Origin of the sequence: Methylocystis sp. JR02, from assembly GCF_030063565.1 — a bacterium.
GTDB lineage: Bacteria > Pseudomonadota > Alphaproteobacteria > Rhizobiales > Beijerinckiaceae > Methylocystis > Methylocystis iwaonis.
The window spans coordinates 2,140,229-2,364,051 of the sequence record NZ_JASIRC010000001.1 but is presented as its reverse complement, the minus strand read 5'-3'; the positions used below and the strand labels follow the sequence as shown (position 1 = coordinate 2,364,051).

At 64.3% G+C, this 223,823-nt stretch carries 219 protein-coding genes, 2 tRNA genes, 1 other RNA gene and 2 pseudogenes (2 of these 224 running past the window's edge); 107 read left to right on the top strand and 117 right to left on the bottom strand.

The features are described from left to right. Together bet and QNA11_RS11245 are read left to right on the top strand one after the other, a co-directional pair. Positions 1-700, top strand: the 3' portion of a protein-coding gene (gene bet / locus QNA11_RS11250) for a phage recombination protein Bet (protein ID WP_283483098.1). The gene continues 338 nt to the left of window position 1, outside the view; only the last 700 of its 1,038 coding nucleotides appear in the window; the start codon falls outside the window, past its left edge; its stop codon occupies positions 698-700. Between the two features lie 439 nt (positions 701-1,139). Beyond that, positions 1,140-2,231 (top strand): tyrosine-type recombinase/integrase, encoded by a 1,092-nt coding sequence (locus QNA11_RS11245; RefSeq protein WP_283483097.1) that lies wholly within the window; start codon positions 1,140-1,142, stop codon positions 2,229-2,231. A gap of 119 nt (positions 2,232-2,350) precedes the next feature. On the opposite strand, the gene QNA11_RS11240 is transcribed toward QNA11_RS11245, so the two are convergent. Beyond that, positions 2,351-2,427, bottom strand: a tRNA-Asp gene (locus QNA11_RS11240). A 170-nt stretch (positions 2,428-2,597) separates the two neighbouring features. On the opposite strand from QNA11_RS11240, the gene QNA11_RS11235 reads away from it, so the two are divergent. From QNA11_RS11235 to QNA11_RS11215, 5 genes are all read left to right on the top strand, one after another. Further along, entirely contained in the window at positions 2,598-2,903 is a 306-nt protein-coding gene (locus QNA11_RS11235; protein WP_283483096.1) for an FAD assembly factor SdhE, read from the top strand. After that, positions 2,900-6,439: a transcription-repair coupling factor gene (mfd, locus tag QNA11_RS11230; protein WP_283483095.1), complete on the top strand. Its 3,540-nt coding sequence runs from the start codon at positions 2,900-2,902 to the stop codon at positions 6,437-6,439. The genes QNA11_RS11235 and mfd overlap by 4 nt, the downstream gene beginning before the upstream one ends. 210 nt (positions 6,440-6,649) lie before the next feature. Beyond that, positions 6,650-7,453, top strand: a complete 804-nt coding sequence (locus tag QNA11_RS11225) for a Spy/CpxP family protein refolding chaperone (protein ID WP_283483094.1) — start codon at positions 6,650-6,652, stop codon at positions 7,451-7,453. Between the two features lie 293 nt (positions 7,454-7,746). Then, positions 7,747-8,031 (top strand): hypothetical protein, encoded by a 285-nt coding sequence (locus tag QNA11_RS11220; RefSeq protein ID WP_202073062.1) that lies wholly within the window; start codon positions 7,747-7,749, stop codon positions 8,029-8,031. Positions 8,032-8,144: 113 nt separating this feature from the next. Beyond that, entirely contained in the window at positions 8,145-8,312 is a 168-nt protein-coding gene (locus QNA11_RS11215) for a hypothetical protein (protein WP_283483093.1), read from the top strand. 13 nt (positions 8,313-8,325) lie between these two features. Here QNA11_RS11215 and QNA11_RS11210 read toward each other — a convergent pair whose 3' ends face one another. Further along, positions 8,326-9,990 (bottom strand): multicopper oxidase family protein, encoded by a 1,665-nt coding sequence (locus tag QNA11_RS11210; RefSeq protein WP_283483092.1) that lies wholly within the window; start codon positions 9,988-9,990, stop codon positions 8,326-8,328. A 229-nt stretch (positions 9,991-10,219) separates the two neighbouring features. On the opposite strand from QNA11_RS11210, the gene QNA11_RS11205 reads away from it, so the two are divergent. Further along, complete coding sequence (locus tag QNA11_RS11205) at positions 10,220-11,242, top strand: TonB family protein (RefSeq protein ID WP_283483091.1); 1,023 nt, start codon at positions 10,220-10,222, stop codon at positions 11,240-11,242. A gap of 41 nt (positions 11,243-11,283) precedes the next feature. Here the strand turns inward: QNA11_RS11205 and QNA11_RS11200 are convergent, their stop codons facing one another. The 7 genes from QNA11_RS11200 to QNA11_RS11170 all read right to left on the bottom strand — a co-directional run bounded on the left by QNA11_RS11200 (position 11,284) and on the right by QNA11_RS11170 (position 21,323). Beyond that, positions 11,284-12,594, bottom strand: coding sequence for an IS4 family transposase (locus QNA11_RS11200; protein WP_283481805.1), 1,311 nt, complete (start codon positions 12,592-12,594; stop codon positions 11,284-11,286). A gap of 240 nt (positions 12,595-12,834) precedes the next feature. Beyond that, positions 12,835-13,614, bottom strand: a complete 780-nt coding sequence (locus QNA11_RS11195) for a purine nucleoside phosphorylase YfiH/LACC1 family protein (protein WP_283483090.1) — start codon at positions 13,612-13,614, stop codon at positions 12,835-12,837. Positions 13,615-13,719: 105 nt separating this feature from the next. Continuing rightward, a complete protein-coding gene (locus QNA11_RS11190; protein ID WP_283483089.1) occupies positions 13,720-14,802 on the bottom strand; it encodes a class I SAM-dependent methyltransferase in 1,083 nt (360 codons plus the stop codon). Beyond that, complete coding sequence (lgt, locus tag QNA11_RS11185) at positions 14,799-15,623, bottom strand: prolipoprotein diacylglyceryl transferase (RefSeq protein ID WP_283483088.1); 825 nt, start codon at positions 15,621-15,623, stop codon at positions 14,799-14,801. The genes QNA11_RS11190 and lgt overlap by 4 nt, the downstream gene beginning before the upstream one ends. Positions 15,624-15,797: 174 nt before the next feature. Then, on the bottom strand, positions 15,798-18,005 hold the full coding sequence (locus QNA11_RS11180) for a 3-hydroxyacyl-CoA dehydrogenase NAD-binding domain-containing protein (RefSeq protein WP_283483087.1): 2,208 nt from the start codon (positions 18,003-18,005) through the stop codon (positions 15,798-15,800). 148 nt (positions 18,006-18,153) lie between these two features. Beyond that, complete coding sequence (locus QNA11_RS11175) at positions 18,154-19,362, bottom strand: acetyl-CoA C-acetyltransferase (RefSeq protein ID WP_283483086.1); 1,209 nt, start codon at positions 19,360-19,362, stop codon at positions 18,154-18,156. A gap of 167 nt (positions 19,363-19,529) precedes the next feature. Beyond that, positions 19,530-21,323 (bottom strand): acyl-CoA dehydrogenase C-terminal domain-containing protein, encoded by a 1,794-nt coding sequence (locus QNA11_RS11170; RefSeq protein WP_283483085.1) that lies wholly within the window; start codon positions 21,321-21,323, stop codon positions 19,530-19,532. A 383-nt stretch (positions 21,324-21,706) separates the two neighbouring features. Here QNA11_RS11170 and QNA11_RS11165 point away from each other — a divergent pair, with 383 nt between their 5' ends. The 8 genes from QNA11_RS11165 (at position 21,707) to QNA11_RS11130 (ending at position 30,957) form a co-directional block, all read left to right on the top strand. Next, a complete protein-coding gene (locus tag QNA11_RS11165) occupies positions 21,707-25,876 on the top strand; it encodes an SEL1-like repeat protein (protein WP_283483084.1) in 4,170 nt (1,389 codons plus the stop codon). Positions 25,877-25,990: 114 nt separating this feature from the next. Continuing rightward, the gene (locus QNA11_RS11160; protein WP_283484204.1) at positions 25,991-26,206 is read left to right on the top strand and encodes an ApaLI family restriction endonuclease; all 216 of its coding nucleotides are present in this window, start codon (positions 25,991-25,993) and stop codon (positions 26,204-26,206) included. Between the two features lie 14 nt (positions 26,207-26,220). Continuing rightward, a complete protein-coding gene (locus QNA11_RS11155; RefSeq protein WP_283483083.1) occupies positions 26,221-26,622 on the top strand; it encodes an ApaLI family restriction endonuclease in 402 nt (133 codons plus the stop codon). Beyond that, on the top strand, positions 26,612-27,841 hold the full coding sequence (locus tag QNA11_RS11150) for a DNA-methyltransferase (protein ID WP_283483082.1): 1,230 nt from the start codon (positions 26,612-26,614) through the stop codon (positions 27,839-27,841). The genes QNA11_RS11155 and QNA11_RS11150 overlap by 11 nt, the downstream gene beginning before the upstream one ends. Positions 27,842-27,966: 125 nt before the next feature. Beyond that, positions 27,967-28,341 carry a recombinase family protein gene (locus tag QNA11_RS11145; RefSeq protein WP_283483081.1) on the top strand — a complete coding sequence of 125 codons (375 nt, stop codon included), beginning with the start codon at positions 27,967-27,969 and terminating at the stop codon, positions 28,339-28,341. Between the two features lie 73 nt (positions 28,342-28,414). After that, entirely contained in the window at positions 28,415-28,699 is a 285-nt protein-coding gene (locus QNA11_RS11140; protein ID WP_283483080.1) for a hypothetical protein, read from the top strand. Positions 28,700-28,954: 255 nt separating this feature from the next. After that, positions 28,955-29,545, top strand: coding sequence for a hypothetical protein (locus QNA11_RS11135; RefSeq protein ID WP_202073050.1), 591 nt, complete (start codon positions 28,955-28,957; stop codon positions 29,543-29,545). 236 nt (positions 29,546-29,781) lie between these two features. Further along, positions 29,782-30,957, top strand: coding sequence for a lytic murein transglycosylase (locus QNA11_RS11130; RefSeq protein WP_283484203.1), 1,176 nt, complete (start codon positions 29,782-29,784; stop codon positions 30,955-30,957). A 280-nt stretch (positions 30,958-31,237) separates the two neighbouring features. Here QNA11_RS11130 and QNA11_RS11125 read toward each other — a convergent pair whose 3' ends face one another. Then, on the bottom strand, positions 31,238-32,398 hold the full coding sequence (locus QNA11_RS11125) for an AI-2E family transporter (RefSeq protein ID WP_283483079.1): 1,161 nt from the start codon (positions 32,396-32,398) through the stop codon (positions 31,238-31,240). A 297-nt stretch (positions 32,399-32,695) separates the two neighbouring features. On the opposite strand from QNA11_RS11125, the gene QNA11_RS11120 reads away from it, so the two are divergent. The 4 genes from QNA11_RS11120 (at position 32,696) to QNA11_RS11105 (ending at position 35,003) form a co-directional block, all read left to right on the top strand. After that, positions 32,696-32,950 (top strand): hypothetical protein, encoded by a 255-nt coding sequence (locus QNA11_RS11120; RefSeq protein ID WP_202073048.1) that lies wholly within the window; start codon positions 32,696-32,698, stop codon positions 32,948-32,950. A gap of 70 nt (positions 32,951-33,020) precedes the next feature. Then, positions 33,021-33,635 (top strand): ribonuclease D, encoded by a 615-nt coding sequence (locus QNA11_RS11115; RefSeq protein WP_283483078.1) that lies wholly within the window; start codon positions 33,021-33,023, stop codon positions 33,633-33,635. Further along, positions 33,632-34,453: an LPS export ABC transporter periplasmic protein LptC gene (gene lptC, locus QNA11_RS11110; RefSeq protein ID WP_246744854.1), complete on the top strand. Its 822-nt coding sequence runs from the start codon at positions 33,632-33,634 to the stop codon at positions 34,451-34,453. Before QNA11_RS11115 ends, lptC begins: the two co-directional genes overlap by 4 nt. Positions 34,454-34,460: 7 nt before the next feature. Further along, on the top strand, positions 34,461-35,003 hold the full coding sequence (locus QNA11_RS11105; protein WP_283483077.1) for an LptA/OstA family protein: 543 nt from the start codon (positions 34,461-34,463) through the stop codon (positions 35,001-35,003). Between the two features lie 298 nt (positions 35,004-35,301). On the opposite strand, the gene QNA11_RS11100 is transcribed toward QNA11_RS11105, so the two are convergent. Continuing rightward, positions 35,302-35,799 carry a transglycosylase SLT domain-containing protein gene (locus QNA11_RS11100; protein WP_461649592.1) on the bottom strand — a complete coding sequence of 166 codons (498 nt, stop codon included), beginning with the start codon at positions 35,797-35,799 and terminating at the stop codon, positions 35,302-35,304. A gap of 304 nt (positions 35,800-36,103) precedes the next feature. Here QNA11_RS11100 and QNA11_RS11095 point away from each other — a divergent pair, with 304 nt between their 5' ends. Beyond that, a complete protein-coding gene (locus QNA11_RS11095) occupies positions 36,104-36,400 on the top strand; it encodes a DUF3175 domain-containing protein (protein WP_283483076.1) in 297 nt (98 codons plus the stop codon). A gap of 47 nt (positions 36,401-36,447) precedes the next feature. On the opposite strand, the gene QNA11_RS11090 is transcribed toward QNA11_RS11095, so the two are convergent. The 3 genes from QNA11_RS11090 to QNA11_RS11080 all read right to left on the bottom strand — a co-directional run bounded on the left by QNA11_RS11090 (position 36,448) and on the right by QNA11_RS11080 (position 39,992). Then, complete coding sequence (locus QNA11_RS11090) at positions 36,448-37,410, bottom strand: hypothetical protein (RefSeq protein ID WP_283483075.1); 963 nt, start codon at positions 37,408-37,410, stop codon at positions 36,448-36,450. Positions 37,411-37,496: 86 nt separating this feature from the next. Then, positions 37,497-39,149, bottom strand: coding sequence for an energy-dependent translational throttle protein EttA (ettA, locus tag QNA11_RS11085; protein ID WP_202073042.1), 1,653 nt, complete (start codon positions 39,147-39,149; stop codon positions 37,497-37,499). 159 nt (positions 39,150-39,308) lie between these two features. Further along, complete coding sequence (locus QNA11_RS11080; RefSeq protein ID WP_283483074.1) at positions 39,309-39,992, bottom strand: hypothetical protein; 684 nt, start codon at positions 39,990-39,992, stop codon at positions 39,309-39,311. Positions 39,993-40,236: 244 nt separating this feature from the next. Here QNA11_RS11080 and purD point away from each other — a divergent pair, with 244 nt between their 5' ends. Next, complete coding sequence (purD, locus tag QNA11_RS11075) at positions 40,237-41,517, top strand: phosphoribosylamine--glycine ligase (RefSeq protein WP_283483073.1); 1,281 nt, start codon at positions 40,237-40,239, stop codon at positions 41,515-41,517. Positions 41,518-41,769: 252 nt separating this feature from the next. Here the strand turns inward: purD and QNA11_RS11070 are convergent, their stop codons facing one another. The 5 genes from QNA11_RS11070 to QNA11_RS11050 all read right to left on the bottom strand — a co-directional run bounded on the left by QNA11_RS11070 (position 41,770) and on the right by QNA11_RS11050 (position 44,877). Next, entirely contained in the window at positions 41,770-42,378 is a 609-nt protein-coding gene (locus tag QNA11_RS11070; protein WP_283483072.1) for a TPM domain-containing protein, read from the bottom strand. Further along, positions 42,378-43,211, bottom strand: a complete 834-nt coding sequence (locus QNA11_RS11065) for a TPM domain-containing protein (protein WP_283483071.1) — start codon at positions 43,209-43,211, stop codon at positions 42,378-42,380. Before QNA11_RS11065 ends, QNA11_RS11070 begins: the two co-directional genes overlap by 1 nt. Before the next feature lies 1 nt (position 43,212). After that, the gene (locus QNA11_RS11060; protein WP_502867560.1) at positions 43,213-43,641 is read right to left on the bottom strand and encodes a Fur family transcriptional regulator; all 429 of its coding nucleotides are present in this window, start codon (positions 43,639-43,641) and stop codon (positions 43,213-43,215) included. Positions 43,642-43,672: 31 nt separating this feature from the next. Further along, entirely contained in the window at positions 43,673-44,161 is a 489-nt protein-coding gene (locus tag QNA11_RS11055; protein WP_283483069.1) for a hypothetical protein, read from the bottom strand. Positions 44,162-44,313: 152 nt separating this feature from the next. Then, positions 44,314-44,877, bottom strand: coding sequence for a chemotaxis protein CheB (locus tag QNA11_RS11050; protein ID WP_283484201.1), 564 nt, complete (start codon positions 44,875-44,877; stop codon positions 44,314-44,316). A 155-nt stretch (positions 44,878-45,032) separates the two neighbouring features. On the opposite strand from QNA11_RS11050, the gene QNA11_RS11045 reads away from it, so the two are divergent. The 5 genes from QNA11_RS11045 to typA all read left to right on the top strand — a co-directional run bounded on the left by QNA11_RS11045 (position 45,033) and on the right by typA (position 51,125). After that, positions 45,033-45,719, top strand: a complete 687-nt coding sequence (locus QNA11_RS11045) for a hypothetical protein (RefSeq protein ID WP_283483068.1) — start codon at positions 45,033-45,035, stop codon at positions 45,717-45,719. Positions 45,720-46,020: 301 nt separating this feature from the next. Continuing rightward, positions 46,021-47,259, top strand: a complete 1,239-nt coding sequence (locus QNA11_RS11040) for an argininosuccinate synthase (protein WP_283483067.1) — start codon at positions 46,021-46,023, stop codon at positions 47,257-47,259. A gap of 259 nt (positions 47,260-47,518) precedes the next feature. Beyond that, positions 47,519-48,106 (top strand): phosphatase PAP2 family protein, encoded by a 588-nt coding sequence (locus QNA11_RS11035; protein ID WP_283483066.1) that lies wholly within the window; start codon positions 47,519-47,521, stop codon positions 48,104-48,106. A 97-nt stretch (positions 48,107-48,203) separates the two neighbouring features. After that, positions 48,204-49,067, top strand: coding sequence for a DUF1259 domain-containing protein (locus QNA11_RS11030; RefSeq protein WP_283483065.1), 864 nt, complete (start codon positions 48,204-48,206; stop codon positions 49,065-49,067). Positions 49,068-49,301: 234 nt separating this feature from the next. Next, on the top strand, positions 49,302-51,125 hold the full coding sequence (gene typA / locus QNA11_RS11025; RefSeq protein ID WP_202073034.1) for a translational GTPase TypA: 1,824 nt from the start codon (positions 49,302-49,304) through the stop codon (positions 51,123-51,125). Positions 51,126-51,170: 45 nt separating this feature from the next. Here the strand turns inward: typA and QNA11_RS11020 are convergent, their stop codons facing one another. Beyond that, the gene (locus QNA11_RS11020; protein WP_283483064.1) at positions 51,171-51,419 is read right to left on the bottom strand and encodes a hypothetical protein; all 249 of its coding nucleotides are present in this window, start codon (positions 51,417-51,419) and stop codon (positions 51,171-51,173) included. A gap of 120 nt (positions 51,420-51,539) precedes the next feature. Between QNA11_RS11020 and QNA11_RS11015 the strand changes: the two genes are divergently transcribed. Beyond that, positions 51,540-51,785 carry a DUF6496 domain-containing protein gene (locus tag QNA11_RS11015; protein WP_283483063.1) on the top strand — a complete coding sequence of 82 codons (246 nt, stop codon included), beginning with the start codon at positions 51,540-51,542 and terminating at the stop codon, positions 51,783-51,785. A 178-nt stretch (positions 51,786-51,963) separates the two neighbouring features. Here the strand turns inward: QNA11_RS11015 and QNA11_RS11010 are convergent, their stop codons facing one another. Then, positions 51,964-52,386 (bottom strand): DsrE family protein, encoded by a 423-nt coding sequence (locus QNA11_RS11010; protein WP_283483062.1) that lies wholly within the window; start codon positions 52,384-52,386, stop codon positions 51,964-51,966. Between the two features lie 73 nt (positions 52,387-52,459). Here QNA11_RS11010 and QNA11_RS11005 point away from each other — a divergent pair, with 73 nt between their 5' ends. Then, positions 52,460-53,623, top strand: a complete 1,164-nt coding sequence (locus QNA11_RS11005) for a hypothetical protein (protein ID WP_283483061.1) — start codon at positions 52,460-52,462, stop codon at positions 53,621-53,623. 253 nt (positions 53,624-53,876) lie between these two features. Here QNA11_RS11005 and smbP read toward each other — a convergent pair whose 3' ends face one another. Next, a complete protein-coding gene (gene smbP, locus QNA11_RS11000) occupies positions 53,877-54,227 on the bottom strand; it encodes a small metal-binding protein SmbP (protein ID WP_283483060.1) in 351 nt (116 codons plus the stop codon). A 71-nt stretch (positions 54,228-54,298) separates the two neighbouring features. Beyond that, complete coding sequence (locus QNA11_RS10995; RefSeq protein WP_283483059.1) at positions 54,299-55,321, bottom strand: RluA family pseudouridine synthase; 1,023 nt, start codon at positions 55,319-55,321, stop codon at positions 54,299-54,301. Positions 55,322-55,399: 78 nt separating this feature from the next. Between QNA11_RS10995 and QNA11_RS10990 the strand changes: the two genes are divergently transcribed. After that, the gene (locus QNA11_RS10990) at positions 55,400-56,764 is read left to right on the top strand and encodes a BaiN/RdsA family NAD(P)/FAD-dependent oxidoreductase (protein WP_283483058.1); all 1,365 of its coding nucleotides are present in this window, start codon (positions 55,400-55,402) and stop codon (positions 56,762-56,764) included. Here QNA11_RS10990 and QNA11_RS10985 read toward each other — a convergent pair. Next, positions 56,692-57,162: a DUF411 domain-containing protein gene (locus tag QNA11_RS10985; RefSeq protein WP_283483057.1), complete on the bottom strand. Its 471-nt coding sequence runs from the start codon at positions 57,160-57,162 to the stop codon at positions 56,692-56,694. The genes QNA11_RS10990 and QNA11_RS10985 overlap by 73 nt on opposite strands. Positions 57,163-57,286: 124 nt before the next feature. On the opposite strand from QNA11_RS10985, the gene QNA11_RS10980 reads away from it, so the two are divergent. The 4 genes from QNA11_RS10980 (at position 57,287) to QNA11_RS10965 (ending at position 62,550) form a co-directional block, all read left to right on the top strand. Further along, positions 57,287-57,808: a Spy/CpxP family protein refolding chaperone gene (locus QNA11_RS10980; protein ID WP_283483055.1), complete on the top strand. Its 522-nt coding sequence runs from the start codon at positions 57,287-57,289 to the stop codon at positions 57,806-57,808. A 187-nt stretch (positions 57,809-57,995) separates the two neighbouring features. Beyond that, complete coding sequence (locus QNA11_RS10975; protein ID WP_283483054.1) at positions 57,996-58,793, top strand: creatininase family protein; 798 nt, start codon at positions 57,996-57,998, stop codon at positions 58,791-58,793. Positions 58,794-58,848: 55 nt separating this feature from the next. Next, the gene (locus QNA11_RS10970; RefSeq protein WP_283483053.1) at positions 58,849-59,709 is read left to right on the top strand and encodes a hypothetical protein; all 861 of its coding nucleotides are present in this window, start codon (positions 58,849-58,851) and stop codon (positions 59,707-59,709) included. Positions 59,710-59,829: 120 nt separating this feature from the next. Next, positions 59,830-62,550 carry a mechanosensitive ion channel domain-containing protein gene (locus QNA11_RS10965; RefSeq protein ID WP_283483052.1) on the top strand — a complete coding sequence of 907 codons (2,721 nt, stop codon included), beginning with the start codon at positions 59,830-59,832 and terminating at the stop codon, positions 62,548-62,550. A 218-nt stretch (positions 62,551-62,768) separates the two neighbouring features. Here the strand turns inward: QNA11_RS10965 and QNA11_RS10960 are convergent, their stop codons facing one another. Next, entirely contained in the window at positions 62,769-64,331 is a 1,563-nt protein-coding gene (locus QNA11_RS10960) for an OpgD/OpgG family glucan biosynthesis protein (protein ID WP_283483051.1), read from the bottom strand. A gap of 692 nt (positions 64,332-65,023) precedes the next feature. Between QNA11_RS10960 and QNA11_RS10955 the strand changes: the two genes are divergently transcribed. Continuing rightward, positions 65,024-66,169, top strand: a complete 1,146-nt coding sequence (locus QNA11_RS10955) for a type III PLP-dependent enzyme (protein ID WP_283483050.1) — start codon at positions 65,024-65,026, stop codon at positions 66,167-66,169. A gap of 239 nt (positions 66,170-66,408) precedes the next feature. Continuing rightward, positions 66,409-67,002 carry a GNAT family N-acetyltransferase gene (locus tag QNA11_RS10950; protein ID WP_283483049.1) on the top strand — a complete coding sequence of 198 codons (594 nt, stop codon included), beginning with the start codon at positions 66,409-66,411 and terminating at the stop codon, positions 67,000-67,002. On the opposite strand, the gene QNA11_RS10945 is transcribed toward QNA11_RS10950, so the two are convergent. The 4 genes from QNA11_RS10945 to QNA11_RS10930 form a co-directional block, all read right to left on the bottom strand. After that, positions 66,999-67,604 (bottom strand): phosphatase PAP2 family protein, encoded by a 606-nt coding sequence (locus tag QNA11_RS10945; RefSeq protein ID WP_283483048.1) that lies wholly within the window; start codon positions 67,602-67,604, stop codon positions 66,999-67,001. The two genes, QNA11_RS10950 and QNA11_RS10945, sit on opposite strands and share 4 nt — an antisense overlap. Positions 67,605-67,822: 218 nt before the next feature. After that, the gene (locus QNA11_RS10940; protein WP_283483047.1) at positions 67,823-69,637 is read right to left on the bottom strand and encodes an aminopeptidase P family protein; all 1,815 of its coding nucleotides are present in this window, start codon (positions 69,635-69,637) and stop codon (positions 67,823-67,825) included. A 175-nt stretch (positions 69,638-69,812) separates the two neighbouring features. Then, positions 69,813-70,304, bottom strand: a complete 492-nt coding sequence (locus QNA11_RS10935; protein WP_283483046.1) for a GNAT family N-acetyltransferase — start codon at positions 70,302-70,304, stop codon at positions 69,813-69,815. Then, positions 70,301-71,203, bottom strand: coding sequence for a 50S ribosomal protein L11 methyltransferase (locus QNA11_RS10930; RefSeq protein WP_283483045.1), 903 nt, complete (start codon positions 71,201-71,203; stop codon positions 70,301-70,303). Before QNA11_RS10930 ends, QNA11_RS10935 begins: the two co-directional genes overlap by 4 nt. A gap of 90 nt (positions 71,204-71,293) precedes the next feature. Between QNA11_RS10930 and QNA11_RS10925 the strand changes: the two genes are divergently transcribed. The 6 genes from QNA11_RS10925 to QNA11_RS10900 all read left to right on the top strand — a co-directional run bounded on the left by QNA11_RS10925 (position 71,294) and on the right by QNA11_RS10900 (position 75,326). Then, a complete protein-coding gene (locus QNA11_RS10925) occupies positions 71,294-71,521 on the top strand; it encodes a hypothetical protein (protein WP_283483044.1) in 228 nt (75 codons plus the stop codon). Between the two features lie 135 nt (positions 71,522-71,656). Then, positions 71,657-72,646, top strand: a complete 990-nt coding sequence (locus tag QNA11_RS10920) for a hypothetical protein (RefSeq protein WP_283483043.1) — start codon at positions 71,657-71,659, stop codon at positions 72,644-72,646. 54 nt (positions 72,647-72,700) lie between these two features. Next, positions 72,701-73,486 (top strand): hypothetical protein, encoded by a 786-nt coding sequence (locus QNA11_RS10915; RefSeq protein WP_283483042.1) that lies wholly within the window; start codon positions 72,701-72,703, stop codon positions 73,484-73,486. Positions 73,487-73,574: 88 nt separating this feature from the next. Continuing rightward, positions 73,575-73,952 carry an HMA2 domain-containing protein gene (locus tag QNA11_RS10910; protein WP_283483041.1) on the top strand — a complete coding sequence of 126 codons (378 nt, stop codon included), beginning with the start codon at positions 73,575-73,577 and terminating at the stop codon, positions 73,950-73,952. A 362-nt stretch (positions 73,953-74,314) separates the two neighbouring features. Further along, entirely contained in the window at positions 74,315-74,743 is a 429-nt protein-coding gene (locus QNA11_RS10905; RefSeq protein WP_283483040.1) for a hypothetical protein, read from the top strand. 292 nt (positions 74,744-75,035) lie between these two features. Continuing rightward, positions 75,036-75,326, top strand: a complete 291-nt coding sequence (locus tag QNA11_RS10900; RefSeq protein ID WP_202073010.1) for a DUF5132 domain-containing protein — start codon at positions 75,036-75,038, stop codon at positions 75,324-75,326. Positions 75,327-75,391: 65 nt separating this feature from the next. Here QNA11_RS10900 and QNA11_RS10895 read toward each other — a convergent pair whose 3' ends face one another. From QNA11_RS10895 to QNA11_RS10880, 4 genes and pseudogenes are all read right to left on the bottom strand, one after another. Then, entirely contained in the window at positions 75,392-76,462 is a 1,071-nt protein-coding gene (locus QNA11_RS10895) for a DUF2778 domain-containing protein (RefSeq protein ID WP_283483039.1), read from the bottom strand. Positions 76,463-76,689: 227 nt separating this feature from the next. Next, positions 76,690-77,175: pseudogene (locus tag QNA11_RS20745) on the bottom strand (DUF2778 domain-containing protein); the annotation flags it as partial. Between the two features lie 718 nt (positions 77,176-77,893). Beyond that, the gene (locus QNA11_RS10885) at positions 77,894-79,651 is read right to left on the bottom strand and encodes an ATP-dependent nuclease (RefSeq protein ID WP_283483037.1); all 1,758 of its coding nucleotides are present in this window, start codon (positions 79,649-79,651) and stop codon (positions 77,894-77,896) included. A gap of 49 nt (positions 79,652-79,700) precedes the next feature. After that, entirely contained in the window at positions 79,701-81,056 is a 1,356-nt protein-coding gene (locus tag QNA11_RS10880; RefSeq protein WP_283481505.1) for a transposase, read from the bottom strand. Positions 81,057-81,313: 257 nt separating this feature from the next. Here QNA11_RS10880 and QNA11_RS10875 point away from each other — a divergent pair, with 257 nt between their 5' ends. Together QNA11_RS10875 and QNA11_RS10870 are read left to right on the top strand one after the other, a co-directional pair. After that, the gene (locus QNA11_RS10875) at positions 81,314-82,246 is read left to right on the top strand and encodes a glycine--tRNA ligase subunit alpha (RefSeq protein WP_283483036.1); all 933 of its coding nucleotides are present in this window, start codon (positions 81,314-81,316) and stop codon (positions 82,244-82,246) included. 345 nt (positions 82,247-82,591) lie between these two features. Beyond that, the gene (locus QNA11_RS10870; protein WP_283483035.1) at positions 82,592-82,972 is read left to right on the top strand and encodes a hypothetical protein; all 381 of its coding nucleotides are present in this window, start codon (positions 82,592-82,594) and stop codon (positions 82,970-82,972) included. Positions 82,973-83,074: 102 nt separating this feature from the next. Here the strand turns inward: QNA11_RS10870 and QNA11_RS10865 are convergent, their stop codons facing one another. After that, the gene (locus tag QNA11_RS10865) at positions 83,075-83,674 is read right to left on the bottom strand and encodes a gamma-glutamylcyclotransferase (protein ID WP_283483034.1); all 600 of its coding nucleotides are present in this window, start codon (positions 83,672-83,674) and stop codon (positions 83,075-83,077) included. Positions 83,675-83,866: 192 nt separating this feature from the next. Here QNA11_RS10865 and QNA11_RS10860 point away from each other — a divergent pair, with 192 nt between their 5' ends. From QNA11_RS10860 to QNA11_RS10825, 8 genes are all read left to right on the top strand, one after another. Then, entirely contained in the window at positions 83,867-87,322 is a 3,456-nt protein-coding gene (locus QNA11_RS10860) for an AAA family ATPase (protein ID WP_283483033.1), read from the top strand. 89 nt (positions 87,323-87,411) lie between these two features. Next, positions 87,412-87,681 (top strand): type II toxin-antitoxin system ParD family antitoxin, encoded by a 270-nt coding sequence (locus QNA11_RS10855; RefSeq protein WP_283483032.1) that lies wholly within the window; start codon positions 87,412-87,414, stop codon positions 87,679-87,681. Next, complete coding sequence (locus tag QNA11_RS10850; protein WP_283483031.1) at positions 87,678-87,983, top strand: type II toxin-antitoxin system RelE/ParE family toxin; 306 nt, start codon at positions 87,678-87,680, stop codon at positions 87,981-87,983. The genes QNA11_RS10855 and QNA11_RS10850 overlap by 4 nt, the downstream gene beginning before the upstream one ends. 333 nt (positions 87,984-88,316) lie before the next feature. Further along, the gene (locus tag QNA11_RS10845; protein WP_202073002.1) at positions 88,317-88,640 is read left to right on the top strand and encodes an AtpZ/AtpI family protein; all 324 of its coding nucleotides are present in this window, start codon (positions 88,317-88,319) and stop codon (positions 88,638-88,640) included. Between the two features lie 83 nt (positions 88,641-88,723). Continuing rightward, the gene (locus QNA11_RS10840) at positions 88,724-89,491 is read left to right on the top strand and encodes a F0F1 ATP synthase subunit A (protein WP_202073001.1); all 768 of its coding nucleotides are present in this window, start codon (positions 88,724-88,726) and stop codon (positions 89,489-89,491) included. Positions 89,492-89,537: 46 nt separating this feature from the next. Beyond that, positions 89,538-89,762, top strand: a complete 225-nt coding sequence (locus tag QNA11_RS10835) for a F0F1 ATP synthase subunit C (protein WP_016920243.1) — start codon at positions 89,538-89,540, stop codon at positions 89,760-89,762. 115 nt (positions 89,763-89,877) lie between these two features. Next, on the top strand, positions 89,878-90,462 hold the full coding sequence (locus QNA11_RS10830) for a F0F1 ATP synthase subunit B family protein (RefSeq protein ID WP_283483030.1): 585 nt from the start codon (positions 89,878-89,880) through the stop codon (positions 90,460-90,462). A gap of 13 nt (positions 90,463-90,475) precedes the next feature. After that, entirely contained in the window at positions 90,476-90,973 is a 498-nt protein-coding gene (locus tag QNA11_RS10825) for a F0F1 ATP synthase subunit B family protein (RefSeq protein WP_202072999.1), read from the top strand. 51 nt (positions 90,974-91,024) lie between these two features. Here QNA11_RS10825 and QNA11_RS10820 read toward each other — a convergent pair whose 3' ends face one another. Beyond that, positions 91,025-91,621: a hypothetical protein gene (locus tag QNA11_RS10820; protein WP_283483029.1), complete on the bottom strand. Its 597-nt coding sequence runs from the start codon at positions 91,619-91,621 to the stop codon at positions 91,025-91,027. A 15-nt stretch (positions 91,622-91,636) separates the two neighbouring features. Then, positions 91,637-92,182, bottom strand: coding sequence for an invasion associated locus B family protein (locus QNA11_RS10815; protein WP_283483028.1), 546 nt, complete (start codon positions 92,180-92,182; stop codon positions 91,637-91,639). Between the two features lie 342 nt (positions 92,183-92,524). On the opposite strand from QNA11_RS10815, the gene coxB reads away from it, so the two are divergent. The 12 genes from coxB to QNA11_RS10755 all read left to right on the top strand — a co-directional run bounded on the left by coxB (position 92,525) and on the right by QNA11_RS10755 (position 102,591). Continuing rightward, the gene (gene coxB / locus QNA11_RS10810; protein WP_281930649.1) at positions 92,525-93,370 is read left to right on the top strand and encodes a cytochrome c oxidase subunit II; all 846 of its coding nucleotides are present in this window, start codon (positions 92,525-92,527) and stop codon (positions 93,368-93,370) included. A 39-nt stretch (positions 93,371-93,409) separates the two neighbouring features. Continuing rightward, positions 93,410-95,071, top strand: a complete 1,662-nt coding sequence (ctaD, locus tag QNA11_RS10805; protein WP_202072996.1) for a cytochrome c oxidase subunit I — start codon at positions 93,410-93,412, stop codon at positions 95,069-95,071. Between the two features lie 93 nt (positions 95,072-95,164). After that, positions 95,165-96,109 carry a heme o synthase gene (locus tag QNA11_RS10800; protein ID WP_283483027.1) on the top strand — a complete coding sequence of 315 codons (945 nt, stop codon included), beginning with the start codon at positions 95,165-95,167 and terminating at the stop codon, positions 96,107-96,109. 11 nt (positions 96,110-96,120) lie between these two features. After that, the gene (locus QNA11_RS10795) at positions 96,121-96,297 is read left to right on the top strand and encodes a cytochrome c oxidase system small membrane protein (protein WP_202072994.1); all 177 of its coding nucleotides are present in this window, start codon (positions 96,121-96,123) and stop codon (positions 96,295-96,297) included. 1 nt (position 96,298) lies between these two features. After that, entirely contained in the window at positions 96,299-96,892 is a 594-nt protein-coding gene (locus QNA11_RS10790; protein ID WP_283483026.1) for a cytochrome c oxidase assembly protein, read from the top strand. 72 nt (positions 96,893-96,964) lie between these two features. Next, positions 96,965-97,855 carry a cytochrome c oxidase subunit 3 gene (locus QNA11_RS10785; RefSeq protein ID WP_202072992.1) on the top strand — a complete coding sequence of 297 codons (891 nt, stop codon included), beginning with the start codon at positions 96,965-96,967 and terminating at the stop codon, positions 97,853-97,855. A 95-nt stretch (positions 97,856-97,950) separates the two neighbouring features. Then, positions 97,951-98,328 carry a DUF983 domain-containing protein gene (locus tag QNA11_RS10780; protein ID WP_202072991.1) on the top strand — a complete coding sequence of 126 codons (378 nt, stop codon included), beginning with the start codon at positions 97,951-97,953 and terminating at the stop codon, positions 98,326-98,328. Next, positions 98,325-99,062 (top strand): SURF1 family protein, encoded by a 738-nt coding sequence (locus QNA11_RS10775; RefSeq protein ID WP_283483025.1) that lies wholly within the window; start codon positions 98,325-98,327, stop codon positions 99,060-99,062. Before QNA11_RS10780 ends, QNA11_RS10775 begins: the two co-directional genes overlap by 4 nt. Before the next feature lie 90 nt (positions 99,063-99,152). Beyond that, a complete protein-coding gene (gene thrC / locus QNA11_RS10770; protein ID WP_283484200.1) occupies positions 99,153-100,559 on the top strand; it encodes a threonine synthase in 1,407 nt (468 codons plus the stop codon). Between the two features lie 5 nt (positions 100,560-100,564). Next, entirely contained in the window at positions 100,565-101,161 is a 597-nt protein-coding gene (locus QNA11_RS10765) for a GNAT family N-acetyltransferase (protein ID WP_202072989.1), read from the top strand. A 165-nt stretch (positions 101,162-101,326) separates the two neighbouring features. After that, on the top strand, positions 101,327-102,091 hold the full coding sequence (locus QNA11_RS10760) for a WecB/TagA/CpsF family glycosyltransferase (RefSeq protein WP_283483024.1): 765 nt from the start codon (positions 101,327-101,329) through the stop codon (positions 102,089-102,091). Positions 102,092-102,171: 80 nt separating this feature from the next. Next, on the top strand, positions 102,172-102,591 hold the full coding sequence (locus QNA11_RS10755) for a hypothetical protein (protein ID WP_283483023.1): 420 nt from the start codon (positions 102,172-102,174) through the stop codon (positions 102,589-102,591). Between the two features lie 250 nt (positions 102,592-102,841). On the opposite strand, the gene hisG is transcribed toward QNA11_RS10755, so the two are convergent. The 3 genes from hisG to QNA11_RS10740 form a co-directional block, all read right to left on the bottom strand. Continuing rightward, positions 102,842-103,801 (bottom strand): ATP phosphoribosyltransferase, encoded by a 960-nt coding sequence (gene hisG, locus QNA11_RS10750; RefSeq protein WP_283483022.1) that lies wholly within the window; start codon positions 103,799-103,801, stop codon positions 102,842-102,844. Continuing rightward, the gene (locus QNA11_RS10745) at positions 103,798-104,961 is read right to left on the bottom strand and encodes an ATP phosphoribosyltransferase regulatory subunit (RefSeq protein WP_283483021.1); all 1,164 of its coding nucleotides are present in this window, start codon (positions 104,959-104,961) and stop codon (positions 103,798-103,800) included. Before QNA11_RS10745 ends, hisG begins: the two co-directional genes overlap by 4 nt. Before the next feature lie 156 nt (positions 104,962-105,117). Continuing rightward, a complete protein-coding gene (locus tag QNA11_RS10740) occupies positions 105,118-106,035 on the bottom strand; it encodes a hemerythrin domain-containing protein (RefSeq protein WP_283483020.1) in 918 nt (305 codons plus the stop codon). A gap of 167 nt (positions 106,036-106,202) precedes the next feature. Here QNA11_RS10740 and QNA11_RS10735 point away from each other — a divergent pair, with 167 nt between their 5' ends. Further along, a complete protein-coding gene (locus QNA11_RS10735; protein ID WP_283483019.1) occupies positions 106,203-106,400 on the top strand; it encodes a hypothetical protein in 198 nt (65 codons plus the stop codon). Between the two features lie 69 nt (positions 106,401-106,469). Here QNA11_RS10735 and QNA11_RS10730 read toward each other — a convergent pair whose 3' ends face one another. Then, positions 106,470-107,246: a bestrophin-like domain gene (locus tag QNA11_RS10730; protein WP_283483018.1), complete on the bottom strand. Its 777-nt coding sequence runs from the start codon at positions 107,244-107,246 to the stop codon at positions 106,470-106,472. 177 nt (positions 107,247-107,423) lie between these two features. Between QNA11_RS10730 and QNA11_RS10725 the strand changes: the two genes are divergently transcribed. The 7 genes from QNA11_RS10725 to recR all read left to right on the top strand — a co-directional run bounded on the left by QNA11_RS10725 (position 107,424) and on the right by recR (position 113,909). Next, positions 107,424-108,893, top strand: coding sequence for an ATPase domain-containing protein (locus tag QNA11_RS10725; RefSeq protein WP_283483017.1), 1,470 nt, complete (start codon positions 107,424-107,426; stop codon positions 108,891-108,893). After that, on the top strand, positions 108,894-110,468 hold the full coding sequence (locus QNA11_RS10720) for a hybrid sensor histidine kinase/response regulator (protein WP_283483016.1): 1,575 nt from the start codon (positions 108,894-108,896) through the stop codon (positions 110,466-110,468). Positions 110,469-110,525: 57 nt separating this feature from the next. Then, positions 110,526-110,622, top strand: an RNA gene (gene ffs, locus QNA11_RS10715) — signal recognition particle sRNA small type. A gap of 24 nt (positions 110,623-110,646) precedes the next feature. Next, the gene (locus QNA11_RS10710; protein WP_283483015.1) at positions 110,647-111,003 is read left to right on the top strand and encodes a GFA family protein; all 357 of its coding nucleotides are present in this window, start codon (positions 110,647-110,649) and stop codon (positions 111,001-111,003) included. A 53-nt stretch (positions 111,004-111,056) separates the two neighbouring features. Next, entirely contained in the window at positions 111,057-112,862 is a 1,806-nt protein-coding gene (locus QNA11_RS10705) for a DNA polymerase III subunit gamma/tau (protein WP_283483014.1), read from the top strand. A 12-nt stretch (positions 112,863-112,874) separates the two neighbouring features. Continuing rightward, positions 112,875-113,198 (top strand): YbaB/EbfC family nucleoid-associated protein, encoded by a 324-nt coding sequence (locus tag QNA11_RS10700; RefSeq protein WP_281930670.1) that lies wholly within the window; start codon positions 112,875-112,877, stop codon positions 113,196-113,198. 105 nt (positions 113,199-113,303) lie between these two features. Then, positions 113,304-113,909, top strand: coding sequence for a recombination mediator RecR (gene recR, locus QNA11_RS10695; RefSeq protein ID WP_283483013.1), 606 nt, complete (start codon positions 113,304-113,306; stop codon positions 113,907-113,909). A 416-nt stretch (positions 113,910-114,325) separates the two neighbouring features. Here the strand turns inward: recR and QNA11_RS10690 are convergent, their stop codons facing one another. From QNA11_RS10690 to QNA11_RS10680, 3 genes are all read right to left on the bottom strand, one after another. After that, positions 114,326-114,979 (bottom strand): DsbA family protein, encoded by a 654-nt coding sequence (locus QNA11_RS10690; protein ID WP_283483012.1) that lies wholly within the window; start codon positions 114,977-114,979, stop codon positions 114,326-114,328. 85 nt (positions 114,980-115,064) lie between these two features. Then, on the bottom strand, positions 115,065-115,283 hold the full coding sequence (locus QNA11_RS10685; RefSeq protein WP_202072976.1) for a hypothetical protein: 219 nt from the start codon (positions 115,281-115,283) through the stop codon (positions 115,065-115,067). Between the two features lie 122 nt (positions 115,284-115,405). Beyond that, complete coding sequence (locus QNA11_RS10680) at positions 115,406-116,800, bottom strand: sensor histidine kinase (protein ID WP_370568532.1); 1,395 nt, start codon at positions 116,798-116,800, stop codon at positions 115,406-115,408. Positions 116,801-117,016: 216 nt separating this feature from the next. On the opposite strand from QNA11_RS10680, the gene QNA11_RS10675 reads away from it, so the two are divergent. Then, positions 117,017-117,415, top strand: coding sequence for a hypothetical protein (locus QNA11_RS10675; RefSeq protein ID WP_283483011.1), 399 nt, complete (start codon positions 117,017-117,019; stop codon positions 117,413-117,415). Between the two features lie 106 nt (positions 117,416-117,521). On the opposite strand, the gene rpsD is transcribed toward QNA11_RS10675, so the two are convergent. The 4 genes from rpsD to rpsA all read right to left on the bottom strand — a co-directional run bounded on the left by rpsD (position 117,522) and on the right by rpsA (position 121,747). After that, entirely contained in the window at positions 117,522-118,139 is a 618-nt protein-coding gene (gene rpsD / locus QNA11_RS10670; protein ID WP_202072974.1) for a 30S ribosomal protein S4, read from the bottom strand. A gap of 272 nt (positions 118,140-118,411) precedes the next feature. Next, on the bottom strand, positions 118,412-118,768 hold the full coding sequence (locus tag QNA11_RS10665) for a hypothetical protein (protein WP_202072973.1): 357 nt from the start codon (positions 118,766-118,768) through the stop codon (positions 118,412-118,414). 74 nt (positions 118,769-118,842) lie between these two features. Next, complete coding sequence (locus QNA11_RS10660) at positions 118,843-119,802, bottom strand: hypothetical protein (protein ID WP_283483010.1); 960 nt, start codon at positions 119,800-119,802, stop codon at positions 118,843-118,845. A gap of 217 nt (positions 119,803-120,019) precedes the next feature. Next, positions 120,020-121,747 (bottom strand): 30S ribosomal protein S1, encoded by a 1,728-nt coding sequence (rpsA, locus tag QNA11_RS10655; RefSeq protein ID WP_283483009.1) that lies wholly within the window; start codon positions 121,745-121,747, stop codon positions 120,020-120,022. Between the two features lie 419 nt (positions 121,748-122,166). On the opposite strand from rpsA, the gene QNA11_RS10650 reads away from it, so the two are divergent. The 6 genes from QNA11_RS10650 (at position 122,167) to QNA11_RS10625 (ending at position 126,235) form a co-directional block, all read left to right on the top strand. After that, on the top strand, positions 122,167-122,400 hold the full coding sequence (locus QNA11_RS10650; protein WP_283483007.1) for a hypothetical protein: 234 nt from the start codon (positions 122,167-122,169) through the stop codon (positions 122,398-122,400). A 76-nt stretch (positions 122,401-122,476) separates the two neighbouring features. Beyond that, entirely contained in the window at positions 122,477-122,758 is a 282-nt protein-coding gene (locus QNA11_RS10645; protein ID WP_202072969.1) for a hypothetical protein, read from the top strand. 56 nt (positions 122,759-122,814) lie between these two features. Next, on the top strand, positions 122,815-123,660 hold the full coding sequence (gene bufB, locus QNA11_RS10640) for an MNIO family bufferin maturase (RefSeq protein ID WP_283483006.1): 846 nt from the start codon (positions 122,815-122,817) through the stop codon (positions 123,658-123,660). Beyond that, positions 123,657-124,487 (top strand): HvfC/BufC family peptide modification chaperone, encoded by an 831-nt coding sequence (locus tag QNA11_RS10635; protein WP_283483005.1) that lies wholly within the window; start codon positions 123,657-123,659, stop codon positions 124,485-124,487. The genes bufB and QNA11_RS10635 overlap by 4 nt, the downstream gene beginning before the upstream one ends. Positions 124,488-124,562: 75 nt before the next feature. Next, a complete protein-coding gene (locus QNA11_RS10630; protein ID WP_283483004.1) occupies positions 124,563-125,621 on the top strand; it encodes an XdhC family protein in 1,059 nt (352 codons plus the stop codon). After that, complete coding sequence (locus QNA11_RS10625) at positions 125,621-126,235, top strand: nucleotidyltransferase family protein (RefSeq protein ID WP_283483003.1); 615 nt, start codon at positions 125,621-125,623, stop codon at positions 126,233-126,235. The genes QNA11_RS10630 and QNA11_RS10625 overlap by 1 nt, the downstream gene beginning before the upstream one ends. Here QNA11_RS10625 and QNA11_RS10620 read toward each other — a convergent pair. Then, positions 126,207-128,387 (bottom strand): xanthine dehydrogenase family protein molybdopterin-binding subunit, encoded by a 2,181-nt coding sequence (locus tag QNA11_RS10620; protein WP_283483002.1) that lies wholly within the window; start codon positions 128,385-128,387, stop codon positions 126,207-126,209. The genes QNA11_RS10625 and QNA11_RS10620 overlap by 29 nt on opposite strands. 13 nt (positions 128,388-128,400) lie before the next feature. Then, positions 128,401-128,850, bottom strand: a complete 450-nt coding sequence (locus QNA11_RS10615; RefSeq protein WP_283483001.1) for a (2Fe-2S)-binding protein — start codon at positions 128,848-128,850, stop codon at positions 128,401-128,403. A 270-nt stretch (positions 128,851-129,120) separates the two neighbouring features. On the opposite strand from QNA11_RS10615, the gene QNA11_RS10610 reads away from it, so the two are divergent. The 7 genes from QNA11_RS10610 (at position 129,121) to QNA11_RS10580 (ending at position 134,777) form a co-directional block, all read left to right on the top strand. After that, the gene (locus tag QNA11_RS10610) at positions 129,121-129,510 is read left to right on the top strand and encodes an HU family DNA-binding protein (protein WP_165051247.1); all 390 of its coding nucleotides are present in this window, start codon (positions 129,121-129,123) and stop codon (positions 129,508-129,510) included. A gap of 262 nt (positions 129,511-129,772) precedes the next feature. Continuing rightward, the gene (locus QNA11_RS10605) at positions 129,773-130,924 is read left to right on the top strand and encodes a 4Fe-4S dicluster domain-containing protein (protein WP_283483000.1); all 1,152 of its coding nucleotides are present in this window, start codon (positions 129,773-129,775) and stop codon (positions 130,922-130,924) included. Continuing rightward, entirely contained in the window at positions 130,924-131,385 is a 462-nt protein-coding gene (locus QNA11_RS10600) for a cyclic nucleotide-binding domain-containing protein (RefSeq protein ID WP_283482999.1), read from the top strand. Before QNA11_RS10605 ends, QNA11_RS10600 begins: the two co-directional genes overlap by 1 nt. 7 nt (positions 131,386-131,392) lie before the next feature. After that, positions 131,393-132,238 carry an FAD/NAD(P)-binding protein gene (locus tag QNA11_RS10595; protein ID WP_283482998.1) on the top strand — a complete coding sequence of 282 codons (846 nt, stop codon included), beginning with the start codon at positions 131,393-131,395 and terminating at the stop codon, positions 132,236-132,238. A gap of 1 nt (position 132,239) precedes the next feature. Further along, on the top strand, positions 132,240-133,031 hold the full coding sequence (locus tag QNA11_RS10590; RefSeq protein WP_283482997.1) for an NADH-quinone oxidoreductase subunit B family protein: 792 nt from the start codon (positions 132,240-132,242) through the stop codon (positions 133,029-133,031). Then, the gene (locus QNA11_RS10585; RefSeq protein ID WP_283482996.1) at positions 133,006-134,298 is read left to right on the top strand and encodes a Ni/Fe hydrogenase subunit alpha; all 1,293 of its coding nucleotides are present in this window, start codon (positions 133,006-133,008) and stop codon (positions 134,296-134,298) included. The genes QNA11_RS10590 and QNA11_RS10585 overlap by 26 nt, the downstream gene beginning before the upstream one ends. A gap of 5 nt (positions 134,299-134,303) precedes the next feature. Beyond that, on the top strand, positions 134,304-134,777 hold the full coding sequence (locus QNA11_RS10580; RefSeq protein ID WP_283482995.1) for a hydrogenase maturation protease: 474 nt from the start codon (positions 134,304-134,306) through the stop codon (positions 134,775-134,777). A 173-nt stretch (positions 134,778-134,950) separates the two neighbouring features. Here the strand turns inward: QNA11_RS10580 and QNA11_RS10575 are convergent, their stop codons facing one another. Both QNA11_RS10575 and galK read right to left on the bottom strand, forming a co-directional pair. Beyond that, the gene (locus QNA11_RS10575) at positions 134,951-135,976 is read right to left on the bottom strand and encodes a UDP-glucose--hexose-1-phosphate uridylyltransferase (RefSeq protein WP_283482994.1); all 1,026 of its coding nucleotides are present in this window, start codon (positions 135,974-135,976) and stop codon (positions 134,951-134,953) included. Between the two features lie 11 nt (positions 135,977-135,987). Then, entirely contained in the window at positions 135,988-137,205 is a 1,218-nt protein-coding gene (galK, locus tag QNA11_RS10570) for a galactokinase (RefSeq protein WP_283482993.1), read from the bottom strand. A 147-nt stretch (positions 137,206-137,352) separates the two neighbouring features. Between galK and QNA11_RS10565 the strand changes: the two genes are divergently transcribed. After that, positions 137,353-140,088 (top strand): glycoside hydrolase family 2 protein, encoded by a 2,736-nt coding sequence (locus QNA11_RS10565; RefSeq protein WP_283482992.1) that lies wholly within the window; start codon positions 137,353-137,355, stop codon positions 140,086-140,088. Positions 140,089-140,097: 9 nt separating this feature from the next. Here the strand turns inward: QNA11_RS10565 and QNA11_RS10560 are convergent, their stop codons facing one another. Continuing rightward, a complete protein-coding gene (locus QNA11_RS10560; RefSeq protein ID WP_502867529.1) occupies positions 140,098-141,687 on the bottom strand; it encodes a phosphoenolpyruvate carboxykinase in 1,590 nt (529 codons plus the stop codon). A gap of 106 nt (positions 141,688-141,793) precedes the next feature. On the opposite strand from QNA11_RS10560, the gene QNA11_RS10555 reads away from it, so the two are divergent. Both QNA11_RS10555 and QNA11_RS10550 read left to right on the top strand, forming a co-directional pair. Beyond that, complete coding sequence (locus QNA11_RS10555) at positions 141,794-143,431, top strand: alpha-keto acid decarboxylase family protein (RefSeq protein ID WP_283482991.1); 1,638 nt, start codon at positions 141,794-141,796, stop codon at positions 143,429-143,431. A gap of 101 nt (positions 143,432-143,532) precedes the next feature. Then, positions 143,533-143,617, top strand: a tRNA-Tyr gene (locus QNA11_RS10550). Positions 143,618-143,708: 91 nt separating this feature from the next. On the opposite strand, the gene QNA11_RS10545 is transcribed toward QNA11_RS10550, so the two are convergent. From QNA11_RS10545 to QNA11_RS10515, 7 genes are all read right to left on the bottom strand, one after another. Further along, positions 143,709-144,053, bottom strand: coding sequence for a Dabb family protein (locus QNA11_RS10545; RefSeq protein ID WP_283482990.1), 345 nt, complete (start codon positions 144,051-144,053; stop codon positions 143,709-143,711). Positions 144,054-144,384: 331 nt separating this feature from the next. Continuing rightward, on the bottom strand, positions 144,385-146,208 hold the full coding sequence (locus QNA11_RS10540) for a peptidoglycan L,D-endopeptidase MepK (protein ID WP_283482989.1): 1,824 nt from the start codon (positions 146,206-146,208) through the stop codon (positions 144,385-144,387). Between the two features lie 224 nt (positions 146,209-146,432). Next, on the bottom strand, positions 146,433-147,185 hold the full coding sequence (locus QNA11_RS10535; RefSeq protein ID WP_283482988.1) for a hypothetical protein: 753 nt from the start codon (positions 147,183-147,185) through the stop codon (positions 146,433-146,435). Positions 147,186-147,267: 82 nt separating this feature from the next. After that, on the bottom strand, positions 147,268-148,182 hold the full coding sequence (locus QNA11_RS10530; RefSeq protein WP_370568527.1) for an NUDIX hydrolase: 915 nt from the start codon (positions 148,180-148,182) through the stop codon (positions 147,268-147,270). Between the two features lie 77 nt (positions 148,183-148,259). Next, positions 148,260-148,778 (bottom strand): tyrosine phosphatase family protein, encoded by a 519-nt coding sequence (locus QNA11_RS10525; RefSeq protein ID WP_281930716.1) that lies wholly within the window; start codon positions 148,776-148,778, stop codon positions 148,260-148,262. A gap of 21 nt (positions 148,779-148,799) precedes the next feature. Further along, positions 148,800-149,426: an HD domain-containing protein gene (locus tag QNA11_RS10520; RefSeq protein WP_283482987.1), complete on the bottom strand. Its 627-nt coding sequence runs from the start codon at positions 149,424-149,426 to the stop codon at positions 148,800-148,802. Then, the gene (locus QNA11_RS10515) at positions 149,427-150,044 is read right to left on the bottom strand and encodes a DNA-3-methyladenine glycosylase I (RefSeq protein ID WP_283482986.1); all 618 of its coding nucleotides are present in this window, start codon (positions 150,042-150,044) and stop codon (positions 149,427-149,429) included. It abuts the gene before it with no gap. A 204-nt stretch (positions 150,045-150,248) separates the two neighbouring features. Here QNA11_RS10515 and QNA11_RS10510 point away from each other — a divergent pair, with 204 nt between their 5' ends. Both QNA11_RS10510 and QNA11_RS10505 read left to right on the top strand, forming a co-directional pair. Further along, positions 150,249-150,770 carry a hypothetical protein gene (locus QNA11_RS10510; protein ID WP_202072944.1) on the top strand — a complete coding sequence of 174 codons (522 nt, stop codon included), beginning with the start codon at positions 150,249-150,251 and terminating at the stop codon, positions 150,768-150,770. A 126-nt stretch (positions 150,771-150,896) separates the two neighbouring features. Further along, on the top strand, positions 150,897-151,295 hold the full coding sequence (locus QNA11_RS10505; protein ID WP_202072943.1) for a DUF3126 family protein: 399 nt from the start codon (positions 150,897-150,899) through the stop codon (positions 151,293-151,295). Positions 151,296-151,469: 174 nt separating this feature from the next. On the opposite strand, the gene QNA11_RS10500 is transcribed toward QNA11_RS10505, so the two are convergent. The 32 genes from QNA11_RS10500 to QNA11_RS10340 form a co-directional block, all read right to left on the bottom strand. Further along, positions 151,470-152,114: a hypothetical protein gene (locus QNA11_RS10500; protein WP_283482985.1), complete on the bottom strand. Its 645-nt coding sequence runs from the start codon at positions 152,112-152,114 to the stop codon at positions 151,470-151,472. 1 nt (position 152,115) lies between these two features. Then, complete coding sequence (locus QNA11_RS10495; protein ID WP_283482984.1) at positions 152,116-152,484, bottom strand: hypothetical protein; 369 nt, start codon at positions 152,482-152,484, stop codon at positions 152,116-152,118. Between the two features lie 92 nt (positions 152,485-152,576). Next, positions 152,577-153,965 (bottom strand): sensor histidine kinase, encoded by a 1,389-nt coding sequence (locus tag QNA11_RS10490; protein WP_202072941.1) that lies wholly within the window; start codon positions 153,963-153,965, stop codon positions 152,577-152,579. Between the two features lie 6 nt (positions 153,966-153,971). Next, a complete protein-coding gene (locus QNA11_RS10485) occupies positions 153,972-154,655 on the bottom strand; it encodes a response regulator transcription factor (RefSeq protein ID WP_202072940.1) in 684 nt (227 codons plus the stop codon). Between the two features lie 34 nt (positions 154,656-154,689). Further along, positions 154,690-155,052, bottom strand: a complete 363-nt coding sequence (locus tag QNA11_RS10480) for a PepSY domain-containing protein (RefSeq protein WP_283482983.1) — start codon at positions 155,050-155,052, stop codon at positions 154,690-154,692. Between the two features lie 117 nt (positions 155,053-155,169). Beyond that, on the bottom strand, positions 155,170-155,370 hold the full coding sequence (locus QNA11_RS10475) for a hypothetical protein (protein ID WP_202072938.1): 201 nt from the start codon (positions 155,368-155,370) through the stop codon (positions 155,170-155,172). A 36-nt stretch (positions 155,371-155,406) separates the two neighbouring features. Beyond that, positions 155,407-155,628: a hypothetical protein gene (locus QNA11_RS10470; protein WP_283482982.1), complete on the bottom strand. Its 222-nt coding sequence runs from the start codon at positions 155,626-155,628 to the stop codon at positions 155,407-155,409. Positions 155,629-155,754: 126 nt separating this feature from the next. Continuing rightward, positions 155,755-156,249, bottom strand: a complete 495-nt coding sequence (locus tag QNA11_RS10465) for a M15 family metallopeptidase (RefSeq protein ID WP_283482980.1) — start codon at positions 156,247-156,249, stop codon at positions 155,755-155,757. A gap of 70 nt (positions 156,250-156,319) precedes the next feature. Beyond that, positions 156,320-157,909, bottom strand: a complete 1,590-nt coding sequence (locus QNA11_RS10460) for a DUF2793 domain-containing protein (RefSeq protein ID WP_283482979.1) — start codon at positions 157,907-157,909, stop codon at positions 156,320-156,322. Between the two features lie 12 nt (positions 157,910-157,921). Continuing rightward, entirely contained in the window at positions 157,922-161,800 is a 3,879-nt protein-coding gene (locus tag QNA11_RS10455) for a baseplate multidomain protein megatron (protein ID WP_283482978.1), read from the bottom strand. A 117-nt stretch (positions 161,801-161,917) separates the two neighbouring features. Further along, on the bottom strand, positions 161,918-162,355 hold the full coding sequence (locus QNA11_RS10450) for an NlpC/P60 family protein (protein ID WP_283482977.1): 438 nt from the start codon (positions 162,353-162,355) through the stop codon (positions 161,918-161,920). Beyond that, positions 162,352-163,236: a phage/gene transfer agent baseplate hub protein gene (locus QNA11_RS10445; protein WP_283482976.1), complete on the bottom strand. Its 885-nt coding sequence runs from the start codon at positions 163,234-163,236 to the stop codon at positions 162,352-162,354. Before QNA11_RS10445 ends, QNA11_RS10450 begins: the two co-directional genes overlap by 4 nt. 10 nt (positions 163,237-163,246) lie before the next feature. Further along, positions 163,247-163,885 carry a phage distal tail protein, Rcc01695 family gene (locus QNA11_RS10440; protein WP_283482975.1) on the bottom strand — a complete coding sequence of 213 codons (639 nt, stop codon included), beginning with the start codon at positions 163,883-163,885 and terminating at the stop codon, positions 163,247-163,249. A gap of 8 nt (positions 163,886-163,893) precedes the next feature. Beyond that, entirely contained in the window at positions 163,894-164,481 is a 588-nt protein-coding gene (locus QNA11_RS10435; protein ID WP_281930734.1) for a phage tail tape measure protein, read from the bottom strand. Next, positions 164,465-164,713, bottom strand: coding sequence for a rcc01693 family protein (locus QNA11_RS10430; protein WP_283484198.1), 249 nt, complete (start codon positions 164,711-164,713; stop codon positions 164,465-164,467). The genes QNA11_RS10435 and QNA11_RS10430 overlap by 17 nt, the downstream gene beginning before the upstream one ends. Further along, positions 164,710-165,066: a gene transfer agent family protein gene (locus QNA11_RS10425; RefSeq protein ID WP_281930737.1), complete on the bottom strand. Its 357-nt coding sequence runs from the start codon at positions 165,064-165,066 to the stop codon at positions 164,710-164,712. Before QNA11_RS10425 ends, QNA11_RS10430 begins: the two co-directional genes overlap by 4 nt. An 8-nt stretch (positions 165,067-165,074) precedes the next feature. Continuing rightward, the gene (locus QNA11_RS10420; protein WP_283484197.1) at positions 165,075-165,485 is read right to left on the bottom strand and encodes a phage major tail protein, TP901-1 family; all 411 of its coding nucleotides are present in this window, start codon (positions 165,483-165,485) and stop codon (positions 165,075-165,077) included. Next, entirely contained in the window at positions 165,485-165,910 is a 426-nt protein-coding gene (locus QNA11_RS10415; protein ID WP_283482974.1) for a DUF3168 domain-containing protein, read from the bottom strand. Before QNA11_RS10415 ends, QNA11_RS10420 begins: the two co-directional genes overlap by 1 nt. A 10-nt stretch (positions 165,911-165,920) precedes the next feature. After that, positions 165,921-166,250: a phage head closure protein gene (locus QNA11_RS10410; protein WP_283482973.1), complete on the bottom strand. Its 330-nt coding sequence runs from the start codon at positions 166,248-166,250 to the stop codon at positions 165,921-165,923. Then, on the bottom strand, positions 166,247-166,822 hold the full coding sequence (locus QNA11_RS10405; protein WP_283482972.1) for a head-tail connector protein: 576 nt from the start codon (positions 166,820-166,822) through the stop codon (positions 166,247-166,249). Before QNA11_RS10405 ends, QNA11_RS10410 begins: the two co-directional genes overlap by 4 nt. Positions 166,823-166,882: 60 nt before the next feature. Further along, positions 166,883-168,109: a phage major capsid protein gene (locus QNA11_RS10400; protein ID WP_283482971.1), complete on the bottom strand. Its 1,227-nt coding sequence runs from the start codon at positions 168,107-168,109 to the stop codon at positions 166,883-166,885. A gap of 125 nt (positions 168,110-168,234) precedes the next feature. After that, positions 168,235-168,804, bottom strand: a complete 570-nt coding sequence (locus QNA11_RS10395) for an HK97 family phage prohead protease (protein WP_283482970.1) — start codon at positions 168,802-168,804, stop codon at positions 168,235-168,237. Next, the gene (locus tag QNA11_RS10390) at positions 168,804-168,965 is read right to left on the bottom strand and encodes a histidine kinase (RefSeq protein WP_281930747.1); all 162 of its coding nucleotides are present in this window, start codon (positions 168,963-168,965) and stop codon (positions 168,804-168,806) included. Before QNA11_RS10390 ends, QNA11_RS10395 begins: the two co-directional genes overlap by 1 nt. Then, positions 168,962-169,150 carry a hypothetical protein gene (locus QNA11_RS10385; protein WP_202072921.1) on the bottom strand — a complete coding sequence of 63 codons (189 nt, stop codon included), beginning with the start codon at positions 169,148-169,150 and terminating at the stop codon, positions 168,962-168,964. Before QNA11_RS10385 ends, QNA11_RS10390 begins: the two co-directional genes overlap by 4 nt. 239 nt (positions 169,151-169,389) lie before the next feature. Then, positions 169,390-169,710, bottom strand: a complete 321-nt coding sequence (locus QNA11_RS10380) for a CDI system immunity component (protein WP_281930749.1) — start codon at positions 169,708-169,710, stop codon at positions 169,390-169,392. Positions 169,711-170,035: 325 nt separating this feature from the next. Next, the gene (locus QNA11_RS10375; protein WP_202072919.1) at positions 170,036-170,269 is read right to left on the bottom strand and encodes a hypothetical protein; all 234 of its coding nucleotides are present in this window, start codon (positions 170,267-170,269) and stop codon (positions 170,036-170,038) included. A gap of 225 nt (positions 170,270-170,494) precedes the next feature. Next, complete coding sequence (locus QNA11_RS10370; protein ID WP_202072918.1) at positions 170,495-170,803, bottom strand: CDI system immunity component; 309 nt, start codon at positions 170,801-170,803, stop codon at positions 170,495-170,497. Positions 170,804-170,810: 7 nt separating this feature from the next. After that, positions 170,811-172,910 carry a phage portal protein gene (locus tag QNA11_RS20615; protein WP_349362193.1) on the bottom strand — a complete coding sequence of 700 codons (2,100 nt, stop codon included), beginning with the start codon at positions 172,908-172,910 and terminating at the stop codon, positions 170,811-170,813. Positions 172,911-173,064: 154 nt separating this feature from the next. After that, positions 173,065-174,396 (bottom strand): DNA-packaging protein, encoded by a 1,332-nt coding sequence (locus tag QNA11_RS10355; RefSeq protein WP_283482969.1) that lies wholly within the window; start codon positions 174,394-174,396, stop codon positions 173,065-173,067. Next, positions 174,350-174,862, bottom strand: a complete 513-nt coding sequence (locus QNA11_RS10350) for a hypothetical protein (protein WP_283482968.1) — start codon at positions 174,860-174,862, stop codon at positions 174,350-174,352. Before QNA11_RS10350 ends, QNA11_RS10355 begins: the two co-directional genes overlap by 47 nt. 763 nt (positions 174,863-175,625) lie before the next feature. Beyond that, complete coding sequence (locus QNA11_RS10345) at positions 175,626-176,228, bottom strand: hypothetical protein (RefSeq protein WP_283482967.1); 603 nt, start codon at positions 176,226-176,228, stop codon at positions 175,626-175,628. 268 nt (positions 176,229-176,496) lie between these two features. Beyond that, positions 176,497-176,988, bottom strand: a complete 492-nt coding sequence (locus QNA11_RS10340; RefSeq protein ID WP_281930758.1) for a YcgN family cysteine cluster protein — start codon at positions 176,986-176,988, stop codon at positions 176,497-176,499. 139 nt (positions 176,989-177,127) lie between these two features. Between QNA11_RS10340 and QNA11_RS10335 the strand changes: the two genes are divergently transcribed. Genes QNA11_RS10335 through QNA11_RS10325 form a run of 3 tightly spaced genes read left to right on the top strand, consistent with a single transcriptional unit; the run spans position 177,128 to position 180,551 of the window. After that, positions 177,128-179,347: a transglycosylase domain-containing protein gene (locus QNA11_RS10335; RefSeq protein WP_283482966.1), complete on the top strand. Its 2,220-nt coding sequence runs from the start codon at positions 177,128-177,130 to the stop codon at positions 179,345-179,347. Between the two features lie 11 nt (positions 179,348-179,358). Further along, positions 179,359-179,970, top strand: a complete 612-nt coding sequence (locus QNA11_RS10330; protein ID WP_283482965.1) for a DUF1214 domain-containing protein — start codon at positions 179,359-179,361, stop codon at positions 179,968-179,970. Continuing rightward, positions 179,961-180,551, top strand: coding sequence for a DUF1254 domain-containing protein (locus QNA11_RS10325; protein ID WP_283482964.1), 591 nt, complete (start codon positions 179,961-179,963; stop codon positions 180,549-180,551). The genes QNA11_RS10330 and QNA11_RS10325 overlap by 10 nt, the downstream gene beginning before the upstream one ends. Before the next feature lie 198 nt (positions 180,552-180,749). Here the strand turns inward: QNA11_RS10325 and QNA11_RS10320 are convergent, their stop codons facing one another. From QNA11_RS10320 to QNA11_RS10310, 3 genes are read right to left on the bottom strand one after another with little or no spacing between them, the layout of a single operon-like run. After that, positions 180,750-181,148 carry a DUF1178 family protein gene (locus tag QNA11_RS10320; RefSeq protein ID WP_283482963.1) on the bottom strand — a complete coding sequence of 133 codons (399 nt, stop codon included), beginning with the start codon at positions 181,146-181,148 and terminating at the stop codon, positions 180,750-180,752. A gap of 2 nt (positions 181,149-181,150) precedes the next feature. Continuing rightward, on the bottom strand, positions 181,151-181,414 hold the full coding sequence (gene grxC, locus QNA11_RS10315; protein ID WP_202072908.1) for a glutaredoxin 3: 264 nt from the start codon (positions 181,412-181,414) through the stop codon (positions 181,151-181,153). A 53-nt stretch (positions 181,415-181,467) separates the two neighbouring features. Then, on the bottom strand, positions 181,468-182,241 hold the full coding sequence (locus tag QNA11_RS10310; RefSeq protein ID WP_283484195.1) for a ComF family protein: 774 nt from the start codon (positions 182,239-182,241) through the stop codon (positions 181,468-181,470). 298 nt (positions 182,242-182,539) lie between these two features. On the opposite strand from QNA11_RS10310, the gene QNA11_RS10305 reads away from it, so the two are divergent. After that, complete coding sequence (locus tag QNA11_RS10305; RefSeq protein ID WP_283482962.1) at positions 182,540-183,850, top strand: IS4 family transposase; 1,311 nt, start codon at positions 182,540-182,542, stop codon at positions 183,848-183,850. Between the two features lie 56 nt (positions 183,851-183,906). On the opposite strand, the gene QNA11_RS10300 is transcribed toward QNA11_RS10305, so the two are convergent. Next, entirely contained in the window at positions 183,907-185,082 is a 1,176-nt protein-coding gene (locus QNA11_RS10300) for a CobW family GTP-binding protein (RefSeq protein WP_283482961.1), read from the bottom strand. Then, positions 185,079-186,563 carry a D-alanyl-D-alanine carboxypeptidase family protein gene (locus tag QNA11_RS10295; RefSeq protein ID WP_283482960.1) on the bottom strand — a complete coding sequence of 495 codons (1,485 nt, stop codon included), beginning with the start codon at positions 186,561-186,563 and terminating at the stop codon, positions 185,079-185,081. Before QNA11_RS10295 ends, QNA11_RS10300 begins: the two co-directional genes overlap by 4 nt. Positions 186,564-186,875: 312 nt before the next feature. Here QNA11_RS10295 and QNA11_RS10290 point away from each other — a divergent pair, with 312 nt between their 5' ends. The 7 genes from QNA11_RS10290 (at position 186,876) to QNA11_RS10260 (ending at position 194,502) form a co-directional block, all read left to right on the top strand. Continuing rightward, positions 186,876-187,775: a LysR family transcriptional regulator gene (locus QNA11_RS10290; protein ID WP_202072905.1), complete on the top strand. Its 900-nt coding sequence runs from the start codon at positions 186,876-186,878 to the stop codon at positions 187,773-187,775. A 129-nt stretch (positions 187,776-187,904) separates the two neighbouring features. Next, positions 187,905-188,381, top strand: a complete 477-nt coding sequence (locus QNA11_RS10285) for a formate dehydrogenase subunit gamma (RefSeq protein WP_165051135.1) — start codon at positions 187,905-187,907, stop codon at positions 188,379-188,381. Beyond that, positions 188,378-189,928, top strand: a complete 1,551-nt coding sequence (locus QNA11_RS10280) for a formate dehydrogenase beta subunit (RefSeq protein ID WP_283482959.1) — start codon at positions 188,378-188,380, stop codon at positions 189,926-189,928. The genes QNA11_RS10285 and QNA11_RS10280 overlap by 4 nt, the downstream gene beginning before the upstream one ends. A gap of 10 nt (positions 189,929-189,938) precedes the next feature. Continuing rightward, positions 189,939-192,818, top strand: coding sequence for a formate dehydrogenase subunit alpha (gene fdhF, locus QNA11_RS10275; protein WP_283482958.1), 2,880 nt, complete (start codon positions 189,939-189,941; stop codon positions 192,816-192,818). After that, positions 192,815-193,642 carry a formate dehydrogenase accessory sulfurtransferase FdhD gene (gene fdhD, locus QNA11_RS10270; RefSeq protein WP_283482957.1) on the top strand — a complete coding sequence of 276 codons (828 nt, stop codon included), beginning with the start codon at positions 192,815-192,817 and terminating at the stop codon, positions 193,640-193,642. The genes fdhF and fdhD overlap by 4 nt, the downstream gene beginning before the upstream one ends. After that, the gene (locus tag QNA11_RS10265) at positions 193,632-193,856 is read left to right on the top strand and encodes a formate dehydrogenase subunit delta (protein WP_283482956.1); all 225 of its coding nucleotides are present in this window, start codon (positions 193,632-193,634) and stop codon (positions 193,854-193,856) included. The genes fdhD and QNA11_RS10265 overlap by 11 nt, the downstream gene beginning before the upstream one ends. A 136-nt stretch (positions 193,857-193,992) precedes the next feature. Further along, positions 193,993-194,502, top strand: a complete 510-nt coding sequence (locus tag QNA11_RS10260) for a YchJ family protein (RefSeq protein WP_283482955.1) — start codon at positions 193,993-193,995, stop codon at positions 194,500-194,502. Positions 194,503-194,606: 104 nt separating this feature from the next. On the opposite strand, the pseudogene QNA11_RS10255 reads toward QNA11_RS10260, so the two are convergent. The 5 genes and pseudogenes from QNA11_RS10255 to rph form a co-directional block, all read right to left on the bottom strand. Beyond that, positions 194,607-195,095: pseudogene (locus tag QNA11_RS10255) on the bottom strand (methylated-DNA--[protein]-cysteine S-methyltransferase); the annotation flags it as partial. Between the two features lie 116 nt (positions 195,096-195,211). Beyond that, positions 195,212-195,592 carry a DUF779 domain-containing protein gene (locus tag QNA11_RS10250; RefSeq protein WP_283482953.1) on the bottom strand — a complete coding sequence of 127 codons (381 nt, stop codon included), beginning with the start codon at positions 195,590-195,592 and terminating at the stop codon, positions 195,212-195,214. A 130-nt stretch (positions 195,593-195,722) separates the two neighbouring features. After that, a complete protein-coding gene (gene adh / locus QNA11_RS10245) occupies positions 195,723-197,240 on the bottom strand; it encodes an aldehyde dehydrogenase (protein ID WP_283482952.1) in 1,518 nt (505 codons plus the stop codon). A gap of 250 nt (positions 197,241-197,490) precedes the next feature. Beyond that, positions 197,491-198,120, bottom strand: a complete 630-nt coding sequence (gene rdgB, locus QNA11_RS10240) for an RdgB/HAM1 family non-canonical purine NTP pyrophosphatase (RefSeq protein ID WP_283482951.1) — start codon at positions 198,118-198,120, stop codon at positions 197,491-197,493. Between the two features lie 190 nt (positions 198,121-198,310). Beyond that, positions 198,311-199,024 carry a ribonuclease PH gene (gene rph / locus QNA11_RS10235; protein ID WP_281930782.1) on the bottom strand — a complete coding sequence of 238 codons (714 nt, stop codon included), beginning with the start codon at positions 199,022-199,024 and terminating at the stop codon, positions 198,311-198,313. 162 nt (positions 199,025-199,186) lie between these two features. Here rph and QNA11_RS10230 point away from each other — a divergent pair, with 162 nt between their 5' ends. Next, positions 199,187-201,265: an elongation factor G gene (locus tag QNA11_RS10230; RefSeq protein WP_283482950.1), complete on the top strand. Its 2,079-nt coding sequence runs from the start codon at positions 199,187-199,189 to the stop codon at positions 201,263-201,265. Between the two features lie 3 nt (positions 201,266-201,268). On the opposite strand, the gene QNA11_RS10225 is transcribed toward QNA11_RS10230, so the two are convergent. The 3 genes from QNA11_RS10225 to QNA11_RS10215 all read right to left on the bottom strand — a co-directional run bounded on the left by QNA11_RS10225 (position 201,269) and on the right by QNA11_RS10215 (position 204,836). Next, the gene (locus QNA11_RS10225; protein ID WP_283482949.1) at positions 201,269-202,561 is read right to left on the bottom strand and encodes an SCP2 sterol-binding domain-containing protein; all 1,293 of its coding nucleotides are present in this window, start codon (positions 202,559-202,561) and stop codon (positions 201,269-201,271) included. Between the two features lie 34 nt (positions 202,562-202,595). After that, positions 202,596-203,060, bottom strand: coding sequence for a MarR family winged helix-turn-helix transcriptional regulator (locus QNA11_RS10220; protein ID WP_283482948.1), 465 nt, complete (start codon positions 203,058-203,060; stop codon positions 202,596-202,598). A 501-nt stretch (positions 203,061-203,561) separates the two neighbouring features. After that, the gene (locus QNA11_RS10215; RefSeq protein WP_283482947.1) at positions 203,562-204,836 is read right to left on the bottom strand and encodes a T6SS phospholipase effector Tle1-like catalytic domain-containing protein; all 1,275 of its coding nucleotides are present in this window, start codon (positions 204,834-204,836) and stop codon (positions 203,562-203,564) included. Between the two features lie 144 nt (positions 204,837-204,980). On the opposite strand from QNA11_RS10215, the gene QNA11_RS10210 reads away from it, so the two are divergent. Further along, positions 204,981-205,988, top strand: coding sequence for a sulfate ABC transporter substrate-binding protein (locus tag QNA11_RS10210; RefSeq protein WP_283482946.1), 1,008 nt, complete (start codon positions 204,981-204,983; stop codon positions 205,986-205,988). A 115-nt stretch (positions 205,989-206,103) separates the two neighbouring features. Here the strand turns inward: QNA11_RS10210 and QNA11_RS10205 are convergent, their stop codons facing one another. The 3 genes from QNA11_RS10205 to QNA11_RS10195 all read right to left on the bottom strand — a co-directional run bounded on the left by QNA11_RS10205 (position 206,104) and on the right by QNA11_RS10195 (position 209,238). Continuing rightward, positions 206,104-207,111 carry a lysylphosphatidylglycerol synthase transmembrane domain-containing protein gene (locus QNA11_RS10205; RefSeq protein ID WP_283482945.1) on the bottom strand — a complete coding sequence of 336 codons (1,008 nt, stop codon included), beginning with the start codon at positions 207,109-207,111 and terminating at the stop codon, positions 206,104-206,106. A gap of 111 nt (positions 207,112-207,222) precedes the next feature. Next, a complete protein-coding gene (gene phbB, locus QNA11_RS10200) occupies positions 207,223-207,948 on the bottom strand; it encodes an acetoacetyl-CoA reductase (protein ID WP_281930794.1) in 726 nt (241 codons plus the stop codon). A gap of 114 nt (positions 207,949-208,062) precedes the next feature. After that, complete coding sequence (locus QNA11_RS10195; protein ID WP_283482944.1) at positions 208,063-209,238, bottom strand: acetyl-CoA C-acetyltransferase; 1,176 nt, start codon at positions 209,236-209,238, stop codon at positions 208,063-208,065. Positions 209,239-209,482: 244 nt separating this feature from the next. On the opposite strand from QNA11_RS10195, the gene phaR reads away from it, so the two are divergent. Together phaR and QNA11_RS10185 are read left to right on the top strand one after the other, a co-directional pair. Further along, positions 209,483-210,109, top strand: a complete 627-nt coding sequence (gene phaR / locus QNA11_RS10190) for a polyhydroxyalkanoate synthesis repressor PhaR (RefSeq protein WP_283482943.1) — start codon at positions 209,483-209,485, stop codon at positions 210,107-210,109. Positions 210,110-210,365: 256 nt separating this feature from the next. Further along, positions 210,366-211,250: a GGDEF domain-containing protein gene (locus tag QNA11_RS10185; protein ID WP_283482942.1), complete on the top strand. Its 885-nt coding sequence runs from the start codon at positions 210,366-210,368 to the stop codon at positions 211,248-211,250. A 242-nt stretch (positions 211,251-211,492) separates the two neighbouring features. Here QNA11_RS10185 and ychF read toward each other — a convergent pair whose 3' ends face one another. Continuing rightward, positions 211,493-212,590, bottom strand: coding sequence for a redox-regulated ATPase YchF (gene ychF, locus QNA11_RS10180; protein WP_283482941.1), 1,098 nt, complete (start codon positions 212,588-212,590; stop codon positions 211,493-211,495). 121 nt (positions 212,591-212,711) lie between these two features. Then, positions 212,712-214,457, bottom strand: coding sequence for a di-heme-cytochrome C peroxidase (locus tag QNA11_RS10175; RefSeq protein WP_281930801.1), 1,746 nt, complete (start codon positions 214,455-214,457; stop codon positions 212,712-212,714). A 227-nt stretch (positions 214,458-214,684) separates the two neighbouring features. Between QNA11_RS10175 and QNA11_RS10170 the strand changes: the two genes are divergently transcribed. Beyond that, positions 214,685-216,037: a L,D-transpeptidase family protein gene (locus QNA11_RS10170; protein WP_283482940.1), complete on the top strand. Its 1,353-nt coding sequence runs from the start codon at positions 214,685-214,687 to the stop codon at positions 216,035-216,037. A 338-nt stretch (positions 216,038-216,375) separates the two neighbouring features. Here the strand turns inward: QNA11_RS10170 and QNA11_RS10165 are convergent, their stop codons facing one another. From QNA11_RS10165 to QNA11_RS10130, 8 genes are all read right to left on the bottom strand, one after another. Beyond that, the gene (locus QNA11_RS10165) at positions 216,376-216,816 is read right to left on the bottom strand and encodes a GNAT family N-acetyltransferase (RefSeq protein ID WP_283482939.1); all 441 of its coding nucleotides are present in this window, start codon (positions 216,814-216,816) and stop codon (positions 216,376-216,378) included. Continuing rightward, complete coding sequence (locus QNA11_RS10160) at positions 216,813-217,589, bottom strand: ABC transporter permease (RefSeq protein WP_283482938.1); 777 nt, start codon at positions 217,587-217,589, stop codon at positions 216,813-216,815. The genes QNA11_RS10165 and QNA11_RS10160 overlap by 4 nt, the downstream gene beginning before the upstream one ends. Continuing rightward, positions 217,586-218,347, bottom strand: a complete 762-nt coding sequence (locus QNA11_RS10155) for an ABC transporter ATP-binding protein (RefSeq protein WP_283482937.1) — start codon at positions 218,345-218,347, stop codon at positions 217,586-217,588. Before QNA11_RS10155 ends, QNA11_RS10160 begins: the two co-directional genes overlap by 4 nt. A gap of 276 nt (positions 218,348-218,623) precedes the next feature. Further along, positions 218,624-219,613, bottom strand: coding sequence for an ABC transporter substrate-binding protein (locus QNA11_RS10150; protein WP_283482936.1), 990 nt, complete (start codon positions 219,611-219,613; stop codon positions 218,624-218,626). A gap of 48 nt (positions 219,614-219,661) precedes the next feature. After that, the gene (locus QNA11_RS10145; protein ID WP_283482935.1) at positions 219,662-220,996 is read right to left on the bottom strand and encodes a TldD/PmbA family protein; all 1,335 of its coding nucleotides are present in this window, start codon (positions 220,994-220,996) and stop codon (positions 219,662-219,664) included. Between the two features lie 3 nt (positions 220,997-220,999). Beyond that, positions 221,000-222,541: a TldD/PmbA family protein gene (locus QNA11_RS10140; protein WP_283482934.1), complete on the bottom strand. Its 1,542-nt coding sequence runs from the start codon at positions 222,539-222,541 to the stop codon at positions 221,000-221,002. Between the two features lie 174 nt (positions 222,542-222,715). Next, complete coding sequence (locus tag QNA11_RS10135) at positions 222,716-223,462, bottom strand: RluA family pseudouridine synthase (RefSeq protein ID WP_283482933.1); 747 nt, start codon at positions 223,460-223,462, stop codon at positions 222,716-222,718. Between the two features lie 24 nt (positions 223,463-223,486). Further along, positions 223,487-223,823, bottom strand: partial view of an SGNH/GDSL hydrolase family protein gene (locus QNA11_RS10130; RefSeq protein ID WP_283482932.1) — the 3' portion only. 455 nt of this gene lie beyond the right edge of the window; the window shows 337 of its 792 coding nt (coding positions 456-792); its start codon lies off the right edge, out of view — the gene reads right to left on this strand; it ends in the stop codon at positions 223,487-223,489.

The following is a 223,823-nucleotide window of genomic DNA, read 5'->3' as shown; positions in this document are numbered from 1 at the left end:
AGCTCGCTATGGCGAGATTATCAAGCGCCGCATAGGGAATGCCGAAATCGAGTTCCCGGAGTGGTGCCAGGTCACGGTCTATCGGTTGCTTGGCGGTCAACGCCTCCCGTTCCCTGGCCCACGCGTCTACTGGCTGGAATGCTACGCGACCGCCGGCAAAGACGACAACAGCCCCAACTCGATGTGGCGTCGGCGCCCGTTTGGTCAGTTGGATAAATGCGCCGAGGCTGCGGCGCTCCGCGCGGCATTCCCGGAAGAAGTGGGGAACGAATACGCGGCCGAGGAAATGGAAGGGCGCACGATCGACGGTGCGGCCATCCCGCAGGCCGATGGCATTGTCGCGCCTCGCACGCTAGCGGGCCGCCTTGACGCGATCGCGGGTGCAGCGCCGGTAGAGCACGACCCCGAGACAGGCGAAGTCACCGACGAGCCCCAAGAGACAGGCGCGGGCGCCTCCACCGCGCCGGAGGCCGCAGCGGGCGAAGGCGAGCGCCCCCACGCCGATTCCGCTGCGGCCGACTTATTTGAAGACCGCTCGTTGGCGTGGCGCCTTGGCTGGGAGGCTGCTGAAAATGAGACGCCGCGCGACCGCCCACCGTCTGAGTTCGATCCCGACGAAGCCGAGGAATGGCAGGCCGGGCATGACGCTTGGTGGGAGGCCAAAGCCGGCGTGAAGACGAAGAAGCGGGAGCGGGCGTGACCGATCGCCGTTGGAGCAGAGGCAAATGAAAGTCGCCCTTCCTCGCTGCGCCCGTTGCCGCGCGCACATTCACGCGATCGACCTGGGCGCCGGTCGGTGCAGGGACCGCCAGAGCGCGGAATCGTGTCTTTGGCAGCGCGCGCTGCGGAAATGGCGGCTGAGCCGCGCACGGAAGGTGATCGCGCGCATTGAAAGGTGCGCAGAATGAGTAACCGCGCCCCCATTCGTCAGCATGACCTGACCCGAGCTATCCGCGCTCTTGCCGCCGCTGGCGTGCCCGTAGCGGCCGTCCGCCTCGATGCGAATGGAGCGACGATCTTGACGAGCGTGACGCCGGGCGCTCTGCTCTCGGCCGGAGACGGGCTGGGCGGCGCGATGGCGGAGTCGACGGCCGACGCGGCGCTCGCTCGGCTTGATGCGTTGGACGCGGCGGAAACCCATGGGAAGCATCAAGATACCCTATTACAGGGTTAAGCGCGGCAACGGCTTTTGGGAGCCGACGCGCGAGATGCGCGAGGCCGGGTTGGAGCCGCTCGCCTGCGGCCCGGACGGCCCGGATGCCTGGTCGAAGGCGCAAGCGCTGAACGCGCAATGGAAGGCAATCAGGAGCAAGGTCCGCGCGGCGACGCCGATGCAATTGGCTCCGCGAGGATCCCTCGACGAGGCGTTCCGCCGCTATCGCGCGACGCCGGAATGGTCCGCCAAGGCGGAGCGCACGCGCGAGGACTGGGATCGAGCCTGGAAGCATATCGGGCCGATATTCGGGCCCATGGCTCCCTCCGCCGTCACTTTGGAGCTGATCAGCCGTTTCCGCCTGCGGGTCGAGCGCGACGTCTCGACCCGCGAGGCGCATCGCTGCATCAAGATTTGGCGCGCTCTTTGGCGAGTAGCGGCCGCCATGGGCTATTGCCAGCGCGACTCCGATCCGTCGCTTGGCATTCGCAATCACGAACCACAGCGCCGGCAGGAACTCTGGACGCATGCCGAGGCCCGGCTCCTTGTCAAAGCAGCATGGCGCGCCGGCTTCCACGGCCTCGCGGCCATCATCGCAGTCGCATGGGATTCGAGCCTCTCGCCGGTCGACGTGCGCGCCCTCACGCCGGCGCAGCGCACGGCGCCGGATGTCTTCTCGGTCTCGCGCGCGAAGACCGGGCGGGCTGCGGCCGCGACGCTCTCGCGGCCCGCGCGGCGTGTCTTAGACGCCTATCTCGCACGGCTCAGCGTCGAGATCGCGCCGGCGGCTCCGATCTTCCGCAACCGCTCGGGCGCGCCCTACAGCAAGGATACGCTCGGCGACGATTTCCGCGACATCCGCGAAATTGCCTTTGGGGCAGGGGAGCGCCGCACGCTCGCCGACTTCCGCCGCAGCGGCGCCGTCGAGGCGCTACGGGGTGGGGCAGGGGCGGAGCAGATCGGGACGAAGCTGGCCAATGATTTCGCGACGAGTGCGAATTTGCAGAAGACTTATGCGCCGGTGGATTTAGAGACAGTGAGGAAGGTGGATGAGGCGCGAAAAAGGGCAAGGAAGTAAGTTTGAAAGCCGAGGGCAAACATCACAGCGCAAGCCGCCCCGCCGGCAATTTTTTGGAACGCATTCCGAAAAATCAACGGAACGCCGATTCGGAACGATCTGCTAAGCTGCTGATTTAATGGCGAGAGAGACGGGGCTCGAACCCGCGACCTCCGGCGTGACAGGCCGGCGCTCTAACCAACTGAGCTACTCCCCCGCGCGGCGCGTTGTTCGCGCGAGGACTGCGGGATAGGGCAGCGGGATTTGGATGTCAAGCGCTTGTCGCACGAAAGGCGCCGAACGCTTTTCTTTCCCGTCGCGCTGGGATAAGCCATGCCGCATGGCGACCCCCGGTTTCCCTAGCGTCGCGGCGAAAAGACCCCGTTCATGACAGATTATCCACAGGCCGGCGACGATCGGCTGAGCGAAAGCGACATCCGCCGTCGGCGCATCCGGATTCGCGCCTGGCGGCGCGGCATGCGGGAGCTCGACATCCTCATCGGCGGCTTTGTCGACGCCCGCATCGACGCGCTTTCCGAGGCGGAGCTGGGCGAGCTCGAATTGCTGCTCGATCTTCCCGACGCGGAGCTCTTGAGCTGGCTCGCGGGCGGCGCCGAGCCGCCGCAAGAGCGGGACACGGCCCTACTTAAGGCCATCATCGCCTTCCACACGCACGACGGACCGATTCATTGAATAAGACGGCCCTGAAGACCAAGGGCGCGGCAAGCGCGCTGGAGAGCGCGCGGGCGCGTCTCGCCAAGGGCGAGAAGCTGCTGTTCGCCCATGCGCCGGAAGGTTTCGACGCATTTCTTTGCGCCGATCTCGCCCGCGCGCTGGCGCGGCAGGCCGAGGGGCGCCCGGCCGTCTTCGTCCATGTCGCGCGCGATGCCGGCCGTTCGGCCGCCTTTCGAGACGCGCTGCGCTTCGCCAATCCGGATGTCGAGATATTGGACATCCCCGGCTGGGACTGCCAGCCCTATGACCGCGTCTCTCCGCACGCCAATATCGTCGCGCGCCGCATGACCGCGCTTTCGCGCCTCGCGCGCGCCAGCTCCTCCGCCGAGCGCCCGCGCATCGTGACGACGACGGCGGATTGCCTGCTGCAGCGCGTGCCGCCGAAGAAAATGATCGCGGCGGAGAGCTTCTCGGCCGCGCCGGGCAATGTGGTGAAGCTCGACGAGCTGGCGTTGTGGTTAGAGGCCAATGGCTTTCTACGCGCCAGCACGGTGCGCGAGACCGGCGAATACGCCCAGCGCGGCGGATTGATCGATCTCTTTCCGCCGGGCATGCCGGCGCCGATCCGTCTCGACTTCTTCGGCGATACGCTGGAATCGATCCGCAGCTTCGATCCCGAGACGCAGCGCGCCACCGGCCAGTTGCGCGCGCTCGATCTCACGCCGATGAGCGAGTTGCGGCTCACCTCCGACACCATGCGCCGCTTTCGCCAGAATTACGCGGCGCGTTTTGGCGGCCAGACGCGCGGCGACGCGCTTTACGAGGCGGTGAGCGAGGGCCGGCGCCATCACGGCATGGAGCATTGGCTGCCGCTCTTCTATGAGCGCATGGACACGCTCTTCGATTATCTGGGCGAAGCGCCCTTGATGCTCGACGCGCTGGTCGAAGAAGCGGCGGGCGAGCGCGTGAAGCAGGTCGCCGATTATTACGATGCCCGCAAGGAGGCGCATGACCTCGACCCCGCCAACTCCAATTACAAGCCGCTGGAGCCGAGCGCGCTTTATCTGAAACTGGATGAGTGGCGCGATGCGCTGGCCGAGCGCGCCAACGCGCAATTCTCGCCTTTCGCCTCCGAGCGCGCCGACGCCATCGACTGCGGCGCGCGGGTCGGCCGCGATTTCGCGCCTGAACGCAACGAGCCGGAAGTGAACGTCTTCCAGGCGGCGGCGGATCACGTGCAGGCGCTGCGCGGCGCCGGCAAGACGGTCGTTGTCGCGGGCTGGTCGGACGGCTCCTGCGAGCGGCTCGGCCATGTTTTGCAAGAGCATGGCCTCAAGGAGCTTGCGCTCGTTGGCTCCCTGCCGGCTGCACTGGCGAAAGGGCAGGGGAGCGTCTCGCTCGCCGTGCTCGGCGTGGAACATGGCTTCGAGACCGACGCTTATGCGCTGGTGGGCGAGCAGGACATTCTCGGCGATCGTCTCGTGCGCCGGCGGCGCAAGCGCAAGGCGGAAAATCTCCTCGGCGAAGTCGCGGCGCTCACGGCGGGCGATCTCGTCGTGCATGTCGATCACGGCATCGGCCGCTTCGTCGGGCTGGAGACGATCACCGCCGCCGGCGCGCCGCATGATTGTCTGGAGCTGCATTACGCGGGCGGCGACAAGCTCTATCTGCCGGTCGAGAACATCGAGCTTCTGACCCGCTACGGCGGCGAAGACACCGATGCGCAACTCGACAAATTAGGCGGCGTCGGCTGGCAGACGCGCAAGGCGCGGCTGAAGAACCGCATCCGCGAAATGGCGAAGGGCCTCATCGCCATCGCCGCGCAGCGGCAATTGCGACAGGCGCCCAAGCTCATTCCGCCGGAAGGCGTCTGGGACGAATTCTGCGCGCGATTCCCCTATGACGAGACCGAAGATCAGCTCGCCGCAATCGACGCGGTGCTCGACGATCTCGCCTCGGGACGGCCGATGGATCGGCTCGTTTGCGGCGACGTCGGCTTCGGCAAGACAGAAGTCGCGCTGCGCGCCGCTTTCTGCTCGGCCATCAATGGCAAGCAGGTCGCGATCGTCGCGCCGACGACGCTGCTCGCGCGTCAGCACTACAAGACTTTTACCGAACGCTTCGCCGGCCTGCCGATCAAGATCGGACGGCTGTCGCGCATGGTGGGAACCGCGGAAGCGCGCGAGACCAAGAAGGAGCTTGGCGAAGGCAAGGTCGAAATTCTCGTCGGCACGCATGCCATATTGGGCAAGGGCGTCAATTTCTCTGACCTCGGCCTCGTCATCATCGATGAGGAGCAGCATTTCGGCGTCGGCCACAAGGAGCGCTTGAAGGAGCTGCGCGCCGAAGTGCATGTGCTGACGCTTTCCGCGACGCCCATTCCGCGCACGCTGCAGCTCGCCATGACGGGCGTGCGCGAGCTGTCGCTCATCACAACGCCGCCGGTCGATCGCCTCGCCGTGCGCAGCTTCATCTCACCCTTCGATCCATTGATCGTGCGCGAAGCTTTGCTGCGCGAACGCTATCGCGGCGGACAGGCGTTCTTCGTCTGCCCGCGCATCGAGGATCTGGAAGAGGCGGCCGCTTTCCTGCGCGAGAATTTGCCGGAGGCGAAATTCGTCATCGCACATGGGCAGATGAGCCCGAGCGAGCTCGAAGACAAAATGTCGGCCTTCTACGACGGCAAGTTCGACATTCTGCTGTCGACGACGATCGTCGAATCCGGCCTCGATATTCCCTCCGCCAACACGCTCATCGTGTGGCGCGCCGATATGTTCGGCCTTGCGCAGCTCTATCAGTTGCGCGGGCGCGTCGGCCGCTCCAAGACGCGCGCTTACGCGCTCTTCACCACGCCGGCCAATCGCACCATCACGCCGCAGGCGCAGAAACGACTCGAAGTGCTGCAATCGCTCGATACGCTCGGCGCCGGCTTCCAGCTCGCGAGTCACGATCTCGATATTCGCGGCGCCGGCAATCTGCTCGGCGACGAACAGTCGGGCCATATCAAGGAAGTCGGCTACGAACTCTATCAGCAGATGCTCTCGGACGCGATCACGCTGCTGAAGGCGGGCGTCGAGGAGCCGGAAGAGGAAGTGTGGTCGCCGACGATCGCCATCGGCGCGCCGGTGACGATACCGGAGGAATACATCCCCGATCTCACGCTGCGCCTGCAGCTCTACCGGCGTCTCTCGACCCTGGAGACCGATCAGGACATCGAGTCCTTCGCCGCCGAGATGATCGACCGCTTCGGCCCCATTCCGCCGGAGGTCGAGCAGCTTCTCGAAATCGTCGCGATCAAGGCGATGTGCCGCCGCGCCCATGTCGAGAAGGTCGACGCGGGGCCGAAGGGGGTCATCATCGCCTTCCGCGACAATCTCTTTGCCGACCCCGCCGGGCTCGTGCGCTATGTCGCGGAGCAGGGCGCTTCGGCCAAGGTTCGGCAAGATATGCGCATCGTCTTCATCCGCGAATTCGACACGATGAAGCAGCGTCTCGCCGGCACGCGGCGTATCCTGCGCGCGCTCGTGAGCATTGCGGAGAAAAAGCCGAGCTGACGCGCGATCGACTCTTCGCCTGCAGCATTTCTGATAGCGCTTCGTGCGGCCGCTCTTCGAGCGGCCGCATTTGTTTTTTGGCTTTGAAACCTGCCGCCTCCCGACCGATTTGACACGCGACAATAAGCGGGGCGCCGCCGAACGGCGTTCTGTGGCATTGTTTGAGATGGCGCGGCGGCCAAGACGCATTCAGGTACGAGGGAGAGAAAAATGAGAGCTCCGGCCATCTTTATGACGACGAGCGCGACCGCGCTTACGCTCGCCTGCAGCCTGGTTCTGGCGCGCGCCGAGCCAGTAGACCATTCAGCGCATGGAGCCGCCGCTCCCGCGCCGGTTCAATGGATCGACCCCGGCAAGGCGCAGACTCCCCCCGCCACCGTCGCTGAAGCGCCAACCGGCGATGCGTCGAAATCGGATGAGCACGCGGGCCACCATGGCGGCGGCGAAGGCATGGGCGGCATGGGACACGGCGGCGGCATGATGGGCGGCATGGGCGGCATGATGGGCGGAATGAACCACGGCGGCGGCGCAGAGCATGGCGCAGGCGCCGGCATGGGCGCCATGATGGGCAAGATGATGCACAAGATGATGTGCGGCTTCACCGAGCATCTCGATGGACGCCTTGCCTATCTGAAGGCGGAGCTGAGGCTGACCGATCAGCAGCAGCCGGCGTGGAACAGCTTCGCCGACGCGTGGCGCGCCGTGGCGCAGAAGGCGCAAACGATTTGCGCGGCCGCGGAGGAGGCGCCGGATCATTCCAAGCCGCCTGTGCTCGCCAAGCTCTCGATGATGGAAAAGCACATGGCGAACCATCTCGAGATCGTGCGCGCGCAAAAGGCGGCGATCGAGCCGCTTTTCACCGCGCTTTCCGACGAGCAGAAGAAGATCGCCAGCGAAACCATGACGGGCATCATGAAGGTCGGCAAGTCCATGGGCGACGGCGGCATGATGGGTGGAATGATGGGGGGCATGGGCGGCATGATGGGCCACAGCGGCGGCGGCATGCAGCACTGAGTCCCCAATAACTCCAATAACGCCCGCCGTCATTGCGAGCGGAGCGAAGCAATCCAGGGCCGCGATGGGGCTCTGGATTGCTTCGTCGCTTCGCTCCTCGCGATGACGGCGGGCGCCTGCGTGAATTCATTTGCTTTGTTCCCCGCGCCGCGGTGATTCCCCGCTACGGCCCTAAAGCCGTCACATTGTCCACGGCTTTATTGGCTGTCCGCTTGAGAGACCAAACCGCCATGTGCGGCGTCCCGGACTCGCGGGCGCTCGTTGAATGCGCCCATCCAAACCAAAGGACAGAGATGAAACGAATTCGCGTTCTCGCGTGCTTTGCGCTTGCCATGACGGCCGTCCCGGCGCTCGCCAAGCCCTCCGCCGTCGAGGCGGTCAGCGCCGTTCTTTCCCGCCCGACGCCGGTCGCCCGCAAGGTCGAGATCGGCCGCCAGGTCGCGCGCATGTGCAATGTGACGCTATCCGGCGACGATCTGAACAAGGCGTCGGCCTTCGTTGAAGCGAACCGGGGCAAGGGCGCCGCCTGGGTGGCGGATCAGATCAGCAAGAGCGAGCTGAGCTACGTCTGCGACTGACCGATAGGACCGCGAGCCTTCAGGCTCGCTCCAAAAATGCGGGCCTGAAGGCCCGCGGTCCTTATGGTCTGCGGCTTGCTTGACGGCGTTGCCCCGACAGCAAGAGCGCTCCCATGACCGTCGCAGAACTCATCAACAAGCTCCAGCAACTCCCGGGCGAAGCCGTTGTGCTGCTCGAAAGCGAGGCGGGGTTCGCCCGCATCGCCGGCGTTACTTTCGAAAAGAGCGCGACGGCCGGCCTTCCCGATGAGGTCGTCCTGTTTACAGACGCCGAAGAATAGGCCGGCGCGCGCGTCACTCCACCGAGAACTCGCGCATCATGCCCATGTCCTCATGTTCGAGGTTGTGGCAGTGATACATGAAGCGGCCCTTGAAATCTCCGAAGGGCTTGGCGATGCGCAGACGTTCGCCTCCGGTGACGATGATCGTGTCCTTCAAGCCGCTGTCGATCAGCCCCTCCTTGAAGGTCGCATAGGCTTCCGGGTCGTCGCCGGCATAGGTGCGGCTCAGCACCTCGAATTGCTGGCCGTGCAGATGAACGGGATGGGCCATATTCATCATGCCCATCATGCCCATGCCGCCTCCCATCATGCCGCGGCCCATCATGCCGCCCCCCATGCCCATGCCGCCCATCATTCCCGCACCCATCATGCCGTGGCCCATGCCCATTCCGGCCATGCCCATCCCCATGCCGCCGCCATGGTCGTGGAAAACTTCGAAGAGCTGCACCGTATCGACAGGCACGCGCTCGATGTCCAAAAGATCGTCGGGGGAATAAGTGCGGCCGTTGATCATCACCTGCATATGCCCCATGGACAAAGCGATGGGGCGCGGATTCTCGCGATTGGCGATCTCTTCCGGGCGATGATGTTTGATCGTCGAGAGCTTCTCGGGAAGCTTCGGACTATCGCTCATGGCGCGCGTCACCGTGACGGTGAAGAGCGGATAGTCGTCTCCGACAATGAGCCCTCCGCTCATGCGTTGCGCCATCGGCGGCACGAGGCCGTCAAACTCTCCGCTGCGCATGACGAGCTTTGAGCCAACCGACCGGCCGCTGAAATCGACCCATAGATCGAGGCGCTCGCCCGGGGCCATCATCGCGTAGGGCCGCGTTTCCGGCTTCTCCAGCAGGCCGCCGTCGACGCCGATGATTGTCAGCGGCGTGCGGTCGTCCCATTGCAGCTTGTAGATACGCGCGTTGGAGCCGTTCAGAATACGCAGGCGATAGGCGCGGCTCGCGACATCGAGCCTGAAATCGGGGCGGCCGTTGACGAGGATGCTGTCTCCATAAAAGCCGAACATGCTGCGATGCATGCCGCCGCCGTAAAAGAGCTGATTGTTGTCGGTGAAGCTGCGGTCCTGGAGCACGATGGGGATTTCAAATTCACCGGACGGCAGGCCGAGCGCGCGCTCCTCTTCGTCTTCCACGATGATGCCGCCGGCGAGCCCGCGATACACCTGCGTCGCCGTCGCCTCATGCGTATGCGGGTGGTAGAAATTGAAGCCGGCGCGATTGCGCATCTCGAATTCATAGACATAGGTCTGGCCGGGATCGATCGCGGCCATCGGATGGCCGTCCGCTGCCATCGGCACATGCAACCCATGCCAATGGGTAATCGTCGGCTCGGGCAGCTCGTTCTTGAGCCTGATGCGGATCTTCTGGCCTTTCACGAATCGCATCACCGGGCCGAGATAGCTGTCTGGCAGGCTGATCAGCGTATTGGCGGGGCCTTTGAGCAGATTGCCGGCGTAGCGCCAGACTTTGGTGGCGTCGCCGGAAAGAATCCGGACAGAATCGGTTTTGCAGGCGAGCTCGATGTCCACATCGGGATTGAAGCTCTCGGAAGCGGTTCTCGGCGGCATATGCTCCATGGCTTCGCCTCGGGCGAAGGAGGGAACTGTCAGGGCCGCAGCGGATAAGAGGAAATTGCGGCGCGTGAGGCCGAGGTTGTTGCGCATGATTCTTCCCTGGCGCCTGAGCGCTCATTTCATTAGTTAATCCTCATATAAGTGGCGCGGGGCGCGCATAAAACCCCCGCTCAGCGAGGCGTCCTTCGGATCGTCCCCGATTAATCGCCCCGAAAAACGCCAGAAGATTTGCGAAGCAGGCGGGCCTTATGGCAAATTCCACCCCGATTTCACCCAGGTTGGCATAAAGCGGCCCCACCGGACGGGTTCCTCCACCGAGATGAACGAAACGGTTAGAGAAAAGCCGCGTGGCGCCGCCCTCGTCGCTATTGCGATGGAGCGGCTGTTCGAGCCGCGCGTGGGCGGCCGGGCGCCGCGGCCGCGTTTCTTGGCCTTTGTTCTCATCGGCCTGCTGCTGCATCTCGCGATTCTCGCCCTTCTACTGTGGGAGGATCGCAACGCGGATTTCCCGCCGCCCCCCGAAGAGATTCCCGTCGAGGTCATCACCGAGCCGCCGCCGCCGCCCGAGGAGAAGAAGGAGGAGCCCCCGCAGCCGCCCGAGCCCCCGCCGCAGGAAAAGAAGGAGGAGCAGAAGCCGCCGCCCCCGCCGCCGCCGCCGGTGGAGGACGAGAAGCCTGCGACCGACGCGCCCAAGCTGGAGAGCAAGGAGAAAAGCGAGCAGAACACGCCGGAGGAGGCGAAGGAGGCCAAGACAAAGCGCAACGAGACGGAGAAATTCGCGCCCAAGGACGACAAACCGCAGGGGCTCAAGGACGGCGAGGACAATGCGGAAGGCGACAAGACGCCCGCGCCGACGCTCGACAAGCAGGTTGACGACAAGCCGGACGCCGAGATCATCGAGCGCGCCGAAAAGAGCCCAACGCCAACGGAGAAGCCCGAGCCCGCGGAAAACAAGCCGGCGAAGAAAGGCGACGCCATGTCGATCGCGGATCAGGTCGCGGCCTTGGCGCCTTTGCCTGACTTCAAGCTGGCGGCGCCGCCCAAGCTGTCGCCGGTTGCCGGCGGCCAGGCGAAGACGACCTATCTGACGATCCTCTATGGCCTCATCATGCCACATATGCGCATTCCGCCGCGCGTGCGCGCATTGCAGATGCCCTCTAAAGGCGTCGTGGCTTTCTATATCGACGAGCTGGGCAATCTCACCCATCAGGCGGTCTATAAATCGAGCGGCCTGCCTGACCTCGACTCCGCCGCGCTCGCAGCGGTGCGCGCCGCCGCGCCATTCCCGGCGCCGCCCCGAGGGCTGCCGCATTCCATGTTGTTTACTTACGCGACGAAGTAGCGCCCCCTCCCCAACCCTCCCCCGCTATCGCGCTATCGGATTCACACATCGTAGAAGGTCAGCGCGGCTCCGAACTTTATTCGTCGAAAGTCGTCGAGGCCCTGGCGCATTACTTTGGGGCCGGGCTTTCCGTAATAGGCGGTCCAGCCGCCGAGCCTGGCGACGACCCAGGCGGCGAAGGCGAGGCTGCCTTTGCGGTGGGGGTTCTTCTGGCGGGCCGTCGCGCCCTCGAGCTTGGCCGAGACGGCCTCCAGCAGCGCTTCGTCCTCGGGCTCGAAAGCGTCCGTCAGCAACTGGTCGGTCGCGCCGTCGCGCGCCTTGACCAGTTGCATGACCGTCACCGCGGCGACCGCCGTCGCCGCCACCAGCTTGATCATCACTTTCGGATCGCAGATGTCGGCCTGCTCGATCTCGAAGCCCGCCGTCTTCAGCGTGCGGAAGAATTCCTCGATGGTCCAGCGCATTCGATAGAGGTCGATCACCCGGCGCGCCTCGGCCAGGCTCGTCGCCGCATAGGTCGTGAGAAGCCGCCAATGAATGGGCGCGACGCCCTCCGCGGCCCCGACCTCGCGCACGTCGACCAAAGTCACGCCGACCGCGTCCGGCAAGTCGCGCGCGCCGTGGCGCGGCTTGCGCAAAGTGACCGGCGAGACGCGGACCGCGAGCGCCGCCTTGCGCGCCTTGCGTCCCGGAGCCGCCGGGATCTCGGCGACGAAGCGGCCCGCCTCGGCCAATCCGTCGGCGAAGGGGAACAAAAGCTCGATCGCATCCTCGCCGTCTGCGGCGATCGTCCGGTTCTGGCAGGCGCGCACAATCAGCTCCACGCCGCCCGGACGCTGCGCGAGATGCGCGTAGATGTCGCTCTCCCGATCCGAGACGACAGTGATCCGCTTCGCCGCCGCGAAATCCTCGCGCGCATGCGCCGCCACATCGAGCCAGCGCTGCGATTCCTTGTCCGCGAGCGCGCGCGAGCGCCGCGCCGCGACCTTGGCCCCCGTGTCGCGGTTCCAGACCTCGGCATGAGCGAGGCCGAGCAGCGCGCCCGTGCCGGCGTCGAGCGCCAGGGCCGCGTGCAGCAAAAGGCCGCGCGTCCCGCCGCCCTTGCCGACCGGCCCATAGCCGTTCGCCTGCGCGCGCTTGCCGCCGAGCGCCAGCTCGCTGGTGTCCTGCGCCACCACTATGTCGCGACCCGCCGCCCGCGCCGCTGTGAGCCCGGCGGCGTGCCGCGCCATCTCCTCGGCTGTCACCGCAGGATTGCGCAGGAAGCGCGTGAGCCGCACCTCCTGCGCCCGCCGCCCGCCGGCGATCCGACGGATGCGCGCGCACGGCCGCGCGACGAGGCCCCGATGCAACGAGACCCCCCTTTTTCCAGGCGGCGGTCGCCGAACCGCCCCAGTCCATACGAAATCGCCATGCCCCACCCCGCGAATCAATACACGACCCACGGAATCAAACAGACCCCACCGAGGCAATCACGATGTGTGCATTCGATAGCCCGCTTCGCGGGAGAGGGGGCAGGCTGCCACCTTCATCTACCATGTAGATCGCGAGCGTCCCCTCTCCCGCGAAGCGGGGGAGGGACAGGGAGGGGGTCAGGCAACCAGCGCGATCGCCGACACGAGCCGCCCATAGTCCGGCTCCTTGCGATGCACGCTGCGGCGGTAGCTGAAGCAGCGCGCCTCGTCGGCGTAGGTGTCGATTCCCAGCGCCTGAAACGACGCGGCCTCCAGCCGCGCAACCCGATGGGCGATGAAGCCCTGCAGGTCGAACATGGCATGGCCGTCACGCGCCGAAGGCGTGAAGAAGCGTGCGTAACTCGCGTCTTCCTCCGTGAAGCGCGCGGAAAACTCTGGCCCGACCTCATAGCTCGTCGCGCCGATTGCAGGGCCCAGCGCAATGTGGATGTCGGCGCGGCGCGCGCCCTGCGCCTCCATGGCAGCGACGGTCGACTCGATCATGCCGGTGAGCGCGCCCTTCCAACCCGCATGGCAGGCGCCGATCACGCCGGCGCGCGCGTCGGCGAAGAGCAGCATGCCGCAATCGGCGCCCGTGACGCCGAGCGCGAGCGCGGCTTCGCGCGTGACGAGCCCGTCGCAGCGCGGCCGAGTCTGCGGCGCCCAGGGCGCGCTGACGACAAGCGCGTCGGCGGAGTGGATTTGATAGGGCACCAGCAACCGCTCCGCCGCGACGCCAAGATGCGCGGCCATGCGCGCGCGGTTCTCGGCGACGCGCTCCGGCGCATCCATCGAGCCGACCCCGCCATTGAGCGAGCCATAGACGCCTTCCGACACGCCGCCCTCGCGGGTGAAGAAGGCATGGCGCACGCCGGGCAGGTCGAGATTAGGCGCGGTGAGGGCGGTGGGGATGGTCATGCATACGTTCCCGTAACGACCGTCATTGCGAGCGGAGCGAAGCAATCCAGCGCCACATCACGGCCCTGGATTGCTTCGCCGTTTCGCTCCGCAATGACGGGATATCTATACAATGAAGCCCGGCATATCCGGCATGTCGGGGTGCGTCACCGCCATGACCTTGAACAAGGCCCCCATTTGCCGGCGCGGGTCCTGCGCGCCCGTCAGACGGTCGAGCGCGTCGATGATCGCCCGCTGCTGCTCCGGCGTCGCGCGTTTCATCAGCGTTTCGGCGCGACGCTCAATGCCGAGCTGCAGCAGGAAATGCCCCTGCGTCACCGGCCCCATGACCTTCGCGCCGGCCGCGCGTGCGGCGCGAGCGAGAGCGGCGAAATCCACATGGGTGGTCAGATCGGCTTCGCCGGGCGCAGCGAGCGGATCGACATAGGCGTGTTTTGCCACAGCCTGCAGACTGTCGCCGAGCGACGTTTCGAGATAGCCGTAGTCGATGACGAGAAGCGCGCCGCCCTCGCGCACCAGCCGGGCCGCGATCTCGCTCATGATGCGTTGCGCGACGGCGCCGACCTCGATGATCGACCCCTCGCGCGCCGGAACGTTCAACGAGGCTTCGACCTGGTCCGACAGCCCGAAGGTGAGCTCGCCCATGGCGTCGACGCCCACGAGCCGCTCGCGCCAGCCTTGCGCCGTCTTGACGTAATGGCGCACCGGCAGCGCGTCGAAGAACTCGTTGGCGAGAATGATGGCGGGGCCCGGCGGCGTGTCGTTGACGTCGATGCTCCAGCTCACGGGTTTCGGCGCGTCGGCGAGCGTCTGCTCCTGGATCGCGCGCAGCGCCGAGCTCGTTTCCACAAGATGCACGCTGATGGCGTCGAGGAAAGGTGGCGCAATGCGTGCGACGCGCAAGACGTCCGACATCAGCGTGCCGCGTCCGGGGCCAAGCTCGACGAGCCGCGCGGGAGAGGGCGCGCCCGCCATGCGCCAGGCCTCGCTCGCCCAGACGCCCAGCAGCTCGCCGAACATCTGGCTGATCTCCGGCGCCGTGACGAAATCGCCGGCCGCGCCGAAAGGATCGCGCGTCATGTAATAGCCGTAGCTCGGATGTCCGAGGCAGAGGCTCATATAGTGTTCGAGCGTCATCGGCCCTTCATGGGCGATCAACGCGGCGATTTCCTGTTTCAGCGCGGTCATGCGAGCGCGCTCCGGCGGCGCAGCGAGAAGAGGAGAAGGACCGCGCCGATGACGACGAGCGGAAGCGACAGGGCCATGCCCATGGTGAGGCCATTGGGCAGCGCTTCCTGCACAGGGTCCGGCTCGCGGAAGAACTCGCAGAAGATGCGTGCGGCGCCATAGAAGACACCGAACAGCCCCGTCACCAGTCCCGGCCGCCTCAAGGCGCCGCCGCGCGCGGCCAGCCAGAGAAGGATGAACAGCGCGACGCCTTCGAGCCCCGCTTCATAGAGCTGGCTCGGATGGCGGGGCATATCGCCAGCGCCGGGAAAAACCATGGCCCAGGGAACGTCGGCGGGGCGTCCCCACATCTCCGGCTTAATGAAATTGGCGAGCCGTCCGAAGAACAGGCCGATCGGCGCGACGGCCGCGCAAATATCCGAGATGGTGAGGAAGGGCAGGGCGCGCGCGCGGGCGAAAAGCCACATGCCGATCACGCAGCCGATGAGCCCGCCGTGAAAGGCCATGCCGCCCTTCCAGGTTTGGAAAATCTCGAGCGGGTGGGCGAGGTAGAAGGAGGGGTCATAGATCAGCACATGACCGAGCCGGCCGCCGATGATGATCCCGAGCGCGGCGTTGACCAGAAGATCGTCCACACCCTCGCGCGTCGGCCGAGGCTGGTTCGCGGCCCAGAGCCGCTCATTGGAGACGAGCGCGCGTAGCCCCATCCAGCCAAAAATAAAGCCGCCGATATAAGCGAGCGCATACCAGCGGATCGGCAGCGGGCCGAGATGGACGGCGACCGGATCGACGATGGGGAAGGGCAGGAGGAAGAAGGGCATGAAAAGGGTCCGGCGCGGCCCGGATGTCGCGCCGCGTTAAGCTTTCTAGCGGCGGCGCGTGAGGATGTCATGTCCCCCCGACGCCGTCATTGCGAGCGAAGCGAAGCAAGCCAGGGCCGCGGCGGGGCTCTGGATTGCTTCGTCGCTCCGCGCCTCGCAATGACGAAAGCGCTTTTACGCCGCCTTTTGCTGCGCCCCGAAGCGCCCGTAGAACGTCTCGCCCTTCGCCGCCATGTCGCGCAGGAGCTGCGGCGGGTCGAAGCGGGGGCCGTGCTTGGCGGCGAGCGTGTCGCAGAGCGCCACAAAGGCCTTCGTTCCCATGCCGTCGATATAGCTGAGCGTGCCGCCGGTGAAGGGCGCAAAGCCGAAGCCGAGGATCGAGCCGACGTCGGCCTCGCGGGGATCGGTGACGACGCCCTCGGCGAGGGTGCGCGCGGCCTCGACCGCCTGCGTCACGAGGAAGCGCTGCTCGAGCTCCTTGACGTCGAGCGTGTCGGGATCGAGCTTCGCCTCGGCGAGCGCCGAGAGGCCGGGCCAGAGGCTCTTCTTGCCGTCCGGGTGGTAGTCGTAGAAGCCCTTGCCGTTCTTGCGGCCGAAGCGGCCTTCTTTCTCGACCATATAGCCGAGCACGCGTTCCTGGGCGGGATCGATGGCCTTATCGCCGAGGTCTTTCTTTGTCGCCTGCAAGATCTTCCAGCCAAGATCGAGCGCAACTTCGTCGTTGAGCGACAGCGGCCCGACCGGCATGCCGGCCATGCGCGCGACATTCTCGATCATCGCCGGCGGCACGCCCTCGGTGAGCATGATCTGCCCTTCGCGCACGAAGTTCAGCACGCAGCGATTGGCGTAGAAGCCGCGCGTGTCGTTCACGACGATGGGCGTCTTCTTGATGATGCGGATGAAATCGAGCGCCGTGGCGAGCGCGCGGTCGCCGGTCTTTTTACCCACGATCACCTCGACGAGCAGCATCTTCTCGACCGGCGAGAAGAAATGGATGCCGATGAAATTCTCGGGCTTTTGCGCCGTCTCGGCGAGCGAGGTGATCGGCAGCGTCGATGTGTTGGAGGCGAAGATCACATCGCCGCCCACGACATCCTGCGCACGCTTGGTGACGTCGGCCTTGACCGCGCGATCTTCGAAGACAGCTTCCAACACGAGATCGCAGCCCGCGAGCGCGGCGTAATCGGCGGTGGCTTGAACACGCGCAAGTAGCGCATCCTTCTCCGCCGGCGTGGCGCGGCCCTTGGCGACGGAGCCCGAGATGAGCTTGTCGATCGTCGCTTTTCCCTTGTCGGCGCTCTCCTGGTCGCGGTCGATGAGCACGACATCGAGCCCGTTGAGCGCGCTGATATAGGCGACGCCGGCGCCCATGAAGCCCGCGCCGAGAATGCCGATCTTCTTGAGATTGGTTGGCGGAACGTCGGCCGGGCGATGCGCGCCCTTCTCCAGCTCGTTCTTCGAGAGGAAGAGCGAGCGGATCATGGCTGCGGCTTCCTTCGAGCGCAGAATATGCGCGAACCAGCGCGACTCGACGGTGAGCCCCTGATCCATCGGCAATTGCAGGCCTTCATAGACCGCATGCAGAATGGCGCGCGCTGCAGGATAGTTGTTGTAGGTCTCGCGACGCAGAATGGCGTTGGCGGCGGGCCAGATCATCATGCCGGTGGGCGAGAACACTTTGCCGGAAGGATTCTTGAAGTCCTTCACGTCCCAGGGCGCCAGCGCCTTGCCGCCATTGACGATCCATGCGCGGGCGCGCGCCACGATCTCCTCGCGCGGCGCAATCTCCTGCACGAGCTTCGCGCCGAGCGCGGCTTTCGGCTTTGCCTGATCGCCGCGGAACAGGAATTGAAGCGCGTCGCCGGTCTGCATGATGCGCGCGACGCGCTGCGTGCCGCCGGCGCCGGGGAAGAGGCCGACCTTGATTTCCGGCAAACCCACTTTGGTTTTTTCGTCATCCGCCATCACGCGATAATGGCAGGCGAGCGCCAGCTCGAAAGCGCCGCCCAGACACACGCCGTTGATGGCGATGGCGAAAGGCTTGCCGCAGGTTTCGAGCTTCCGATAGAGCAGCGAGAGCTTGCGCGAATTGTCGAAGAAGAGCTTGTTCGCGACTTCCTCGCCTTGCTCCTTGAGCGCCTTGGCGTATTGCGCCGCGCCTTGCTGCAGCATGGAAAGATCGGCGCCTCCCGAGAAGGCGCTCTTGCCCGAGGCGATCACGCAGCCTTTGATATCGGCGTTGTTGATCACGGCGTCGATGACAGAGTCGAGCTCCGCCATCACCTCCGGGTTGATGACGTTCATCGAGCGGCCGGGCATGTCCCAGGTCAGGAGCGCAACGCCGTCGGCGCCGGTCTCGAAGCGGAAATTGGCGAGGTTCATTGTTTCGCTCCCAAAAGATCCTGTTCGACTCCCTCTCCCGCTCGCGGGAGAGGGTGGCCCCTGCGTCAGCAGGGGTCGGGTGAGGGCCCTCATCCGTCATGCCTTCGGCATGGCGCCTTCTCCCGCGCGCGGGAGAAGGAGGGGCGCGTCAAACCCGCTCGATAATCGTCGCAGTTCCCATTCCCGCGCCGATGCAAAGCGTCACGAGCGCCGTCGATTTGTCCGTGCGCTCCAGCTCGTCCAAGGCGATGCCGACGAGCATCGCGCCGGTGGCGCCGAGCGGATGGCCCATGGCGATGGCGCCGCCATTCGGGTTCACTTTCGCGGGATCGAGATCGAAAGCTTGCAGGTAACGAAGCACGACAGCGGCGAAAGCCTCGTTGATCTCGATGAGGTCGATGTCGCCGAGCGTCATCCCTGAGCGCGCGAGCACTTTCTTGGTCACGTCCACGGGGCCCGTCAGCATGATCGCAGGCTCGGAGCCGATATTGGCGAAGGCGCGAATCTTTGCGCGCGGCTTCAGACCAAGTTTTTCGCCGGCTTCCTTCGAGCCGACGAGTACGGCCGCGGCGCCATCCACGATGCCCGACGAATTGCCGGCGTGATGCACGTAATTCAGCTTCTCGATCGCCGGATAGGCCTGGATCGCCACAGCGTCGAAGCCGCCCTGCTCGGCGAAGAAGCCAAACGAGGGCTTCAACGCCGCGAGCGACTGCATATTGGTGTCCGGCCGCATATGTTCGTCGCGGTCGAGGATGGTGAGGCCGTTCACGTCCGTCACCGGCACGACGGATTTTGCGAAGCGCCCTTCCGTCCAGGCGGTCGCCGCGCGCTTCTGCGATTCGACGGCAAAAGCGTCGACGTCGTCGCGCGAGAAGCCGTATTTTGTCGCGATGAGGTCGGCCGAGACGCCCTGCGGCATGAAATAAGACGGAATGGCGATGGTCGGATCGACCGGCCAGGCGCCGCCCGAGGCGCCGATGCCGACGCGGCTCATGCTCTCGACGCCGCCGCCGATGGCGAGATCGTGCTGGCCCGACATGATTTCGCCGGCCGCGAAATTCACCGAGTCGAGGCCGGAGGCGCAGAAGCGGTTGATCTGCACGCCGGGCACTTTGTACGAATAGCCCGAGGCAATCGCCGAAGCGCGGGCAATGTCGCCGCCCGCTTCTCCGACAGGATCGACGCAACCAAGAATAACGTCGTCGACCTCGACGCCGGCAAGATTGTTGCGCTCCTTGATCGCTTTCAGCGCCGTATTGGCGAGGCCGAGCGAGGAGACCTCATGCAGCGAACCATCCGGCTTGCCGCGCCCGCGCGGGGTGCGAACGGCGTCGTAGATATAGGCTTCGGGCATGGTGTTTCCTCTTTCTTATCGCTTTCCCCTCTCCCGTTTGCGGGAGAGGGTGGCCCTCGCGTGCGCGAGGGTCGGGTGAGGGCCCTCATCCATCATGCCATGAGTCATCTCAAAGAAGCTTGCGGCATGACGTCTTCTCCCGCGGGCGGGAGAAGGGATTCGCTTGCTTAAAACATCTCCGGCGCCAGTGACATCATCGTGTCGGCGCCGCTCACGATGCGCGCGAGGCGCAGGCTCGTCTCGGGGAGCATGCGCTCCATATAGAAGCGCGCGGTCGTCAGCTTCGCCTCCATCAGCGCCGCCGTCTCGGGCTCGCGGACCTGCTTCTCCAAAGCCGCCGCGGCGATCTTCACCCACATCAAAGCGAGCGCGACGCGCCCCAAGAGATGCATATAATCATAGGACGCGGCGCCGGCGTTGTCGGGCTTCGCCATGGCGTTTTGCATGAGCCACATGGAGGCCTTCTGCAGATCGGCGAGCGCCGCCTGCGCGGGCGCGACGAAGGGCTTCATCGCCTCATTGGCGCTATGGCCGCCCAGAAGCTCCGCGCCTTCCTTGAAGAAAGCCATGATGGCGCGCCCGCCCTCGCGCGGCAGCTTGCGGCCGACGAGGTCGAGCGCCTGAATGCCATTGGCGCCCTCGTAGATCATGGCGATGCGGGCGTCGCGCACGAATTGCTCCATGCCCCATTCGCGAATGTAGCCATGCCCGCCAAAGACCTGCTGCGCCTTTACCGCGTTCTCGAAGCCGACGTCGGTGAGCATGCCTTTCAGCACCGGCGTCAACAGCCCGAGCCTGTCGTCCGCCGCCTGTCGCGCCGCCGGATCGCCGGAGCGATGCGCAATGTCGCTGTCGAGCGCGGCCGAGAGCGCCAAAGCGCGCGCCGCCTCGTTGAAGGCCTTGATCTCGAGCAGCATGCGCCGCACGTCTGGGTGCACGATGATCGGATCGGCTTTCTTTTCCGGATATTTCGGCCCCGTCAGCGCACGGCCCTGCAGGCGCTCCTTGGCATAGGCGAGCGCGTTTTGGTACGCGACCTCGGACTGCGCGAGCCCCTGCATGGCGACGCCGAGCCGCGCCTCGTTCATCATCACGAACATGGCGTTGAGGCCGCGATTGGCCTCGCCGATGAGATAGCCCGTCGCGCCGTCGTAATTCATCACGCAAGTGGCGTTGCCGTGAATGCCCATCTTCTCTTCGATGGAGCCGCAGGAGACGCCGTTGCGTTGCCCAAGCGACCCGTCGGCGTTCACCAGCACCTTTGGGACGATGAAGAGTGAGATGCCCTTCACCCCGGCCGGCGCCCCCTCGAGTCGCGCCAGCACGAGGTGGATGATGTTTTCGGAAAGATCATGCTCGCCGGCGGAGATGAAAATCTTCTGCCCGGTGATGGCGTAGGCGCCGTCTCCGCGCGGGACCGCCTTGGTGGTGAGGAGCCCCAGATCCGTGCCGCACTGCGGCTCGGTCAGATTCATCGTGCCGGTCCACCGGCCTTCGATCATCGGCGGCGCGTAGAGCTTCTTTTGCTCCGGCGAGCCATGCGTCAGCAGCGCCGCCAGCGCCCCTTGCGTGAGGCCGGGATACATGGCGAAGGCCATGTTCGCCGATGAGGCGAACTCGCTCATGACCATGGTGAGCGAATAGGGCAGGCCCTGGCCGCCATATTCGGGCGGCGCCGAGAGGCCGATCCAGCCCCCGCCGGCGTAAGCCTCGAAAGCCGATTTGAAGCCCGCGGGCGTCGTGACGCTCCCGTCTGGATGGCGCTTGCAGCCATTGGCGTCGCCGGAGGCGTTGAGCGGCGCGAGAACCTCCTCGCAGAGCTTGCCGGCCTCGCCGAGAATTTGCCCGGTCAGGTCGGGGGAGGCGTCCGCGAAGCCCTCCAGATTGCCGAATCGTTGAATGTTCAGGACGTCATTGAGCAGAAACAGCGTGTCGTCGACGGGCGCTTTATAGCTCGGCATCAAGGGCTCCTTGCAGATTCCCCAGAGCCGGGTGGCCCGACTCGGGGGAGGGACGCCGTTCGCGTCTTAGGTAGAGAGGGCCGCCGGTCCGCGCAATAGGACATGAACGCAGCTCAAAACGGCTTTGAAGGACTGTCTATTTCAGCGATCTTATCCGCGGGCTGAGCGATTCGCTTGCTCGAGCGGATCAGATTTTGGTGACGATGCGTTGAGCGCCCTCGACGCCCAGGCGGCGGTTAACGGCATATTTACCTTGATTGACGGAAAGTCGCCGTCAACGACGCCACAGCGTCGAGCGTTGAGCGCGATTCGCGCGGTCCCTGCGTCGGTTCCCCCAGTTTTTCTCGAGCTATCCGTCAGTCGGATCCGCCGGACATAGACTTATGAGCAAGGGTCTTTCCCGCAAATACCGTGGTCCCGATTACGAGCCGCGCGAGGCCGCTCGCGCCGAGGCGCGCCGTTCGGGAAAAAGCCTCGGCGACTGGCTCGACGACGCGATCCGGGAGCCCGCCAGGGACGACGACGAGGGCGACTTCGACGCCGACGGGGGCGATCGGCTGGAGGAAATCACGCGCCGCCTCGCGCGCCCGAGCGGCGAGCGCCGCCATGAGCGTGACGATTTCCGGCAGCCGCGTCGCTGGCGGGACGAGGTCGACGACCGGCGCGCGTCCTCTCGCCGCCGGCGGGACGACGCCTTCGAGGAAGATGAGGAGCGCCCCACGTGGGAGCGCGAGGACTTCGCGCCTCGCTCTCAGCGGGGTCGCGACCGCCGCGAGTCGGAATTCACCGGACCTCGGTCGCGCGACGAGCGTCGCGTGGACCCGGAAGCCATCGTCGCCGAAGCGACCGAGGTCGTCGAGCGTCGCGTTGCGGCTCATGAGCGCCAAACGGCGCGCGCCTTCGAGAATCTGGCCGAGCTGATCAAGCGTGGCCAGCGCGGCGGCGAGAGCGCCGCCGTCAAACGCGCGGTTTCGGCTTTCGCGGAACGCGCCGACGCCAATGAGCGCCATACCGCGCGCGCTTTGAAGAATCTCGCTGGCGCGCTGGAGCAACATCAGCGCGGGCGCGAGACGGCGGAGGAAGGTCTCGCTTTTCTCGCCGAGCGTCTCGGCCGCATCGAGTCGCGGATTGCCGAGCAGCCTTCTCCCAATGCGAGCGTGCGGCCGCTTCGCTCGGCCCTGGCGCGGCTCGAATCGCGGCTGGACCGCCTGGCGGGCCCCGAAGACGACGACGTCGACGTCGACGCGGCGCCGAGCGGCCGCGATCGTCGGCGCGACGACATTTCACGTCGTCTCGAAAACGAGCAGACGGCGCCGGCGGCGACCGCCGCAATGGGCGGCGCCAGCTCCGCCGCCCTGGAGCAGGGCCTGCGCTCGGGCCAGCAACTTTCCCGCCGGCCGCTTGCAGACGCCATCGCCGAGATCACCCAGCGTCAGCGCGTCCTCGATGACTTCGCCGCGCCTTCCGCCGCGCCGGCCCCGGCTCCCGCGGCCGATCTTGCCGACGACGAAGCGCCCGCCAAGCGCTTCACCACTGTGAACGCCTCGCTCGACGCTCTGTTGCAGCAAGTGGAAGGGCTTCGCCAGCAGGGCGGCGAACGCGCCGACCAACAGCTCGTGACCATGCGGCAGATCGAGGGTCTGCGCCGCGAAATCGAGGAGATGGCGCGCGCCGTCGGCGATCTTGCGCCGCGCGCCTCCGTCGCCGCCGTCGAATCGGCGTTGCGCGACCTGTCGCGCCGCATCGAGACGCAGCGCGATCGCGGCGTCGCCGCGGACCTTCTGGCGCCTGCCGAGGGGATCGCAGGAGAGCTGCGCGCCGTCGTGCGCGACCTCGATCCGAGCCCGATCCTGCGCAGCCTCGACGCCGACGTTCAGGCGATCGGCCGCCGGCTCGACTCCATGCAGGCGCCCGACGCCGCCGATATGGCGGCGGTTCGGCAGCTTGCGACGCAGGCGCGCGAGATCAAGGACCAGCTCGGCGCCATGGCGGCGCGTCCGCTGCCCCTGGAAAAAATCGAGACGCGGCTTTTCGATCTGACGCAGCGCGTCGAGGGGCTCGCGCATGCGAGCGCCGGTCCGGCGCAAGCCGCAGCGGCTCTCGACATGGGCGAATTGGTGCGGTCGATCCGCTCGATCGTCGCTTCCGAAACCGGCACGAGCTTCGAGACCTTCAACAGCCGTCTCGAATATCTCGCCGGCAAGTTCGACGAGGCCGTCCTCGGCGCGGGCGCCCAACGCTTCGACGAACTCGGGCAGCGCATCGATGCGCTCGGCCGCGATCTCGGCGAACGGATCGACAGCGCCGTCGCCCAGAAGCCAGCGGACACAGCCTCGCTCGAGCACTTGATCGCCAATCTGGGCCGCAAGATCGACTCTGTTCTCGACGATCGGCCGCATGCGCCGGGTTTCGAGGAGCTCGGCCGCAAGCTCGAGCGCCTGGAAAAACGCTTCGATCCGGCGGAGATGTCGGCGCATCCCGTCGCCGATCGGCAATTCGCCGAGCTGGCGCAGCGCATCGACGTGGTTCGCGAGACGCTGGCGCAGCGCCTCGAGCCGGGTGCGCTCGACAATCCTCAGCTCGACGAGATCGCCCGACGTCTCGAGCGCATGCACGGCGCGCTCGCGCAGCGCGCCGAGGACTCCTATCGCGTCGAGACGCAACAAAAGGATCTGACGGCGCTCGTCGAGCAGCTCGCCACGCGCATGAATCAGGCGCTCGATCCGCGCGGCGACGCCGAGGCGCTGAAGGCCCTCGAAAGCCAGATCGGCGCCCTGTCGCAGCGCCTCGACCGCAATGATCGCAACGGCGCGGCGCTCAGCGGCGTCGAGTCGCGGATCGCCGCCCTCGTCGCGCAGATGGAGGAAACCAAGGCGGCGACGACGCTCGCGGCCGAAGAAGCGGTGCGTCGCGCCACGCAGGACATTCTGCGTCAGGCGAACCCCGCGCCCGGCGCGCTTCGCGAGGCGCTGGAGCGCGAGCTCGCCGACATTCGCAAGGCTCAAGACGAAGCGGGCGAGCGCACGCATGAGACTTTGCTCGCCGTGCACGAGACGCTGGAGCGCGTCGTCGACCGTCTGGCGATGTTCGAGGACGAGCTGAGCGACATGCGCAGCGAAGCGGCGGCCCCTGCGCCCGCCGCCCCATTCTCGGCCCCCGCCGCATCCCCGCGCCGGGGCGACGGGCGCGCGCCGGAGCTGGCGGTCGAGCCGCGCTCGGCTCCCCGTAGCGGCTTGGACGACGAAAATCTGATGGATTTGCTGGTGCAGCCGGGCGCGCCGCGCCCGCAGCGCCGCGAGCCGGGATTTGCGTCGCCCGGGGCGAAGCAGGAAAGGTCCGAGCCGGTTCAGACCGACTTTATCGCGGCAGCGCGCCGCGCGGCGCAGCAGGCCGCCATGGACGCCGAGGCGGCAGAAAAATCGCAGCAGGCGCGCCGTTCGGCTGGCCGGCCGGCAAGCGCGCCGGCGGCGGAGCAGAACCCGGCCAAGGGCGGCCTGGTCGGCGCCATTCAGGAGCGCAAGCGCCCGCTGTTGCTCGGCCTCGGCGCTTTGGTGCTGCTCATTGGCGCCTATCAGATCGCCCGCGTCGGCATCCAGACCGCCGACGTCAACGCCCACGCCAATCACGAGATGAGCGACGCGGCTCCGGCTGAGACGGCGCCCGGCGCGGAAAGCCCCGCCGCCCCGTCGGCCGAACCCGCTCCGGCGGCTAAAGCCGCGGCGCCCGCCGCTCCCGCCCGCGCGCCGGAGACGCCGAAAGCGCCGCCGCCGCGCATGATCGCGCCGCATACCGAAAATGCGCCGGTCGATCCGACGCCCGTCGGATCGATCTCCAGCCCCAGCCCGCTGTCGGCGCCCGACGCCATCGGCGTCATCAAAGTGTTGGCCCAGCAAGGCTTGCCGGCGGCGCAATATGAGCTGGCGGTCCGCTACGCCGACGGTCGCGGCGTCGCCCGCGACGCGAAAGCCGCCGCGGAGTGGTTCGAGAAGGCGGCGAGCCAGGGCCTCGTTCCGGCGCAATACCGGCTCGGCTCCTTCTATGAAAAGGGCGTGGGCGTCGAGCGCGACTATGGGCGCGCCCGCAAATATTATCTCTCCGCCGCCGAGGCGGGCAACGCCCGCGCCATGCACAATCTCGCGGTGCTGCTCGCCGAGGGCGGGGACGGCGGCAAGCCGGATTATCCTGCGGCCTCGGAATGGTTCCGCAAAGCGGCGGAATATGGCGTGCGCGACAGCCAGTATAATCTGGCGATCCTTTACGCCCGGGGGCTCGGCGTCACGCAGAGCCTCACGCAGTCTTACCTGTGGTTCTCCGCCGCCGCGGAACAGGGCGACGCCGACGCCGGCAAGAAGCGCGACGAGGTCGCCGCGCGGCTCGACTCGAAGGAGCTTGCGACCGCCAAATCTTTGGCGGCGGGGTTCCACGCCAAGGAGCCGGTTCGCGAGGCCAATGACGTGCTGCCGCCCAAGGGCGGCTGGGAGAGCGTCAAGGATCCGGCCGCCGCGAAGGGCGGGACGAAGCCGGCGCAAAAGGCTAAGCTCTCGGCGATTTGAGCGCCACGTAGGTGTCCCATGCGGCTCATTTCCAATAACTACGAGCCGTGAGCGGTAAGGAAATAATCTAGACAGCACATCTAGAATCTGCTCCCTTGTCCAGAGGGGGAATTGATGATTCTATATGAAGAAATCCGAGTGCTGTCCGACGATTACGAACGTAGGCTCAAGTCACAAATTGATGCTCGCGTCCTCGAAATGGAAGAGGACGACCGTTCGCATCACGTGCTTTACCAAGTCCTTGGCGTGACGGCTAAAGAGGGGCACGATATTGACGTTTATCAAAATAAAGGCCGTTTTTTTTATACAAATACGCTGGCGCTTTCTTAGAAGAAGCCGCCAAAATGTGCATAGAGAACAAGTATCCACATGCAGAAACAACCAGAATTGAAAATACTTTGGGCCAAAGGCCTAAGATGTTCGAAATCGACATGTTAGTTCCAAATGGTGATGCATTCGAAATCAAATGGCGAGACGCAACGACCGACGGGGATCATATAACGAAGGAGCACACTCGATTAAAGGTAATCGCCAACGCTGGTTATCACCCCATACGCGTTATGTTTTACTACCCACAGCGCGAGCAAGCGCGCCGCATCCAGAAGACTCTTGAAACGCTCTACGCTGGCGTAGGGGGACATTATTATTTTGGCGATTCTGCGTGGCAATATGTGCGCGATTACACAGAGGTTGATCTTCTTGCTGTTCTGAACCGGATCGCATCGGAGAAGACACATGGCGAGTAATGCTACTGATGTCCAGCTAGGAGATTGCTTGGAAATCCTGAAAAAGATGCCGTTTGCGTGTGCAAACTTGGTGTATTTAGACCCACCATTTTTTTCGGGTCGCAATCACCGGAGTTCAACCCGTGATGGAGGTATCCATTATTCGTTTGAAGATGTATGGTCGCATTCCGACGCGTATCTAAATTTTCTCGTTGAGCGGCTTGCCGAATGCAAGCGCATCATGAAAGAGGATGCATCTATCTTTGTCCATTGTGACCACAATAACGTGCATCTTGCCAGACAGGCGTTAGACATTACGTTTGGGGCCGACAATTTTCAGTCTGATATAATCTGGTCTTATAAAAGATGGTCTAATTCAAAGCGTGGTCTACTTCAACAGCACCAGACAATCCTGTTTTACTCCATGAGTCGCTCGTTCAAATGGCGACAAATGATGGTCGACTACAGCGCAACAACGAACTTAGATCAGATTATGCAAAAACGCATGAGGGATAGCAGAGGAAAATCTGTTTATGCCACGGATGCCTCAGGCAATATTGTATACGGAACGGAGAAGCGTGGGGTGCCCCTAGGGGATGTTTGGGACATCCCTTTTCTTAATCCTAAGGCTAAAGAGCGGACGGGATACCCGACGCAAAAGCCATTACTTCTGCTAGAGCGCATTATCGATCTTACGACAGATGAAAATGACCTGGTGGTCGATCCATTCTGCGGAAGCGGGACAACTCTGGTCGCGGCGAAGCTAAAGAATCGTCGCTTCTTTGGAATTGACGTATCCCCTGATGCCGTGGCCCTAACGAACAATCGGTTGGACAATCCAATTCGAACTGAATCCGCTCTTCTAAGGGACGGCGTGGAAGCTTATACCAATAACGATCCTTGGGTTGAGTCTCATCTTGCTGGTTTGTCCTATTCGCGCGTTCAACGAAATTCCGGCATCGACGCCTTATCAAAGGAATCCATAAATGGACGGCCTGTCTTTCTAAAGGTGCAAAGAGAGACAGAAACGCTTTCTGAAGCGGTATTCTTGCTCAAAAAGGCCCTTGCGACCAAGGGTGACGCGATGGGTTTTGTCGTAGCGACGGCAGACGATTTCTTCAGCCTGAAAGACACCAGCATAGAAATATTACTATCACCAGCTATGCAGTTGAAAAGAGCGCAAGCAGAAGCTTTCAACGACATTGACCACTCCGCTCCGCGCCCCAAAAAACGCGCATAAGAAATTAGCAGCCGTCTTTGTGCATAAATCATGACTGTTGCACAAAGCGCCGACCTCTTGTTTTTCAGGGGTTCCCGCTATGCAAAAGATTCTTGCAAAAGTTCGGGGCTCCCCTAACCTGCCGCATGACGATTTACGGCTATGCCCGAGTCTCGACCGACGGCCAGAGCGTGGACGCCCAAGTGAAGGGGTTGCGCGCCGCCGGAGCCGAGAAGGTTTTTCGCGAGACGGCCAGCGGCGCGAAGTCCGACCGTCGCCAGCTCGCCCCCGGGATCAAGGCCCTTGGCGACGGCGACACCCTGCTTGTGACGCGCCTCGACCGGCTAGCCCGCTCGACCCGCGACCCGTTGAACACCCTCGACGCTATCGGCAAGGCTGGAGCGCGATTCCGCTCCCTTGGCGACGCATCGGCCAACACCACGACCGCGCACGGGCGCTTGCTGCTCACCTTCTTGGGAGGTACGTCAGCCGTCAAGTTTTCGCCGTTCATTTACGGTTAATCGACGCCTGACGCATAACGTCGCGATGTCGCAGGCTTTTTGAGAGCCGCGGCCGCTTTTTGGGAGAATCGGGATGAGAAAAACCACCGCCGTGATCCTCGCCGTCTCGGCGATCGGGGCTTTGACGCTTGCGGCCGCGCCGGCGCGGGCGGATTCGGCTGGCGCCGCTGTGGCCGCGGGCATCGGCGGTTTCGCGCTCGGCGCCATCGCCGGCGGCGCGCTGGCTCAGCCGGCTCCGCCGCCGCCGGTCTATTACGCCCCGCCGCCGCCGCCGCCGCGCTGCTGGGTCGAGCGCCGCCCTGTCTTCGACGAATATGGCGTCGAAATCGGCTCGCGCCCGCGCCGCATCTGCGAGTAAGCGCATCGGGATTTGTCATTCCCGGCGGGCTGAAAGCCCGACCGGGAATCCAGCGCCACAGTAGCTCGTGTCGCCCCTGGATTCCCGATCGCTCGCTTTGCGAGCGTCGGGAATGACAGCGAACCAACCAAGCGGATCTCGCATAAGAGACAGAGCGCCGGACCGCTGCATGCGGTCCGGCGCTCATTTTTTGCGCAGTGGCACGTCGGTTGCTCGTTCTTCGCCGCACAAATTCCAATGGCGAAGAGTAACCACATGACGAGCATTCTCGATACCGCCTTCAAGACCCTCGAGGAGCAGGGCCGCCTTCTCAACGCAGTCCTCAAGGGCCCCACGGAAAAGCCCGGCCGTTATGGCTTTCGTGGCGAATTGGCGCTGATTTTCGCGGAGACGCTCGCCGATGAGAAGCGCCCGCCGGAGCGTTCGGTCGACCAGGTGATTGCAATCGCGAATGTCGGAGAACCGACAATTCCGTTCTTTGCTTGTTATCTTCATTCCTTCGAATGGCTGACCGACCTTGCCTCGGTGACGAAGGGCCTGTTCTCGCCCGAAGGGAAGTATTTCATTTTCTGCAACAACATCGACCTCCTCGCCAAATATGAGGTCGAGATCGACGGCATTACCTATAACGTGCTGCCGATCGACGAGGCGACGGTCTATAACGAGCTGCTCGAGCTGCTTTATCTCGAGAAGGGCGACCTCAAGAAGCTCTCCACCGCCGGCAAGACCGACGCCGTCGCCGACGCGGCGCTGGGCTTCAACGCCAAATATGACGTAATCAGCTACGCTCAGGGCGTGGAGCGCATGGGCCCGGTCCGCAACAGGAACGCGAACCGGCCTGTCTAGGCGGCTGGAGCTGCTCGAATTCTTCGCAACCGATCTTGATCGCCGCCGGTGATGCGCCGGCGGCGCATTTTGTATGTTCGCCACATTTCCTTCCTTGCGCCTTATTTTCGAAGCGCGCTGCGGTTAACGCTGGCGAACGGCGCGCGGCGACAGAGCGAACCTGCCGCGCCCGAAACAACGCGCCGAGCGCGCGCATGGCGAATGAAAAACAACCCTTGTTGGGCTACCCTTCCTGCATGAAGGCGAATCACCTCTTCCTGGCCTCGGCCGCGCTTCTCCTCCTTGCGGGCCCCGCCCGCGCGGAATGGTCTTCCTGTCTCTCGAGCCTGCGTCACGCGGCGGCGGGCGCCGGCGTCAGCCAGCAGACGATCGCCTCGGCGACGGACGGTCTGGAGCCAAATGACGCTGTGAGCTTCATGGACAAGCAGCCGGAGTTCACGACGCCGGTCTGGGATTATGTCGCCGGTCTCGTCGACGAGGAGCGCGTCGAGGAAGGGCGCGCGATGCTGCACAAATACGGCCATGCGCTGCAGTCGGCCGACGGGCGTTACGGCGTCGATCCGGCGACCGTCGTCTCGGTGTGGGGCGTCGAGAGCGATTTCGGCAAGAGCTTCGGCAAGCGCCCGGTCGTGCAGTCGCTGGCGACGCTCGCCTGCGAGGCCCCGCGCCGCAACGACTATTGGCGCAAGGAATTCGTCGCCGCGCTCAAGATTTTGGACAGCGGCGACATTCGCGCCGACGAGTTCATCGGCTCCTGGGCCGGCGCTTTCGGCCACACCCAATTCATGCCCTCGACCTTCTTAGGCACGGCCGTCGATCTCGATGGCGACGGGCGCCGCAATATTGCGAGCTCCGCCGCCGACTCACTGGGCTCCACCGCCAATTATCTCAAAAAGAGCGGCTGGCGTTCGGGCGAGCGCTGGGGCTTCGAGGTGCGTCTGCCCGAGGGCTATTCCGGCCCCTCCGGCCGCACGCATAAGCAGCCCATGTCCTTTTGGGAGTCGCGCGGCGTGACCCGTCTCGACGGGAGCGGGCTCGGCGGCGGAACCGCGGGCCTACTGCTGCCGGCGGGACGCAACGGTCCGGCCTTTCTCGTGACCAAGAATTTCGACGCGGTCTACGCCTATAACGCGGCTGAGTCTTATGCGCTCGCGATTTGCGTGCTCTCCGACCGGCTGCGCGGGCGTCCCGGCATTCAGACGCCCTGGCCCACGGACGATCCGGGCCTGTCGCGGGCGGAGCGGCGGGAGCTGCAGTCGCTTCTGATCCGCGCGGGCTATGAGGTCGGCGACCCCGATGGCGTGATCGGGACCAAGTCGAAGGAAGCCATCGCCGACTATCAGAGCCGCGTCGGCCTGCCACGCAACGGCAGGGCAAGCCTGAAAGTGCTGCAGGCGCTGCGCGGGCGCTGACAACGGACCGCGAGCCTTCAGGCTCGCTCCAGGAATCTTTCTGTGGGAAATGCGAGCCTGAAGGCTCGCGCAGTCTGTGGACGAACCTCCGAGGCGGCCTCGTCCTTCGAGACGCGAGCGTTCGCTCGCTCCTCAGGATGAGGCCTAAGTGTTTGAGAGAAGTAGCAAAAGCTCCTCATGCTGAGGAGCCTGCGCAGCAGGCGTCTCGAAGCACAAGGGGCGTTATCGCCACTATCTCAGCAGCCTATGCGAGCCTGAAGGCTCGCGGTCCAGGGGTTTTTCAAACGGCTTCAGCCCCGCTGCGGGACGAAGACAAGAGCTGGGGCGGCGCCTCCTTGGCAGCGGCCTTTTCCGGCGTCGTCGACGCGATTTCCTCCGCAACCCAGGCGCTTCCCACCTCCCAGACGACGGCGAGCACCACCGGGCCAACGAAGAGGCCCGCGACGCCATGGGCGAGCACGCCGCCAATCACGCCGATGAAGATGATCGGGATCGGCGTCGAGAGCCCATGTGCGAAGATGAAGGGCTTCAACACATTGTCCATGTAATTGACGCTCAGCATGCAGATCGTCAGGCCGATCGCGCCGGGGGTCGACAGATTTGTCCAGGCCCAGAAAACCACCGGCGCGACGATCACCAGCGGCCCGATCTGAATAATGCCGAGCACCAGTATGGCGACCGACAGCAGATTCGCGCCCGGGACGTTGGCAAGATACATGCCCAGGCCGCCGATCACCGCCTGCATGATCGAGAGCCCCATCACGCCGCGTGACACGGCGTTGATGGTGGCGCCGGCAAGGCTGAGATATTTTTCCCCATTGGCCGGATCGATGCGCCGCGCCAGGGCCCGCATGCCGATCATGAGCTGGCTCGCATAGGCGAGCAAAAAGCCCGAGAGGATCACCGACAACAGGAATTTCAGCGTGCCGAGGCCCGCATTGCGGGCCATGGACAGCAGATATTCGCCGACAGGCTTGAGCTCCGGCAGGATTTGGGTCAGCGCGCTTTTGAGATTGGTCGAGGCGAGCTCCCAATAGGCGTGGATTTGCGCCCCGACGATCGGCCAGCTTTTGATCGATTCCGGCGGCGGCGGGACGGCGATGTCGCCATTGTTCAAGCCGGCGATCACGCCTTTGACCGGGTCGATGACGCCGACGCCCATCCATGTCACGGGGCCGATTACCAGGATCAGCGCCGCCACGGTGATGAGGGCGGCGGCGATCGTGCCCCGGTCGCCGAGCCAGGACGAGAGCTTGTCGAAGAGCGGAAAGAGCGCAACCGCGACAACGACGCTCCAGACGATCATCGCCCCGAAGGGCTGGATGATGACGAAGGTCCAATAGACCAGGAAACCGATCACGAAGAGCCGGATCGACACTTCGATGAAGACGGCGTTGAAACGCCGGTCGGCGCCATTGAAGATGTTTGTCTCGTCGGCCACGCGGGTATCCTGCGATGCGCTGTGATGCGGCCGGAGAGTGGACGCGCGCGGCGCCTCTGGCAAGGGGCGCGCGCCCTTTCGGGGCCTGGCGCCGCTAACCCATTTTTTTAGGATGCGGCCAGGCGCGTCCGCGCGCGCTTTTCTGTCCATTCGTTAAAAAGCGTTTCAAATCAGACTTGTTGCGGCAACGACTGAGTTACAGTGGCATGTTACCGCCGTGTAATGTTCGTCGCCGCGCCAAGGTCGCGCTTGTTGCCGCTGGCGGACGCCAACATTACCGGACAGGAGCTATTTTCTATGGCGGAGATCGACGAGGCCGAGGCCACCCATGGGCCGGAAGGCGATCTCGCGAAGCTGGAGCAGGCGCTGGTGGAAGCGCATTATCTCGGCCTCTCCTTGCGGGCGCTCGCCGGGAATCGGGACTTCCGTTATGCGGCCATAACGGTCTCTATCGCGGAGTTGCTGATCGGCTGGGCTCGGTTCGTCGGGGAGCGGCTTCAACAGGGCGAGAATCCTTTCACCACCGGCCCCGGCGCCCGCGGTAAGGAATAAAGGCGGATTTTAGACATGCGTCCGCCTTTTCGAATAGGATGGGGAAAGCCTTCCTAACGAATCGGGCGCTATGACCATCAGACTGCACCAAGGCGACCTCCCCTCGGCGGTTGCGACATCGCCCATCGTCGCCATCGACACCGAAACGCTGGGCCTCAATCCGCACCGCGACCGGCTGTGTCTTGTTCAGCTTTCCTTCGGCGACGGCGACGCCGAGCTGGTCCAGATCGCCAAGGGCCAGACCAGCGCGCCCAATCTGGTGCGGCTGCTGACCGACCCGAAGGTGTTGAAGCTGTTCCATTTCGCCCGGTTCGATCTGGCGATCCTGGCCAAGACCTTCGGCGTCATGCCGGCGCCGGTCTATTGCACCAAGATCGCCTCCAAGCTCACGCGCACCTATACCGATCGGCACGGGCTGAAGGAGCTCGTGCGCGAGCTGGCCAGCGTCGAGATTTCGAAGCAGCAGCAATCTTCGGACTGGGGCGCCGCGACGCTCACCGACGCCCAGCAGGCTTACGCCGCCTCCGACGTTCTCTATCTGCACCAGCTCAAAGAGAAGCTCGACGTCATGCTGGCCCGCGAGGGGCGGACGGAGCTCGCCCAGGCGTGCTTCGACTTCCTGCCGGCCCGCGCCCAGCTCGACATCGCCGGCTGGCCGGAGACGGACATCTTTTCCCATGAATGAGCAGCGGGCGCCTCGAATTCGCCACCCCGCCGCCCGATGATCGAGACATGAGCAACAGCGGCGCCGCTGACGTGAGACCGGCCCCACCCTCTGCCGGCGCGCCGCCGTCGGGGACGGGTCTGCGCGCGCCGCCGCCCGGCGGCCGCGACCGGCTCGCCGCTTTGACGGCCCGCCGCGAAAGCGCCTTTCCCGACGCTCTGCGCCACACGGCCCGCGTCACGCGGCTGCGGCGCTGGATTCTGTGGGGCGTCGGGGGCACGGTCGGTCTGGTCGCGCTCGGGCTCGTGGTGAGTTCCCTACGATTTCTCCCCATCGATTTGAGCCTGTCGCGCGTCGCCCTCAAAGGCACCCGCATCGTGATCGAGACGCCGAAGCTCGTCGGTTACCGCAAGGACGGCAAACCCTATGAGATCCGGGCGCGCGTCGGCGTGCAGGACATCACGACGCCGGAGCTTTTCGATCTCGACGGCTTGGACGTGCGCGTGGAAACGCAGGGCGAAAAGCCCGTCGTGCTCACCGCGGCCAAGGCCCGCTACAGCACAAAGGACGACCGCGCCGATATGAGCGGCGGCGTGGTCATCTCCGACAAAAAGAGTTTCGATATGCGGATGGAGAGCGCGGCCATGGATTTCAGGGCCAGCGTGATGACCTCCGACAAGCCGGTCACCCTCGACATCGACGGCGGCCAGGTCGTCGCCGACTCGGTCACGTTTTCGCAAAAAGAGCGCCGCGCCAGCTTTTCCGGCAATGTCCGTTCCGTGCTGTATGGCGAGGACGGCCCGCCGGCGCAGGCGAGCGAGCCGCCCGCGGCCCAATGAGACAAGCATGAAACGTCAGATCATCCTCGCCGGCCTCGCCGCGCTATTCGTCGCCGCGGCGGCGCCCGTCGCCGCCAAGGGCCGTTCGGGCGGCATTCTTCCCGGCGCCACCGCCAAGGACCCGCTCAATATCGACGCGGGAAAGCTCGACTATTTCGACCATGAGCAGAAGCTCGTCTATTCGGGCAGCGTGATCGTCACCAATGGCCCCTCGACGCTGAAGGCCACGCGCATCACGATCTTGCTCGAGGGCAAGGGCGCGCCGGGCGGCGCGAACAGCGACGACCGCGTCAAGCATATCGAGGCCGACGGGCCCGTGACGCTGGTCTCGAAAGATCAGATCGGCACGGGCGACCACGGCACATACGACAAAGCCGAGAGCAAGGTTTATCTCTCCGGCAATGTGACCCTGACCCAGGGCGACAATATCGTGAAAGGCGAGCGGCTCGTCTACGACGTGACGACCGGGATGGCGACCGTGCAGGCCGGCGGCGCGCAAGGCGGGCGCGTGCGCTCCACCTTCACGCCCGGCGCCGCCAAGGCGCAGTAAATTTTATCAGTTCCTTGATTGGTGCGGCGCCATTCCCGCCGCTCACTTGAGTGAGCGATCGGCAATCCAGAACAAAACCAGCGCTTTGTGGCTCTGGATTCTTGGTCGGTTCACCGCCGTCATTGCGAGGAGGCGGAGCCGACGAAGCAATCCAGGGCCGCATCGCTGTTCAGGATTGCTTCGCTTCGCTCGCAATGACGGGCGCCGAGCAAAACCAGCGCCTTTGCTGCTCCGGATTCCGGTCGGGCTTTCAGCCCGCGGGGAATGACAAACGGCAATCCGAGCCGTCAACCGGGCGTCACTCCGGCGACAGCGCTTCCTTGTGGAGGAGGCCGAGCATGCCGCGCCGCTTGGCCTCGTAATAATAGCCGCCGGCATAGAGTCGGATCGCGCGCGTTTCGCTCCCGCCCGCGAGCTTATAGGCGTTGGCGAGATAAGGCACGGCGTAGGTGAGGTTGGTCTCGGCGTCGAGCAGCCCGTTCGCCGGGCCCGAATAGCCCATGCCCTTGGCGGTATCGTGCCGGATTTGCATCAGGCCCCAATAGGGACCGTGGCGGGCGGCCGGATTGTAATTGCTCTCGCGCCGCACCGAGCGATGGATGAGCGATTCGGGAATATCGTAGATCCGGGCGAAATGGGCGATGCGGGCGTGAAGCGCGTCCTTGCCGGTCAGCGCCGTCTCCGGGCGGGGCTCATTGACGTAGGATTCTGGGGCGGAGGCCACTGGCGATTCCGTCTGGACGCATCCGGCGAGGACGAGAGCCGCCAAGGTTGCGGCACAGGTCGTTGACTTCATTCAATACATTCCCTCGATCGCCCGCATGAATCGCAACTTGGCTAGCTCGCCACGCCCAGATGGCGAAATCGTGGCGGTAGGCTGGGAGCCTGTGGACCAGCCAAGCGGCGGCCATGTGTGCGGCCGCACGGCGGGCCCGTAACGAAAGCGTCACCTTAATGGTGTTGTTGCAGTTGTTTCTGGGGCAAATCAAGGGGCCCGGGTTTTCAGGAGCAATTTCAGTGACCTCGGCCCGGCCGCGATCGCGGCCGGGCCTTTCGATCCCGCCGACGCCGACTAGCTTCTTTCTTCGAGGAAGGGACGAATGGCGCGCCGGGACGACACGAAGGGTTACTGGTCGAACGAGGTCACGCGGCACAGCAATGCGCTCGACCTCGAGCCGGGCGTCTTTACGCACGATGACCCCGAGGAGATCGCGCAGTCGCTGAAACGCTCGGCGGAGGCGAGCACGCGCCGCAAGACGACGCCGTTTCGTTCAGCGATGTCGATGCTCACTTTTTATATCAACCGCGCCGGCAAGGATTTGGCCCCGGAGCGGCGGCGCGTGCTGGAGGCGGCGAAGGACGAGCTGCGGAAGGCGTTCGGGCGGACGGGCTGCTAGCCTCTGCGGTACATGCAGGCGCGCTGTGGGTCCGAACCGTGGCATGCTCAGGGCGCCGCGCCTAAAATGTAGAGCATCCGAAAGCGCTCGGGCAAATCCGCAAGCTCGCTTTCCAGATAATCGAACGCCGCGATAGAGCACAGCCAGTCGAGGTAGACCTCATCTAGCATAACCGCCGCCAAGGTCGTCAGCGCCGCGTCGCGATTGGCTTGGGGCAAAAAATGCGTCGGCGCTCCGTCTGAGGCGGCGCGGGTCAGCAGATGAGCGCTGTCCCAGTAGACGCTCGGGCAATCCGAAATTTCGTAGCTTGAGGGATCGTCGATCCGACCTGTGAGAAGGTCGTATGCGCCGATGAACCAAACCATGATCTGCGCCCGCCAATGCGGATCGGGAATCGAGAGGACCGAACGAAGCCAAGGCGCGATTTCTTCGGCGGCGAGGTATTTCAGGCAGAAAAACATGGAGGCCGAAAAGTCGCCCGAGGCGTCGCGCCAGAACCAGACGCCGACACGCGGATTATATTCGCGGTGGAGGAAGCGCCCGATCTTGATCCGCTCGCCATCCCAGCACTCGGGGTTCATTATCGAGCGGCCGAGCGTATTCAGCGCGTCGCGCCGGAAGCCTTTATAGGGTTCACGCGCTGCGCCATTGAAATAAAGGGACATGAAGGTGGTGATGAGCGTCTCGACATAGCTGCTGATATGTCTCTCGTGCGCGCGCGGCAGGGTTTGTACGAGAATATGGTGATACCAATCGGTCCACTCGGCGCGCTCGCCAAAATTTTTTGTGCCGCTCGCGATTTCAAAGAGCGCCGTCTGAAGGTCGCCGATCGGCAGCGTTGAGAGGTCGCCCAGCAAATCCCAAAACATGGCGCGGGTCTCGCCCATGAACCAGGCTTCGCCCATGGGCTCGCGCGGGCGGGGGAAGGCGGCGCGCATGCGCGCGAGGGCGGCGGCGTCGCAGCCCTGGCCAGGAATCCAAAGGAAAGGTTTTTGCGATTGGACCTTCATGTCACGAACTTTCAAGCCGCGAGACGAAGGTAAAGGCCAATGCGCCGGACCTCTGTGCGGGGAAGCACGGCCCGGCGCAGTGAGGATTATCTTGCGAACTTCTTATACTTCAGCCGGTGCGGGATGACGCTGTCGACGCCCAGGCGGCGCTTCTTGTCTTCCTCGTAGTCGGCGAAGTTTCCTTCGAACCACTCCACATGCGAGTCGCCTTCATAGGCGAGGATATGCGTGGCGATGCGGTCGAGGAAGAAGCGATCATGCGAGATGATGACGGCGCAGCCGGCAAAATCCACGAGGGCTTCTTCGAGCGCGCGCAAAGTGTCGACGTCGAGATCGTTGGTCGGTTCGTCGAGCAGCAGAACATTGGCGCCGCTCTTGAGCATCTTGGCGAGATGCACGCGATTGCGCTCGCCGCCTGAGAGCTGGCCGACTTTCTTCTGCTGATCCGAGCCCTTGAAGTTGAAGGCCCCGCAATAGGCGCGGGAGTTGATCTCGCGCTTGCCGAGATAGATCACCTCATTGCCTTCGGAAATTTCTTCCCAGACGGTCTTGTTGGCGTGCAACGCGTCGCGCGACTGATCGACGTAACCCAGTTGCACGCTGTCGCCGACGGTGATCGTGCCTTTGTCGGGCGTCTCCTGGCCGGTGATCATGCGGAAGAGCGTGGTTTTGCCGGCGCCGTTCGGGCCGATCACGCCAACGATGCCGCCCGGCGGCAGCTTGAAGGAGAGATCGTCGATCAGGAGGTTTTCACCAAAGCCCTTGGTGATGTGCTCGAAGTCGATGACATTGCCGCCGAGGCGCTCCGCCACCGGAATGATGATCTGCGCGGTGGTCGGCGCCTTCTCGCCCTGCTTGGCGACGAGCTCCTCATAGCGCTGGATGCGCGCCTTGCTCTTGGCCTGGCGGGCCTTGGGCGAGGAGGCGATCCACTCGCTTTCGGCTTCCAGCGCGCGCTGGCGGGCCTTGTCTTCGGAGGCCTCCTGCATGAGGCGCTTCTGTTTCTGCTTCAGCCAGCTCGTGTAATTCCCCTCATAGGGAATGCCGCGGCCGCGATCGAGCTCCAAAATCCAGCCCGTGACATTGTCGAGGAAGTAGCGATCGTGGGTGACGATCAGGATCGCGCCCGGGTAATTGCGCAGATGGCCCTCGAGCCAGTTCACCGTCTCGGCGTCGAGATGGTTCGTCGGCTCGTCGAGCAGCAGCATGTCGGGCTGCTCCAACAGCAGGCGGCAGAGCGCCACGCGGCGCCGTTCGCCGCCGGAGAGCTTGGTGACGTCGGCGTCATCGGGCGGGCAGCCGAGCGCGTCCATGGCCTGATCGACCTGGCTGTCGAGATCCCAAAGGCCCTTGGCCTCGATCTCGTCCTGGAGCTTCGTCATCTCGTCCGCAGTCTCGTCCGAATAATTCATGGCGAGATCATTGTAGCGGTCGAGAACGGCCTTCTTCTCCGCGACGCCGAGCATGACGTTTTCGCGCGCGGTGAGCGCCGGATCGAGCTGCGGCTCCTGCGGCAGATAGCCGACGCGCGCGCCTTCCGCGACGAAGCCCTCGCCGGTGTATTCCTTGTCGATGCCGGCCATGATGCGCAGCAGGGTCGACTTACCCGCGCCGTTGACGCCGAGCACGCCGATCTTGGCGTCCGGGTAGAAAGACAAATGGATATTGTCCAAGACCTTCTTTCCGCCCGGATAGGTCTTGGTGAGGCCCTGCATGTGGTAGATGAACTGGCGCGCCATATCGCCTCGCAACGAGAGAAGTTGGCGCCGTGTTTAGAGCATTTTCGCGGCCGTGGGGAGGGGTCGCGCGAGGCCCCGGCGGTTCCGGCTACCCGCTCTCGAAACGCCGAATTCCCGGCTGGGCCTGAGGCCCGCCGGGAACGAGCGGTCGGCGCGGGGTCAGGTTGTCCGCATGAAGCCCATGACCGTCGCGCTGAGCGTGCTGCCCGTCAGGACGAGCGTGGCGCCCAAGGCGAGCAGCGCGCAGAGGTTCAGCGTCAGATCGTTGACATTGCCGGCCAGAGCGAGAATGCCGAGCACGATCGCGGCAAGCCCCGCGAGCGCCTGCAACGCCGCCGACCCAGAGGCCATTTCGCTTGCGAGCATTTCGCCGCCGATCATCGACCGGCCCGACGTCACCGCCTGCATGCGCGAGGCGCGGCGCAGCAGGAAGAGATGCCAGACGGCGTTGCTGCTCAGGACGAGCGCCGTGCCGTAGGCGATGACGGCCACGGGCATGAGCACGCCCGAATTAATGCCCAGCAAGGCCAGAATGCCGAGCACGATTCCGGCCGCGCCGACCAGGAAGACGACCGCCAGACTATTGCCGCCGAACTGTTCGGCCGAAAAGCCTCTCGTCTCGGCGGGGAGGGCGATCTGCGCATATTCGGAGACCATGGCGCCGCCCTGGATGAGAAGCGCGACTCCAAAGACAATCGTCGCGATCGCTGTCATGTAGACGGGCGCGATATTGACCAGGCCGCAGACGGCCAGGACGATTGTCGCGACGCCGCCGATAGCGTCGATCAAGCCGCCGTACGCAACCGCATTTTCATGCGTGGCGACCTCTCGGGTGATGGACATTTCTTTACTCCGGCCATGGCCCCCGGGGCCGGTAGCTAGCGCCGCTTAAAAGGCCAGCAAGCATGGCGTTCGTCGCTAAATGGCCGTCGTTGCGTCTTGTCCGGCGGGCGCCCGGGCAGGCTGGCGGCGCGGCGAAAGCCGGCTCATTTTTGGTTTAGCGGGATCATCTGGCGGAAATCCGATTTCCACTTTTCCGCAATCCTGCTTTAGAAGCGGGCATCGGTTCAACTCGGGCGGACAGCGCATGAACATTCTCCTCATCGGATCGGGCGGCCGCGAGCACGCTATCGCCAATGCGCTGGCGAAGAGCCCGCTGCTCACCCGCCTCTATGTCGCCCCCGGCAATCCCGGGACCGAGCGGGTGGGCGAGAATATCGATCTCGACGCGGGGGATCACGGCGCGGTCATCCGCTTCTGCCGCGAGATGGGCGTCGCGCTCGTCGTCGTGGGGCCGGAGCAGCCCTTGATCGGCGGGCTGGTGGACGCGCTGGCGCGCGCCGAAATTCTCGCCTTCGGCCCGACGCAGGCGGCCGCGCAGCTCGAAGGCTCCAAGGGCTTCACCAAGGATCTCTGCCGCGACTATGGCATTCCCACCGCGGCCTATGGACGTTTCGCCGATAAGGACAAAGCGCTTGCCTATTTGCGCGAGAAGGGCGCGCCCATCGTCGTGAAGGCCGATGGGCTCGCAGCGGGCAAGGGCGTCGTGGTGGCGCAGACGCTGGAGGAGGCCGAGCGCGCCGTGGAGGCGATGTTCGCGGGGCTCTTCGGCCGTTCGGGCGCCGAGGTGGTGATCGAGGAATTCTTAGAGGGCGAGGAAGCCTCCTTCTTCGCCATCTGCGACGGGACGCGCGCGGCGCCTTTCGCCACGGCGCAGGACCACAAGCGCGTCGGCGACGGCGATACGGGGCCGAACACCGGCGGCATGGGCGCTTATTCGCCGGCCTCCGTCGTGACGCCGGACATCGAGCGCCGCGTGATGGCCGAGATCATCGCGCCCACCATGCGCGCCATGCAGGAGAAGGGCGCGCCCTTTACGGGGGTGCTTTACGCCGGATTGATGCTGACGGCGGAGGGGCCGAAGCTCATCGAATACAACAACCGTTTCGGCGATCCCGAAGCGCAGGTCATTCTGCCGCGGCTGGAGGATGATTTGCTGTCGATCATGCTCGCCGCCGCGCGCGGCGCGCTGCCCGAAGCGCGCCCGCATTTCTGCGACCGCGTGGCGCTCACCGTGGTGCTCGCGGCCAAGGGCTATCCGGGCACGCCGCTGACCGGCTCGGAAATTCGCGGCCTCGCGAACGCCGAGGCGATGGCGGGCGTTATCGTCACGCATGCCGGCACGCGCCTGGAGGGGGAGCGGCTGCTCGCGGCGGGGGGCCGCGTGCTGAACGTCACGGCGCTTGGCGACAGCGTCTCGGAGGCGCAAGGCAAGGCCTATGCGGCGGTCGACGCCATCCAATGGCCGGGCGGCTTCTGCCGCCGCGACATCGGCTGGCGCGAGGTTGCGCGGGAACGGCGCGGCTGAACTCTTGCGAGGTTAGGGGGCTTCTAACACTCTTTCCGTTTGAATAGCTCGCATGGGGACATTCCCGGCGGGCTGTGGTTTTGCTCAGAGCCCGTCATTGCGAGCGAAGCGAAGCAATCCAGGGCAGCGGTGCGGCGCTGGATTGCTTCGTCGGCTCCGCCTCCTCGCAATGACGGCGGTAATTCCCGACCGCTCGTTTTGCGAGCGACCGTTCGGCGCAGCGCTCGCCGGGCGCGCCCTCTATGCGAAAGTTCAACTCACATAGACCTTATCCGGCAGCTCGTCGCCTTCTTCGCCGGGCGGCGCGGCGCGCGCGAGGAGGCGCGCGCATTCATCGATCGTCACGACAAAGCCCTCCGCGCAGCGGCGCTGGGCGAGGCAGGTCAGCAGGGGCTCCAGCGCCGCCTTCCATTCCGCGTCCGAGATTTTTCCGTTCAGTCCCTCGTCGGCGATGATGCGGGCGTAATGCTCGGCGAAGGAGACGAAGATCAGCACGCCCGTGCGACCTTTCGTCCCCGAGACGCCGCGAGAGAAAAACTGCTCGATCGCCGCCCGCTCGGCGCGGCGCTTCTTCACGAGGCGCGGCGTGAGCGCGAGCCGGATCGGCGGCCAGGAGACGATGAGCGCGCAGACGATGAAGACGCCGATCTGCGCGGCGTAGATCGTCTTGGCGGAAAGATCGGTGAATTCGGCGAGCGGCCAGGGCGAGACGAGCGCGAAGAAAGCGGCCCAGAGCGGCGGCACATAGGCGTAGTCCGACGCGCGGCGCGACAGGGCGCAGACGATCTCGCCGGAGGTTTTCTGCTCCGCCTTGCCGATGGCCTGGGCGATTACGTCGAGGTCTTGCTCCGTCAGCAGCATCACCAATCTCCCGAGGCGCCGCCGCCGCCGGACGAGCCGCCGCCGCCCGAGAAACTGTCGAAGCCGCCGCCGTCGCCGCCGCCCCACGACGAGCCGCCGCCAAAAGAGCCGCCGTCGCCCCAATCGCCGCGGCTCGGGGGCAGGATGACGATCGGCGGGCCGCCGCGGCGATAGTGGCGGTAATCCTTCGGACGTCCGGCGCTTCGCGCCATCATGATGAAGATGAAAACGAAGAGCGCGAAGATGAGGAGAGGAAGAAGCTCGTCGACCATCGACGGCGGCGGGGGAGCCTTCTTCACCCATTCCGCCGAGTCGCCGCTCAGGATTTCGATGATCCCCTCGACGCCGCGCTCGATGCCCGCGCCATAATCGCCCGCCTTGAATTTCGGCGCGACGGCGCTGGCGAGGATCACCTTTGAGAGCGCGTCGGTCAGCGTGCCTTCCAGCCCATAGCCGACCTCGATGCGCATCTTGCGCTCGCTGGGCGCCACGAGGAAAAGGACGCCATTGTTCTTCTTGGCTTCGCCCAGCTTCCAGGCGCGAAAGAGGCCGTTGGCGTAGGTCTCGATGTCATAGCCGTCGAGCGTCTTGATCGTCGCGACGACGAGCTGGATGCTGGATTTGTCTTCGAGATCCTTGAGCTTCGTCTGCAGGCTCGCGCGCGTCGCCTCGGGGATGACGCCCGCCTGATCGACGATGCGGCCGGTGAGCGCCGGATAATTCGGGGCGGCGAAGGCCAGCGCCGCGAGAAGGCAGAAGACGAAGACGAGACAGCCCCGCAGCGCCAAAGTCCGGGGCGCCAAGATCCGGGGCGCAAAGGCCGGCGCGTTCATGTCAGGCGCCGGCGCAGCGGGCGCAGTGGCCGGCGATCTCCACGACGCGCGTGCGCGCCTTGAAGCCCGCTTCGCTGGTGAGCGCGGAGAGCTCGCGGGCGAGGCCGGGGGAGGTCGCCTCTTTCACCTCGCCGCACTCCTCGCAGATGAGAAACACGACCGGCTCCTCGGCGCCATGGCAATGGCCGCAGACGACGAAGGCGTTTTTCGATTCGAGCCGATGCGCCAGGCCGTTATCGAGGAGAAAAGCCAGCGCGCGATAGACCGAGACGGGCGCCGGCCGCTTGCCGTCGGCGCTCGCCATGAGATCGATCATCTCATAGGCGCCGACGGGTCGGTTGGCCTCGATGAGAATGTCGAGCGCGCGACGGCGCGCGGGGGTGAGCCCCGCGATGGTTTTGGCCGTATCTTGCGGCGGATGGCTGCTCATGACGTCATTGTAGCGTTGCGCCGCGCCGCCGTCACGGCTTGGCGCAGGCCGCAATGAACTTCTTCACCTTCTCGGCGGCGCCCTTCAGCGGCGCGGTCTGCTTGGAGGGGCCGATGACCGCGGCCAATGTCTCGCCCGTCGCCATCGCCTCGAAGATCGGGTCATTCGCCGGCAGCCGCCCTTCGAAGCTCGGCACGCCCGCTTCTTCATTGGGCAAAAGCTTGCCGGCAATTTTCGTCTGAACGTCGCCGATGGAAAGCGACGCAGTGGCGCTCTTGCCGGGTTTCAGCTTCTCGCTCGTCTCGGAGACGAAGAAGGTCACGACGCCGCTCTTGGGCTTGCAGCGAAAGGCGCCGAAGCTGTCGTCGGTCTCGGGAACGCCGTAGTTGAGAAAGATCAAGTCCGGCTTCTTTTCTTCGAGACCCGAAAGCGTCCAAACCCGCTCGTCCTTGGCGGGGGCTGGGGTGCAGAGGGCGAAAAGGGCGAAATTGGCCAGCATAAGTTTTGCGTTATTTTTCATCGGCTTCTCCAACTTAGCGGCAAATTCTAAGCTCTGGGCCGCAGACTGCCAATCCACGTCCGCAAAGCGCCAAAAGCGGGCATTCCCCGAAAGTTCCATAATGGCCTTATGCGAATCTCGCTCCGTTTGGGGCGCGCTTTTGTTGCCCTCTCTCAGCCGCTTGGTTCGCCGCAAAGCTCCATAAGCTTCGCAATTTCTCCGGCAGACAAGCAGGCGTCTGGATGATCTGTGGCAATCGCCACTTCCGGCATAGCGGGATCCACAGCCTCTTCAGGTTTCTGAACGACGGCCCGGCCGCCGTGCTCTTTTATGACCCGAAGCCCTTCAGCCCCATCGCCGTCGCCACCACTCAGAACGACGCCAATAACGCGATCTCCGTAAACCTTAGCGGCCGAGATGAAGAGCGGGTCTGCGGCGGGTCGCGTGTGGTGCACTTTAGGCCCACGGTTCAGACGGATGCGCCCCGATTCTAAAACCATGTGCTGGTCTGGCGGGGCGACGTAGATATGGCCCGCTTGTATGGGCAAGTCGTCCGTTGCGAAGGACGCTTTCAGCTTTGAAGACCAAGAAAGAATTGTCGGTAAATCGCTTCGATGATTGCCGATGTGCACAACGACGAAAATCGCAGCCGGACACGCTTCTGGCAGCGCCGCAACGATCTGTCGCAACGGTTGCAACCCACCAGCAGAGGCAGCGATTACTATGACTTTGTGCACAGGGAATAATTGATGTTTGAGGGGGAAGTTTCCAGAGGCCCCAGCAGGCGAGCCGAGACGTTCCGCAGGCGCTGACAAGCACTAACGCCTAGCCGACCCGTAGCCGTTTCAATTCGATCCCCGCGCCCCATGTATGGACCAACGGAGTGGAGGAAATGGAAGAGAATTCCGCATTGAACCTCAGTTTCGGTCGCGAGGCTGCTGCGGTGCTCCTTGATCTCTTAAGTCAGGCTGAAACGCCGCCGGGTGACGAGAAAAAGGACGCGCTCCGCGACATGATCAAGGCGGCCCTATACACGCCGCAAACTCTCGAAGAGATTAAGGAAGAGGCGCGGATCAGTTTGGCGCAAGCGGTGAAAAATCTTGCGCAGGTGGAAAGCACGTTTGAGGAGTCGTTCGCGCATGGCAGCGAAAGCAACCAGCGCACGGCCTTGGCGGCGCTCAGCGCCGGGGAAACCAGGCTACAAGGCTCCCAGGTGGCGTATGACGCCGCTTCAAGAAAGTCGCTGGAGGCAGCGGCGGAAAGCGCCGAGGGAAATCGCCGGGCCGCCTATGCGAAGTCTGAGAAAGCCTATGACGAAGCGCTTGCGGCGCTGCGGGCCTATGAGCCCTTGGCACAAGAGATATCAAAGCTTTTCAGGATCCTTTCCTTTCACACCGATCTCGCGCTAGCGGATACCGAAGCAGCCGACGCTGCGAGGATCAGCCCTCACACGGCAAACGCAGCCGGTCATCTCAAGAAAGTTCTCCAAGAGCAGAAAATGGGTCTTCCGGAATCGGTGACGCAACACGTCCTTGCGGCCTTGCACGAGCTGGAGCTGGCCGCGCGTGTCCGAGGCTAATGTATCAGCGTTAAGGCCTGTGTGCAGGAACCGCCCGCCCCTGTATTTTCAGAGGGTTGCCGCATGCAAAACATGGGTGCGAAAGTCGAGCGCTAATTCAGCCGAGACTAGCCTTAGCACCGAATGACCGCATTGGGTCAAAGCCGGTCTTTCCTAGCCTTTGTCACATTTCGCGACTTCTAGCCAGGATTGCGCGGCCCCAGCGATCTGTTCCCGCCCTCCTCCCGGCCCGGTCCAACGCTTGCGCGCGGCGGCGGCGGGCTTATAACGGCGCCGACCAAGCACCAATACCGAGCCCGACATGACCCGCGCCAAAAAAGACATCAAGAAGGTCGTCCTCGCCTATTCCGGCGGCCTCGACACCTCCATCATCCTCAAATGGCTGCAGACGACCTATGGCGCGGAGGTCGTCACCTTCACGGCCGATCTCGGCCAGGGCGAGGAACTGGGCCCGGCGCGCGAAAAGGCGCTGCTCCTCGGCGTCAAGCCCGAGAATATCTTCATCGAGGATCTGCGCGAGGAATTCGTGCGCGACTACGTCTTCCCGATGTTTCGCGCCAACGCCGTCTATGAGGGGCTCTATCTGCTCGGCACCTCCATCGCCCGTCCGCTGATCGCGAAAAAGCAGATCGAGATTGCCCGCAAAATGGGGGCGGACGCCGTCTGTCACGGCGCGACCGGCAAGGGCAACGATCAGGTGCGCTTCGAGCTCGGCTATTATGCGCTGGAGCCGGACATCACGGTGATCGCGCCCTGGCGCGAATGGGACTTCCATTCCCGCACCGATCTCATCGCCTTCGCCGAGGCGCATCAGATCCCGATCGCCAAGGACAAGCGCGGCGAGGCGCCGTTCTCCACCGACGCCAATCTGCTGCACACCTCCTCCGAGGGCAAGGTGCTGGAAGACCCGGCGCAGGAGACGCCGGACTATGTCTATTCGCGCACCGGCCATCCCGAGGACGCGCCGAACGAGCCGCAATATATCACCATCGATTTCGAGAAGGGCGACGCGGTCGCGGTTGATGGCGTCGCGCTGACGCCGGCGGCGCTGCTCGCCAAGCTCAACGAGCTCGGCCGCCAGCACGGCATTGGCCGTCTCGATCTGGTCGAGAACCGTTTCGTCGGCATGAAATCGCGCGGCATGTATGAGACGCCCGGCGGCTCGATCCTGCTCGTCGCCCATCGCGGCATCGAAAGCATCACGCTCGACCGCGGCGCGGCGCATCTCAAGGACGAGCTGATGCCGCGCTATTCGGAGCTGATCTACAACGGCTTCTGGTTCTCGCCGGAGCGCGAGATGCTGCAGGCCGCGATCGACAAGAGCCAGGAGCTCGTCACCGGCCGCGTGCGGCTCAAGCTCTACAAGGGATCAGCGGCGCTCGTCGGCCGCGAGAGCCCGTGGTCGCTCTATGACCAGGATCTCGTGACCTTTGAGGAAGGCGGCACCTACGACCAGCGCGACGCCGAAGGCTTCATCAAGCTCAACGCGCTGCGCCTGCGCACGCTCGCCAAGCGCGCGGCGCGCGGGGCGAAGAAGTAACCGGACGAGCCACACATCTCGGTGGCCGTCATGGCCGGGCTTGTCCCGGCCATCCACGCCCAGGGGCACAGCCCAACGAGACGCGGTTTCACGATGATAAAAATTCATGCTTCTCCATTGCCCAGCATTAGCTGTGCTTGCGCGGCGTGGATGGCCGGGACAAGCCCGGCCATGACGGGGGCGGAGACATGAAAATATGTGCATGCGGTAATAGTTTTCACGTAACTCGCGCCCCCTGCAATTTTCTCGAGGCTTGTCGGTGACTGCTTCCAGGCTTCTGGCTCTTTTCACGCCCTTCGGCGCGTCGAACCTTGTCTTGTCCGCCTGTGTCGGGCTGACGGCCGCGCTGTGGTTTGCCGGCCTGCGGCGGCCGGCGGCGGCTTTCATCTTTTCCGCTGGCCTGTGCGCGGCGCTGATCTCTTTTGGCAAGATCATCTTCCTCGCGATCCATGGTTATGGCGGGCTTTACAGTCCCAGCGGGCATGCCGCGCTGGCCTGCTTCTTCTTCTGCTCGTTCGGCAGAATGGCGCTCGCGACCCGGTCCCCGGCGGGCTATTTTTTTGCCGCAGCGTCCTGGTCGGTCGCCCTTTTGGTGTTCTTCAATCGCTTCCTCGTGGGCGGCCACACTTTCCCCGATACGGTCGTCGGCGCGTCGGTCGGACTGGCTTGTTTCGCGTTGTTCTTCCGTCTCGCCGGCCCGTTCGACGTCAAGGCGCGTCTCCAGGCGGTCGCGCCGACGCTCGCCTTCACGACGTCTGTCGCCAGCTATCTCGCCTTCGGCGCAAATATTTCAGAGGGGGGGCTGTTCAAAGCCGCCTTCTGGCTCAGGGAAAATCTCGGCCTGTAGCAAGGCGCGACCTTTTCCCAGCGCGCCGGCGCGCGCGGCCCTATTTCGCTGGAGGGGAGGCCTTCAACGAAAGGGAAGCCAATGCGAAAGATCGACCTTGGCGCTCTTTGCGCTTGTGCTGTCGTCGCCGGCCGCGCCCGCCGAATTCGACTGGTCCCGCGTCGACGCCGCCTTCGGCAAAAAGCCGATCGTCAGCGGCGCCGTCCACAAATATGGGCTGCCGCGGAGCGATCTCCACGTCACCCTCGACGGCGTGGACATCAAGCCGGCGCTTGCGCTCGGGGGCTGGGTCGCCTTCGAGCCCATGGGCCGCGACGCCATGATGATGGGCGATCTGGTCTTGACCGAGCCCGAGATCAACCCGGTGATGTCGTCGCTGCTCGCCGCCGGAGTGCAAATCACCGGCGTCCATAATCATCTCCTGCGGGCGCAGCCCGCGACTTACTACATGCATGTCTCCGCGCAGGGCGATCCCGCGAAACTCGCGCAATTGGTCCGGGACGCTCTGGGGGCGTCCGGCACGCCTTTCGAGGCTTCCGGCGGTGGCCAGCAAGCCCCGGAGCTCGGCTTCGACGCCGCCCGGCTGGACGAGGCCCTTGGCGCCCACGGCAAGAATAATGGCGGCGTCTATCAATTCAGCTTCCCGCCTAGCGACCAGATAAGGGCCGGCGGCATGACCGTCGCCCCGGCGATGGGCACGGCGACGGCCCTCAATTTCGAGCCCACCGGCGGCGGAAAGGCGGCGATCAGCGGCGATTTTGTCGCCGAGGCCAGGGAGGTCGAGCCGCTGCTGAAAGCGCTGCGCTCGAATGGCGTCGAGGTCACGGCGCTTCACAACCACATGCTCGATGACGAGCCGAGGCTCTTCTTCGTGCATTTCTGGGCCAATGACGACGCCGTGAAGCTGGCGCACGCTTTGCGCGCCGGCCTGGACGCGGTGCACGCCCCGGAGAGAAGCTAGCCTCAGGAGCCTCGCGAGCCGCTCCCCACCATGGCGGCGGGGAGCATCCAAAGGTAGAAAATGAGCTAAACCCATGCTGGAGGGCGCTCAACGCGCCCCGATCCGCCCTTTTCTATTCCCTTCGCCGCCCCGCTCCTGTAAAAGCCGCCGCATCGCAACAAAAGTCGCCGCCGCGTCTTCCGGGCCAGTTCAAGCCTGACGGAACGGGTCGCGGCTGTTTAATCGAAAGCCGCCATGCAGCTTCGCAATATCGCCATCATCGCCCACGTCGACCACGGCAAGACCACGCTTGTCGACCGCCTCCTCCAGCAGTCGGGCGCGTTCCGCGACAACCAGCGCGTCGCCGAGCGCGTGATGGATTCGAACGATCTCGAAAAAGAGCGCGGCATCACCATCATGGCCAAGGCCACGTCCATCACCTGGAAGGACGTGCGCATCAACATCGTCGACACCCCCGGCCACGCCGATTTCGGCGGCGAGGTTGAGCGCATTCTCTCCATGGTCGACGGCGCTATCGTGCTGGTTGACGCCGCCGAAGGCCCGATGCCGCAGACGAAATTCGTTGTCGGCAAGGCGCTGAAGATCGGCCTGAAGCCCATCGTCTGCGTCAACAAGGTCGACAAGCCCGACGCGCGCGTCTCGGAGGTCGTCAACGAGGTCTTCGATCTCTTCGCCGCGCTCGACGCCACCGACGAGCAGCTCGACTTTCCGATCATTTACGGCTCCGCCAAGCAGGGCTGGATGGCCGAGGAGCCGACCGGCCCGCAGGACGGCATGGCCCCGCTGTTCGATCTCGTGCTCAAGCATGTGCCGGAGCCCACGGTCGAGGAAGGCGGCTTCCGCATGCTCGGCACGCTGCTCGAAGCGAACCCCTATCTCGGCCGCATCATCACCGGCCGCGTCTTCTCCGGCAGCGTGAAGCCCAACCAGGCCGTGAAGGTTCTCGACCGCACGGGCAAAGTGGTCGAGCAGGGCCGCGTCTCCAAGATTCTTGCTTTCCGCGGCATCGAGCGCCAGCCGATCGACGAGGCGGAAGCCGGCGACATCGTCGCCATCGCGGGCCTCGAAAAGTTCAACGTCGCCGACACGCTTTGCGCGCTCGAGGTCAATGAGCCGCTGCAGGCGCAGCCGATCGATCCGCCGACGCTCTCCATGACCTTCCTCGTCAACGACAGCCCGCTGGCGGGCACGGAAGGCGACAAGGTCACGAGCCGCATGATCCGCGCGCGGCTGATGAAGGAGGCCGAAGGCAATGTGGCGCTGCGCGTCGAGGACGCGCCGATGGGCGACGCCTTCATCGTCTCGGGCCGCGGCGAATTGCAGCTCGGCATTCTGATCGAGACCATGCGCCGCGAGGGCTTCGAGCTTGGCGTGTCGCGCCCCAAGGTCGTCTTCAAGCGGGGCGAGGGCGACGAGATATTGGAGCCCATCGAGGAAGTCGTCATCGACGTCGACGAGGAACATTCGGGCGTCGTCGTGCAGAAGATGGCCGAGCGCAAGGCCGAGATGATCGAGATGCGCCCCTCGGGCGGCAATCGCCTGCGCCTGGTGTTCCACGCGCCGACGCGGGGCCTCATCGGCTACCAGGGCGAGTTGCTCACCGACACGCGCGGCACGGCGATCATGAACCGCCTGTTCCACAGCTACGCGCCCTATAAGGGCGAGATTCAGGGCCGCCGCAACGGCGTCTTGATCTCGAACGATCAGGGCGAGGCCGTGGCCTACGCCATGTGGAAGCTCGAAGATCGCGGCCCGATGATGATCGAGCCGGGCTGGAAGGTCTATCGCGGCATGATCGTCGGCGAGCACACACGCGACAATGATCTCGAGATCAATGTGCTCAAGGGCAAGCAGCTCACCAACATCCGCACGCAATCGAAGGACGAAGCGGTGCGCCTGACGCCGCCGATCCAGATGACGCTCGAAAAGGCGCTGGCCTATATCGAGGACGACGAGCGGGTGGAAGTCACGCCGAAGTCGATCCGCCTGCGCAAGGTCTATCTCGATCCGAACGATCGCAAGAAGTTCGGCAAGGCGAAGGCCGCGCTGGTTGAGTAGGACAAATGTCGTGCGCGGCCGGCCCCGCTGGTCGGCCGCGCGCGCTCAATATTCGTCGAGCATGTAGCAGTCGAAATCCCGGTTGAACCCGCTACGCCAGCCTTTCAGGTCCCAGCGATAGCCGGGCGGCGGGTTGGGGCCGCAATCGCCGGCATAGGACGGCTGCGAGCGGTGTATTCTGGCCGGCGGCCTTGGAAGCCAGATAGTTTGCGCGAGCGCGTCGCTCGCGAATGTGACAATGAGCGCGATCGCGACCGTCTTGCAAAGGCGCGTGGGTTGGCGGCTCGACCACATTTCCGACCTCCCGGTGGGCCACATGATCGAATAACGCGCGCTGGGGCGCGAATGTTTCGATTTAGGATCATCCGCCTTCGCAACGCGTTCAGTCAGCATTCATCGAGCGGGAGCGCTGTCATGCCCAAGCAATCGCCGGAACAGAAGAAAACCGTGAGCCGCGTCATGCACGAATACAAGCATGGCGAGCTCGAGAGCGGCGCCGGCAAGAAGGTCGCGAACCCAAGACAAGCCGTCGCCATCGCCCTGCATGAGGCCGGAGCCTCCAAGGAGGAAACGCCTCAGAAGAATGCGGAGAACCTCCGCAAGACCAAGGCGAAGGAACGCAGCGGCAAGACGGCTAAGGCCCAAAAAGAGGGTGGTTAGTTAGGCGTTCTTTCTTGGTCGACTTACCGGCATCCCCGACGCTCGCAAAGCGAGCGATCGGGGATCCAGAGCAACCAGCGCTAATTTGGGCTCTGGATTCCCGATCGGGCCTTCGGCCCGTCGGGAATGACAAGCCCCATGCGCGTTGCTCAAAAGAAAAAACGTTCGCGCGGTTTGATCACGGCCGAATGTAGAGATAGCCGTCGCGCTGCAATTCCGCGAGACGGACCGTGCCGGCTTCGACCACCTGAAAGCCGGGCGTCAAATCCTTCTCTTCCACATTGTGCCCACGCAAGGCGACGGCGCAGATGTAAGGAGTCATGCCGCGCTTCGAGAGACTCGCGAAGCGCTCCTGCGTGACGCCCGATCCCTCGCGATGGAACGCGCGGACGGCGGGGCCGTGCACGACGAGGGCGAGCGTCGTCGGGGCGGTTGCGTGCTCATAATGCACGCGCATATTGTGCAGGACGAAGTCGGCCTTGTCGAAATCCGAGAGGTGATAGACGACCTTCATCGGCGCGCGTTCCTCGCTCGCCCGCGCAACGCCGAACCAGCCGGCCGCCGCCACTAAAGCCCCCTGAAAAACGCCGCCTCTATCCATGTGCGCCCGCCCTCATGCGAGACGAGCGAATTATGGCATAGTCCGCGACAGGTCAGAAGCAGGGGAGGGGCGCGTGCGATTTCTGGCATTTCTCTTCGTGACGGGCGCGGCGGTTGCGCCCTTTGCCGCTGCGGCGAACGAGCCCTCGCGCGTCGAGAAGATGATCTTCGCGCAGGGCAGGCTCTGTTTCGCAAGGGTCTATGATTCCGCGCATCTCGCCGCGCATCCGCATCAGAAGGTCGAGCGGCTGTTTTTCATGATCGGCAAGGACAAGGCCTCGACCTATTGGGAGGACCCCAATCTGCGCCACAGCGAGGAAAGCCCGCATAAGCACGCGAACCCTGACGCGGACGCCTCGAACCGCGACACGACCCATGTCGCGGCGCTCGTCACCCTTCGCGGCGCCAAGAAGCCGGAGAATGTCTCCGGCTGGTGCTACAAAAACGATTACGACAACAAGTCGAAAGCCAGCCTGCAATGCGGCGGCGAGTGCGATCGTCATATTGGCGGCCTGCGCGCGGATGACGATGCGCATGTAATCGTCGATGGAGTTGGCGCCGATCTTCTTCTGGATCCCGAGGATGAGGAAGCGGGCGACGTCACATCGCGGCTCGGCGCCGACGACAAGAGTTTCCGCCTGGAGCGGCGGCCGATCGAGGACTGTGTCGCGGAGGCGAACAAGACCAATTCGCCCTACGCCGGCCTGGGCGCGCCGCTGCGCGAGCGGCTCAAACCCGACGTTCCGTTCTGCTATGGCCGCGATTATTCGCCCCAGCATCTGGCGTCGCATCCGCAGCAGCAGACGGTTTCCGTTCGTGTGTCGCGCGACCTCCGGCAGATCGATGCGGACCGCGCGAAAAAGCTTCTGTCGGATTGGCCGGACGGCGCGAGCGTCTCGGCGTCGGTGACGACGCGAAAGAACGGCAAGCCTGCGACGCTCAAATATAATTGCACGCCTTTCGAGGATCAGTGGCAATGCAGCGCTGCCTTCTGCAAGACGGGCAGTGAGGCGGATTGCGCGCCGCAAGACATCGAGAACGCCAAGGCCACGGGCTGCACGACCGGCGAGTCGCGCACCATTTATCTGCGGCGCGGCGAAAAGGATTTCATGATGCTCGGCAACGCCAATATGGGCCTGCAGCTCGAAGCCTATTGCGGGCAAGAGAAAAAGACGCAGAGCGACGATAAGGTCTACCGTCTGGAGCCGATGCCGCTTTCCGCCTGCGAGGGGCGGTGAGGGAGGCGTCATCTGTGCGTAGGGTCGCACCACACCGTCATGGCCGGGCTCGTCCCGGCCATCCACGCCGGGCAATGGCGGCTCACCTGTTCGGATTGGTCTTGGCGTAAAACGATCCCGCCCCTAGGTCAGCCATGCTCATTGGCGTGGGTGGCCGGGACAAGCCCGGCCATGACGGTTCCGAAATCTGTGATCCGATAGCCTTGCGGGGAGGGGTAGGCGTGGGGGCCAATGCTGTCATGGCCCCACCAAATCACTTCACCGCTTCGAACTGCTCCAGAGCGAGTTCCGCCTGTTCGGTCGCCTTGGCGATGCGCTTCTCGGAATTCGTCCCCTTCGCGAGCTTCACCGCCTTGCGCATGAGCTTGATGCCCTTGCGGATCTCGTCGACGGGCGTTTGCCAGACGGCGCTGCGCGCGTGGTCGATCGCTTGATCGGCGTGCTCGACGAAAGAGCCGGCCTGGAGCTGCTTGCCGGCCGCAATGGCTTCCCTGGTTTCGGTGATCGCGTCTTCCAGATAAGCGGGATCGGCGAAGGCCGGCTGTGCGAAGACCCCGAGGCCCATGCTCATCATGGCGATGATGGTTAACCGGCGCGACAACATATTTTGCCTCCTCGAGCGATGAAAACCCTCTTCGCGTATAGTGCTTATTTTTGCCCCGGCCTCAACTGCGCTCAAATCTCTTCGAGCGCCGCCATCAATGCGGCGAGGTCCTCGGGCAATTCGCTTTCGAACATCATCTCCTCGCCCGTGATCGGATGTTCGAAGCCGAGCGTCGCGGCGTGGAGCGCCTGCCGGCCGAGCTTCTCCACTGCCGCGCGCGCCGCCTCGGGGAGCTTGGCGACCTTGGTTTTGAAGCCCGCGCCATAGGTCGAGTCGCCGATCAGCGGATGGCCGATATGCGCCATATGCACGCGGATCTGATGGGTCCGGCCCGTCTCGAGCTGGCAGCGGATCAGCGACGCGACGCCATAATCGGCGATCTTCTCCCAATGAGTAATCGCCTCGCGTCCACGCGACTCTGGCACGACGGCCATGCGCTCGCGCTGGATCGAGTGGCGGCCGAGATTGGTTTCGATCGTCCCATGCGCGCGGTCGGGAACGCCCCAGACGAAGGCCAGATATTCGCGTGTGAGCGAGAGCGTGCGGCCGTGGTCGGCAAAGAGCGCCGAGAGGCCGTGATGCGCGGCGTCTGTTTTGGCGACGACGAGAAGGCCAGTCGTGTCCTTGTCGATGCGATGCACGATGCCGGGTTTCTTCACGCCCCCGACGCCGGAAAGGCTTTCCCCGCAATGGGCGATGAGGGCGTTGACCAGCGTGCCGCTCTCGTGGCCGCTCGCGGGATGCACGACGAGTCCCGCCGGCTTGTCGATGACGATGAGATGCGCGTCCTCATGGACGACATTGAGCGCAATATCCTCGGCTTGCGGCTCGGCGGGGGTGGGGGGCGGCACGTCGAGCGTCACGGCGTCGCCAGCTAAAAGCTTCTTCGCAGGATCACTCACGGCGGCGCCGCGAAGCGAGACGCGTCCCTCCTCGATCAGCGCCTTGATGCGGCTGCGGGAGAGATGCGCCTCGACGAGCTCCGGCCGCTCGGCCAGAAAGCGGTCGAGCCGCGCGCCGATCTCGCCCTCGCCGACGACGAAGCCGAAGTGTTCGCCCGCTGCGTCATTTTGCTGAATTTCATCCACCGTCATATAAAGTTTACTTCCGCTTGCAGGGGGCCCGTGCTAACTGGGGCGCAACAAAACGCCGGTCAAGAAGCGTGACAAGAGATGGGACAAGTCCATCCGCCATTCGCATTTTCCGCCGCCGTTCGCGTGGAGGCCGCTCACATTAACGCCGCCGCCGCTCCGTTCTGCGCTGTGATCGGCGCCGGGCCCGCCGGGCTTTTCGCCGCCGAGGTCCTTGCCCGCGCCGGCGCGCGCGTCGTTATCTATGAGCACAAGCCGAGCCCCGCGCGCAAATTTTTGATGGCGGGCCGCGGCGGTCTCAATATTACGCACAGCGAAAATCTCGACAGATTCGTCTCGCGCTACGGCGCGGCGGCGAAGCGTCTCGCGCCTTTCGTGCGCGCCTTTCCGCCCCAGGCGCTGCGCGATTTCTGCGCCGATCTCGGCGAGGCGACTTTCGTCGGCAGCAGCGGCCGGGTCTTTCCGGCGAGCTTCAAGGCGTCGCCCTTGCTGCGCGGCTGGCTGGGGCGGCTCGCCCAGCTCGGCGTGACTTTCGCGTTGCGTCACTCCTTCCTGGGGTTCGCCCAGGACGGGGCTTTGCGGCTGAGAGGTCCCGATGGACATGAATTCTCCCGCGCGGCCGGCGCCGTGGTGCTGGCGCTGGGCGGCGCCTCTTGGCCGAAGCTCGGCTCGGAGGGGGGCTGGGTCGGCCTTTTGAAAGCCGCAGGCATCGAGGTGACGCCGCTATCGGCCGCAAACAGCGGCGCGCTTGTCCGCTGGAGCACGATTTTCCGCGCCGATTTCGAGGGCCAGCCGATCAAGACCGTGCTGCTCCGTCATGGCGAGGCGACGGCGCGCGGCGATATGGTCGTGACCGCCAAGGGGCTCGAAGGCGGGCCGGTTTACGCGCTCTCCTCGCGCCTGCGCGAGGCGGCGAAGACGGATGGCGCGACGACGCTTCTCGTCGATCTGCGCCCCGACACCAGCCAGGTCTGCCTCGCCCGCAAGCTGTCGCGTCGCCCGCCCAAACAGTCTCACGCGACCTTTCTGCGCCGCGCCGGTTTCTCCAAGGCCGAGATCGGCCTGTTGCGCGAGGCGCAGCCGGAGGGCTTGCCGCGCGACGCCGAGGCGCTGGCCACGCTGATCAAGAACGCGCCGCTCAAGGTCTCGGGAGTCGCCGGGCTGGAGCGCGCCATTTCCACAGCGGGCGGCGTCGCTTTTGAGGAGGTCGACGCCGATCTGATGCTGAGGAAAATGCCGGGCGTCTTCGTCGCCGGAGAAATGCTCGACTATGACGCGCCGACAGGCGGCTATCTGCTGCAGGCGGCGTTCGCCACGGGGCGCGCCGCCGGCAGGGGCGCCGCCCGCTATCTGGGCTTGCTCGACGCGGCCGGTCAGGCGGGCTTATCGCCGAGCCATTTGCCGAACTCGCGCGCGCCCGAGGCGTCGAACAAATACAGCGTGTAGGCCTCCGGCGGACCCATCTCCATGCCCGGTGAGCCCATCGGCATGCCGGGCGCGGCGACGCCCGTGACCTTCGGGCGGTCCTTCAGCAATTGCGCGACGGCCTGCGGCGGCACATGGCCTTCGATGACGTAGCCGTCCAGCTCAGCGGTGTGGCAGGAGGCCATTGGCTCCGGCACGCCGAGCTTGGCTTTCAAAATGTTCATGTCGGGCTCTTTGATCTCTTCCACGATAAAGCCCGCCGCCCGCATGCGCTCGGCCCAGCCGCCGCAGCAATTGCAGGTCGGGCTCTTGTGCACGATCATCTTCTTGGCGTCCTCGGCGCGCGCGACGCCCGAGAGAAGCGCGCCAGCGGTGGCGAAAAAGAGCGTCGCCTGGCGACGGGAAATTTCGAGCGGCACAGATAGGCTCCTTTATCCGGTTGGGTCCTCATGCCGAAGGTAGCGCGACATTACCGAACTTTAAATTGCCGCGCGCGAGCTGAGACGAAACAATCCGGGCGTGGACAGTGATTTAGGACATCTCATGCGTCAGTCTCTTCTTGTTATCGCCACAGCCTTCTCTCTTTGCGGCGCGGCGGCCGCGCAAGCGGCGAACGCCGAGCCATTCGCGCATCCGCCGCACCCCTCCGTGCAGGACATCGCCGCCTTTTCCGACGCCCGCATCGCCGCATTGAAGGCGGGTCTCCAACTCAAATCCGACCAGGAGAAAAGCTGGCCTGCGCTCGAAACGGCGCTGCGCGACATCGCCAAGGCGCGCATCGCGCATCTCGCCGAGAGGCGCGACAAGGCGCCGCCGGCTCCTGACTCGGACGCCCTCGGCGCCTTGCAGCGGCGGGCGCAACATATGGTCGCGCACGCAGGCGAATTGGATAAGATCGCCGCCGCCGCCAAGCCGCTCTACGACAGCCTCGACGAGGCGCAGAAGCGCCGCTTTGGCGCGCTCGTCGAAGGGGCGGTCGACCCGCATCGGGGCCATATGGGAGGCCACCACCCGGGGCATATGGGCGGCAGGGGACCGGGAGAGTTCGGCGCCGGTTCCGACTGATCGATGAGGCGCGTCTGAAGACGCGCGGTCCAGTTCGCGGACCGCGAGCCTTCAGGCTCGCATTCTGCGCCCGTCTCACAAGGCGAAATGCGCCGTCGCCACTTTGTCAACAGCCTGAGCGCGCCTGAAGGCGCGCGGTCCGGCCTTCAGGCTCGCATTTTCACCGCAGCCGGGCTTTAATTGGCCCATGCTGCCCTCTTGCTTCTGGTCCGAGCTTTCCCTGCGCGACATACGCGCGCATGACATGGCCGGCGTCATCGCCGTGCTGCCCATCGCCGCCGTCGAGCAGCATGGCCCGCATCTGCCGCTCGGCGTCGACGCCATGATCATGGAGGGCTGCATCGAGCGCGTCGCGGCGCGCCTGCCCGAAGACCTCGACGCCGTCTTCCTGCCGATGCAGAGCGTCGGCGTCTCGCTCGAACACCGCGACTTCCCCGGCACCTTATGGCTGTCGCAGGAGACGGCCTCTCGCATGCTCCTCGACATCGCCGAAGGCGTCGCGCGCGCCGGCGTGAAAAAGCTCGTGCTGATGAATTCGCACGGCGGCAATTCCGCGCTGATCTCCACGGTCGCGCTCGAACTGCGGGCGCGTTTCGGCCTTCTCGCCGTCACCTGCTCCTGGGCGCGTTTCGGCTATCCCGACGGGCTCTTCTCGGCGCAGGAGCAGCGCCACGGCATCCATGGCGGCGAGATCGAGACATCGCTGATGCTCGCCTTCCGGCCCGAGCTGGTCGACATGGGGCGCGCCAAGAACTTCCCGCCGGCGACGCTGGATTTCGAGCGCGATTTCGCCTGGCTGCGCGCCGATCGGCCGGCGGGCTTCGGCTGGCTGACGCAGGATCTGTCGCCCTCGGGCGCCATGGGCGACGCCTCCAGGGCGAGCGCCGAAAAGGGCGAGGCGACGGCGGATTATTGGGCGACGGCTTTTATCGAATTGCTGCGCGACGTCGAGGCGTTCGACCTCGCGCGCTTGAAGGGCGAATAGCGCCCCTGGCGTATGGAGCAACGCAGGCGGCGCGCGCGCCGCGAGGAGGCCCGCGATGAGCGTCGAGAAGATCGCGCCGCTGCCGCCAGTGGCGACGGATACGCAAAGCTTGCGCGTCGCCCATCGCCCGTCGGTCACGCCGACGACGGCGCCCAACGCCCCGCCGCCGATAACAGCGGGCGCCCCGGCCGAGGGCATGTCGCATCTTTTCGACAGCCTCGTTCTTCCCGTGCCGGATATGAGCAGCGGCGAGGACCGTTTGCTTTCAGTCGCCGCCGCCAAGGCCTCCTATGCGCAGGAGGCGGCCCGGCCGATGAATGCCGAGCTGCGGGACGGCCGGCTGACCGAACAGTCGATCCTGCGCGAAGTCGAAATCTTGCTGCGCGGCGCGGCGGAGGAGCGCGGCGTCCCCGTCCGCCGGTTGATCGAAACCGCGAGCCAGACTTCGCCCGATCGGCTGCCGTCGCAAAATTCGCCTCAGTCCGCCTATGCGCTCAAGGCGCGCGTCCCCGCCTATGACGCCGCCGGCGGCCTGCGCTTGTTCGATCTCTATCTGGCGCGCGTCGACGCCGACCGGTGGGAGGCGACTGCATTTGCGCATGAGCCGGCCAGAGGCGGGGCGGCCTTTCCCTATCAGGCGCCCACGATCGACACCTATCGCCTGCTCATCGACCCCGGCGCGGGGCTCGTTCTCGCCAGCGTCATGGAGCAAGTGATTCCGCGCCCGATCGTGCGGCCGTCCGATACGCGAATTCTTTCCCCGACGGCCCTGCGCGGCATGGTGATCGCGGCGGTTCTCGCGGCGATCGCGCTGCTGCTGGCCAATCTATTTTCCTGGCGCATTGCGGCGCTTTTCGCCGCTGCGGGGGTCGGCTTCCTGGCGCGCGTCCTCTTCGAGCGGAAGCCGCGCTCTTAAGCTCTACCGGATGCACATAACTCGCTGCCCTCCGCGCCGCAGCGCACATCAGTTGAGCTACTTGAGCTTTAGAGTCTCCTAAGCTAGGCCAAAGCCTAAGTTTGGCCCGACGAGGGAAAAATGGATAAACAAAACGTCGTTCGGCAATCCCGGACGACTTCGCTCTGGCAGCCGGCGTTAGCGGCTCTGGCGGTGGCGCTGGCGGTGATCGTCGCGGCGGTCGTCGCCGAACGGATCGACCGCAACAATTGGCTGGAAAAGCAGCGCGAGGATGCGGTCGTCGAGCTGGAGGCGATGAGCAGCGGCGCGACGCGCGACCTCACGCAAAAGGTCGCCGTCGTGCAGGGCCTCAGCGCATTGGTCGGCGCTAATCCGAATATCGACCAGCAAGCCTTCGCCAATTACATCCGCCCGTTCATCCGCGAGAATCCAGACCTGCGCCGGGTGTTCCTGGTCAAGAACGGGAAAGTGGCGCGGATCGAGCCCTATACCGAAAACCGCGCCGCGATCGATCGCATCGAGACGCATATTCTAGCGTCCGAACCCGCCATCGCGCGGGCGATCGAGAAAGGGGCGCCGGCGCTGGTCGGTCCCTTCGCGCTGCGTGACGGCGAGCCGGGTCTGCTCTACACGCGTCCGGTTTTCACTGAAGGATCGCCGGGCCCCGGCGCCAAGCCCGCTTTCGTCGGCTTGACCGTCGAAGCGGGCCCCAACATCGAATGCAAGCTCGGGCTGTGCGAGCCTCGCCCGAAATACCGCATGGCGATGAAGATTTTCGTCGATCAGCAATATCGCGGGATGTTGCGCGGCGATCCGAGCCTCTTCGACGCCGCCGCGCAGCCGGCGCTCGGCGCCATACGTTTCCCCGGCGTGCGGATCGAGCTTGCCGCGCTGCCGTCGGACGGATGGAGCCAGGACTCGCCCAATCGCTGGATGATCCGTGGGCTCGCGCTTCTTCTTTCCCTGTTTTGCGGAACCGTGGCCTTCGTCTGGCTGCGCGGCGCGACGGGCTTGCCGCTCGGCAGCCGCCTTTGGGCCTTCGGGGCGTCGGCTTCCGTCTTTCTGGTTCTCCTCGGGCTCGCCACGATCCTCGATCGGCTGGAAGTGAGCCGCGCAGCCGGCGCCTCACGCGACGCCATGCAGAAAGAGCTCGCGCTCGTCACCAGCCGTGCGACGCGCGACGTGACGGAAGAATTGTCGGTCAGCAGCAATCTGTCGGCCTTCGTGTCGGCGCATCCGGACTTCTCCGAGGCCGAGTTCCGCCAGTTCGCCCAGCGGCTCCGGCGCGCGAACCCCGACCTCATGTCGATTCGTCTGGCGCGCGGCGGCAAGATCAGCCAGGTCGAACCCGCGGACTCGATCGACCAGGCGCTGATCGGCCATGATCTGGCGCATTCCGCCGCCGACGCCGCCGCCAATCAGCGCGCCATAGAGACGGGAATCCCCGTGTTCTCCGGCCCGGTGAACATGCCCAATGGCGATCAGGCGTTCCTCTATCGGCGGCCCGTGTTCCTGGGAGATCAGCGGCCGTCCGCCGACAATTTCTGGGGCTTCTCCACGGTGCTGATCGACCGCAAGGCGCTCGTCTGCCATCTGGGCGTTTGCGCCGATTCGCAGAAATATCGCTTCGCCATGCGCCTGGAGCAGGACGGCGCGCCGCAACCGGCTTTCCAGGGCGATCAGAAGCTCTTCGACGAGGGATCGGATGCGCTGGTCACCGCAGTGCGTCTGCCCGGCGCGCAGATCGACATCGCCGCCGTTCCGTTCGAGGGCTGGTCGGGCGGCGCCGACCGCCGCTGGCTGATCTGGACGCTGGCGATCCCCTTCGCCTTCGCATCCGCCGGCGGGTTGCTGTTCGTCTTTGCGCGGTGGCCAGAGGCGAGCTTGCGCGTCCTCGTCGGATTGGCGGCTGTCGCCGGCGGCAATATTCTCGCTTATCTCGCGCCCGACATCGAATCGCTGGTGAAGGCGACTGGGCTCGGCGTCGAAAAAGCGGTCTGGCCGAGCATCGTCGCGTCGATCGCCTTTTCTTGCGCCTATACGTTCAATTCCTGGCTCGAGGGCCATGTCTGGAAGCAGGTCGCCGACGCCGCCGACCCGCAGCGCGCCCCGGCGATCCTGAGGTCGATCGTTTCCTTCCTGATCTATGGCGTCGCCCTCCTCTGGGCCGGTCATTTTTTGTTCGGCCTGGATCTGCAAGGCGTGGGGCTTACCTCCGGGGTCGTCGGGATCGTGGTTGGTCTCGCGATCCAGAAACTCATTCTCGACTTCTTCGCCGGCGTCATGATCGGCATGGAGAAGCCCTTCGTGCTCGGCGACTGGATCGAAATCTCGAGAGGGGAGATTCGCGGCATGGTCACGGAGATGACTTGGCGCACCACCACGATCCGCACGACAGCGCCGGACTATGTCATGGTGCCCAACTCGGTGCTCGCCGGGGCGACGATCGTCAATCGCTCCCGTCCGGCCTCCTGGTCGGAATCGACGATTATTATCTCGACTTTCGCCGGCGTTCCGACCGCGGATGTTCGCAAGGCGCTGGACGAGGCGATCGCAGCCGCGCTTCCCCATATCGACAACATCAGCCGTGAGAGAGCGCCCCGCGTCGACGTCTACGACAGCAAGGAAGGCCAGATTCAATATATCCTGCGCTTCTACGTCCACTTCGGGCTGAAGAGCGACGCACCGGCGAAAAGCGCCTTGCTCGCGGCGATTCAAGCCGCCTTTGTCGCGCATGACATCGAATTCGCGTGGGGTAGAACGGGCCGCCCCGAAAAGAAAACGCCGACGCTCAACGGCGACGGCGCGATGAAGCCGGTCGGCGCTTTCGAGCTTGGCTGAGATATGAGGGGGCGGCGTTCGGGGCGTCCGCCAGCCGGGGCTTCGAATTCGGGCGAACACCGTCATGGCCGCGCTTGTCGCGGCCATCCACGCCGCGCCGACACGAAAAAGCTGGGAACATGAGCGGAAGAACGCCGCTTCTTCTCCCCGCGTGTCGCAATGTCCTGGCGTGGATGCCCGCGACAAGCGCGGGCATGACGCGGCTCCTGGCCTGCGCCTCAGGTTCCCGACGGCGCCGTCCAGGGGTAGGTCCAGGTCTCTGTCAGCGTGCGCCCATTGGCGCGCAAAAAGAGCCGCAGATCGGCGGTGTCGCCGGGCTTCACCGAGACGTCGAACAGCGCGCGCAACCCGTCGATATGTTGATTGGCCGTCACGCTCGCCCGCAGCACACGGCCGGAGGAGGTGGAGGCGATCGCTTCGACCTGCGCCGGATCGGAAACATAGTAGCTGAGGTCGCCGCCGGCAAAATCCACGAGGAAGCGGCGCGCGCCGGGATTGTTTGGTTCGGACGAGCCCAGCGCCCGCGCCGGCGCTTCGAACGTATGGACAACGCGTCCGTTCGGCGCGAGTCGCGGCATGTCGAGCCCGGCGGTGACGCGATAGGCGAAGGAGAAGGGCTTGTCGGGCTCGGGGGGCGTCGCGGGCGCCCAGCTCGCCACGATATTGTCGTTGGTTTCGTCCGGGGTCGGCAGCTCGATGAGCTCGACGCGGCCCTCGCCCCAATCGCCGACGGGCTCGACGAAATAGCTCGGCCGGTTCTGATAGGCGAGGTCGAGGTCCTGATAGGATTCGAAGGTGCGGTCGCGTTGCAGCAGGCCGAAGCCGCGCGGATTGCGATCGAGAAAGGACGACATGCGTTCGCGCGCCGGATTGCCGAGCGGGCGCCACAGCCACTCGTCCGAGCCGGTGCGAACCAGCAGCCCGTCCGAATCATGCAACTCGTCACGAAAGCCGTCGCGCACGCGGCGGTCGTTTTCGCCCGTGAGATACATGGAGGTGAGCGGCGCGAGGCCGAACTTCACGCCCGCGCGGCGCGGAAACAGCGTCGCCTGCACGTCGAGCGTGCTTTCCTGTCCGACCGTCAGATCGAAACGATAGGCCCCCGTCACTGCTTCGCCGTCGAGCAAAGCGTAGATCGTGATGTGGTTATTGCCCGAAACCGGCGTCTCGACCCAGAATTCGCGGAAGAAGGGGAAGGTCTCCCGGTTCGTGCCCGCTTCGACGCAGAGCGCGCGGGCCGAGAGGCCATATTGCTGATCGCGGCCCAGAAAGCGGAAATAGCTCGCGCCCAGAAACGAGATTGCCTCGTCCTGGACATGGGGATCATTGACCGGGAAATGCAGGCGGAAGCCCGCGAAACCGGTGTTGACGGCCGGCGCCTTATCGAGCTTCAGCCTGCCATAATCGAACATGGCCGGCGAATAGGGGATCGGCGCGGCGATGCCGTCGCGAATCGTGTTGATCGTGACGGCGCGGCGGTAGAGGAAGCCCAGGTGAAAGGTGTGGAGCCGGAAGCCGCCAGCGAGATTGGAAAACAGCGCGTGGTCCGGCTTGTAGCGGATGTCGCGCCACGTGTCGAAATCGAGCGCATCGAAAGGGTCGGGCAGGCGCGGCGCCGCGTCTTCGAAGGGCGCCCGGGCGAGATCGCGCGCGCGCGCCACGACTTCGTCGAAGCCGAATTTCGGCGTGAGGCTCTGGCTCAGCCCATTGCCAGGAAAGGCGATCTGCGCCCCTGACGCGGCCAAGGCGCCAATCATCTGGCGCCGGGTGATGTCGATCATCTCTCAATTACCGGAGCGGCGCGTGTTTTCTGCTCGTGTCGTTGCAGGGCGCGGCTGACGCTGCTGTAGCGACAACGCTCCGGTTACGCAAGCCGCGGCTGCTTGCGGCGCTCTTTGGGCGCCGCCGCGCCCACGCTGCGCAAGGGCCGAAAAAATTCCCGACAAAGGTCAAAAAAGGCTTGTGTCGGATCGAAAAGGGCGTATCTACAGCCTTGCCCAAATCGCACGTGCCTGTGGTCGTGTGTCGGTCGGCGGGGATCCGGACAAGAGGCCGGTTAACCACCGTAAAAAAACCGGCAGCCGGAGGCGAACCGGCGAACTCCGCTCTCAGCGGAGGATCGCGACTTAAAGCAACGACGGACCGGGCTTTTTTGGTCTCTGTCAGCCCTCCAAAGGCTGGCTTACCGAAGAGGCTTGTCTTTCTTGCCGGGCGTGCGGAAAGGGTTCTTCCCCTTCCAATCGAGGCTGTTCTGATACCGAGCGACATGCGTCTTCGCATGTTTTTCGTTGTCCGATTGGCCGACGGCGCATCACCGGATTGTTCGCGCGCAAGCGTGGCGATCCTGGATTGCTGGCGCATTCAACCGTCGTCGCGTCTCCACCACGCGCGCGAGGGAACGGCGTCGTGCATCCGCCGAAGCAAACTGGTTCCTGGCGCGGCTCGACCCGCGCCCTTCGAAGGGGATGCCGCAATGACGGACCGTATCCAAGAATTCCTCGCCGAGCGCCGTCGCGCCGGCCGCGACACGGGTCCCTGCCTCGTCGTCGATCTCGATGTCGTGCGCGAGAACTATCTCGGCTTCGCCAAATCGCTGCCAGACACGCGCGTCTTCTACGCCGTGAAGGCCAATCCGGCGCTGGAAGTGCTCTCGCTGCTCGCGTCGCTGGGCTCCTGCTTCGACACGGCCTCGCTGGTCGAGATCGAGCAGGCGCTCGCCGCCGGCGCCACGCCTGATCGCATCTCCTTCGGCAACACGATCAAGAAGGAGCGCGACATTGCGCGCGCCTTCGAGTTCGGCATCCGCCTCTTTGCGGTCGACTGCGTCGAGGAAGTCGAGAAGATCGCGCGCGCCGCGCCGGGCTCGAAAGTGTTCTGCCGTATCCTCTGCGACGGCTCGGGCGCCGAATGGCCGCTGTCGCGCAAATTCGGCTGCGTCCCGGAGATGGCGACGCGCGTGCTGGAGCATGCGCATCGTCTGGGCCTGCAGGCCTATGGCGTCTCCTTCCATGTCGGCTCGCAGCAGACCGACCCGCGCAAGTGGGACGGCGCGCTGAAGTCGGCGGCCGACATCTTCCGCGACCTCGCGGAGCGCGGCATCAATCTTCAGATGGTCAATCTCGGCGGCGGCTTCCCGACGAAATATCTGAAGAACGTGCCGGCGGTGAAGCAGTATGGCAATGCCATCTTCCGCGCGCTGTCGAAGCATTTCGGCAACCGTATTCCGGAGACGATCATCGAGCCGGGCCGCGGCATGGTCGGCAACGCCGGGATCATCGAGGCGGAAGTCGTGCTGATCTCGAAGAAGTCGGAAGCCGAGGGCGAGCTGCGCTGGGTCTATCTCGACATCGGCAAGTTCAACGGCCTTGCCGAGACGATCGACGAGATGATCCGCTATCCGATCCGCACGGAAGCGGACGGCGCGCCGACCGAGCCTTGCGTCATCGCGGGCCCGAGCTGCGATTCGGTGGACGTGCTCTATGAGAAGGCGCCCTATGCGCTGCCGGTTTCACTCGAGATCGGCACGAAGGTGCTAATCGAGGGAACGGGAGCCTATACGACCACCTATTCGGCGGTCGGCTTCAACGGCTTCCCACCGCTCGAGACCTTCATCATCTGAGCGATTCGTCGCTCGACTCGCAACGTCGTGGCCGGGCGCGTCCCGGCCATCCACGCCAGCGCGATCTTGCATCGCGTGGATGGATGGCTGCTACCCGCGGGCATGACGCTTGATGGAAAGCTGATCCCCTCCGGCAGGCGCCGGCGGCGTGAGAGCAAAACCCCAGTAAACCAGTCCCGTCCGGCGGGCGCATTTATGCGCCAGGCGCGAGGGTCGCTTGTCCTCTGAAGGAGGAACAGATGGCCTTTGAACTTCACACCGACCTTTTCGCGCCCATCGCCGCCCCCGCGGCCCTATCGCGCGCGTCCTTCACGATTCGCGAAGAGACGGCGGCGGATGTCGGCGCGCGCGAGGCGCTGCTGGACGCCGCTTTCGGGCCCGCGCGTTTCCTCAAGACCTGCGAAAGGCTGCGCGAGGGTCATATCCCCGCAGAGGGCTTGGCGCTCGTCGCCAAAGACGATGAGGGCGAGCTGCTCGCGACGATTCGCCTGTGGCCTGTCTTCGCTGGCGGGCGCCGCCCGGCGCTGCTGCTCGGCCCGCTGGCGGTCGCCGAACACGCCCGTTCGCTGGGGCTCGGCGCGCAAATGATGCGCGCGGCTCTGGATCGCGCGACGGCGCTCGGCGATGGCGCGGTGCTGCTCGTGGGCGATGAACCCTATTATCGCCGCTTCGGCTTCGAGCGCCGCTTCACCGAGAATCTGTCGCTGCCCGGCCCGGTGGAGCGCGCGCGCTTTCTGGGGCTGGAGCTCATCCCGGGCGCGCTAGAAGGCGCCAAGGGCCGCGTGAGCGCGGCGCCTGCCGAGGCGCCGCTGGCGCTGCCGCGTGCGGCCTAGAAAAGCGCGAGCGCGTAAGTCGACAGCGGGAAGGCGAGGCCGAGGCCCAGCGCAACGCCGGCGATGACGTCGCTCGGATAGTGATGCGCTGTGGCGATTCGCGACCACGCCATGGAGATGACGAGGACCACCGCGGAAATGCTCATCGCCGGCCAGGCGAGGACGATCGGCGCCAGCACGCCGGTCAGCGTCATGGCGTGGCCGCTCGGGAAGGAGTGCTCGTCCAGCGTCTTCAGCAGCGAGGGCAGGCGCTGATCGACATGGAAGGGTCGCTTGCGGCAGAAGCGGCGCTTGATGATTGGGTAGAGAATATGCAGCAGCGCCGCATTGGCGGCGGCGAGCAGCACGACATGCCAGCCCCGCCAGCCCAGCCCGAGGAAGACGATGGTCAGGAGGATGGGATAGATCCAGCCATTGCCGAGCTTGCTCACGCCGATAGCGAGGAAGCGGATGGCCTTGGGCCGCGCCGAGCGGGAGAAGAGGTGAACGGCGGCTAGATCAGCGTCCAGGAGACGTTGCAGCCATTGGCCGGAGAGGCCGGTTTGCGGGAGGGATGACGCGTCGCGCGTCAGCTTCGCCGCCAGGTCCGTCGTAAACGCCATGACGCAAGGCTAGGGATTTTGCGCTGCGTTTTCGCGACGTTGCGACTGCGTTTGCGTGACGGTTGGATTGAGCTTGCGTGACGGCGCTGTGATGGTTCAGTGACAGCGTGGCCGTATCACCCCGTCATTGCGAGGAGCGAAAGCGACGAAGCAACCAGGGCCGTGATGTGGCTCTGGATTGCGTCGCTACGCTCGCAATGACGGTTTAAGCAGTCCTGTCAGATCGCCTGCGTCGCCTCACGCAGCCACTTCCGCGTTTTCGCGTCCACGAGCGGCGAAAGCGTCTTGCGCACTTGGGCGTGATAGGCGTTGAGCCACGCAGTCTCTTCGGCGTTCATCAACTTTGGCTCGACGCAGTTCAAATCGAAAGGCGCAAGCGTGATGCTCTCGAAGCCATACATTTCGCGCTCGGCGCCGGCGATCTCGCGCTTTTCGACAATGATGAGATTTTCCAGCCTGATTCCATATTCGCCAGCCCGGTAATAGCCGGGCTCATTCGAGAGAATCATGCCCGGCTGCAAGGGCGTCGCGCCCATCTTGGAAATGCGCTGCGGCCCTTCATGCACGGAAAGATAAGAGCCGACGCCATGGCCGACGCCATGATCGAAATCGAGCCCCGCTTCCCACAAATAGCGCCGCGCGAAGGCGTCGAGCTGCGCGCCCGTGACGCCTTTGGGAAACACCGCCCGCGCAATGGCGATATGACCCTTGAGCACGCGCGTGAAATGATCCTTCAATTGTTTCGAGGCGCGCCCGACGACGACCGTGCGCGTCACATCCGTCGTGCCGTCGATATATTGAGCGCCGCTGTCGATGAGATAGACGCCCTTGCCGATCTTGAGATTGCTTTTCTCGGTCACGCGATAATGCGGAATCGCCGCATGCTCGCCGAAGGCGGAGATTGTCGGGAAGGAAATGTCGCGCAGATCGCCGCTCTCGCGGCGGAAGGTCTCGGCGGCTTCGGCCGCTGTGATTTCGGTGAGCGCGCCCTTGGGCGCGGCTTCCGCAAACCAGGCGAGAAAGCGCGTCAGCGCGGCGCCGTCGCGAATATGCGCTTCGCGCGCGCCCGCGAGCTCGGCCTTGTTTTTGACGGCCTTGGGCAGCGCCGCAGGGTCTTCGGCCACGCGCGGCTTGCCGCCGGCGGCGCGCAACGTCTCGACGAGCTTCACGGGCGCGGTGGCGGCGTCGAACATCACTGTCGCGCCGCGCTTGCCGGCTTCCGTCAGATCGCCAATCAACTCGGCAGGGGCGCGCAGCGTGAGGAATTTTTCCAACGTCGCGCGGGTCTTCGCGTCGAGCTTGGCGTCGTCGACATAAAGCGTCGGCGCGCCCTCCTTGGGCAGAAGCGCGAAGGCGAGGACGATCGGCGTATGCGCCACATCGGCGCCGCGAATGTTGAAGGCCCAGCAGATGGCGTGCGGGTCAGACATCAACGCCGCGTCGGCGTCTTTCAGCGCCTCGCGCAGCTTCTTGATCTTGGAGGCGGCGGTCTCGCCGGCGTACCGGGCAGGATGGATGGCGACGGGCCCCATGGGCTCGCTCGGGCGATCAGCCCAAAGCGCGTCGATCGGATTGGCGTCGAGCGGAACGAGCGCGATCTTCTTGCCCTCGACCGCCTTGGCGAAGCGTTCGATCTGGCCGCTCGTATGGACCCAAGGGTCATAGCCGATGCGCGCGCCCTCGCGCGCGTGCTCCGCAAGCCATTTCGAGGGCGCAGTTTCCGAGATGTCGATCGGCGTGAGGATCTTGCCGTCGATCTCCTGGCGCACCTGGATCACATAGCGCCCATCGACGAAGATCGCGGCTTCCTGCGCGAGAACCACGGCAAAGCCGGCGGAGCCGGTGAAGCCTGTAAGCCAAGCGAGGCGCTCGGCGCTTTTGGGCACATATTCGTTCTGATGCGCATCGGCGCGCGGAACCAGGAAGCCGTCGAGGTTCTGGCGCGCGAGCTCCTCGCGCAGCGCGGCGATCCGCGTGGCGCTGTCGTGAGAGGAGGAGGCGTCGGCGAAGGATTGGAATTTTGCTTCGAACATGAAGCAAAGCTAGTTCGGGAAGAGATTATGAGCAATGGCTGTCGCCGCTGCAAGCGCCCCCTCCCTGTCCCTCCCCCGCTATCCGCGGGAGAGGGCACGCTCGCGATCGGCATTGTGGATGAAGGCTACAATCTGCTCCCTCTCCCGCGTTAGCGGGGGAGGGCTGGGGAGGGGGCTATCTCAGCCGCAACGCCATCAGCGCTTCATCGAGATAATCGCCGTCGCCGAGCTTCGCCGCATGGGGCTCGACGCCATAGGTCGTAAAACCCCAGCGTTCGTAAAAGCGCTTCGCCCGTGCGTTCTCGTCGACGACGGTCAGCATGACGATCTCCACCCGAGAGCGGGCCTGTTCGAGCAGGGCTTCCATCAGCCGGTCGGCGGCGCCGGAGCCGCGATGCGCGGCGCGCAGATACATGCCCCAGAGCAGCGCCTTGTGACCCAGCTTCGCGCCCGAGAAAAAGGTGAGCCCCGCGGCGCCCGCAAGCGCGTCGCCGGCAAAGTATCCGACGACGAAATCACGCTCCAGCCGAGCGGCCTTCTCCGCACCGCCGACGCCCGCCTCGTCCTGCGGCGCATAGCGAAAGCAACGCGGCTCGAGGCGGAAGGCCTCCAGCCGCAGATGATGGAACGCCTCCGCATCCGCAGCGAGGAGGCGGCGGATCGTCACCGCGCGCCGCCGCGTCTCAATACGAGCGTGGCCCAGCCGTCGATGTCGCCGCGCTCGGCGAGCGAAAAGCCCTGGGCGCGATAGGCCGAGAGGACGCCGGCGACGTCGCGGGCGAGGAGGCCCGAGAGCACCAGCTCCGCGCCCGGCCCGGCGGCTGCGGCGATGGAGGGCGCGAGCAGCCGCAAGGGCTTGGCCAGAATATTCGCAAAGATGAGGTCGTATCTGCCCGCCATGGCTTCATGCCGCAGCCCCACGGCCACGACCGGCCGCACATAGGCGCCGGCGTCATTGGCCACGGCGTTGGCGCGGGCGGTTTCGACCGCGACAGGGTCGATGTCGCCGCAGGCCACAGGCTGATGCAGGAGCTTCGCCGCGGCGATCGCCAGCACGCCGGTTCCGGTGCCGACGTCGAGCACGCGGCGGGGGCGCCGGCGTTTTAAAACGCGATCAAGCGCGCGCAGGCAGCCGAGCGTCGTGCCGTGATGACCTGTGCCAAAGGCCAGCGCCGCCTCGATCTCGACGCCGATGTCATTCGCCCGCACCCGGCCGCGATCGTGCGAGCCATGCACCAGCACGCGGCCGGCGCGCACCGGCTCCAGCCCGGCGAGCGACTTCTGGACCCAGTCTTCCTTGGCGATCTCCGAAAATTCCGCGCGGGCCGCAGTCTCGGCGTCGGTCACCACCTCGATCAGCGCGCGGATTTCATCTTCGTCGGGCGCCTCGGCGAAATAGACCTCGACTGTCCAGACGGGGCCGTCGTCGACCTCGAAGGCGCCGGCGGCGGTCTCGGTGGGGTCGAACGTCTCGACGATGATGTCCGCGACGGCGCGGGCGCGCCGCTGGTCCGTGGAGAGGCGCAGCACATGGCTGGCGCCATTGGGGGGAAGGCCTTCGAGCATAAGGCGCGCTTAGCACGGCGACCCGGGGCGCGTCACCATTTAGGGCGACGATGGGTTTCGGGATTGCCAGGGGAGCGCTATTATTCGCGCATGACGGAGCTTCTCGATCGGGCTTTCAAGGCCGCGCGCAACCTTCCTCCCGCGATGCAGGATGATTTGGCGCGCGCCATCATGGCGATGACGGGCGAGGTTACGTCCGTCGTTCAATTGACGGCCGAGGAGGAAGCGTCTTTCGACGAGTCCTACGCCCAGGCGGCGCGCGGCGAATTTGCCACTGACGAGCAAATCCGCGCGATTTGGGCGAAGCACGGTCTGTGAAGCTTCGCTATACACGCCCGGAGACCCGTACTCCCGCTTAAGACGCGCCGTGGCGACGGGCCGTGAGGCGCCGCTCTCACCCTCCTTTCCCGCATCGCTCTCGCCCTGTATGGTCGCGCTCGTAAGGGAGCGGAAATGACCGAAAAACTAACGGTTTGTCTCGTTGGGCCCAAGAAGGGCGGCAAGTCCTCGCTTCTGGCGTCGCTCGTCGATTGCGTCGCGCAGAGCGCCTTCGGCTATTCGCCCCGCTTGCGGCCGGCGCTGCAGCCGATCTCGCAGGCCGAGTTCGCCGCCGGGCCGGCGGATTTGCGCCGCGCCGATTTCTTCGCGGCCGAGAAAGGCGATTATGAGCGCCTGAAACAGGAATTCTCGGACGGCGGCGTCGCCACCGACACGCTCAACACTTACGAATATTACTTCCGTCTCTCGGTGAATGGCGAGGCGCCGCCCGAAATCGTGACGCGCGGGCCCTGGCTGCTGGAGATCGTCGACTCGGCGGGCGAAATCGCCGCGCCGCCGGATGGCGCGGAGGTCGCCATTCTCAATGACGTGAAAGCCAAGCTCGCGCGCCAGATGCTGGAGGCGGATGCGCTGGTGATGGTGCTGCCGCTGGTGCGGCTCGACGACTCGGCCTGGATGGGCGCGCTGGCGCGGCTCATCGACCGCCTTGCGCTTGCGCGCGAAAAGAAGATCAAGCGCCTCGTCGTGGTCTTCTCACAATATGAGCGGCTGTTCACGCGCCTGGGGCCGAGCGCCTTCACCTATGCCTGCGACCCGGCGGTGGCGTTGCATGTCTTGCGCAAATCGCTGCGCTCGGCGCAATGGCTCTCGCGGCTCAGGGCGCTGGACGCCGTCGGCGTCTCGGTGCGCTACACCGTCTGCTCGGCCTATGGCTTCGTCAAACGCTTCCAGAACCCGAACATGGACCCGCACCAGCCGGGCGAACGCCGCTTCCGCCGCGCTGGGCTCGAGGGCGCGCGCGTCCATAGCGAATATTGGCGACCGTTTCTGACCGCCGAGCCCATTCTCTACGCCGCTTTGGGGCTCGACAGCGCCTTCACCTTCTCCCACGCGCAAATCGACGCGATAGAAGAGGAAATTCAGGCGACTGCAATTCTTGCTTAATGAAACCTTCCTATTTGTCGTAAAACGCAAAACGACATTGTGAGGGGCGGTTTTATGGCGAGCGGCGCGTCGTCCGGCGGCAGCGACGAGATCATCACCTTCCACCGCCTGCATTACGGCAAGCTCGGCGAGGGCGACGAGCGGCGCGTGCCCGCCTCGGCGGGCTATGCCGTCACGCGCCGTTCCGCGGGCCTCGATCACGCCTGGGACCCTTATCTGTCGCCCTTGCGTCTCGCGGGCCTGCGCCGTTTCGAGCCGGACGCCATCGCGGTTGGCGCGCGCGGCGCCGGGTGCCTGATTGCGCGGGCCGTCGGCGATAGCATTATTTTCATGCGCGCCCGATTCCGGCCCGAGGATGGCGAGCGCGGCGACGGACGCCTGCATCAGCAGTCGGCGATCCTGGTCGGCGCCTTCGAGGCCTTCCGGCGCAACCCAGCGGGCTGCCTCTCCATCGCCGCGCATGATCTGCGGGCGCTGCCTGATCTGGCGAGCGAAGACGCGGCCGCGCGGCTGAACGAGCCGCCGCTCCGCTGGCGGGTGTCGCGGCCCGATCCAGCGGACGTGCGCCGCATCGTGGAGCAGGCGCCCTGGGCCTTTCGGATGCTCGAGACGTTGCTCGACGGCGCCGATAGCGGGGCCGACGCCTCCCGTGATTTCGGGCCGCAGGATTTCGCCGACGAGGGCGCTTTCCTCGCCGGCGTGGGCCTGGTGCTGGAACTTCTGCCCCCGGCCTATCCGCGCTGGCGCGACGTCAGCGTCGTTTCGGGCCTCGCCAATCCGCTGCCGGGCCTTTGCTTGCGCTATATCCCGTCCTCGGGACAGGCGCAGGCGGCGGCCTGACCGCCCGCGCAACGCCCCAGAAATGTCATGCAGTTGTAATTCGATCCGGCTAAGTAGTTGTACCACCAACGCTAATGTCGGTTGTCAGATGGTCCTTCACCTGCACCATGTTCCCGGGCGATTGCGGGTCTGCCTCGCAAATCTCATCGGCCATTCGCGCGCGATTATCCCCCTCCATTCCGCGCTGCTTGCTGTTCCCGGCGTGAGATCCGCCTCGATCAACGCCCACACGGGCAGCGTCACGGTGCTCTATCACCGGGCCGACTTCGATTTGGAGGCCTTCTGGGCGACGCTGCGGCGGCAGGGCTGCCTCAGCGATCAGGCGAGCGGCGAGCCTGAAACGTCACGCAGCGCCGACTCTGTTGCGACGGTCGCGGCTTCCGGGCTTGGCCAGGCCCTGGCTTCGGCGTTGGTGAAGAGCCTGTTCGACCGCTCGGCGCTTTCCCTGGTCAAATTGCTGACCTGATACTCGTTTCCGTTTGAATAGCGCGCATTGGGCGCTTGTCATTCCCGACGGGCCAAAGGCCCGATCGGGAATCCAGAGCCAATAAAAGCGCTGGTTTGGCTCTGGATTCCCGTTCGCTGCGCGAGTGGCGGGACGTCCAACCCTCACATGACGTGTCCGATCCTTAAAACTATTCGCGCGTCACGCGGTCACGCGCGCTTGAATGCGCTTTCCCTGGAACTATCGTTTCGTCAAAGAGCCCGGCCCTATGCGGGAAAAGCCCGATGACGAGACATCATGGATTCCATGTTGCGCACGCCACGCCTCGGCGGCTGCGACTCCAAGCGCCGCACAAACGCGGTGACCGTGAATTTTTCAGGTCTGTGCAAGACCAGTTGTCGCAGTGGCCGGACGTCGAGCGCGTTGTCGTCAATCCGCTTTCGACGAGCGTCGTGATCCATTCTCCGGACGCCGGAGCCATTCTCGATCTGCTGGAATCGAGCGGCATGCTGCGGGCCATGGAAGCCTCTGTGCGCGAAGAAGCGCCCCGGCCGAAACAGCCGGGCGCGAAGCCCCAGGCGCATCTCCAGCGCAGGAGCCCCGGCCGGGTCAACATGGCGCGGATTTCCGTCTTCGCTGTTGTCGGGGCGAGCGTCGCACTCAAACTGGCGCGTGGCAATAGCGTGGCCGCGGCGGCCATGGTCCTGCTCTATGGCGGCCGGGCGGCGCAACGCTGGTGGGTTTCCTATCAGGAGGGGCAGCGCGCGGCCTTGCCTTTGCGGCAGTTTCCGCCGCCCGCCGGCGGCAGGTGAGATCGCGTCGTCGGCTGTGCGCAGCTCTGCCTAACTAAAAGATTTTAAAATGTTTTAGGCGCTGACGCGCCTTGAAGGCGCAACGCGGATGCGCACATGACTGGTGTGAGATCCGTTGATTGGTTCGGCGTCATTCCCGACGCTTGCATAGCGAGCGATCGGGAATCCAGAGCAAAACCAGCGCTTCTGCGGCTCTGGATTCCGGCTTTCAGCCCGCCGGGAATGACATCCCCCAGTGCGAGCCATTCAACCGGAAAGGGATCGTTCGATCCCATCCTGAAGGAGTACGGCAATGGCGCTGTTCGAAGACCTCATGGAAGAAGCATTGGGACCCGTGGCGATCGGCATCGGGGCGCTTCTTGTCGTTCCGGCGTTGTTCCCCTCGGTCGGGCGCGCGCTGCGGCCGGTAGCCAAGGGGGCGATCAAGACCGGTATCTCTGTCTATGAGAGGACCGTCGCCACCATCGCCGAAGCGACGGGCGATCTCGTCGCCGAGGCGCGCTCAGAGCTCGAAAGCGAATCGCATCGAGTCGCGGGGCCGGAGCGCGGAGGGACACACGGTCACGCGCACGCGCCCACCTGATAGCAAGCTGCGTGACACAAACGCCGCCGAGGGACGCGCCCTCGGCGGCGTTTTTTTGAGAGCCGTCACATCCGCGCGACGACGACCAGCCGGCGCACCTCGCCGCGCTTATAGGCTTGCAGGAAGGCGCTATAGTTTCGGAACGAGACGCAGCCGTTGGAATCCCCGTTCGGGCCGAGCATGAAGGTATGGGCGAGGAGACCGGCGCGCCCGTAGATGTTGTCTCCGCCGATGGGCGTGAGCCGAAGCGCCTCCACGCCATGGAAGAGCGCCTCGCGCGGCGTGAGCGCATAGACGGTCGGCGGGGTCGGGCCCTTCATCCGGACATGGACGAAACGCGGATCGTCGAGATGCGGGCCGAGGCCCGAATGCGCCTCGAGCCTTGTTCCATCCGGCATGTAAACCGTATGGGCGGAGATGTCGTAGACCGCCGTGCCGGCGCCAGCGCGGGCCGTTGCGCTCGATTGAGGGGGGACGGAAGGCGCGACTGCGCTGGTCAGTCCGCCAAAGAGGCCGCCGGTCGATTCCTGCGGCGCATAAGCTAATGCCTGGGCCTGTCCCTGCGCCGGGGTCGCCTGCTGTCGACGGCCGCGGCCGAGGGGGACGGGCTGAGGCTGGCCGGCTTGCTGTTGTTGCTCGGCGCCGGCGCCGCCGAAAATCTTCTCGAAGAAACCGCGGTTGTCCGCCGGCGCGGGCGCCGGCTCGCTCGGCAGCGCCGCCTGGCGTATGGGCGCTTCAGGCGCGCGGCTCACGGAATTTTTCAGCTCGGCCGGGCGATGCGGCGGCAGCGGCGCGCCCGTCTCCTCGGCAACGTCGGACGGTGGCGGCTCGACGCTCTCGTTTGGCGTGGCCGGCTCGACCCTGGCCTCCAGCGCGGCGGTCTGTTGCGGGGCAGGCGCCGTCGCGACGGCGCTGCGCGCCCAGGGGCCGAGCCCGACGACCATCGGCCCATAGGGATGTGGGCCCTGGGTCGGCTGCGCGGCCCCGGCGAGGACTGGGGCCGGCGCCGGGCGCTGATGAAGCCCTTGCCAAGCGGCCAGCAAGCCCAAGGACAATACGCCCGCGCCCAGCACGGCATAGGCAAGCGGCCGGCCGTGATCGCGCGACAATAAGCCGTGTAGATGGGTTTTCTTCAACGTCCGCCCCCGAAAGCATCGCTGGGGCGCGCCACTTGTGGCTTAGGGCTTCGACGAATCGATGCTCCGGACCCGGACTGGCGCGCGCAATAGCGTCACGGCAACACTCTGGAAAAGCATCGCGGCCTTGCTTGGGCTCAATTCGGGCGAATTCTTGGCTGTAAACAGGCGCTTCGGGGAACGGCGCCGGAGCAGGCAGGGTGGGAAGGTCCTGCCTGCTCAGTCGTTTACAGGTGGGAAACCACCGCGAGGCGCCGGATTTCGCCTCGCTTATAGGCGTTGAGGAAGGCGTCGTAGTCGCGGAAGGAGACGCATCCGTTCGAGTCGCCGTTGGGGCCGAGCATATAAGTATGCGCCAGCAACCCCGCGCGATTGTAAATCGCCCCGCCGCCGCCGACAGGATTGAGCCGCAGCGCCTCGACGCCATGGAACAGCGCCTCACGCGGCCTCAGATCGTAAACATGCGGCGGGGTCGGACCCCGCATGCGCAAATGCACATAGCGCGGGTCGTCGAGATGCTCGCGCAGGCCGGAGTGGGCCTCGAGCCGCTGGCCGTTCGGCATATAAACCGTGCGGGCGGAGATGTCGTAGACCGCCGTGTAGCGGTCGAAGCGCGCGCTCGGGTTCGCCGGCGCCACGGCGCTGTGCAGCCCGCCGAAAAGCCCGACCGGATCGGAAGGGTTGGCGTAGGCCATGGCTTCCTGGCGGTGGGCCGCCCGCGGCGCGGCGGCCTGGGGCGCGCCGCCGAACAGCCGCTCGAAGAAGCCGGGGTTGTCAGACGGGGTCGCCGGAACGGCGGTGGCGCCCTCGAGGCGCGAAATCCGGCGCGGCGCCGGCTCCGGGCGCGCGGCGAGCGGCAGCTCCTTTGGCGCCTCGGGCCGCAGCGCGGCCGAGAGCTCGGCGGGCCGGCGCGGCGGAGTGGGCACATCCGCCGTGACATGAGGCGGCTCGACGAGAGCGGCGCTGACCGTGCGCAATTCGACCGGGCGCGTTGGAGGCGCCGGCGGCGCGGGAGCCTTCGCCAGCGGCGCGGGCGTCGCCGCCTCGGCCTCCGCCACAAAACGGAACGGCTGTTTCGCGCGCGCTTCGCGCGGCGCAAAGGCGCTCGCCGCATGGGGGCCGATGTCGGAGAGATAAGAGCCGCGCAGGCCAAGGTCCTTGACGCCCGCGGCCTCGGCGTCGGGCGCCGGGTCGAGGGGCGAGTGCGGGAAGAGCAAGGCGCCTGTCAAGAGGCAGATGCTCATCGCCCCGAGCGCCGGAATGATCCGGCGAAGCTCTCGGGATGAAAAAACGCGAGGATACAGAACCATGTTACGCATGGTTCGACGCTAGCGCGGGGTGCTTTCGGAATGGTTTACGGAGGATTATCCGAAAAGATGCGATTCGACTAAAATTGGATAAGGTTAACGGCGCTGCGAAGCGCCCCGAATGTCACCCGGTAGCGAAGGTATTAAATTCACGTAGGATTTCTGCAAACCTTACGTCTATCTGATCTGGTGATAGGTGTTTTATAATTTGAGCGGGTGTAATAGACACCCCGTATTTTGATTGCAGTTGACGATTGAGAGACGCAAGTATTTGCTTCCCTGGTACAATAAAAAGGCGTTTCTGCAGACAACTCCAGTCTGAATCTAGATTTCTTATGGTTTCAGTAACAACTGTTGCGCTATCGCGCCCATATTTGTTCCCTAAGAACTGAGATCTGTGAGATATAATTTGAGCGCTCACCTCAGGTTTAACTTCGTTTGTACAGCCATCTAATAGCTTAATCACTGTTTCGTCCGTGACGGTTGAATCGGCAGTGCTCTCAGCTCGCTCACGCAAGCGCTCGTTTACAGCCTTTCTGATCGCGTCCGGAACCAGTAAGTAGTTTTCAATTTCCTTAGCCCCTAGTATATGGAAACATTTAACCGTGGTACGCATATTAGACACAAGTTCGTCTACCTCCTCGTTGCACCGATAGTCTCGGTCGAGTAAGGCAGCGATGGATATCTCTGCTCGTAGCACTTTCTCAAAAATCCAGGCGGAGTCCTGAATTTTTTGCCTCTGTGTGAAACCGCCTAATGGAACTACCGTTAGGTCTATGTCATTTGCTAACTGCTCCAGTCGCACTCTGGCTGCAAACCTTTTAATTAACTTAAATTCTTGTCCTTCAAGGAATAAGATTTTCTTACCTCTCGATAATTTCGACAGGTGGATGTTTTGGGCCGAGCCGATGCTAAAGAGCGCGTCCTGCAAACCATCTATGTCGCTGATGCGTTTCGCGCTCCGGCGAGCGCGGTTGATTAAGACAACGTCGTCGTGCTCTGCTTCGTTTATAATCTCGACAGAATGCGTCGCCAATATTACTTGTTTTCCAGATTTGCGTAAAAGTGAGAACAATCTGTGTTGAAGGTCAGGATGCAGGTAAATCTCTGGTTCGTCAACGATAAGTGTCGTTGCGTCTCGCGCTCCTATAAGATGTGTAAGAAGCTGCAGCCAAACTTGAAAACCAAAACCCGCCCAGGATAATTCCCGTGGCATTCTATTTTCTTCGCAAAACATAGTCAGTCTCGCCGGGGCATACCCATACCTCTCTGGAGGCCGGATCGACATGCCTGGCCAGGTCGTCTCAACGAGACTCTTAAATTCTTCGAACTCTCCTTCATTGCGATACCAGATGTTTCGGAACATGCGATGTGACAGTCTGGAACCGCGCCACCGTTCGACGTATTCATCCGAGAGGAGTTGCTCATCTTCTTCGAGCGGCCCTAACGTGGGGATCGAATTAATAGCGATGGGGAACTGGCGTTTGAATTGGGATGTGTTTCGTATGGACTGTTGAGCATCGTCAACAATCAAAACGACGCGAGCATTCTCTAGGAAAGAGAGCTTAAGCTTGCGTCCGCTTGCTGTAGTGAACACGATACTTGTTTCTAGCTCTTCCCGATAATCCGCGTGGATATTAGCTATTGAAATCGGAATTACAGATAATGGTACGTCCCAGCCGTCTTGGACCTGGCCCCGTATGGATAGCGGAGTGGGGTTGCGCCGGCCAGCGAATTTAATTGCAGCGGAGAGGGCACGAAAGCCATCCAAGATAGTTGATTTTCCAGCGTTGTTTGGGCCTACAAGCACATTCGTCTGTTTCAAATTTATATTGTATTCTCTAAGACCCTTGAAATTATTAAATCGTACGCTTTTGAACATCGTTGGCTGCCGATTGGTTTAACAGCGCGGTGACGAAGTCGCAGCTTGATTAATCGGGTTCCGGAGCGGCGATGACGGCGAGCAAGGCCGGCGCGCCGCCGATGTCGGCGATGATGACGATGCCCGTGGCGCTATCTGTCCGAATAACGAACAAAAAGGCGTTTCTGGCCGCCTCGGCGCGTTCTCTTGGCGTCCCGCAGCCGACGAGGGCGCGCATCAGGACGCCAAGATTGAAGCCTGCGACGTGGATCAGATAGCGCTTGGCGATGTTCTCGCGACCGCGAAGCCAAGCCCGGCGCATGCCGCCGCCATCCAGCACATGGGCGAAGCTGCGTTCGACCAGCTCACCGCGCTTGCGCATGGCGGCGCGTCCAACGCCCGATTTCAGCCGTGCGCGGTTGGCGTAAACGGCGTCGCGCGCTTCTTCGTCTCCATGCCAGCGCAAATAGCCCTTCGCCGGCAAAGGCTCGCTGATCCGGCTCTTCCACTCGCCGTCGTCAAGGCCTTTCAAAACCTCGCGCGAATGATAGCCTTTGTCCGCGATGATTTCGCAAGGATCGTCCGGCGTCGGCGCGAGGCCGACAGCCGAGAGATTGGCCTTCGCCGTCTCCAGCGTGTCGCCAAGCGTCGTCGTATCGCCCTTGTCCGCCTCGTGGATCGGCGCGGCGACGATCACGCCTGTGTCGAGGTCGACCGCATGTTCCGGCTTGTAGGCGAGATGCGTCGTTCCGTCCTTCATCCGCGCGATCTTCGCCTCGGCGTCCGTGGCGCTCGTCCAATCGTCGTTCGAGAGCTTCTTGCCTTTGCGCTTACGGTCGAAACGCGCCAAATCCTCGGCGTTCGGCGTCGCGATCCCGCTTTCCTTCGCCATGCCCTCGAGCATTGCGCGATAGGTCTCGCCATTGTCGCGCCGCACGATGCTGCGCAGCGCCGCGTTCGCCTCCATGGTCGAGCCGTCGACGCCGATGCGCTCGCCCTTCACGAGGCCGCGCTCGGCGACGAGCTTCAAGATGAAACCGAATACCTTCTCGTGAACCTCATGCGGCAGACGCGAGCGCGTCTTCGACAGCCATGAATGATCCGGGACTTTCTCGCGCGTCGATAGCCGCAAGAAATCCCGCAACGAAAAGGAATCCGCGCAGCGCCATACGATGCCGCGTTCGCTGTCGAGCCCTTCGAAGTAGCCCACCATGTGCATGCGGAAATAGCGCCCTGGTGGCAACGAGGGCGCGCCCATCTTCGCCGCGTAGTAGGGCTTGCAGGCGTTCTCGACGAAAACGTCGAAGCCCGCGTCCAGTAGAACCTTCTGAAGCTCGTCGTAAAATGCGTGCCCCGGAGAGCGCGGCAGATCCGCCCAGCCGACAACCAGATCTTCCTGCGTCCCCGTCTCACGCCGCATCGCCATCGAACCAACCTCGGCCGAATCTCACTTGGAAACGGAATCAGTCAGACGCGACTTCGTCAACGGGCTGTTAAGGATCCGGGGAGTTATTTCGGTCCTTTTTTGCCAGCGCGACGAGCCTTAGCCAACAGTTCGTGGACCAACTAACGGGGGAAAACACTTGCAACAGATCGTTATGGGGTATCAGGCCGATATCGGCGCTATCATTGACCTTCGTTCGATCCGCCCCTAGGACGAGAAAAAACCCACAAGGGAAGACTATGACCCCTGATGCTGGCGATCTCTCCCCCACGCGTTCCTTCCAGGGCTTGATTCTCACGCTGCAAAATTACTGGGCGGCGCAGGGGTGCGTCATTTTGCAGCCCTACGACATGGAGATGGGCGCGGCGACCTTCCATCCGGGCACGACGCTGCGCGCCCTCGGCCCCAAGCCCTGGCGCGCCGCTTACGCGCAGCCGTGCCGGCGGCCCAAGGACGGGCGCTACGGCGAGAACCCTAATCGGGTGCAGCATTATTATCAGTTCCAGGTGATCCTGAAGCCGTCGCCGCCCAATCTCCAGGAGCTCTACCTCGGCTCGCTCGCCGCCATCGGCCTCGACGCCCGGCTGCATGACGTTCGTTTCGTCGAGGACGATTGGGAGAGCCCGACGCTCGGCGCCTGGGGGCTGGGCTGGGAGTGCTGGTGCGACGGCATGGAAGTCTCGCAATTCACCTATTTCCAGCAAGTCGCCGGCTTCGAATGCGCGCCGGTCGCGGGCGAATTGACCTATGGGCTCGAGCGTCTCGCCTGCTATCTGCAGGGCGTCGACAGCATTATGGAGCTGAATTTCAACGGCCGCGACGGCGACGAGAAGGTCACGTATCGCGACGTCTTCCTGCAGGCTGAGCAGGAATATTCCCGCCATAATTTCGAAGCCGCCGACACGGCGAAGCTTTTCGAGGATTTCAAGGACGCCGAGGCCGAGTGCCGGCGCCTTCTCGATTTCGGCGCAGGCTCAGGCGACGAGATGCATCGCATGGCGCTGCCGGCCTATGACCAGTGCATCAAGGCGAGCCACGCCTTCAACCTGCTCGACGCGCGCGGCGTGATCTCGGTCACCGAGCGCCAGAGCTACATTCTGCGCGTGCGCGAGCTGGCCAAGGCCTGCGGCGCCGCTTGGCTGAAGACCGCTGGGGGCGGGGCCAACGCTTAAAACCGCGGGGGGAGCAGCCAGCGCGGCGCTTGCGCCAGGATTTCCAACGCGCTCTCCTGCGTTTTCGTGCGCCTCTGTCTCAGCTTGAAACAGAAGCTTGGCCTCACCATTTTCACGACAAGACGCTTTTCGCCATGCGCGCTGGCGCACATCCGGGCGATGCTGAGCGGGGCATAAACGCGGCGAGACGGGTTGCCGTCTTGCGTTGTGCGGTCGGCGCAACGCGGCGCGCGCCCGCCGGGCCTTGTTCAGGAACCCGAGGTTTCGGCGGTCGCGCGCCTTGACAGCGTGCAGTGTTTGTTCTAGTTGTGTTCTTGTTCTGCTCCCGCTTTTGGCAGGGTCGTCATGCAACGCTTCGCTTCCCCCAGGTCCCGCTCGATCCGCGCTTTTACGCCGCGCGGGCAGGAACTCGATTCTCTCGCGGATTCGGAGGCGCTGCGCGGCCGTTTCTTCTCCTGGCGGGGCGCGAGCGGGCGGCGCTTTGTCTGTTCCGTCTTCCAGCGCGGCGAGGAGGGCTTTGTCTCCGACGTGGAGAGGGGCGCCATCATCGGCGTCGCATCCGACGGCGGCGTCTTGAGGCCGGTCTGCGTTTTTGCGGCTGCGGAGCGCCGTTCCCGCGATGCGCTGCGCAAGGTCGGACGTGAGCTCGCCGTCGTCGAATGGCATGTGCATTTTTGCCCGGACATAGAAGCGGTTCGCGATCTGGCCGGGTCGCTGCTGAATTGAGTGCGTGTCGCGTTTGTCGCGTGCTTGGCCGTAATGAGGCGTTGCGTGAGCGTCGTGCTGCTTGTTCGTAAGCGCGCCCAGTCGACGTAACTGCGTGTTTCCTCAATGGCCGGGGTTCGCCCCGGCCTTTTTTTGCGCCGGGGCCGCGCGACACGAGCATTGGTCCAACCGCCGGACGATCTCCGCCAGCTCGGCGTCGTGGATATCGAGCTGGAGCAGATGTTCATATGTGTTGCGGACATAGGCCGGATTGTCTCCGGCAAGCCCGAGCCCTTCGGCGATGAGCTTTGTCATCTCATCATAGGGGAGGCGGCCCGCATATTGGCAGTGACTACGGTCGACCACATAGGCCAAAGCATTGGCGCACCCGCCCTCCGCGAAGCGGACCCCCACCGTCTTTTCCAGATAGACGGCGGTCACAAGCTCCCGCTCACGCAAATATTGAACAGTTTTTTCGCGCTCTTTCGCCGCCACGCGAAAGGCCACGCCCTGGCAGGAGCCGCCCTTGTCGAGGCCGAGCACAAGACCGGGACGCTCCGGCGTGCCGCGATGGACATGGGAGAAAATACAGAGAGAGCGATGGTAGCCATGGACCCAGGCGAGCGCGCTTTCGACATAGTCGAAGCCCGGACGCCACATCAGCGAGCCATAGCCGAAAACCCAAAGATCGTCGCTGCAGGATACCGTCGCCGCCAAGCTCATCCTCGAACGTGAGTTAAGGCCGGAAGGCCGTCGCGATTCACCGTTCGGTCCCATCTTTTCGGCTGAATCCCTCCAGCGCAATAGGAAAATAGGGAGCCCCCGATTCGGCGCTGTCGCCGCGCGCCGTTCTGCCCACAAGATATTGCGGGCGCTTCCTTGCATTCGTCATTCTTTTGTGGCGCATTTTTGCCTATGAAATTCGAGCGCCTCAGACTTCTTGGCTTCAAGAGCTTCTGCGAGTCGACCGACTTCCTGATCCAGCCGGGCCTCACCGGCGTGGTCGGGCCGAACGGTTGCGGCAAGTCGAATCTCGTCGAGGCCCTGCGCTGGGTCATGGGCGAAAACTCCTATAAAAATATGCGTGCGTCCGGCATGGACGACGTGATCTTCTCGGGCGGCGGCTCGCGCCCGGCGCGCAATTTCGCCGAGGTCGGCCTCGTCCTCGACAATACCGCCCGCCTTGCGCCCGCGGCCTTCAACGACGCCGACACGATCGAGGTCACCCGCCGCATCGAGCGCGAGCAGGGGTCGACCTATCGCGTCAATGGCAAGGAAGTCCGCGCCCGCGACGTGCAGCTTCTGTTCGCCGACGCCGCGACCGGCGCGCGCTCGCCCTCGCTCGTGCGCCAGGGCCAGATCGGCGAGATCATTTCCGCCAAGCCGCAGGCCCGCCGCCGCATTCTGGAGGACGCCGCCGGCGTCGCCGGTCTCCATACGCGCCGCCACGAGGCCGAGCTGCGGCTCAATGCGGCGTCCGAAAATCTCACGCGTCTTGAGGACGTCCTGAAACAGGTCGAGAGCCAGGGCGACAGCCTGCGCCGTCAGGCGCGCCAGGCCGCCCGCTACCGCGAGATCGCCGCCAAAATCCGCCAGAACGAGGCGCTCGTCGCTTTGGTTTCCTATCAGATCGCCGCCGACAGCCTGCGCGACGCCGCAGCGAAGCTCGAAGCCGACATCGCCAATGTGCAAGCGCGCACGCTGGAGCAGGCGGAGAGCGCGAAGTTTCAAGCCATCGCGGCGCATGAATTGCCGAAGCTGCGCGAGAAGGAGGCCGAGGCTGGCGCCGCCGTCCACCGTCTCGTCGCCGCGCGCCAGTCTCTGGAGGCGGATGAAGAGCGCGCCAAGCAGCGCATCTCGGAGCTGGCCCGCCAGATCGAGCAATTCATGCGCGACCTCGAACGCGAGCGCGCGTTGATCGAGGACGCCGCCGAGGTCGCCGAGCGGCTGGAGGAGGAGCGCGCCGAGCTGCTCGGCGCCGACACATTCGACGGCGAGCGCGAGGCCGAAGCGAAGGCCCGCCTCGCCGAGATCGAGGCGGCGCTGGCGGAGACCGAATCGGAACTCTCCGACGCTCAGCAGCAGCTCGCCGGGGTCAACGCCCGCCGCGCCGCGATCGAATCGGCCTTGCGCGATGAAAACCAGCGCGTGGCCCGCTTCGAGGCGGAGCTGACGCGACTCGATACGGAATTCGCCCTCATCGCCGGGCAGGGCGGCGGCGCCGAAGAGGCTGAACGTCTCGCCGAAGCCTTTGAGATGGCGGTCGAAGCGGCCAATGCCGCCGACGAGGCTGCCCAAATGGCGGAAGAGGCCCAGCGCGCGGCGCGCGACGCCGAGGCCGCGGCCCGACAGCCGGTGGAGCAGGCGGCGCTGAAGGCGCAGCGGCTGGAGACGGAAGTCCGCACGCTCGAAAATCTGCTACAGTCCGGCTCGGGCGGGCTCTGGGCGCCGGTCGTTGAGAGCATGACTGTCGAGAAAGGCTATGAGACCGCGCTCGGCGCGGCGCTCGGCGACGATCTCGACGCCTCCGCCGAAACCTCCGCGCCCGCGCATTGGGCCGTCACGCCCGACGCAGGCGATCCGGCGCTGCCGCCCGGGGTCCGCTCGCTCGGCGAGATGGTCGAGGCGCCGCCGGCGCTGCGCCGTCGTTTGGCGCAGATCGGCGTCGTTCTGCGCGCCGAGGGCGAAAGCCTGCGCAAGCTGTTGAAGCCCGGCCAGCGGCTCGTCTCCAAGGAGGGCGATCTCTGGCGCTGGGACGGCTTCACCCAGGCCGCAGAGGCTCCGACGCCGGCCGCCCGCCGCCTCGCCGAAAAGAACCGTCTCGAAGATCTGCGCACCGAGGCCGAACGCGCCCGCGCCCAGGCCGACGCGCTTGCCGAGGAGCTCGACGCCGCGCGCGAGGCCACCCGGCTCGCCGCCATGGCCGACGCCCAGGCCCGCGACGGCCAGCGCCGCGCCCGCGCTCAGGTGGAGGAGGCGCGCGAACGCCACAGCGCGGCCGAGCGGCGCCTCGCACAGATCGGCCAGCGCCTCTCTGCGCTGGAGGAGGCCAAGGCCCAGACGCTCGCCAATCGGGATGAAGCCGCGCAAAAGCGCGACACGCTTTGCGCGCAGCTCGACGGGCTGGAGGAGCCGGCGTCGCTCGCCGGCATGCTGGAGAGCCTGCGCGCCCGCGCCATGGTCGAGCGCGCCCAGGCGGGCGAGGCCCGCGCTGCGCTGACGAGCCTGCGCAACGAGGCGAGCGCCCGCGCCTCCCGCATCAACGCTATTCTCCGCGAGATCGCCTCTTGGGCGGAGCGGCGCGACCGCGCCCAGGATCGTCTCGGCGAATTGGAAGAGCGCCTCGAATCGGCGCGCGAGGAGCAGGAGCGCCTCGCCGAATCGCCCGACGCCTTCCTCGAACAGCGCCGCGCGCTGATGAATGCGCTGGAAGACGCCGAGGCCGCCCGTCGCTCTGCTTCGGACGCGCGCGCCGAGGCCGAAACCCGGCTCGCCGAATCGGACCGCGCCGCCCGCGCCGCGCTCGATGCAATGAGCGCCGCCCGCGAGGCCAAGGCGCGCAGCGAAGCGCAATTGGAGGCGGCCAAACAGCGCGCCGCCGACATCGAGCGCGCGATCCAGCACGATCTCGAAACGACCCCCGCCGCGCTGGCAGGCCTTGCCGAGGTGAAGGAGGGCGACGAGCTTCCAGAGATTGCCGAGGTCGAAAAGCGGCTCGAAATTCTGCGCGCCGATCGCGAGCGACTCGGGGCCGTGAACCTGCGCGCGGAGGAAGAACTTTCCGAGATCGATTCGACCCGCGAGAAGATGATCGCCGAACGCGATGACCTCGCGGAAGCCATCAAGAAGCTGCGCGCCGCCATCGCGAGCCTCAACAAGGAGGGCCGCGAGCGCCTGCTTGCCGCCTTCGACAAGGTCAACGCGCATTTCAAGGAGCTGTTCACGATCCTCTTCGGCGGCGGCTCGGCGGAGTTGCAGCTCGTCGAGAGCGACGATCCGTTGGAGGCCGGCCTCGACATTCTCGCCCGCCCCCCGGGCAAGAAGCCCGCGGCCATGTCGCTGCTCTCGGGCGGCGAGCAGGCGCTGACTGCTATGTCGTTGATATTCGCGGTGTTCCTGACCAACCCCTCGCCGATCTGCGTGCTCGACGAGGTCGACGCGCCGCTCGACGATTATAACGTCGAGCGCTTTTGCGACCTCATCGACGAAATGCGCAAGAAGACCGACACGCGCTTCGTGACGATCACCCACAACCCGATCACCATGGCGCGCATGGATCGACTGTTCGGAGTAACCCAGGCCGAGCGCGGCATTTCGCAGCTTGTGTCGGTGGATCTGGAGCAGGCGGAGAAATTCGCGCTGGCGAGCTGAGGCCATAGGCTTCAGACTGATAGGAATTGACCTTGGGAATTGCGCTTACGATTTGCTATATTTGACCCAAAGGCATCGGACGCCGGCCAATGAGCAGTGCGCAACTATTCAGCGTCTCGCTTCCGCAGGAGTTGGCGGATTTCGTGGACGCAAAAGTGAAGTCAGGAGCTTACGCTTCCGCAAGCGAGGTGGTGCGCGAAGGCGTCGCTGCGCTCTTGGAGCGTGAGTCGGCGCTTGAAAAATGGCTGCGCGACGAGGTGGTCAGGGGCCATGAGGAATATCTCTCCGACCCCTCGAAAGGCGTCCCGGCGCAAGCGGTGTTGGAGAGGATCAAGGCCCGCCGCGCCGCTGTGAAATGAAGCGCGACGCGCCGGTTATTTTCACGCCTCTCGCAGAGCGCCAACTCGATTCCCTACATGCCTGGATTTGCGAGGCTGCCGGCGAAAAAACAGCAGACGCCTATGCCGAGCGGCTCGTCAAATACTGCCTTGGACTCGCGACTTTTCCGCAACGCGGTCGTAAGCGCGATGACCTCCTGCCCGGGTTACGCACGATTGGCTTCGAGCGACGCGTGACGGTAGCCTTTGTTGTTGGCGAGGACGCCCTGCTCATCGAAGGCGTATTTTACGGCGGACAGGATTTCGAGACCGCCTTCGAATGACATCTGGCCTGCCGCCGACGTTGGCTGCGAGTGCTCCGAGAGCGCCTCCAACTCTCAGGCCCCCTTTTTCCCTTCGCAAATGCACAAACTTTCAGCCGGGGCGAATTGTCTTATTCTGGCGTTTTCCTTTTCGATTCAATCTACTTGCGTAAATCCCCGCCGCCTTGACTTCACCGTGGCCCGTCAATATGTTGCGCGCGGCTCGAAAGGGGACGGCCGAAAGGCCGGGCTTTTTCGATCAAGCCGCTCCCGGAACCGGATAATTCCCCCGAACAAGCCGCCCTCGGCCATGGTTCAATTTTGCGCGCCAATCCGGCGCGACGGAGAGAGCCGATGAACGAAGACGACAAGCGGGACGCCGAAATGGACGCGCTCAACGCGCGGCTCGAGAAGCTCAACGCGGCGCTGCGTCAGCGCGAGGAAGAGCAGCTCGCCAAAGAGGCGCCGCCGCCCGAGAGAAGGGGCCTGTCACGGGCGTTGAGCGTCGGGCTCAATGCGTTTTCCGAATTCGTGGGCGCAGTGCTGGTTGGCGGGCTGGTCGGCTGGAAAGTCGACGAATGGCTCGGGACCAAGCCCTGGCTGATGATCGTCTTGCTCGGTCTCGGCATAGCGGCTGGCTTTTGGAATATTTATCGCGTGGCGAAGCCGCAGGCTTAACGCCGTCGCGATCGGGACGAGACCTAGGGCGCGGTTGTCGCGCGATCAATCGAGGGCCGGGCGGAGACGCCCGGGCAGAGACGATGAGCACAGAAGCAGCGGCCGCGCCGAATCCGATCGAACAATTCGAACTGCACCGCTACTTCCCGCATCAGATGGCGGGCGTCGAAACCTCCTTCACCAACGCCTCGCTCTACATGCTGCTCGCCGCGCTCGGCGTGGTGTTCCTGATGCTCCTCGCCACATCGCGCAAGGCGATCGTGCCGGGCCGCTTCCAGGCGCTGGCGGAAATGCTCTACGAGTTCGTCGCCAACACGGTGCGCTCGACGGCGGGCAAGGAGGGGATGAAGTTCTTCCCCTTCGTCTTCTCGCTCTTTTCCTTCATCCTCATCTCCAATTTGATCGGGCTCATCCCCTACACCTATTCGGTGACGAGCCAGATCGTCGTGACGGGCGCCTTCGCGCTGCTGGTCATTTCGCTGGTGACCGCCTACGGCTTCTATCGCCACGGCTTCGGCTTCCTGAACCTCTTCGTGCCGCATGGCGTGCCGCTGCCGGTTCTGGTCATCCTCGTGCCGATCGAGGTGATCTCCTTCCTGTCGCGCCCGGTGTCGCTCTCCATTCGTCTTTTCGCCAACATCCTCGCGGGCCACGTGACGCTCGCAGTGTTCGGCGGCTTCGTCGTGCTGCTGCTTGCGGCCGGCGGCGTCTATCAGGCGCTCGCGCCGGTGCCGCTGCTCGCCATCGTCGCGCTCTATGCGCTGGAGCTGCTTGTCGCCTGTCTGCAGGCCTTCGTCTTCAGCGTCCTCACTTGCGTCTATCTCAACGACGCGATCCATCCGGGCCACTGATAAACATCCAACAATAAACGCTGGTCCATAGAAACAGGAGAGTATTATGGCTACCGAAATGCAACTGGTTGGCGCGGGTCTCGCCGCGATCGGCACCGGCGCTGCGGCGATCGGCGTCGGCATCATCTTCGGCAATTTCGTCAACGGCGCTCTGCGCAATCCGTCGGCGGCAGCTTCCCAGTTCACCAACGCCATCATCGGCGCGGCGCTCGCAGAAGGCCTGGGCATCTTCGCCTTCGTTATCGCGCTGCTGCTGTATCTGAAGGCCTAAGGCTTTCCTGATCTCTTTGCGAGGCGCGCTCTCATTGCGCGCCTCGCGTCTTACGCCCCGTAGAGGCGCACCGCGTCCAAAGCGCGCGCCGCGTCGAAGACTTTGGATCATGTCCATGGCGATCATCTCTTCCGCCCACGCCGCCGAGGCCGAGCAGGAAACCCACGCGACGCATGAGTCGGTGGGCGCGACGGGCGGCGAAGCCCATCACGAAGGCGGCTTTCCGCCCTTCCAGACCGAGAATTTCGCGCCGCAGCTAGTTTGGCTCGTCCTGATCTTCGGCTTCCTCTACATTCTCATGTCGCGCATCGCGCTGCCGCGCGTCGGCGGCATTATCGAGAATCGCGAACAGAAGATCGTCTCCGATCTCGACGCCTCGCGCGAGATGCAGGCCAAGGCGCAGGCCGCCGCCGCCGCCAATGACGAAAATCTGCGCCTGCGTCGCGAAGAGGCCCAGGCCATCGGCCGCGAAGCCCAGCAGAAGATCGCCAATGAGACGGCTGCGCAGCGCACGCGCGCCGAATCGGACGCCGGCGAAAAGATTCGCGCCGCCGAGGAGCGTATCGCCGCCGCCAAATCCGCCGCGCTCGCCAATGTCGAAGCCATCGCGCTCGACGCCGCCGCTTCGATCGTCGAGAAGCTGACCGGCGCGCCGGCGGATCGCGCCCGCCTTGCCGCCGAATACAAATCCGTGAACTGAGGAGACGCGTTCCATGCATTTCGACGCGGAATTCTACGTCGCCGTCGGCTTCACGATCTTCGTGCTCGTGCTGCTCTGGGTTGGCGCTCATTCGAAATTCGCCGCGCTGATCGACGCGCGCATCAACCGCATCAAGGCCGAGCTCGCCGAGGCCGAGCGTCTGCGCTCGGAGGCCGAGACGCTGCTGGCGTCCTTCGAAAAGAAGCGTGAGGAAGCCGAGGCCGAAGCCAAGGCGATCGTCGCGGCGGCGAAGGAAGAAGCCGAGCTGATCGCCGCCGAAGGCAAGCGCCGCATCGAGGAATTCACGGCGCGCAGCGTGAAGCAGGTCGAGCAGAAGATCGCTCAGGCGGAAGCGCAGGCCGCCGCCGAAGTGCGCGCCGCCGCCGCTGACGCCGCGGTGAAGGTCGCAGAGCGCGTTCTCGCCAGCGGCGCCGCTGGCAAGGACTTCGTCATGGCGGGCATCAATGACGTGAAGTCGCTCGCCGAGCCGGCGCGCTACGTCTCGAACTGATCGAGCGCTCTACAAGAGAAGAAAAAGTGTTTTGAAGGGGCCGGCGGCTTTTTAGCGCCGGCCCTTCTTCTTTTTATGGACCGGGGCCTCGCCGGCGGCGGCGCCGTCTGTGAAGCCGACGAGGATTTCGTACTCCTCCTGCGCCTTCGCGAGCGTCGGCGCGATGAGCGGATCGGCAAGAAATCGAAAATCCGCGCGCGCTGCGCCCGATGGAACGGTCGCGCTCACTCGGTAGGTCTTCGACGACACGATCGAATCGTCCTTGGTTCGACGCAGCGCTACACGGACCACGCCGCCATAAGAACCAGCGGCGCCGACAGGGCCCAGCATAGCGTCGCCCTCGACCCCAACTCTGATCGTCAGATGATCGCCTTCGATGATGCATTCCCGCGCGGTCGATTTGATTGATAGCTGATGATGCACGGCCGCCGAATCGGCGCCGGCAGGCGAACGAATCATCTGCGATCCATCCTCATTGACGATGACAGGACAATCGGCCGTGGCCCCCGGGGCGAGGGACTCGCCATTCGCGCCGCCCCCGAACCACTCGGGGACGCCAACCTTGGGAAGATCGAATGCCGCCGCGCCAAATGTGGAGAGCCCCGCGGCGACGGCCAGCGCTCCTAAACCAGTAAAGCCAGCTTTCATATAACGCGCCCATCCTTATGGAAGCTTTGCGAAGCCTTCTTTGAAGCCCTGGAGCGTCAGCGGAAGCCCGATTCCCTCTTCTGGAACCTGATGGATGATGAAGGTCGCGGTCTTACCATTTTTGAGCTGATCGATCAGCTTGTCGTCCATGACGACTTCTGCGACGCAACCCGTTGGCAGACATTTGACAAATCCGGCGCGACCGATGTCGGTTTCGTCGATTTTGAGACCGAGGCCATTCGGCAGCAGAACCCCGAGCGGCGCGATCACTCTGAGCAAACGACTCTTTCCGTCACTGGTTTTCAGGACGATGACGACCAGATTGACGTTGCTTTTGTCCTCGGCGACGACGCTCTGGATCAAGGCGCACTGCTCGGAGGCGGCGCCCACGGGCGTCTCGCACCGAATCTCCCAATCGCCGAATTTGGATTTCACGACGCCTTGCGCTTGCGCCGCGTCGACACAGCCGATTGTCAGGAGAATTCCGGCAAGACCTGCGACTGATTGTCGCAATGGCGTCAGGTATGGGGCCATGTATGACGCGGCGCGAAAAGGATTCATGGTGGCTCCAGCAGCAATTGCTCTTCTTCGCCGATCCTGGGATCCAATCTCGGCCGCATAGCGGCGAACCGCGATGAGAGCCGCCGTTGCCTAGCAAATGGTCCCGTCCTGTCAAGCAGACGCGAAATCCTCGCGGCTTTTGCGGTTAGCGCGACGTTTTGTCATTTAAAATGTGGCGTCGCAGTAATTGCGCGAGGCTGCCGTTTGTGGTTGAACCGGGCCGGGTCGGGCGAGAGCTTTTGGCGGCGGAAGCGCGTCCGAAAATTGCATGAAAAACATCGAATCTGGCTGACGAATAAGGTGCGAAAGGCGACCTGCATGTCCAAGGGCAATCGAAAATTCATGTCTGGGGGAGCGCTCGCTGCGCTAGTTGCGCTTCCGGTCGTCCTCTTTGCAGGCTTCGCCTATGCTCAAGTCGAGGGGCAGCCCACGCCGGGCGGCATCGGCCTCCCGGCGACGGTTACCGACGTCGGTCACGAGACGCAGTTTTTCTATAACGGCATCCTTCTGCCGGTCATCACCTTCATCGCCCTCGCGGTGCTCGGTCTGCTGCTTTACGTCTCCTGGCGCTACAACGAGCAGGCGAACCCGGTGCCGTCGAAGCTGACCCATCACACGGGCCTCGAGATCGCCTGGACGCTGCTGCCGATCCTCATTCTGGTCTTCATCGCCATTCCGTCCTTCCGCATTCTCGCGCATCAGGTCGAAATCCCCGAGTCGAAGATCACCATAAAGGTGACTGGCAATCAGTGGTACTGGTCCTACAAATATCCTGAGGATCAGGGCGGCGGCTTCGGTTTCGACCAGCTCATGAAGCCGGAGAACGAGCTGAAGGAAGGCGAGCCGCGCCTCCTCGCCGTGGACAATGAAGCCTATGTTCCTGTCAATGAGGTCGTGAAGCTGCAGATCACCGCGGCGGACGTCATTCATTCCTTCGTTATTCCGGCGTTCGGCGTTCGCATGGACGCGGTGCCGGGCCGTCTCAACGAGACCTGGTTCCGGGCCGAGAAGGAAGGCGTCTATTACGGCCAGTGCTCGAAGATTTGCGGCAAGGACCACGCCTTCATGCCGATGGCGATCCGCGTCGTCAGCCGCGAGAAGTACGACGAGTGGCTGGTCGAGGCCAAGAAGAAATTCGCGGCGGCCGAGTCGCGCACCCGCATCGCCTCGAGCGAGCAGGCTCGCTGAATCAGACGCAAGACAACATAAGACATCGAGGAACAAACGATGGCGAGTTCGACTGCCGGAGCGCATGACCATCCGAGAGGCCTGCGCCGCTTTCTCTTCTCCACCAACCACAAAGACATTGGCACCCTCTATCTGATCCTCGCCGTCATCGGCGGGCTCGTGGGTCTGCTCATGTCGATGGGCATTCGCGCCGAGCTGATGTATCCGGGCATCAATGTGTTCCCGGGCCTCGCCAAGCTGATCAATGGCGCCGATCCGTCGATGGGCCTCGATCCGGCGAAGAACCTCTACAATGTGTTCATCACCGCGCATGGCGTGCTCATGATCTTCTTCATGGTCATGCCCGCGCTGATGGGCGGCTACGCCAACTGGTTCGTGCCGATCATGATCGGCGCTCCGGATATGGCGTTTCCGCGCCTCAACAACATCTCCTTCTGGTTCCTCGCCGTTTCGCTGATCCTTCTGGTGCTCTCGATGTTCGTCGAAGGCGCGCCGGGCATGCTCGGCTTCGGCGGCGGCTGGGTGTTCTATCCGCCGCTCTCGTCGAACACCGGCCATCCCGGTCCGGCGATGGATTTCGTCATCCTGTCGCTGCATCTTGCGGGCGCGTCGTCGATCCTGGGCTCGATCAACTTCATCACCACGATCTTCAACATGCGCGCGCCGGGCATGACGCTGCACAAGATGCCGCTGTTCGCCTGGGCCATGCTGGTCACCGCCTTCCTGCTGGTGCTCACGCTCCCGGTTCTCGCGGGCGCGATCACCATGCTGCTGACGGACCGCAACTTCGGCACCATGTTCTATGATCCGGCCGGCGGCGGCGATCCGCTGCTGTTCCAGCATCTGTTCTGGTTCTTCGGCCATCCGGAAGTCTATGTGCTGATCCTGCCGGCCTTCGGCCTCATCAGCCACATCGTGTCGACCTTCTCCAAGAAGCCGGTCTTCGGTTATCTCGGCATGGCCTACGCCATGGTCGCCATCGGCTTCCTCGGCTGCATCGTGTGGGCGCACCACATGTATACGGTCGGCCTGTCGCTGAACGCCCAGCGTTACTTCGTCTTCGCCACGATGGTGATCGCGGTGCCGACCGGCATCAAGATCTTCTCCTGGATCGCGACGATGTGGGGCGGTTCGATCAGCTTCCGCGCGCCGATGATCTGGGCGATCGGCTTCATCTTCGTGTTCACCATGGGCGGCGTCACCGGCGTCGTTCTCGCGAACGCCTCGGCCGACCGCCAGCTCCACGAGACCTATTTCGTGGTGGCGCACTTCCACTACACCATGTCGCTGGGCGCGGTGTTCGCCGTCTTCGCGGGCTTCTATTACTGGTTCCCGAAGATGACGGGCTATCTCTACAATGAGACGCTCTCGAAGGCGCACTTCATCGTGCTCTTCATCGGCATCAACATGACCTTCTTCCCGCAGCATTTCCTCGGCCTCGCCGGCATGCCGCGCCGCTACATCGACTATCCGGACGCTTTCGCGCTCTGGAACTACATCTCCTCGGTGGGCGCGTTCATCGGCGGTCTGAGCATGCTGATCTTCTTCTATGCGGTCTACGAGGCCTTTGCGAAGAAGCGTGAAGCGGGCGCCAATCCGTGGGGCGTGGGCGCCACGACGCTGGAGTGGACGCTGCCGTCGCCGCCGCCGTTCCATCAGTTCGAGGTCCTGCCGCGCATCTCCGGCCCGGGCCACCAGTAATCCACCACTAGACTGGCGCGGCTCTTCGGCCGCGCCAGTTATCCCAAGAGACGACCTAGCTCGCGTTTTATCCGATCAAGAGCGAACCAAGCGATGAGCGACGCTTCTTATCTCGACGGCGCCGAAGCGGCGCGCAGCGTTCCGCAACTTCCGGTCGCCGCGCCTTCGGATTATTTCCAGCTCCTGAAGCCGCGCGTCATGTCGCTCGTTGTGCTGACTGCGCTCGCCGGCATTCTCATCGCGCCGGTTCCGCCGCATCCGCTCGTCGCTTTCGCGGCGCTTCTCTCCATCGCCGTGGGGGCCGGAGCCTCCGGGGCGCTCAATATGTGGTACGACGCCGACATCGACGCGATCATGACGCGCACGGCGCGCCGTCCGATTCCCGCGGGCCGCATGGAGCCCGAATCGGCGCTGGCCTTCGGCCTCGTGCTGTCGATGCTGTCGGTGTTCACGCTGGGGTTTGCGACCAACTGGCTTGCCGCCTCGCTTCTGGCCTTCACAATCTTTTTCTACGTCGTCATCTATACGATGTGGCTGAAGCGTTCGACGCCGCAGAACATCGTGATCGGCGGCGCTGCGGGCGCCCTGCCGCCCATCGTCGGCTACGCCGCCGCAACCGGCGACATCAGCCTCGCCAGCATCGTCCTCTTCGCGGTCATCTTCGTCTGGACGCCCCCTCACTTCTGGGCGTTGGCGCTGGTGAAGCATGACGATTACAGCCGCGCCGGCGTGCCGATGATGCCGAACGCGCTGGGCGCCGATCGCACGCGTCTCGATATCCTCGTCTATTCGCTCGTGCTGGCGCCCCTGGGCGCCGTCCCCTGGGCGCTGGGCTTCGCCGGCGCTGTCTATGGCGCCGTTGCGATTGCAGCGGGCCTCTATCTCGCTTGGCTCGCTGTTCAGGTCTATCGCAGGCGCGAGGGCGACATTGCCCGCCGGGCCGCGATGAAGCTGTTCTTTTTCTCGATCTCCTATCTCTTCCTGCTGTTCCTGATCATCGTCGGCGAGCGCCTGCTGACGATCGCCGGCATTATCTGAAGGGAGACGAGATGAACGTCGAGCACAACCCGAATATCGAAGAGGGCGTCGTCCTCACCCCGGAGCAGGCGCGTAGCCGTCGCGCCCGCAATATCGCCATCGCCGTGACTGTCGCCTTGCTGGCGGTGCTGTTCTATGCGCTGACCCTCGTCAAGCTCGGCGGCGCCGTCGCCAATCGGCATATCTGACATGTTCGAGCCCGCCCGCAAGACGCCCAAAAGACCCGGCGCGATCGCCGCGGCGCTTGTCGTCGGCTCTTTGGGCATGCTTGGGCTGTCGTTCGCTTCCGTCCCGCTCTATCGCGCCTTCTGCGCCGCGACCGGATTCGGCGGCACGCCGCAGGTCGCCAAAGCGAATTCGACGGAGCAGGGCAGCCGCTCGCTGGCCGTCCGCTTCGACGCCAATGTATCCCGCGAGCTCCCGTGGCGTTTCGAGCCCGAGGTCCCGAAAATTTCGCTGCGCACCGGCGAGACGACGACCGTCTATTACAAGGCCACGAATCTTTCCGATAAGGAGACGCGTGGACAGGCGGCCTATAACGTCAGTCCCGATCAGGCCGGCGCATTCTTCGTGAAGGTCGCCTGTTTCTGCTTCGACGAACAAAGGCTCGGCCCCGGCGAGACCGCCGAGTGGCCCGTCGTCTTCTATCTCGACCCCGCGCTCGAGAAGGAAGAGACGATGCGCCGCGTCGAGGAGATCACGCTTTCCTATTCCTTCTTCCCGACCAAAGCGCCGGCGACACCCAAAACCAGCGCCGAAGCCGGGCAGAAGCCCAAGTCCTGACCGCCGGCGGCGCCGGGGGGATTTCAACCTGGAACACGCCGGGCGACCGGCGAATGACGAGGAAAAGAAGAAATGGCCGACGGACACGCCAAACCGCAGCATGACTATCATCTTGTCGATCCGAGTCCGTGGCCGATCGCCGGCGCGTTTTCAGCGCTCTTCACGGCCATCGGCGCCATCATGTGGATGGCGCAGCACAAGGGCGCGCCGATCTACGGCCAGACTTGGGGCGGCGTGCTCTTCTTCATCGGCTTCGCGCTGATTCTCGCTGTCATGTACGCCTGGTGGAGCGACGTTGTTCGCGAAGCGCAGGTCGAAGGCCATCACACGCCGGTCGTCCAGCTTCATCACCGCTACGGGATGATCCTGTTCATCCTCTCCGAGGTGATGTTCTTCGTCGCTTGGTTCTGGGCCTTCTTCAATTCCAGCATCTTCCCCGGCGACATCTGGCAGGTGACGCGCACCGAGTTGTTCCATGGCGTGTGGCCGCCGCAAGGCGTCGAAGTGCTGAGCCCCTGGAAGCTGCCGCTGCTCAACACGGTCATCCTGCTGACCTCCGGCGTGACGCTGACCTGGGCGCATCACGGCCTGCTGCACGACAACCGCGATCAGCTCAAGAAGGGCTTGATGGCGACGATCGGCCTGGGCCTGCTCTTCAGCCTGATCCAGGGCTACGAATATGCGCACGCGCCCTTCGCCTTCTCCTTCGATCCGGCGCATCCGGCGGCGACCAATTACGGCTCGACCTTCTTCATGGCGACCGGCTTCCATGGTTTCCACGTCATCGTCGGCACGATCTTCCTGACTGTCTGCCTGGCGCGCGCTTTCAAGGGGCATTTCACGTCGGGTCAGCACCTCGGGTTCGAGTTCGCCGCCTGGTATTGGCACTTCGTCGACGTGGTCTGGTTGTTCCTGTTCTGCTGCATATATGTGTGGGGGAACTGGGGCGGCGCGATGGAGTAATCGCGCGGCGCGTGCCCACGCGCGCGCGCGCCTCATTGCTGAAATTGACGGTCACGGCGCCGCCGTGGCCGTTTTCTTATGGAAGCGAGATGAAAATGGCTGAAGAGCAGATTTACCCGCCGGCGCGAGTCTATATCGACGGTCTGCTCGGCAGGTGCCCCCGTTGCAGCAAGGGCCATATGATCAAAGGCCTGCTGCAGGTCGCGCCGAAATGCGAGGTCTGCGGGCTCGATTTCTCTTTCGCCGACACCGGCGACGGCCCGGCCATTTTCGTGATGATGATCGCAGGCTTTCTCATCGTCGGCCTCGCTTGGTACATCGAAGTCGTTTATCAGCCGCCCTATTGGGTGCATGCGCTGATCTTCCTGCCGTTCTCGGCTATTGTTTGTATCGGCCTGCTGCGGCCGGCAAAGGGCCTGTTGATCGCGCTCCAATATTTCAACAAGGCCGAAGAGGGCCAGCGCGAATCATGACAGCGGGCGCGCGGGCGCTGCTCTGGCCCGCAGTCGCAACAGCGCTGGCCTGCGCGCTGCTCGCCAGTCTCGGCTTCTGGCAGGTCAGGCGCCTCGGGGAAAAAGAGGCGCTGATCGCGCGTGTGGAGACGCGTGCGCATCTCGCCCCCAAGGCGCTTCCGCCGCAGGGGGCCTGGGCGACATTATCGCCCGCCGATTATGAATTCACTCATGCGCTTGCGCGCGGACATTACCTTCCCGGCCGCGACGCGTTGATTTTCATGAAGCCGCCCGAGGGCTATGGGCTCGAGCCCGGCTATATGGTCGTGACGCCCTTCGCGCTCTCGGCGGGCGGCGTGGTTCTTATCGAGCGCGGATTTACCCCCGCCTCCAAGATCGAAGACGCCGAAGGGCGCGCGCCGCCCACAGGCGAGACGGAGATCGCAGGTCTCCTGCGGGCGCCGCAAACGCGAAATCCCTTCACCCCGGCTGACGCCCCCAACCGATTCATCTGGTATACGCGCGACCCGGCGGCGATCGCCGCCGCGCTCGGCGTCAGCGGCGCGGCTCCCTTCACGCTGGCTTTGATCGGCCCGCAGAGCGCCGGCCCGAACGGCTTCCCGCGCCTCGTCGCCGCCGCGCCAGAATTCGTGAATAATCACCTCTCCTACGCCTTTACCTGGTTCTCACTCGCTGCTGCGCTCCTCGTCATTTTCGTCCTATATGCGCGCGGGCGGCTGCGCGGCGCCGCTTAAAGAGGCGACGAGCCTTGCGGCCAGCCTGGATATGGTATGAAAAGGCGTTGATGCGTGACGCTTCGCGTCGCCTGCGGAATGGATCTGAAATTGCGCTACCTTTCGACGCGCGGTGAAGCCGCGCAGCTTGCTTTCGACGACGTTTTGCTCGCCGGCCTCGCAACGGACGGCGGCCTCTACACGCCATTGGCCTATCCGCATGTCGCGCCCAAGGACATTGCGGCGCTTGCGGGACAATCCTACGCCGACACTGCCGCTCAACTGATCGCGCCGTTCCAGACGGACGAAGCAGCGCGCGAGGCGCTCCGCGAACAGACGAAGGCGGCCTACGCCACCTTCCGGCATCGCGCCATCGCGCCGCTGACCCAGATTGCCGACAATCTCTTCGTGCTGGAGCTTTTCCACGGCCCGACCCTCGCGTTCAAGGATCTGGCCATGCAGCTTCTCGGCCGCATGATGAATGACGTGCTGGAGAAGCGGAATCTGCGCGCCACAATCGTCGGCGCCACCTCGGGCGATACGGGCGCTGCGGCGATTGAAGCTTTTCGCGGCCTGCCGCGCGTCGATGTTTTCATCCTCTATCCGCACGGCCGGGTCTCGGACGTGCAGCGCAAGCAGATGACCTGCGTCGCGGATGAAAATATCCACACGATCGCGCTGGAAGGCACGTTCGACGACGCGCAGAACATTCTCAAGCGTCTCTTCCGCAACCAGCCGTTTCGTGAACGCGTCAGCCTCGCCGGCGTGAACTCCATCAATTGGGCGCGCGTCGTCGCCCAAATGGTCTACTATTTCACCAGCGCCGTCTCCATCGGCGCGCCGCATCGGCGCGTGTCCTTCGCCGTTCCGACGGGAAATTTCGGCGACGTGCTCGCGGGCTATATCGCCAAACATATGGGCCTGCCGATCGAGCGGCTGATCGTCGCCACCAACGCCAACGACATTCTCGCCCGCGCGATTACAACCGGGCGCTATGAGCCGCGCGGCGTGACCCCGACGCAATCGCCCTCGATGGATATACAAGTCTCGTCGAATTTCGAGCGCCTGCTGTTCGACGCCACCGGGCGCGACCATGCGGCGATTCGCGCCGCCTTCGCCTCGCTCGAGCAATCCGGCGCTTTCGACATCCCCGCCGCCGCGCTCGCCGCAATTCGCGCAGAATTCGACGCGACGTCCGTCGGCGAAGCCGAGACGACCGATGAGATCGCGCGCACCTGGCGGGACGCCGGCTATGTACTCGACCCGCACACGGCGACCGGCGTGCGCGCGGCGCGGGCGCGGCTGGCGCAGGACCCCGCGACGCCCGTCGTCGCGCTCTCGACCGCTCATCCGGCGAAATTTCCCGATGCGATCGAACGCGCCATCGGCAAGCGCCCGCTTCTCCCCGAATCGATTGCCGCGCGGCTCGAAGGCCCCGAGCGCTTCACCGTCCTGGAAAATGACGAAGCGCGCATTGCCAGCTTCATTGCGGAGCGCGCCCGCGCGGCGCGAGCTTGACCTCCATGGCTCTTTTTGGCGTTCTTGGCCGTCGCGACATGCCTATCAGAGGCGAGGGGGTCTATCTGCGGCCTTCCGAGATGCGCGACTATCTGGAGTGGTCGTCGCTGCGTGAGAGAAGCCGCACCTTCCTCACGCCCTGGGAGCCGATCTGGCCCGTCGATGATCTCACGCGCGCGAGCTTTCGCTATCGGGTCCGCCGCCATGCGGAAGAGATGGCGCGCGACGAGGCCTATTCGTTTTTTGTTTTCCGCGAGGAGGACGATGTTTTGCTGGGCGGGCTCTCCTTCGGCCATGTGCGGCGCGGCGTCTCTCAGGCGGCGACGCTCGGCTATTGGATGGGGGAGCCCTACGCCGGCAAAGGCTATATGACGCGCGCCGTGCGCGCTTCCTGCGCCTATATTTTCGAGAAACAGGGCCTGCATCGCATCGAGGCGGCCTGCTTGCCGACGAATGAGCCCTCCAAGCGGCTCCTGGAGCGCGTCGGCTTCAAACATGAGGGCTATGCCCGGTCCTATCTGAACATCAACGGCCAGTGGCGCGATCACCTGCTGTTCGCGCTTCTGGAGACGGACCCGATCCCGCCCGGCAAGCCCGTATAACGCCAAGTCTTGGCTTTCACTGGCTTATCCAAAATCGTTAGCGTTCGTTAATTGAATTTCGAGCATCGCATAAGCATCCAGTTCAGGGCGTTCCCAGCTACTTGCTGATTTTCCTCGGACTTCGCGTAGGTTTCCAAAGTCGAGACGCGAAACGAGGATTGTTCCGTGGGTATCCAGAACATCGGTGCGACGGTTGTGGGCGGCTGTTCGGTGGCTTGCCTGAATCTCGAGGCAACAGCGCAACTGATGTTGGACCTCGCCCGCGCGCCCGCCCGCAAGGAAGGTCCGTATTACTTGACCTCCGTCAACGGCGAAGTGCTGGCGCGCCGGTTCTTCGACCGGGACTTCGCGAAGCTGATCGACTGCGCTGACTCGATCGCCGCCGACGGCCAGCCGCTTGTCGTCGCCTCCAAGCTCTTTTCACAGAAGAAGCCGTTGCCGGAGCGCGTCGCCACGACGGACCTCTATCCGCTTGTCGCGCGCCTGGCGCAGGATACCGGCGCGAGCTTCTATCTCCTCGGCGCGTCCGAGGAGGTCAATCGCGCCGCCTATGAAGCGACCAGGCGCATCGCGCCGCGCCTCAATATCGTCGGCAGATCGCATGGGTTCCTGAAAGGCGCGGCGCTCGAAGCCAAGCTCGACGAGATCAACGCTCTCGCGCCGGATATTCTCTGGCTGGCCATGGGCGTGCCGCTCGAACAGCAATTCGTGCGCGACTACGCGCATCGGCTGAAAAATGTGAAGATGATCAAGACCTCCGGCGGCCTGTTCGACTTTGTCGCCGGCGCCAAGAAGCGCGCGCCGAAATGGATGCAGCTCATCGGCCTCGAATGGGCGTTTCGGCTGAAGCTGGAGCCGCGGCGGCTGTTCAAGCGCTATCTGACGACCAATCCGGTCGCGGCTTATTTGCTGTTGACGCAGACGCATTAGGCTGATCAATCCCGCCAGTTGAGAATTGCCCACGAGCTTAAACAACGGTACGGTGGGTGCGCTGGATACGAGAGGAAGCTTTGCGCGTCAGCTTTAGAGACTTACAGGACGCCTTCGAATTCGTGTCCGTTGGGGCAGGTGAACACGAAGCATTTTTATGTAAGAAGAGCGGCAAAATTTATTTCCACTCCGAGCTCGTTGATGATCTGGACGAATTGCCAGACGACGTTGGCGACAGCGACAAGTTCCTCCAGATACCGGACAAGCGAGCGTTCGATCTCGGCAAGCCCCTCGTATTGGACTTCGCTCGCGAATTCCTGGCCGATGATTTCGAGGATGTCCGACAGTTTTTCGGCAAAAAGGGCGCTTACGCTCGCTTCAAGGGACTGTTGGAGCGACAGGGCGCGCTCGATCAATGGTATGCGTTCGAAGCGAAAGCGGAAGAAAACGCTCTGCGGGCGTGGTGCGAGTTCAACGGAATCGAGCTGGCCGACGGATAGCGGTAGGTCCGGCTATCACAATCTTATCCCCTCCCTCGTCCACTCAGCGCCGTCATTGCAAGGAGGCGGAGCCGACGAAGCGATCCAGGACCGCATCGCCGCCCTGGATTGCTTCGCTTCGCTCGCAATGACGGGCTCTGAGCAGAACCAGCGCTCTTATAGCTCTGGATTCCCGGTCGGGCTTTCAGCCCGCCGGGAATGACAAGTTCCCATGCGAGCTGTTCAAACGGAAATGGTATGACCGCCCGTCCTACAGTCGACCAGCCAGTCTTCCCCACAGCGCATTGCCGGCTTTGAAGACATAATCGAGCTTGGCGCTCGTCACGCTCTGGGCGCCCTTGCCGATCAGCCAGTCCGCGAGGGCCGCGACCTGCTTCGTCGGACAGGCGAAGGTCGCCGTGGTGCCATTGCGCTCGCGCAGCGTGGCGCCGAAATTGGCCTGCGCCTCGCTCAAAGCCGTCTCGCTCAGCGCGACCGCCGCCCGCACCTCGCGCGTCGTCCGCGCTTCCTCTTCCGCCGCGATGCGCGAGAGGATGATGCGCGCGGCCTCCTTCGCCGTTTCACTCCAGGGCGCCGAGAGCGACGCCACCAGATTGGCCTGCGAGCGCAGGATCACGCCGTCGTCGAGAATCTTGAGCGCATTGGCGGCGAGCGTCGCGCCGGTGGTGGTGATGTCCACGATGAGATCGGCCGAGCCGGCGGCCGGGGCGCCTTCGGTGGCGCCGGAGCTTTCCACGATGCGATAGTCGCCAACGCCGTGCTGGGCGAAGAAGCGGCGCGTGGTGTTGAGATATTTGGTCGCGACGCGCAGGCCGCGGCCATGGCGCGCGCGAAAGCCATCGGCGACGTCCGCGAGATCGGCCATGGCGCGCACGTCGATCCAGGCCTGCGGAACCGCGACGACGACATTGGCGTGGCCGAAGCCCAGCGGCGCCAGCAGCTCCACCTTGCTGTCGGGATCGGCAATCTCCTCGCGCACGAGGTCTTCGCCGGTAATGCCGAAATGCACGTCGCCGCGCGCGAGGCGGCCGGTGATCTCGGAGGCCGAGAGGTAAGCGACTTCCGCGCCGTCGAGACCGGCGATGGCGCCGCGATAATCGCGGGCGCCGCGTCCCTGCGTCAGCTCCAGGCCGGCGCGGGCGAAGAAGGCGTTGGCGTTTTCCTGCAGGCGGCCCTTCGAGGGCGTCGCCACGATGAGCTTCTGCGTCATGCCGCGTCTCCCGCGCGCGCGGCGCCGGCTATTCTATCGATCCAGATCGCGGCGCCCACGGCCGGAATATCGGCCTTGGCGCCGAGCGTCTTCAAAAGCCGGTCATAGCGGCCGCCGCCGATGACGGGCGCGCTTTCCCCCGCGCGGCGCGCTTCGAAAACGAAGCCCGAGTAATAATCGAGGTGACGGGCGAAGCTCGCCGAGAAGACCATGTCGTCGAGGTTCAAGCCGCGAGCGGCGATGAAGCTCGCGCGGGTGTCGAAGGAATCGAGCGCCGCCGTGAGGTCCAGCTTCGCGTCCTCGGCAAGCTTGCGCAGCGCCGCGGACGCAATGTCCGGCGCGCCCTCTATGGCGAAGAAGGCCTCCGCCAGAGCGCGCTTCTCGGCGGAGACGCCAGCGCCCTCGGTGAGCGTCGCCTGATCGAGGAAGCGCTCGGCGATCTCCGCCGCGCTGCGGCCGCCGACCGGCGTGATGCCGGCGATGGCGAGGAGGTCTTCCACCAGCCGGCGGGCGTCGGCCGAGTCGACCTTGGCGAGTGCGGCGAGCACGCCCGACTGCTCGGCGCCGCGGCGATTCGGCGGCGTGAAAATCTCGGCGATCGACTGGGCGCGCGCATGGCCCGACTCGACGCGTCGGCGCCACACCGGCGGCAGGTCGAGCCCGTCGAGAAAGGCCGACACCAGCCCCGCGTCGCCGATGCGCACCGAAAGCCCTTTGGCGCCGCCGGCGGCGGCCGCGTCCAGCGCCGCGCCGAGAATTTCGGCGTCAGCAGCCTCGCGATCGTCGCGGCCGAAGCTCTCTATGCCGGCTTGCAGAAATTCCCCTTCGCCCGACGCCCCGTGCAAAGGCGCGCGGAAGATCGAGCCGCCATAGGCGAAGGCGGCGGCCTCTCCCGCTTGCGGTGTCGCGAGATAATCGAGGCACACGGGGATCGTATATTCCGGCCGCAGGCAAAGCTCGGCGCCGGAGGCGTCCGTCGTCAGATAGAGATGACCGCGAAAATCTTCGCCCGACCGATCGAGAAAAACGCCAGCGGGCTGCAGAAGCCGGGGCTCGTGGCGCGTGAAGCCGGCCCGTTCGAAATGCGCAAGAATGGCCGCGAGCCTGTCGGCGGCGATTCTCTCCGGGGCTTGGCGGTCGGGGGCTTTATCGGCGGTCACGCGGGAATTTTCCTCTCGATTTTGCGTTTTCTTTAGCAATTGCCCCGCCTGCGCGCACCCGCTTTCGGCGCGAAAGGTGAATGGCCGGGCCCGGCTCAAAGAAAGAGCCGCGGGGACACCGCGGCTCGATTACGATCCGAATGTGACGGGATCAGCTCAGCGACGATGCTCCCAGCCGCGGCGCGAGGCCTCGGAGTGGCGTTTAGGATCGCCGTGCCAGCCTCGATGCTGAGAAGATTGGCCGCCGCGCTCTTCTTCGCGGCCGCGCGCCTGCGCCTGCCCGCCCCGGCGCTCCTCCCAGCCGCCGCGGGCCCCGCGAGGCTCCTCCTCTCCCCGCCGGCGTCCTTCCTCCTCGCGGCCGCCCCAGGGCGACGGGCGCTCTTCTTCCTCCCAGCCGCGTCCTTCCTCGCCGCGCCGGCCTTCCCAGCTTTCGCGTCCGCGACCGCCGCGCGGCGCCTCCCGGCCGGGCGGCTCGGCCCAGACTTCCTCCTCCTGCGCCAACTGAATATGCAGGGTCTTGGGTTGCGGCAGCAGCAGCTCCTCGGAGAACTGCTCCATCAGCTCTTCGCGCCGCGCCATCATCCGCTTGCCGAGCGCCGCCGTATCGACGCCGCCCTCCTGCGCTTTGGCGAAGATGCTGTCGGGGCTCTTTTCCTCCTCCTGGATATGCCGGCGCACATATTCCCCGAGCACCGTCACCTTCGCGTCGAAGAACGGGTCGCTCTGCGGCGTGCCCATGGCGATCTCGGCAGTCAGGATTTTCGCGGTGTCATGCTCGACCTGGGCCTCGTCGAGCAGCGGGTCGTCGACATGCTCGCGGCAGGCCGGGTAGAAGATTTCCTCCTCCAGCTCCGCATGGATGGTGAGCTCGAGGCAGATCTGCTGTGCGAGCTTCGATTTCTCGGCGCGCCGCTTCGCCTGCTCAAATTTGTCGAAAAGCCCCTCGACGCGGCGGTGGTCCGCCTTCAGCATTTCGATGGCGTCGGCTTTCTGCCTTTCGCCGTTTCCGCTGGTTTTCTCCTGCATTCCCTTCCCGGAACCTTTTTCGTCCCATTCGTCCATCTGCTTCGCCATGGGTTTCCTCGACGCGCTTGACTGAAACGCCCCTTTCAGCCGTTCGAAGCGCGTAACGCGGAGCGTGCTTGGGCTGTTCCAATTGAGCGGCGGCGGGGCCGGGCGTGGTCGCGATGGCTTTCTTGGCGCGCGCCGCCCCGGTATGCTTGGCAAAATTGGAGAGCGAAATGGCGGACCAAGAACGGCTCACCGTCACCCTGCCGCAGTCTCAGGAGCTTGTGGCCGTCAAAGGCGATATTGATGAAGGCTTGGCTGACGTTGCAGCCGGGAGAACCAAGGATTTTGATCTCGAAAACATCATTGTCCGCGGGAGAAAGCTATTAGCCAGCCGCTCCGACTCTGCCGGACAGAGACGGGGAAGCTGATCTCGCCAAGATATGGGCTTGCGGGCAGGGCGGCTTCGCTGCGAATTGAGGGGCAGCCCCGGGCCAACGTCATTTTCCCGCGCGCTCCAGCAGTTGCTCCAGCGGCTGCGAGCTCACTCCCTTAGGCGGCGCGAAAGGTTCTTCCACGGAGGCGACGAGGGAGAGGGCGACGATGGCCGCCGCGCTGAAAATCGCCTGGGCCAGCAACTGCGACCCGGCGCGCTCCAGATGCACGACGGCGAGGGCGATTTGCGTGATGAAGGCGATGATGATCACCGCCGCCCATTTGCGGTCGTCCGGATAGGCGCCGGCGATGGCGAGGCGCTGCTCGCGCGCCAAGCGCAGCTTCAACACCGTGTCGATCAGCGCGCGCTGGAAGGCGGGCTCGACCTTCGCGGCGCTCACGACCCGCGTCAGCGCATTGAGCGCCGCTTCCGCCTCGGGGGCGGGCTCGCCGTTTTCCATGGCCTTCCATTCGAGGGCGACCACGGACTCGATGTAGTTGCGGAGGGCTGCCGGCAGATCGTCGGCGCCGACGCCATTGCCACTCAGGGTCATGAGGGTCATCAATTCCTCGCGCTCCAACGCGAGGGCGCTATAGGCGCGGCGGTTGGCGTCCCAGACGTCCTGCGAGAGAAAGGTCATGAGGAGACCGAAGAGCGTCGCCGGCACGCCGACGAAGGGCGGAACGACGCCTTTCCAATTATGCATACGCGCCGACAAAGGGGAGGCGAAGCTCAACCAGCAGAGGAAGAGCGCCAGCGCGATCATGGTCCCGCTCAGCGTCAGCGCCATGACTGTGGTCGTCTGGGACATCCACCAGTGAATAAACGTCACGTTCTCCACGATCCCCTCCCGAGCCGAAAACCTGGCCTCTTGGGTAAGATGGCGGGCGCCGAACGGCAAGCCGCTGAAAACGGGCGGCCGTAGCCCGCTTGTTGGCGGGCTGCAGGAGTGGTTTGATTGGTCCTCAGTTTCCCGAAAGCAGGGTTCTTCGCAGCGATGCCCCAAACGATGATCGAAATGCCCCGCTTTCCGACTGGCGTTCCGGGCCTCGACGAGGTCTTGCAGGGAGGGCTTCCACGCGGCGCGCTGATCTTGGTCGAAGGGCCTCCCGGCAGCGGGAAGACGACCGTCGCATTGCAGTTTCTGCTTGCCGCCGCCCAGAGGGGCGAGAGCTGTCTGCTGGCGTCCAACGCCGAGACGCCCGAACAGCTCGAACGCATCGTCGCATCCCACGGCTGGTGCCTGGAAGGCGTTCATATGACCTCCTTGTCGGAGGCGAGCGGCGGAGAGGAGCTTCCAACGTCGGATTACACCCTCTTTCCAGAAGCAGAGGTGGAGATCGACGAAACCCTCCAGCCCCTCTTCTCGGAAGTCGAAAGACTAAAACCGACGCTGTTGGTCCTCGACACGATTTCCAGCCTGAGGGTTGTTGCGCCCACGCCAGCCTTCCATCGGCGCCAGCTCAAGCGCATTCGGGATTTCATGGCCGCGCGCGGCTGCACGACAGTGATGCTGGACGAAGCCTCGATGACCGAAAAGGATCTACGCAGCCAAACGCTTTCCGACGGCCTTATCGAGCTGCAGCAAGTCGATTTCCATTATGGCGCCGATCGGCGCCGGCTCAGAGTTCGAAAGCTTCGAGGTTGCCGGTATCTCAGTGGCGCGCATGATTTCACGATCACGACCGGGGGACTTGAGGTCTATCCCCGCCTCGTCGCACAGAGCTATGCGGCCACGCCGAGTTTTGAGCCGCTCGAAAGCGCCGTTCCGGAGATCGACGCACTGACCGGCGGCGGCGTTCCGCGCGGCTCCAGCACGCTCGTCATTGGGCCCGCCGGTATCGGCAAGTCCACAATATCGACGCTTTACGTGATGGCGGCGGCGGCGCGCGGCGAAAAAAGTTGCGTGCTTCTCTTCGACGAGAACGTCCCCACCTATATAGCGCGAAGCGAGGGCCTGGGACTCAAAGTCCAGGCCGCAAAAGAGGCAGGGCTTGTCAGCATCATACATCTCGATCCGGCGGAGCTCAGCGCGGGCCAGGTCGCCAGCCTTCTCATCCGCCACGTCGAAGCGAATGGCGCGAAGGTGGTGGTCGTCGACACTTTGAACGGCTACCTTCAGTCCGCGATGGAGGAGCCGAGCGTGTACCTGCACATACGGGAGCTCATCTCCTATTTGAGCCGCCGCCAGGTCGTGACCCTGCTGACCCTCACCCAGCATGGCATTCTTGGCCCGGAGACGGCGACGCCGATCGATCTCAGCTTTCTCGCCGACAATGTCTTCCTGCTGCGTTACTTCGAGATGAAGGGCGCGCTTCATAAGGCTCTGTCGGTCGTCAAAAAGCGGACCGGGGGGCACGAGCACACAATCCGTGAACTCGTGGTGGGGCACGGTCGCATAGATGTCAGCGAACCTCTCGAGGGGTTTAGCGGCGTGCTCACCGGCACGCCTGTCTTCGCGGGTGAGGCCAGCCCGAAGGGGATGTGAATGACTTGGCGCGACTCCTGCGGAGTCGGCGGCGACGGGAAGGATTTTCGCATTCTGATCCTCACGCCGCACGGCCGCGACGCTGTTCTCGCCCAGCAGACGCTCAGCCGCACGGGCCTGCCCAGTTGCGTCTGTGCCGGAGTGGAGCAACTCCGCCTGGAGATTGCCGACGGCGCGGGCGCGGTAATGGTTTCGGAGGAGGCGCTGCCGCGCGCTCACCCGGGTGAGTGGGGTTCGCTGTTTGGGGCGGAGCCCCCTTGGTCTTCCATGCCGATTGTCGTGCTGCTGGGGAGAGGCGCCTCCTCCCATAATTTCCCGTTGCTGCGTGCGCTCGAAATACGACCCAATGTCAGCTTCCTGGAACGGCCCGTCCCGCGGCGCACGCTGGTCAGCGCGCTTCGCTCCGCCATAGAGGCGCGCCGCCTACAGTATCAAATCCGCGACGCGCTCGATGAGCAGAAGGCCGCCAATCGCAAGAAGGATGAATTCATCGCCACGCTGTCGCATGAGCTGCGTAACCCGCTGGCGCCCATCCGGAGCGCGGTTCATGTCTTGAGACGGTTGGACGACGACGAGGCGTCCAAGGACAAGGCAAGCCGATTGCTCGCGATGATCGAACGGCAAACGGACCATCTCGTCCAGCTCGTCGACGATCTTCTAGAGGCGTCCCGCATCACGACCGGCAAGATCGCCCTCAAGCGACGCCCTGTCTCTCTTGCCGAAACAATCCATCGGGCGTCCGAGCTCAGCGAGCCTCTGATCGCCAGCGCGCGCCACAAATTGAGCATCTCGCTGGATGAGGAGCCGCTGGTCGTCGACGGCGATCCGGTGCGCCTCACGCAAATCTTCGCAAATCTCCTCAATAACGCCGCGAAATACACGCCGCCCGGCGGCCGTATCCAGGTCACGCTCGAGCGCGATGGGGCGCTTGCGATTGTCCGCGTGGCTGACGACGGGATTGGCATTCCCCAGGGAATGCTGTCCCACATCTTCGGTCTCTTCTCGCAATCCGACGGGACCGCAGGCCGCATGCAGGGTGGCCTCGGCATTGGGCTCGCGCTTGTGAAGAGCCTTGTCGAAATGCACGGCGGCAGCGTCGTCGCTTACAGCGGCGGCGCCGACCGGGGCAGCGAATTTGTCGTGAGCCTGCCTTTGGCTGCCACGCAGAGCGACAACTGCGAAACCTTCGACGGCGCCGCGCCGATGCGGCTTCACCGGCGGGTGCTGGTTGTCGACGACGAGGTCGATGTCGCGGAGAGTCTGGGCCTGTTGCTCGAATCTTTGGGAGCCGAGGTTCGGGTCGTCTTCAACGGTGTCGAGGCGCTTTCCTGCGTGGTCGAATTCAAGCCCGATGTCGCCTTTCTCGATATCGGGATGCCAACGATCGACGGCTACGAAGCTGCGCGGCGGATACGCGCCATGCGCGAAGGGGCGGGCCTCTGCATGATTGCTCTGAGCGGGTGGGGGCGAGACGAAGATCGAGCGCGCGCCATGGCGGCGGGTTTCGACCAGCATCTGACGAAGCCCGTGAGCGCCGACGCTTTGAGAAAGGTAATCACGGCGGCGTGTCATTGATGCGCGGGTAAAAATAGCCCTCTTGCATCGCCGCGCGACCTCTGCCACATAGGGCCCGGGAGGTTGGCGTTGGACGTTTCACTCGCCAACTGGGTCAGGTCCGGAAGGAAGCAGCCCTAACGAGCTTGAGCGGGTCTTCGTCCAGCCTCCTACCTCTGGTCCGCGCGAGGATCTCCTGATGAGCGAGGCGTCTTACCGCGGCTCCTGCCAGTGTCAGGCCGTCGTCTTCGATGCGACGCTCGACCTCGACCACACCATCACCTGCAATTGCTCGCGATGCCAGCGGCTCGGCTCCGTGTTGAGCTTCGCGCCCTCAGAAAAATTCCATCTGCAAAAGGGCGCTGAGGCGCTGACTGAATATCGCTTCAACACGAAGAAGATCGGTCACCAGTTCTGCAAAATCTGCGGGATCGAGCCTTTCGCTTATGGCGAGACGCCGGACGGCGCGGCGACGGTCGCGGTGAACGTCAATTGCCTCGACGGCGTCGACCCTCGGGCGCTGAAATCGGCGCATTACGATGGGCGAAGCCGGTAGATTTTTGCCGCGGGGCGGTAGAAAAGGCGTTCGCAAGCCTTTAGTACTTCGTCATGGACGACGCGCTGTTTCCTGAACCGCAAGGCGCCGGCGCGCCTCCCGCCGCCTATCGCGTCCTTGCGCGCAAATATCGGCCCTCGAGCTTCGCCGACCTCATCGGCCAGGAGCCGATGGTGCGCACGTTGGAGAACGCCTTCGATCTCGGCCGCATCCATCAGGCCTATCTGCTGACCGGGGTGCGCGGCGTCGGCAAGACCACGACCGCCCGCATTCTCGCCCGCGCCTTCAATTACGAGCTGCCCGCCACGGACGGCCGCCTGGCGGTCAACCAGCCGACGATCCATATGGACGCGCTCGGCGTGCATTGTCAGGCGATCATCGACTCCCGCCACGTCGACGTGCTGGAGATGGACGCCGCCTCCCACACCGGCATCGACGACGTCCGCGAGATCATCGACAACGCCCGCTACCGCCCGGTGATGGCGCGCACCAAGGTCTATATCATCGACGAAGTGCACATGCTCTCCAAGGCCGCCTTCAACGGCCTGCTGAAGACGCTGGAAGAGCCGCCGGAACATGTGAAATTCATCTTCGCCACGACCGAGATCGACAAGGTGCCGGTCACCGTGCGCTCGCGCTGCCAGCGCTTCGACCTGCGCCGCATCGACGCCGGGCTTCTCGCCGAGCATTTGCGCAAAATCTGTGAGAAGGAGAGCGTCGTGATCGAGCCCGACGCGCTCGCCATGATCGCCCGCGCGGCGGAGGGGTCCGTCCGCGATTCGCTCTCGCTGCTCGATCAGGCGATCGCCTATGGCTCGGCGCATAGCGCCAATGGCGCGATCAAGGCCGACGATCTGCGGCTGATGCTCGGCGTCGCCGACAAGTCGCGGGTGATCGACCTCTTCGAGGCGGTGATGGCGGGCGACGTGGCCAAGGCCATCGCTTTGCTCGAAGACCAGTATAACGGCGGGGCCGATCCCGCGCAGGCGCTTCTGGAAATGGCGGAGTTCGCCCATCTTGCGACGCGCCTGAAGCTCGCCCCGGAGACGGCGCAATCCGCCGCGCTGACGCCAGAGGAAAAGCGGCGCGGGCAGGAGGCGGCCGAGCGGCTCTCCGTGCCGGCGCTGACCCGCGCCTGGCAGATTTTGATGAAGGGCGTCGACGAGCTGCGCGGCTCGCAGCGGCCCTTGCAGGCGGCCGATATGGTCCTAGTGCGTCTGGCTTATGCGGCCGACATGCCGACGCCGGGCGACGTGCTCAAGCAATTGGGCTATGGCGCGCCGGGCGCTGCGGCTGCCTCCGCCGCTCCCGCGAGCGCCCCGCGCGGCGCGCCCGTTGCAACGAGCGTCGGTGCGCCTGTCGCACGCGGTCCCGCAGCCGCCAGACCCGCCCTGGCGCAGCCTGCGCCCGCCGCGCCCGGCGTGGCCATCGCGAGCTTCGAGGCGCTTGTCGCCCTCGCCGAGGAAAAACGCGAGATTCGGCTGAAGATCTCGCTCGAATCCGACGTGCGGTTGGTGCGCTTCGAGCAAGGACGTATCGAGTTCGAGCTCGCCCCGGGCGGCTCGCGCGAGCTGGCGTCTGCGCTCATGCAGAAATTGCAGCTCTGGACGAATGAGCGCTGGATGGTGTCGATCGTCGCCGCCGGCGGCGCGCCGACGCTGAAGGAAAAGCGCGAGGCGCAAGAGCGCGAGCGCCGCTCGGGGCTGGAGGCCGATCCGGTTGTGGCCAGCGTGCTGGCGCATTTTCCGGGCGCGCAGATTATTGCCGTGCGCAGCAAGGACGATCAAGCCTCGCGCGGTGGCGCGGAGGAGGCGGCGGATGTGCAATATGACGACATGTCGCCGCCCGAGGAAGATTAAGGAGAAGCGTCGATGATGGACTTCATGGGCCTGATGAAACAGGCGCAGCAGATGCAGGCCAAGATGGCCGAAGCGCAACTCGAACTCGAAAACATCGAAGTCGAGGGCGAGGCCGGCGGCGGTCTGGTGCGGGTGACGCTCTCCGCCAAGGGCGCGATGAAGTCGATCTTCATCGATGAGAGCCTCGTGAAGCCGCAGGAGAAGGAAATCCTCGAAGACCTGATCCTCACCGCCCATATGCAGGCGCGCGCCAAGGCGGATGAGGTGATGGCCGAAAAGATGAAGGCGATGACCGGGGGGCTGCAACTGCCGCCGGGCTTCAAGCTGCCGTTCTAATTTCAGATGGGCCGTCACTGCGAGGAGCGTCAGCGACGAAGCAATCCAGGAGCGCCATTGTGGCTCTGGATTGCTTCGCTGCGCTCGCAATGACGGAAGCGCTCGATGGCTGAACGCGTCGCAGGTCCTGAAATAGAGAGGCTCGTGCAGCTTCTCGCGCGGCTGCCGGGTCTCGGCCCGCGCTCGGCGCGGCGCGCCGTGCTGCATCTCATCCGCAAGCGCGAGGAGCTGCTGAGCCCGCTTGCCGACGCCATGCGCGTCGCGCAGGAGAGGATCGTCGCTTGTTCGGTCTGCGGCAATATCGATACGAGCGATCCGTGCACCATCTGCCGCGACGTGCGACGCGACCCCTCGATTTTGGTGGTGGTCGAGACGGTCGCCGATCTCTGGGCGTTGGAGCGCGCGGGGCTGCTCAATGCCCGCTATCATGTGCTCGGCGGCGTGCTCTCGCCGCTCGATGGCGTCGGGCCGGAAGATTTGACGATTGCAAGCCTGATCGAGCGCGCGCGCGCCGGGGACGTTCGCGAGATCGTGCTCGCGGTCAACGCCACCGTCGACGGGCAGACGACGGCGCATTACATCGCCGATCTTTTGGCGCCGACGGGCGTGAAAGTAACGCGCCTCGCCCATGGCGTGCCGGTCGGCGGCGAGCTTGATTATCTCGACGAAGGCACGCTGGCGGCTGCGCTGGAGCGGCGGACCGTATTTTAAGGACCGCGCGCCTTCAGGCGCGCAGCCTGGAAAGCGAGCCCGAAGGCTCGCACAGACTACGGATACCAGATCCGCTTGATCGGTTCGGTGTCATTCCCGACGCTCGCGCAGCGAGCGATCGGGAATCCAGAGCCAAACCAGCGCTTTTGTGGCTCTGGATTCCCGATCGGGCCTTCGGCCCGTCGGGAATGACACGCGCCAATGCGAGCTATTCAAACGGAAATGGTATGACAAAGTGGCGGTATCGCCCCTCGTGCTTCGAGACGCCTGCTGCGCAGGCTCCTCAGCATGAGGGGCTTATTCATCTGCGTAAAACACTTAGGCCTCATCCTGAGGAGCGAGCGAAGCTCGCGTCTCGAAGGACGAGGCCGCCTCGGAGATTCATCAACAAACCGAGCCCGAAGGCTCGCGGTCCGTTACTTCGCTGGCGTCTTCGCAGCGATGATCTTGCCGAAATCGTCGATGGTGATTTCGCCGGTATATTTGTCGCCGTTGATGAAGAAGGTGGGCGTGGAGTTGACGCCGAACTTCTCATTGGCGCGGGTGCGCACGGCGTTCACCTTCTCGTAAAGCGCCTGATCCTTCAGGACCGCTTCGAACTTATCCTGGCTGAGACCCGCCTGCTTGAGCACACTCGCCAGGCCGTCGAGCGGCTTGTCGACGAAAGCCCAGTTCTTCTGCTGCGCGAAGAGCAGATCGACCACGGCGTCGCGCTTGTCGCCCAGCTCGCGCGCCAGCATGAAAGCGGCGGTGGCGAGCGGATCGAGGGGGAATTCGCGCAGAATGAATTTCGCCTTGCCCGTGTCGATGTAATTCTTCTTGAGCGCCGGATAGACCTCATGGTGGAAGGCCGCGCAATGGCTGCAGGTCATGGAGGCGTATTCGACGATGGTCACCGGCGCATTGGCGTCGCCCTCGACAATGTCGGGCAGGGCGTTCGGCGCCATCAGCTCCTCGACTGACACCTTTCCGGCGGCGGCTTTGTCGGCCAGCGCCGGACCGGCGAGGAGCATCGCGCCGGCGGCGACAATGAGGCGGCGGCGGGAAAGCGAGAAAAACGAAAAGGACATGTTGGCCTGTTCCTTGGGAGAGGGCGCAGCGAACATAATCGCTCCGCTGCTTCGGGCAAAGATTCTTTGGCGGAAGGGGAGCGCGCTATTTGCGCTTGGTCGGAATGCCGTGGGTGGGGCGGAAGAAATAATAGACGAGCGAGATCGCCGCGAAGACGCCGCCCGCCCAAAAGACGACGTCGCCGATCATCAGGTCTTTCATGCTGAAGCTCGCGACGCTGATGAGAAGGCCCGCGATGGCGAACCACAATGGCGTCTGGCTGCGCTCTTCCTTGGGCTGCGGGCGGTTTTGAAATTGAGACATTGTCGTTTCCCCCTTTGTGAGATTTTTTGGGGGGAGCATACAGCGTCGCGGGCTGGGGGCGGAAGGAGGGAGCGGGCCGCTTAGGGCTCCGTTCGCGCTTCAACAGGCTTCCGCCTTTTCGATCACGCTGCGCTCGGCAGCTCCATCGGGGCAGGCGCGCTCAAAGCGGCAAGGGGGATTTGCGCCGCGACTTTGACGCCTCTCGCGGCCTGGCCGACCGTCAGCCTTCCGCCAAATGCGGCGACGCGCTCGCGCATGCCCAAAACACCGTGCCCGGTCGACTGGTCGAGACTGGCCGGATCGCCGCCGCCATCGTCTTCGACCGTCAGCGCGACGAGTCCGTCATTGGCGGCGAGGCGCTCGACGCGCAGATAGACGTCGTGGGGATCGCCATGGCGCATGGCGTTCGTCAAGCACTCCTGCGCGATGCGATACAGGCTCGTCGAAACAGCGGCGGGAACGGCGGCGAGGTTCCCCAACACGTCCAGATGAACAACGGCCTTGGGCGATGTCTGCGCGTTCCAGCCCGCCACGAGCTGGATGAGGCAGGCTTCGAGGCCCAATTCCTCGAGATCCTGAGAGCGAAGCCGAGCAAGAGTCTGGCGCAGCGTGGCCATCATGCGCTTGGCCGTTCGGCCAATGGCGCGCGCGTCTTGCGCGAGGTCCGGGCGATCGGGCGCGCCGGCCTCGATCGCCGCGGCGAAGGCGATGGTCGCGGTGAGACATTGGCCGAACTCATCGTGAAGGTCGCGGGCGAGCGCGCGGCGCTCATCCTCCTGAACTTCGAACAGGCGCTTCGTCAGGGCCATGCGCTCGGCGGTGATTTGCGCCAGACGCGCCGCCAGATCGTTCACGGCGCGGGCGATCAGACCGAATTCGCCGGCGCCCTCGACGTCGATGCGGCGCCGATAGTTTCCCGCCTCCAAATCGTGCAGGCCGTCCACGATCCGCCCGGTCGGCGCCAGGGCATGGGCGATGACAAAGGCGGCCAGAAGACAAATGCCGACGGCCATCGCGGCTGCGACCGTCAGGACCACCGAAATCTGGCTCCACGCCTGACGAACGGCCGCTCCGGGATCGGCCGTCGCGACGACGAGAGCTCCGGGATCACGAACCGAAACGCGACGCGAGACCGGCGCCTGCCCGCCAAAAAGGCTTTCATAGGCGGCGGCGAACCATTTCGGCGCGGGGGTTCCCACGCTGTCGATCTGGCTGCAGAGCCGGCGCGGCTCCTGATTGGCGCCGGAGCGGAAAGAGATGCAAACGCCCGGCGCGATCAGCTTGAGGGTCTCCAGCGTCTCCCATTCGGTCGGGGGCAAAAGCAGCCGATCGTCGCGCAGGCTTCTGCGCCAGAGGATCTCGCGCCAGAACAGATTTTCCAGGCCTTTCGAGGCGCGTTCGGCCGAGGCCGCCGTCTCCGCGCCGATCCTGTGGTGGGCGTCGGCCATCACCCAGCCCGCCGTGACCGCGAGGCACAGCAGAACGACGCCGATGAGGCGCAGGATGAGACGAAACATCAGTTGCATCATAGGCTCCGGAACGGAAAGGCGGACCGCGCGTGGGCGCAAAAGTAAGCGATGGCCCGGCTGCCTTCAACGACGCTGCGGCGTCAGAGCCGAGATCGGGCAAATTTCCCAAGGCGTCCGGGGCCATATTCCGAAGAAAATGTCCAAAGCGTGAGCGATGAGTCGGGCATGGATCAACCCAAGCTCGAAAATCAAAAGGAGAGCGTCTTGGAAGTTTTGCTCATCGGCTCCGCCGCCTGCCTCACCGCCCTCATCACGACCGCCTGGCTCATGACATTGGCAAAATGGTTCCCGATCGAAGCGGTCGATCGTTTCGTCGTCGATTACAAGACGATGATCCGGGCCCATATCGACTATGCGCTGATGGCGCTCTTCGGCGCCGCCTTTTATGGCGCGGGAGTGGACTTGCCGGTGATTGCTTGCTGGTGCGTGGCGGTTGGCGGTTTCTCTAATCCAACGGTCTTCACGATTGCCGCTTTCGACCCGAATTTCTGGAATAAAAAGATTTGGCGCGCCTACACGGCCCTCAGCTTTACCGTGTCTTCCGTGGGCTTTTTATGGATCGCCTACGCCTTTGCGGTGCATGCGATAAAGCGCCTGGCGTGAGCCGAGAGGCGCCGTCGAAAACGAGCATTTCCGCGCCTTCAAAAAAAGCGGGCCCCGAAACGGGGCCCGCAAATGTGTCGCCCGCAGGCGTATGTCCGCGCGTCGATCAGCGCGAATAGAATTCGATGACGAGGTTCGGCTCCATCTGGACCGGGTAGGGCACTTCGGTCGCGTGCGGGACGCGCGAGAGCTTGGCGGTCATCTTGGAGTGATCGACGTCGTAATATTCCGGCACGTCACGCTCGGCGAGGCCGACCGCTTCCAGAACCGTCACGGCCTGCTTCGAGGATTCCTTCACCTCGATCACATCGCCGACCTTCACGAGATAGGACGGGATGTTCACGCGGCGACCGTTGACCCGGATATGGCCGTGGTTGACGAACTGGCGCGCGGCGAAGACCGTCGGCACGAATTTGGCGCGATAGACGACCGCGTCGAGACGGCGCTCCAGCAGGCCGATGAGATTATCGCCCGAGTCGCCCTTCATGCGGATGGCTTCGGCGTAATACTTACGGAACTGCTTCTCGGAGATGTTGCCGTAATAGCCCTTGAGCTTTTGCTTGGCCTTGAGCTGCGTGCCGTAGTCGGAGAGCTTGCCCTTGCGGCGCTGACCATGCTGACCGGGGCCATATTCGCGGCGGTTCACGGGGCTCTTCGGGCGGCCCCAGATGTTCTGGCCCAGGCGGCGGTCGAGCTTATACTTGGCTTCTGCGCGCTTCGTCACTTTACTTTCGTCCTCTCATGGTCGCGTCCAACATGCGAGAGGCGAAAAAGACGATAAAGCGCCCGGAGCCGATCGCCCGGGGCGCAACGCCTTCGAAATCGCGCCTCTTCACACGCGCCCGGCGGCGCCGGGGATGAAGAACGCGCCCTCCTCTGCCGGAAGATCACCGGCCGACAGGCGTTCGATCGAACGCCACGGGTGCTGGCCTGAAGCGACGTTACCGCCTCAGGATCATGGGGAGCTAAAGAAAGTCGCTCCCTAAGTCAAGTCGTTTACGGCCAGTCGAACGGCAGGCCCTCGTCATAAGGCACGATCATGTCCGTGTTGTAGGGCGGCCGCTGCGGGGCGGTCTCCTGCATATACCAGCTACGCTGATTGGACTCGATCGGGTCGCGATTGAAATAGGTCTGCTGCAGCATGTAGCGGTTGGTGCTGCCGACAGGCACTTTGGTGCCCGGATCGAGCCAGCTTCGGCGCTCGACCTCGACCGGCGCGCGGCCATTGTCGGCGAGCTGGTTCTGCGAAATGGCGTAGGCGGGCCGGCGATGCGATTTGGCGAGGGCGTCGCCGCCCGCGGCGATCGCAATCAGGCAGGCGAGGCCCACCGAGAAATTCAGTCCTTTGCGCATCTCCAACCTCTTGAGCTCGACGCTTCGGCTACATCATATATAGTATCGCACCGCAAAAGCGAGACGAAGCTGACCTATTGTTCCGTTTCGCCCGCCTGCTGCACGACGGCCGCCGGTTGCGCCGCCACATGGGTTTTTTTCTTCGCTTTGACGACCGGCTTGACGACGCTCGGCTTGCCGGTGGTCGGCTTGGTGTGGGCGTTCTTTTGCGGCGGGATGGAGGCCGTGAGATCGTCGCGCGAGACATTGGGGCAGCCCGGGCCGCGCGCGAGCTCTGCGTTGAGGAAGAAGTCGTTGAGCGCCTTGTTGTCGGCGCCAGCCGAATAGCTCAATTTGTCCAGCGCGCAGGCGAGGGCGACGCGGTCCATCGGCTTGCCCGCCGCGCCGCAGGCGATGCCGGCGATTTCGAGCGAGGCTTTAGGTTCGACGAGGCGGGTGGCGAGGCAGGCGCGTTCGCTGGCCTCGGCGCCTTCGCCGCCCGTCTGGGAGAGGCGGATATCCGCCGTCTCGAAGGCGCCGAAGCGGGTCGGGACCATCGAGCGCTGGGCGATCTTTGCGGCGGTGAGGCCGGCCGCCGCGGCGTGATTCTTCATGTCCAGATAGAAATCGGCGTTGGTCGCCCGGGGATCGAGATTAGGGTGGACGTCGATGCGCAGGAATGTCCCGCCGGCGACGAACTGGCCGATCGTCAGACTATCGACGCGCGGCGTTCCGTCTTTCTTCTCTCCGACCGCGACAATTTTCTTCTCGTGCTTGAATTCCGGCGAGGCGATATCGAGCGTCGCGGCGGCCGGGTTATCGACCGCCGTTGCAGCCTTGGCTGTGATCTTCGCCGGAGTCTCGATGGCGACAGGCGCTGCATCCGCAATCTCGGGGGCCGGAGCAGGCAGGCGAATCAGCAGCGCGGCGCCGGCGAGGATAACCGAGGAGACGACGCCCATCCCCAGAGCGGCTTGGACGCCCTCCGGCCGCGCGCGTAGCGGGCCGCGATAGGCGGTTTCGGCAGGGTCACGGTCGAAAGAGGTCGCACGCATCACTCAACTCCGGCGCTCGCGCGCTCAAGGCGCGTCAACATTTGCCGCATGTTGCGCAAATCTAGGAAAAACTAAGGTTAACGGGACGATAGCGCCTGCCGGCATGGTTAATGGGCGGTAAATCGGCGGTCGAATGAAAGTCGATCCAACGAAAAAGGCCTGCGCGAACGGGTCGCGCAGGCCTTCCGATTTTTCAAACCTCGGATCGTTCCGAGGATTACTTCTTCGGACCCTCTTCGCGGGCCTTCAGAGCCGCGCCGAGGATGTCGCCGAGCGACGCGCCCGAGTCGGCCGAGCCGTATTGGGCGATCGCCTCCTTCTCTTCGGCGACTTCCAGCGCCTTGATCGAGACGGCGACCTTGCGGGCCTTGCGGTCGAACAGGGTGACGCGGGCGTCGACCTTCTCGCCGACGGCGAAGCGCTCGGGGCGCTGGTCGGCGCGGTCGCGAGCGAGCTCGCTGCGCTTGATGAAGGTCGTGAGATCCGTGCCGGTGATCTTAACGTCGATGCCGGAGTCCTTGACCTCGATCACCTCGCAGGTGACCACGGCGCCCTTCTTGACCTCGCCGCCGTCCTCGCCGCCGCCCACGGTGGCGAAGGGATCGCCGGCAAGCTGCTTGACGCCGAGCGAGATGCGCTCCTTCTCGACGTCGACGTCGAGAACCTGGGCGTTGATCACGTCGCCCTTCTTATACTCTTCGATGACCTGCTCGCCCGGACGGTTCCAGTCGAGGTCGGAGAGATGGACCATGCCGTCCACGTCGCCATCGAGGCCGATGAAGAGGCCGAACTCGGTCTTGTTCTTGACCTCGCCAGAGACGGTCGAACCAACGGGGTGCTTCTCGGCGAAGGCTTCCCACGGATTCTGCAGGGTCTGCTTGAGGCCGAGCGAGATGCGGCGCTTGACCGGATCGACCTCGAGCACCTGAACGTCGACTTCCTGGCTCGTCGAGACGATCTTGCCGGGATGCACGTTCTTCTTGGTCCAGCTCATTTCGGAGACGTGGACCAGACCCTCGATGCCCGGCTCCAGCTCCACGAAGGCGCCGTAGTCGGTGATGTTGGTCACGCGGCCGTGGAACTTCGCGCCGATCGGATATTTGGCCTCGATGCCCTGCCACGGATCCTCGAGGAGCTGCTTCATGCCGAGCGAGATGCGGTGCGTCTCGTGATTGATCTTGATGATCTTCACCTTGACGGTCTGACCGATGGTCAGCACCTCGGACGGATGGTTGACGCGGCGCCAGGCGATGTCGGTGACATGCAGCAGGCCGTCGATGCCGCCCAGATCCACGAAGGCGCCGTAATCCGTGATGTTCTTCACGACGCCGTCGATCACCTGCCCCTCTTCGAGGTTGGCGACGATCTCGTGACGCTGCTCGGCGCGGCTCTCCTCCAGCACCGTGCGGCGCGAGACGACGATGTTGCCGCGGCGGCGGTCCATCTTCAGGATGTGGAACGGCTGCGGCACGTTCATCAGCGGGCCGACGTCGCGGATCGGACGGATGTCGACCTGCGAGCGCGGCAGGAAGGCCACGGCGCCGTCGAGATCGACGGTGAAGCCGCCCTTGACCTGATTGAAGATGACGCCCTCGACCTTCTCATTGGTCTCGAAGGCCTTTTCGAGCTTGACCCAGCTCTCCTCGCGGCGCGCTTTGTCGCGCGAGATGACGGCTTCGCCCAGAGCGTTCTCGACGCGCTCCAGATAGACCTCGACCTCTTCGCCGACGGCGGGGGCGGGGTCGCGGCCGTAGCCGGTGAATTCCTTGAGAGCGACGCGGCCTTCGGTCTTCAGACCGATGTCGATGACGGCGACGTCCTTCTCGATGGCGACGACGCGCCCCTTGATGACGGAACCTTCGAAAGCCTCGTTATCGCCGTAGCTCTGCTCGAGCAGGGCGGCAAAGTCTTCGCGCGTGGGGGCGCGATCGGTCGTGGCGGACATTTGTTCTCCTGAGGGCCCTGGTCGGGCGGCGCCGGCTTGGGTTTGGCGTTGCGGAGGGTTTCCGACAATCGGAACGTCTCGGGCGCGGCAAAACGCTCTCGAAGACGAAAAGTTCGTAGCAACGAACTGGCCGGCGCGGCCCGATGGACGAAAACCGAGTGACACGCGCGCCGAGCGAAAGGTTCGACGCGCGAGGGTCTATTTAACAGCGCGCCGCCGCCCCCGCAAGCGCCGCCATGCGCGCGCTCGCGGAGAGAGTTGATGCGCTGCGTCAAGACCGGCGGCGGCGTTGTATGAGCAAGTTCTCACTCACTGTCGCAATCTGGGCCGATTCCTGCTAGCTAGGCAGGAGGTCAATATTCACGCCTATGCTTGCGGGGCGAGCGACGGGGCGCGAGGCCAGTTGGAGATCGAAGCTTATGAAGCGGAATATCCTTTCCGGCGCCGCTCTGGCCGCAGCCGCGCTGTCCCTCGCAATTGCTGGCGCGGGTCCTGCTCTGGCTAAGCATAAGGCTCACCAGCGCGCCCCCAAGGCGTCGGTCGAAAAGAACAAATGCGGTGGCAAGAACGGCTGCCCGGCCAAGACCGAGAGCAAGGAAGCGCCGGCGGGCGAAGTCAAGCCCGTCGAGGGCAAGCCTATCGAGGGCAAGTAATTCGGTTTCGGCGCATGAGGCCAATTCGCGCGCCGATTATCGCCCCCCACTGGGGGTTTTCAAAGGAGGATAGTGTATGAAGACGAAAATCGTTTCGGGCGCGGCGCTTGCCGCGGCGGCTGTCGGCTTGGCGCTGAGCGGCGCCGTCGTCACCCCCGCCGCCGCCCATGGTTCGCATCTGTGCAACATGTCCAAGGGCCAGTGCGGCGGCAAGACCGCCTGCATGACCAAGACTGGCGTCTGCAAACACAACGTGGGTAAGAGCAAGGCTTCCTGCCGTCATGGCTGCCATCACAAGTCGTCCTGCCACCACAGCAAGGGCGCTTGCAACATGAAGAGCAAGTGCCACACGAAGTAAGGTTTTGGCGCCGGCTCCCTCGGGGCCGGCGCCCATTTTAGGCAGGGGACGTTCGCATGCAGAAGCCAGCCCCGCTCGGCTATGGTCTTGGCCTCCGCCCGATCTATTACGATGAGATCATGTCGAACCGGCCGCCCGTCGACTGGTTCGAGATCATCTCCGAAAATTACATGGTCGCGGGCGGGCGCCCGCTCTCCATGCTGGACGCAATTCGCGCCGATTATCCGATCGTGATGCACGGCGTCGCCATGTCACTCGCCTCGACCGATCCGCTGGATTTCGACTATCTTGCGGAATTGAAATCGCTGATTGAGCGCGTGCAGCCGGCCTGGGTCTCGGACCATGTCGCCTGGACCGGCGTCCACGGCCTCTCGCTGCACGACCTTCTGCCGATCCCCTATACAAAAGAGTCGCTCGACCACATCGTCGAGCGCATCTCCCGGGTGCAGGACTATCTCAAGCGCCAGCTCGTCGTCGAAAACGCGTCGACCTATGTTTCTTTCGTGTCGTCCGATATGAGCGAGCAGGAGTTCGTGAAGGAGATGGCCGAGCGCGCCGACTGCTTGTTGCTGCTCGACGTCAACAATGTGTTCGTGTCCTGCTTCAATCACGGCTATGATCCGGTGGCCTTCATCGACGCCGTCCCGGTCGAGCGCGTGGTGCAATTCCACATGGCGGGCCACACGAATCACGAGACGCATCGCGTCGACACCCACGACCAGCCGATCTGCGAGGAGGTTTGGGCGCTCTACGAACATGCCCGCCGCCGCTTCGGCGACGTCTCGGCGATGATCGAACGCGACGACAATTTCCCGCCCTTCTCGGAGCTTCTGGAAGAATTGCAGCGCATGCGCGACATCGACGCCCGCATCGCCGCGGAAAAGGCGTTGAGCGCGGCATGAAGCTCGCCGACTTTCAGGCGCTGTTTCAGGCGCGCATACTCGGCGGTCCAGGGGACGCGGATGCGCCGCTTTTGAAGGAGCTGCGCGAGTCGCAGCGCGGCGCCGAGCGGGCCGAGCTTCTGCATGTCTATCAGTCGGGCTACCGCATTCGCCTGGAGAGCTTCCTCTATGAAGATTACCCCGGCCTGCGCGCGCTGATCGGGGACGAGGCCTTCGAGACGCTGGTCGGCGGCTATGTGGCCGCCAACCCGCCGCAGTGCCGCAACGCCCGGTGGTACACGACCGGCCTGCCGGACTATATGCGCGAACATGCCTCCTGGCGCGACGATGCGCGCGCGATCGCCATGGCCTTTCTGGAACGCGCCATGGTCGACGCTTTCGACGCGCCGAACGCCGAGCCACTGACGATACAGGCGCTCGCGGGCTTTGCGCCCGAGGATTCGCCGCGCTTCGTTTTCGACTTCCATCCGAGCCTCATTCTCCTGGAGCAGCCGGCGGGCGTTCTGGCGGCTTATCAGGCCGCGGCGGCGGAGGACGACGAGGAGCCGGAGGAGGCGGAGGCGGACGAAGGGGACGCCGAGCCCCAGCGCGCAGAGGAGACCGAAGCCGTCGCGGTCTGGCGCTGCAATGAAGAGACGGCCTATCGCGAGCTGGAACCCGCCGAATATGTCGCGCTCTGCGAAGCCAGGGCCGGCCGCGCCTTCGGCGACATCTGCCAAATGGCGGCTTTTCAGCAATCCGGCGACATCGAACCCGAGCGGCTTGCGCAATTTCTCGCGAGCTGGTTCGAGGACGGCATGGTCGTCGGCGTGTCGCTGCGCGATTGAGGCTTCAAATCCTACGCTTTTGCTATAATTAAGACGAGCGGGCGACCCGTCCGCTGGATGGCGGAGGCCGCGCGCGTGAACGAGACCAGTCTTTCCGCTCCCGTCGACGACGCCGGCGTGTTGCGTCAGGCCGAAAGCTGGCGTCGGATGGGACGAGGCGTCGCTCTCGCGACGGTGGTCGAAACTTTCGGATCGGCGCCGCGTCCGATCGGCTCTCATCTTGCCGTCGACGAAGCGGGAGCCTTCTGCGGCTCGGTTTCGGCAGGTTGCGTCGAGGGAGAGGTAATCACCGCGGCGCAGGACGCCATTACCGACGGCGCGCCGCGCTTTCTGGAGTTCGGCGTCGCCGACGAGGTCGCCTGGCGCGTCGGCCTCTCCTGCGGCGGGCGTATTGCCGTTCACGTCGAAAGAATCGACGCGGATCGCCTCGTCCTGCTTTCCGCCTTGAACCGCGAAATCGCCGCCCGGCGCCCCTGCGCCATTATCACGCCGCTGGATGGCGGCGCGGCGCAATTGCTTCGCGCGGATGATTTTGCGACGGCGCCGCCCGCGCTGAACCTCGATGACAAAAGCGGGCTCGTCTTGCACGACGGGCGGCGGCTTTTCGTCAATCACTATCGACCGGGGCCGCGTCTGCTCCTCATCGGCGCGGTGCATGTCGCGCAGGCGCTGGCGGCGATGGCGACGCTTGCCGGTTTCGATGTGACCATCATCGATCCGCGCGGCGCCTATGCGTCGCCTGAGCGCTTCCCGCAGGCCCGGCTCGATATGCGCTGGCCCGACGAGGCGCTGCCGGAGACCGGCCTCGACGCCGCAACGGCGGTCGCCGTTCTCACGCACGACCCGAAGATCGACGACCCGGCCCTGCGCCTCGCGCTCGCGTCGGATTGCTTCTATGTCGGCGCCCTGGGCTCGCGCGCCACGCATGCGCGGCGCGTCGAGCGGCTGAAGGCGAGCGGCGTAACCCCCTTCGCGCTGGAGCGCCTGCATGCGCCGATCGGCCTCGATATCTCAGCCATAAGCCCTGCCGAGATCGCCGTGTCGATCCTGGCGGAAATCATTCTCGCCCGAGGCCAGAAGCCTTTGCGCCGGCTGGTGCAGGACGCTTCTTCGACAAGCTGCGTCGTGGGCTGATGCGCGGCGCGCCGGTCGTCGCCGCCATTGTTCTCGCGGCTGGGCGCGGCGCGCGGTTCAGCGCCAATGAGAATAAGCTGCTCGCGCCGCTCGACGGCCAGCCTTTGTTACGCCATGTCGCCGAGACGGCGCTCGCCTCGCGCGCAAGCCGCGTCATCGTCGTGACAGGACACAAGCCTGACGCGGTCGTGGCGGCGCTCGCCGGCCTGCCGGTCAGCTATGCGCACAACATGGATTTCGCGAGCGGCCTCGCCTCGTCGCTTCGCATTGGCCTCGCCGCCGCCGAGCAAGCCGACGGCGTGCTGACCCTGCTCGGCGACATGCCAGCCGTCTCGACGCCGGTTCTCGACGCGCTCATGACGGCGTTCGAAGCCGCGCCGTACTGCGCCGCCGTCGTCCCCGTTTGCCAAGGCGAGCGCGGAAATCCGGTTTTACTCGCGCGCGCGCTCTTCCCGCAGCTCGCTCAGCTTCGAGGCGACGAAGGCGCGCGGCGCCTGCTGCGCAGGGTCGACGGCGTCGTCGAGCTTTCGATCGACGACGCCGGCATATTGGCCGATGTGGACACGCCCGCCGACCTCGTCAGGCTTATACGAAGCCGATATTCGCGTTCTTGAGCGGGACCGATCGGATGCGCTTGCCCGTCGCCGCGAAATAGGCGTTGAGCACAGCGGGCGCCGCGACGCAGATGGTCGGTTCGCCGACGCCGCCCCAGAAGCCGCCGCTCGGCATGACGATGCTTTCGACCTTCGGCATATCTTTGAGGCGCATCGACTCGTAGCTGTCGAAATTCTCCTGCTCCACGCGGCCGTCCTTGGTCGTGATCGCGCCGTGAAAGAGCGCCGAGAGGCCATAGACGAAAGAACCCGCGATCTGCCGCTCGATTTGCGCCGGATTAACCGCGTAGCCGGGGTCCGTCGCCGCGACGATGCGGTGGATCTTGATCTTGTCGTCCTGCGCGACGGAGATTTCCGCGACCGCCGCGACATAGCTGCCATAGCCCATATAGCCGGCGATGCCGCGATGAACGCCTTCCGGCACTGGTTTGTCCCAGCCCGCGCGCGCGGCGACGGCCTCGAGCACGCCGAGGTGCTTGGGATGGTTCGCCATCAGCTTGCGGCGGAAGGCCAACGGGTCCTCGCCCGTCGCATGGGCGAGTTCGTCCATGAAACATTCGAGATAGATGGCGTTCTGGTTGATGTTCACGCCGCGCCAGAAGCCCGGTGGGACGGGCGGATTGCGCATCGAATGTTCGACGAGAAGATTGGGAACGTCGTAACCGATCTGTGCGTCGCCGGTCGAAACCAGCCCCTGGAACACGGCCGGATCGACGCCGTTCTTCACCGCCTGCGGCCGCACGGTCGAAAGGATCGACTGGCCGGAGATGCGTATATGCAGGGCAGTGAGCTTATTGTCGGCGTCGAAGGCGCCGGTGAGCTTGCATTGCGTGACGGGGTGATATTTGCCCTGCGTCATATCCTCTTCGCGCGACCAAAGGAGCTTCACGGGCGTGCCCGGAAGCTGTTTCGCGATCAGCACCGCCTGCGTCACATAGTCTGTAAATCCTTTGCGACCGAAGCCGCCGCCGAGAATGGTCTTGTGCACGTCGCATTTTTCAGCCGGCAGGCCCGAGGCGTGAACGACCGCATCGAAAGCCGCCTCGCCATTCTGCGTGCCGGTCCAGACCTCGCATCTATCAGGCGTATAGAGCGCCGTCGCGTTCAAGGGCTCCATCGCCGCGTGGTTCTGGTGCGGATAGCTATAGACAGCCTCGACGACCTTGGGCGCCTTGGCGATCGCCGCATGCGCGCTGCCATTCTCGTTGCCGGTGACGGCGGGCTGCGAATCGTTCAACCCTTCCGCAAGCCATTTCGCCGTGTCGGCGCTGGAGGTCTTGGCGTTCGGGCCTTCGTCCCAAACGATGGGAAGCGCGTCGAGGGCCGTCTTCGCACGCCACCAAGTGTCGGCGACGACCGCCACGGCGTTGTCGTCGACGCGCACGACCTTCTTCACCCCCTTGAAATTGGCGATCTTGCTTTCGTCGTAGCTCGCAAGCTTGCCGCCGAAGACAGGGCAGGCTTTGATCGCGGCGTTCAGCATGCCCGGCAGCTTGACGTCGGCGCCATAGATCATTTTGCCGGTGGTCTTGTCGGCAGTGTCGAGCCGCAGCAAGCCCTTGCCGGCGATTTTCCAGTCGCGCGGATCCTTGAGCGTCACGTCGGTCGGCGGGGCGAGCTTCGCGGCCGCGTCGGCGACCTTGCCATAGCTCGTGGCGCGGCCCGAGGCGGCGTGGGTGATCACGCCCTTTTCGGCCCGGCATTCCTTCACGGGAACGCTCCACTCATTGGCTGCGGCCTGGATCAGCATGGCGCGCGCGACGGCGCCGCCCTTGCGCACATAATCCTGCGAGGAGCGAATGCCGCGGCTGCCGCCGGTGGAAAAATCGCCCCACACGCGGCTACGCGCCGCGCTCTCGCCGGGCGTGGGATATTCCGTCGTCACCTTGGCCCAGTCGCAATCGAGCTCCTCGGCGACGAGCTGCGCGAGCCCCGTGAGCGAGCCCTGGCCCATTTCCGACCGCGCGATGCGGATAATCACCGTGTCGTCCGGCTTCACGACGACCCAGGCGTTGACCTCGGGCTTTATCAGCGGCGCGGCTGTCGCCGTCTCGGCGCCGAAGGGAATGTCGAGGCCGAGCGCCAGGCCGCCGCCGAGCGAGGCGGCGCCGATGAGAAAGCCGCGGCGGCCGATGTCGATGCTGTTGCTCATATCGATCGTCCCCTTAGGCCTTGGCGGCGGCGTGGATGGCCTCACGCACCTGCTGGAAGGTGCCGCAGCGGCAGATATTGGTGATGGCGTTGTCGATGTCCTGGTCGCTCGGATTCGGCTTCTCCGAGAGAAGCGCCGCGACGGCCATGATCATGCCGCTCTGGCAATAGCCGCATTGCGGGACGTCGTGATCGATCCAGGCCTGTTGCACGCGATGCAACACGCCGTTTTGCGCAAGGCCCTCGATCGTCGTGATTTTCTTGCCGACGGCGTCGCCGACCGTCACGCTGCAGGAGCGCACGGCTTGCCCGTCGATATGAACCGTGCAGGCGCCGCATTGCCCGATGCCGCAGCCATATTTCGTGCCGGTTAGACCCGCATTCTCACGAAGCGCCCAAAGGAGCGGTGTATCCGGCTCGACGTCCACGTCGATCTTCGCGCCATTGACGAATAGAGCCGTCATTGCATCTTCCCCCGCCGCTCGATTTCGTTTCCGAAATCCTACCAAATGAGAAGGGTTTCGCCAAGCCGCTCGCAAGATTTGCGCGCTCATTTAGGGCGATGGCGATCCGCCGCGAGGGATGCGCGTTTCGCGGCGCGGAAGAGAAAACGCGTCGGATAAGCAATGAATGCAAGGGCGCGATTGCGAATCACCTTGTAAATCGTTAGCAATTTGCATTGTCGACGCGGGCACGCGGCATTTAGCGGCCAATCGCGACGAGGAGAAAAGCTTATGGCCAAGGCAAAAACCACCAAGGCTGCCGCGACCGCCAAGGTCAGCGGCAGGGAAGCTCCCACTGTTCGTCCGGTCAAGGAGACCATGACGAAGGCGGCGCTGATCAATTATATCGCTGAGCAGAACGAGCTGCCGCGCAAGACGGCGGCGGCGGTCTACGCCACGCTGGAAGGCGTGTTTCTGGGTTCGGTGCATCCCAAGGGCGTCGGCGAATTCACGCTGCCGGGCCTTTTGAAGGTGACGCTGCGCAAGGTGCCGGCGCGCAAGGCGGGCACGCTGGTGCGCAATCCGGCCACCGGCGAAATGGTGAAGGCCGCAGCCAAGCCCGCGAGCGTGCGCGTCAAGATCCGCGCGCTTTCCAAGCTGAAGACGGCGGCGACCAAGTAACGCCATTTCCGTTTGAACAGCTCGCCTTGGGGGATGTCATTCCCGGCGGGCTGAAAGCCCGACCGGGAATCCAGAGCCGCAAAAGCGCCGGTTTTGCTCTGGATTCCCGATCGCTCGCTTTGCGAGCGCCGGGAATGGCGGATCGCTTCGGCGCTCCGCCATCACTGGGTCTCATTCTCACTAAAATCATTTCAGGCGGGCGTCGCGCCTGCTTCATATTGGGGGTACAATCTCCCCGAATAGCCAAGCGCAAGAATGAGCGATGTCGGAAGCAGCGAGCGGCGCCGTCCCAGAGCGTTACGTGATGTCGGTCGACGGGCTGCGTGCTTTGATCGAGGCCCTCCGGGGCCGCGGGAAGCGCGTCGTTGCGCCCACGATCGGCGACGACGCCATCATCTACGACGACATCGACAGTCTCGACGATTTGCCGCGCGGCGTCACGGACGAGCAGGAGCCCGGCCGCTACAAGCTTGCGCAGCGTGAAGACGGCGCCTTTTTCGGCTATGCGGTCGGCCCGCACTCTTGGAAGAAGTTTCTCCACAAGCCTCTGCTGAATTTGTGGCGCGCCAAGCGGCAAGGTAGTGAGATCGAGGTCGAAGCCGAACCGCTCGATCCACAGAACTACGCTTTCCTCGGTGTGCGGGCCTGCGAGCTGAACGCAATCGCCATACAGGACCGCGTGCTGATGGGGGGCGACTATGTCGATCCGCATTACAAGGCGCAGCGCGACGGTGCCTTTATCGTCGCGCTGAATTGCGGCAAGGCCGGCGGAACGTGCTTTTGCGTCTCGATGAAAACCGGCCCGAAAGTCACACATGGCTTCGACCTCGCGCTCACGGAGCTAATGTCGGCTGACGCGCATGAATTTCTCGTCGGGGCCGGCTCGCCCGCCGGCGCCGAAATTCTCGCCGAATTGCCGCGCCGCCCAGCGACGCAGCAAGACATCGACGCCGCTGACGAAGTCGTTGCGCGAACCGCCGCCTCGATGGGCCGTCGCATGCCCGATGAAGACGTTCCGGCGCTGCTGATGCGCAATCTCCAGCATCCGCGCTGGCAGGAGGTCGCGCAGCGCTGCCTCTCCTGCGCCAATTGCACCATGGTCTGCCCGACCTGCTTTTGCACCTCGGTCGAGGATCACAATGATCTCGCCGGCGTCGAATCCTCGCGCAGCCGGCGCTGGGACTCCTGCTTCACCATGGATTATTCCTACATCCACGGTGGGTCGGTGCGTCCGAGCGTCTCGTCGCGCTATCGCCAGTGGATGACGCATAAGCTCGCAACGTGGCATGAGCAATTCGGCACCACCGGTTGCGTCGGCTGTGGTCGCTGCATCACCTGGTGTCCTGTCGGCATCGACATCACCGAGGAAACGCAGGCCATCTCCGACAGCGAGAAAAGCGTGAGGAACCCCTGATGGAGAATCTAGAGCGCATCCTCTCCGAACATCCGTTTTTCCACGGGATCAACAAGGGGTTCGTCGCGCTTGCTGCGGGCTGCGCCATGAATGCGCGTTTCGAGCCCGGCGATTTCATCTTCCACGAGGGCGAGGCGGCCGATCAATTTTATCTTGTCCGGGAGGGGCGCGTGGCCTTGCAGGTTGCGGCGCCGGGGCGCGGCGCGGCGACCTTTCTCACGCTCGGCGCCGGAGAGGTTTTCGGCGTCAATTGGCTCGTGCCGCCCTATCGCTGGGTCTATGACGCCAAGGCGCTCGAACGCTGCCGCCTCATCGCCATGGACGCCAAATGTCTGCGCGGCAAATGCGAAGCCGACCACAGCCTCGGTTATGACATCATGAAACGCCTCATGCCGGTGCTGATCGACCGTCTGCACGAGACCCGGCTGCAATTCCTCGACCTCTATGGCTCCCACGGCTGAGGCGATAATGTCCGAAACGACGGCTCTTCTGCACGCAAGGCCGATGGTTCCGCAGATCGCCCATGTGCGCCGGCGCCGCCATGACGCGCCCGACGCCTGGACGCTGGAGCTGGAAATGGCGGACGGCGCGCGTTTTCATTATGCGCCAGGCCAGTTCAACATGCTCACCGCCTTCGGCGTCGGCGAAGCGGCGATCAGCGTCAGCGGCGACCCGGCCGATGGTCCGCTCATCCATACGATCCGCGCTGTCGGCCCCGTCTCCAAGGCGCTCACGCAGCTCGGCCCCGGCGACCCGATCGGCGTTCGCGGCCCCTTCGGCGTCGGCTGGCCCATGGCGCAGGCCGAGGGCAGGGATATCGTGGTCGTCGCCGGCGGATTGGGCCTCGCGCCCTTGCGGCCGGCGCTCTACCGCCTGCTCGGCGCGCGCGATCGTTTCGGCAAGGTGACGCTGCTCTTCGGCGCGCGGCGGCCGGAAGAGATCGTTTTTCGCCGTGAGGTCGAGCATTGGCGCAGCCATCTCGACATAGACGTCGAAGTCACGGTCGATCATGCGACGGGTGACTGGCACGGCCATGTCGGCGTCGTCACCAATCTGATCTCGCGCCTTGGCGTCGATCCGGCCAAAACGCTTGCCATGGTCTGCGGTCCGGAGGTCATGATGCGCTTCGTCTCGATGGCGCTCGTCGACAAGGGCGTCAGCGAAGAGGCGATCTATCTTTCGATGGAGCGCAATATGAAATGCGCCATCGGCCAGTGCGGCCACTGCCAGCTTGGGCCCACCTTCATCTGCCGCGACGGGCCGGTCTTCACCTATGCGCGACTGAAGCCCCTTCTCGCGATCAAGGAGCTTTGACATGGAGGCCAGGAAGCCGCGTTTGGCGGTATGGAAATTCGCCTCCTGCGACGGATGCCAATTGAGCCTGCTCGATTGCGAGGATGAGCTTCTCGCCATCGCGGGCGCGATCGACATCGCCTATTTTCCCGAGGCGACGCGCGGCGAGGTCAAGGGCGTCTATGATCTTTCGCTTGTCGAAGGCTCTGTCACCACGGCCCATGACGTCGAGCGCATCCACGAGGTGCGCCGCCGTTCGAAAACGCTGATCACCATCGGCGCCTGCGCGACCTCTGGCGGCATTCAGGCGCTGCGCAATTTTGCCGACGTGCGCGAATATATCTCCATCGTCTACGCACATCCCGAATATATCCACACGCTCGAAACCTCGACCGCCATCTCCGAGCATGTGCCCGTCGATTTCGAGCTGCGCGGCTGCCCGATCAACAAGGGACAGCTCGTCGACGTCGTCTCGGCCTTTCTCTCCGGCCGGCGCCCGAACACGCAGGCGCACAGCGTCTGCATCCAGTGCAAGCTCAAGGGCAATGTCTGCGTGATGGTCGCAAAGGCGACGCCCTGCCTGGGGCCGGTGACGCATGAGGGCTGCGGCGCGCTTTGCCCTTCTTATGACCGCGGCTGCTACGGCTGCTTCGGCCCCAAGGAGACGCCCAACGCTCCCTCCCTGAGCGGCTGGTTCGCCGGCATGGGCATGGACTCGAAGGGGCTCGAACGCATCTACCGCACCTTCAACGCCAATGCCGAACCCTTCCGCAAGGAGAGCGAACGTCATGACGCGCAAGACCGTAAAGGTTGACGTTCTTGCCCGCGTCGAGGGCGAAGGGGCGCTGAAAGTCGTCTTGCGCGACGGCAAGGTCGAGAGCGCCGAGTTCAACATCTTCGAGCCGCCGCGCTTTTTCGAGGCTTTTCTGCGCGGCCGCCATTTTGCCGAGACGCCGGACATCGTCGCGCGCATCTGCGGCATTTGCCCGATTGCCTATCAGATGAGCGGCGTTCATGCGCTCGAAAATCTGTTGGGCGTGAAGGTCGAGGGCCCGCTGCGCGATCTGCGTCGGTTGATCTATTGTGGCGAATGGATCGAGTCGCATGTCCTGCATATCTACATGCTGCATGCGCCGGATTTTCTCGGCTACGACGGCGGCGTGCAAATGGCGCGCGACCATGGCGACGTCGTCAAGCGCGGCCTGCAGCTCAAGAAGGTGGGCAATGAAATTCTACAGCTTCTTGGCGGCCGCGAAATCCATCCTGTCAATGTACGCGTCGGCGGCTTTCATCGCGCGCCGCGCAAGCGCGAGCTGGCGCCTCTCGCCGAGAAGCTGAAATGGGCGCGCGAGGCGGCGCTGGAGACGGCGCGCTGGGTCGCGGCCTTCGACTTTCCTGAGCGCGAGCGCGACTACACTTTCGTCGCGCTGCGCCATTCTGACGAATACCCCTTCAACGAAGGCCGTATCGTCTCCAACAAGGGCCTCGATATTTCGGCGTCCGAATATGACGCGCATTTCGAGGAGACGCATGTCGCCCATTCGACGGCGCTCCATTCCCATCTGCGCAATGGCGGCGGCGCCTATCTCACGGGACCGATGGCCCGCTACAATCTGGCCTTTGATCAGCTATCCGCGCTGGCGAAAGAGACCGCGCGAGAGATCTGCCTCGGCGAAAGCTGCCGCAATCCCTATCGCAGCATCATGGTGCGTGCGGTTGAAACGGTCTACGCCTGCGACGAAGCGCTGCGCGTGATCGAGAACTACGAGCAGCCCGACCGGCCTTTCGTCCCCGTAGAGCCCCGCGCCGGCGTCGGCTACGCCGCCACGGAGGCCCCGCGCGGCATGCTCTATCACCGCTACCATATCGACGACACGGGCACGATCACCGACGCGCAGATTGTGCCGCCGACCTCACAGAACCAAGCCTGTCTCGAAGAGGATCTCCTCGACTTCATCGGCGGCTTCTCCGATCTGCCTCACAAGGAATTGCAGTACCGCTGCGAGCAAACCGTGCGAAATTACGACCCCTGCATTTCCTGCGCGGCGCATTTTCTCAAGCTGGAGATCGACAGGGGGTAACGCGCATGACGCAAGGCCGGGTGGTCGCCATCGGCGTCGGCAATCTCGATCGAGGCGATGACGCCGCCGGCCGTGAGGTTGCAAGACGTCTGCGTGCGGCGGGCGAGAGCCATGCCGAAATCATCGAGCTGGATGGGGAGGCGACGCGCATTCTTTCAGCGCTCGAAGGCGCTGAGGCGGCTTTTCTCATCGACGCCTGCTTTTCCGGCGCAACGGCCGGAGCCATTCATCGCTTCGACGCCGCCGAGGGCCTTCCAGCGACGGCGACCTTCGGCCTTTCATCCCACGGCTTCGGCCTCGCCGAAGCGGTGGAGCTGGCGAAGGCGCTCGGCGCATTGCCGCTGCGTTGCATCGTTTACGCGATAGAGGGTGAATCTTTCGACATAGGCGGGCCCGTTTCCGCCGCTGTCACTCGCGCGATCGAAGAGGTCGCGATGCACGTGCGCGATGAGATTCTCGCTCTTCCGAGGCACAAGTAATCGGTTTGAACAGCTCGCATGGGGCTTGTCATTCCCGGCGGGCTGAAATCCCGACCGGGAATCCAGAGCCGCGATAGCCGCCTTTGCTCTGGATTCCCGATCGCTCGCCGCGCGAGCGTCGGGAATGACACGGGCCCGATTAAGCGGCTCTCGTATAACGCTTCGCTGGCGCGTCAGCGCGACAATGAAGCCCTCAGCCGCTCGGCCGCGCTCTCCGGCGTAATGTCCCTCTGCGGCGAGCCCAGCAATTCGAAACCGACCATGAACTTTCGGATCGTCGCCGAGCGCAGCAGCGGCGGATAGAAATGGCCGTGAAAATGCCAATGCGGATGCGCGGCGCCGTCGCTCGGACGCTGATGGAAACCCATCGAATAAGGAAAGGGCGTGGAGAAGAGATTATCGTAGCATTTGGTGAGTTGGCTCAAAATATCGGCCAGCGCGCGCGAGTCGCTTTCGCCGAATTCGTCGAGGGCGACCATGTGGCGGCGTGGCAGCAGCACGGTCTCGAAAGGCCAGGTCGCCCAAAACGGAACAAGCGCGACAAACCCTTCATTCTCGCAAACGACGCGCTCGCGCTTCTCGAGTTCGAGCGCCAGATAGTCGCATAGAAGGCACGTTCCGCGGCTTTCGAAATAATCGCGCTGGCGGACCGATTCTTTCAAGATTTCGTTCGGCACGCTCTGCGTCGCCCAAATCTGGCAGTGTGGATGCGGATTGCTCGCGCCCATCATGGCGCCGCGATTTTCGAAAATCTGAACAAAGCCGACCAAGGGATTGGCGTCGAGGCGGGCAAACTCCTCGCGCCATAGCTCCACGACCTTTGTAATGTCGCCGACGCTCATGCGCGACAGAGTGAGATCATGTCGAGGCGAGAAACACACGACGCGGCAGAAGCCCGGCTCGCCTTGCGCGACGATCAGCCCCTTCTCATTGATCTCCTCTCGTGGGGCGTCAGCCAGGAGCGCGGCGAAGTCATTGTCGAAGGCGAAGACGTCTTCATACGCCGGATTGCGCTCGCCATTGGCGCGCGTGTTACCCGGGCAAAGATAGCAGCCGGGGTCGTAAGACGGGATGGCGGCCTCGGCTTTGGCTTCGGTTTGGCCCTGCCAGGGTCGGTTCGTGCGATGCGGGGAGACGAGCACCCACTCGCCGGTCAGGGCGTTGAGGCGGCGGTGTGAGTCGTGTTGCAATCGCAGCATATGGGCATCCGTCAAAAAATGGCGGGCCCGGCTCCGGGGCCGGGAAAGCAGGTGAAGATCATCGGCGATAAACTTGTCGCCTTTTCGTAAGCTGGACCGACAGCGTCGGCAAAATGCGCCGTTGCGGACGCTTCGACGAGCGCCACCACGCAGCCGCCGAAGCCGCCGCCCGTCATGCGCGCGCCGTAGACGCCGGGGACAGCGCGCGCAAGCTCGGCCATCTGATCGAGTTCGGCGCAGCTCACCTTATAATCGTTGCGCAAGCTCTCGTGAGAGGCGTTCATCAGCCGGCCGAATTCGGTGAAATCGCGCGTCTCGAGCGCAGCCACCGCGGCGAGCGCACGGGCGTTCTCAGAGACGACATGCCGCGCGCGCTTGAGGATCGTCGCCGGAAGACGCGCCGCATGCGCCTCGAGCTGCTCGACGCCGACATCGCGCAGCGCCGTTACGCCTTCGATCGAGGCGGAAAGAAGCGCGACCGCTTCCTCACACTCGCGGCGACGCTCGTTGAACGCGCTGCCGGCGAGTTCGTGGTGAACCATCGTGTTGCAGATCACGATCCGCACCGACGGGTCGATGGGCACGGTCCGGTGTTCGAGGCTGCGGCAATCGAGCAGCAAGGCGGCGCCTTCGACGCCGTGGCAGGAAATGAACTGGTCCATGATCCCGCAGCGCATGCCGACGAAATTATTCTCGGCGCGCTGGCAGATTTGCGCGAGGTCGAGAAGATCGATCTTCTCGCCGGAGACGCTCAGCAGCGCATAGCCGACCGCGACTTCGAGCGCCGCAGAGGCCGAGAGTCCGGAGCCCATCGACAATGTGCTGAAGACCATGATGTCCGCGCCGCGTAGCCTATAGCCGGACTTTTCGAGCTCGAGCGCAACGCCGCAGATATAATCGCTCCACGCGCCGGCGCGGCTCTGCGGCTCGTCGAGATCGAACGCAAAATCGCTGTTCAAATTCACTGAGTGAACGCGGATCACGCGATCCGACCGCGCCGCAATCGCCGCATAAGTCGAAAGGTCGAGCGCGGCCGGCAGCACGAAGCCGTCGTTGTAGTCCGTGTGCTCGCCAATCAGATTGACGCGCCCGGGCGCGCGGAAAACAAGCGGCTCCGCCCCGTAGCGGCGCCGGAACAGAAGCGGCAAATCCTTGGCGTCGAGAGTCTGCATGTCGATGTCGTCAGCCTTGTGATAGCTCAGCTCCACCTTGCAAAAATATCCCGTCACGTCCAAGGCGCCGCGGGAAAACTTCTGGCCTTTTTACGTATATTCGCGTAGGGATTTTTCTCATCGCGCAGATCGCATATTCGCAGTTCAACATCATCTTCTATTCGTCCCTCGGACGGGTCAGGTTTCTGGCCAGGGAAGAACTCGGTGAACAAAGCGCGTATCAGCCTCGATGGCATGTGGGAGTTCCAATATCTCGGCGGCGGCGCCTCTGCGCGCGCCGAGCGGCGGAGCATTGTCGTTCCTAGTCCCTGGCAAGCTCAGTTCCCCGACTTGAGCATGCGCGGCGGCGTCGGCGTTTATCGCCGCAGCGTCGACGTCCCGGCGGATTGGTTGTCGCAACGCATTTTCGTCCACTTCGGCGCCGTTTTCCATATAGCGCATGTGTTCGTGAATGGCGCCTTGGTCGGTAGCCATGTCGGCGGCTTCCTGCCCTTCTACTTCGACATCACCGACCGCCTCGTGGAGGGGCGCGCCGAGATCGAAGTGCGCGTCGAAAGCCCGACCGACGACCCTGCTGAATTCCCCCATACGCCCTTCGCAGAAATGCCGTTCGGCAAGCAGAGCTGGTATGGCCCGCTTTCTGGCATATGGCAGTCTGTCTATCTGGAGCGTAACATCCCGGATCGGCTGACCTGTTTGCGCGTGCGCGCCGATCTTGACTCCGGCGACATCGCCGCTCTGCTTCAGTACGAGCGCGCACTGTGCGCGAGGACGGAAGCCCTATTGGAAGTGTTCGGCCCGCAGGGAGAATGCGTGGCCTCGACGAAGACGGAACTCGCCTGCGGCGCCGAGCATACGACGTTGCGCGCCCAGGCGCCGAACCCGCAAGCCTGGTCGCCGGACGCGCCCAATCTTTATCGCTTGCGCGTGCAGCTCATGCGCGACGGCATGAAGATCGACGAGAAGGAGACGACCTTCGGCTTTCGCAAGATCGAGACGCGGGACGGCAAGCTTTATCTCAACGACAAGCCCTTCTATCTGCGCGCCGCGCTCGATCAGGATTACTATCCCGACACCATCTGCACGCCGCCGTCGCTGGCGTTCATCGAGGATCGCTTCCGTAAAGCCAAGGCCCTCGGCCTCAATGCGCTGCGCTGTCACATCAAGGCGCCGGACCCGCGCTATTATGAAGCGGCCGACCGGCTGGGCCTGTTGGTCTGGGCCGAATTGCCGAACGGCGGATATTCGACCGAGCGCTCGCGCGAGCGCAAGGAGACGACGCTCAAGGGCATCATCGACCGCGACGGCAATCATCCGTCGATCTTCTGCTGGACGCTGATCAACGAGAACTGGGGCGTCGATCTGGTGCACGACGCCAAGCATCGCGCCTGGCTGCGGCGGCTCTATCTGTGGCTGAAGGCCTATGATCCGACGCGCCTCGTCGTGGATAATTCGCCGCTCGCGCCGAGCTTCCACGTGCAGAGCGATCTTGCGGACTACCACTTCTACGCGGCGATTCCCGACAGCCGCCATGATTGGGACCGTTTCGTCGACGCGCTCGCCGATCGCGGCGATTGGCTGTTCAGTCCCGAGGGCGACGCCGTGACGACGGGCAAGGAGCCGCTGCTCTGTTCCGAGTTCGGCAATTGGGGGCTTCCCGATCCCGAGAAGCTCAATGACGCCCTTGGGCGCGAGCCCTGGTGGTTCGAGACCGGTCATGACTGGGGCGAGGGCGTCATGTATCCGCATGGCGTGCTCAACCGCTTCCATGATTGGAGCCTCGACCGCGTCTTCGGCAGTTTCGAAGGCTTCATCGAAGCGACGCAGTGGCAGCAGTTTCGCGCGCTCAAATATGAGATCGAGGCGATGCGTCGGCGCGCCGAGATCTCGGGCTATGTGATCACCGAGCTGACCGACTGCCATTGGGAGTCGAACGGCCTTCTCGACATGCGCTCCAACACGCGCGCCTTCCACGACGTCTTCCACAGCATCAACGCCGATACGGTGATCGTGCCGCGTCTCGAGCGCGCGGCCTTTTGGGCGGGGGAAACGCTGCAGGTCCCGGTGCGCATTGCACATGGCGGTTCGGATGCGCTCGAGCCGGGCACGCTGGAGATACTCTCCGACTGGTCGCAGACCATGCCGACGCCGCGCATCGAAGCCGGCTCGGTGGCGGACATGGGCGTGATTTCCTTTGAGCTGCCCCAAGTCGACAAGTCCTCGATGCGCCAGGTGTCGTTTCATCTGCGCGCCGCCAACGGCGAGATCATCGCATCGAACGACATCGAGGTCGCGTTGCATCCCGCGCGCGCGACGCCGCCGGCACTGTCCCTGTGGTCGCCCGAGCCGGATGTGCGGGTGCGCCTTCAGGCCTTTGGCTATCGCCTCGCCACGGGGATGAATGACGCGGATGTCGTCGTTGCTCTACGCAACACGAGCGACCTTGCCGATCATGTGCGCACAGGCGGACGCGCCGTGCTTCTGCCCGAGGACGAGGGGACGCTCACGCCATTTTTCCCGCATTGGCAAAATGTGAAAGTCGTGGCGCGCGACGGCACGCTGTGGCGCGGCGACTGGGCGTCGTCCTTCGCCTGGCTGCGGCGGCGGGGGCCGTTCCGCGGCTTGCCCGGCGGCCCCATGATCGATCAGACCTTCGATCGCGTGATCCCTACGCATGTGATCTCAGGCTGCAACCTTCTCGACTTCCACGCGCGCGTGCATGCCGCGCTGGCGGTCGGTTGGATTCACAAGCCAGTGGGTCTGGCGGTCGAGCGCTTCTATGGCGAAGGCCACATCGTGATCTCGACCTTCCGGCTGCTGCGCGATCCCGCCAGCGCGGACCCGACCGCGACGGTTCTCTTCGATGCGCTCGTCGCCATGGCTGCGAAGAAATCAGAGACCACGCCCGCGGTGGAGCCGACCAAGCTCGAATCTGCGTGACCCTTCAGGTCACGCAGTTCCATGCGGCGCCGCGGCTTGGACTTCCCGATCCACGAAGGGCGCGAAAGGCTCGAAATTGGCGTGGAACATGTCGACGAGCCTGCGCGCTGTCTTCCCATAGTCTTCGCGCGACGACCAGGTGGCGGCGGGATCGAGCAGGGACGGATCGACGCCCGGCGCAGCAAGCGGCGTCTCCAATCCGAAATAGGGATCGCGGCGAAAGGCCCCGCGCGCGAGCGCGCCATCGAGCGCGGCGCGCAGCAGCGCGCGCGTCGTTGCGATGGGCATGCGCTTTCCTTCGCCGAACCGGCCGCCTGTCCATCCGGTATTGAGCAGCCAGCAATTGGCGCCGTGTCGTGCGATGCGCTCGCGCAGCAGATTGCCATATTCTGACGGATGGCGCGGCATGAAGGGCGCGCCGAAACAGGTGGAGAACACCGCCTGAGGTTCGCGTAGGCCGTTTTCAGTGCCCGCGACGCGCGCGGTATAGCCGGAGAGGAAGTGATACATCGCCTGGGCCGGGTCGAGCCGCGCGATCGGCGGCAGCACGCCGAAGGCGTCGCAGGTCAGCATGATGATGTTTTTGGGATGACCTGCGCGCCCTTCGCTCGAGGCGTTGGAGATGAACTCGAGCGGATAGGCGATCCGCGTATTCTCGGTTTTGCTGTCGTCGTCGAAATCGACGCGTCGCGTTTCGGGATCGATCCCGACGTTTTCGAGTATCGCGCCGAAGCGTTGCGAGGCTGCATGGATTTCGGGCTCGAACTCGCGCGACAGGCGGATCGCTTTCGCGTAGCAGCCGCCTTCGAAATTGAAGACGCCGTTTTCGCCCCAGCCATGTTCGTCGTCGCCGACGAGCGCGCGCTGAGGATCGGCTGAGAGAGTGGTTTTTCCTGTGCCCGAGAGGCCGAAAAAGACGGCTGCGCCGCTCGCATGGTCATTCGCCGCGCAATGCATTGGCAACACGCCGCGCGCCGGCAGGAAAAAATTGAGAAAAGTGAAAACCGCCTTTTTGATTTCGCCGGCGTAGCGCGTGCCGCCGATCAGCGCGACGCGGCGCGTGAAGTCGAGCGCGATGACCGTCTGGGAACGGCATCCGTGACGGTTTGGATTTGCCTTGAAGGACGGCAGGACGAGGATGGTGAGGTCGGGCGCCGGGCGCATCTCTGCGCGAGCCGGCCTGATGAGAAGATTGCGGATGAACAGTGAGTGCCAGGCGAATTCTGAATGCACGCGAATGCGCAATTGATGCTCGGGGTCCGCGCAACACTGCAAATTCTGCGTGAAAATGTCGCGTTCGCGCACATGCTGCGACATATCGCCGTAAAGCCGGTCGAATTGCGCCGGGCTCATCGCCTGATTATTGTCCCACCAGACGGCTTTATCGGTGAGCGCGTCGCGGATGATGAATTTGTCGTTGGGGGAGCGTCCTGTATGCGGCGCCGTTTCGACGACGAGCGCGCCGCTTCTGGCGATGAGCCCTTCGTTGCGCTTCAGCGCCTGCTCATAAAGCTGGGCGGCGTCGAGGTCCTGGAATTCATCGAGGGAGAAAGCTGGTTCAAACGCCCGATCGGCCGTCACCCTCGTCTGCGCCGTCATTTTTTCCCAGTCCTTTTCGCGCTAATCTCCGGAGAGAACGCTTGCGCGTGAGCCCGTGTTCCCCACTTGGCCATCAGCGCGCGGCGCCATTGTGGAGGAGGGGATTATGGCGGAGACGATCGGCGGCTACCTTATTCGACGCCTTGGCGAGGAAGGCGTCGGCCATGTCTTCGGCGTGCCCGGCGATTATTGTCTCACTTTCTTTTCCCTGCTGGAAAAAAGCCCGTTGCAAGTCGTCAATACCTGCGATGAGCAGGGCGCAGGCTTCGCTGCAGACGCCTATGCGCGCATCAAAGGGCTCGGGGTTGTGGCGATCACTTATTGCGTCGGCGGTCTGAAGGCCGCCAATACGATCGCCCAGGCCTATGCCGAGCGCTCGCCGGTCATTCTCATCAGTGGGGCGCCGGGCGCGCGCGAGCAGGCGCGCAATCCGCTCCTTCACCACCGGGTTCGAGACTTCGATACGCAGCTCAAGGTGTTTCGCGAGCTGACCGTCGCCACCGCCGTGCTCGACGACGCGACCACAGCCGCAAGCGAGATCGATCGCGTGATCGCGCTGGCGAGGCGCCATAGCCGTCCCGTCTATATCGAATTGCCGCGCGACATGACGCTTGCCGAGATCGCGCCGGCGCCGGTCCGGTCATTGCCCGCCGAGACGAGCGATCCGGAGGCGCTCGCCTATGCGACCGCCGAGGCGGTGGACAAGATTGCGGCTTCGAAACACCCGGTCATTCTCGCAGGAGAGGAGCTGCATCGCTTCCGCCTGCAGGATCGCCTCATGGCGCTCGTCGAGAACTCGGGCATTCCCGTTGCGGCCAGCATTATGGGCAAGTCTGGGTTTCCCGAATCGCATCCGGCTTACATGGGCGTCTATGAGGGGGCGATGGGCCGCGAGGATCTTCGCGACTATGTCGAGAGCAGCGATTGCCTCATTCTGCTCGGCGCCATGATGACCGACGTCAACCTCGGCATCTATACGGCCCATATCGACCGCCGGTCGGCGATCTACGCCGGCAAGGATCGCGTCGCCATCGGGCTTCACGCCTATGACGGCGTGCGGATGGAGGATTTCATCACGGCGCTTTCCGAGCGCCACTGGGCGCAGCGCGCATTCCCGCCCTTCACCCATCCCTTGCATCCGGGGCCGTTCGAGGCCCGCGACCGAAAGATGACGGTCGATGCTCTGTTCCGGCAGATCAACGCCTTTCTGGAGAAAGACATGATCGTGATCGCCGACACGGGCGACGCGTTGCTCGGCGCCTCGGACCTCTTCATCAGCGACGGCGCGCATTTTCTTGCGTCCGCTTATTACACTTCGCTCGGCTTCGCCGTGCCGGCCTCGCTCGGCGTCAAGGCGGCGGCTCCCAAGCTGCGCCCGCTCGTGCTCGTGGGCGACGGCGCCTTCCAGATGACCGGATTGGAGATTTCGACCGCAGCCCGATTCGGCATGAACCCGATCGTCATTCTTCTCGATAATGACGGCTATGGCACGGAGCGGCCCATGCTCGACGGCGGTTTCAACGACATCAAGCGCTGGAATTATGCGGGGCTGGAGCAGGTGATCGGCGGCGGGCTGGGGATCAGGGTCGAGACCGAACGCGAGATGGCGGCTGCTCTGGCCCGCGCCCGCGCCAATGAGGACGGGTGGTCGCTGATTCAGGTGGCGCTCGACCGCGACGATAAATCGCCCGCCCTACGCCGCCTGACAGCCAAGCTCGCAGAGCGTGTGGGCGGCAAGTGTTGACGGCGGGATTTTGAGGTTGACAGGCAGGGCGCGAGCAACGCATATGCCGCTACCGATTGGCCGCCGATGGCGGCCAACACTCTCGTGCAAGCGAGAGAGATGGGGGAATGTCCCGAGCGGCAAAGGGGGCGGACTGTAAATCCGCTGGCTAAGCCTTCGTAGGTTCGAGTCCTACTTCCCCCACCATCATCGTTCGAACCGATTGGCCTGATTTTCTGCGAAAAGTGCTGGTGCGACGCGGCGCCTCAAGGGCAGCGCCGACTACTGACGGGCGCTATCAACGATCGACGATAGGCAAACCGACGGCGATGTCGCCGACGATCCAGTCTGCAATCTTACTCAAATCTGATGCAAAACCCTTATGTTTGGGGTGCGCCACGTAGCTCCGCAAAGCATCTTCGTTTTCGAAAACAGAAACGGCGATCAGGTGGTAATTTTTACGCTGATCCAGATTCCAGTCCGCTCTCCAAAAGAGAATGCCGGCGTCAAGGCCACCGCAATCATTTCCAAGCCGGCGAAAATTAAACAGCGTTTTTTCTCTAACGGCTTGCGAAACGTGCGAATAAAAAGACACCAGAATTACATGTGTCACACGAGATCCGCTCGATTGGTTCGGCGCCATCCCCGACGCTCGCGCCGTTTGGACACAAAGGGACCCACCGCCGTCATTGCGAGGAGGCGGAGCCGACGAAGCGATCCAGGGCCGCGTCGCTGCCCTGGATTGCTTCGCTTCGCTCGCAATGACGGGCTCTGAATAAAACCAGCGCTTTTGTGGCTCTGGATTCCCGGTCGTGCTTTCAGCCCGCCGGGAATGACACGCGCCTGATGCGAGCCGTTCAAACGGAAATGGTATCAGTCCGGTGCAGTTCATTTATCGCCCCAAAACAGCTTGTCTTCAAAAAGCGCGCTGGGGAGTTCGTGGGGCCGTACGACACCGAGCAAGCGGGGCGCCCTCAGTTTTTCGGACCGGCTTCGTTCTTCTGCCCTGCCGAGCGCGCGCGGGCTCCGCCGGGGGCGAATTTGTCGGCCGGGGGCGGCGCGCCGGGAGCCGCGAAGCCGACGATATTCGCCGGGCGGGCAGGCGGCAGCAACAGGCTCGGCGCGGTGGCGCGGGCGGCTGAGCGGACGGCGGTAATCGGCGCGCCCAGCACAGGGCGCGCCGAGACATGCGCGGCGGGCGTCGTCGCTGTCAGCGTGTTGAAATTCGAGCGGTCGAGGCGGGCGGGGACAAGGTCGGCCTTCTCTGCGACCGTCTTTTGCGCGGGCTTTGGTTTTGCGTCCTCTGCGTCGTGTTTCGCGGCGTTCGGCTTCGTGTCGCCATCCGGCGCATAGGCGAGGGCCGGATCGTCCGCGCCTGTCTGATCTTCGGGCTCGACCATTTTCGCGATGGCGTGGGAGGCGCCGTTGCGGCGCTGCTGCGGGCGCCCGGGCGTTGTCGGCGCGTCAGCTTCTTGCGCGGCGAGGGCCAACGTCGCAGGGCGTCGAGGAGGCTTCGGCGCGTTTACGAAGCGCCGAGACGTTCCAGCATCGACAGCTTCGCTTTCCTGCGCGTCGACGGAAGAGCGTAGCTCCCGCGAGCCATTCGGCTCGACCGCCGCGACCGCGGTTGGCTTCTCGTCGAGCGGCGTCGGTCTATCCAGAGAGGCCGGCCGTCCTGCCGGCGGCAGCGGCACGCGGGCGTATTTCGGCTTTTTCTCTTCTTCTTGCGGGATCTCGGCGGCAGGCTCGTTAGGCGCGGGCGGCGCCGCCGTCAGCGGGGCGCGATTGGTTTCCGGCGCGACGGCGACGGCGCCTGTCGCGGTCATGGCGGTTTCGCCGCGTGGGAGGTCAGCCTCGGCGCGGGCGAGCTGGTTGCGCCCGCGGCGGCTGGCCGGTTGTTCGGCTACGCCGCCTTCTTCGCCGTCGGCATCCGCCGCAGCGCCGCGGGCATTGCGCGGGGCGAGCGCGGCCCATTGCTTGCGCGTGCTCGGCGGCGGGGCGGCGATCTCGGCGTCCTCGTCCTCGCCGCTGCTCATGCCGAACAAGGCCGCGAAGAAGCCGCCGAAGGTCCGGCGCGGCGCTGTGACATAGGCGCCGTTGCCGCGCGCTTCGATCTCCGCTTTCGCGACGTCATAGCCGGGGAGCGGCTGGCCATTCGTCGGCAGATGAACCGTCTTGCCGTCCGGGAACAGGCGAACGAGCTGATCGTAGCTCATGCGCGGCCAGGAGCGCACATTGCCGACGTCGAGATGGACGAAGGGCGTGTTGGCGTTGGGGTAATAGCCGACCCCGCCGCGCTGCATGCGCATGCCGATTTCCCGGACGTCCGACATCGGCATGCCAGGCATGGTGGTGTCCATCGCCTTGCCGAGCATATGCTGGGAAAATTTGGCGACAGCGCGCGAACGGGCGCGCAGCATGGCGTTGGTCTCCGGCGAGCGATAGGCGGAGACGACATTGATGACCTGATTGCTCGCGCCGGCGGAGCGATAAGCCTCCCATACCACGTCGAAGAGGCGGGGGTCCATGGTCGTCGGTTCGTCTCTGCGCCAGTCGCGCAGGAACCAGTTCAACTGCTCGAGGACGCGGGTGTCATATTGGCCGTTGACGAGATAGGTCGCGGCGATGTCCTCGCCGGTATGGGCGTGATGGAGATAGATCGTGCGCGTGTCGCCGTTCGCGACGGCGGTTTCCGTCATGTTCGGCGTGACGAAGGCCATGCAAGAGGCGAAAAAGCCGAGTGCGATCGAGCGCGGCGAATTGGGGTGGCGTTTGTCGCTATCGCGCGGCGTCGTCAAAAGGATCGCTTCCCCGTCTTGGCTCGTGGCCGCGCCTTACGGGCGGCCCGAACCATGCTTTGTCTTTGCTCGGCGCCTGCAAAAGACCTCCTTCCGGTTAGCCCGGGGTTCGGCCTTCCGGAGGATCGGTTCGCCAAACCGGACCTCCCCAGACGCTACGACGGCTATGTTAACATCATGGCCAAAAATTGCTCAACAGCGGACCTCAGGCTTGCGCCATATCGTTAACGCGTTTCGGCGCGGACGAATTTGGCGCTGAGAATGGGCTGCGACCCGGGGATCTGCGAGACATACAACCGGGCGTCGCTCGCCGTGAAGGCTTCGGACGGCGGGCGCCGGGGCGGAAGCGGCACATCGACGCGCAGGGCGCCGATCGGCGCCTCGGAACGCGCCACAGCGTCCGACGTCAGGCGTTCACGATCGGCGACCGCGATGCGAATCGAGCCGCTGGTCGGCTGATCCGGGCCAGAAAGCGCGCTGGCGACGGCGCTTTGCACCTTGCTGGCGATGTCTCCCCAGGCGCTCGGAGCCCCACTCGGCGCGGCGCTCGCAATCGCCGTCGGCGCCTGCCGTTGCCGGCGGCTCGCGATCAGCACAGGATTGTCGCCTTCGCAATTGCGCATGCCCAGCGCGATCAGCTCGCGGCCGCTCAACACCCTGTATTCGCGCGTCAAATAGCCCAGGCGCGCCTGCACCGCCGCCGGATAGGAGGCGAAAAGCCTGGACGAAATGTCGAGATCGACCTCTCGCGTGATCGCATTATAGGCTTGGTGGAATTTTACCTGAGCGTCGGGATAGACGCAGACATTGGGCAGGCTGAGCGCCAGCGTGCAGGCCGAGCGGCATTCGTGGAGCCGCACGTCGCGATTTTCGCGGCGATATTGCTCGGTCTGGGCCTCATAGTCCGAGACGAGCCCGCCGACGTCCTTATAGACGATGACCGGCGCCGGCGACGGCGGCGGCGAAAGATAGCCCAAGACGCACCTCTACGCTCTACGGACGCGACGCGTTCAAGGGAATGTTCACCATGTTAGGGTGAACAATATCTTAAAGAGCAAATCAGCTCCTGATGCCCACGCGCAGGCCCGGCGAGGGTCGTTCTTGCAGAACATTGCGGCGAAAATGGAATAGAGCCGCGGGGCGTCCGCCCGTTTTCAGCGACATCTCTCCGGTCGGCTCCACGATTGCCGATGTTTCGACCAGCCGGCGGAAATTCTGCTTGTGGAGATGGCGTCCGGCGATCGCTTCCACTGTTCTCTGCAGTTCGGTGAGCGTAAAAGCCTCCGGCATCAACTCGAAGATGACGGGCCGGTATTTCATCTTGGCGCGCAGCCGGCCCATGGCGGTCGCGAGGATACGGCGATGGTCGTGGCGCATGGGAAGGCCGAGCGGTTCGAGCCGCCGCCGCCGCGCCGCCGCTTCGCGTCCGTCGCGCAGCGCCTCCTCGACCATTCCGGCCTCATAGAGAAGCTCGTATCGCTCGAGCACATTCTCCTCGTTGAAGCCGCGCGCGCCGAACAGCAAATCGACGCGATGGCGGCGCGAAAGGGTTGGCGCGGAGACAGCGTTGGGCGCTTCCGCCACCCAGTCGCGCAGACCGGGGAGGATCGTCGTTTCGATGATCTCGGGCCGGGCCTTGCGCCAATCCTCCCAGGGGAAGAAATCATGCCAGCTCCGCCAGGCCCCGTTGGCCGGACGCCTGCTGTCGTCGCCGATGCGGGTCAACGCCAGATAGCCGATCGAGACGACATGAGGGTCGCGGTCGCCGGCGCGGGCGTGGCGGCCACGATCCCCGAAAGTGTAGAGCTGCTCCACATAGCCGAGCGGCGCGCCGGTCTGTTCCGCCACCCAGGCGCGCAGGCCGATCTCGAAGGTGCGATGGCGCACCGGGTCGAAGGGGCCGGAGGGCAGGGCGGCGACGCCGCTCTGGTCATCGGCGCCGGTGGTGAGGATCAGCGGCTCATCGCCGCGCACGGCGACAATCGCCGCCGTCAGCCCGATCTCGACCGGCGGGGAAAGCGTCGCAACGTCTATTTCCAGGCTCGTGTCGGTCAGGCGAGTTCAAGCGCGAAAGGCGCCCCCTCGAAGCAATCCGCCCCTCTGCCGATTGCGGCGATGGCGGCCACCATCCGCCCCTCCCGCCCCATGCGTCGGTCGGCGAGGGCGACGAGCCGGCGGTTCGGGGTCGCGGTTGGCGAGAGGCGGCGTAATTCCTGGGCGAGCTCGAACTCGCAGCGATGCGGCGCCAGGGCGCAGGCGGCGACATAGGCGGCCGCCGGCGAACGGCTCACGCCCGCGTAACAATGGATGACCAAAGGATCAGCTTGGTCCCATTCCTCGATGAAGGCGAGCAGCCTGTCGATGTGCTCTTCGCCTGGCAGCACATGCCCGTCGACCGCTTTATCGATATCCGAGACGGCGATGCGCAAATGGCGGTCGCGTGAGATTTCGCAAGGCCGCACCAGGGAGGCGCCGGCGGTCAAAATCGTGACGAGCGAGCGGGCGCCGCTGGCGCGCACGGTGTCGACCACCTTGGTCATGGAACAGACGTAAAGCCGCCCGCACGACATCGGAACCCTCTTGGCCTTGCGCTAGCCTCGGTCGATCTCCTGAAACCGGGCGAGGAACCGCGCCTGTACAGCATCGACGGGGGCAGGCGCAATCTCGTCCTTCAACTCCTGCGGCGAGATCGCAGGGCGACCGAAGATGCGCTCGGCTTCTCCCCGTGTAAAGCCGGCGAGCGACACCGCCTCGAAAAAAGCCGCCGCCCGGTCGGCCTGCTTCGCGAGCTTGAGCAGAGACGGCGAGGGCGTCGCCGGCAGGGAAAAACGCAGCAGGATCGCCGAGAGAATCCTGTTTTCGACGGATTTGTAAGCGTCGCCGATCACCACCTTGAAGGGCGAGATCATATCGCCGATGACATATTCGGGAGCGTCGTGAAGCAGCATGAACAGGCGTTCGGCGCGGCCGATCGACGGCTCGATCTGCGCCGCGATCCGTTCGACAAGCAAGCTATGCTGGGCGACGGAGAAGATGTGGGGGCCGAAAGTTTGACCGTTCCAGCGCGCGACCCGGGCGAGGCCGTGGGCGATGTCTTCTATCTCTATGTCGAGCGGAGAGGGGTCGAGCAGGTCGAGCCGCCGCCCGGAAAGCATGCGCTGCCAGGCGCGGGGCGCGGCCTCCTTGACCGCGCGTTTTTTGATCGGCGCCTGCGTCATTCAGTCTAATTTCCGAACATGACAATCAACGAGATGGTCGTTCACCATCCCGACCGCCTGCATGAAGGCGTAGACGATCGTCGGGCCGCAGAATTTGAAGCCCCGCGCTTTCAGATCCTTCGAGAGGCGCAAGGAGACGGCGCTCTGCGTTGGAACGTCGCTGATAAGCTTGGGGTGATTGACGACGGGCGCGCCGTCGACGAAGCCCCAGAGATAGGCGGAGAAGCCTTGCTCTGCCTCGATCTCCAGCCAGGCGCGCGCCGACAGGACGGCGCCCTCAATTTTGGCGCGGTTGCGAACAATCCCATCATCCTGCATCAATTCATGCACGCGCTTGTCGTCGAAACGGGCGATCGCCTCGGGATCGAAGCCTTCGAAGGCTTTGCGGAAGGCCGCGCGCTTCCTCAGGATCGTGATCCACGACAGGCCCGCCTGGAACCCGTCCAGAATGAGTTTCTCGAACAGGGCCCTGCTGTCCCTCTCGGGTTGTCCCCACTCGTCGTCGTGATAGGCGATATAAAGCGGATCCTGACCCGGCCAGGGGCAGCGGGCGCGCCCGTCGTCGTGTAGGATGACGCTATTCCCCCAGCTTGCCGGTTGTTCGCGGGCGGGCGGCAAAAGGCGTTTCTCCGTCAGTACAGGTGCGGCATCGAGGCTATTCGCTTTATCGCCTGATCAGATTGCGTTCACAACATCAATCAGACTATCGTTGCGCTGCCGTAAGACGAGTCGCCGCTGACAAAAATGGCGCGTCCTGTGCTTGACCGCGCCGTCGCAAGTCGCTGCCGAACATCCAAGCGGCTTCCATAAGGGAGAATTTATATGGTGATCCGTCTCGTTGTTTCCCGCGCTGCGGTCGGCCTCGTCGCCATGGGCCTCGGCATGGCCGTCTCGGGCGAAGCCCTCGCCCAGGCCAATGTGCTGAAGGAATGCGGATCTCGTTATCAGGCCAAGAAGGCCGCCAATGAACTCGCCGGCCAGAGCTGGCAGGATTTTCTGAAGGAATGCCGCGCGAGCCTCGCCGAGCCGGCCGCCGCCGCCCCGGCCGAAGCCGCGAAACCCGCCGCCGAGCCGGCGAAGCCCGCCGAAGCCGCGGCGCCGACGCCTGCGCCGGCCGCTGAGGCCGCCAAGCCCGCCGAACCCGCTAAGCCGGCGGAAGCCGCGAAGCCTGCCGAGGCCGCCAAGCCCGCCGCCGACACCAAGGCCGCCACGCAGTCGCGCCAGAAGAAATGCGCCGCCGAGTGGAAGCAAAAGAAGGCCGAGCTTCTCAAAGCCGACAAGAAGATCACCTGGCCGAAATATTGGAGCCAGTGCAACAAGCGTCTCAAAGAGGCCGGCGAATAATCCGGCTCGATTCCAATGCAAGCGCCCGGCGATTTCGCCGGGCGTTTTTTTGCGAAAAACACATCTTGCCCGGCTCGCGGGATCATGTCACAGGACTGAAAAGATTAGGCATCTCGGGAGGCGCGGGTGGAAAAAGGCGAATTGCGAAAGCTGCAGGCGTTTCTGCGTCGCTCCTTCGGCAATGACGACATCCGCGTCACCCTCGATCCGAAGAACACGGAGAACGCCGCCGTTCATCTCGGCGAGCGCAAAATCGCGACCATCTCTGTCGACGACGAGGACGGCGACCGCTCCTTCGCTTTCGAGATGAAAATTCCTGTCGGCCGCGAAGTGCTGCAGTCTTATCTGCGGAAGCTTTTCGAGAACGACCGGCTGACGATTGTGGCGCGCGGCCGCAAAACCGATTCCGTCGAGCTCAACAGCGACGGCGAGTTTCTCGGAGTGATCTCCGCTGACGATGCGAAGCTCTCGAGCTTCACGCTGCAGATCGCCATTCTCGATTTCGATCTCGAGGAAGAAGAGTAATCACACGACAAACCTCCGAGGCGGCCTCGTCCTTCGAGACGCGAGCGTCGCTCGCTCCTCAGGATGAGGCTAAGTGTGTGACGAAATTGCAGAAGTTCCTCATGCTGAGGAGCCTGCGCAGCAGGCGTCTCGAAGCACGAGGGGCGTCACCGCCACTTTTGCAGCAGCCTGTAATCACCGCTTCTTTGTTTGCGGCGCGGTCATTCTGGCGAGCAGCGTCTGCGCGCCCTCATAGAGCGCATCCCAATTTTCGAGAAGCGCCGGGGCATAGCGCAGCTCGACGTCGAGAGCGCCTTTGCGAAAGACGGAGATGCAGCCCTCGCCAGGCGCGCCCGTCTCCGGTTTTGGGCAGCGCGCGAAAAACGCGCTTCCGTCGGGCGGCGCGATGAAAAGCTCTTCGGAATCGTAAGGCGACCCCGGCTCGAAGCGACGCAGCACGAGGCCGCCCGGGCCATCCAGCGTCTCGGGCGTCAGGAAGCGGGCGTAGAGCTTCGCGGGGCGCTCGCTGGGGTCAAGCCCGTCGTCCTTTGAAGTGACAGTAAAAGTCACTGGCTCGCCAACGCGCGGTTTCGCTTTCACAGGCGCAAAGCCGGGGTAAGAGACGATGAAGCTCAATCTGTCCGCCATTCCGCCGACGCCAGTCGTCTCGTCGCGCGCATAGGCGCGCGCGTAGGAAAAGCTTACGCCGGCGACCTCCGCATGGATCGTCTCATTCGGCGCATTCCCCCTGGCCGAGAACAGCAAGACAGTTCCAACAGCGATGCAGAGCGCCAGCAGGATAAAGGCGATGAAGAGCCGCATCGAAGCGACGACGCCCAAGTCAGCTCGTCACCCGCCATTCGCCATTCTCGCGGCAGGCCTGGCCCTTCGCTTCCTGCGGCCGGCCGTTGATGAAGATCTTATGCGTGTAATCTCGGCAGGCGCCATTCTCGGAGCCGGGCGTGACGAAGCCATAGGCGCCCTTTTCGCCCCGCCAGCTTTTGCGGGCGCCACTGGAGACCGCTTCCTGCTGAGCGGCAATGGCCGTGGCGCGGTCCTTTTCTCCGAGCGACTGGCCGATAGAGCCGCCAATGACGCCCGGCGCAGGAGGCGGCGGCGCTGTGACGACAGGCGCCTCCGCCACGACGGGCGTCGGCGCCGGCGTCGAATTGCAGGCGGAGAGGCCAGAGGCCGCGCAGAGGAGGCTCATCGCCAAGGTCGCTTTCGCGCACGTCGTCGACAAAATCCATTCTCCCTCGGTGGTCGCAATCGCGCCCCTCATGCAGGATCGGCAGGCGGCTGTCAAAACCCCGGCAGGCGCAGCCGCGCCCGCAGGCCGCCTGTCGGGCTGTCGTCCAATTCCAGCGCGCCGCCATAGGCGACGGCGAGATCGACCACGATCGAGAGGCCCAATCCCGAGCCCGGCTTGGTTTCGTCCAACCGGCGTCCGCGCTCTGTGGCCTGCGCGCGCAAATGCGGCGCGAGGCCGGGGCCGTCGTCGTCGATCGTGACGATCAATGCGCTGCGGCTCGCGCCGCTGGTTTGAGAGTCGACCGCGACGCAGATCGTGACAGCGCTCTCCGCCCATTTCCCGGCGTTATCGAGAAGATTGCCGACCATCTCCTCGAGATCCTGGCGTTCGCCGAGAAAACGCAGTTCCGGGCGAACGTCGCCCGAGAAGGCGATGCTGCGCTCGCTATAGATCTTCGTGAAAGCGCGCAGCAGCGCTTCGACGCAGGGCGCAATGGGCGTCGCGGCGCCGAGCGCGCCGCCGCGGGCCGCCGCGCGCGCGCGGTCGAGATAAAAGGAAATCTGGTCGCGCATGATGCGCGCCTGCTCGCCGACCTTGTCGGCCAAAGGCGAGGGCGCGGCGTCCGCTTCATTGACCATGACGCTGAGCGGCGTCTTCAACGCATGGGCCAGATTGCCGACCTGAGTGCGGGCGCGTTCGAGAATGTCGCGATTGGCGCCGATGAGCAGATTGAGCTCGTCGGCGAGCGGCGCGATCTCGTTGGGATAGGCGCCCGTGATGCGGTCGCGCTCCGCGCGCCGAATGGCGGCGAGTTCGCGCTGTAAAAGACGCAGCGGCCGCAGGCCGAAACGCACCTGAAAGGCGGCGACGATCGCGAGCGCAATGGCGAGCGCGGCGAAGGCGATGATCAAAGCGAAACGGAAGCGCGTGATCTGCTCTTCCATTTCTTCGACGCTCGCGGCGACCTGGACGAGATAAATGCCCGTGTCTTCCGCGTCGATGACGCGCTCGACGATTCGCAGCTTGCGGCCGTCCGGCCCCCAGGCAAGACCGCGCCGGGAGCCGCCCACTCCCGCCGGCACGCCGAGGTCGGAGAGCTTGGGGAGGCGATCGGCGAAGAGTGAACGCGACGCCTTTATCTCATGCGCCGCATTGTCCATGCGCGTGATCTGCCAATACCAGCCAGAGCCAGGAAGCTCGAACTGCGGATCGCCGAACTGGCTCGGTCCCGTTCGTCCCTCCTGGCCCGACTCCGAGACGTCGGCGACAATGGCGCGAAGGTAGACGTCGAGGCGGCGTTCGAAAATTTCCTCCGCGACCCGTCGGTAATAGGCGGTGAAGAATAGGCTGGCGACGAGCAGCACCACCGAACTCAGCGCGGCTGCGGTCAAAAACAGTCGCGTTGCGATGGAGCGTGTCGTCAAGCTCGGCAGGCGCATGGTTCTTTAGCGTTTCCCGCCGGCGTCCTCTGGGCCGGACACGGCCATATAGCCGAGTCCGCGAATGGTGTGAATCAGCTCCACGCCGAGCTTCTTGCGCAGACGCCCGACAAAGACCTCGATCGTGTTGGAGTCCCGGTCGAAGTCCTGATCGTAAATATGCTCGATGATCTCGCTGCGCGAGACGACGCGTCCGCTGTGGTGCATCAGATAGGCGAGCAGACGATATTCATGCGAGGTGAGCTTCACCGGCGCGCCGTCGACCACCACGCGGCCAGCTTTGGTGTCGAGCCGCACGGGGCCGCAAACGATCTCATTGGTCGCATGCCCGGCCGCGCGGCGCAGCAAAGCGCGCATGCGCGCCAGCACCTCCTCCATATGGAAGGGCTTGGCGACATAATCGTCGGCGCCGGCGTCGAAACCCTGAACCTTTTCGCTCCAGCGGTCGCGCGCCGTCAGAATCAGAACCGGCATGACGCGCCCATTTGCGCGCCATTGCTCCAAAACGGTGATGCCGTCCTTTTTGGGCAGGCCGACGTCGAGCACAACCGCGTCATAGGTTTCCGTTTCACCCAAAAAATGCCCTTCTTCGCCGTCGAACGCACGGTCCACGGCGTAGCCGGACTGCTCCAGAGCCTGCGCGATCTGGCGGTTCAAATCCTTATCGTCTTCGATGACGAGCAGCCGCACCCTTTCGCCCTCCCCATGAAACCCCGGTCTTGTCTCAATTATTCGTGCGGCTGGGATGCGGCTTTCCCGTCGCGGCGTCGAACAAAAGTTTGACGATGCGTCCGTCTGGCCGCAGCACGCTGATCTCGTAGATGAAGAGCTCTTCCAGCCAGCACAGCCGCGCGCCCAGCGCTTCGCCGCTGAGTTCAAGGGCGGCGGCGCGCATGCAGGCGAGAGGCTCGGTCAGTTTGTGCGCCTCGATTTTTTCTCGCGTCTGGCTCGTGGAAAAGCACTGGCGACGGACGGGCAGGCGCTCGGCTATCCGTTCGGGAGCTTCTTCGGCGCGCGCCGGCCCAAGCGTCGCCGCGATCGCGGCGGCGGCCAAAGCGCAGCGAAACCTGAAAAAGGCGACGGGCATTCGTTCTCCTGAACCTATCCTTCTCCATCGGCGATGAACCGCGAATGAACGCCGCCGAAGGCCGTGGCCTGGCTCGCTTTTCAGCATTTTGCCGGCCTTCGGAGGCATATTGCAAGTTTAGCGGGGCGCGCGAAGCAGCGTGGAGATTTTCCCCGGCGGCGTCGAGGTGAAGGCCCGCATCGCCGCCATGAGAGTCGCCGCGCCGACGGCGACGGCGCCCGCCTTGGGATCGTCGAGAAAGGTGATCCAGTCGGTCGATGCGAGCACGCCGAACATGGCGACAAGCGCGGCGGCGAGATAGGTGCGATATCCTGTCATCGTATTTCCTTCGTAGGATACAGGCCTGTCGAGGCCTCAGGCTTGGGGCAGGGACTGGTCCGCCGCGGCGATTGCGGCGCGTAGCTGATCGGCGGTCGCGTGAAGATCGGCGGCCATCTGGTCGACGGCGGCGGCGTCCACCGCCGACGCGCGGGCATAGGCGAGGTCGTGGGCGAGATAGTGGATTCGCTCCACAGCGGCGGCGGCGATCGTTCGCACATCGTTGAAAGCCGCGGCGAGATTATCGAGTGCAGGCATTTTGGTTCTCCTTAGCGCGCTTTCCGTTCGCGTGAAATTACGCGCGAGCGATGAGAAAGCGCGCAGATTCAAAAAGCTGGAGCGCATTCTTATCGCAAAAGTCTGTCAACTTTTGCGGAATGCGCTCTAGCGGCTGACAGCCTGAAAATGCATGGGGTCGCAATCGCCATTGGCGCCGCGCCAGATGAGGCCGCAATCCTCGAAGGCGCGGGCGGCCTCGAGCGGGATGAAGCCCGGCCGCCATTTCGAGCGGAAGGGATTATGTTGCGGATCGATGTCGAGGGCCGCGCCGAAGCTATGCGTCGACCAGCTTTTGGTCGAGCCGCGCTTGAGCCGCACCATCAGCGAGCCGCCGGTCAAATGCAGGCGATGCGCTTCGATCTCGCCTTGCGTTCCGTAAAGCTTCTTGACGGCGAGCAGAGCGTCTCCGAAAGCGTCGCGGCATTTTTTATGGAAGCGCAGCGTCGTCACCGGCGGGCCCCAGGAATAGCGCATGGCGAAAGGCGGGACGAGATCGACGATATTGTCGCGCTCCCATGCCGTATTGATCGAGCTGTGAAGCACCGGATCGCCATAGAAGTCGATGAGCTCCGAAGGCGATCGTTCACTGGGCCATTGCATAGAAAATATCCTTTCTCGCGAGAGGCGCGCCGAACGGCGTTTTCGAATTGTTTGGGGAGGCAGGGCCGCTTCAGAAATATTCGACGACGATCGCGTAACCCGTTCCGCCTGCTCCACCGGCGCCGCCGCTCCCGCCGTTCTGATGTGCGCCGCCGCCGCCCCCGCCGCCGCCGGGGAAGCCCCCGGCGCCGCCATTGCCTGCGGTCGCAAGGCCGGACGCGCCGCCGCCGCCGCCCGCTGCCGCCTGCTCCAAGGGACCGGCGCCGTTCGCCCAGCCGCCGAGGCCATTGGCGCCGTTTATCGCGCCGCCAGCGACGCCGCCCTGGGCGTTCGAGGCGTTGCCGGCGACATACACGCTTCCGCCTTGCCCGCCATTGCTCGCGGCATTCGCTGCGGTAATTCCGCCCCCGGCGCCGCCGCCTGATGAAGCGCCAGGGCATGCGCCGCCTTGCAGCCCGGCGTCGCCTGTCGCGGGGCTCCCGCCGCCGCCCGAGCCGCCGCCGGGATAGAAGGAGCCAGCGCCGGCTGCTGCCGATCCGCCACTCCCGCCGGTCGCGCCGCCAGCGCCGCCCGTCGCGCCGGAGGCGTTTCCAGCAGGCGCCAATCCACCCCCGCCGCCGCCCCCTGAACCGGCGGCCAGGCCGCCGCCGCCGCCAGCGCCGCCGCCTGTTGCGCGCAACAGCGCCCCGAATGACGTATCGCCGCCGGAAGCCCCGTTCTTGCCTGCTGCGCTGTTCGTCGTTTGCGCCGCGCCGCCAGCTCCGCCCGCGCCAATCGTGACAGTTCGGGACGCGCCAATTTGCGCGGCCGTAAATCGACCCCGCGCAACGCCGCCACCCCCGCCGCCGCCACCGCCCGATGCAATTGCTCCCGCCGCCTGTCGCCCGCCTGAACCGCCGCCCCCGCCGGCGCCAAAAAGAATGACGTCGATCAGCGTCACGCCGGGCGTGGGCGCGTAAGTCCCGTTCGACGAGAAAGCCACGATCTTCGTGGGGCCGCCGCTCGGAAAGGCGACGGCGCCGGTTGTTCGGTCGACGACGATCGCGCTTTTCCAAGCGGAGCCATCGGGCGAGACCTTCACGCGGAAATCATCGTCGCCCGAGAGTCCCATCTCGGCGCGTCCGGAATAAGCATCTTGATAGACGAGAGACGCCGTGTTGGAGGCGGCTTCTTTGTTGAGTGTCAGCCGCAGATCGCCCGAGCCGCTTTCGCCCGTGGATTTTGCGGTGAAGAGCGCCGCATTGAGCTTGGCGGAGAGCGGATTGCCGGCGTCCGCGCTCGTGCCGACGCCGAGCCGCGAGAGATTCCCCAAATCTCGCAGGCTGGAGCCGAGGTCGACCCAATTCGCGCCGTCATAGAGCAGCAGGAGCGACTCGGCGGCGACATAAAGGCGCCACCCCGGCCGCGGCGTCAGAAAGCTCCAGCCGCCCGCCAGAAATGTCGCGATATGCCCACTCTTGCCAGCGAAAGCGCCCGCAGCGCCCGCGCCGATCAGAAGCCGTTCGCCTTCACTCGGCGTCGCCGGCGGGACAACGACGCCGCGCGCGGAAACGGCGAGATGGGTCAGCGCGTCGACAAGCGCCAGCGACTCATTATGCGTGACGTGTTTTTGCGCCTGCGCCGCATCGATGAGCGGCAGCGCCAGATGGGTCGTCTGCATGTGCTGCAAATCCTATTGAACGGCGAGCGCGCCAATGAAAGGAAAGCCGCGGCCGACCGTGGCGCTCATCTGATAGAGCGAGAGGGTGAGCGTGCTTTGCGGCGCGCCGAAATCGGCAAGCTCCTGCGCGGCCGGATAGACAATCGAGGGCGCCGTGGCGGAAAGCGTGCGGGCGCCTGTCGGCAGGACGATCTCCGCCTCATAGGCTTCGCTCGCTTCGCCGAGTGGGATGTCGACCGCTTCCCACGCATCCGAGTCGATGCGCGATCGTCGCAAGAAGTCGATGACGATCCCCGTTGGCGTCCGGGTCGCGCGCACCTGTGTCGGCGCATAGGGCTTGAGAGGCTTGTTCGTCGCCGTCACAGTGGCGCGCACATAGAGCGGGTCGGCCATATCGCGATCAGCGGGGCCGACTGCATAAGTTATCGGCGCGCCGATGTCCGATGTGTTGCGCGCCAGCGGCGCGAGCGCGTCGTCGAGCAGGACGACTGTCGAGCCTGCCGGCGCAACGCGCGCCGCAAGATTTTCCTCGCCGCCGACGCCGCGAATGAGTCTGGAGAGACGATAGGTTTTGTCGGCGACGAGCTCAGCGCGCGCGAAGGCGAAAATCTCCCACGCGCCATCGGCGCCGCGAATAGCCATTGCCGTGCGGCCGCTGAGCGCCACGAGATCATCGACCGAAGCGAGCGCGCCGCCGCCGAGCCGCACCGTAACGCTTGACCCATTGTCGAAGCGCCCGACAGGCCCCGGCGCCAGCGCGTCCAGCGTGTCGCCGATCGTCGCCCGCTTTTCGATGGTTCCGATCACCTGCGAGGCGCCGCTGTTTGCGCCTTTCACAATGGCGAGCGGGCCCGGCCAGGGATCGGCGAAGGCGGCGACATAAGACAGCGCCGAGGAGTCGCGCACAAGGGCGAGGTCGAGAACGACCACGCGCGGCGGGCCCATGATCTGGGGAGAGGCTACTGCGGTTCGGCAGATTCTCGGCGCCGGGACATCGTAAACAGCGGGATCGACAGCCCGCGCGCTGACGCTGCGCGCAGCGCCGTCCGTGATCCGTTGGATCTGGAACAGCCGCCCGCCGCCAGCGGCGCCCAGGCGCACGATGTCGCCCGGCTGCAGGCCGACGAGGCCGGGGCGCAAGGTAAATTCCGCCGTATCGCGGCCCACCCAAAGATCTTGCAGCCATATGTCGGCAAGCCTTTGCGCCTCGGAGCGATGGATCATCACCGCCGCCTGGGCTTCGCTCTGCCGCGCCGAGCGGCCTTCGAGCCGACGCGAGAGAACGCGCGCGGTCTGATAGTCGTTTTCCGAGTCACCGTAGGAAAGCGCAATCTCGTGCGGCAAATCGCTTTCCTGCGTGCGCGTCAGCGTGACGAGCGACATATCCTTCCCGGGGACGAGATCGTCTTCGCCAATGTCCCGCGCGGGACTCGCACGCCGATCGACGAAGCGCAGCTTGCCGCCCGCGACAATCGCGTCGAAACCATAAAGCGCCGCGAGCGAGTCCATCGCGTCGCGCGGCGACATCGGCCGGTCGAGCGTATAGCCGTCGATGAAGCCGCCGATGTTGGGGCGTTCGATCTCCAGCGCCGGGGGCGAGGCGGCGCCCGCGAGCGTCGTCAGGAGACGGTCGAGTGGAGCGCCTTCCAGGCGTCCGTTGAGCCAATGGCCGGTCTCCCAATTGGGCCCGTCGCTCCATGCCGCGCTCTGCGTGGGAAACGCCGGGAAGGGACGCGCGTCCCAGCACCAGATATGGATGCGCGCCGGATCGACCATCGGCCCGCCATAGATGCTCGACGTAGGGTTGGCCGCTGCGCCGCCGGGCCGTGACGGATCGAAATGCGAGATCATCGCCTCGATGAAGCGCGCCTGCATGAGATCGTCGCGCCCGTCGCGGGAGAAATAAGGCAGGCCGCCTTCGCTCGATCGCGCGTCTGGGAAAACATTGGGGGCGTTCGCGCCGCGGTCCACCGCCGGGCAGCCGGTCTCCGTGATCCAGATCGGCTTCGATTGCGGAACCCATGCGGTCGATTGCGCGAGCTCGGCGCCGCCGACGCGCTCATAGTGCGGCAGCGACCAGAAGGAGCGGAAATCCTTCTGCCGATAGACCCAGGGCTTGCCGAGGCCATCGGTGATCGGCGTGCGGATTTGCGCGCGCCGCGCGTCGCTATGCGCATAATACCAGTCGTACCCTTCGCCAGCCGCAACGCGGGAGGCGAGATAATCGAGGTCGGTGACGGACGTCGCAATCTGCGCGTCGAGATGCGCATTTCCATCGCGCCAATCGGAGAGCGGCCAATAGACATCCACGCCGATGAAATCGATGGAAGGCGACGCCCACAAGGGATCGAGCGGAAAGCGCAGCTCGCCTGCGGCGGGAACATGCGCGCCATATTCCGTCCAGTCGGCCGCGTATGACACTTTGGTTGCGGCGCCGAGAATAGCTTTCGCATCGGCAGCCAATGTCGTGAGCGCCGTGACGAAAGGATATTCCCCGACGCCCGAACGCACGCGCGTCAGCCCGATCAGCTCCGAGCCGATCAGAAATGCGTCGACGCCGCCGGCCGCTTTGCAAAGATTGGCGTAGTGAAGCGCAAAGTCGCGGTAACGCGCGACAAAGGCGCCGATCTGCGTCGCCGCCGCAGGCGTTGCATCCGGCGTCCCCGGCTGGCCCGGCGCAGGATCGCAGGTGATGCGGCCGCGCCAGGGAAAGACCGGCTGTCCATTGAGGCCCGTATAGGGGTTCGGCAGCGCGTTTCCGGGCGGAACGTCCATCATCAAGAACGGATAGAAGACGACCGAGAGCCCGCGCGCCTTCAAGTCCGCGATCGCCGCCGAGACGGAAGCGTCGCTCGGCGTGCCGCCATAGGCCGAGCGTCCGTCGATTTGCGAGACGAGCGTCGCGGTGGCGCGCCACTTCCCGGCGACGCTCCAATCCGGCGGCCAAAAATGCCCGAATATGAAGTCGAACTCTCCGATGGTCTTGAAGCGCGAGTCGACGCGCGGCTCGATGTTGCAATATTGCGCGCGCAGATCGTCGCCGAACCATGTCACGACGAGCGCGACGCTCTCGAGATTGGGGCAAAGCGCCTGCAGCGCATCGATCGAGGCCTGCCAATCCGTCTGCGCGGTCAGTTGGTGGCGATTCTCGGCGTTGGTGACGCCGGGCGTCCAGAAGTTGAGTTTCAGCGTGGGAAGGTAGCCGGCCTCCGTCGCGCCGGGAATGATGTCGACGCCGCGGATCATCTCGCCGACGCCGGCGACGGGTTTCACCACCTCGAAGGTGAACTGCGGAATCCGATTGCCGAAAGACGCCAGCGCCAATCCATCGAAAACAATATAAGCGAGCCCGCGATAGGCGGGCACATTGCCCGCGCCTTCCTTGGCGACGATGAGCGGATCGGGCTCCTGCTCCTGCGTTCCCGCGTAGATGCGGATGGGGAGAGTCGACATGTCGAGCTCCACGCCATCGGCCCAGATGCGCCTCACGAAAGCGATCGGCCCCTCACAGAGACCGATCGCAAAACTCGCCGAATAGACATAAGTGAAGGTGACGCTTTGCGTGCCGCTGCTGCTGCCCTTGCCGCTGCGCGGCGCGCTTTCAAAAGTGGCGTTGACGCGTTCGAGAAACCGCGTCGCCCAGATCATCTGCCCGCCGATCCGCGCGCGGCCATAGACGCGCGGCACGCCGGCGCCCTCCGTAGACGCGATCCCATCCATCGACTCGAGACGCGGGCCGACGCTGTAGCGCGGCGACGCATGCGGCGCGAGCGCCCGATCGATGAGCGAGCCGCCCAGACCGCCCGCAAGACGGCCGGCGATCGAACCGACGGGTCCGCCAACCGCGCCGCCGACGACGGAGCCGACGGTTTGTAGAACGAGCGTCGCCATGCAGATCTCTGTGTGTTCTTATGTGAAATACTGGCGTCATTCCCGACGCTCGCGCAGCGAGTGATCGGGAATCCAGGACCAAGCCCGTTGCCAGTCGTTCAAGCGGAACGGCAAATGTCAGTCTTCGACGCCGGGGAAGGCGAATGCGCCAGCGATGCGCTTGCCCCAATGCGCGCCGATTGCGACTTCGGTCACGCAAGCGCCGCTGTGGGCGTGGACCATATGCGTGGCGGAGGTCGCGACGCCGAGATGCTTGGCGGGAAGATGATCGCGAAAACGAAATGCGAGAACGTCGCCGGGGCGAAAGTCGCGAACCGCGACGGCGCTGAAATGGCGATGCGCGGCGTCGAGCAATGTCTCGACGCCCAGGCTTTCCGCCCAATCGGGCGTATAGGGCGGGGCGGCTTCCGGCTCCTGGCCGACCACTTCGCGCCAGACGCCGCGCACGAGGCCCAGACAATCGCAGCCGATATGAATGAGCGACGCTTGGTGGCGGTAAGGCGTGCCGATCCAGCGCCGCGCCGCTGCGATAATCATCGAGCGTTGGCGGTTCATCGAAAAAAGCTCCCCCCGTCCATCGCGGGCGCGAGAGCGCTCGGATAGGCGATCACGCGATAATTGCCGGGCATATGCGGAAAGCCACGGAAATTGACGATATTGTCGAACTTCTGCTGGCAGGCCGCCGCGGATTTGTCACAGCCTGCAACAAGCGAGACCCTATCGCCTGCGGCGATTGCGCCGCCCGGCGGAGTCCAGAGAGCGACCGAGGCGCGCAGACCGTCCTGTCCGTGCGATTTGATTGTGAATCTGGCGCCGTCGTTTGCGCCACTCGTGAAGGTGAGCGCGCCGCCGGAGAAATATGCGCTGTTGAAAACGCTCGCGAGATCGAGTGTCAATATGCCCCCCGAGAAGCCCATGACAGTCGCCGCCGTCTCGAAGGCGGCGAGGTCTACTCCGCACTGCGGATCGCCGAGATCAGCGGCGCACCCGCGCTGAAAGGCGCGGCCTTGCTGCTGGTCAAAGACATGGGCGTTGGAGCGCAGCTCCGCCGCAAAGGCGTGTTCGCCGCGTCGGATGTCTCCCATCGTCGCCACGTCGAGCAGCACGCGATCACTCACATTCGACCAATCGACGAGCCATGTTTCGATCGAAGCGCCATCATAGAGACCACCGAACAGATCGCTTTCGGTCAGGCCATCGTCCCGCAAGGCGCCGGATGCCTCGGCGGTTCCAGCGGCGAGCCCCAGATTTGTTTCGAGCTGCGAGGCTGAAAGTCCCGTATCGGCGCGAAAGGTCACGCCGTTGAAAATCAGGTCTCGATCATGATCCGTAAAGCCGAGGACGGCGCCGTCGTTCCTCGTGAGGCGCCAGCACTGGCAGAAGGTCGTGGCGGCGGCGTCTAATTTTGCCTGCATGGCGGCGGAAAGCGTCAGCATCGTCGGTTACTCAAACAGCAATTTCAATGATGGGGATTCTCGGAATCGCGCCGGCCTCGAAGGCCTGCATGTCGATTTCGAGAAAATCGGCGTCGAAGCGCACGGGCACGTCGAAGAGATAACCGGCGGTCACGACGGCGCCCAGCGGCGGGATAGCGGCGGCCGTAAAAGCGACGACTCCCGTCGTATGATCGACCGAAAAGTTTGCGGATATTTTTTCCACGCCATTCACCGCCACACGCACGCTTCCAGCGACAGGCTTGGCGATGTCGCGCACATAGGCCGAAAAGGCGCCGCCATATGTTTTCACCAGCGGGAACGACGCCCGCGCGCCATCGCCTGTCCCGAGTTTCTGATCCGTTGGCGCCGGCGCGACGCCGGGCGCGCAAGAGGCGTAATCGGCGCGGTCGCGCCAGCGAAAGCCATAGAGGCGGCCCCGCCGTTCTTCGAAGAAATCGATCACCTGCGCGAGCTGCGCCAAGGTCTTTACGCCATAGCCGGCCTCGTAACGACGTCGCGAATGCGCCCATCGCGCATTGCGCGACTCGCGGTTCGAGCCCAGCGTCACGATCTCCGTGCGCCGCTCTGGCCCGCCGCGTCCGTCGAGGGAGACGTCGAGAGGGAACCGAATTTCATGAAAGCCGTTCATGCCGTCTCTCAAAGATTGCGTTGGCCGCGTGCGACGGCTCGCGCAAGCGCGCCGGTGATTTGTCCTTCGGAGCGGCGAAAGCTTTCCATGTCCTGCGCCGCGATGTTCACTGTCACCGAAACAGGCCGCCCATTTCCCTGCGGCGCGACGACGCCCAACCGTCCGTCCGAGCCGCGCGCGAGCGGCATGACGGCTTCCGCGCCGCGTTCGCCCATCAGCCCGGTCGAGGCGCCATTGGCGAAATAGGCGGGGCTTGCGATCACGCCGCCCTCTGCGAAAGGCGTTATTTGCTGATTGCCGAACGAACTGGCCAGTAGGCTCGAGAGATTGCCGACGAGCCCGTTCGTCAGCGCGCGCGTTCCATCGCGCAAGGCCAGGCGCGCCACAGACAGCGCGACGGTGGCGAGCGTATCGTTGAGGCTTTTTCCACTCGCCGCCGCAGCCATCAGGCCGTTTGTCAGCGTCTTTGCGGCCTTGTCGCTCGAGGCGTTGATCTGGTCGAGCAGCAGCTTCGTCGACTCGAGATTCTGCGTTGCGAACGGTAAGGCGGCGTCCGGCTGGTTGAAGACGTCGGGAAAATTATTGCCGTTGTTCATCTCGGCTCCGGTCGGGGAACTCCCGCATCATCGCGTCGAGCATTGCGCGGCTCGGCGGTCCCGCCGCGCGCCCATAGACGCCTTCCGTCGCGTGAAACAGCTCACGCGGCGTCATCGACCAAAAATCTTTTGGCGCAAGCCGCAGGACGCCCAGGCCGAAGGCCATGGCGCGCGAAAACGGAAAGGGCGCGCGCGGGGAGGACGAGTGCGCCGCTACGTCGCTTTTCGCTATCGGGCGTCCTGCGGCGTCCGAGGGTTTGCGGGCGGCGGCTCCGGTGCATCGCCGAATGTCGCAGCCAGCAGGTCGGCTGCGATCCGCACATAGCCTGCAAGCCCGTCGGAAGCTTTCATGAGTGAAACCTGGTCGTCGGTCAGCGCATGGCCGGCGCCGCGCAGGCCGCAGCCGATGATGCGCAGAATGTCTCTCGCCGAGAGCCTGTTCGCCTCGAAGCGCTCAGCAAGCGCGACCAGGTCTTGCGCGCCGAAGCCGCTTTCGAGCTCCGCGAGCGCGCCGAGGGTCAGGCAGAGGGTATAGACTTTGCCGTCGAGCAGCGCGTCGATCTCGCCGCGTTTTGCATTCGCCATCGCAAGCCTCACATCGCGCTGAAGGTAAGCGCGCCCGCGGAATCGAGGGCGATGTCGAAGGTGATCTCCGCGGCATGCTCGCCGCGATAGTCGAGATTGGAGATCTGGAACGGCCCCTGCAAAACGCCGAAATTTGGAATAACGATCTGCCAGTCGCGCAGCAGGCCGTCGAAGAATGTCTGGCGGAGCATCAAATCCGACGATTGGTCCTTGAAGATGCCGGTTCCGGAGACGCTGGCGCGCTTGACTCCGGCGCCGTCCAACAGCTCCCGCCAACGGCCGGTGGATTCCGCGTCGGTGACGTCGACGGTATCGGCGTTGAGCGCAATGCGCCGCGTGCGAAGCCCGGCAATCGTGACGAAGACGCCGTCGCCGTCGCCGATTTTGAGAAGAAGGTCCTTGCCTTTCTGGGCGGCCATCATGGTCCCTCGGGTTCGAGATATTCGGTTACAGCGCGAAACGTCATTGCAACGCGCGCGAAGCGCCCGTTCAGATCGCGCTTCGTCTCCAGCGAGACGAAGCGCAGATCGACGAGCGCATGACCGTCGAGCGCCAGCGGCGCTTCATCCAGCAGGTCGATGATCTGCTGAGCCGCGCCGAGCGCGGCGCTCGTCCCACGTTGCGTCGTCACCACTGCGAGCGTGAAATAGTGTTCGGCGCCGCGCGCCGATTGCGCGGACCAGTCTCGCATCTGTGCGTCGGCAAAGAGCGCATAAGGCGCCTCCGCGCCGCGCGGCGCCTCGTCGTAGATTTTCGCGCCGCCAAGTGCGTCGACGAGCGCCGCATTTGCGGCAAGGCGCGCGATGATCGCCTTGCGCAGCGCAAGAATGGGAGAGCCGCTCATGGGCGCTTCCTCATGAGAATTCTTCGCAAAGACATCTCAAAAAGCGTCGCTTCTCGTTGATGTCGGCGACGCTCTCGATGATGAGCTTGCGGCCGCGAAAATCGAAGCGCATCTGGCTCTGCACGTCGGCGCGCCAACGGATCGTCACGGTAACTTTGCGCGATTGTTCGAGGCGCTGTTCGATAAATTGCTCCTCAGCGCCTTGCGTTTCGATCTGCGCCCACAGCCGGACGAGCGGCGCATAAATGCGTATGATGCCGCCGACATCATCTCGAGCATCCGTGGGCGCCTCCAGCGTGACGCGCTGGCGCATGGCGCCGATCATGGGGCGCGCGCTCATGACAGCCGCCTGCGCCGGAACGGAGCCGCAAGCTGCAGGACAGAATTCGGAAGCGCATCGTCGGCTTCGTCGCCACGTTTTTCCCACCAATGTGCGACGAGAGTCAGGATGGCGCGCCGTAGCGGCTCGGGCGTCTCATTTGCAAGGTCGCCATAGCCAACCGTGAAGTCGATTTCGATCGCGTCGGCGCCGCGCTGTGCAGCCGGCGGCGCGACGGAGAAGATCACGCGTCCCTCGCCCTCCGCCCTCGGCGCGCGATAGCTTTGCGCATCGATTGCTTTCGCCACGCCACCGGCGTCATTAATTCGGATGGCGTCGACCGACCGGAACGGCGCAAAAGGAATGATGAGGCGCGATGCGGTCGCGACGCTTTTCGGCCAGGCGTCATACACGAGCCGCCAGCTTTGGGTAACGAAAAATCGCCGCGTATAGGCTTCGAGAGTCATCCGGGCTGAAACGATCAGCGCCTGAATGAGCGGGTCTTCGTCGCTGGCGTCTTCGCGAAGCCATGACTTCGCCTCCGCGAGCGCGACCGGTTCGATCGCGGGCGCGCCAATGAGCATCGGTCGCATGCCGGCTCCTGTTGCGTAATGGGAAAGAGGCCCGCGGCGCCGCCGCCGCGGGTCGCGGGATCATGAAACGCCGAGCTTCAAAAGCTTGATCGCCTCGAAATTCTGCACGCCGCCGCCGACGCGTTTCGTGGTGTAGAAGAGCACATAGGGCTTTGCGGAATAGGGATCGCGCAGCACGCGGATGCCGACGCGATCCACGACGATATAGCCGCGCTCGAAATCGCCGAAGGCGATGGAGAGGCTGTTCGCGCCGGGGTCCGGCATATCCTCGGCTTCGACAATGGGAAAGTTGATCAGCGACGCCAGGCCATTCGCGTTTTCCGGCGGCGCCCAGATATAGTCGCCGGTCGTCGTCTTGAACTGGCGGATCAGCGACTGCGTGCGCCGGCCCATCACCCATTTGCCGTTTTGACGGTATCCGGCGCGCAGCGCGTAAACCAGATTGAACAGCACGTCGGAAGGATTGGTCGCCGGGAAGGCGCCTGAGACGCCGGTGGCGACATAACCGATATTGCCCCACGTCCAGCTCGTATCGGCGACGGTGGTGTAGGAGAGGAAGCCTTTCGGCTTGTTCACGCCGTCGCCGCTGACGAAGGCGGCGCCTTCCTGCTCGGAAAAAGCCACTTGCACTTCGTCGGCGATCCATTGCTCGATATCGACGACTGAATCGTCGAGCAGCGCCTGGGTCGCCGCGGGCATGGCGTAAAGCTCCATCGCCGGAAAGGTCATGTCGGCGATTTGCTGGTTTGCGGTCTGTGGACGCGCGTCGGTTTCCGCCACCCAGCCGGCGGCCGGTCCGGTCGTCGAATAGGCGCGGCGTAGCGTCTGCGTCGAAATCTCGCGCACGCTGGCGATGGCGCGGATCGGCGACAGTTTCGCAAGGCGGCGCAGGATTTCGCGCTCCGCTGGAACCGGCACGAGATAGCCGCCGTCAGGGCCAGAGGCGCCGGACATGGCCTTGGCTTCGAGCGCCTTCAATCCTCCGGCTTCGCCCGAGCGCATATAATGGTTGAAGGCTGATTTGTGTTCTCGCGCGCCATGCTCCTCCGGAGCCGCGCCGCCGATGCGCGGTCGCGCGAGGTCGAGCGCCAGCCGATCGAGACGGCTTTTGGTTTCATCCAGCGCCTGGTCGATGCGTGCGAGTTTTTCCTCGGTGACGACATCCGCGCTCATGCGCGTTTCGATTTGCGCCAGACGTTCGTCATTTGCTTCCTTGAAGGTGGAGAAGGCGCGGTTGAGATCGTCGACGATTTGCGCGCCGGCGGATTTTATTTCGATGGATGACATTGGGGCCTCGAGCAGCGCACAGAAAATCGCGCCGGCGGCGGCCAGCGTGAAAATGTTCTGCGCATGTTGAAGAACCGTCTTGCACTCTTTTTTCCGCGACCGACGGCGCGTCGCGGTTATGGCGGTTAAAGCTGCGCGCTTTGCAGCCTGTGCTGGAAGCGCAGCGCCGCCTCCTGCGCCCGCAAGCGGACCAGCGCCGCGCGCATATCGTCGGGCGTACGCGCGGCGATGCGTTTCACCGCTTCGATGCGGGCCTGTGTGAGCATCGGAAATGTCACGATCGAAATTTCCCAAAGGTCGATCGTCTGCAACCGTCGCAGGCCGCTTGCCTTATCCGTCGTCGCGCGCTCGGTCTTGAAGCCGATCGAGAGCCCGTCGACGGCGCCGGCGCGCAGAAGCGACAGCGCTTCGCGGGCGCGCGCCACGGAGAGATCGAGGCGGCCCGTGACCTTCAAGCCTTTGGCGTCCTCGACAATCGTGGTCCAGACGCCGATCGGCTCGGCCGCGTTATGCTGCCAAAGCATTTTCACGCCGGCGGCGCCGCGTTTGGCGAGAGAGCGCGCGAAGGCGCCTTTCATCACAATGTCGCCCCCCGTGTCGGCGACGCCGAAGTGCGAGGCATAGCCTTCGATGATCCCCGCCGCGCTTGTGCGCGCGAGCGGCGTTTCGGCGCGTTTGGTTTCTGGCGGGGCCATCAAGCCTTCTCTCCCGATGCAGGGTGTGCGGCGGAGCCGCGCGCATGCATGCGCATCAGCACTTGCACGAAGGTCTTGAACACGTCCGAGGGATCGTCGGCGCGGCGCGTCATGCGTCGTTTGACGCGGTTGGCGAAAAGAAGTCGTTTGAGATGCGTCATGAGTCGCTCCCACAGCGTCGGTTGAATCTGGCGAGCTCGCGCACGAAGGCGTCGATCCGCCGTGTCGCCTCGCCCAGCTCGCGCAGGGCGAGATGGGCCTGGGCCGTCGCGACGCAGGCCCACAGAAAGAGCGCGAGATGAGCAAGATCGCCGCGCTCGAGTATGGCGTCGAGAATGTCGGACATGAAAGCGTGGTTTCCAGCAGGGAAGGCGTATCGTTAGAAAATGTGACTAGCCGACCGGCGTTGTAATCGAAGGGGAGGGGGCCATAGCCCGGCTGCAGTCACACGTGAATCTGCACGCGCGTGCGGCAGCACGATCTGGCGCCAGAAGGCGCGATGCGCTTCACTGTAGTTGGAAAAAGTGTTGTCGCCGGGCAGGCCGAGGATCGGCGGCGGGACGCCGGTCCCGACGCGGCGCGGCGTTACCGTATATAAGGCCGCGTGATGACGTCGCAGGTGTCATCGCGGATCAGGAGATTCTCTTCTCCGAAAACCTCCCAGAAAATCTCCGGGATCATCCGAATGAATTCCGAGCGGTCCTTGTTCCACTGGACCATGAAGTTGGCTTTGGGATGAAATCCGTAGTCTGCGTCGATTTCGATCCCGCGAGCAGACGGCTCGCCGACGTCGGAAATCCAGAAATAATGGAGAATTTCGGCGTATTTTGACTGGGCCAGCGCGATGCGTTCGATTGTCTGCTCGACTGGTAACGCGCTAGCGATAGAGAATGAAATCGACATCATGAGCCTCAGAAGAGATAGTGGAGTCTGCCGCTTTGGTCGATCACCCAGAGACGCTTCAAGCCCGGGATTGGATACGTCCGAAATTGCGCGATAACCTCTTCAATCGTCACGGGCGTGTCCATCAGATTGATCAAGATATTTTCGGACCACTAGGAGTTGCTGAACCCTCATGGCAGACGGCGTTGCGCTCATAGACTTCGCGCGCCTGTGTGACACGGCCCTCTGGCGCCACCATTCGCTACTTTTCGACGATAGGTTCGTTTTGCGCCAGCGTCATTGGGGCCACCTGTAAGGTGAAAACCTATTGTCGTGGGCGCTGAGATTGTTACGCTGAGGCAATATATTTTTCTGCAAGCGTGGCCAAGACGGCCGTGTATACGTCCGGCGCGGGAAACTCGATCGTATAGCCGACATTGGTCGGGTCAGCGTCGTGCACGCCAACAACCGTGCCAACAGAACCTTCAGGCAATGTGATATTTGTCGTCTCGTCCCTGATAAGCTGAGCTTCGACGGCGCATGTCGTCCGGACGAGTTCGAGTTCGTTGAATTTTGTCTTCATGGCGGCTTCCCCGTTATCAGCGTGACCATATGAACTTTACGGTCACGGTACGGCCATCGAGGCCTTTAATCGCAATCAATTGCTCGAAGCGATCGCTTCTCGCGGCGGAAGCTTTCGACGCGGCGAAATCCATGTCTTTTGGCGACAGCGACAACGCTTTCCAATCGAGCCCGCCTTCGAGCAGCGAGGGACGCCCCGCGTTTTCCGCGCCGGAGCTTCTAAGGCTTACGGAGGCGGGACGACGTCGTAGTTATTGTCACGGATGAGGACGTTGTCCTTTCCGAAGATGTCGTAAAAGATGACGGGAATTAGCCGGATCAGTTCCGAACGCTCCTTATTCCATTGAATCAGGAATGTGCTTTTCGGTTCGAAACCGAATTCGGCGTCGTCTTCGCGATTGTAGGACTCCGCTTCTCCGACTTTTGAAATCCAGAAGTAGCGGAGAATGTCTCCATATTTTTCCTGGGCCTGTGAGATTCGTTCCTTCGTCTGATCGGGCGATAGCGCACTGTTGAGAGCAAAGCAAATAGACATTGTGGCCTCAAAAAAGGTAGTAAAGCTTGCCATACCGGTCGATAAGCCAAAGGCGCCTCAGCCCCGGAATCGGAAAAGCTCGGAACTGCGCGATGATCTCCTCAATCGTCAGCGGCGAGTCCATAAGGTTAATTACAACATTCTCAGACTGATCTGTAGTCACTTTGTATCTTGCGGAGCTCCACACATTCCGGGCCCGATCCGTTCGCGGTGCGAATGCGTCGAAGATTTCGCTATCGATCCGATAGTCAGGTTGCTTGACGCCTTGAGCGTTGGAGCGCTGATGGAGTTGCTCGACATTGTGCCCGTTGAGCCAAAGAATGTCAGCTGATTCATTTTCTCTAATTTTACCGCGCCGCGTGTCGGCGTCATCCTTCTCCAGCACATGCGCCCTTGGTCCAGTCAGATTCCCTCGGGATGCCCGACCGCTCTGAGGCACGACGTCGCCGTATTTCTCCCGCAGATACTCCGCGTATCGCGCATTTGCTTGCCTTGTTAAGTCCTCGTTGCGCGCGATGAGGCTTTCGATGTCATTCGGGTCTGAAAGCGATGGTTCCGGTTTCCAATGCGGATCGATCTCGCGCACGCGGGTTTCCGCGTCCCGCACGAGGTCGCGGCTCATTTCGAAACGGTCGAGCTGCGATGAGGTTGCCGTGCCAGGCTGGTTCGCCGCGCCACGCCCGCGTCCGCCGCCGCGGCTTTGCGCTAATTGCACGGACCCGCTGAGGGCTTCGCCGACGTTGCGGTCGACATTCATCGGGAGCCTGTCGACCCTCTCGCCGATACGTATCGGCCCGTCGGGGCTTCCGTCCGAAGGCTTGCGGCCCCCGCCTCCGCTCGTCCACTGCCCGCCTTCGGGCGATCCCGCGGGGACGCGCGGCTGGCTCGGCGAGTAGCGCCGCTCCAAAGGCGCCGCTCCGTCTTTGCCGAAGAGCGCCTCCTTCGGCGTCGGGCCGTAGCCCACTGCCTCGCGCTGCTCGTCAAGCGTAAGAAAACTCGCCTTGCCGACGCGGTCCCATTCGGCGGCGCGTTCGCTCGCCAAGGCTTCCAGCCGATCGGCGTTGTAGTCGAAGCGGAACGGCCCATAGCCCGGCTGCAGCCACACTTGAAAACTCTTCTGCACGCGCGTGACGAGCGGCAGCACGGTCTGGCGCCAGAAGGCGCGATGCGCTTCGCTGTAATTGGAAAAAGTGTTGTCGCCGGGCAGGCCGAGGATCAGCGGCGGCACGCCGAAGGCGAGCGCAATCTCGCGCGCGGCGGAAGCTTTCGACTCGGAAAAATCCATGTCCTTGGGCGACAGCGACAACGCCTTCCAATCGAGCCCGCCCTCCAACAGCAGCGGCCTTCCGGCGTTTTCGGCGCCGGAGAAATTTTCTTCCAGCTCCTGCTTCAGCCTGTTGAACTGATCGTCGGTGAGATGCGCGCCCTCGGGACCTGCATAAACGAGCGCGCCAGAAGGGCGCGCCGAATTGTCGAGCAGCGCCTTGTTCCAAAAGCTCGCAGCGTTATGCGTGTCGAGCGCGACTTGCGCGGCGGCCAGCGGCGCGAAGCCGTAATAATCGTCGAGCGGGTTGAAGAAGCGGATATGCAGAATGGGCTCGATTCCTTCGCCCCGCATGTCGTAGCGGATCTCGTCGCCGAGCGCGCGATAGACGTAAGCCGAAGGCCAGCCGTTGCGTCCCGGTTCGACGCTCATGCGGTCGGGCCGCAGCGCATAGAGTTCGCGCAATTGCCCCTCGATGAGAACAGACTCGATATAGGCGTTGCCGTAGAGCAGGAGATTGGCGCAGATCGTCTCGATGAAGGAGACGCTGGTGTCGAGCGGATTGGGCCGTTCGATCAAAGCGAGCAGCGGATGATCTATCAGCTCCTCGCGACCCTGATACATGAGCCACGGAACAGAAGCCGCGGCTTCCGCCACCATGCGCACGCAGCGGTGGCAGACGGCGTTGCGCTCATAGCCTTCGTGCGTCATGGCGGCGCTATTGCGCGATGTCCATTGCGGCAGGCCGATGGAATGCATGGCGAGCAGCTTCGCCGCGCGCGAGTATTTGGCTTCACGCGCGGGCGCCGCCGCGCCGAAAAGGCGCGAGAAGAATGAATGCATGAGAGGTCTCTTGAAATGACCGGATTTCCCTTCTCCCGCTTGCGGGAGAAGGTGTCGCGCGGAACGCGTGACGGATGAGGGCGGCCCTCACCCGACCCTCGCTCACGCGAGGGCCACCCTCTCCCGCAAGCGGGAGAGGGGAAAAGCTGGCTAATTACACCCGCCGCATGCGCGGCTCCGGCGCCTTGGGCGTCAGCGCCAGCGCCGTCGCCGCCCATACGAGCGCGTCGAGACGATCGGGCGAACGCCCCGACGACAATCCGTCGAGCCCGAAATCGCACATCTCGTCTTCGAGCGCCGGAAAGGCGCCGACATGCTTCACGCGGCCCTGCTCATAGAGCTGCGCCACCGGCGCGGCGCGCAGATATTTACCCCTTGTCGCGCGCGCCATCGTGACAGGCGCGCTCGCGTCGGCTTCGTTCAATACGGCGCGCACCATTTCGCCGCCCTGGTTCACTTCGGCGATCAGCGCATCGGCGGAAAGCTTGTGATAGAGCGCGATCGCCGCGCGCGCCCATTGCGCCGGCCGCGCGGTTTCCAGCGTGGCGTCTTCGAGCACATAAACAAGCCCCGCTGCGTCGGCGCCGGCCGCGACGATGCCGCAATTGTCGGCGCGCTTGCCGGAGGTCGCCGGCGGATCGACGGCGACGACGATGCGCGCCAGAGAGGGCGCCTCCGTCACGCGCGCCGCGTCCATCATGTCGCGGGTCCACAGCGCGTCCTTACGCTCTTCGACGATCTCGCCGTCGAGTTCCTGCCGCCCGAGCCTTGTGCCGGCATATTGCGCGATCACGCTCTCCAGAAAGGAGGGCGCAAGATTGGCGGCGTTCTCGCGCGTCAGCGCACGGGTGAGCGCGGTCGCGGGATGGGCGATCAGCTCTTTCAGCAAGGGCGTGGGTCGCGGCGTCGTGGTCACGAGTTGGCGCGGCCAATCGCCGAGACGCAGGCCGAATTGCAGCATGTCCCATGTCTCCCTGGCGTAGCGCCATTTGGCGAGCTCGTCGCACCAGGCGGCGTGAAATTGCGGGCCGCGCAGGCTCTCGGGGTCTTCCGCCGAAAAGGCCTGCGCGACGGCGCCGGTGTCCCACAGCAATCGTCGTCGCGAGCTTTCCCAGCGTGGCCGCTCGCGTCTGCCATGCACGGAGAGAAGGCCGGAGACGCCTTCGACCATCACGTCGCGCACATCCGCCGCCGTCTCGCCGACAAGCGCGATGCGGCCGGCGGGATGCAGGCAGAATTGCGGGCGTCCGAGCGCGAGGCCCTTCACCCATTCGGCGCCGGCGCGCGTCTTGCCGGCGCCGCGTCCGCCGAGAATGAGCCATTGGCGCCAGGGCAGGCCGTTCGATGTGGCGCCCGGCGGCCATTGATCCTTGCGCGCCACGAATTCCCAGTCGGCGAGCAAGCGTTCGAGCTCGCGCGGCGTCAAACCGTCGAGCAGCTCATCCAGGCGGCCCGCCGCCGCGCAAGCGCTCGAGCCGTCGAGCAAGCTCCGCGCGGAGCTCGGCCAATTCGCGGGGCGGCGCGTCGCTGGCGTCGTCATCTTGGGCGGTTGCGTCCTCTCGGGTTTCGCCAGCGTCGCGCTGCATGCGCTTCAATTCGGCGAGCGTCTTGACGAGCGTCGCGAGGGTTCGCGCGCTGGCTTCGATTGTCTTGGGCGCATGTTTGTCGAGCGCCGCCTCGGCGCGCGCGAATTCGCGCTCGACCGCATCTTCGAGTCGCGCGATGAGCCGGGCCGGGTCGGCGGGTTTTGTCTGCGGCGGCGGCGCTTCGGCGTCCGCCTTGCGCTTGCAGGCCGAGGCGCGTTTGGGCCAGTCGTTCCTTTCGCGAAAGCTGCGAAATTGTCCGTCGGTCATGCCGAGGAGCTTCGTGATCTCCGCGAGCGGCGCGCCGGCGTCATAGAGAAGTTTCGCCTGCGCGACTTTGGCGCGCGGCGGGGAGGGGCTCGTAGCCATGCGTTCTCGTCTGGGCATTTTAAAGCGCGCCTGAAGGCGCGCGCAGTTTGTTGACAAACCTTCGAGGCGGCCTCGTCCTTCGAGACGCGAGCTTTGCTCGCTCCTCAGGATGAGGCCTAAGTGTTCGGCGAAGTTGTAGAAGCTCCTCATGCTGAGGAGCCTGCGCAGCAGGCGTCTCGAAGCAGGAGGGGCGTCACCGCCACTTTGTCAACAATCTGAGCGCGCCTGAAGGCGCGCGGTCCGGACCGCGGGCCTTCAGGCCCGCTCGAGGCGCCGAAAACGACGAAGCCATCCAGAGCCGGGCTCGGGATGGCTTCGCTTGATCGGCGGATGGTCCCCGCGTCGCAGCGGCGGCCTCGCCGCTCGGGCGCAATTGTGGAGCATGGGCTTTATCTACCCGACTAGCGTCCCGCTGTCAAGAATAAAATCCTTGCGAAGTCGGGGTGTCACAGGAGGCGAAGGCCGTTGAAATCGCGATAGTCCATCAAAAATAGGGCTGTATTTCCGATTTGCATGAAGAGCAGATGCTAGGAAAAAATACCTTTTGCAGATCGCGGGCTGTGCCCTGCGTTCGGGCCGATAAAGGTTATCTCTCGAAGGGCATTGTGGTCCTCAAGAGTGAGCCGGGGGAAGGTATAAAATTGCCAAGTACCTCTGGGGGTGAGATTGTTGCGCTTGGACGGACGGCCAAGGTGGACGGATGCGATGTGTTTTGCGAATGGAAAATATTATTAATTATCTGTTGAGCTGGCGCGCATCGCCTTTAAGGAAGGTCATTTCGTTTATCGCTAATATCGCCGCTCCTGATAAAATATATTCTTTGGGCAATTTCATTGCATGTTACCATGAAGCGAGTTCTTGGGTGGGTTTTGTCTGAGGCCTCAGCAAGGCGGGCTTCTGTGACCTTGTTTAAGTAGTCGAATGGGATGAATACACTTGGCATATCAGGGTATGAAAGCTCGTTGCAGCAGCGCTTAACAACGTCTGTTGTGAACTGGATTGGCCTTCGAGAGTGAGCAAACTGATTTCTCAAAAGTCGGATTATGTTGAGGTCGTGTCGAGTGACTCTTCCGACCAACTTTAGGGCGTACGACATCTCGATTTTTGAGCTGAAATCGCCGAGTACCCCAGATGGCTTGAAGAGTTCCTCTGCTTCATCTTCTCTCATATGGTTACGCAAAAGCTTGCCTAGCGAGCGTTCCACCAGCGACCCCATCACAACCGCCATAGCGCGGTCCGGTCCTTCGTATAGCTCTGCCTCAAGCGACTGTAGGTCATCTTGTGTTGGATCACCTGATCCATATTTTCTTAAATCACTAAGATACTTTGGGTCGTTCATATCCAGTCCTGTGAATTCTGCGGCCAAAAAGGCGATCCGATTGGCTCTTATAGCGATAAGGAAGCGTAACAGCGTATGGATGGTGCGCGTCGTGGCGCGCAGATCGTTAGTCCCGCTCCAGCTAAGAGCGTGACTCCGAAAAAAGAAAAAGGGAAGCCCGTTAAAGCTTCCCTTTCTTCACCTTCTTCCTCCAATGAAGGAAGCGAGCGGCCTTAACCCCCCAACGGGATGGTTATAGGTGAGGCGCTTGACTTTGGTGCCCTTCATCGCGAGCGCGGCGCGCTCAATAGTCACCTCAATACCGCGCCTTCTTCGGCCAACGCTTCGGCCACAACCGGATGTAGTCCGGCGTATCCTCCTCGTCGATGTCAGCCTCGCTGACCTCAACCTTCCCGCGCACCGAGACCCCGACGCGATGCACGCTCTCGGGGTCGCCCGAGATCAGCGGGTGCCAGGGCGGCAGGGGCTTGCCGGCGTCGCGCAGCACATAGGCGCAGGTGGGCGGCAGCCAGTCGATCTCCTGCAGCTTCTTCAAGGTCAGCCGCACGCAATCGGGCACATGGTCGCGGCGGTTTTTATAGTCGCCGCACTGGCAGGACTCGTGGTCCAGCATCTTGCAGGAGACGCTCGTGTGGTAAATCGCGCCGGTATCCTCATCCTCGAGCTTTACCAGGCAGCAGCGCCCGCAACCGTCGCAGAGCTTCTCCCATTGTGCGCGCGTAAGTTCCGATAGCGGCTTTTCCCAAAATGGGGTCGCCGCGCCTTTTTCGCCTTTTTCCCCTGACATTCTTCCCTGTCCGGCTGTTCCGCCTTCGGGCGGAAACCATAATCGGAATGGGGGGCCGCGGCGGCGTCGTCAAGATGGTTTAAAAGATGCTAACGTCGCGCGCCGCGATTTTAATTGTCCCGCCGGGAGCCTGCGAGCCTTGTTCGAGCGTCTTTGGTCCTCGTCCTTTGTGAAGCGTATCCGGCGTATTCTGCTGTCGGCGGACGCGCTCATCGATTCGAGCGTCTTCGACAGCGGCCGGCGGTCGCGCGAGCTTTACGAGAATTTCTCGACCTTCATGGAGCGCTTCCATGTCTCGGGCTTTGCGCGCCTCGGGGTCGAGCTTGCCTGCGAGACGCTCACCTGGGGCGTCATCGGGCTCATCGCCATGGCGGCGCTCGCCAGCTCGGCCTTCCAAATGACCAGCGAGGGCGACTGGCTGAAGCAGACCGATCTCGCCGTCACCTTCCTGGACCGCTATGGCAATGAAGTCGGCCAGCGCGGCATCAAGCACGACGACGCGGTGCCGCTGGAGGAATATCCCGACTATCTCATCAAGGCCGTGCTCGCGACCGAGGATCGCCGCTTCTACGAGCATTTCGGCATAGACGTGATCGGCACGGCGCGCGCGCTGACGGTCAATGCGCGCTCCTCGGGCGTGGTGCAGGGCGGCTCCTCCATCACGCAGCAGCTCGCCAAGAATCTGTTCCTCTCCAACGAGCGCACCATCACCCGCAAGATCAACGAGGCCTTTCTCGCTTTGTGGCTGGAGCATCACCTCACCAAGCGTGAGATCCTCAAGCTTTATCTCGATCGCGTCTATATGGGCGGCGGCGCTTTCGGCATTCAGGCCGCTGCTGAGTTTTACTTCGGCAAGTCGGTCAAGGACGTCACGCTCGCCGAGGCGGCGATGCTCGCCGGCCTGTTCAAAGCCCCGACGAAATACGCCCCGCACAATAATCTTCCCGCAGCCCGCGCCCGTGCCAATGACGTGCTCAACAATCTGGTCGACGCCGGCTTCATGACCGAGAGCCAAGTCATCGCGGCGCAAAAGAGCCCGGCGACGCCCGTCGACCGGCAGCGGCAGGACAGTCCCGACTGGTATCTCGACTTTGCCTATGGCGAAATTCGCAAGCTCGCTGCCGCCGGCAAGCTCGGCGACAATCGCGTGCTCGCGGTTCGCACGGCGCTCGATTCCAATGTGCAGAAGCACGCGGAAGAGGTCATCGAGAAAAATCTACGCGAGCAAGGCCGCTCTTATCACGTGAAGCAGGCGGCGATGGTCGTCATGGAGCCCGACGGCGCCGTGCGGGCCATCATTGGCGGCCGCGACTATGGGGCGAGCCAATTCAACCGCGCGACCGACGGCTCGCGTCAGCCGGGCTCTTCCTTCAAGCCCTATGTCTATCTCACGGCGCTGATGACCGGCCGCTTCAAGCCCACGACCATCGTCACCGACCGGCCGACCTGCATCGGCAATTACTGCGTTCACAACTATAGCGGCGGTTATGCGGGCTCCATGCCGCTCGCCATGGCGCTGGCGAAATCGCTCAATACCGTCGCCATCCAGCTCTCACAGGCGATCGGCAACGGCGACTCGCGCATTGGCCGCGCGAAGATCATCGAGACTTGCCGCAAGCTCGGAATCAGCACGCCGCTCGAGGACACGCCGTCCCTGCCTGTCGGCCAGAGCGACGTGATCCTCATCGAGCATTCATCCGCCTACGCCGCCTTCGTGAATGGCGGGAAGCGCGTCATTCCTTTCGCCGCCGTCGAAATCCGCAATCGCCAGGGCGATCTGCTCTATCGCCACGATCGTGACGCGCCGCCGCAAAAACAGGTGTTGCCTTATGAGAAGGTGGTCGATCTCGCGGGCATGATGAAGAAGGTGGTGGAAGAGGGCACAGGCAGGCGCGCGCAGCTCGGCGAGGGCATCGACGTCATCGGCAAAACCGGCACGACCAATGGCTATAAGGACGCCTGGTTCTGCGGCTATTCCGGCACGATGGGCGGCTGCGTCTGGTATGGCAACGACGACAATGAGCCCATGAACAACATGACCGGCGGCACGCTGCCGGCCGGCACCTGGCACGACGTCATGGCCTATGCGCATCAGGGCGTGGCGCTCAAGCCCATTGTCGGGCTCACGACGCAAGCCAGGCCGGAGGCCGCCACAGTCAGTGAGAACGGCGCAAAGCCTCTGGAGCTCGGCGCCCCGCAACGGCCGGCGACCCTCTCCAAGGGCGCGGCGCAGGCGCTGGAGTCGATCGAGAAAAAGGCGCGGAGCGCCGCGACCGGCAGGCAGAGTTCGCTCGTCTCGCCCGCGACGATCGCGCAGACGCGCGGCGGCGATTTCCCCACGATCGGCGCGGTCCAATAGCGAGGGGCCAAATGAAACGCCAGACGGCTTTTGGAGCGAATCCCCCTTACACAAAATATCTGCGGGCCGCTTCGGCGATGATGGGCGGCCTCGCGCTCGGGCTCGCGGCGACGGTCGTTTCGCTCAACGCAGGCCATGGCTTCAACGCCCTGCGGGCGGGCCCCTGGACGGCCTGGCCATCCGTCGGCGGCCCCAATATCGATCCCTACGCCCGCGCCGGGATCGCGCGTTCTGGAGAAGCGCCCTTGGGGCGCGACCAAGGCCTGGCCTTTATCGCGACGGCGGATTCGAGCGGCGCCCCGCTCGACGGCGCCTGCGAATATAGCGTCGTCGATCCGCTGCCGCCGGCGCGTTTCTGGACTCTGTCGCTCGCGACGCCGAGCGGCGGGCTCATCGACAATCCGGCGGGGCGCTACGGCTTTTCGTCGGTCGACGTGTTGCGGCGCGAGGGCGGCGGCTTCGAACTTGTGATCGCCCGCCGCGCCCGCGCCGGCAACTGGCTGTCTCCAGGAGAGGCGCGCAAATTCGTGCTCATGCTGCGGCTCTATGATACGCCGCTCGATGTCGACGCCCGACCCGATCCCAATACTTTCCCCCGTATCGTGAAGCTGAAGTGCGCCTAGCTCCTCCCGACCGCTTTTTCGATTATTTGCCCTGGGCCGCAGCCACGCTGCTCGTCGCAGGCATCGTGCATATCGTTTCCGTGCTGCTGATGCCGGCGGTCGCGCCGCAGGACGCCTATGCGCGCGCACGCGCGGCCGTCGGGGACGCGCCGACATTCGCGCTCGTCGCGCTGCCGCCGATGGCGCCCGGCGCCGAGCCCTTGCCGTTCGAAGACCCGGCCTTTGCGGAAGGCGTCTGCGTCTATGATTTGTCGAAAGGGATGCTGCGGGTGACGGCGCCGGCGGATGGCGAGGATTATCTTGCGCTCTCCTTCCACGCCAAAGCCGGCCGCATTTATCACGCCATCACCGACCGCGCGGCGATCAAGGGCAAGATCGACATCGTGATCGGCGACGACAGGCAGATGGACGCTTTGAGCGCCAGCGACGACGCGCCGCAGCAGCAAGTGCGCCTCACGGCGCCGGCCAAGCGCGGCTTCGTGCTGGTGCGCTCGCTGGCGAAGCGCCCGTCGGATATGACGCGCGCGCGGGAGCGGCTCGCAACGGTGATGTGCGAGCGCGTCGATCCGCCGAAGGATTAGCGGCGTCGCCCAATGGCAGGCAAAACCGGCGCTATCTTGGCCCGCCGTCATTGCGAGGAGCGTAAGCGACGAAGCAATCCAGGGCAGCTATCGCGGCTCTGGATTGCTTCGCTTCGCTCGCAATGACGGGAGGCTCTGGATTCCCTGTCGGGCTTTCAGCCCATCGGGAATAACGCCGTCATTCAAACGGCAATGGCGTCAGTTGTCCTGCGGCAAATCCGGCAGCGGTAGAATCTCGATCCCATCCTCGAGCAGCGCCTTGGCCTCTTCGAAGGTGGCGCGACCGCGGATCGGGCGGCGTTCCGCCTCGCCGTCTTCGATGGCGCGCGCCTCGTCGGGGAAACGCTCGCCGACATCTTCCGTCCCGGCGACGACATGCTCGCGCAATTCCTTGATCATCTGGCGAAGGCGCGCAGGGGCCTCTTCCCGCCCGCTGCGCGCGACATGCGGCGCCATCACGCCGCGTGTGACCTTCTCCGACGCGCAGAAAGGGCAGACGACGAGATGCTGCTCGACTTGCTTCTCGAATGTCTCGCTGTCGCGAAACCAGCCGTCGAACTGGTGCCCTTCGTCACAGACCAGCGTGTAATGCACCATGGTCAGGCTCCCGCGGCGAGGAGCGGGTCGAGGCCGCCCTCGCTGTCGAGCGCATGGAGATCATCACAGCCGCCGACATGTTTTCCGTCGATGAAAATCTGCGGGACGGTGGTGCGGCCATTGGCGCGTTCGCTCATCGCCTGGCGGCCCGCCGGATCGCCCGCGACATTGATTTCCTCGAACGCAGCGCCCTTTTGCGTCAGGAGCCGCTTGGCCGCGATGCAATAGGGGCAGGTCGGGGTCGTGTAGATTTCGATACGCGCCATTTTGGGGGAAGGCCTGGACCTATGGTTTCGTTGGCCCGCTTATAGCCCCGATGTCACGCGCTTGTCACCGCCCGCGCGAAGACCAGCAAATCGACCTGCGCGGCGCCGGCTTTCAAAAGCGCCCGGGCGGCGGCGTTGGCGGTGGCCCCGGTGGTGAGCACGTCGTCGACCAGCACAAGCTTAGCGTTATCGATGAGGGCGGCGCGCTCGGGGTCGACGCGGAAGGCGCCTGACAGATTGACCGCGCGCTGGGCGCGCGAGAGGCCGACCTGGGGCGCCGTCGGCTTCACGCGCAGAAGCGCTTGCGTCTCCACCGGCGCCCCGCATTCGCGGGAAATAGCCCGCGCCAGCTCCGCCGATTGGTTGAAACGCCGCGCGGCGAGGCGCAGGCGATGGAGCGGAATCGGAACGAGGATATCGGCGTCGGCGAGAATATCCGCGCCGGCGCGCGCCATCCAGCGGCCCATGGGGACGGCGAGCTCCAGCCGATCGTAATATTTGAGCCGATGCGCGAGGGAACGCGCCTTGTCGCTATCGTAGCGGGCCACCGCGCGGGCGCGATGGAAGACCGGCGGATTGGCGGCGGCCTCCGGCGAGATAAGCCCGGGCTGGTCGAGATCGAGCGCGAAAGGCGTGCCGAGCCGCTCGCAGAAGGGCCGCTCGATGAAGGCGATCTCCCGCCAGCACGCCGCGCACAAGGCCCCATGCTCCGCCACCGCCTTGCGGCAGACGAGGCAGGAGGGGGGATAGACGAGGTTGAGCAGCGCGGAGGCGGCGCGGCGGGCGGCGGCGGTGAGGCGGTCGAGGGGGAGCCGGTCGAACTGCATTTTGGGAGTATGGCGCAAGACCCCCTCCCTGTCCCTCCCCCGCCATAGGGCGTCTGGAAGACGCCCGTCTTTCGCCGGGCTATGCGCGGGAGAGGGAACGCGCGCGATCAGCGTTGTCAATGAAGGCCGCAACCTGCCCCCTCTCCCGCGATAGCGCTATCGAATGCACACATCGTGATTGCCTCGGTGGGGTCTGTTTGATTCCGTGGGTCGCGTATTGATTCGCGGGGTGGGGCATGGCGATTTCGTATGGACTGGGGCGGTTCGGCGACCGCCGCCTGGAAAAAGGGGGGTCTCGTTGCATCGGGGCCTTGTCGCGCGGCCGTGCGCGCGCATCCGTCGGATCGCCGGCGGGCGGCGGGCGCAGGAGGTGCGGCTCACGCGCTTCCTGCGCAATCCTGCGGTGACAGCCGAGGAGATGGCGCGGCACGCCGCCGGGCTCACAGCGGCGCGGGCGGCGGGTCGCGACATAGTGGTGGCGCAGGACACCAGCGAGCTGGCGCTCGGCGGCAAGCGCGCGCAGGCGAACGGCTATGGGCCGGTCGGCAAGGGCGGCGGGACGCGCGGCCTTTTGCTGCACGCGGCCCTGGCGCTCGACGCCGGCACGGGCGCGCTGCTCGGCCTCGCTCATGCCGAGGTCTGGAACCGCGACACGGGGGCCAAGGTCGCGGCGCGGCGCTCGCGCGCGCTCGCGGACAAGGAATCGCAGCGCTGGCTCGATGTGGCGGCGCATGCGCGCGAGGATTTCGCGGCGGCGAAGCGGATCACTGTCGTCTCGGATCGGGAGAGCGACATCTACGCGCATCTCGCGCAGCGTCCGGGCGGCGTGGAGCTGATTGTGCGCGCCTGCCAGAACCGGACGATCGCCGCAGACGGCGAGGATGCGATCGAGCTTTTGTTCCCCTTCGCCGACGGATTGGCCGAGGCGGGCCGCTTCGTCGCCGAGATCCCGGCGGCTCCGGGACGCAAGGCGCGCAAGGCGGCGCTCGCGGTCCGCGTCTCGCCGGTCACTTTGCGCAAGCCGCGCCACGGCGCGCGCGACTTGCCGGACGCGGTCGGCGTGACTTTGGTCGACGTGCGCGAGGTCGGGGCCGCGGAGGGCGTCGCGCCCATTCATTGGCGGCTTCTCACGACCCATGCGGCGACGAGCCTGGCCGAGGCGCGCCGGGTGATCGACCTCTATCGAATGCGCTGGACCATCGAGGAATTCTTCCGCACGCTGAAGACGGCGGGCTTCGAGATCGAGCAGGCCGACATCTGCGATCCGAAAGTGATGATCAAGCTGGTGGCGGCGACGGCGGTCGCCGCGGTGACGGTCATGCAACTGGTCAAGGCGCGCGACGGCGCGACCGACCAGTTGCTGACGGACGCTTTCGAGCCCGAGGACGAAGCGCTGCTGGAGGCCGTCTCGGCCAAGCTCGAGGGCGCGACGGCCCGCCAGAAGAACCCCCACCGCAAAGGCAGCCTCGCCTTCGCCGCCTGGGTCGTCGCCAGGCTCGGCGGCTGGACCGCCTATTACGGAAAGCCCGGCCCCAAAGTAATGCGCCAGGGCCTCGACGACTTTCGACGAATAAAGTTCGGAGCCGCGCTGACCTTCTACGATGTGTGAATCCGATAGCGCGATAGCGGGGGAGGGTTGGGGAGGGGGCCTCAGCCGAGGGGGCCTCAGCCCAGCAACCCACCCTTCGCCGGGGCCAGCGGATTATTGGTCAGCGCTTCGGCGTCGGGCGTTCCCACCGCCGGCCGATGAATCAGCGCGGCATAAAGCCCCTCGACGAATTTGCGGTCGAGATCCTTCACGATGAAGACGATGCGCGTTCGCCGGTCGTCATCGGGCCAAGCCTCCAGCCGATGCGGCGGATGGAAGACGTGCTGCACGCCATGGATGACGACAGGCCGTTCGGGCTCGTCGGAAAGCGCCACGATGCCCTTCACCCGCAGCAGCCGCGGCCCGTGCGTATGGCGCAGCAGATCGATGAAAATGTCGAAGGACGGAGGCGTGAACGGTTCGTCGCCCGTCAGGCAAAACGCCTGAATGTGCGCGTCGTGGCGATTAACGTCGTGATGGTGGTGATCGTGATGCGCGTGGCCGTGATCGTGATGATGGCCATGTTCATGCGCCTCGTCCACCGCCTCGGCGTTCAACCAGTCGCGCACGCGCGGCGTCTTGGTCGCGGGGTCGTAGAGGCCGCAATCGAGTAAAGCGGCGGGCGTCGCCTCGTCGGCGTCGAGGATGCGCGCGCCCGGGTTCAGCGCCGCCAATCGGGACTTCAGGCTCGCCGCCTTTGCGGCGCCCTCGGGCAGGTCCGTCTTCGTCACGACCAGACGATCGGCGACGGCGGCCTGCTTCACCGCCTCCTCATGCGCGTCGAGCGTCGCTTCGCCATTCACGGCGTCGATCACGGTCACGACCCCGTCGAGCCGGAAGCGCAGCACGAGATAGGGGTGGTTCATGATCGTGTGGAGGATGGGCGCCGGATCGGCGAGGCCCGTCGTCTCCAGCACGACGCGGTGGAACGGCTTGATCCGCCCATTGTCCAACCGCCGCAGCAGATCCTCGAGCGTATTCACGAGATCGCCGCGGATCGTGCAGCAGATGCAGCCCGAGCTCATCATCACCATGTCGCCCTCGACCTTCTCGATGAAGAGATGGTCGAGGCCGATCTCGCCGAACTCATTGATGAGGACGAGCGTGTCGGAAAGCTCCGGCGCGGCGAGCAGGCGGTTGAGCAGAGTGGTCTTGCCGGCGCCGAGAAAACCGGTCAGCACGGTCAATGGAAGGGGCGGCGGCGGCCGACGGCCGGCGGCGTTGGGACTTTCGTTCACAGCGTCTTCGCTCACTGGGCTTTGCCGTGCGGCTTGGTCTCGGCGTGGACCTTGCCGGGCGCCTTCGGCTTTTCAGCGGCGGCCTTTTCGGCGGGCTTGGCGACGATTTTCACCGGCGCGGCTTTCTCCGCCTGCGCCTTGCCTTTCTTGGCCGCTTTGCCCTTCGCCGGTTTGTCGTGTGAAGCGGCCTTGTCTTCGTGAATGATGTCCGCGACTGGCGCCGGCGCGGGGACATGGGCGTGGCTAATGTGTTTGCCGGCTCTGCCCTTGCCCTTTCGCATCGTGACGGCGTCGGGGGCGGCGCGGCTGATCGGCGATGCCTCCCCGCCCGTGGGCTCGACATTGGCGTAGGCGGCGAGATCGGGCTGCTCGCCGATCGGCGCGCCGGGCGCGCGGGCGCGGGCCACGGGGCCGGTATAGCCTGCCGCGCGTCCGACGAAGACCGGCACAGGCTCGAAATGCGGACGCGGCAAGCGGGCGATGTCTTTCACGCTGATCTGCTGCTGGCCGGCGCCGACCGCGTCGAGCAGCGGAATGCCCGTTGGCGCAGAGCCGACCGGAATGCTCATATCCTCGACTTCGTTCATGAATTCCGCCGTCGCCGCGCCGCGGTGATGGCAGACGCTGTCGCGCATGTCGGGCGCAGCCGTCGGGCCGGCGCTGGGCAATGACGCGAGCGAGCCGATCGAGCCGCCGGTCTGGAAGGCGCGGTCGAGCAGCGCCGCCGCCTTCGCGGTGCGCGCCGAGGCGGAGGGCGCGCCGAGCACGACCGCAATGAGACGCTGGCCGCCATGCGTGGCCGAGGCGACGAGATTGAAGCCGGCGGGGCAGGTGAAGCCGGTCTTCATGCCGTCGGCGCCGGGGTAGCGTCCGAGCAGGCCGTTATGGGTGGCGTGGACGCTGGCGCCGAGCTTCATGGCGCCGATGTTCCAAAGGTTCGAATATTCGGGAAACTGCACGTAAAGGGCGCGGCCGAGAAGGGCGAGGTCGCGCGCCGAGGTGACCTGGCGCGAGTCCGGCAGCCCGTTGGGATTGACCCAGACCGATTGCGTCATGCCGAGCTTCTGCGAAGCCGCGTTCATATCGTCGGCGAAGGCCTCGACCGAGCCTGAAACGCCTTCCGCAATGGTGACCGCGATGTCATTCGCCGACTTCACCATCAGCATGATGAGCGCATTTTGCAGGGTGACCTCGGAGCCGGAGCGGAAGCCCATCTTGGACGGCGCCATGCGCGTTGCGCGCGGCGACACCATCAAGGGCGTGTCCATCGTGAGGCGCCCGGCGCGCACCGCGTCCAGCGCGACATAGGCGGTCATCAGCTTGGTCAGCGAGGCCGGGTACCAGGAGGCGGTCGCCTGGTCCTGTTCGAGAACCGAGCCGGAGGCCACGTCGATGACGAGCGACGGGGTGGCTCGCGCAGGCGGGGCGGCGAGCGCGGCGGCGGCGAGGCAAGATGCGAATGCCCCGAGACGGGAAAGCCCCTTTATCTTGGCCATTGGCAAAACGTCTCCTTGGTCGCCGCCCGTTGAGAGCGCAGCAAAAAACATACTGGCCTTTCGAGACGGTTCAAATATGGGCAAATTGTGACAGGCGCCAGTCAAAAGCTTTGCAAGCCTCAATCGCGCGCGCCGCTATCCACCGACTCGGAGCGACTCGTTTCCTCTCGATTTCGCGGGCGTTTGCGTCGCCGGTATGGTATGGCACGGCCAGCGCGAGGCAGAGGCGCCTGGGGGAGCCGCCGCCCAAGTGGTCGGGCATGCCGCGAATGAACCCAAGAGGCGGCGCCGTCGGCGCCGACACGTTCCGAAGTGATCGACAAACTCGAATTTCTCATCGCGGTCGCCAGCGAGAAAAGCTTCTCTCGCGCGGCGGAGATTTGCGGCGTCACCCAGCCCACGCTCTCCGCCGGCGTCAAGCAGCTCGAAGACTCGCTCGGGGTGCTGCTGGTCAACCGCTCGTCCCGCTTCCACGGCCTGACCGCCGAAGGCGAGCGGGTGCTGGAATGGGCCAAGCGCATCGTCGGCGACGCCCGCGCCATGCGCCAGGAGGTCCGCACGCTGCGCGAAGGGCTCTGCGGGCAGCTCAAGATCGCCGTCATTCCCACGGCGGAGGGAATCGTCTCGGCGCTCACCACGCCCTATCGCGCCAAGCATCCGCATGTGCGCTTCAAGGTGGTCTCGGCGTCATCGACCGAGGTGCTCGCCATGCTCGATAATCTCGAGATCGACGCGGGCATTACTTATCTCGATAATGAACCGCTCGGCCGTGTCAGAACCGTGCCGCTTTGTTCGGAACGCTACCGGCTGCTGACAGCCGAGGGCAATCCGCTGAGCGACCGCGATCGAGTCACCTGGGCCGACGTCGGCCGGATCGATTTGTGCCTGCTCACGCCCGACATGCAGAATCGCCGGATCGTCGAACGGCTGATCGGCGCCAACGGCGCCGAGCTCGCGCCGATTCTCGAGTCGAACTCGGTCATTCTGCTCTACGACCACGTCAAATCCGGCCGCTGGGCGACGATCATGCCGGAAAAGCTCGCGAAAACCTTGGGGACGCAGCCGCCGCTCCGCTCCATCCCCATTGTCGAGCCCGAGGCTGGTCATGAGATCGGCCTGGTCGCCCCGCTGCGCGATCCGGTCATTCCGCTGGTTGGCGCGCTCGTTGCAGAGGCAAAAGCGCTCGCCGAAAGCGGCAGTCTGGCCGATTGATAGGCAAGCCCTATGGCGCAACGGCCGGGACGGTATTGATCGGCGCCGGGAATTCCGGCAGTGTCATCGGAATAATATAAATGAAGGGCGCCTTGTCTCGAAGGTCGACGCCCCAAAGCGAGGGAAGAAATGGCTGGCGCTGCTCAGTATAGCGACGAGCGGGCGCGGGAGATCATTGCGGCCCATATGGGCCTCGAAGGACCTGCACTGCCCATATTGCATGCGCTTCAGGCTGAATTCGGCTATGTGCCGGATTCCGCGGTGAAGGAAATGGCGACGGCGCTGAACATCAGCCGCGCCGAAATGCATGGCGTCGTCACCTTTTATCACGACTTCCACAGCGCCCCGCACGGCCGCCACACGCTGAAAATCTGCCGCGCCGAATCGTGCCAGTCGATGGGCGCCGAGAAGCAGGCCAACGACTTCCTCGCCCGCCAGAAGCTCGAATGGCATCAGACGACGCCCGACGGCTCCCTCACGGTCGAGCCGGTCTATTGTCTGGGCCTGTGCGCCCATAGTCCGGCCGCCCTGTACGATGGCGAGCCGATTGGACAGGTCGACGCCGCGACGCTCGACGAGATCGTAGCAGAGGCGAAAGGCGAATGACCAAGATCTACATTCCGCTGGATATGGCCGCCGTGGCGATGGGCGCCGATCGCCTCGCCGCCGCCGTCGCCAAAGAGGCCGCCGCGCGCGGCCAGCAAGTCGAGATCGTGAGAAACGGCTCGCGCGGCATGCTCTGGCTCGAGCCCCTGATCGAGGTGGAGACGCCCGCGGGCCGTGTCGGTTACGGCCCCGCCAAGGTGAAGGACGTCGCCTCGCTGTTCGACGCGGGCTTCCTCACCGGCGGCGCGCATGCGCTGAGCATCGGGGTGGTCGAAGAGCACCCCTGGATGAAGCGCCAGAACCGCTTCACCTTCGTGCGCTGCGGCGTGATCGACCCGCTGTCGGTCGCCGACTATGAGGCGCATGACGGTTTCAAGGGTCTGAAACGCGCTTTCGAGATCGGCTCGGCTGCGATCGTCGACGAGGTCGCCAAGTCCGGCCTGCGCGGCCGTGGCGGCGCAGGCTTCCCGACCGGCATCAAGTGGAAAACGGTCGCCGATTGCGCGCCCGGGCAAAAATATGTGGTCGTCAACGCCGACGAGGGCGACTCCGGCACTTTCGCCGACCGCATGATCATGGAAGGCGATCCGCTCTCCCTCATCGAGGGCATGACCATCTGCGGCTATGCGATCGGCGCCTCCAAGGGCTACGTTTATCTGCGCTCGGAATATCCGGTCGTCGCCAAGGTCTTCCAGGCTGCGATCGAGAAGGCGCGCGACGCCGGCGGGCTCGGCCAGAACATCAAGGGCTCGGGCTTCGATTTCGACGTCGAGCTGCGCATCGGCGCCGGCGCCTATGTCTGCGGCGAGGAGACCTCGCTGCTCGAAAGCCTCGAGGGCAAGCGCGGCATCGTGCGCGCCAAGCCGCCGCTGCCGGCCCATGTCGGCCTCTTCGGCAAGCCCACGGTCGTCAACAACGTCCTCTCCATGGCCACCGTGCCGATGATTCTGGAGAAGGGCGCGAAGCATTACGCCGATCTCGGCGTCGGCCGTTCGCGCGGCACCATGCCGCTGCAGATCGCCGGCAATGTGAAATTTGGCGGCCTGTTCGAAACCGACTTCGGCATTCCGCTCGGCACGATCGTCAATGACATCGCCGGCGGCACGCGCACGGGCCGTCCGGTGAAGGCGGTGCAGGTCGGTGGTCCGCTCGGCGCCTATGTGCCTGTGTCGCTTTTCGACCTACCTTTCGACTACGAAGCTTTTGCGGCGAAAGACAGCCTGATCGGCCATGGCGGCCTCGTCGTGTTCGACGATACGATCGACATGCTGTGGATGGCGCGCTTCGGCATGGAGTTCTGCGCGATCGAAAGCTGCGGAAAATGCACGCCTTGCCGTATCGGCTCGACGCGCGGCGTCGAGACGATCGACAAAATTCGCAATGGTCAGGATGTCGAGAAGAATATCGAGCTTCTCAAGGACCTCTGCCACACTATGAAATTTGGCTCATTGTGTGCATTGGGCGGCTTCGCGCCGTATCCCGTCGAGAGCGCTCTACGCCATTTCCCAGAGGACTTCCGCAAGTCGGCCCTTGAAGCCGCTGAGTGAGGTAGCCGCCATGACGCTTATCAAAGAGACAGATTACGGGACGCCAGAGTCCAAGTCGGCGAACATGGTCACGCTGACCATCGACGGCAAGAGCGTCACTGTTCCCGAGGGAACCTCTATCATGCGCGCGGCGATGGAGGCCGGGACCGAGATCCCGAAGCTCTGCGCCACGGACAGCATCAAGGCCTTCGGCTCCTGCCGCCTCTGCGTGATCGAGGTCGAGGGCCGCAACGGCACGCCCGCTTCCTGCACCACGCCGGTCGCGCCGGGCATCTCCGTGAAGACCCAGACTCCGCGTCTTTCCGCCATCCGTCGCGGCGTGATGGAGCTCTATATCTCCGACCATCCGCTCGACTGTCTGACCTGCGCCGCTAATGGCGATTGTGAGCTGCAGGATATGGCTGGCGCTGTCGGCCTGCGCGACGTGCGTTACGGCTATGACGGCTCCAACCATGTCTTCGCCCGCAACAATGGCGAAGCCAATTTCAATTGGAAGCCGAAGGACGAGTCGAACCCTTACTTCACCTATGATCCGGCGAAGTGCATCGTCTGTAACCGCTGCGTGCGCGCCTGCGAGGAAGTGCAGGGCACTTTCGCGCTGACAATCTCCGGCCGCGGCTTCGACTCGCGCGTTTCGCCAGGCATGGACGAAGCCTTCATGGAGTCGGAATGCGTCTCCTGCGGCGCTTGCGTCCAGGCCTGCCCGACCGCGACCCTCACCGAGAAGTCGGTCATCGCCATCGGCCAGCCGGAGCACTCCGCCGTCACCACCTGCGCCTATTGCGGCGTGGGCTGCACCTTCAAGGCCGAGATGCGCGGCGAAGAGCTCGTGCGCATGGTGCCCTGGAAGGACGGCAAGGCCAATCACGGCCATAGCTGCATCAAGGGCCGCTTCGCCTACGGCTACGCCCATCACGGCGACCGCATCCTCAATCCGATGATCCGCGAGTCGATCGACCAGCCGTGGCAGGTCGTCTCCTGGGACGAGGCTCTGACCTTCGCCGCCGACCGTCTGAAGGCGGTGCAGGCGAAATATGGCAAGGGCTCGGTTGGCGCCATCACCTCCTCGCGCTGCTCGAACGAAGAGACCTATCTCGTTCAGAAGCTCGTGCGCGCCGGCTTCGGCAACAACAACGTCGACACCTGCGCCCGCGTCTGCCATTCGCCGACCGGCTATGGCCTGAACCAGGCCTTCGGCACCTCGGCCGGCACGCAGGATTTCGACTCGGTCGACGACTCCGACGTCATTCTCGTCATCGGCGCCAATCCGACCGACGCGCATCCGGTCTTCGGCTCGCGCATGAAGAAGCGCCTGCGTGACGGCGCCAAGCTGATCGTCATCGATCCGCGCCGCACCGACCTCGTGCGTTCGCCCCATATCAAGGCGGACTTCCACCTGCCGCTCAAGCCCGGCACCAATGTCGCGATGGTCACGGCGCTCGCCCATGTCATCGTGAAGGAAGGGCTCGTCAACGAAGAATTCGTCCGCGCGCGCTGCGATTGGGACGAGTTCCAGGCCTGGGCCGACTTCGTGTCGCTCGACCGCAACAGCCCCGAGGCGCTGGAGTCGGTCATCGGCGTCAAGGCCGAAGACATCCGCGGCGCCGCGCGTCTCTATGCGACCGGCGGCAATGGGGCGATCTACTACGGTCTCGGCGTGACGGAGCACTCGCAGGGCTCCACCACGGTCATGGGCATCGCCAATCTCGCCATGGCGACCGGCAATCTCGGCCGTCGCGGCGTGGGCGTGAACCCGCTGCGTGGCCAGAACAATGTGCAGGGCTCCTGCGACATGGGCTCGTTCCCGCACGAGCTGCCGGGCTATCAGCACATTTCGGGCGAGGCGGCGCGCGCCGCTTTCGAGGCGGACTGGGGCGTCAAGCTCGACCCCGAGCCCGGCCTGCGCATCCCCAACATGTTCGACGCGGCGGTCGAGGGTCGGTTCAAGGGCCTCTATCTGCAGGGCGAGGACATTCTGCAGTCCGATCCCGACACGCGCCATGTTTCGGCGGCTCTCGCCAATATGGAAATCGTGATCGTGCAGGACCTGTTCCTGGTCGAATCCGCCCATTACGCCCATGTGTTCCTGCCGGGCTGCTCCTTCCTCGAGAAGGACGGCACCTTCACCAACGCCGAGCGCCGCATTCAGCGCATCCGCCAGGTGATGAGGCCCAAGAACGGCTATGGCGATTGGGAGATCACCCAGAACCTCGCCAATAAGCTCGGTCTGGGTTGGAACTATGCGCATCCGTCCGAGATCATGGACGAGATCGCGCGGCTGACGCCCTCTTTCCGCAATGTCTCCTATACGATGCTGGAAGAGGTCGGCTCCGTGCAGTGGCCGTGCAACGACGCATCGCCGGACGGCATGCCGATCATGCACATCGAGGGCTTCGCGCGCGGCAAGGGCAAATTCGTCATCACCGAATATGTGCCGACCGACGAGAAGGTTGGGCCGCGCTTCCCGCTGCTGCTGACGACGGGCCGCATCCTGTCGCAGTACAACGTCGGCGCGCAGACCCGTCGCACCGAGAACAGCCAATGGCATCCTGAGGACGTTCTCGAAATCCATCCGCATGACGCGGAGGATCGCGGCGTCGTGGAAGGCGATTGGGTGAAGGTCGCGAGCCGCGCCGGCGAGACGACGCTTCGCGTCAAGATCACCGATCGCGTGGCGCCGGGCGTGGTCTATACGACCTTCCATCATCCGCTCTGCAACACCAATGTCGTGACCACCGACAATTCGGATTGGGCGACGAACTGCCCTGAATACAAAGTGACGGCCGTGCAGATCTCCAAGAGCAACGGCCCCACCGAGTTCCAGGAGAAGTATCGCGAGCTGTCCGAGTCCGCTCGGCGGATTGCGAGCACGATCGACGCGGCGGAATGACCGAGACGCCGTCGGCCACTCTTCGGGTAGAATGCCTGGCGCGCCGTCACGATGTGACGGCGCGCTCTTCACGCGTGATCCCCGAAGAAACGCCGATCGCCTTCACCTATGGCGGCTCCACTCATGCAGTGATGATGGCGACGCCCGCTGATCTCGAAGATTTCGCGGTCGGCTTCGCCATTACCGAGGGGCTGATCGATGCACCCGACGATACAGGCGACGTCGAGATCGTCGCTTCGGACGCGGGCATTGAGCTGCGCACCTGGCTCGGCGGCGGCCGGCAGGAGGCCTATGCCGCGCGCAAGCGCTCCATGGCCGGGCCAACGGGTTGCGGGCTTTGCGGCATCGAGAGCCTGGAGGCGGCGACGCGCGCGCTGCCGACGCTCGACAATGCACTCACCGTCGACGCCGAAGGATTGATCGCGGCGATGGACCGGTTGCCCGGCGCGCAGAAGATCAATCAGGAAACGCGCGCGGTTCACGCCGCGGCTTTCTGGAGCCCCGTCTCGAACGCGCTCATCGTGCGCGAGGATGTCGGGCGTCATAATGCGCTCGACAAGCTTGCCGGCGCGCTGGCGCGCCAAGGCCTCGCTGCGTCGCAGGGCGTGGTTCTGATGACGAGCCGCGTCTCCGTCGAGCTCGTGCAAAAGGCCGCCCGCATCGGCGCGCCGATCATCGCGGCGGTGTCGGCGCCAACGGCCTTGGCTGTTCGCAGCGCCGAAAAATGCGGTATGACGCTCGTGGCCGTGATGCGGGGCCGCGACTTCGAAATCTTCACCCATCCAGGACGCATCGTCGAACAGGTTTCCGCACATGTCGCATGATTCAGTTGAGAAGCTCGTGAAAATGGCCAATCAGATCGGCTCCTTCTTCGGCGCGCAGAAGATCGGCGCCGCCGCCGGCATGGCCGAGCATTTGCGCAAGTTCTGGGCCCCCCATATGCGCGAAACCATCCTCGAACATGTGAGCCATGGCGGCGCAGGCCTCGAGCCGATCGCGATCGAAGCGGTCAAGATTCTTCAGGCCGAAAAGAAGTAAGACGAGCTGTCGCAAGACGAAGGAGAAGCGGCGCCGGCGATGCCGGGCCGCTCTTTTCGTTTCCGGAAAGTGATGGACGGACCGAGCGCCATCCCTTAGCTCTTCGCCCGCAAGATGACTCATCAGAAAGCCCAGCATGACCGACGCAATCTGCCCCTGCCGCGTAACCGACGCCGACAAGCGCGCCTATGCCGATTGCTGCAAGCCCTATCTTGAAGATGGCAAGGCGCCGCCGACAGCCGAAGCGCTTATGCGTTCGCGCTACACGGCCTTCACGCGCGCCGACATCGATTATCTCGAAGAGACGCTGGCGCCAGGCACGCGCGACGATTTCGACCGCAAGGCGATCACGCATTGGTCGAAGCAATCGCAATGGCTCGGCCTTGAGGTGCTCTCCACCGAAGCGGGCGGGGAGAGTGACGACAGCGGCTTTGTCGAGTTCGTCGCCAGCTTCACCATCGAGGGGCAGCGCTACGATCATCGCGAGCGTTCGCTCTTCAAGAAGGTCGACGGCCGCTGGTATTTCCAGGAAGAGGCCAACCGCAAGAACGAGCCGATCGTGAAGGGCAAGCAGCCCGGCCGCAACGATCCGTGCCCCTGCGGCTCCGGGAAGAAATATAAGAAGTGCTGCGGGGCCGCCGCGTAAGGCGGCGCGCCCTCATCCGACCCTCGCTAACGCGAGGGCCACCTTCTCCCGCAAGCGGGAGAAGGTGGCCCCTGCGTTAGCAGGGGTCGGATGAGGGCAGCCGATCAAGCGACATGGCGGGGCAGCAGCGCCTTCTCCCGCGCCAGCAGGACACGCTTGCGATCGGCTCCCCAGTGGTAGCCGGACAGCGAGCCATCGCTGTGCAGCACGCGATGGCAGGGGACCGCGACCGCCACAGGGTTTGCGCCAATGGCGCTACCTACCGCTCGCGTCGCTTTCGGCGCGCCGATGCGACGGGCAATCTCCCCATAGCTCGTCGTGTGGCCGGGCGGGATTTCACGCAACGCCGCCCAGACGCGACGCTGGAAGTCCGTGCCGCGCGCGTCGATGGGGAAGGCGGCGGGAGAGTCGGGCCTTTCGATCATCGTCAACGCCGCGTCGACGAGCGCGTCGCCATCCGCATCCTCGATGAGCAGGGCCTTTTTGAAACGCCTGCGAAGGTCGTCCTGCAGAACCTCGGCGTCGTCTCCGAGCAATATGGCGCAGACGCCTTTGTCGCTCACGGCGATCAGCGCCTTGCCGAGGCTGCATTTGCGCAGCGAATAATGGATCGTCTCTACGCCCCGCGTCGGAATCGCTGGCGGCGTCTCATGCAGGCTTTGAGCTTTCATCATCGAAACCTTCCAGCGTAAAGCGATGAACGAGTCAGCTAGCAATGATTTGGGTCTTGCGACGCGAAGGCGCTGAGCTCCTCGTCGGAGAATAGCCTAGAACGGGTCAGGAATCTCTCCCCCGTGCCATTGTCCAGAGAAAACATGCCGCCCTGGCCGGGCACAACGTCGATAATGAGCTGGGTGTGTTTCCAGTAATCGAATTGCGCGCGGCCGATATAGAAAGGCGCGCCGCCGATTTCGCCGAGCTTCACGTCATTGTCCCCGACGAGAAACTCGCTCTCCGGATAACACATGGGCGCCGAGCCGTCGCAGCAGCCGCCGGATTGGTGGAACAGGATGGGGCCGTGGGCGCGGTGCAGGCGTTCGATGAGGGCGAGCGCGGTTTCGGTGGCGATGACTCTTTGGGGCTGGTTCATTGTGTTCAAGCCCCCCTCCCCAACCCTCCCCCGCTTCGCGGGAGAGGGAGTAAATCGTGGCCTTCATCGACAACGCCGATCGCGAGCGTCCCCTCTCCCGCGAAGCGGGGGAGGGACAGGGAGGGGGCCTTTAGAAGAACCCCAGCTTTTTCGGGCTGTAGCTCACCAGCATGTTCTTCGTCTGCTGATAGTGATCGAGCATCATCTTGTGGTTCTCGCGTCCGATGCCCGATTGCTTATAGCCGCCAAAGGCCGCATGCGCCGGATAGGCGTGGTAGCAGTTCGTCCAGACGCGGCCGGCCTGGATCGCGCGGCCGAAGCGGTAGCAGCGATTGATGTCGCGGCTCCACACGCCGGCGCCGAGTCCGTAGAGCGTGTCATTGGCAATGTGCAGCGCTTCGTCGTCGTCCTTGAAGGTCGTGACCGACACGACAGGCCCGAAGATTTCTTCCTGGAAGACGCGCATGCGGTTGTGGCCGTGCAGCACGGTCGGCTTCACATAGTAACCGCCGGCGAGATCGCCCTCGAGCGTGTTGCGCTCACCGCCGGCGAGCACCTTCGCGCCCTCCTGCTTGCCGATGTCGATATAGCTCAGGATTTTTTCGAGCTGCTCGGATGACGCCTGCGCGCCGATCATGGTCTCGGGGTCGAGCGGATGGCCCTGCTTGATTGCGTTCACGCGCGCGAGCGCGCGCTCCATGAAGCGGTCGTAGATCTTCTCGTGAACCAGCGCGCGGCTCGGGCAGGTGCAGACCTCGCCCTGATTGAGCGCGAACATCACGAAGCCTTCGATCGCCTTGTCGAAGAAGTCGTCGTCCTCGCGCGCGACATCGTCGAAGAAAATGTTGGGCGATTTGCCGCCGAGCTCCAAGGTCACCGGGATCAGCGACTGACTGGCGTATTGCATGATCAGCCGGCCGGTCGTCGTCTCGCCGGTGAAGGCGATCTTGGCGATGCGGTTGGAGGAGGCGAGCGGCTTGCCGGCCTCCAGGCCAAAGCCGTTGACGATATTCAGCACGCCCTTCGGCAGCAGATCGCCGACAACCTCCGCCCAGACGAGAATGCTCGCGGGCGTCTGCTCGGCCGGCTTGATGATGACGCAGTTACCCGCGGCGAGAGCGGGCGCGAGCTTCCACGCCGCCATGAGTAGCGGGAAGTTCCACGGGATGATCTGTCCGACGACGCCGAGCGGCTCGTGGAAGTGATAGGCCACCGTGTCGTGGTCGATTTCGGAAATGCCGCCTTCCTGCGCGCGGACGGCTCCGGCGAAATAGCGGAAGTGGTCGATCGCGAGCGGGATGTCGGCCGCCATGGTCTCGCGGATCGGCTTGCCATTGTCCCAGGTCTCGGCGGTCGCGAGGAGCGCGAGGTTCTCCTCCATGCGGTCGGCGATCTTGTTGAGAATGCGCGCGCGTTCGGCGGCGCTGGTCTTGCCCCAGGCGTCCTTCGCGGCATGGGCGGCGTCGAGCGCGGCCTCTATGTCGTCCTTGTCGGAGCGGGCGATCTCACAGACCTTCTGGCCCGTGATCGGCGAGAGATTGTCGAAGACGCGGCCGGACTTGGCGTCGGCCCATTCGCCATTGATGAAATTGCCGTAGCGCGCCTTGAAAGGGGGCTTTGCGGCGGCGAAACTCTCATGCTTGGTCATGGGTGGCCTTCCATCGGGTTTCCAGCGTCGCGCGCCTTGGCGGCGCGTCTTTACCGTTGGAAGATAGTAAGGCACAGCTCCGCGCCAAGGGAAAGGCGGCGCCAAGCTTGATCCTGTGTAATTCCGATGCTGCGTTTGTCGACGCCGTCATTGCGAGGAGCGGAGCGACGAAGCAATCCAACGCAGCCTTTGCGGCCCAGGATTGCTTCGCTTCACTCGCAATGACGGGTAAGCCGCGGTCAATAAAGGGCTAATCCAAACACGCCTTCGCCATGGCCTGAAACGCCCGCGCCCGGTGCGAGAGCGCGCGCGAGCCGTCGCCGGGCAGGGCGTGTTTCTCCGCCGACATCATCTCGCCGAAAGTCTTGTCGAGTTCGTCGGGCTTGAAGATCGGATCATAGCCGAAGCCCTTGTCGCCCTTGGGCGGAAAAACCAGCACGCCGTCGACGCGGCCTTCGAATTCCTCGATATGTCCGTCCGGCCAGACGACTGCGAGCGCGCAGGTGAAATTGGCGCGATAGGGGGGCGTCGCGCCGCGCTCCTCGAGCTTTTGGCGCACGAGCTGGCAGGCAGCCTTGAAGTCTCGGTTTTCCCCCGCCCAGCGCGCCGAATAGATCCCCGGCGCGCCGTCGAGGGCGTCGACGCAGAGGCCGGAGTCGTCGGCGAAGGCGGGGAGGCCCGAGGCCATCGCCGCCGAGCGCGCCTTCAACGCCGCATTGCCGCGGAAGGTCGTCTCCGTCTCCTCGGGCTCCGGGAGGCCGAGATCGCCCGCCGAAACGGCGTCGACGCCATGCGGGGCCAGCAACTGCTGGAGCTCCCAGAGCTTGCCGGGATTGTGCGTCGCGATGACGAGCTTGCCGTGGATTTTTCGGTGGGTCATGTCGGCCCTGCGTTGTCGTGAGCGGGGAACTTTATGAAGGCGGCAGCTTGTCTCCCTCCCCCTTGTGGGGAGGGGTTAGGGGTGGGGGTCGACAATCTTGATTGTTACCGCGGCTTACCCCCACCCTGACCCTCCCCGCAAGGGGGAGGGACGGGATCATATCGCAAGCTTGTTGATGCTCGCGAAGGGGCTACGCCAGCGCCGCCTTTTGCAGCGCAACCAGCTCCGTGACGCCCTTCTGCGCCAGCGCCAGCATGGCGGAAAGCTCGTCTTGCGAGAACACCGCTACTTCCGCCGTCGCCTGAATTTCGACGAGCCCGCCCGAGCCGGTAATCACGAAATTGGCGTCGGTCTGCGCGGTGGAATCTTCCGCGTAATCCAGATCGATCACCGGCGCGCCGTTGAAGATGCCGCAGGAGACCGCCGCCACATGGTCGCGCAGCGGATTTTCCTTGATGATGGAGCGCGAACGCATCCATTCGAAACAATCGCGCAGCGCGAGCCAGGCGCCGGTGATCGAGGCCGTGCGCGTGCCGCCGTCCGCCTGGATCACATCGCAGTCGAGCATGATCTGGCGTTCGCCGATCGCCGGGAGATGGGTCACGGCGCGCAGCGAGCGGCCGATCAGGCGCTGGATTTCCTGCGTGCGGCCGGACAGTTTGCCGGCGGAAGCCTCCCGGCGCGTGCGCGTATGCGTGGCGCGCGGCAGCATCGAATATTCCGCCGTCACCCAGCCGCGGCCTTGTCCGCGTAGCCATTGCGGCGGCTTGTCTTCGAGTGATGCGGTGCACAAAACGTGCGTGTTGCCGAATTTCACGAGACAAGAGCCTTCGGCGTAGCGGGTGACGCCGCGCTCGAAGCTTACCGGGCGCATCTCGTCTGGCGCGCGCTTGCTGGGACGCATGAAGGCTCCTTTTTGCGTTCAATATTAGAGCGGTTCTAACGCGCTTTGGCTTGCGTTGGAAGCGCCTGCGGCGTTCATCTCTCTTGCGCTTATAGAGACATGGTGGGACCATCCCGCAACGGGGCCAAGTCCAAAAGGCTCCGATGCAAAAGGGAGGATAGAATGGGCGAGACCTTCTCCCACGAAGCGAGAGCGCGGGGCTCCCGGCTGATCGCGCTGGCCGGCCCCTTCCAATGTGGCAAGACCACGCTGCTCGAAGCCATTCTCGCGTCCAACAAGACAATCGCAAAACAAGGCTCGGTTGTAGACGGTTCGAGCGTCGGCGACGCCAGCCCCGAAGCGCGCGCACACAAGATGAGCGTCGAAGCCAATATCGCGGCCGTCGATTACATGGGCGACCGCTACACTTTCGTCGATCTGCCTGGCTCCGTCGAATTCGCGCATGAGGCGCGCAATATTCTTCCCGCCGTCGACGCCGCGATCGTCGTCTGCGAGGCGGATGAGCGCAAGGTCGCGGCGCTGCAACTGACGCTGCGTCAGCTCGAGGAATTGGGGGTTCCGCATCTGCTGTTTCTCAATAAGATCGATGCGGCGACGATCGATGTGCGCGACGCACTGAATATCTTGCAGCCGGCGTCGCGCGCGCCCTTGCTGTTGCGGCAGATTCCGATCTGGAGCAACGGCGTCGCCGTCGGCTTCATTGATCTCGCTCTGGAGCGCGCTTACGTCTATCGCGAACATGCGCCTTCCGAAGTCGTCGAAATTCCGCAAGGCGAGGCGGCGCTCGAAAAAGAAGCCCGCTATTCCATGCTGGAGCGTCTCGCCGATTACGATGACGCCCTGATGGAGGAATTGATTTCCGACATCGAGCCGCCGCGCGATCAGGTCTTCGACGATCTGACGAAAGAATTGCGCGGGGGACTCGTGGTACCGGTTTTCATCGGTTCGGCGGAGCGCGGGGCGGGCGTCACGCGGCTGCTGAAAGCGTTGCGCCATGAGGCTCCGGGCGTCGCCGAGACGCGGGCGCGGCTCGGCGTCGCGGAGAATGGCCCGCCGATGGCGCGCGTCCTTCGCACCACGCATACGTCGCATGGCGGCAAGCTGTCGATTGCGCGCGTGTTGCGCGGCGATGTTTCGGACGGGCAGACGGTTCGCTCCCCGCAGGGCGAGGATCGCGTCTCCGGCATGTCGCGCTTCGCGGGCGCCGCTCTCACCAAGGTGACCGACGCCAAAGAGGGCGACGTCGTTGCGCTCGGCCGGCTCGAACATGCGCAGACCGGCGACACCGTGATCGCTGACGGAAAGGCGGACCTCGCCGGGCTCGCCACGCGTGCGCGCGCGCCCGATCCCGTGCATGCGCTGGCGCTCGTGGTGAAGGATCGCAAGGACGAAATGCGCCTCGCGGCGGCGATGGCGAAACTCGTCGAGGAAGACCCTTCGCTCATCTTCGTGCACGATCAGGAGATGTCGCAGATCAAGCTCTATGGCCAGGGCGAGATGCATCTGCGCGTGGCGCTAGAGCGGCTGCAGTCGCGCTTCGGCGTCACCGTCGAGGTGTCGAGGCCGATCGTCGCCTATCGCGAGACGATCCGTCACAAGGTGACGGTGCGTGGGCGGCACAAGAAGCAATCCGGCGGCCACGGCCAGTTCGGAGATGTCGTGCTGGAAGTCGCGCCGCGCGAGCGTGGCGAGGGCTTCGCCTTCGCCGAGCGCGTGCATGGCGGCGCGGTGCCCAAGCAATATTTCTCTTCCGTCGAGGCGGGCTGCCAGGACGCGCTGATCCATGGCCCGCTCGGCTTTCCGGTCGTCGATGTAGAGGCGGTGCTGACGGATGGCTCGTACCATACGGTCGACTCGTCCGACATGGCCTTCCGCACGGCGGCGCGCATCGGCATGAGCGAGGCGCTGGGCAAGGCCGAGCCGATTCTGCTCGAGCCTGTACTGGCCGTCGATATTTTCGTGCCGAGCGAGGCGATGTCGCGCGCGACCGGGCTGGTGTCGGCGCGGCGCGGGCAGATCATCGGCTTCGGCCCGCGCGAGGGGTGGACCGGCTGGGACAAGCTTGAGGCGCTCATCCCCGAGGCGGAGATGGACAATCTCATCGTCGAGCTGCGCTCGGCGACGGCGGGCGCCGGCTTCTTCCAGTCGCGCTTCGACCATCTCGCGGAAGTCGTCGGCAAGCAGGCGCGCGAGATTGTCGCCGCGCATTCGAGCCAGCCGGCGCGGATGGCGGTGGGGTAACGCTCAGCCGGGAAAACACTTGCCGAAGGCCATGAGCAATCTCGGGTCGCCGCGTAGTTTGATGCGGCGACTCAGCAGCGCCCACGGCAGGCTCGTTTCCTTGCGCAGGAAGCGTATCCAGGTCTCGCTGTCGGCCGTGATGGCGAGGTCCGCCTTACCCAGGAGGCCGTTTTTCACGCGCAGCTTTTTATCGGCGATGGTGATGGTCGCCTGACGGCGACGCGCGCCGGTGAAGGTGAAGTGATAGACCGCCTCTAACCCTTCGGCTTTGTTGCGCTGAAAGAGGTTGCGCATGCCGCCGAGGAAGCCGTCGATATTCGTCGGTCGCAGCACGGCGCCGACATGTTTGACCCGCTTATGCGGAAAGCGGCGCGCGACATAATCCTCCGCGTCGGACCCGCGCCTCACATAAATGGTCTCGACCTTTTCCTTCAGTGGATCGAGGAAGGCGTGCAGGAACTTCTTTTTGTCGGCGTGATAGGCGCCGATAACGTCTTCGCCCGCCGGACAGACGGCGAGGCAATAAGCCGCCTTATAGTTCGGCCCATAGGCGAGGCTCTGCCACATCGAGATGGTTTCGGCGTCGTTGAATTTTTGCTGATAAGCGCGCGCACTCTTCGCGTCGGCGATCGTCTCGACGAAATCTAAGAAGCCGCCCATGAACTCGCGATAATTATGCGTGTAGCAGGCGGAAAAATCGAAATGGCCGTCGGGCGCGATCGCGCCGGTGGGGCAGGCGGCGACGCAGAGCTTGCATTCGAGACAGGGATTGAAGTCGATCGGCGCGCAATCATGCGCAACGTCCAGGTCGGTCACGACCGTTCCGAGCAGGATGAAATTGCCGAACTTGGGGTGAATGACGTTGCGGTGAATTCCCATGCGGCCGAGACCTGCTGCGACGGCGACGGGCTTATGGGCGATGACCCACATCTTGCCCGGCCATCTCTCCGCCTCCATCGGGAAGGCCAGCGGCGGATAGGCGGCGCGGCGCCCGAGCCCTTCGAGCGTTTCGACGATGGCGTGCGCAATCCCGTCGCATTCGCGGCCGGTGTGGTGAAATTCGGTGTTGGCGAGCGAGCGCGCGGGGCTGCGAATATTCTCGCGGTTCATTTTCACGACGAAAGGCATGAGCGTGCGCGCGAAAGGGAATGCGGCGAGGATGTCGGCGCGTTGATCGTCGAGGGCGGCGTCGTCGATCGCGACAAAGCCGACGTCATCGGCGCCGGCGGCGAGCGCGATCTGGCGTAGTCCTTGGGCGTCGAGCGTCGGTGAAACGGCGTTCGCAAGCACATTCATGACATATACCCCTTTTTGGCCAAAAAGACGCGCGTCAGTCTCGCGCACCGATCTCGGCGCTCGCCTTCATCAGTTCGCGCAGCTCGGAGAGCAGTTTTTGCAATCGTTCGGCGCCGAATTGTTTTTCGACGGCGCTCTGCGCCTCGCGCCAATGCGGCATGGCGTTGGCGAGCGTCGCCTCGCCGAAGGGCGTCAGCGCCACTTTGCGCGTGCGCCGGTCTTCGCCCGGCCTCACCTTCACGAGCCCGCGCTTTTGCATAACAGCGAGGTTTCGGGCGAGCGCGCTGCGGTCCATCACGAAGAATTCCGCCAGTTTGCTCACTGTGGCGCCGCCGGTCAGCGAGCAGGCGACCAGCAAGGAATATTGCGTCGGCTCCAACCCCGTCTCGGCCATGAATTGACCGTAGAGGCGCGTCACGGCGCGGCTGGCGCGGCGCACATTGGCGGCGGCGCAGCTTTGCGCACAGGCTTTGACGTCGGCGGGGTCGGGCGCAGTCATGAAAGATGTATATGCCCCTATCTGTCCTTCGTCAATGTGCGCGCCGACACAGCGCCCTATGTGCGCCTCTGACATGATCGCAGGGTCGCGCGGCCGGCAAGGCCCGCAAACAGCTATCGGAGCGTCGACATGCGCTTTTTCGTGGTCCTGACGGCAGCGATCTTCGCGTGCGCTTTGGGCTTCTTCACGAATTCCGAGAATTCGCCCGGAAAGCAAGAAGCGCAAACGGAAGAGGCGGGCGTGCGCTGTGTCAAGAAGATTGCGGTTGGTCCCCGCGGGAGCGAGACTGCTTGTCTGATGCAAAAGCGCAAGGGGCGCGCGTAAGGCCGTCCTCTGCGAAGGCGGAGACGGCGTTCCAGCATGAAAAGGGCAGGGGTCGGCTCACTGTCATTCCCGGCGCGCGAAGCGCGACCGGGAATCCAGAGCAATAGTAGCTAGTGTTGCTCTGGATTCCCGATCGCTCGCTTCGCGAGCGTCGGGAATGACAGTGAACCAATCTTATTAAGCTTCTGCGTCTTCGGCGGCCGGCCCGCTGGCGGGCGCCGTGTCGCGCGCCAGATTGAGCGGCCGGTAGGTTTCGTCTTTCGCCAGCTTTTCCCGCACGGAATCGGAGAGATCGATTTCGAAATCGTTTTTGATCGGAAACGCCGCGACCTTCGCAGCAAGCGCCGGAGAATGGTCGATCTGGCGAATGAAGTCGCCGTTCGGTTGCACGCGATCGATCTGCGGCGCGTCGTCCTTGCGGATGATCTTCAGCAGCGCTCTCGGCCAGTAGACATAGAGCTTCGTCGTCCACTCGTACCAGACCGTTTGCGAATTATGCAGCGGGGCCTGCGGATTCGGGTGGAAGGCGCGTGACGGCACGTCGCCGTAATCGCGCACGCACAAGCCGTGCGCCTTGGCCTTGTCGACCATCCATTTCAGGCCGCAGTCGGAGAGGCTCGAATCCTCATAGCCCCCGCCGACGTCGGAATGCACGCCGGGGAACCAGACCTCCTCATAGTTGAAGGTCGATTTGTCGCCCTTGGCGCGCAGATTGTCGGCTTCTTCTTTGCGCCTCGGCGTCAGCTCCATGCGCGTCGGACGGAAGGGCCAACGCTTCTCGTCGATGGAGGCCGCGTGATAGGCGTTGAGAATGATCGGGCTGATCTTGGTGTCGTGAAATTGCGTGGGGAAGAATTTGTTCAGCAGCCAACCCAGCACGACGCCGAATGGCGCGCCGAGCGCGCCCACCGTGTCCCAGACGCCGAGGAATGTGATCGTCTCCCCGCCATTCGTATAGGCGTTTTTGAAATCCTTCGAGGCTTGGCTGCTCGGATGCCATTGCGGGTCGGCGCTTCGGTAATGATCGAAGGCGTCGTCGACAAGGTGCAGATACTCGCGCTGCAAAATGCCGACGTTGTAAATCATCCCCGCGAGGCTGCGCACCGTGTAGGCGCCGCGGCTGAAGCCGAAGAGAAAGATTTCGTCGCCGGGCGCATAATTGCTGACGAGAAAACGATAGGCGTCCTTGATATTGTCGGAGATGCCGTAACCGAAGCCGCCGCCCTTGATGCGCTCGTCCCAGCGCGTGCCGACGCCGCGGACATAATAAGCGACCTGCGGGCAGCCGTTTCCGTCGTCTATGCGCGTCAATTCGAAGAGACGCAGCACATTGGTCGGGCAGGGCTGGCCGTTCCGGCTTTTCTGATCTTCTTTGTTCCAGGTGCCGTCGCAGAAAACGACGAGCCGCTTGAAACGCTGGCTTGCCGGGGCCTTCGCCATAGTGTCGCTCATTGAAACCACCTCGACCAAAAACGACGCCGCAATGGGGTTTTATCCGCCAGTTTGAAATAGGACGCAACGCGCTGTCCGCGAGAGCGCTTGACTATCAGATTACATAGTCTATTGGATTAATGGATTAGTCTCCTGGAGTCAGGCATGCGCCATCTTCCGTTCTCGAAACTTGCTTGCGTCGTTCTCGCCGGTCTATTCGCGGTCCCGGCTCTTGCGGGGCAGGCCCTGCTCAATGTGTCCTACGACCCCACCCGTGAGCTGTATAAAGCCGTCAACAAATCCTTTGCCGAGGACTGGAAGAAAAAAACCGGGGAGGAGATTTCTCTCCAGAGTTCGCACGGCGGCTCCGGCGCACAGGCGCGTTCGGTGATAGACGGGCTCCCGGCCGATGTCGTGACTTTGGCCCTCGCCAATGACATCGACGCCATCGCGTCGAAAACGAAAAAGATTCCGGCTGATTGGCAGAAGCGGCTGCCAAATAATTCCGCCCCCTATACGTCGACCATCGTTCTGCTGGTGCGAAAGGGCAACCCGAAGGGGATCAAGGATTGGGACGGGCTCGCCAAGCCAGGCGTCGTCGTCGTCGCGCCCAATCCCAAGACCGGCGGCGGCGCACGTTGGAATTTCCTTGCGGCCTGGGCCTATGGGCTGAAGGCCTTCAAGGGCGACGAGGCGAAGACGCAGGAATTCGTAAAGGCGATCTACGCCAATGCGCCCGTGCTCGACACTGGCGCGCGCGGCTCGACGGTCACCTTCGCCCAGCGCGGCATCGGCGATGTGCTGATCGCCTGGGAGAATGAAGCTTTTCTTGCCTTGCAGGAATTCGGCGCGGATAAATTCGAGATCGTCACGCCTTCGATCTCCATTCTCGCCGAGCCCGCCGTCTCGCTCGTCGACGGCAATGTCGACGCCAAGGGAACGCGCAAGCCGGCGGAAGCCTTCCTGGCCTATCTCTTCGAGCCGGCGACACAGGCGACCATTGCGAAATACGGCTATCGCCCGGCCTATCCGCAGCATGCCGCCAAAGAGGATTTGCGGCGTTTCGCCAAGATCGACCTCGTCACCATCGACAAGCAGTTCGGCGGCTGGCCGGCGGCGCAGAAGAAGTTCTTCGCGGATGGCGGGGTGTTCGACGAGATTCAAAAACGGTGAGGGCGGGGCCCATTGGTGATGTGGTTTCCGCTTGAATAGAGCGCTGTTTGTTACTCTGGATTCCCGATCGCTCGCTTTGCGAGCGTCGGGAATGACAGTGAACCAAGGCGGCCTCTCATTTTGTCGGCTGGCCTCTGCCGAACAAGCGTGGAAATCCCGCGACCAGAAAGGCAAAAGCGATCGCCGTATGCGGCGCGGTGATCGAGAAGTGATAGGCCAGCGCCGCCGAGATCGCTTTTTCCGCCGACACCCCATGCGCCGTTGTCAGATAGGCGACGATGCCCGCCTCGAACACGCCGAGCCCCGCGGGGCTGGCGGGGACAGCGATCGCCAGAGCGCCGATCGCCAGCAGCGTCATGGCGGAAAGCATGCCAAAGTCGATCTCGGGAAAGATCGTCCTGAAGAGGACCAGGACCAGGCAGACATTCATAGTCCAGATCAGCGCGGTGCAAAGCGCAGCTCGTGGGACGCTTTGATGTGCGAGCAGCGTTTCCACCTGTCGCACGAAAGACTCCATCCGCGCGCTTTTCAGTATTTTCCATTCGGACGGTCGCAAGCCGGTCTTTGGTCGAACCCGCACGAGCAGCAAAATGCTCGGGGTAAGGATCAGGGCAAGCGCAAGAGGCGTCGAAGGCGGGATGTCGACGAATGGCGAATGCGTGCTGGCGACAATTATGGCAAGCGCGGCGACCGCCAAGAGATCATAAAGCTTTTCGATCACGACCGCGGCGCCGAGGCTACCGAGCGGAAAGCCAAAATATGTCCCGCCTACATAGATCTTGGCGGCTTCCCCGAGGCGGAACGGGATCAGGCTGTTGAGCGTGAAGCCGACATTCGCGATGAGAAAGCAGGGAAGCGGTTTTGTCTGCAATATCGTCGCGAGCCGCAATCCATAAAGCGTCAGAACCGCCGCGTTCATGGCCATTGCGACGAGAATGGCGTGCGCCGGCGTTTGCCGTAGCTGGTCCAGCACATTCCGGTAACTCACCTTATCGCTGAGCCAATAAGCGACATAAATGAGCAAGCATGCGTTGAGCGCCAGCGCGATACGCCGGCCATGTCCGGCGAGGAGCCTCGTCGACAGGGCGAGCATATTGCTTTGCGGCGATAGCGCCGGGGGCATGCTGATTGCCTCTCGGAAGGGCGGCTGGGTGGTTACGAGTGGCTCAGATGGACATCAAAAAAATGGCCGGCGCAAGGGCCGGCCATATCGATCGTGCGGCAATCGCGCCGGTTACGCCATATACTGGCCGCCGTTGATCGTCAGCGTCGAGCCGGTGATGAAGCCGGCGTCATCTCCCGCCAGGAACACAACCGCGCGGGCGATCTCCTCCGGCTCGCCGAGGCGGCCGACGGCGATATAGGGGATGATGTGCTTGTCGAGCACGTCCTGCGGCACGGCCTTCACCATGTCGGTGCCGATATAGCCCGGCGCGATGGCGTTGACGGTGATGCCCTTGGAGGCGCTCTCCTGCGCCAGCGCCTTCACGAAGCCGATGTCGCCGGCCTTGGAGGCCGAATAGTTGGTCTGGCCGGCCTGGCCCTTCTGGCCGTTGATCGACGAGATGACGATGATGCGGCCGAAACCGCGGTCGCGCATGCCGTTGATGACCGGGCGCGTGACGTTGAACAGCGAGTTCAGGTTGGTGTTGATCACCGCCTGCCACTGCGCCAGCTCCATCTTGTGGAACAGGCGGTCCTTGGTGATGCCGGCGTTGTTGACGAGGATCTCGACCGGGCCGAGGTCCTTCTCGATGGCGGCGACGCCCGCGGCGCAGGCGTCGTAATCGGACACGTCGAACTTATAGACCGGAATGCCCGTCTCGGCCTTGAACTTGTTGGCGGCCTCGTCATTGCCGGCGTAGGTCGCGGCGACATTGTAGCCGGCGGCCTTCAGCGCCTTGGAAATCGCCTCGCCGATGCCGCGCGTGCCACCCGTGACAACTGCAACTCTCGCCATTTTGGATGTCTCCCTTGGTTTCGTCTGAAAAAAGCCGGCGCCGGACCGCGAGCCTTCAGGCTCGCTCGTCGACGGCGCCGGAATAATGCCCGCCCGAAGGCGCGCGGTCTGTTCTTAGCGCTCCACGGTCAGGGCGATGCCCATGCCGCCGCCGATGCACAGCGTCGCGAGGCCCTTCTTGGCGTTACGGCGGCCCATCTCGTGCAGCAGGGTGATGAGAATGCGCGCGCCGGAAGCGCCAATCGGGTGGCCGATGGCGATGGCGCCGCCATTGACGTTCACGATGTCCGTGTTCCAGCCCATGTCCTTGTTGACGGCGAGGGCCTGAGCGGCGAAGGCCTCATTGGCCTCGACGAGATCGAGGTCGGAGATCTTCCAGCCGGCCTTCTCCAGCGCCTTGCGCGAGGCCGGGATCGGGCCCGAGCCCATCACCGACGGATCGACGCCGGCGGTCGCCCAGGAGGCGATGCGGGCGAGCGGGGTGAGGCCGCGCTTGGCCGCCTCGGCCGCGCTCATCACGACGAGCGCCGCGCCGCCGTCATTGATGCCGGAGGCGTTGGCCGCCGTCACCGTGCCGTCCTTGATGAAGGCCGGACGCAGCTTGGAGACGCCTTCGAGCGTCACGCCGTGCTTGACATATTCGTCGGCGTCGACCGTCACGTCGCCCTTGCGGGTCGAGATGGTGAAGGGGACGATCTCGTCCTTGAACTTGCCGGCCTTCTGGGCGGCTTCGGCCTTGTTCTGCGAGGCGACGGCGAAAGCGTCCTGCTCCTCGCGGCTGATCTGCCAGTTCTTGGCGACGTTCTCGGCCGTGATGCCCATGTGGTAGTTGTTGAAGGCGTCGGTGAGGCCGTCCATGATCATCGTGTCGATGAACTTCATGTCGCCCATCTTGGTGCCGGCGCGCAGATGCGCGGCATGGGTCGAGAGCGACATGGACTCCTGGCCGCCGGCGACGATGATCTGGGCGTCGCCCGCCTTGATCTGCTGGGCGGCGAGCGCAACGGCGCGCAGGCCCGAGCCGCAGACTTGATTGACCGTGAAAGCGGTCTTGTCGTCCGGAACGCCGGCCTTGATCGCCGTCTGGCGGGCGGGGTTCTGGCCCTGGGCGGCCGTCAGCACCTGGCCGAGGATGACCTCGTCGACCACGCCGGCTTCGAGCTTGGCGCGCTCGAGGGCGGCTTTGACAGCAGCGGCGCCGAGCTCGTGGGCCGGAACCGTCGCAAAGGCTCCGTTGAACGATCCAACGGCGGTGCGCGCCGCGGAAACGATCACGATATCGGTCGTCATTTCTGTCTCCCTCTAAAAGATAGGTCGGGCTCTCGAGCCCTGAGCGCCCAGCCGGGGCGGACGTTGTTGAGCATTTCGCGCTTGCGTTCGTCAAGCCGCGGCCCGTTTTGCACGGAATTAGCCGCGAGCGAAAGCTGTCCATGAGGAAAATATTGCCGCAGGCGCCAAAATGCGCTTATCGTCAAGGCGCTGGGCTTGACCGTTTTTCAGGCAGCCCGCCGGCGAGGGGAGCGGTGTCAGGCGTATGGCGAACGAGAAGAAACCGACCGTAATCAAGAAATACGCCAACCGTCGGCTCTATGACACGGGGACGAGCACTTACGTCACGCTGGAGGATCTCGCCGCCATGGTCAAGCGCGGCGAGGATTTCGTCGTTTGCGACGCCAAGAGCGGCGAGGACATCACCCGGCCGGTTCTGACCCAGATCATCTTCGAGCAGGAGGGCAAGGACGGCCAGAGCCTGCTCCCGATCGCCTTTTTGCGCCAGCTCATCCGCTTCTACGGCGACAGCATGCAGATGCTGGTGCCGAGCTATCTCGAGTTCTCGATCGACAAGCTCACGAAAGAACAACAGAAATTCCGCGACCAATTCTCCTCCGCGCTGCCGGCGGGCCCCTTCACCGAGCCCACCCGCCAGGCTTTCCAGGCGATGGAGGAGCAGGCGCGCAAGAACATGGCGGTGTTCCGGCAGGCGCTGACCATGTTCAACCCGTTCGGCCTTCCGGCCGAGACCGTTTCGAACGCCGCCGTGTCCTCGGTGGACGGGCACGAAGCGTCGGCCGTTACAAGCAAGGAGGCGGGCGACGTCGCCGAGCTGAAACGGCAGCTCGATGAGCTTAATAAGCGGATCGACAATCTTTCGAAGGACTAGGCGCCGAGTCGAGACCGCAATCCGAGCGATTAGATACGAATTTTAAGGGACTTTGCCGTTCAATAGAGGCTCAGATTGCGCCGGTGGAGCGCGCTTTGGGCGTTTTGAGAGCATGGGCCACATTATCGATACGGTTGCCAACCTTACCGACCACCGGGACAGGAACGCGCTCGTAGATACATTGCTGTCGGTGTTTCACGGTTTGCTGGGCGCATCGCGGCTGACCTTGTGGAACATTGTCGACAGGAGGGGATCCATGTGGATTCGCCGGCGGGCGGATTTCGGGTCGCCGCGCGGCGACGAGACGCAAACGTCCGCGCCCCCGCCGGGCAATGTCCTCCTTCCCCTCGAGACGTTCGGCGGCCTGCGCGATTGCTTTTATTCGAAGGAGCCCTTGTGCCGCTCTGCAGGCCCGGCGAACGGCGTGCGTTATGTCTTTCCCGTCATGGATGGCCAGGAGGTGATCGACCTTCTCGAGGTCACGCGTTCGTCGCCGCTGAGCCATGAACAGGAGCGGATGGTGACGGGGATGCTGCGCATCTACCGCAACCATCTCGGCATATTGGACTATGGCGATTGCGACGAGCTGACGGGGCTGCGCAACAGGCGAACCTTTCACGACAGTTTCGCACGGCTCAACTACGGGAGCTGCTCGGAAAAATGCGGCGAGCCGCGGACATGTTGCGGCCGCTGTCCGTATCTCGCCGTCATCGACATCGACCATTTCAAGCGCGTCAACGACAGCTTCGGCCATCCCTTCGGCGACGAGGTCCTGGTTCTCTTTGCGGGCGTGCTGCGCGAATGCTTCAGCGACCACGATCGTCTGTTCAGATTTGGCGGGGAGGAGTTCCTCGTTATTCTCGACCATGTGACGATCGATGAGGCCTACCACACCCTCGAAAGTTTCCGGGCGCGGGTGGAAACCTTTCGTTTCCCGCAGGTCGGGCCGATCACCGCCAGCATCGGATACACGCAGGCGGTCGCCGGCGACACGGGCGCCAGCGCCTTCGGCCGCGCCGACGCCGCGCTCTATATCGCCAAGCAGAGCGGGCGCAACCAAATCCGATCGCATGAGATGCTGGTGGCCGACGGCCTGATACAGGGCAGGATCGCGGTTGGCCAGGACGTCGAGCTGTTTTGAGCCCTCGGACCGCGCGTCTTCAGGCGCGCATATTTGTCGATAATCTCCGAGGCGGCATCGCCCTTCGAGACGCGAGCTTCGCTCGCTCCTCAGGATAAGGCCTAAGTGTTTGACGAAGTGGCGGAAGCTCCTCATGCTGAGGAGCCTGCGCAGCAGGCGTCTCGAAGCACGAGGAGCGTCATCGCCCATTTGTCAGAGCGCGCATTTGTCCAGCGAGCCTGAAGGCTCGCGGTCCAGGGTCGTTACGTATTGAACCGGAAGTGCATCACGTCGCCGTCGGCGACGATATAGTCCTTGCCTTCCAGCCGCAGCCGTCCGGCGTCGCGCGCGCCGGCCTCGCCCTTGTAGGCCACGTAATCGTCACAGGCGATGGTTTCGGCGCGGATGAAGCCCTTCTCGAAATCGGTGTGGATCACGCCTGCGGCCTGCGGCGCGCGCGTGCCCTTTTCGATGGTCCAGGCGCGCGCTTCCTTCGGGCCGATCGTAAAATAGGTGATGAGCTGCAGAAGATCGTAGCCGGCGCGGATGACGCGATTGAGGCCTGGCTCGGTCAGGCCGACGGCTTCCAGAAAGTCCTTCTGCTCCTCGATCGGCATGACCGCGATCTCGCTTTCGATCTTGGCGGAGACCACGACCGAGGCGGCGCCTTCCTCTGCGGCGCGGCCCGCGACCTTGGCGGAGTTGCCGTTGCCCTCGGCCGCGGAGCCTTCCTCGACATTGCACACATAAAGAACCGGCTTCGACGACAAAAGCCCGAGGCCGTTGAAGGCGATCCGCTCCTCGTGAGTGACTTTGGCCATGCGCGCCGGCTTGCCGTCCCGCAGCAGGACGAGGCAGCGGTTCATGAGGTCGAGAAGCTCCTTGGATTCCTTGTCGCCGCCCTTGGCCTTCTTCTCCAGCGGGACGACGCGCTTTTCCAGGCTCTCCAGATCGGCGAGCATCAGCTCGGTCTCGATCGTCTCGATGTCGCGGATCGGATCGACGCCGCCCTCGACATGGGTCACGTCCCCGTCCTCGAAGCAGCGCACGACATGGGCGATGGCGTCGCACTCGCGAATATTGGCCAGGAACTGATTGCCGAGCCCCTCGCCTTTGGAGGCGCCGCGCACGAGGCCGGCGATATCGACGAAGGTCAGCCGCGTCGGGATGATCTGCTTGGAGCCGGCCACTTTGGCGAGATCTTCCAGGCGCGGGTCAGGCACCGCCACTTCGCCGACGTTCGGCTCGATGGTGCAGAAGGGGTAATTTGCGGCCTGCGCCGCCGCCGTTTGGGTCAGCGCGTTGAAAAGGGTCGACTTGCCGACGTTCGGCAGGCCGACGATGCCGCATTTGAAGCCCATTGTCGTCCCGTTCGATTGGTGAGGGTGATCGTTGGCGGGCGGTATGGGCGGCGGCGGCCGAAAAGGCAAGGGGCGCCGAAGCGCCCCCGCTATTTCTGTTTATTCCGGCGACCGCCCGCGGTCAGAGGCTCTTCAAATATTCGAGAAGCGCCTTCTTCTCGTCGGGCGCCAGTTTCGTCCCGAACTCATGGCCGCAACGGCTGTTGCCCGAGTCGCGCTTCGAGCAGTCGTCCGCCGTATAGGTCGAGCTCAGTCCAGGTTGATCCTTGGCAAGACCCACATTCTCGATATCGTAGTTCACGCCGACCTTGAAGGAAGCCGGGCGCTCTGCGGCCGGCTTCAGAAGATCGGCGAGCGTCGGCACCGAGCCATTGTGCAGATAGGGCGCGACCGCCCAAATGCCCTTCATGACCCGCGCTTCATATTTGAACTGGGGCGCCTGTTGGGGCTTTGCATAAAGATTCTGCAGGGCCGTCTTGATCTGGCTGTTGATCAAAGTTTGCAACTGCTGCGGTGATCTCGAATCCCGCTGGATGCAGGCGTCGACGATCGGCTTGAAGACATCCAGGCCAAAATGCAGCGGCGCTTCGAGGATCGAGCCGATCACGGACACGCCGAGGATGGAGAAAATCTTGTCCTTGGGCTTCAGCGGCGTGTCGGCGCCGGGAACCAGCGGGATAAACGCCCCTTCCAGCACGCCCGTGTCGGCCTCGCGGCCGAGAATCTTATACTCGCGCGAATCCGTCTCGACATCCTGGAGCGGCGTCGCCCAGGTGTTGGGATTGCACAGACGCGGGTCTCCCGCCGTTTCCGCGTGACAGCCGCTCGCGCAATCCTTTTCGTAGATCGCCTTCCCTTGCTTGATGAGATCCCCATCGAGCTTCCAGGGCCATTTCGGCGGGTCGATTTTCTTGAGCAGGAATTCGAGTTGCTGCAAGCCGGCGAAATTGAGCGACGACTCGTTCAGATAATCGACGATATTGACGTCGGGCAAAATCTTCGACGGGCGATAGACGCCGAACACGCCGTAAACTTCGCCGACATTTCTCGCGAGGCCGAGAATGTCGTCGCCGTTCTTGGCGAAGCCAGGCCATTGGGTGATGTCCTGGATGGGCGCATTCCAAACGAAAGGATAGCGCACGGGCGCGTCGGCGCGCGCGATATTCTCTTCGATGATCCGCAGCGGCGGGTGGCCGATATCCAGGCCCGCGACGCGGTTGAAGATCATCGACACGGCGTCGGCGCGGCCAACGCCCCAGCCGGGCGTCGGAAGCGCGCGCGCCATCAGCGTGTGATAGGGCTTGAACCAGGCCTCGACGTCGTCGTGTAGCTGCTTATGCGCATGCGGGCTCTGCGCGCCGACGGCTTTTGCGAATGCGTCGAAGGCGGCCGAATCGGTAAGGATTTTATCGACCGCCGTGTCGAGATCGGCGAGGAAGGCCTGGAAGTCGGATAGCGCCGGCCCGCCGTCGATGCGCCAGGAGGCGCCCTGGACGTTGATTTGACGAACGTGGCAGCCGGAGCAGGTCATGCTCAGCGTCCGGACGCCGCCTTCCGACGCGGTCAGGAAGCCGACGGGCAGGCCGGGCGTCGGACTTTCAGAATTGGGCAGATAGCCGTAGCGGGCCATGCTGTCGTCGAGGAACCCCGTGCCGTCGGCGCGCTTCAAGGCTTTGAACCAGTCGAACGGTATGATTCGCGCGCCCTGGTCCCGCGTATAAAAGTCGTTACGGCTCGCCTGGGTCCATTGGCTCCCCTGGTTCGCGTAAGTCACTTCCGCTGCGGATGGAGACACGCTCGTCAGGGTCAGGAGCGATGCGGCGCCGAGTGTGGCGATCGACGACATAAATCTATCATATTTTGACATGTTTCCTCCCTCAAATGAATCAGAATGAATATTTCGCGGGAGAAAAGCACAGAATATGTCTTTCATCAACTGGCGTTGCATTGGGCAACTCATGTCGCGCGACAAGATTGCGAGAAATTGAGTTGACCCTTGCCGCCTCGCGGTTGACAAACCGGGAAAATATTCAAGCCGCGCCCCGGCGGAGCAGGGGCCGTGAGAGAGATGGCTGACGGATGGCGACGAGCAGGATGACGAAAAGCGCGCGGTTGATCGGCGCGGGCCTTATCGCGGGCGCTTGGATCGGCGCGGCGCCGGTGTTGGGGCAAAGCGCGCCGCCGGTGGCCGCGCCCGCTCCCGCCCCTGCGCCGGCTCCCGCCGCCGCGCCGCCCGTTGCTCCCGCGCCGGCGACTCCGGCCGCGCCTGCCGAACAGACTGCGCCGGCTCCCGCCACTGAAGCCAGCGCGCCGGCGCCAAAGCCGAAACCCAAGCCCCGTCCGCCTGCGCCGCCGCGCGAGATGGCGCTTTCCGACGATCCCACCCCGGTGCTTCAACCGGAGACATTCTTCACCACTTCCAAAGCCTCGGAACGATACGCCCAGATCGTCGATCTCGGCGGTTGGCCGACAGTGGGCGTCAGCTTGCGCGCCGGCGCGAAAGGCCCGGCGGTCGCCACTCTGCGCCGGCGACTCGCGGCGGAGGACGACACATTGTCCGACACGCGCAAGCAGAGCTGGGACGGCGAGCTTACGGCGGCGGTGAAGCGCTTTCAGTTTCGCATGGGTCTGAAGCAGACCGGCGTCGTCGCCGGCGCAACTTTGCGCGCGCTCGACGTGCCCGCGACCGTGCGCTTCCGCCAGCTCGCCTCCAGCGCGCAGCGACTCGCCGGCGTCGATTTCCCCTTCGGACCGCGCTACATCATCGTCAATATTCCCTCGACGGCGGTCGACGCCGTCGAGAACGACCGGGTGGTGCGCCGCTATGCAGCCATCGTCGGCGACCCCGAGCACCACTCGCCGGAAGTGCAGGCGAAGGTCGTCGCGGTTAACATCAACCCGACATGGACCGTGCCGGTCTCGATCATCAAGAACGAGATCGCGCCGCATATGCTGAAGGACCCCAGCTATCTCACCCGACAGCGCATACGCGTGCTCAACAACAAGGGCGACGAGGTCGATCCGCGCTCGATCAATTGGGCGAGCGCGCGCGCGGTGAATTACACGCTGCGGCAGGATTCCGGCGTGGGTAATTCGCTGGGCTCGATCCGCATTTCAATGCCCAACCAGCATTCGGTCTATATGCACGACACGCCGTCGCGTAATCTCTTCGCCAACGACTATCGCTTCCTGTCGCATGGCTGCGTGCGCGTGCAGGGCGTCGTCGATCTCGCGACCTGGATTCTCGACGGCGCCAATGGGCCGCAGATGAGCAAGGAAGACATCACCGCCAAGATCGCCTCGGGCGAGCGCGAGGAAGTGAAGCTCGCCCGAGCGGTGCCGGTGGTGTGGGTCTATATGACCGGCTGGGCGTCCGCGGACGGCACGGTGCATTTCCGCGACGATGTGTATCATCTCGATGAGGTGGGCGGCGACGCGCGGCTGTAGGAGCTGCTCTGCATAGGGCGTCTAAAAGGCGCCCGTCTTTCGACGGGCTATGGCGGGAGAGGGGACGCTCACGATCAGCACGCTCAATGAAGGTCCGAACCTGCCCCCTCTCCCGCGAAGCGGGGGAGGGTTGGGGAGGGGGCTCTTATAGAATTTCTGTTTGATAGCGCGCATCGGGGCTTGGTCATTCCCGCCGAGCTGAAAGCCCGACCAGGAATCCGAGCCCGTCATTGCGAGCGAAGCGAAGCAATCCAGAGCAGCGATGCGGCCCTGGATTGCTTCGTCGGCTCCGCCTCCTCGCAATGACGGCGGTGAGTCCCTGTGTGTCCGAACCGCTGCTACAGCGTTAAGCGATAGCGCACGAAATCGTCGGCTCGGACGAATTTATCATAAAGCCGGCGCGCGCGCGCATTGTCTGTTCGCGTATGCCAGTAGATGCGCGACCACCCCTGCGCGCGCCCCAGATCGATCAAATCCTGGATCAACGCCTGTCCCACGCCGCCGCCGCGAAGGCCAGGATCGACGAACAAATCTTCGAGATAGCAGCTTGGCGTCATTGTCCAGGTGCTTTCGTGAAGCACGGAAATGGTAAAGCCGGCGATCCGCCCGTCAGTCTCGGCGATCCGTCCGATCAACGGCAAATTCGGATCGAGAAGCCGGCTTAAAGTATGCTCCGTCACGTCAGCGGGCACCGTCGACTCATAGAAGTCGTTATAGCCAGCCCAGAGCCGCCGCCAGTCTTCGGCGTCGGGCGCGCGAATGTCTCTGACAATCGTCATTCACCGCGCTCCCGCGCGCTCTCATGCCAACCGCGCAGCAGATAATAGGACAGCGCCGCCAGCGCGCCATAGATCGCGAGCCCCGCAGCCGAGATCAGCGCCAGCGCCGCGAACATGCGCGGAATATCGAGCCGGAAGCCCGCTTCGACGATGCGATAGGCGAGGCCCGAGCCCTGGCCCGATGCGCCCGCCGCCAGCTCCGCGACAATGGCGCCGATCAGCGACAGTCCGCCGCCGATGCGCAGCCCCGCGAGAAATTGCGGGAGCGCCGCCGGCAGGCGCAGATAGATGAGCTTTTGCCATGGCGAAGCGTGATAAAGATCGAAGAGGTCTTGCAGCGCGTGATCTACTGAAGCGAGGCCCAGCGCCGTATTGGAGAGGATTGGAAAGAAGGCGACGAGGAAGGCGCAGACGAGCACGGCGTTATCCGGCTGCAGATAGACGAGCAGCAGTGGCGCGATGGCGACGATGGGCGTCACCTGCAGCACGATGGCGAAAGGCAACAGCGCGCGCTCGAGCCACTTTGATTGCGAGAGCAGGAGCGCGAGCGCCACGCCGCTCGACGTGGCGATGAGAAGCGCTTTCAGCGTCACGCCCAGCGTGACGAGGAGCGAGGAAAAGAGCAACTCCCGATCCTCGATCAGCCTGTCGAGAATTGCGCTCGGCGCCGGCAGAACATAGGGCGGAATGTCTCGCGACATCACCACCCATTCCCACGCGCCAAGCGCTGCTGCGCAGACGGCAAGGGGTACGATGATATCGGAAAGTTTCACGCTTCTTCTCTCACCGCGTGGCCGAGCGCGCGCGAGGCGCGACGCGAGATTTGGGCGAATGTGTCGCTCATCCTGAAATCGGGGTTGCGCTCCATTGCAGGATCGACGTCGATCTCATCGACGATCTTTCCATAAGGCGTCGACATCACAATGATGCGCGTCGAAAGGAAGGCGCTTTCGAAGATGGAGTGGGTGACGAACACGATTGTGGCGCCAAGATCCTTCTTCAAGGCGACGAGATCGTCATTGAGCTTGAAGCGCGTGACTTCGTCGAGCGCCGCGAAGGGCTCGTCCATCAGAATAAGCGCCGGCTCGGTGACCAGCGCGCGGGCGATGGCGCAGCGCATTTTCATGCCGCCCGAAAGCTCGCGCGGCAGCGCATCGGCGAAATCGACGAGGCCGACGCGCAAAAGCGCCTCCATCACGCGCTCTTGCGACGCCGCGCGGCTGTCGCCTGCGAGCCGTAGCGGCAGATAGACATTGTCGAAGACGTTCGCCCAGGGCAGCAGCGTCGGCTCCTGAAAGACGACGCTGAGCTTTTTGCGCGCGCGCGGATAGGCCCAGGAGATGACGCCTTCGCTCGGTTGCGTGAGACCCGCGATGAGGCGCAACACCGTGGATTTGCCGCAGCCGGAAGGACCAAGCAGCGTGAGCGTTTCGCCTTGATAGATGTCGAGATCGAGGCCCGAAAGCGCTGTTACGCCATTGGGGAAGGTTTTGGCGATGCTTTGAAGGGAGAGGAGGGGATCAGTTCTCATGGAGCCCCCTCCCCAACCCTCCCCCGCTTCGCGGGAGAGGGGGTAGATTGTGGCCTTCATCAGCAAAGTGAATCGTGAGTGTTCCCTCTCCCGCTTTAGCGGGGGAGGGACAGGGAGGGGGTAAAAAGGCCGCGATAACGAATGCAATTAATCGAGGTCGGCGGGGATGCCCCCCGCCATCCCCGTCATTGCGAGCGAAGCGAAGCAATCCAGCGGCCCCATAGCGGCTCTGGATTGCTTCGTCGCTGGCGCTCCTCGCAATGACGGTCGTTGGTCTCACCGCCGCAACTCCATCCCGATCTTTTTGCCGATGAAGCGCAGCGTGTAGCCCTTCTTGTAATCCAGGTCCGCGGGCACGACCCCCGCCCTGGCCATCTTGTCGAAAAAGCTCTTCATGCGCGCGTCGGTCATGGCCCCGACGCCCATCGTCAGAGAGTCGCCGGAATCCACAATGCCGCGTTCTTTCATCTTGGCGAGCGAGAAGGCGATCTGGCCGTCGGTCATCTCGGGGTTGTCGCGCTTGATGGCGGCGTTGGCGTTAGCGTTGTCGCCATAGACATAGTTGTACCAGCCAATGATTGAGGCGTCGACGAAGCGCTGCACGAGATCAGCTTTCTTCTCGATCGTCTCCGCGCGCGTCTCTATCGTCGTCGAATAGCCATCATAGCCAATGTCCGACAGCAAAAAGACGTTAGGCTTGAAGCCAGCCCGCATCTCGATCGCATAGGGCTCGGAGGTCAAAAGCCCTTCCTGAACGGAATTCTTGTCCGCGATGAAAGGCGCCGAATTGAAGCCATAGGGCTTCACTTTTTCGTCTTTGAAGCCATAAGCCTGTTTCAGCCATTGCCACACCGAGGCGCGCATGTCGCTCGCGATGAAGGCGGTCGCCTTCGGCAAATCCTCGAAACGGTCGAGCCCGACGCCCGGATGCGACATGAAGATCACGGGGTCGACTTGAAACATGCTGGCGACGGTGACGATCGGCACGTTTTGGGCGACGGATTCGAACATCTGGATCGTGTTCGCGCCCATGGCGAAATCGACGCGCCCCGCTGCGAGGAGCAGCCGCGCGTTGATCTGCGGCCCGCCCTGTTGGATGGTCACGTCGAGGCCGTAGCGCGCATAAGTGCCGTCGGCCACGGCCTGATAGAAGCCGCCATGCTCGGCCTGCGCGCGCCAATTGGTGGCGAAACTCACCTTGTCGAGGGCGTGAGCCGGCAGGGCAAAGAGGATCGTCAGAATTGCAATAAAGAGACGAGGAAACATCGGCTGCGGCGCTCCGTTGAGGCGCCGGCAGCATATATCAAACCCGCATCAGACGCCGCTGGATTTGGACGAGAAGTGGAACTTCTCCGCCAGCATAGGCGGGGCCGCCGCAGCGCCGCCGCCCCCTGCCGCCCGCCAAGTACGCTCGGTCTTGCCCAGCGCGACGATCTTGCCGAAGAGCTCCCCCAGCCGCTGGTTGAAGCGCATGTTGCGCACTGGCGCGCTCACGCGGCCGTTCTCGATGAGGAAATTGCCGTCGCGGGTGAGGCCGGTGAGCAGCAGGCTCTTCCGGTCGACCATATTCTCGTACCAGAAGCGCGTGACGAGCACGCCGCGCTTCACCGAGCGGATCATGTCGTCGAGCGAGGCGTCGCCGCCTTCGACGACGAAATTGGCCGCGAAGGGAACGGCCTCCGCATTCGTCTTCTGCGCCCATGCGCGCGAGCGATAGAGCCCGCTCACGACGCCCTTGTCGATGAAGGCGCGGGCGCGATGCGGGACGCCTTCCCAACCGACGCCGCCTTCCGGCGCAAGCGGATCGGCGGGGTCGATGCGGATGGTCAGCTTCTCGTCGAAGAGCTTTTCGCCGATCTTCGTCCCGCCGCCCGCGCGCGCATAGAAGCTGCGGCCTTCGTCGGCGGCGCGGGCGTCCATGGCGCTCATCACCCAGAAGGCGAGCTCCGCGACGGCCGCGGGCTCGAGAATCACCGTGTAATCGCCGGGCTCGAGATCAACGGGCTCTGCGTCTTGGGCCGCCTTCGCGCAGGCGCGCCGCGCAATGCTGTCCGCATCGAGGCGGGCGCTGACGAATTCATGCGCGCCGGCCCAGCCCGACCATGTGTCCGTCTTGTTGCGCGCCGTCGCCGAAAGGTCGATCTCGCTCCAGCGTTCAAAGGCGAAAAGCCCGTTGCTTGTGGCGAGCGCGGAAAAGCGCCGCGCGCCGGTCGCGCAGCCGAAAGTATCGACGCCTTTTCTGGCGCCTTCTGCGATGACGCGCGCCGCTTGCGCCGCGAGCGCGTCGAGGCGAAAGCCGGACGCGTCTTCGTCATAGCGCGCCGAGGCGTCGAAATTCTGCGGGCCGAGCGGCGCGACATAGTCGGGGTCGACCGGCAACATGCGCGCGATCTCCTCCGAGCGCACGCGCGCGGCGTTAAGCGCATCATCGTCGAGGCGCGTCGTGGTGACCGCGCCGACGCGCCCGCCGATATGCGAGGAGATGCGCAGGCGCGCTTTCGAGGTTGTGATATTGGTGGTCGCGCCGCCGCGCGCGAAGCGCAGGCTGTTGTCCTCGCCGCCGTCGATTTTCACCACGCAGGCGTCGGCGCTGGACCCTGCGATGATCTTCTCGCTGATGGCTTTGGCGTCGTTAGAAGAAAGAAGCATGGGTTACGCGCCGGGGCTCGTATTCAACACGCGCACATTACGAAAGCGCGCGGGCGGGCTGCCGTGCGAGACGGGCGCCACCTGCACGGGCTCGGCCTTGCCGCAGGTGAAGGTGCCGTCGAGATGATAAGTGCTGGCGTCGCCGAGCCCGTCGAGCGAATTCCAGAAGGGGATCGTGCGGCCCTGATAGGCCACATCGCGCAGCATCTCGCCCAGCCTGCCGTTCTTGATTTCGTAGAAGAGCTGGCCGCCGAATTGGAAATTGTCGCGCTGCTGGTCGATGCTCCAGCTTCCCGCGCCGACGATGTAAATGCCGTTCTCCACGCCGCTCACGAGGTCATTCAGCGTGCATTTTTCGGGGTTCGGCGCGAGCGAGATATTCGGCATGCGCTGGATTGGGAAGGAAGTGGGGTCGTCCGCATAAGCGCAGCCATTCGAGGCGGAAAGGCCGATATGATGCGCTTGTCCCAACGCCATCTGGAAGTTCTTCAGCACGCCCTTCTCGACGATGTTGAATTCGGCCGAGGCCGCGGGCGCGCCATCGTCATCATAGCCGATGGTCGAGAGCGCGCCCGGCTGCGAACGGTCGGCGACGATGGTCATCAGCTCCGAGCCGAAGCGAAGATTGCCGAGCATCGCCGGCTTGATGAAGCTGGTGCCGGCGAAATTCGCCTCCCACCCCAGCACGCGGTCGAGTTCGGTGGAATGGCCGACCGTTTCGTGGATCGTGAGCCAGAGATTGGTCGGGTCGATGACAAGGTCGTAATCGCCGGCGACGACGGGTTTGGCCGCGAGCTTGGCGCGCGCCTCGCGGCCGGCCCGCGCGGCTTCTTCGAGGAGGCCGGCGCCAGTCACATATTCCCAGCCGGCGCCGCGCGCCGGGACAAGGCTCTCGCGCGAGGCCATGCGGTCGGCGTCGCGATCGACGGCGGTGGCGGTAAAGGAGGGATGCACGCGCGTGCGCGTCTGCCGAATGCGCGCGCCGAGACTACTCGCAAAGAGGCGCTCCTCACGCGCGAGGGAGAGCGAGGCCGAGCAGAAATCCGCGCCATTGTCGCGCGCCGTGGCGCAGATCGACAAAAGAAGGTCGGATTTCTCCCGCGACGAGACAGAGAAAGGATCGACGCCCATGGGCATGATCCATTCGGCCTCATGCGCCGGGAGCTGCTCCAGCTCGATCGGGCGCGGCTGGATCGCCCGCATGGCCCGGGCGTTGTCCAAGGCGCGTTCGACGCCTTCCCGAATGCTCGCCGGATCGAGACGGCGCGCGCCATAGAAGCCCCAGGAGCCGTCGAGCAGCACGCGCAGCCCGAAGCCGCGCGACATGCTCTCGTCGAAATGCTCGAGCCGGTCATCCTCGGCTTGCACATATTCTTGCAGCGTTTCGCCGAGGCGAATGTCCGCATAGCGCGCGCCGCCGCGCTTGGCGCCTTCCAGCGCAAGGTCGGCGAGGCTGTCGAGCAAGGCGCACTCCAGCGCGAAGCGGTCGCCGCTGGCCGTCGCGCGCTCGGGCGCGTCCCTGACAGGCGCATATGTCGGCGCCACTTTAGCTTCCTCCTAGGTTCATCCCAATCTTGCGCTCGGATCGTCGTCATTCCCGAGGCTCGCGAAGCGGGCGATCGGGAATCCAGAGCCGTACACGCTTGTTTTGGCTCTGGATTCCCGGTCGGGCTTTCAGCCCGCCGGGTATGACAAGGCCCAAGGCTCAAGCGCAGGGCGTTACTCGGTTATATTGAGCGCTTCCGGCTGGTTTAGCAATTCTGGCGCCATTGTGGCGCTAGCGTTGCTGTCCTTCGGCCAGCCACAAGCGGCCATGGCCTCCAGCATATGCGCCGGCGCCGGCGCTTCAGCGCGCACGGGCTCCTTGCTGTCCTGCATGGGGATCGTGATCGCCCGCGCATGCAGATGCAGCGGCGGCGCGCCTTCGCGTCGTCCGCTCCCGTATATCGGGTCGCCCAGGATCGGCCAGCCCATGGCCTGCGCATGGACGCGGATTTGGTGCGTGCGGCCGGTATGCGGCGTAAACTCGATGAAGGATAAGCCCGCCTCGGGCGCCCGGCCGAGCACGCGCCAGTCCGTGCGCGAGGGCAGCCCCATGGGGTCAGGCTGCATCCACCAGCCGCGCGTGGCGTCGAGCCGGCCCAGCGCAAGGTCGATCTCCCCCGCGTCGCCTTCCGGCGCGCCTTCCACCACGGCCCAATAGGTCTTGGAGATGCGCCCGGTCTTGAAGAGCTTGCCGAGCCGGTCGAGCGCCTTGCGATGGCGGCCGAGCACAAGGCAGCCGGAGGTGTCCTTATCCAGCCGATGGGCGAGCGCCGGGGCGCGCGGCAGGCCGAAGCGCAACTGGTCGAAGGCGTCCTCGAGGCTGGGGCCGCCCTTGGGGCCGCGATGCACGGGAACGCCCGCAGGCTTGTCGATGACGAGCATCAGCCCGTCGCGGTGGAGCAGTCGGGAAAGAAGATCCATGAGCAGCTTATATCAGGGCGGCTTCTATCTGCGCGCCGTGTCGTTGCGGGCGAGCGTCATGGCCGAGCCGATGAAGCTGCCGTATTTGTGATAGGCCGCGTCGGTCAGATGCACGCCGTCGAGCGTGTAATTATCCTCATGCCCTTCGAATTTGTCGATGAAATTATCGAACTCGATCGTCCGTAGCTGCGGATGATCGCGCCACAGCGCGACGCGGTAAACATCGTTCACCTGATAATCGCATCCGTCGTAGAGACAGCGGAAGATCGTGCGCTTGATCAGGCTGAAGAGATTCGGCGGCTTGAACCAGCGTTCGTTGACGCGCGGGATGGAGACGATTTCGACCTCGCTCGCGTCCGAA

Bases quoted from the DNA above. Each gene is read 5' to 3' on its own strand.
- QNA11_RS11245 (WP_283483097.1), top strand. From the start codon at position 1,140: ATGGGAAGCATCAAGATACCCTATTACAGGGTTAAGCGCGGCAACGGC.
- QNA11_RS11235 (WP_283483096.1), top strand. From the start codon at position 2,598: ATGACAGATTATCCACAGGCCGGCGACGATCGGCTGAGCGAAAGCGAC.
- QNA11_RS11225 (WP_283483094.1), top strand. From the start codon at position 6,650: ATGAGAGCTCCGGCCATCTTTATGACGACGAGCGCGACCGCGCTTACG.
- QNA11_RS11220 (WP_202073062.1), top strand. From the start codon at position 7,747: ATGAAACGAATTCGCGTTCTCGCGTGCTTTGCGCTTGCCATGACGGCC.
- QNA11_RS11215 (WP_283483093.1), top strand. From the start codon at position 8,145: ATGACCGTCGCAGAACTCATCAACAAGCTCCAGCAACTCCCGGGCGAA.
- QNA11_RS11210 (WP_283483092.1), bottom strand. From the start codon at position 9,990: ATGCGCAACAACCTCGGCCTCACGCGCCGCAATTTCCTCTTATCCGCT.
- QNA11_RS11205 (WP_283483091.1), top strand. From the start codon at position 10,220: ATGAACGAAACGGTTAGAGAAAAGCCGCGTGGCGCCGCCCTCGTCGCT.
- QNA11_RS11195 (WP_283483090.1), bottom strand. From the start codon at position 13,614: ATGACCATCCCCACCGCCCTCACCGCGCCTAATCTCGACCTGCCCGGC.
- QNA11_RS11190 (WP_283483089.1), bottom strand. From the start codon at position 14,802: ATGACCGCGCTGAAACAGGAAATCGCCGCGTTGATCGCCCATGAAGGG.
- lgt (WP_283483088.1), bottom strand. From the start codon at position 15,623: ATGCCCTTCTTCCTCCTGCCCTTCCCCATCGTCGATCCGGTCGCCGTC.
- QNA11_RS11180 (WP_283483087.1), bottom strand. From the start codon at position 18,005: ATGAACCTCGCCAATTTCCGCTTCGAGACCGGCGCCGACGGCGTTGCG.
- QNA11_RS11175 (WP_283483086.1), bottom strand. From the start codon at position 19,362: ATGCCCGAAGCCTATATCTACGACGCCGTTCGCACCCCGCGCGGGCGC.
- QNA11_RS11170 (WP_283483085.1), bottom strand. From the start codon at position 21,323: ATGCCGAGCTATAAAGCGCCCGTCGACGACACGCTGTTTCTGCTCAAT.
- QNA11_RS11165 (WP_283483084.1), top strand. From the start codon at position 21,707: ATGAGCAAGGGTCTTTCCCGCAAATACCGTGGTCCCGATTACGAGCCG.
- QNA11_RS11160 (WP_283484204.1), top strand. From the start codon at position 25,991: ATGATTCTATATGAAGAAATCCGAGTGCTGTCCGACGATTACGAACGT.
- QNA11_RS11155 (WP_283483083.1), top strand. From the start codon at position 26,221: ATGTGCATAGAGAACAAGTATCCACATGCAGAAACAACCAGAATTGAA.
- QNA11_RS11150 (WP_283483082.1), top strand. From the start codon at position 26,612: ATGGCGAGTAATGCTACTGATGTCCAGCTAGGAGATTGCTTGGAAATC.
- QNA11_RS11145 (WP_283483081.1), top strand. From the start codon at position 27,967: ATGACGATTTACGGCTATGCCCGAGTCTCGACCGACGGCCAGAGCGTG.
- QNA11_RS11140 (WP_283483080.1), top strand. From the start codon at position 28,415: ATGAGAAAAACCACCGCCGTGATCCTCGCCGTCTCGGCGATCGGGGCT.
- QNA11_RS11135 (WP_202073050.1), top strand. From the start codon at position 28,955: ATGACGAGCATTCTCGATACCGCCTTCAAGACCCTCGAGGAGCAGGGC.
- QNA11_RS11130 (WP_283484203.1), top strand. From the start codon at position 29,782: ATGAAGGCGAATCACCTCTTCCTGGCCTCGGCCGCGCTTCTCCTCCTT.
- QNA11_RS11120 (WP_202073048.1), top strand. From the start codon at position 32,696: ATGGCGGAGATCGACGAGGCCGAGGCCACCCATGGGCCGGAAGGCGAT.
- QNA11_RS11115 (WP_283483078.1), top strand. From the start codon at position 33,021: ATGACCATCAGACTGCACCAAGGCGACCTCCCCTCGGCGGTTGCGACA.
- lptC (WP_246744854.1), top strand. From the start codon at position 33,632: ATGAGCAGCGGGCGCCTCGAATTCGCCACCCCGCCGCCCGATGATCGA.
- QNA11_RS11105 (WP_283483077.1), top strand. From the start codon at position 34,461: ATGAAACGTCAGATCATCCTCGCCGGCCTCGCCGCGCTATTCGTCGCC.
- QNA11_RS11100 (WP_461649592.1), bottom strand. From the start codon at position 35,799: ATGAAGTCAACGACCTGTGCCGCAACCTTGGCGGCTCTCGTCCTCGCC.
- QNA11_RS11095 (WP_283483076.1), top strand. From the start codon at position 36,104: ATGGCGCGCCGGGACGACACGAAGGGTTACTGGTCGAACGAGGTCACG.
- QNA11_RS11090 (WP_283483075.1), bottom strand. From the start codon at position 37,410: ATGAAGGTCCAATCGCAAAAACCTTTCCTTTGGATTCCTGGCCAGGGC.
- ettA (WP_202073042.1), bottom strand. From the start codon at position 39,149: ATGGCGCGCCAGTTCATCTACCACATGCAGGGCCTCACCAAGACCTAT.
- QNA11_RS11080 (WP_283483074.1), bottom strand. From the start codon at position 39,992: ATGTCCATCACCCGAGAGGTCGCCACGCATGAAAATGCGGTTGCGTAC.
- purD (WP_283483073.1), top strand. From the start codon at position 40,237: ATGAACATTCTCCTCATCGGATCGGGCGGCCGCGAGCACGCTATCGCC.
- QNA11_RS11070 (WP_283483072.1), bottom strand. From the start codon at position 42,378: ATGCTGCTGACGGAGCAAGACCTCGACGTAATCGCCCAGGCCATCGGC.
- QNA11_RS11065 (WP_283483071.1), bottom strand. From the start codon at position 43,211: ATGAACGCGCCGGCCTTTGCGCCCCGGATCTTGGCGCCCCGGACTTTG.
- QNA11_RS11060 (WP_502867560.1), bottom strand. From the start codon at position 43,641: ATGAGCAGCCATCCGCCGCAAGATACGGCCAAAACCATCGCGGGGCTC.
- QNA11_RS11055 (WP_283483069.1), bottom strand. From the start codon at position 44,161: ATGAAAAATAACGCAAAACTTATGCTGGCCAATTTCGCCCTTTTCGCC.
- QNA11_RS11045 (WP_283483068.1), top strand. From the start codon at position 45,033: ATGGAAGAGAATTCCGCATTGAACCTCAGTTTCGGTCGCGAGGCTGCT.
- QNA11_RS11040 (WP_283483067.1), top strand. From the start codon at position 46,021: ATGACCCGCGCCAAAAAAGACATCAAGAAGGTCGTCCTCGCCTATTCC.
- typA (WP_202073034.1), top strand. From the start codon at position 49,302: ATGCAGCTTCGCAATATCGCCATCATCGCCCACGTCGACCACGGCAAG.
- QNA11_RS11020 (WP_283483064.1), bottom strand. From the start codon at position 51,419: ATGTGGTCGAGCCGCCAACCCACGCGCCTTTGCAAGACGGTCGCGATC.
- QNA11_RS11015 (WP_283483063.1), top strand. From the start codon at position 51,540: ATGCCCAAGCAATCGCCGGAACAGAAGAAAACCGTGAGCCGCGTCATG.
- QNA11_RS11010 (WP_283483062.1), bottom strand. From the start codon at position 52,386: ATGGATAGAGGCGGCGTTTTTCAGGGGGCTTTAGTGGCGGCGGCCGGC.
- smbP (WP_283483060.1), bottom strand. From the start codon at position 54,227: ATGTTGTCGCGCCGGTTAACCATCATCGCCATGATGAGCATGGGCCTC.
- QNA11_RS10995 (WP_283483059.1), bottom strand. From the start codon at position 55,321: ATGACGGTGGATGAAATTCAGCAAAATGACGCAGCGGGCGAACACTTC.
- QNA11_RS10990 (WP_283483058.1), top strand. From the start codon at position 55,400: ATGGGACAAGTCCATCCGCCATTCGCATTTTCCGCCGCCGTTCGCGTG.
- QNA11_RS10980 (WP_283483055.1), top strand. From the start codon at position 57,287: ATGCGTCAGTCTCTTCTTGTTATCGCCACAGCCTTCTCTCTTTGCGGC.
- QNA11_RS10975 (WP_283483054.1), top strand. From the start codon at position 57,996: ATGCTGCCCTCTTGCTTCTGGTCCGAGCTTTCCCTGCGCGACATACGC.
- QNA11_RS10970 (WP_283483053.1), top strand. From the start codon at position 58,849: ATGAGCGTCGAGAAGATCGCGCCGCTGCCGCCAGTGGCGACGGATACG.
- QNA11_RS10965 (WP_283483052.1), top strand. From the start codon at position 59,830: ATGGATAAACAAAACGTCGTTCGGCAATCCCGGACGACTTCGCTCTGG.
- QNA11_RS10960 (WP_283483051.1), bottom strand. From the start codon at position 64,331: ATGATCGACATCACCCGGCGCCAGATGATTGGCGCCTTGGCCGCGTCA.
- QNA11_RS10955 (WP_283483050.1), top strand. From the start codon at position 65,024: ATGACGGACCGTATCCAAGAATTCCTCGCCGAGCGCCGTCGCGCCGGC.
- QNA11_RS10950 (WP_283483049.1), top strand. From the start codon at position 66,409: ATGGCCTTTGAACTTCACACCGACCTTTTCGCGCCCATCGCCGCCCCC.
- QNA11_RS10945 (WP_283483048.1), bottom strand. From the start codon at position 67,604: ATGGCGTTTACGACGGACCTGGCGGCGAAGCTGACGCGCGACGCGTCA.
- QNA11_RS10940 (WP_283483047.1), bottom strand. From the start codon at position 69,637: ATGTTCGAAGCAAAATTCCAATCCTTCGCCGACGCCTCCTCCTCTCAC.
- QNA11_RS10930 (WP_283483045.1), bottom strand. From the start codon at position 71,203: ATGCTCGAAGGCCTTCCCCCCAATGGCGCCAGCCATGTGCTGCGCCTC.
- QNA11_RS10925 (WP_283483044.1), top strand. From the start codon at position 71,294: ATGACGGAGCTTCTCGATCGGGCTTTCAAGGCCGCGCGCAACCTTCCT.
- QNA11_RS10920 (WP_283483043.1), top strand. From the start codon at position 71,657: ATGACCGAAAAACTAACGGTTTGTCTCGTTGGGCCCAAGAAGGGCGGC.
- QNA11_RS10915 (WP_283483042.1), top strand. From the start codon at position 72,701: ATGGCGAGCGGCGCGTCGTCCGGCGGCAGCGACGAGATCATCACCTTC.
- QNA11_RS10910 (WP_283483041.1), top strand. From the start codon at position 73,575: ATGGTCCTTCACCTGCACCATGTTCCCGGGCGATTGCGGGTCTGCCTC.
- QNA11_RS10900 (WP_202073010.1), top strand. From the start codon at position 75,036: ATGGCGCTGTTCGAAGACCTCATGGAAGAAGCATTGGGACCCGTGGCG.
- QNA11_RS10885 (WP_283483037.1), bottom strand. From the start codon at position 79,651: ATGTTCAAAAGCGTACGATTTAATAATTTCAAGGGTCTTAGAGAATAC.
- QNA11_RS10880 (WP_283481505.1), bottom strand. From the start codon at position 81,056: ATGGCGATGCGGCGTGAGACGGGGACGCAGGAAGATCTGGTTGTCGGC.
- QNA11_RS10875 (WP_283483036.1), top strand. From the start codon at position 81,314: ATGACCCCTGATGCTGGCGATCTCTCCCCCACGCGTTCCTTCCAGGGC.
- QNA11_RS10870 (WP_283483035.1), top strand. From the start codon at position 82,592: ATGCAACGCTTCGCTTCCCCCAGGTCCCGCTCGATCCGCGCTTTTACG.
- QNA11_RS10865 (WP_283483034.1), bottom strand. From the start codon at position 83,674: ATGAGCTTGGCGGCGACGGTATCCTGCAGCGACGATCTTTGGGTTTTC.
- QNA11_RS10860 (WP_283483033.1), top strand. From the start codon at position 83,867: ATGAAATTCGAGCGCCTCAGACTTCTTGGCTTCAAGAGCTTCTGCGAG.
- QNA11_RS10855 (WP_283483032.1), top strand. From the start codon at position 87,412: ATGAGCAGTGCGCAACTATTCAGCGTCTCGCTTCCGCAGGAGTTGGCG.
- QNA11_RS10850 (WP_283483031.1), top strand. From the start codon at position 87,678: ATGAAGCGCGACGCGCCGGTTATTTTCACGCCTCTCGCAGAGCGCCAA.
- QNA11_RS10845 (WP_202073002.1), top strand. From the start codon at position 88,317: ATGAACGAAGACGACAAGCGGGACGCCGAAATGGACGCGCTCAACGCG.
- QNA11_RS10840 (WP_202073001.1), top strand. From the start codon at position 88,724: ATGAGCACAGAAGCAGCGGCCGCGCCGAATCCGATCGAACAATTCGAA.
- QNA11_RS10835 (WP_016920243.1), top strand. From the start codon at position 89,538: ATGGCTACCGAAATGCAACTGGTTGGCGCGGGTCTCGCCGCGATCGGC.
- QNA11_RS10830 (WP_283483030.1), top strand. From the start codon at position 89,878: ATGGCGATCATCTCTTCCGCCCACGCCGCCGAGGCCGAGCAGGAAACC.
- QNA11_RS10825 (WP_202072999.1), top strand. From the start codon at position 90,476: ATGCATTTCGACGCGGAATTCTACGTCGCCGTCGGCTTCACGATCTTC.
- QNA11_RS10820 (WP_283483029.1), bottom strand. From the start codon at position 91,621: ATGAAAGCTGGCTTTACTGGTTTAGGAGCGCTGGCCGTCGCCGCGGGG.
- QNA11_RS10815 (WP_283483028.1), bottom strand. From the start codon at position 92,182: ATGAATCCTTTTCGCGCCGCGTCATACATGGCCCCATACCTGACGCCA.
- coxB (WP_281930649.1), top strand. From the start codon at position 92,525: ATGTCTGGGGGAGCGCTCGCTGCGCTAGTTGCGCTTCCGGTCGTCCTC.
- ctaD (WP_202072996.1), top strand. From the start codon at position 93,410: ATGGCGAGTTCGACTGCCGGAGCGCATGACCATCCGAGAGGCCTGCGC.
- QNA11_RS10800 (WP_283483027.1), top strand. From the start codon at position 95,165: ATGAGCGACGCTTCTTATCTCGACGGCGCCGAAGCGGCGCGCAGCGTT.
- QNA11_RS10795 (WP_202072994.1), top strand. From the start codon at position 96,121: ATGAACGTCGAGCACAACCCGAATATCGAAGAGGGCGTCGTCCTCACC.
- QNA11_RS10790 (WP_283483026.1), top strand. From the start codon at position 96,299: ATGTTCGAGCCCGCCCGCAAGACGCCCAAAAGACCCGGCGCGATCGCC.
- QNA11_RS10785 (WP_202072992.1), top strand. From the start codon at position 96,965: ATGGCCGACGGACACGCCAAACCGCAGCATGACTATCATCTTGTCGAT.
- QNA11_RS10780 (WP_202072991.1), top strand. From the start codon at position 97,951: ATGGCTGAAGAGCAGATTTACCCGCCGGCGCGAGTCTATATCGACGGT.
- QNA11_RS10775 (WP_283483025.1), top strand. From the start codon at position 98,325: ATGACAGCGGGCGCGCGGGCGCTGCTCTGGCCCGCAGTCGCAACAGCG.
- QNA11_RS10765 (WP_202072989.1), top strand. From the start codon at position 100,565: ATGGCTCTTTTTGGCGTTCTTGGCCGTCGCGACATGCCTATCAGAGGC.
- hisG (WP_283483022.1), bottom strand. From the start codon at position 103,801: ATGACGCAGAAGCTCATCGTGGCGACGCCCTCGAAGGGCCGCCTGCAG.
- QNA11_RS10740 (WP_283483020.1), bottom strand. From the start codon at position 106,035: ATGGCGAAGCAGATGGACGAATGGGACGAAAAAGGTTCCGGGAAGGGA.
- QNA11_RS10735 (WP_283483019.1), top strand. From the start codon at position 106,203: ATGGCGGACCAAGAACGGCTCACCGTCACCCTGCCGCAGTCTCAGGAG.
- QNA11_RS10725 (WP_283483017.1), top strand. From the start codon at position 107,424: ATGCCCCGCTTTCCGACTGGCGTTCCGGGCCTCGACGAGGTCTTGCAG.
- QNA11_RS10720 (WP_283483016.1), top strand. From the start codon at position 108,894: ATGACTTGGCGCGACTCCTGCGGAGTCGGCGGCGACGGGAAGGATTTT.
- QNA11_RS10710 (WP_283483015.1), top strand. From the start codon at position 110,647: ATGAGCGAGGCGTCTTACCGCGGCTCCTGCCAGTGTCAGGCCGTCGTC.
- QNA11_RS10705 (WP_283483014.1), top strand. From the start codon at position 111,057: ATGGACGACGCGCTGTTTCCTGAACCGCAAGGCGCCGGCGCGCCTCCC.
- QNA11_RS10700 (WP_281930670.1), top strand. From the start codon at position 112,875: ATGATGGACTTCATGGGCCTGATGAAACAGGCGCAGCAGATGCAGGCC.
- recR (WP_283483013.1), top strand. From the start codon at position 113,304: ATGGCTGAACGCGTCGCAGGTCCTGAAATAGAGAGGCTCGTGCAGCTT.
- QNA11_RS10690 (WP_283483012.1), bottom strand. From the start codon at position 114,979: ATGTCCTTTTCGTTTTTCTCGCTTTCCCGCCGCCGCCTCATTGTCGCC.
- QNA11_RS10685 (WP_202072976.1), bottom strand. From the start codon at position 115,283: ATGTCTCAATTTCAAAACCGCCCGCAGCCCAAGGAAGAGCGCAGCCAG.
- QNA11_RS10680 (WP_370568532.1), bottom strand. From the start codon at position 116,800: ATGTTTCGTCTCATCCTGCGCCTCATCGGCGTCGTTCTGCTGTGCCTC.
- QNA11_RS10665 (WP_202072973.1), bottom strand. From the start codon at position 118,768: ATGCGCAAAGGACTGAATTTCTCGGTGGGCCTCGCCTGCCTGATTGCG.
- QNA11_RS10660 (WP_283483010.1), bottom strand. From the start codon at position 119,802: ATGCGTGCGACCTCTTTCGACCGTGACCCTGCCGAAACCGCCTATCGC.
- rpsA (WP_283483009.1), bottom strand. From the start codon at position 121,747: ATGTCCGCCACGACCGATCGCGCCCCCACGCGCGAAGACTTTGCCGCC.
- QNA11_RS10650 (WP_283483007.1), top strand. From the start codon at position 122,167: ATGAAGCGGAATATCCTTTCCGGCGCCGCTCTGGCCGCAGCCGCGCTG.
- QNA11_RS10645 (WP_202072969.1), top strand. From the start codon at position 122,477: ATGAAGACGAAAATCGTTTCGGGCGCGGCGCTTGCCGCGGCGGCTGTC.
- bufB (WP_283483006.1), top strand. From the start codon at position 122,815: ATGCAGAAGCCAGCCCCGCTCGGCTATGGTCTTGGCCTCCGCCCGATC.
- QNA11_RS10635 (WP_283483005.1), top strand. From the start codon at position 123,657: ATGAAGCTCGCCGACTTTCAGGCGCTGTTTCAGGCGCGCATACTCGGC.
- QNA11_RS10625 (WP_283483003.1), top strand. From the start codon at position 125,621: ATGCGCGGCGCGCCGGTCGTCGCCGCCATTGTTCTCGCGGCTGGGCGC.
- QNA11_RS10620 (WP_283483002.1), bottom strand. From the start codon at position 128,387: ATGAGCAACAGCATCGACATCGGCCGCCGCGGCTTTCTCATCGGCGCC.
- QNA11_RS10615 (WP_283483001.1), bottom strand. From the start codon at position 128,850: ATGACGGCTCTATTCGTCAATGGCGCGAAGATCGACGTGGACGTCGAG.
- QNA11_RS10610 (WP_165051247.1), top strand. From the start codon at position 129,121: ATGGCCAAGGCAAAAACCACCAAGGCTGCCGCGACCGCCAAGGTCAGC.
- QNA11_RS10605 (WP_283483000.1), top strand. From the start codon at position 129,773: ATGTCGGAAGCAGCGAGCGGCGCCGTCCCAGAGCGTTACGTGATGTCG.
- QNA11_RS10600 (WP_283482999.1), top strand. From the start codon at position 130,924: ATGGAGAATCTAGAGCGCATCCTCTCCGAACATCCGTTTTTCCACGGG.
- QNA11_RS10595 (WP_283482998.1), top strand. From the start codon at position 131,393: ATGTCCGAAACGACGGCTCTTCTGCACGCAAGGCCGATGGTTCCGCAG.
- QNA11_RS10590 (WP_283482997.1), top strand. From the start codon at position 132,240: ATGGAGGCCAGGAAGCCGCGTTTGGCGGTATGGAAATTCGCCTCCTGC.
- QNA11_RS10585 (WP_283482996.1), top strand. From the start codon at position 133,006: ATGACGCGCAAGACCGTAAAGGTTGACGTTCTTGCCCGCGTCGAGGGC.
- QNA11_RS10580 (WP_283482995.1), top strand. From the start codon at position 134,304: ATGACGCAAGGCCGGGTGGTCGCCATCGGCGTCGGCAATCTCGATCGA.
- QNA11_RS10575 (WP_283482994.1), bottom strand. From the start codon at position 135,976: ATGCTGCGATTGCAACACGACTCACACCGCCGCCTCAACGCCCTGACC.
- QNA11_RS10560 (WP_502867529.1), bottom strand. From the start codon at position 141,687: ATGACGGCGCAGACGAGGGTGACGGCCGATCGGGCGTTTGAACCAGCT.
- QNA11_RS10555 (WP_283482991.1), top strand. From the start codon at position 141,794: ATGGCGGAGACGATCGGCGGCTACCTTATTCGACGCCTTGGCGAGGAA.
- QNA11_RS10545 (WP_283482990.1), bottom strand. From the start codon at position 144,053: ATGGCGCCGAACCAATCGAGCGGATCTCGTGTGACACATGTAATTCTG.
- QNA11_RS10525 (WP_281930716.1), bottom strand. From the start codon at position 148,778: ATGTCGTGCGGGCGGCTTTACGTCTGTTCCATGACCAAGGTGGTCGAC.
- QNA11_RS10520 (WP_283482987.1), bottom strand. From the start codon at position 149,426: ATGACGCAGGCGCCGATCAAAAAACGCGCGGTCAAGGAGGCCGCGCCC.
- QNA11_RS10510 (WP_202072944.1), top strand. From the start codon at position 150,249: ATGGTGATCCGTCTCGTTGTTTCCCGCGCTGCGGTCGGCCTCGTCGCC.
- QNA11_RS10495 (WP_283482984.1), bottom strand. From the start codon at position 152,484: ATGAGCCTCCTCTGCGCGGCCTCTGGCCTCTCCGCCTGCAATTCGACG.
- QNA11_RS10490 (WP_202072941.1), bottom strand. From the start codon at position 153,965: ATGCGCCTGCCGAGCTTGACGACACGCTCCATCGCAACGCGACTGTTT.
- QNA11_RS10480 (WP_283482983.1), bottom strand. From the start codon at position 155,052: ATGCCCGTCGCCTTTTTCAGGTTTCGCTGCGCTTTGGCCGCCGCCGCG.
- QNA11_RS10475 (WP_202072938.1), bottom strand. From the start codon at position 155,370: ATGACAGGATATCGCACCTATCTCGCCGCCGCGCTTGTCGCCATGTTC.
- QNA11_RS10470 (WP_283482982.1), bottom strand. From the start codon at position 155,628: ATGCCTGCACTCGATAATCTCGCCGCGGCTTTCAACGATGTGCGAACG.
- QNA11_RS10465 (WP_283482980.1), bottom strand. From the start codon at position 156,249: ATGCAATGGCCCAGTGAACGATCGCCTTCGGAGCTCATCGACTTCTAT.
- QNA11_RS10460 (WP_283482979.1), bottom strand. From the start codon at position 157,909: ATGCAGACGACCCATCTGGCGCTGCCGCTCATCGATGCGGCGCAGGCG.
- QNA11_RS10455 (WP_283482978.1), bottom strand. From the start codon at position 161,800: ATGGCGACGCTCGTTCTACAAACCGTCGGCTCCGTCGTCGGCGGCGCG.
- QNA11_RS10450 (WP_283482977.1), bottom strand. From the start codon at position 162,355: ATGAACCGCCAACGCTCGATGATTATCGCAGCGGCGCGGCGCTGGATC.
- QNA11_RS10445 (WP_283482976.1), bottom strand. From the start codon at position 163,236: ATGCTGACGCTTTCCGCCGCCATGCAGGCAAAATTAGACGCCGCCGCC.
- QNA11_RS10440 (WP_283482975.1), bottom strand. From the start codon at position 163,885: ATGAACGGCTTTCATGAAATTCGGTTCCCTCTCGACGTCTCCCTCGAC.
- QNA11_RS10435 (WP_281930734.1), bottom strand. From the start codon at position 164,481: ATGAACAACGGCAATAATTTTCCCGACGTCTTCAACCAGCCGGACGCC.
- QNA11_RS10425 (WP_281930737.1), bottom strand. From the start codon at position 165,066: ATGGCGAATGCAAAACGCGGCGAGATCGACGCGCTGCTCGACGGCAAA.
- QNA11_RS10420 (WP_283484197.1), bottom strand. From the start codon at position 165,485: ATGGCCGCCCAGAAAGGCAAGGACCTTCTTCTCAAAATCGGCGACGGC.
- QNA11_RS10415 (WP_283482974.1), bottom strand. From the start codon at position 165,910: ATGAGCGGCTCTCCCATTCTTGCGCTGCGCAAGGCGATCATCGCGCGC.
- QNA11_RS10410 (WP_283482973.1), bottom strand. From the start codon at position 166,250: ATGAGCGCGCGCCCCATGATCGGCGCCATGCGCCAGCGCGTCACGCTG.
- QNA11_RS10405 (WP_283482972.1), bottom strand. From the start codon at position 166,822: ATGCGACCGATGCTCATTGGCGCGCCCGCGATCGAACCGGTCGCGCTC.
- QNA11_RS10400 (WP_283482971.1), bottom strand. From the start codon at position 168,109: ATGTCATCCATCGAAATAAAATCCGCCGGCGCGCAAATCGTCGACGAT.
- QNA11_RS10395 (WP_283482970.1), bottom strand. From the start codon at position 168,804: ATGGCCCCGCCAGAAACCAAACGCGCCGAAACGCCGCTCGCGCGCACA.
- QNA11_RS10390 (WP_281930747.1), bottom strand. From the start codon at position 168,965: ATGACGCATCTCAAACGACTTCTTTTCGCCAACCGCGTCAAACGACGC.
- QNA11_RS10385 (WP_202072921.1), bottom strand. From the start codon at position 169,150: ATGTCCGACATTCTCGACGCCATACTCGAGCGCGGCGATCTTGCTCAT.
- QNA11_RS10380 (WP_281930749.1), bottom strand. From the start codon at position 169,710: ATGATGTCGATTTCATTCTCTATCGCTAGCGCGTTACCAGTCGAGCAG.
- QNA11_RS10375 (WP_202072919.1), bottom strand. From the start codon at position 170,269: ATGAAGACAAAATTCAACGAACTCGAACTCGTCCGGACGACATGCGCC.
- QNA11_RS10370 (WP_202072918.1), bottom strand. From the start codon at position 170,803: ATGTCTATTTGCTTTGCTCTCAACAGTGCGCTATCGCCCGATCAGACG.
- QNA11_RS20615 (WP_349362193.1), bottom strand. From the start codon at position 172,910: ATGCATTCATTCTTCTCGCGCCTTTTCGGCGCGGCGGCGCCCGCGCGT.
- QNA11_RS10350 (WP_283482968.1), bottom strand. From the start codon at position 174,862: ATGGCTACGAGCCCCTCCCCGCCGCGCGCCAAAGTCGCGCAGGCGAAA.
- QNA11_RS10340 (WP_281930758.1), bottom strand. From the start codon at position 176,988: ATGTCAGGGGAAAAAGGCGAAAAAGGCGCGGCGACCCCATTTTGGGAA.
- QNA11_RS10330 (WP_283482965.1), top strand. From the start codon at position 179,359: ATGAAACGCCAGACGGCTTTTGGAGCGAATCCCCCTTACACAAAATAT.
- QNA11_RS10320 (WP_283482963.1), bottom strand. From the start codon at position 181,148: ATGGTGCATTACACGCTGGTCTGTGACGAAGGGCACCAGTTCGACGGC.
- grxC (WP_202072908.1), bottom strand. From the start codon at position 181,414: ATGGCGCGTATCGAAATCTACACGACCCCGACCTGCCCCTATTGCATC.
- QNA11_RS10310 (WP_283484195.1), bottom strand. From the start codon at position 182,241: ATGCAGTTCGACCGGCTCCCCCTCGACCGCCTCACCGCCGCCGCCCGC.
- QNA11_RS10295 (WP_283482960.1), bottom strand. From the start codon at position 186,563: ATGGCCAAGATAAAGGGGCTTTCCCGTCTCGGGGCATTCGCATCTTGC.
- QNA11_RS10285 (WP_165051135.1), top strand. From the start codon at position 187,905: ATGGCTGGCGCTGCTCAGTATAGCGACGAGCGGGCGCGGGAGATCATT.
- QNA11_RS10280 (WP_283482959.1), top strand. From the start codon at position 188,378: ATGACCAAGATCTACATTCCGCTGGATATGGCCGCCGTGGCGATGGGC.
- fdhF (WP_283482958.1), top strand. From the start codon at position 189,939: ATGACGCTTATCAAAGAGACAGATTACGGGACGCCAGAGTCCAAGTCG.
- fdhD (WP_283482957.1), top strand. From the start codon at position 192,815: ATGACCGAGACGCCGTCGGCCACTCTTCGGGTAGAATGCCTGGCGCGC.
- QNA11_RS10265 (WP_283482956.1), top strand. From the start codon at position 193,632: ATGTCGCATGATTCAGTTGAGAAGCTCGTGAAAATGGCCAATCAGATC.
- QNA11_RS10260 (WP_283482955.1), top strand. From the start codon at position 193,993: ATGACCGACGCAATCTGCCCCTGCCGCGTAACCGACGCCGACAAGCGC.
- QNA11_RS10250 (WP_283482953.1), bottom strand. From the start codon at position 195,592: ATGAACCAGCCCCAAAGAGTCATCGCCACCGAAACCGCGCTCGCCCTC.
- adh (WP_283482952.1), bottom strand. From the start codon at position 197,240: ATGACCAAGCATGAGAGTTTCGCCGCCGCAAAGCCCCCTTTCAAGGCG.
- rdgB (WP_283482951.1), bottom strand. From the start codon at position 198,120: ATGACCCACCGAAAAATCCACGGCAAGCTCGTCATCGCGACGCACAAT.
- rph (WP_281930782.1), bottom strand. From the start codon at position 199,024: ATGCGTCCCAGCAAGCGCGCGCCAGACGAGATGCGCCCGGTAAGCTTC.
- QNA11_RS10230 (WP_283482950.1), top strand. From the start codon at position 199,187: ATGGGCGAGACCTTCTCCCACGAAGCGAGAGCGCGGGGCTCCCGGCTG.
- QNA11_RS10225 (WP_283482949.1), bottom strand. From the start codon at position 202,561: ATGAATGTGCTTGCGAACGCCGTTTCACCGACGCTCGACGCCCAAGGA.
- QNA11_RS10220 (WP_283482948.1), bottom strand. From the start codon at position 203,060: ATGACTGCGCCCGACCCCGCCGACGTCAAAGCCTGTGCGCAAAGCTGC.
- QNA11_RS10215 (WP_283482947.1), bottom strand. From the start codon at position 204,836: ATGAGCGACACTATGGCGAAGGCCCCGGCAAGCCAGCGTTTCAAGCGG.
- QNA11_RS10210 (WP_283482946.1), top strand. From the start codon at position 204,981: ATGCGCCATCTTCCGTTCTCGAAACTTGCTTGCGTCGTTCTCGCCGGT.
- QNA11_RS10205 (WP_283482945.1), bottom strand. From the start codon at position 207,111: ATGCCCCCGGCGCTATCGCCGCAAAGCAATATGCTCGCCCTGTCGACG.
- phbB (WP_281930794.1), bottom strand. From the start codon at position 207,948: ATGGCGAGAGTTGCAGTTGTCACGGGTGGCACGCGCGGCATCGGCGAG.
- QNA11_RS10195 (WP_283482944.1), bottom strand. From the start codon at position 209,238: ATGACGACCGATATCGTGATCGTTTCCGCGGCGCGCACCGCCGTTGGA.
- phaR (WP_283482943.1), top strand. From the start codon at position 209,483: ATGGCGAACGAGAAGAAACCGACCGTAATCAAGAAATACGCCAACCGT.
- QNA11_RS10185 (WP_283482942.1), top strand. From the start codon at position 210,366: ATGTGGATTCGCCGGCGGGCGGATTTCGGGTCGCCGCGCGGCGACGAG.
- ychF (WP_283482941.1), bottom strand. From the start codon at position 212,590: ATGGGCTTCAAATGCGGCATCGTCGGCCTGCCGAACGTCGGCAAGTCG.
- QNA11_RS10175 (WP_281930801.1), bottom strand. From the start codon at position 214,457: ATGTCAAAATATGATAGATTTATGTCGTCGATCGCCACACTCGGCGCC.
- QNA11_RS10170 (WP_283482940.1), top strand. From the start codon at position 214,685: ATGACGAAAAGCGCGCGGTTGATCGGCGCGGGCCTTATCGCGGGCGCT.
- QNA11_RS10165 (WP_283482939.1), bottom strand. From the start codon at position 216,816: ATGACGATTGTCAGAGACATTCGCGCGCCCGACGCCGAAGACTGGCGG.
- QNA11_RS10155 (WP_283482937.1), bottom strand. From the start codon at position 218,347: ATGAGAACTGATCCCCTCCTCTCCCTTCAAAGCATCGCCAAAACCTTC.
- QNA11_RS10150 (WP_283482936.1), bottom strand. From the start codon at position 219,613: ATGTTTCCTCGTCTCTTTATTGCAATTCTGACGATCCTCTTTGCCCTG.
- QNA11_RS10145 (WP_283482935.1), bottom strand. From the start codon at position 220,996: ATGCTTCTTTCTTCTAACGACGCCAAAGCCATCAGCGAGAAGATCATC.
- QNA11_RS10135 (WP_283482933.1), bottom strand. From the start codon at position 223,462: ATGGATCTTCTTTCCCGACTGCTCCACCGCGACGGGCTGATGCTCGTC.